Here is a 227607-nt window from a genome sequence, read left to right as displayed (position 1 = left end):
CCCTCCCTCGGCACCACCTGGCACATGTGGGACCGGCAGATCCCCGAGCTGACCCGCCAGTGGCGCGTCGTCCGCTTCGACCTGCCGGGGCACGGCGGCGCCCCCGCCCGGCCCTTCACCTCCGTCGCCGAACTCGGCGACCGGCTCCTGGCCACCCTCGACGACCTGGGCGTCCAGCGCTTCGGCTACGCCGGCTGCTCCATCGGCGGCGCGGTCGGGCTCGACCTCGCCCTGCGGGCTCCCCACCGGGTCGCCTCCCTCGCCCTGGTGGCCACCTCGCCCCGGTTCGGCAGCGCCGACGAGTTCCGCCAGCGGGGCGTGGTCGTGCGCACCCATGGCCTGGAGCCGATGGCGCGCGCCGCACCGGAGCAGTGGTTCACCCCGGGCTTCGCCGCGGCCCAGCCGGCCATCGTGGAGTGGGCCGTGCAGATGGTGCGCACCACCGACCCCGGCTGCTACGTCGGCGCCTGCGAGGCGCTCGCCCTGTTCGACGTCCGCGACGCCCTGGGGCGGATCGGCATCCCCGCCCTGGTCCTGGTCGGCGCGGACGACCAGGTCACCGGCCCCGCCGAGGCCCGCACCCTGGTCGCCGGGATAGCCGACGCCCGGCTCGCCGTCGTCCCCGGCGCCTCCCACCTGGCCCCCGTCGAGCAGCCCGGTGCCGTCACCGACCTGCTCACGAACCACTTCGCGGGAATCGTGCACGACACGCAGAGCGCCGTGCCCGCCCCGCCGATGCCGCCCGTCTCCGCCCCGGTCGTCCCCGTCGCCGCGATCGCCCCGGCGGCGGCCGGCCCCGAGCGCGCGCGGACCGTGCGGCCCGACCCGTACGACGAGGGGCTGAAGCTGCGCCGCGAGGTCCTCGGCGACGCCCATGTGGACCAGGTGCTCGACGACGAGTTCGGCGCCGCCTTCCAGTCCCTGGTCACCCGCTACGCGTGGGGCGAGGTCTGGAGCCGCGAGGGCCTGGACCGGCGCACCCGCAGCTGTGTGACCCTCACCGCCCTGATCGCCGGCGGCCACCTGGAGGCCCTCGGCGACCATACCCGGGCCGCCCTGCGCAGCGGTCTGTCCCCCGACGAGATCCGGGAGGTCCTGCTGCAGACCGCCGTCTACTGCGGGATTCCGGCCGCCGAGAGCGCCCTGCGCGTCGTGCGCCGGGTGATCAAGGAGGAGACCACCCCCCAGGCGTAGGCTGGGCGGGCCGTTCCACGCCGTCCGAGGGGGCACCCCGTGAAGCTGACGAAGAAGTCGCACGCCTGCATCCGCCTGGAGAAGGAGGGCCGCTCCCTCGTCATCGACCCCGGCGGGTTCTCCGAGGAGGACGCCGCCCTCGGCGCCGACGCCGTCCTCGTCACGCACGAACACCCCGACCACTTCGACGAGAACCGGCTGCGGGTCGGCCTGGAGGCCGACCCGGCGGCCGAGATCTGGACCCTGCGGAGCGTGGCCGAGCAGCTCTCGGCCGCGTTCCCCGGACGGGTCCACGTCGTCGGTGACGGGGACACCTTCACCGCGGCCGGTTTCGAGGTGCAGGTGCACGGCGAGCTGCACGCGGTGATCCACCCGGACATCCCCCGGGTGACCAACATCGGCTTCCTGGTGGACGGCTCGCTCTTCCACCCCGGCGACGCCCTGACCGTGCCGGAACAGCCCGTCGAGACGCTGATGCTCCCGGTCATGGCTCCCTGGAACAAGATCTCCGAGGTCATCGACTACGTCCGCGAGGTCAAGCCTCGCCGGGCCTACGACATCCACGACGCCCTGCTCACGGACCTCGCCCGGCCGATCTACGACCGGCAGATCGGCGCGCTCGGCGGCACCGACCACGGGCGGCTGAGCCCGGGCGACTCCACCGAGGTGTGAACGCGGTGGCTGTCACACCCCGCCGTTAGGCTTGCGGCCATGCGCATCGCCACGTGGAACGTCAATTCGATCACCGCCCGGCTGCCCCGCCTCCTGGCCTGGCTGGAGAGCAGCGGCACGGACGTGCTCTGCGTCCAGGAGACCAAGTGCACCGCCGAGCAGTTCCCCACCGACGAGCTGCGCGAGCTGGGGTACGAGTCGGTGGTCAACGCCACCGGCCGGTGGAACGGCGTGGCCCTGCTCTCCAAGGTGGGCCTGGAGGACGTCGTCATGGGCCTGCCCGGCGCGCCCGACTACGAGACCGCGCAGGAGCCGCGCGCCATCTCCGCGACCTGCGGCCCGGTGCGCGTCTGGTCGGTGTACGTGCCCAACGGCCGCGAGGTCGCCCACGAGCACTACGCCTACAAGCTCCGCTGGCTGGAGGCGCTCCAGGCGGCGGTCGCCCAGGACGCGGCGGGCGCGCGCCCCTTCGCCGTCCTCGGCGACTACAACATCGCCCCGACCGACGACGACGTCTGGGACATCTCCCTCTTCGAGGGTGCCACGCACGTCACCGAGCCGGAGCGGGCGGCGCTGGCCGGGCTGCGGGAGACGGGGCTGACCGACGTGGTCCCGCGCCCCCTCAAGTACGACCACCCCTTCACGTACTGGGACTACCGCCAGCTCTGCTTCCCGAAGAACAAGGGCATGCGGATCGACCTGGTCTACGGCAACAAGCCGTTCGCGGACGCGGTCGAGGACAGCTACGTCGACCGCGAGGAGCGCAAGGGCAAGGGCGCTTCCGACCACGCCCCGGTCGTCGTCGACCTCGACGTCTGAGCCCGCCGGGCCGGCGGCCCGGCCCCGAGGGGGGGGCCGCGCGGTCCCGCGGGGTGCCCCGTCCGCGCCCCCGGCGCCCGGACGATCTCCGCGCGCCGGGTGGTGCCGGGCGCGGGTGCGGTGCGACGCTGGACGGATGTACATCCCGTTCCTGGACAACTGGCGCAAGCGGCGTGAAGCCGATGACACCCCGCTGGCCGCGGCCTTCGACCGCGATCCGGAGGGGATGGGGGAGCTGCTCGCCGAGTGCGAGCTGCTGCGCGCCAGGGCCCAGGAGGCCGGGGTGGCCCTGGACGACACCCCGCGCTCGCTCGCGGCCATCGACCAACTCCCCCCGCGCTGGCGCGACGACCCGGAGGAGCTGCCCTGGCTGGGCAACGACGCCGGGCTCTATCTGGGGACGGTCATCGTGCGTACGGTGCGCGGCGCGAGCTGGCAGGTGTGGCCGGGCGGGCAGCCGGTCGTGCGTCTCGCCTCCGGCCGGGAGATCAACGTGGTCGAGGCGGGTCTCGACTGGGCGGTGAGCGGGTCGCCCGAACTCTCCCAGGTGTACGCCGAAGCCGCCGAGTACTGACCGGTTTCTCCGCACTTGTGCAGTAAATACGGCTTATGCCTTGCTTATGCGTGTCGGTCGGCAAGTCCCTTTTCGTGCTGGATAGTTTGCGCTGACCGCGACACCGCTGAGAAATGGGGCAGGGCAGCGTATGGCCGTCGTCGATCCGTTGATCGAGCTGCGTGACGTCAACAAGCACTACGGCGCGTTGCACGTCCTGCAGGACATCAACCTCACCGTCGGGCGCGGGGAGGTGGTGGTGGTCATCGGACCGTCCGGCTCGGGCAAGTCGACCCTCTGCCGGGCGATGAACCGGCTGGAGTCCGTCGAGTCGGGCGAGATCCTCGTCGACGGGCGCCCCCTCCCCGCGGAGGGCAAGGCCCTGGCCCGGCTGCGGACCGAAGTCGGCATGGTCTTCCAGTCCTTCAACCTCTTCGCACACAAGACCGTCCTCGCCAACGTCTCGCTGGCCCAGGTCAAGGTCCGCAAGCGCGGGAAGGAGGAGGCGGACCGGCGCTCGCGCGCCCTCCTCGACCGGGTCGGCCTCGCCGCCCACGCGGACAAGTTCCCCGCCCAGCTCTCCGGCGGCCAGCAGCAGCGCGTGGCCATCGCCCGGGCGCTTGCCATGGACCCCAAGGCCCTGCTCTTCGACGAGCCGACGTCCGCCCTCGACCCCGAGATGATCAACGAGGTCCTGGAGGTCATGCGGCAGCTCGCCCGCGAGGGCATGACCATGGTCGTCGTCACCCACGAGATGGGCTTCGCCCGCTCGGCCGCCCACCGGGTCGTCTTCATGGCCGACGGCCGCGTCGTCGAGGACCGCAGCCCGGAGGACTTCTTCACCGCCCCGCGCAGCGAGCGCGCCAAGGACTTCCTGTCCAAGATCCTCACGCACTGACGGGGAGGGACGCCATGCACCGTACGCGACGAACCCTCGCCGCCCTCGTGCTCCTGCTCGCCGTGGGCGCGGCGGCCGCCTGCGGCAAGGAGGGCAGCCCGCCGGTCAAGGGACCACAGCCCGACGAACTGCCCGTCTACCAGGTCCGGACCGACTTCCGGCTGCCCGGCTCCGCGACCTGGAGCAAGGCGAGGGAGCGCGGCCACCTGGTCGTCGGCGCCAAGGAGGACCAGCCCTACATGGGCGAGAAGGACCCGGCCACCGGGACGTACTCCGGCTTCGACATCGAGATCGCCAAGATGATGTCGGCCTCGCTCGGCTTCGCCCCCGCCTCCGTCGAGTTCCGCACCATCGCCTCGGCCAACCGCGAGACCGCCCTGCAGAACGGTCAGATCGACTACTACGTCGGCACCTACACGATCAACGCCAACCGCAAGAAGCTCGTCGGCTTCGCCGGCCCGTACTACATGGCCGGCCAGTCCCTCCTCGTCCGCACCGACGAGGACGACATCGACGGGCCCCAGGACCTCGACGGCAAGCGGGTCTGCTCCGCCGCCGGTTCCACTCCGTACCAGCGGATCGAGAAGGACTACCCCAAGGCCGACCTCGTCGCCTACGACACCTACTCGGTCTGCGTCGACAACCTGCTCACCTTCCAGGTCGACGCCGTCACCACGGACGACACCATCCTCATGGGATACGCCGCCAAGGCCCCGGACGAACTCAAGGTCGTCGGCACGCCGTTCTCGAAGGAGCCCTACGGCATCGGCGTTCCCCACGAGGACACCGCCCTGCGCTTCGCCCTGGACGACGCCCTCGCCGCCCACGAGAAGAACGGCGACTGGAGGAAGGCGTACGACGCGACCCTCGGCCTGTCCGGCGTGCCCGCCCCCCTGCCGCCCGCCATCGACCGCTACCCGGCGAACTGAGGAGGACGGCGGCGACATGGACGTACTCACACAGAACTTCTCCCTCTACGGCGAGGGCTTCCTCGGCACCGTGGAACTCACCGTCTACGCCTCGGCCCTTGCCCTCGTCCTCGGCTTCCTGATGGCGTCGTTCCGGGTCGCCCCGGTCGGGTCCTTCCGGGTCTTCGGCACCGTCTGGGTGACCGTGCTGCGCAACACCCCGCTCACCCTGCTCTTCTTCGCCGTGATGCTCGGCCTGCCCCGCTTCGGTCTCGTCCTCCCCTTCGAGGTGTTCGCGGTCCTCGCGCTCGGCTGCTACACCTCGGCCTTCATCTGCGAGGCGCTGCGCTCCGGCATCAACACCGTGCCGCGCGGCCAGGGAGAGGCGGCGCGCAGCCTCGGCATGACCTTCGGTCAGACCCTGGGCGCCGTCGTCCTGCCCCAGGCGTTCCGCTCGGTCATCCCGCCCATCGGCTCCACGCTCATCGCGCTCGCCAAGAACTCGGCCATCGCCGGGGCCTTCAGCGTCACCGAACTCCTCGGCACCTACAGGACGCTGAGCGAACTCGGCTACAACATCGTCTGGACCTTCGTCTGGATCGCCGTCGGCTACCTGATCATCACCCTCACCATCAGCGCGATCTTCAACATCCTGGAGAAGCGCTGGGGAGTCGCCCGATGAGCCGGTCCACCGCGCTGTACGACATCCCGGGGCCGGGCACCCGGCGCCGCCACCGGCTCTACGGCGTCCTCTCCACCGTGGTGATCCTGGCCCTCGCCGGCTGGATCCTGTACCTCCTCTTCGACACCGGGCAGTTCACCGCGACCAAGTGGGCGCCCTTCGCCTACGAGGGAATCCAGGAGCTGCTGCTGCGCGGCCTCGGCAACACCCTCAAGGCCTTCGCCTACGCCTCGGTGCTCTCCCTCGTGCTCGGCGGGATCCTGGCCTGCGGACGCCTCTCCGAGCACCGGGTCCTGCGCTGGATCTCGACCCTCTTCGTCGAGTTCTTCCGCGCCATGCCCGTGCTGGTGATGATCTTCTTCATCTTCGTCGCGCTGAAGGTCCAGCCGCTCCCCGCGCTCGTCGCCGGGCTGACCCTCTACAACGGCTCGGTGCTGGAGGAGGTGTTCCGTACCGGAGTCCACTCGGTCGACCGCGGGCAGCGGGAGGCGGCGTACGCGCTCGGCATGCGCAAGACGCAGGTCATGACCTACGTCCTCGTCCCGCAGGCGCTGCGCGCGATGCTGCCGACCATCATCAGCCAACTGGTGGTGGCCCTCAAGGACACCTCGCTCGGATTCCTCATCACCTACGAGGAGTTCCTGCACGCGGGCAAGCTGATCGCCTCCAACCTGGACTACGACCTGCCGTTCATCCCGGTCGTGATGGTGATCTCGGCGGTGTACATCGGGATGTGCCTGCTGCTGTCGTGGTTCGCCACCTGGGTGGCGCGCAAGGAGCGCCGCAACCCCAAGACGCAGGCCGTGGAGCTGCCCCCGCCCGACCGGGGGACGCTGCTGCCGGGCGGGGGTCCTCCCACGGGCGCGTAGGGCGCCGCGGCCGCGGCGCCCGCGAGGGGGCCGTACCCGTCCGGCAGCAGCCGGTGATCACTCCTCCCGCAGTGGGACCGACACGTACGACGGGTCGGCCGACGGCGAGGAGAAGGTCAGCTGTGCGCCGGTCGGGTTGTGCTCGATGTAGAGCGGGTCGACCGTGTCGACGACCACGGCGAGACGGTGGCCGGCCGGCACGTCGTAGGCCGTGGAGAACAGCTCCAGGTCGACGGTGAACGGCGTGCCGGGCGTCTTCCCGTGGAAGGTGTACGGGGCGTTGCTGACCAGCTTGCCGAGGCCGAGCGGGCCCACGTCGTAGAGGTACGCGACGAGGGTGCCGCTCTCCTTGGTGGAGGTGACCGTGGTGTGCAGCCTGGCCGTGCCGCGCACCTTCTGGACGGTGTCGTGGCGCTCGGACTGCCAGACGCCGGCGAAGGCGCGGGGGAGGAGGGGAACGGACGCGACGGGCGGGGTCTGGAGGAACTGGTCCAGGAGGTTGGAGAGGAGGACGACTCCGCCGTTGGCCCCGGAGTCGACGTTGGCCCAGATCCGCTGCGAGCCCCCCAGGGCGATCCTGCGCTGGTCGGCTCCGACCGACTTCCAGTCGGGGTAGCCCTCGTACCCGCCGCCGGAGCGGGTCTTGAGCTGGACGGGCTGCTCGCGGTCGATGCCGTTGTCGGCGCCCTTGAGATGGCGGTCGAACCAGCGGTGGGCGTTGGTCCAGGTGTCGTTGGGCAGTCCGAGCAGACCGGTCGCCTCGGCCGTGGCGTGGTCGCCGGGGCGGAACTCCAGGCGCTTGGGGCCCTGGAGCTTCTCGTAGAAGGACGCGTACTGGTTGGGCGGGAAGATGGTGTCGCCCCAGGCGTTGCCGAGCATGATCGCGGCGCCGTTGGCGTTGATCCGGTCCAGGTGGGTGACGGCCGAGCGCTTCGCTCCCCAGGCGATCATCTCCTCCTCCTTGGCGAGGTTGGAGGAGAGGAAGTCGCCGAGGACGCTCTGGAGTTCGGGTCCGGGGCGGCCGGTGAGATGGCCGGCGCCGCCGAGCAGGGCGGCGGCCTGGAGGTGCTGGGTGCGGCCGCTGTAGATCGACTCGATGAGGTCGGCCCAGCCGCTCAGCGCGGCGACGGCCTTGACGCGCTTGTCGTACGCGGAGGTGAGCAGGCTGATCCCGGCGCCGTACGAGACGCCCGCCATGCCGACCTTGTCGGGATCGGCCGGGGTGTGGGCCAGCGCCCAGTCGATGACCTTGGTGGCGTCGGCGATGTCCTTGGGCCCCGCGGTCTCGATCTCGCCGCCGGACTGCCAGAACCCGCGCGAGTTGTACGCGACCACGACGTAGCCGGAGTCGGCGAGCTTCCTGGCCTGGGCGAGGTACTCGATCTGCGGCATGGCCCAGCTGGTGGGCAGCACGATGACGGGGTAGCGGGTGGAGCCGTCGGCGCCGGCCGGGGTGACGACGTTGGCCTTGAGGACGGTGCCGCCGTCGCCGGTGATGTCCACGAAGCGGATGCCGGTCTCCGAGGCGTGGGCGACGGGGGCGAGCCCGAGCGCCGTCCCCGCCACGAGAGCGGCCGAGACGGCGAGGGCCAGGGGTATGCGCACGGGTCACTCCTCACTGGGGTGTCACTGATGGGGGGCAGTGAAAGTGACCCGACGGTAACCGGGATGCCTTACCCGGGGTAACTGGTCGGTAAGTTACGTGGCGGTAACGATTATTGGACGCGGTGTCAGTCAAGCGCGCTCGTGGCGCGCCAGCCCTCCCACGACAGGTTCCACGCGCCGTAGCCGTTGTTCGGGGCCTGTGTCCCCTTGGCGTCGGAGCCGGTGATCTCGAACGGGTCGCCGACCCGCACCGCGTCGTACACGGCCCGCGCGTCGGCGTCGCTCATGCCGATGCAGCCGGAGCTCCTGTTGGCGGTGCCGAAGTAGGCCGCGTTCCAGGGCGCCGCGTGCGCGTACATGCCCGACCAGGTCAGCCGCATCGAGTAGTCGACCATCTTGTCGTAGGCGTCGCCGAGCCCGACCGTCTCGGAGCGCATGTTGATGGTGCCCTCCTTGGACATCAGCACCGTCCTGCCGCGCCAGGACGCCTTCTCCCCGCCGGGCGTGCCGGCCGACACGGGCACCTCCCTCACGACGGCGCCGTCCCGCACCAGGGTCAGCCGGTGACGGTCGAGGTCGACCTTGACGACCTGCGCGCGGCCGATGCGGAACGTGGTGGTGTAGTCGCGGACGAACCAGCCGCCGGACCCGGAGTCGACGCCGTTCAGCCGGGCGTCCAGGGTGACCCGGGTGCCGGGCTTCCAGTACTCCTTCGGCCGCCAGTCGACCCTGTCCTTGCCGGACCAGTCCCGCATCCAGCCCCAAGAGCCCTCGGTGCGGTTCGAGGTGGTGACCACCAGCTGCTTCTCGACCTCGGCCCTGTTCTTCACGGGGTGGTCGAAGACGATCGACAGCGGCTGGCCGATGCCGACGGTCGTGTCCTTGCCGGGCGCCAGCGTCAGTTTGTTGACCTTCTCGGCCCGGGCGGTGGTGAAGGCGGCCGTGGCGCTGCCGCCGGCCGCGTCCTTCGCCGCGACCGCGTAGGCCGTCCCCGGGGCGGCCTTGCGCGCGGAGGTCCAACTCCGCCCGTCGGGCGCCACCTTGCCGTCGAGCCGCCCGCCCCGGGAGTCGGTCACCTCGACCCGCGCAAGACGCCCCTCGGCGAGGCGGACGACGACCGGCTCGCCCGCCGGGGCCCGCTCGCCGGTGAGGTTCACCGATATCCGCGTCACCGGCGTGGCTTCCTTGCCGTCGTCGGCCGGCGTCGTCCCGCCGGAACACGAGGTGAGGGCGGACAGGCCGAGAACCCCCACGGCGGCGAGCAGGGGGCGCGGGCGTATGCGGTTCACGTGGGACGACCTCCGGGTGTGGATCTCTTACGCGGGGCAAGAGGGCCACGGAACCGAAAGGGTTGCGACAATCCGATCCTTTTCCCCGATGTCGGATGTGAGACGGGACACCACCCCGCCCGCTTCCGGGACCGCTTACGCGCAGCGGCGCGCGATCGATCCCAGCAGTCGCCGCATCCCCACCGCGTGACCGCCCGTCCCGATGGCCAGACCTCGGTAGACACGGCCCGCCGGACCGGGGAACGCGCCCCGGCTCTCCGCCCGGAGCCGGGTCCGGCCCGGGCCGGCGTCGTCGAGGCGGAAGGTCAGGGCGTACGTCGAGAACCGGTGGCGCCCTTCGAGGGACAGCTCGCGTCCCGGGTCCGCGACGGTCACCCGGAAGCCGGGCAGCGCGGAGCCCTCCGCGAGCGGCCGCGGCCCCGACGCCGTACGGTCGGCGCACCCCACCAGCCGGGCGTAGCGCGCACCGCCGGAACCCGCGAAGGAACCCTCCAGCGCGTCGAGCAGAGCGCGCCAGACGGCGTCGGCCCCCACCGGGACGACGGTCGCGTGCTCGTCGATGTACGGCAGTGCGGCGATCTCCACCGAACCTCCCCCTTCGCGACGGCGCGGGCGTCCGCGCCACGCCGAGTATCCGCCCTCGCTCACGGGAACGCCCCCAGGGCCCGGCGCCCCGTGCCACGCTGGGGCCCGTGGAGAGTGCGAGCGACGTGGCCGGCCCGCCCGGCGTCCCCGATGTCTTCGATCCCCGCGTCTACGCCCGCGGGCTGCCCCACGCGGCCTTCCGGATCCTGCGCGACCGGTATCCGGTCGCCCGGCAGGAGGAGTACGAGGTGCTCGGCTGGCCCCCCGGCCCCGGCTTCTGGGCCGTGACCCGTCACGCGGACGTCGTACGGGTCCTCAAGGACGCCTCGACGTTCTCCTCGCACCTCGGCGCCACGCAGATCCGCGACCCCGAACCCGCCGACCTGCCGTTCATCCGGCGCATGATGCTCAACCAGGACCCGCCGGGCCACGGCCGCCTGCGACGGCTGGTCAGCCGGGCGTTCACCCCCGGCCGGATCGAACGCTTCGAGACGACCGCCCGCGAGCGGGCCCGGACGCTGCTAGCCGCCGCGGCGCAGGCGGGGCCGGAGGTCGACCTCGTCCGCCAGGTCACCGACGACTACGCCCTGCTCAACCTCACCGACCTCCTCGGCGTGCCGGCCGCCGACCGGGGACTGCTCCTCGCCTGGACCGAGCGGGTCATCGCCTACCAGGACCCCGACCAGCCGCCCGTCCTCGACCACGAGGGCCGGCCCGTCAACCCGCGCTCACCCGCCATGCTGGCCGAGATGTTCTCCTATGCCCAGGACCTGGCCGCGCACAAGCGGCGGCATCCGGCGGACGACGTCATGACCGCGCTGGCCACCGGCGGACTCCGGGAAGCGGATCTGGAGATGTTCTTCTTCCTGCTGACCGTCGCCGGCAACGACACCGTGCGCTCCGCGGCCCCGGGCGGACTGCTCGCCCTCGCCGGCAACCCGGACGAGCGCCGGCGGCTGTGGAGCGGCGAGGTGCCCGTGGACCGGGCGGTGGAAGAGCTCCTGCGCGTCCACCCGCCCGTGCTCTCCTTCCGGCGCACCGCCGCCCGCGCCACCGCGGTCGCCGGTCAGGCCATCGCCGCCGGAGACAAGGTCGTCGTCTTCCACGCCTCCGCCAACCACGACGAGCGCGTCTTCCCCGACCCCCACCGGCTCGACCTCGGCCGGAATCCCAACCCCCACGTCTCCTTCGGGGACGGCCCGCACGTCTGCCTCGGCGCCCACTTCGCCCGGCTGCAGCTGCGGGTCCTGCACGAGGAGGTGAGGGCCGCGGCGGCGCGGGGCACCCTCACCGGCCTCACCCCGGCCGGCCCGCCCCGCCGTCTGGTCTCCAACTTCGTCAACGGGATCACGTCGCTGCCGCTTCGGGTGCGCTAGCCTCCCGCGCCTCCCGAGCCTGCCGGGTCACGTCGGCGACCAGCTCCACCACATCGGGGCCGTAAGCCTCGGAGTTGACCACCTTCAGGAGGAGGACGAAGGGCCCGGAGCCGTACTTCCGCGCCAGCTTCTCGTGGTGCCGGGCCAGATACCGGGTCGCCGCCTGGTTCGTGACCGCGTACTGGCCGCAGAACAGGAAGACCGGCAGGCCGCCCTCGCCCCCGGTGAGCCGGGCGAGGAGGGCGTACTCCGTGTTCCCGGGGTCGGCCCGGTACGTCTCCTCGCCGATCGTGAACATGCCTCGGTCCGCGACCGGCTCCGACTCCACGTTGACCTTCAGCCCCGGCAGCAGGGACCCGAGGTGCGCGGCCATCCGCCGGTTGGAGTAAGGGCCGCCGACACAGAACTCCGCCCGGTCGCCCAGCCCCTGCCGGGCCATGTCGTGCTGGACTATCTCCGGCCGCGCACCGCAGTCCTTGATCAGTGCGGAGAGTTCGAGCAGCGCGGAGACGTCGACGTTGTGCACCGCCCTCTCGCTGCCCGCCTTGCGGTTCACCACGAGCAGGCAGTCGGAGCCCCCGGTCAGGCCGAAGAACGCCTGCTTGCGCCGGAGCTTGCGGCGCCAGAGATACGTCCGGGCCAGCCAGCCCAGCGACGCGCTGACGCCGGTCGCGAGCACGCCGAGGACGACATTGCGCAGGTCTTCATTCATGGGCGCGCATGCTAGCGGGGGAGCGGCGCCGCGTTCGAGGCGGTCCTGACGACGGGCTCTCCCGGAAGTTACGCTGCGCGGACGGCTGTTGACTGGAGGTAGGGATGCGTCGTTCCGTCGCCCGGAATGGGTCGGTTCTCGTCGTCGCCGCGACCGTACTGCTCTCGGTGGGGGCAGCGGCCCCGCCGACCGCCACCGGGGCGGCGGCCGGGACCCGGGCGCCCGCCGCGACCGGCGCCCCGCCACCGGCGAAGGTACCGGTCGCGGTCGGATACGGGGGAGCCGTCGCCAGCGTCGACGCGGACGCCTCCGCCGCCGGGATCGAGGTGCTCCGCGACGGCGGCAACGCGGTCGACGCGGCGGTCGCCGTGGCCGCGGCCCTCGGCGTCACCGAACCGTACTCGGCCGGCATCGGAGGCGGCGGCTACCTCGTCCACTACGACGCCGAGACCCGCTCGGTGCGCACTGTCGACGGCCGCGAGACCGCCCCGTTGTCGGCGGACGCGGGCCTCTTCCTGGAGGACGGCAAGCCCCTCCCCTTCGAGGAGGCCATGACCAGCGGCCGGAGCGTCGGCACCCCTGGCACCCCGGCGACCTGGCGGACCGCCCTCGACGCCTGGGGCAGCAAACCGCTGCGCCGGCTCCTCGAACCGGCCACACGGCTGGCCAGGGAGGGCTTCACCGTCGACCCGACCTTCCGCGCCCAGACGGCCGCCAACGAGGCCCGCTTCCGCGACTTCCCCGCCTCCTCGAAGCTCTTCCTGCCGGGCGGGGCCCTGCCCGTCGTCGGCTCCACCTTCACCAACCCCGATCTCGCCCGTACGTACGAGAAGCTCGGCCGGGAAGGTGTCGGCGCGCTCTACCGCGGACCGCTGGCCCGGGACATCGTCGACACGGTGCGCAGGCCGCCGGTGCGGCAGGGCGCCACGCGGGTCGTCCGCGCCGGGGACCTGACGGAGCGCGACCTGCGGGCGTACGAGACCGTACGGCGCCTGCCCACGAAGGTCTCGTACCGCGGCCTCGACGTCTACGGCATGGCCCCCTCGTCCTCCGGCGGCACCAGCGTCGGCGAGGCCCTCAACATCCTGGAGCGCACCGACCTCTCCGCCGCCTCCCAGGCCGGGTACCTGCACCGCTTCATCGAGGCGAGCCGGATCGCGTTCGCCGACCGGGGCCGCTGGGTCGGCGACCCGGCCTTCGAGGACGTCCCCGTGCGCGGCCTGCTCTCGCAGCGGTACGCCGACTCACGGGCGTGCCTGATCCGCGACGACGCCGTCCTGACCAGCCCGCTCGCCCCCGGCGACCCGCGCCACCCGGCCGACTGCGCGAGCGGCGGGACGGCGGCGCCGACCACCTACGAGGGCGAGAACACCACGCACCTCACCGTGGCGGACAAGTGGGGCGACGTCGTCGCCTACACGCTGACCATCGAGTCGACCGGCGGCAGCGGGATCACCGTGCCGGGGCGCGGCTTCCTGCTCAACAACGAGCTGACCGACTTCTCCTTCGCCCCGGCGAACCCGGCGGTCCACGACCCGAACCTGCCCGGCCCCGGCAAGCGGCCCCGTTCGTCCATGGCCCCGACCATCGTGCTCGACCGGCACGGGCGGGCGGTGCTCGCCCTGGGGTCCCCGGGCGGGGCGACGATCATCACCACCGTGCTGCAGACGCTGACCGGCGTCGTCGACCGGGGGCTGCCCCTCGTGGACGCGATCGCCGCGCCCCGGGCCAGTCAGCGCAACCAGACGACGACGGAACTGGAACCGGGCCTCTGGAACAGCCCGTTGAGGGGCGAGCTCGAGGCGATCGGCCACGGCTTCCGGCAGAACCCGGAGATCGGTGCGGCGACGGGCGTGCAACGCCTGCCGGACGGCCGCTGGGTGGCGGCGGCGGAGACGGTCCGCAGGGGCGGCGGTTCGGCGATGGTCGTACGGCCCCGGGGGTGAACCGCGGCCCCGGTGGCCTGCACGCCCCGGAGCCGCGGCGGCCGGATTCTAGAGGGCCGTCAGGATCCGGGGGCCGTCGTCGGTGATCGCCACCGTGTGTTCGGTGTGGGCCGCGCGCGAGCCGTCCAGGGTGCGGACCGTCCAGCCGTCCGCGGCCGTGTAGTGGTGGTCCCCGCCGCCGGCGATCAGCATCGGCTCGATCGCGATGACCATGCCGTGGCGCAGCGGCATGCCCCGCCCCGGGCGTCCCTCGTTGGGGACGCCCGGGTCCTCGTGCATGCTGCGGCCGATGCCGTGGCCGCCGAAGCCGTCCGCGATGCCGTAGCCCGCGCGGCGGCACACCCGGCCGACGGCATGGGCGATGTCGCCGATGCGGTTGCCGACGACGGCCGCCCCGATGCCGGCCTCCAGCGCCGCGTACGCCGTGTCGATCAGGCGGGTGTCCTCGGCCCGGGCGCGGCCGACGGTGAAGCTGACGGCCGCGTCGCCGACCCAGCCGCCCAGGGTGGCGCCGCAGTCGACGGACACGAGGTCCCCGTCCGCGAGGGGGCGGTCGTCCGGGATGCCGTGCACGATCGCGTCGTTCACCGAGGCGCAGACGACGGCCGGGAACGGCACCGGTGTCCAGTCGGGGTGGTACCCCAGGAACGGCGAGCCCGCCCCGGCCTCGTCGAGCACGGCCCGGGCGATCCGGTCCAGTTCGACCAGGGTGACCCCCGGCGCCGCCTGCTCCCGTACCGCCGCCAGCGCGTGCGCGACGACCCTTCCCGCCTCGCGCATCGCCTGCAGGGACGTGTCCGTCTTGATCTCCACCATGCCAATTACTATACCGGTATTAGAATGGTGCCATGGTGCGCACCCCCTTGACCCCGGAAGAGCGTGAACGCGGCGAGCGGCTCGGACTGCTGCTGCGCGAGGCGCGCGGCGGCCGGTCCATGGCCGAGATCGCCTCGGCCGCGGGCCTCTCCGCCGAGACGCTCCGCAAGATCGAGACCGGGCGGGCCCCGACCCCCGCCTTCTTCACCGTCGCGGCCCTGGCCGGCGTCCTCGGCCTCTCCCTGGACGAGGTCGTCACGCGCTGCGCGCTGGTGCCGGTCTGATCCCCTCCGGCCCGGTGGCATAACCTCGGCCGCATGATGCCCGAGGAGCTGCGACGCGGCCGCTATGTCAGCCTGACCACCTTCCGCAGGAACGGCACCGGGGTGGCGACGCCCGTCTGGTACGCGGTGGAGGGTGACGTGCTGTACGCGTGGACCCGCACCGACTCCTGGAAGGTCAAGCGCCTGCGCAACGACCCCCGGGTCGTCGTCACCCCCTGCGACGTGCGCGGAAACGTCGACGCGGGCGCGGCCCCCGTCGAGGGGACCGCCCGTCTCGTGGAGGGGGAGGAGCTGCGCCGGATACGCAAGCTGCTCGCCCGGAAGTACACCTGGCAGTTCTGGCTCGTCGACTGGCCGGCCATGGTCGCCCGCCTCGGCAAGCGGCCGCACACCGGCATCGCCGTGACGTTCTGACGGGCGGGTCGCCGCACGAAAACCGTCTGTAGCCATCCCGTAACACGACTGCGGTCGAATACCGCGGACCGGAAGGTCCCAGTCGAGGGCGTGGGCGGTGCGGGCTGTATGACGGTGTATCAACTCCCTGCGGAGATGGCGGCGTTCGCGGGCTGTCTCCGAGACCTGGCGGCCCGCCTGAAGCCGGACGAGGGCTGGTACGGCGTCTTCGTGAGCCGCGAACCGGAAGGTCTGAGGGCCTGCTTCGACGGCACGGAGGTCATGCCCTGGGACCTCGTGGCGTCCCTCCTCCAGGACGCGGGCGAGGATCCCGCCGGCCCTCACACCGTGCGGGCCAGGGCGCTGTACGCGGCGGCGGCCGCGGCCCACGACCGGCGCCCGGGTGGCGCCGAGGCCCTGCGCGAGCGCAGGGAGCTGCGGGAGCGGGAGCGGCGGTACGCGGAGCGCCGCCTGCTGGAACTGGGTGCCCGCCTCGGGGCGGCTCCCGCCTCCCCGGAAGCGCCCCGCCTCCGCAACGAACTCGCCTGGTGCCGGGACGACCACAGCCGGGCTACGGCCCGGATCGCCGCACTGACCACCCGTCTGGCCCGTCTGACCGCGACCGGGGAGGGTGGGCCCGCAACCGGGGCCGCACCCGAAAGCCCCGCCCGCCCCGGGCCCGTCGCCGTCACCGCACCCGCGACCGGCATCACCTTCGCGCCCGGGGCCGACCCCGGCGGGGCGACGGGGGCCGCAGGACGCGGGGCCCCCGCCACCCCCGCGCGGGTCGCCGATCCCGCCCCGGTCAAGCGGCGCCCCCGAGGCGCCCGGTACGCCTGGATGGACGAGGACGAGGAGGTTCCCCCGGCCGTCGCGGTGCCCCACGCCGCCATGGACGCGGCGGCCGCCCCGCGCGGCGCCCGGTTCGGCGGGTCCGCGACCACCGCAGCCTCCCGCCCCCGTACCCCTTCCGCGGACGCCGTCGAAGAGGCGGCACGCGCCGCGGGGAACGCGGTCTACGCCCTGGGCCGGCTGCGCGCCCAGGGCCGCAGCGGCGAGGCGCACGCCCTGCTCTGCGAGGCGCTCGCCGGTCCGCCCGACTGGCTGCCCGCGCTCGCCGCGGAGCTGCACCGGGCGGGCCTCGGGGCGGACTGGTCCACCCTGCTCTGGGAGGCGGCCACACTGCCGCCCGGCCCGCTCGCCGCCGTCGCCGGTGCGCTCGCGGACGCGGGCCGGGACCAGGACTGCGATCAGCTGCTCCGGCAGGGCGTCGCCCGTCCCGTCGACGAGCTGGCGGGCGCGTGTGCCGCCCTGCGCGCCGAGGGACGCCACCGCGAGGCGCGGGCCCTCCTGGCCGCCTTCGTCCGGGTCCACGCCCCCGAGGAGGCCGCCCGGCTCGCGGGCGTCGACCCGCGGACGCTGGTGCCGCAACTCCTCGACGCCGCGGGGTCGGTGTCCCCGGCGTGCGCGCGCGACCTGGCGCACGCGCTGCGGGTCGCCGGATTCGGGGGAGCCTGACGACCCCGTCCCTCGCCGTGGCACCCGCGCCGCTCCTCCCGGCACCGGTCACATCGGTCACACCGGAACAGCCCGGGACGTGTCGGTGCGTGTCCGACGTGGACCACTCGGGTATGAAACATGATCGACTCCGTTGCTTCGCGGCGGCGGTCTTGCTCCGGGGTGTGACGGGGCTTACGTTCTCCTCCTACGCACCGCGTCTACGTGCGTAGAGGCTCTCTGACGCCGTGCCGAAGGAGCAGCTCATGACCGCTGTCGTACGCGCCGCACTCGTCCAGGCGACCTGGACGGGCGACACCGAATCCATGATCGCCAAGCATGAGGAGCACGCCCGGGAGGCGGCCCGGCAGGGTGCCAAGGTCATCGGGTTCCAGGAGGTCTTCAACGCCCCCTACTTCTGCCAGGTGCAGGAGCCCGAGCACTACCGCTGGGCCGAACCGGTCCCCGACGGGCCCACCGTCCTGCGCATGCGCGAGCTCGCCCGCGAGACCGGCATGGTGATCGTCGTCCCCGTCTTCGAGATCGAGGACTCCGGCTTCTACTACAACACCGCCGCCGTGATCGACGCGGACGGCTCCTACCTCGGCAAGTACCGCAAGCACCACATCCCCCAGGTCAAGGGCTTCTGGGAGAAGTACTACTTCCGCCCGGGGAACGCCGGCTGGCCGGTCTTCGACACCGCCGTCGGCAAGGTCGGCGTCTATATCTGCTACGACCGGCACTTCCCCGAGGGGTGGCGGCAACTCGGTCTCAATGGAGCCCAGTTGGTCTACAACCCGTCCGCCACGCACCGCGGCCTCTCGTCCCACCTCTGGCAGCTGGAACAGCCCGCGGCCGCCGTCGCCAACGAGTACTTCGTCGCCGCCATCAACCGCGTCGGCCAGGAGGAGTACGGGGACAACGACTTCTATGGCACCAGCTACTTCGTCGACCCCCGCGGCCGGTTCGTCGGCGACCTCGCCTCGGACAAGGCCGAGGAACTCGTCGTCCGGGACCTCGACTTCGGCCTGATCGAGGAGGTCCGGCAGCAATGGGCGTTCTACCGCGACCGGCGCCCCGACGCGTACGACGGGCTGGTGAGCCCGTGAGCGCCCTCCACGACCGGCACAAGGCGGTCATCCCCGACTGGGTCTCCCTCTACTACCGGGACCCCCTCGAGATCACCCACGGCGAGGGCCGCCACGTCTGGGACGCCGAGGGCCGTCGGTACCTCGACTTCTTCGGCGGCATCCTCACCACCATGACCGCCCACGCCCTGCCCGAGGTCACCAAGGCCGTCGCCGAGCAGGCCGGGCGGATCATCCACGCGTCCACGCTCTACCTCAACCGCCCGATGGTGGAACTCGCCGAGCGGATCGCCGCCCTCTCCGGCATCCCGGACGCCCGCGTCTTCTTCACCACCTCCGGCACCGAGGCCAACGACACGGCGCTGCTGCTCGCGACCACGTACCGCCGCTCGAACCAGATCCTGGCGATGCGCAACAGCTACCACGGCCGCTCCTTCTCGACCGTCGGCATCACCGGCAACCGCTCCTGGTCTCCCACCGGGCTCTCCCCGCTCCAGACCCTGTACGTCCACGGCGGGGTCCGCACCCGCGGCCCGTACGCCCGGCTCACCGACGACCGTTTCATCGAGGCCTGCGTGGCCGATCTCGAGGACCTCCTCGGGCACACCCGGGACGTCGCCGCGCTGATCGCGGAACCCGTCCAGGGCGTCGGCGGCTTCACCTCCCCGCCCGACGGGCTCTACGCCGCCTTCCGCCGCGTCCTCGACCGGCACGGCATCCTCTGGATCTCCGACGAGGTACAGACCGGCTGGGGCCGCACCGGCGACCACTTCTGGGGCTGGCAGGCGCACGACCAGGCCGGCCCGCCCGACATCCTCACCTTCGCCAAGGGCATCGGCAACGGCATGTCCGTCGGCGGGGTCGTCGCCCGCGCCGACGTCATGAACTGCCTCGACGCCAACTCCATCTCCACCTTCGGCGGTTCCCCCGTCACCATGGCCGCCGGGCTCGCCAACCTCGGCCACCTCCTGGAACACGACCTCCAGGGCAACGCCCGGCGCGTCGGAGGACTCCTCCTGGAACGGCTGCGCGCCGTCGGCGCCGGGGTGGAGGCGGTGCGGGAGGTCCGCGGCCGCGGCCTGATGATCGGCATCGAACTGACCGTGCCCGGCACCGACGAGGCGAACCCGGAGGCGGCCGCCGCCGTCCTGGAGGCCGCCCGCGAGAACGGGCTGCTCATCGGCAAGGGAGGCGGCCACAGCACCAGCACCCTGCGCATCGCCCCGCCCCTCTCGCTCACGGTCGCCGAGGCGGAGGAGGGGGCCGCGATCCTCGAAGAGGCGCTCCGCTCCCTGTAGCCCGTCCGTGCGTCGCCGCCCACGCCCGTTCCGCTGCCCTCTTCGCCCCCGCCACGTCGCCGCCGCGCGGCCCGCGCCCTCCGTCCCTGCCCCGAAGTCCCTCGCACCCCAGCGCACCCACCCGGTTCCTGTCAGGGGGAGACCTGTGAGTACCCGTACCCTCATCCGCGGCGGACTGGTCGTCACCGCCGCCGACGAGCTGCACGCCGACGTCCTGATCGAGGACGGCCGCATCGCCGCCCTCGCCACGCACGGCTCCGACGCCGCCGCCCGGTGGACCGCCGAGCGGACCATCGACGCCACCGACCGCTACGTCATCCCCGGCGGCGTCGACGCGCACACGCACATGGAACTGCCCTTCGGCGGCACCTCCGCCTCCGACACCTTCGAGACCGGAACCCGCGCCGCCGCCTGGGGTGGTACCACCACCATCGTCGACTTCGCCGTCCAGAGCGTCGGCCACACCCTGCGCGAAGGCCTCGACACCTGGTACGCCAAGGCGGACGGCGTCTGCGCCGTCGACTACGCGTTCCACATGATCCTCTCCGACGTCAACGAGCACACGCTCAAGGAGATGGACAAGCTCGTCGAGGAGGGTGTCACCTCCTTCAAGCTCTTCATGGCGTACCCGGGTGTCTTCTACAGCGACGACGGACAGATCCTGCGCGCCATGCAGCGCTCCGCCGGCAACGGCGGGCTGATCATGATGCACGCCGAGAACGGCATCGCGATCGACGTCCTCGTCGAGCAGGCGCTGGCCCGGGGGGAGACCGATCCGCGCTACCACGGCGAGGTCCGCCGGGTGCTCCTGGAGGCCGAGGCCACCCACCGGGCCATCCAGCTCGCCCGGGTGGCCGGGGCGCCCCTCTACGTCGTCCACGTCTCCGCCGACGAGGCGGTGCGGGAGCTGGCCGCCGCCCGGGACATGGGGCTGAACGTCTTCGGCGAGACCTGCCCGCAGTACCTCTTCCTCTCCACCGACAACCTCGCCGAGCCCGGCTTCGAGGGCGCGAAGTACGTCTGCTCCACGCCGTTGCGCCCCCGGGAACACCAGGCGGCCCTCTGGCGCGGCCTGCGGACCAACGACCTCCAGGTCGTCTCCACCGACCACTGCCCCTTCTGCTTCGCCGGCCAGAAGGAACTCGGCCGCGGCGACTTCTCCAAGATCCCCAACGGCCTCCCCGGGGTCGAGAACCGGATGGACCTGCTGCACCAGGCCGTCGTCGACGGGCACATCACCCGCCGACGCTGGATCGAGATCGCCTGCGCGACTCCGGCGCGCATGTTCGGCCTCTATCCGCAGAAGGGAACCCTGGCCCCCGGCGCGGACGCCGACGTCGTGATCTACGACCCGCACGTCCGGCAGACGCTCTCGGCGCAGACCCACCACATGAACGTCGACTACTCCGCGTACGAGGGGAAGACCGTCACCGGCCAGGTCGAGACCGTCCTCTCACGCGGCGAGGTCGTCATTGACAAGCGGGAGTACACCGGCCGGGCCGGACACGGCTGCTTCATCCCCCGCTCCACCTGTCAGTACCTGAACTAGGAGAAGCAGACGTGGACTTCGGACTCGTCCTGCAGACCGACCCGCCCGCCTCGGCGGTCGTCGGCCTCATGCGCCGGGCGGAACGCAACGGCTTCCGCTACGGCTGGACCTTCGACTCCGCCGTGCTCTGGCAGGAGCCCTTCGTCATCTACAGCCGCATCCTGGAGCACACCACCAAGCTGACCGTCGGCCCGATGGTCACCAACCCGGGGACGAGGACCTGGGAGGTCACCGCCTCCACCTTCGCCACCCTCAACGAGATGTACGGCAACCGGACCGTCTGCGGCATCGGCCGCGGCGATTCCGCGATGCGGGTGGCGGGCCGCAAGCCCAACACCCTGGCGCGGCTCGGCGAGGCCATCGACGTCATCCGCGACCTCGCCGAGGGCCGCGAGGCCGAGGTCGACGGCAGCGCGATCCGCATCCCCTGGGTGAAGGACGGCCGCCTGCCGGTCTGGATGGCCGCCTACGGCCCGAAGGCCCTGGCGCTCGCCGGGCAGAAGGCCGACGGCTTCATCCTCCAGCTCGCCGACCCCTTCCTCACCGAGTGGATGGTCAAGGCGGTCCGGCAGGCCGCCTCCGACGCGGGCCGCGACCCCGACGCCCTCACCATCTGCGTGGCCGCGCCGGCCTACGTGGGCGACGACCTGGCCCATGCCCGCGAGCAGTGCCGCTGGTTCGGCGGGATGGTCGGCAACCACGTCGCGGACCTGGTGTCCCGGTACGGCGAGCACTCCGGGATGGTGCCCGAGGAACTCACCGCCTACGTCAAGGACCGGCACGGCTACGACTACAGCCATCACGGCCGGGCCGGCAACCCCTCCACCGACTTCGTCCCCGACGAGATCGTCGACCGCTTCTGTCTCCTCGGCCCCGCCGAGGCGCACGTGGAGAAGCTGCGGAGGCTGCGCGACATGGGCGTCGACCAGTTCGCCGTGTACGCCATGCACGACGCCAAGGAGACCACCATCGACGCCTACGGCTCCGAGATCATCCCCGCGCTCGGCGCCTGACCCGCCGCCTTCGGCCCCCGGCCCGCGGCCTCGTCCGTACCAGAGCACCGTTCCCGAAGAAGGGGCCCGCCGCCATGACCGCAACCGTTCCCCCGGGGAGACCCGAACCCGCCATAGCCGGGGGCCGCGTCGAACTCGCACCCGACGCGGCCCCCACCGACAGCCGGTTCGTCAACGAGGACCTGCTGCCCGTCCCCGTCGAACGGCGCCGCTGGACGACGTACAACTTCGCCGCGCTGTGGGTCGGCATGGCCCACAACATCCCTTCGTGGCTGCTCGCCTCCGGTCTGGTCGCCCTCGGCATGGACTGGAAGCAGGCCGTCCTCACCATCGCCCTGGCCAACGTCATCGTGCTCCTGCCGATGCTGCTCACCGGCCACGCCGGACCCAAGTACGGCATCCCGTTCCCCGTCCTCGCCCGGGCCTCCTTCGGGCTGCGCGGGGCCAACCTGCCGGCGCTGATCCGGGCCGGAGTCGCCTGCGCCTGGTTCGGCATCCAGACCTGGATCGGCGGACAGGGGATCTTCGTCCTGCTCGACAAGATCTTCGGCGGCTGGGCGCAGGCCGCCCAGGTGGGCGGGCAGCCGTGGACGCTCTGGCTCTGCTTCGTCCTCTTCTGGGTCCTCGAACTCGCCATCATCCACCGGGGGATGGAGGCGCTGCGGCGCTTCGAGAACTGGGCGGCGCCGTTCGTCATCGTCGGCGCGCTGGCGCTGCTGGTGTGGATCGCGGTGAAGGCGGGCGGCCTCGGGCCGCTGCTCGACCAGCCGTCGCGGCTGGGCTGGGGCGCTGACTTCTGGACCGTCTTCTTCCCGTCCCTGATGGGCATGATCGCCTTCTGGGCGACCCTGAGCCTCAACATCCCGGACTTCACCCGCTTCGGTGCCGGGCAGCGTGCCCAGGTCATCGGCCAGAGCCTCGGCCTGCCCACGACCATGACCCTGTTCGCGCTGCTCTCGGTGTTCGTCACCTCCGGATCACAGGCGGTGTACGGAGCTCCCGTCTGGGACCCGGTGGCGCTGGCCGCCCGGACGGACAACGTCTTCGGGCTGCTCTTCGCCCTGGTGACGGTGCTCGTCGCCACGATCTCGGTGAACATCGCCGCGAACGTGGTGTCGCCCGCCTACGACCTGGCCAACCTCGCGCCGAAGCTGATCGACTTCCGCAGGGGTGCGCTGATCACCGGGGTGGTCGGGGTGCTGATCATGCCCTGGAAGCTGACCGCCACCCCCGAGCTGTACATCTTCACGTGGCTCGGTCTGGTCGGCGGCCTGCTCGGCACGGTGGCCGGCATCCTCATCGCCGACTACTGGTTCGTGCGCCGCACCGTCCTCGACCTGGCCGGGCTCTACCGGCCCCACGGTCCCTACTGGTACGCGGGCGGCTGGAACCCGGTCGCGGTCGCCGCCTTCACCGTCGGAGGCGTCCTGGCGGTCGGCGGCTCGCACTCGGAACCGGGCAAGGGCCCCTTCCCGGAGGACGGTCTCATCCCCTTCCTTCGGCCGCTCGCCGACTACGGCTGGGCGGTGGGCCTCGGGACCTCCCTGATCCTCTACACGGCTCTCATGGCACCCCGCCGGTTCCGGGGCGGGAGCGCCACCTCCTGAACGGATGTACGGGCGCCGGACCGGGCGACACCGCGACCAGGGCCGCTCCCGTGGGACTTGTGGGGCGTCCGGGATTCGTGGGGCCGAAAGCCGTCCGGCCCTTTACCTTCTGCTTCGTCGTCCCCTAGCCTGAAGTGTCGCCGATCACACCGGCGATCACTCCTGCACAGCGTGGTTTCCCATGGCAAAGCGGAAAGTTAGGCGGTTGCCGATGGCCGGCATCCAGGACAGGCCCCGCGAATCCGGGACCGAGTCCTCCGAGTACACCCAGCGGCTGGCTCATCTGGAGCAATCGGGACTCAAGAGGTTCCTGCCCACCCAGGCGCCCTACAGATGGAACCTGCGCCGCCTCAAGCTCGGCCGCGTCCTCGACGTCGGCTGCGGTCTCGGACGCAACCTGCTCAACTGCGGTCCGGACAGTGTGGGCGTCGACCACAACGAGCACTCCGTCGCCACCTGCCGGGAGCGCGGCCTGACCGCCTACACCCCCGACGAGCTGGCCAAGGCCGAGGACTGCGGTCCCGGTTCCTTCGACAGCCTCCTCTGCGCCCACGTGCTGGAGCACATGGACGAGGAACTGGCGGTCACGGTCCTCGCGCAGTACCTGCCCCTCGTGAAGCCGGGCGGCAACGTCGTCCTGATCACCCCGCAGGAAGCCGGCTACCGCACCGACGCCACGCACGTGCGCTTCGTCGGCTTCGAGGAACTGCGGCGCCACGCGGAGAAGGCGGGACTCGGCGTCTCGCGGACCTACTCCTTCCCCTTCCCCCGGTCGGTCGGAAAGGTCTTCCCGTACAACGAGTTCGTCCTCGTCGGTACGGTCACCGCTCCCTGACCGCCCCACCGGACCCGCCGCGCGGGCGCTTCACCGGGCGCCGCCGCGGCGGTCCGGCTGCCGGACCCCTCGCGGATCCCGTGAGGCGTCCGGAGCCTATTCTTGGTCGTGCCGGTCGCCGGACGGCGGCCGGTGGCCGACGAAGGAGTCCGAACGTGCCGTCGATGCTCGATGCCGTCGTCGTGGGGGCGGGCCCCAACGGACTGACCGCCGCGGTGGAGCTGGCCCGACGGGGATTCTCCGTCGCGCTCTTCGAGGCCGCCTCCACGGTCGGCGGCGGTGCGCGGACCGAGGAGCTGACCCTGCCGGGCTTCCGGCACGATCCCTGCTCCGCCGTGCACCCGCTCGGCGTCAACTCGCCCGTCTTCAGGACGATGCCCCTGGACCGGTACGGCCTGGAGTGGCTGCACCCGCCGCTGCCCATGGCCCATCCGTGGGGCGACGGCACCGCCGCCGTGCTCTCCCGGTCCGTCGCGGAGACCGCCGCCTCCTTCGGACCGCGCGACGCCGGCACCTACCGACGGCTCGTCGCCCCCTACGTCGGCCGATTCGACACGCTGGCGAGGGACTTCATGTCCCTGCCGCTGACCGCACTGCCCCGCGACCCCGTCACGCTCGCCCGCTTCGGCATCGACGGACTCCAGCCCTCCACCTGGCTGCTGCGCCGCTTCCGGGACGACAAGGCGCGCGCCCTGTTCGCCGGGCTCGTCGCCCATGTCATCGCACCCCTCGACGGGTTCGCCACCTCGGCGATCGGCCTCGTCTTCGCGCTGGCCGCCCACGCGGGCGGCTGGCCGATGCCCCGGGGCGGCTCCCAGGCGATCTCGGACGCCCTCGCCGCGTATCTGAGGGACCTGGGCGGCTCCGTGCACACCGACTTCCACGTCAAGCGCCTCGACGACCTGCCGCCGGCCCGCGCGTACGTCTTCGACACCTCGCCCACCGCCCTCGCGAGGATCGCCGGCTTCGGCGGCCACTACGACCGCTACCGCTACGGCGCCAGTGTCTTCAAGATCGACTACGCCCTCGACGGACCGGTGCCCTGGACGGCCGAGGCGCCCCGCCGCGCCGGGACCGTCCAGATCGGCCCCTCCACCGCCGAGATCGGCACCGCGCTCCACCAGGCGTCCTCCGCCTCCGGTACGGCCCCCCGCACGCCCTTCCTGATCACCGCCCAGCCCAGCCTCGTCGACCCCTCCCGCGCGCCCGAGGGCAAGCACGTCTTCTGGGCGTACGGCCATGTGCCGAACGGCTGGGACGGTGACCTCACCGACGCGATCGAGCGCCAGATCGAGCGCTTCGCCCCCGGCTTCCGCGACCGCGTCCTGGCGCGCGCCACCGCCGGACCGCCCGAGCTCGCCGCCCGTAACCCCAACTACGTGGGCGGCGACATCGCCTGCGGCGCGGCCCGCGGACTCCAGCTGGTGCTGCGCCCCAAGCTCTCCCTCTCCCCCTACCGCACCCCGCACCCCGCCGTCTTCCTCTGCTCCTCCGCGACGCCGCCGGGGCCGGGCGTCCACGGCATGTCCGGCCACAACGCGGCCAAGGCGGTATGGCGCCGCCTGCGCTCGGCACGCGGCTGACGCGGCGGAAACCGGGGAGCGCGTGCGACCCCGTGCGGGGGAGGATGGCCGTATGACCTCCACGGCGCCTCCCGGAATCACGCTCGTGCGCGGCGACATCACCGCGCAGCACGTCGACGCGATCGTCAACGCGGCGAACTCCTCCCTGCTGGGCGGCGGCGGGGTCGACGGCGCGATCCACCGCCGGGGCGGCCCCGAGATCCTGGCGGAGTGCCGGGCGCTGCGCGCCGCTCACCACGGCGGTGGCCTCCCCACCGGACAGGCCGTCGCCACCACCGCGGGGCGCCTCGACGCCCGCTGGGTCGTCCACACCGTCGGACCCGTCTGGTCCCGCGACCAGGACCGCTCCGCCCTGCTGGCCTCCTGCTACCGCGCCTCGCTGCGCGTCGCGGACGAGCTCGGCGCCCGCACCGTCGCCTTCCCCGCGATCTCGACCGGTGTCTACGGCTGGCCCCTGGACGACGGGGCCCGCATCGCCGTCGAGACCGTGCTGGCGACGAGGACGACGGCCGTCGAGGAGGTCCGCTTCGTGCTCTTCGACGACACGGCGTACACGGCCTTCGCCCGGCATGCCCCGTGACCGGCCCGGAGTGGGCCTGCCCTGCCGAACGGACCACTCGCAGAGCCCCGCAACGACGGCTCGGATAGGGTGACTGGGTAGGAAAGACACCCCCCGGGGTTAGGTCGATGCGTTGGACACTGATCAGTCGCCGAGCGAGACGCCGGGACGGCCGCCGGCGGCCGTCGGGTACGCCGGTGTGCTGCGCGAAGTGCTGCCGATCGCCCTGTGGCGGGAGGACGCCGACGGCTCCGTCGTCGAGTGGTCCCTCGCCGCGCAGGACCTCCTCGGCTACCGCCCCGAGGAGCTGCTCGGCCGCCCCGCGACCCCCGTCCTCGCCCCCGAGTCCAACCAGGAACTCGCCGCCCAGCTGACACGCCGCGTCCACGCCGGGGAGACCGTCGTCGGCACCCTGCCCGTCCGGCACCGCGACGGCCACGACGTGACGATGGAGATGTGGATCCTCCCCGAGGCCGACCCGCGGGGGCGGCCCGGCGCCATGCTGATCGCGGTCGAGACCTCCGAGGTCCTGCGCATGCGGGACTCGCTCGCCGCCCTGCAGAGCCTCTTCACCCAGTCGCCCATCGGCCTCGCCACCCTCGGCCCCGACCTGCGGTTCCTGCGCGTCAACGACGCCTTGGCCCGCATGAACGGCGTCTCCGCAGCCGAGCACCTCGGCAAGCGGCTCACCGAGGTGGTGCCCGGAGTCAACGCCTCCGCGCTGGAGGCGACCATGCGCCAGGTCCTGGACCGCGGCGAGGCCGTCGTCGACGTCCGCCGCACCGGCCGCACCCCGGCCGACCCCGACCACGACCGGACCTGGTCCTGCTCGTACGCCCCCCTCCTCGACGGCTCCGGACGGCGCCTGGGCCTCATCGCCTCCCTCATCGACATCACCGACGGCCAGCGCGCCCTCGTCGAGGCCGAGCGGGCCCGCTCCCGCTTCGCCCTGCTCGCCGAGGCGGGCACCCGCATCGGCACCACCCTCGACCTGCGCCAGACCGCCGAGGAGGTGGTCCGCGTCCTGGTGCCCCACTTCGCCGACTCGGCGGACGTCCAGATGCTGGAGGCGGTCCTCGCCCCCGACGAGGCCGCCGCCGCGGCCGGCGCGTCCACCCAGGGGCTGCTGCGCCGGCTGGCGGCCGTCTTCCCCGACCCCTCGGCCCCCACCGCGCTGCTCACTCCGGGCCAGACCTTCCAGATCCCCCTCGGGACGGTCTACGAACGGGTCGTCACCGAGGGCCGGCCGATGAACCTCTACCACTCCGACCTCCCCGCGCTCTTCCCCGACAGCCGCTACGCAGCGCTCCGGGACTACTTCACCGCCCACATCGGCTCCGCGCGCCTCGTCCCGCTCATCGCCCGCGGAAAGGTGCTCGGCGCGGTCACCGTCACCCGGGTCTACGGCCGGGAGCCGTTCGACGAGCAGGACTGGGTCCTCCTGGACGAACTGGTCGCCCGCGCGGCCCTGAACATCGACAACGCGCGGATGTACACGGCGCAGCGGGAAGCCGCCCTGACCCTGCAGCGCAGCCTGACGAACAGCTCCCTGCCCAAGGTCGACGGCCTCGAACTGACCGGCCGCTACCTCCCCGCGAGCGACCACGACGTCGGCGGCGACTGGTTCGACGTCATCGCCCTCCCCGAGGGGCGCACCGCCCTGGTCATCGGTGACGTCATGGGCCACGGCGTCCACGCCGCCGCCGTCATGGGCCAGCTCCGTACCGTCGTACGGACCCTCGCCCGGCACGGCGTCCCGCCCACGGAGCTGCTCCGCTCGCTGGACGCCGCCGTCGCCGACCTCGGCGAGGACGAGATGGCGACCTGCGTCTACGCCGTCCACGACCCGGCCACCGGCAGCGTCGTGGTCGCCCGGGCGGGCCATCCGCCGCCGGCGGTGGCCACGGCCGACGGGACGATCACCTTCCTGGAGGGGCCGGCCGGCACACCGCTGGGCACCGGGGTCCAGGACTTCCGCACCGACGAGGTGCTGCTGCCCCCGGGCAGCGTGCTCGTCCTCTACACCGACGGCCTCATCGAGGCCAGGGACCGGGATCTCGACCAGGGCATGGACCAGCTCGCCCGGGCGCTGTTCGATCTCGAACGGCCGCTGTCCCAGCTCTGCGACGGCATCCTCGAACAGCTGCTGCCCTGCGCGCCGGGGGACGACGTCGCGGTGCTCCTCGCCCGCACCTCGGTGACGTAGGGCCTCCCGAGGAACCCCGGCCCGGGGATCACCAGGCCAGCCGCTCCAGCGCGTCGAGGTCGGGTACGCCCAGCTCCGCCGCCGCCCGTGCGGGCGCCGTGGTCAGGGTCAGCTCCGCCCAGATCACCTTGCCCCGGTCGGTGTACCGCGTGCCCCAGCGCTCGGCGAACTGCGCGACCAGGAAGAGCCCCCGGCCGCCCTCGTCGGTGGTCGCCGCGTACCGCAGATGCGGGGAGGTGCTGCTCCCGTCGGCGATCTCGCAGATCAGGCGGCGGTCGCGCAGCAGCCGCACCCGGATCGGTTCGGCGCCGTAGCGGATGGCGTTGGTGATCAGCTCGCTCAGGATCAGTTCGGCGGTGAAGGCGATGTCGCCCAGGTCCCAGGCGGCGATCTGGGCCGAGGCCGCGTTGCGGATGCGGGAGACCGCGGCCGGGTCGGCCGGCACGTCCCACTCGGCGATGCAGTCGGACGGCAGGCGGCGGGTCTCGGCGACGAGCAGCGCGATGTCGTCGTCGGGAGCCGGTACGAGCAGCGCGGCCAGGACGTCGGCGCAGGCCTGCTCCGGACTGCGGCCGGGCCGGGCCAGGGCCTCCGCGAGCAGCGCCAGGCCGGTGTCGAAGTCCCGGTCGCGGTTCTCCAGGAGGCCGTCGGTGAACAGCACCAGGCGGCTGCCCTCGGGAAGCGTCAGCTCCGTCGCCTCGAACGGCATCCCGCCCACGCCCAGGGGCAGCCCCGCCGGCAGCTCGGGGAACTCCACCCGCCCGTCGGTGTGCACGAGCGCCGGCCCGGGATGCCCGGCGCCCGCCATGGCGCAGCGGCCGTTCGCGGGGTCGTAGATCACGTACAGGCAGGTCGCGCCGGTGATCGGGTCGCGCTCGGAGCCCGCCGGCGCATCCTCGCCCTCCTCCGGGCCCGCGCCGTTCCCCGTCTCGGGCCGGTCGATCCGGTCGATCAGCTCGTCCAGGTGGCCGAGCAGCTCGTCGGGCGGCAGGTCCAGGGTGGAGAAGTTGTGCACCGCCGTGCGCAGCCGGCCCATCGTCGCGGCGGCGTGCAGGCCGTGTCCGACGACGTCTCCGACGACGAGGGCCACCCGGGCGCCGGGAAGCGGGATGACGTCGAACCAGTCACCGCCGACCCCGGCCTTCGCCGGCAGGTAGCGGTGGGCCACGTCGACGGCGGACAGCTCCGGCAGCACGCGGGGGAGGAGGCTGCGCTGGAGGGTGACAGCCATCGCGTGCTCCCGGGTGAAGCGGCGGGCGTTGTCGATGGAGACCGCGGCCCGCGCGGTCAGCTCCTCCGCGAACGACAGATCGTCGTCCCCGAACGGCTCGGCGGTCTCCGCCCGCCAGAAGTTCGCCATGCCGAGCACGACCCCCCGGGCCAGCAGCGGCACGGCCACCAGCGAGTGCAGACCGTAGTCGAGCGCCCCGGCGGCTCCCTCCGGGTCCTGGGCCCGCCAGCCGTCGGCCGTGCTCAGGTCCTCCACGAGCACCGCGTGCCCGCGGTCCAGCGCCGTCGCCATCGGCGTCGTCGGCACGACACACCGGATGAGGTCGCCCACCGGCTGGAGCGGGTGATCGTCCCCGATGCCGGTCAGCGCCGCGCGGCGCATCTCCGTGTACGCACCCGACGGCTCCTCGCCGCTCAGCACCGGCTCGAGCAGCTCCACGGTGACGTAGTCGGCGAAGCGCGGCACCGCGACCTGCGACAGCTCCTCCGCCGTGCGCACCACGTCCAGGGTGCTGCCGATGCGCACCCCGGCGTCGTACAGCAGCTGGAGCCGGCCCCGGGCCACCTCCGCCCGGCCGGACAGCGCGGCGAGCTCGGTGGAGTCGCGCAGCGTCATGACGGTTCCGGTGGGCCGCCCGCGGTACGGCTCCGTGGGGCGGACGTTCACGGCCAGCAGGCGGTCGCCCGCCAGGTGCACCTCGTCCGTCGCCGCCCTCCCGGAGGCGAGCAGCGCGGCGGTGGCCGGATCCAGGCCCAGCTCGGTGACGTGCCGCTGCTCGGCGTCGGGCGGCAGGTCGAGGAGACGGCGTCCCTCGTCGTTGGCGAGCAGCAGCCGGCGGTCGGCGTCGATGATGAGCACGCCCTCGCGGACGGCGTGCAGGACCGCCTCGTGGTGCTCGTTGATCCGGGTCATCTCGACCGGCCCGAGGCCGTGCGTCTGGCGCCGCAGCCGCCGGCTCACGAGCGCGGCTCCGCCCACCGCGAGCAGCAGCGCGCCGCCCGCCGTCCCGAGCAGCAGCGGCAGCTGCCCCTCGACCACGTTGGACACGTTCTCGATCTCGATTCCGGTACCGACCAGGCCGACGACGTCACCGTCCTCGGTCCGCACGGGCACGATCGCCCGGACGGCGTCGGTGGGCTCCCCGGTGAAGATCTCCGTGAACGACTCCCCGCCCCTGGCACGGGCGATGTCCCCCGTCGCCCGCTGCCCGATCAGATCGGGCCGGGCGTCGGTGTAGCGGATGCCGTCCGGCGTCATCACCGCCAGGAAGTCCAGGCCCCCGGCCACCCGGGCCGCCTCGGCCCGTCCCTGCAGGAGGGCCGTCGGATCGGGCGCCTTCAGCGCGTCCACCAGGCCCGGCGCGTGCGCGAACGCCTCGGCGGCGGCGAGCGAGCGGTTGCGGGCCTCGCGCTCGCTGTCGTAACGGGTCTGGAAGACGAGGGCCAGCGCACCCACGGTCACCAGCAGCGCCACGATGACGGCCTGCAGGGCGAAGACCTGACCGGCGACACTGCGCACCCACAGCCCCCGTGGTCGTCCGAGACGTCCGGTCATGGGGTTCTTCTCAAGGATGTCGCTGTCATCACGGACTCGGCTGTCACCCGTCCACTTCCTCGGCTCGCCGGCGCCGCAGAGTTCTCTTCCTCCCATGCTGCCCCCGCCGCGCCGGGAAATCGAGGCGGCACCGGCCAGACGAGGTCGATGTCGTTTTCTCGCCAGCCCGGGTGCCCGCCGTCCCCGATCCTGGACACATGCACACCGACACCGAGCGCTGCGTGCGGGCCGTCCGGTCCAAGGACGCCCGTTTCGACGGCGTCTTCTTCACCGCTGTCCTGACCACCCGGATCTACTGCCGTCCCAGCTGCCCGGTCGTGCCGCCGAAGGCCGAGAACATGGTCTTCCACCCCAGTGCCGCCTCCTGCCAGCGCGCCGGGTTCCGGGCCTGCAAACGCTGCCGGCCTGACACCAGCCCCGGCTCCCCGGAGTGGAACGTCCGCGCCGACGCCGTCGCCCGGGCGATGCGCCTCATCCAGGACGGGGTCGTGGACCGCGAAGGCGTCCCCGGGCTGGCGGCCCGGCTCGGCTACTCCACCCGCCAGATCGAGCGCCAGCTCCTCGCCGAGCTGGGCGCCGGGCCGCTGGCTCTGGCCCGCGCCCAGCGGGCGCAGACCGCCCGGCTGCTCATCGAGACCACCCCGATGCCCATGGCCGAGATCGCCTTCGCGGCCGGCTTCGCCTCCATCCGTACCTTCAACGACACGGTCCGGGAGGTCTTCGCCCTCGCGCCCGGAGAACTGCGGGCCCGTGCGACGCGCTCGCGCCCCACGGCCCCGGTCACGCCCGGCGTGATCGCGCTGCGCCTGCCCCACCGCGCGCCCCTCGACCCGTCCAACCTCTTCGGGCACCTCGCCGCGACCGCCGTACCCGGTGTCGAGGAGTGGCGGGACGGCGCCTACCGCAGGACGCTGGCCCTGCCGCACGGCCACGGCATCGTGGCCCTGGCGCCGCGCCCCGACCACATCGCCTGCCGGCTCTCCCTCACCGACCCCCGCGATCTGACCCACGCCATCAGCCGCTGCCGCTGGATGCTCGACCTCGACGCCGACCCGGTCGCGGTCGACGACCAGCTGCGCGGCGACCCGCTGCTCGCGCCGCTGGTCGACCGGGCGCCGGGGCGCCGGGTCCCGCGGACCGTCGACGCCGCCGAGTTCGCGGTGCGCGCCGTGCTCGGCCAGCAGGTCTCCACGGCGGCCGCCCGCACCCACGCGGCCCGCCTGGTCGCGGCGCACGGCGTCCCCGTCGAGGACCCCGAGGGCGGCCTGACCCACCTCTTCCCCGCCCCTCGCGCGCTGGCCGGCCTCGACCCCGCGTCGCTCGCGCTGCCCCGGAGCCGCCGTCACACCCTCCTCACACTGGTGGAGGCGCTCGCCGACGGCTCCCTGCACCTGGGCCCCGCCAGCGACTGGGAGGAGGCCCGTGCCCGGCTCACGGCCCTGCCCGGCTTCGGGCCCTGGACCACCGAGGTCATCGCGATGCGCGCCCTCGGCGACCCCGACGCCTTCCTCCCCGGAGACCTGGGCGTGCGCCGGGCCGCCGAGCGCCTGGGCCTGCCGTCCACGCCGGGCGCGCTGACCGCCCGCGCCGCGCGCTGGAGGCCCTGGCGCGCGTACGCCGTGCAGTACCTCTGGGCCACCGACAGTCACCCGGTCAACCACCTCCCCGCCTAAGGAAGCCGCCCCGCCATGCCCACCGTTCAGCACCTGGTCGTCGACAGTCCGTACGACGCGCTGACCCTGGTCGCCGTCGACGGCGTCCTCAGCCGCATCCACATGACCGACCAGCGCCACCGCCCGCCGGAGGAGACCTTCGGGGCGCCCGATCCGCGCCCCTTCGGCGAGGCGGTCCGCCAGCTCGACGCCTACTTCGCCGGCGAACTCACGGTGTTCGACCTGCCCCTGAAGCTGGTCGGCACCCCGTTCCAGCTCCGCGTCTGGGAGCAGCTCCGCCTCATCCCGTACGGCGAGACCCGGACGTACCGAGAGCTGGCCGAGGCCCTCGGCAGCCCCGGCGCGTCCCGCGCGGTGGGCCTGGCCAACGGGAAGAACCCCGTCTCCATCGTCGTGCCCTGCCACCGCGTCATCGGCGCGAGCGGCTCCCTGACCGGGTACGGCGGCGGCCTCGGCCGCAAACAGCGGCTGCTCGCCTTCGAGTCGGGGCGGACCGACACCCTGTTCTGACGCGGCCCGGCCCCCGGGGGACAGTCCCGGGGGCGGTGGGTCAGAGCAGCCGGTCCAGGAGCGCGGGCAGCGCGGTGCCGATCGGCTCCCGCACGACCTCGTCGGCGATCTCGTCGTACGCGGTGGGCTGGGCGTTCACGATGACCAGCCGCGCGCCGTGCTCGGCGGCGATCTTCGCGAGGGAGGCGGCCGGCTGGACCTGGAGACTCGAACCGACCGCGAGGAACACCTCCGTGCCCTTGGCGATCGACATCGCCTGGCCGAGGACGACCGGGTCGAGCCGCTGGCCGAAGAGCACGGTGGCCGACTTGAGGATGCCCCCGCAGTCCCGGCACGCCGGATCGTCCTCACCCGCCCGGACCCGGTCCAGCGCCTCGTCCATGGGGGAGCGGACACGGCATCGGGTGCACACCACGGACCGCGCCGAGCCGTGCAGTTCGAGGACCTTGCGCTCGGACACCCCGGCGAGCTGATGGAGTCCGTCGACGTTCTGCGTGATCACCCGGACCGGGTTCCCGCGCTTCTCGAAGGCGGCGATCGCCCGATGGGCGACGTTCGGTTCGGCCCGCCCCACCGGCCCGTCCAGCCGCATCCGCCACGCCCGCCGCCGGATCTCCGGATCGGCCATGTAGTACGCGTACGTGACGACCTTCTCGGCCTCCGGGTCGCGCGTCCACTCCCCGTCGGGCCCGCGGTAGTCGGGGATGCCGGAGTCCGTGGAGATTCCGGCACCGGTGAGTATGGCGACCATGGTCATGACGGGAGCCTAGGACCCGGCACCGGGCTCCCGCGAGCGTATTTCGGGGGACCGGCCCCGGGGTGTGCGGTCAGCCTGGCACCGGCCCGCCGGCGCCCTCCGGACCGGGGTGCGGAGCCGGGCCGGGGCGCTGGGGCTGGCCGTTCTCCAGCTCCGCCGGTCCGCGGCCCGAGCCGAGGGCGTCCAGGGCGGCGAGGACCCGGGTGCCCAGGTGCCCCAGGAGGTGCGCGGGGATCTCCTCGCGGGTCACGAGCTTCCAGGAGAGCAGCTCCTCCTCCTGGAGACGGATCGCCCCGAGCCGCTCCGGGGACAGCACCCCGCCGTCGAACACGTACGCCACGATCGGCGGCCGGCCCGGGCCGAGCGCCCAGTCGACCGCGAGCAGCGCGCCGAGCTCCACGTCGAGGCCGATCTCCTCGGCGGTCTCGCGGCGGGCCGCCTGCCGGGGCGTCTCGCCCGTGTCGGACTCGATCGTCCCGCCCGGCAGCGTCCAGCCCTCGCGGTAGTTCGGCTCCACCACCAGCACCCGGCCGGACGCGTCCCGGAGGAGGGCGGCCGCACCGGCCAGGACCTTCGGCAGACCGGCGATGTACGCGGCGTAGTCGGTCGTCGTCATGCCGTCAGCGTAGCGAGCACCACCGGCCGCTCGGCCGCCCTCGCGCTCGACGGGGGACGGCCGAGGGGGACGGCCGCCGGGGAGCGCCGTCGCGGACCCGGCGCGACCACCCGGACCCTTTGATCGATCGTCGCGCATCCGACGCCCCTTATGAGAGGGAATATCGCCTCATCAGGGGGTGGCATGGCGTCTTGCGCTCCGGATAGGGTCGGCCTCGGCGCGACTGCCTGTTCGAAAGCAAGGGATGCAAGGTGACGGACGGAGCAGTAACTGAGGTCGCACAGGGGCGGGCACACGTGCTCGTCGCGGCCGACAAGTTCAAGGGTTCGCTCACGGCCGTACAGGTCGCGGAGCGGGTCACGGCTGGGCTGCGACGGGTCGTCCCGGAGCTGGAGGTGGAGACGCTGCCCGTCGCGGACGGCGGCGACGGCACGGTGGCGGCCGCGGTGGCGGCCGGCTTCGAGCGCCGCGAGGTGCGCGTGACCGGGCCGCTCGGCGAGCCGGTGACGGCGGCCTTCGCGCTGCGCGGGACGACGGCCGTCGTGGAGATGGCGGAGGCGTCCGGCCTGCAGCTGCTTCCGACCGGTGTCTTCGCACCCCTGACCGCGACCACGTACGGCTCCGGCGAACTGCTGCGAGCCGCTCTCGACGCGGGCGCGACCACCATCGTCTTCGGCGTCGGCGGCAGCGCCACCACGGACGGCGGGGCCGGCATGCTCGCCGCGCTGGGCGCGGTGTTCCTGGACGCGGACGGCAAGCCGGTCGCCCCCGGCGGCGGGCCGCTGCGGGACCTGGCCACGGCCGACCTCTCCGGTCTCGACCCCCGCTTCGCCTCGGTCGACCTGGTCCTCGCCAGCGACGTGGACAACCCCCTCACCGGACCGAAGGGCGCTCCGGCGGTCTACGGCCCGCAGAAGGGGGCGTCCCCCGAGGACGTCGAGACCCTGGACGCGGCGCTCGCGCACTTCGTCACCGTCCTGGAGAAGGCCATCGGCCCCAAGGCGTCGGAGTGCGCCGTCGCCCCGGGCGCGGGCGGCGCGGGCGGCATCGGCTACGGCGCGCTGGTCGGCCTGGACGCGAGCTTCCGCCCCGGCATCGAGCTGATGCTGGACGTCCTGGGCTTCGCCCCGGCGCTCGAGCGGGCCACCCTGGTCGTCACCGGCGAGGGCTCCCTCGACGAGCAGACCCTGCACGGCAAGGCCCCCGCGGGCGTCGCGTCGGCGGCCCGGGCGGCCGGCAAGGACGTCGTCGCGGTCTGCGGCCGTCTGGCGCTCGACCCCGAGACGCTCGGCGCGGCCGGCATCCGCCGCGCCTACCCGCTCACGGACCTGGAACCGGACACGGCGAAGTGCATCGCCGAGGCCGGCCCCCTCCTGGAGCAGGTCGCTGCCACCATCGCCCGCGACACCCTCGTCTGACATCCCGCGCGGGCGGGGGCCCGGCCCCCGCCCGCGCGGGCGACGCCGGCGCCGCGCACGGCCTGCGGGCTCCGGCGCGTCCCTCGCCCCGCCGGCACGGGCAGCTCCGGCGGTGCCTCGCCCCCCCCGCCCACCGGCGGGGTACCGGCGTCGGGTCCGCGCCGGCCGGGCGGAGGCCGGCCGGGCAAGACCGCGTCCGCACACGAGCCGCGCCCGCGCCGGCCCCGTTCCCGGCGGCCGCCCTCAGCCCGAGGCCGTCAGCCGGAAGGCGTCCAGGGCCAGCGTCATCTCCGTCAGGTCCCGCGGCCGGGACAGCGAGCGGGACGTCAGCTGCTCCAGGCGGCGCAGGCGGTTGAAGACCGTGTTGCGGTGGCAGTACAGCCGGCCCGCCGCGCGGCCCGCCGAGCCCTCGCAGTCGAGCCACACGTCCAGGGTCTCCAGGAGGATCGCCCGGTCCGCCGGGTCCAGGTCGAGCAGCCCGCCCAGGACGCCCGTGATCAGCAGACCCGCCATCTCCGGCTGGCCGACCACCAGCGCGCCCGCCATCCGCCGGTCGAGCCGGACGATCTCGTGGGACTCCGGCGGACACGTGCGCAGGGCCAGTTCCGCCAGACGCCGGGCCCGGCCCAGCTCCGCGAGGCCCGACACCACCGGACTGATCCCGCCGGGCCCCGGACAGCGTCCGGTCAGCAGCTCCGACAGCGCGTCCAGGCCCGTGCCCTCCGTCAGCGACACCACGCCGATCTCGCAGTCCGCGCGCATCCGCCACAGGAACCGCACGCCCGCACCCTGCACCCGCCGGTGGAACGGCTCCGGCACCTCCCGGCGGTCGTAGCGCAGCACCACCACCGCGTACCGGCCGTGCTCCGGCAGGTCCAGGCCCGCCGCCGCCCGCGAGACCACCTCCGGCGTCCGCTGCCCCTGCAACAGCGCGTCGAGCAGCGCCTGCAGCTGCTCGTCGGTGCGCCGCCGCAGCTCCAGTTCCGTCGCCCGGTACGCCTCCGACGCCGTGTCCGCCTGCGCGTCCACCGCGTGCCACACCATGGTCGCCGACTGCATCAGAGCCGTCAGCTGCGCCGGATCCGCCGCGGCGTTCTCGATCAGCGCCTCCCACACCAGGTGCCCGGCCGAACGGTACGAGTGCACCACCAGCTCCAGCGGCATCCCCTGCTCCGCCCGCCGCCGGCCCATCTCGTCGGCGTGCTCCAGATCCCGCCGGGGCGAGTCGCGGGGCGCCGAGATCATCTCGATCCCGATCCGCATCGCCTCGTGCGCCTCCTGCCAGTGCTGATCGTGCGGCACGATCCGGCCGTACGCCGGCTCGTACGCGTGCAGCTCTCTCAGATGCTCGTCCACCAGCTCCGGCAGCCGTTCCAGAAGCGCCGTGCACGCCTGTGCCAGCAGCTTCCAGTCATCGCCGGTCCGTGGTCTGCGCCGTCCCATGACCGGAGGATGCCATCCCTCCGGCTCATCCCACAGGCCCCTGACACGCACTGTTGTGCCCGTGCACAACCCGCCGCCGCACCCGCTGGTCACCGGCAGCGTTTCGGCCGCCGGACGTGGACGGGCGGCCCCCGCGGTGCTGGGGTGAGCGCCACTGAACAGGCCACGGAATCCGAACAGGTCCCGGCGACGGGACAGGCCGACGCAAGGACAGGCCACGGAATCCGGGCGGGCCACGGAAGGGGAGCCATGGGAGGTACCGCACTCGCCCTCGAGGTAGCGGACCTGTCGGCGGGGTACGGACCCGTACGCGCACTGCGCCGGGTGTCGCTCGAAGTGCCGGAAGGCAGCGTCGTCACCGTCCTCGGCGGCAACGGCGCCGGGAAGTCCACGCTGCTGCGCGCCGTCTCGCGCACACTGTCGTTCCACGGGGGTGCCGTCGTCTCCGGCACCGTGCGCTTCGGCGGCCGGGAGCTCGGCGGGCTCGCGCCCGACCGGGTCGTGGCCGCCGGAGTCTCCCAGGTGCCCGAGGGGCGCCAGGTCTTCGCCCGCATGACGGTCGAGGACAACCTGCGCGCCGGGGCGCTGGGGGCGCGCGGTGACCGCGCGGCGAAGGCATCGGCCCTCGCCCGGGTCCACGAGCTCTTCCCGGTCCTCGCCGAACGCGGGAGCCAGCGTGCGGGACTGCTCTCCGGCGGCGAACAGCAGATGCTCGCGGTCGGCCGCGCCCTGATGGCCTCGCCGAAGCTGCTCCTCCTCGACGAGCCCTCGCTCGGGCTCGCGCCGCTGATGGCTGCGCGCATCGCCGACACCATCCGGGAGATCAACGCCCAGGGAACGGCCGTACTGCTCGTCGAGCAGAACGCGGCGCTCGCCCTGCGCCTCGCCTCCCGGGCGTACGTCCTGGAGGTCGGCGAGGTCACCCTCTCCGGACCGGCCGACGAACTGGCCGCCTCCGACGAGGTGCGCCGCCGCTATCTGGGCGTCGTCGACGAGGACGCAGCCGCCGACGCGGCGGGCGCGGCCACCGCCCACCCCGTGCTCTCCCGCTGGGAGGAGGCCCGATGAGCGACACCACGCCACCGGCCGGGGCGCAGGGCGCCGCCACCCCCGTCCCCGCCCTGGAGGTACGGGACGTCACCGTCCGCTTCGCCGGACTCACCGCGCTCGACTCCATCGGGTTCACCGTCCGGCCCGGCACCGTCCACGCCGTCATCGGCCCCAACGGCGCCGGCAAGTCCACCTGCTTCAACGTGCTCTCCGGGGTCTACAAGGCCACGTCGGGCTCCGTACGGTTCGGAGAGCAGGAGCTCACCGGACTGCCGCCGCACAAGATCGCGGACCTCGGGGTCGCCCGGATCTTCCAGAACCTGGCGCTGCCGCCGATGGCCACCGTCGAGGACAGCCTGATGCTGGGCCGCCACCGCCTCACCCGCACCGGCTTCGTCGCCGCCGGGCTCCGGCTCCCCTCCGCCTCCCGCGAGGACGCCCGCCACCGGGCCCGCGTCCGGGAGATCGCCGCGTTCGTCGGCCTGGAGAAGCAGCTGGCGCAGCCCGCCGGATCCCTTCCCTACGGGCAGCAGAAGCTCGCCGAACTCGCCCGCGCGCTGTGCATGGAGCCCAAGCTGCTGCTTCTCGACGAGCCCGTCGCCGGGATGACCGCCGACGAGCGCCGTCGTACCGCCGCCGTCATCGCCGGCGTGCGGGACAGCCTCGGGATCTCCATCGTCCTCGTCGAACACGACATGGGAGTGGTGATGCGGCTCGCCGACGCCGTCACCGTCCTCGACTTCGGCCGTCGCATCGCCGACGGCGCCCCCGGCGACGTACAGAACGACCCGGCGGTCGTCCGCGCCTATCTCGGAGAGGAGACCGCCGAGTGACCACCTTCGCCGAACTCCTGCTCAACGGCGTCTCGTTGGGTTCCATCTACGCCCTCATCGCCCTCGGCTTCGTGGTGATCTTCCGCGCCACCGAGGTCGTCAACTTCGCCCACGCCTCGCTCCTGCTCGCCGGCGGCTACTTCACCGCCGTCCTCCACGACCGCCTCGGCTTCTGGCCCGCGCTGCTCGTCGGCATCGCCGGCGCGGCCGTGGTCGGCGCGGCCGTCGAGTTCCTCGTCATGCGCCGGTACCGCGGCTCCGACCACAGCGTGCTCGCCATCGTCACCATCGGCGTCGACATCCTGCTCGCCACCGAACTCACCCGCCGGATCGGCACCGACATCCTGGCGCTCGGCGACCCGTGGGGCGACGCGGTCGTCACCTTCGGCCCCGTCACGATCGCCGAGACCCGGATCGCGGCCTTCCTCGCGGCGGCGCTGCTCATCACCGCGTTCCTGCTGGCCTTCCGCCACACCTCGTGGGGCGTCGCCATGCGCGCCGCCGCCGAGAACCAGGAGACCGCCGCGCTCATGGGCATCCGGCTCGGCCGGGTCTCGCTCGGCGCCTGGGCGGTGGCGGGCGGGCTCGCCGCCGTGGCCGCGCTCTTCCTCACCGTCTTCCCGACCCCCGGCCTGGAGCGTTCCACCTCGCTCGCCGCTCTGAAGGCCTTCCCGGCCGCGATTCTCGGCGGGCTCGACTCCACCACCGGCGCCCTCGTCGGCGGACTCCTCGTCGGGATCACCGAGTCCCTCGCCACCGGCTACCAGGGCGATCTGACCTTCCTCGGCCGGGGCATCGGCGACCTGGCGCCGTACCTGGTGATGGTCGCGGTCCTGCTGATCCGCCCGGCCGGACTCTTCGGCACGAAGGAGCTGGCCCGTGTCTGACGCGCTGCCCCGCCGCGGGTTCGCCGCCGTCGCCCGCCCCCGGGTCTACGGCTGGGCCGTCGCCGGCCTCGTCCTCGCCGCGTTCCCGTTCTACCTCGACCGCTTCTGGCTCCAGGCCGGTCTGTTCGCCATGGCCGCCGCCATCGGCGCCATCGGCATCAACCTGCTCACCGGCGCGACCGGTCAGCTCTCCATGGGCCACGCCTTCTTCCTCGCCGTCGGCGCCTACGGCTACTGCGCCTTCGCAGGCGACGGTGACGACGGGCTCACCGGCCTGGGCCTCCCCGGCTGGCTCGCCGCCGTCCTGGCCGTCATGCTCGCGGGGCTCGCCGGAGGGGTCTTCTCGCCGATCGCGGGACGGCTCCGGGGCGCCTACCTCGGCATCGCCACCCTCGCGCTGATCTTCATCGGCCAGCACGTCCTCTTCAACGCCCACGACCTCACCGGCGGCTTCAACGGCCGGGCGGTGCCCCCGCTCAGCCTCTTCGGCATCACCTTCGACGACAGCGAACTCCTCGTCGCCCAGGTGCCGTTCGGCGCCGCCGAGAAGCTCTGGTACCTCGGTCTGGTCCTGGTGCTCGTCGGCGCGCTGTTCGCCCGCGGGGTGCTGCGGGGACGCCCCGGCCGCGCCATGAACGCCATCCGGGACCACCGGATCGCGGCAGGCGTCATGGGCATCCCCGTGGCCCGCTACCGGGCCGCCGTCTTCGTCCTGTCCTCCATGTACGCGGGCCTCGCCGGCGTCCTTCTCGCGCTGGTCTTCCAGCGGACCGTGCCGGAGTACTTCGGCATGATGCTCTCCCTCGAATACCTGGCCATGATCGTCATCGGCGGTCTCGGCTCGGTCGCCGGAGCGGTGGTCGGGGGCGTCTTCGTCTCCCTGCTGCCGCAGCTCCTCAACCGGTACAGCGACGCACTACCCCTGGTCTCCGCCCCCGGGACGGGCGGGATCGCACCAGGGGAGGCCTCGCGCTATCTCTACGGCGCCGCCGTCGTCGCGGTGGTGCTCTTCCTGCCCGGAGGCCTGGTCCGGCTGGCCGCACGGCGCACCACACAACCCTCACGCACCACGCAATCCTCAGGGGAGGACAGATGAACCACCGACGACAGGCTGTGCGGGGCCTGACCGCCGCACTCGCCGTCCTGGTCGCGCTCACCGCGGCCGGATGCAGCTCCAAGGCCAAGAGCGGCGACGACCAGGGCACCGGCGCGGGCGGGGTGAAGGCCGGCAAGGGCGTCACCGACAAGACCATCGCGATCGGCGCGCTCACCGACATGACCGGGGTCTACGCCACCCTCGGCAAGAGCGTCACGCAGGCCCAGCAGCTGTACGTCAAGCAGGCCAACGCCGCCGGCGGGATCTGCGGCCGGCAGCTGGAGCTGACGGTCCGCGACCACGGGTACGACCCGCAGAAGGCGCTCTCGGCGTACACCGAGCTGGAACCGAAGGTGGTCGGCTACGCGCAGTTCATCGGCTCCCCGTTCGTCGCCGCCGTCAAGCAGCGCATCGACGGCCAGGACAAGGGGGTCGTCCTGCCGCAGGCGTGGTCGGCCTCGCTGCTCGGCTCCCCGTACATCCGCGTCGTCGGCGCCACGTACGACGTGGAGACGATCAACGCGGTGGACTTCCTGGTCAAGGAGAAGGGCCTGAAGTCCGGCGACAAGCTCGGCCACGTCTACTTCGAGGGCGACTACGGCGAGAACGCCCTCGCCGGCTCCACGTACGCGGCGCAGAAGGCGGGGCTGACGGTGGTGGAGCAGAAGATCAAGCCCACCGACAACGACATGTCGGCGCAGGTCGCGGCGCTCCGGCAGGCGGGCGTCAAGGGCATCGTCATCAGCGCGGGCCCGCGCCAGGCGGCGTCCCTCGTGGGCGTCGCGGCGGCGGTGAAGCTCCAGGTGCCCATCGTCGGCAACAACTCGGCGTTCGCCCCGCAGCTGCTCGGGACGCAGGCCGGCCCGGCGCTGGAGAAGATGTACTGGTTCGCCTCGCCGAGCCTTCCGATCGGCGCGGACACCCCGGCCGCCAAGAAGCTCGTCGCCGACTACAAGGCCGCCTACCCGGGCGACAGCCTCGACAACGGCATCGTCGCCGGCTGGACCGCGGCGAGCGTCTTCGGCGAGGCCCTGAAGAAGGCGTGCGCCGAGAAGGACCTCACCCGCGAGGGCGTCGACAAGGCGCTCCTCACGCTGAACGACTACGACGCCGGTTTCGGCATCAAGCACGACTTCAGCGACCCCAAGGCGCCCTCGTCGCTGGAGTCCGTCATCATCCAGCCCGACAAGACCGTCCCCGGAGGCATGCGGACCGTCCGCGAGCCCTTCGTCTCCGAGGCGGCGCAGGGCTACACCCCGAAGGCGGGCTGACCCGCCGGCCGGGGCGGCGTGCGCGACGAGCCGCCGCGCACCCGCCCCGGACCCCTCTCACCCCTCCTGGCGGGCGAATCCGTCACGCCAGGAGGGGTACGACGGCGTCCACCCCCGGGCCCGGGCCCGGCGGTCGGCCGCGCCCCGGGCCCAGGGGGCGCCGCCCGCCGTCCGGCCCGGCGCGGGAACCCCCAGCGCCCGCGCCAGGACGGGAACCCAGGCGTGCCCGGCGGCCGGTTCCCCGTCCACCACGTTGTAGGCCCCGGCGGGCCACTCCAGCGCGAGCAGGGCCGCCCGCGCCGCGTCCCCGACATGGACGAAGGAGCTGACGGAGTCGTCCGCCGCGAGACTTCCCAGGAACCGCGCCCCGGGATCGCCGCCGAGCGCGGCGGCCACCGGACCGCCGGGGGCGTACCAGGTGCCGGGGCCGTAGAGGATCCCGTACCGCAGCACCACCGCCTCGGGCAGCTCGGCGACGGTCTCCTCCAGCGCCCGGACACCCGCCACGATCCGGGCCCTCGGCTGCTCGCCGGTGCCGTCGAGCGGTACGGACTCGTCGGCGGGACCGTCCCCGGGCGCGTAGGCCCAGCTGATCGACTGGGCGACGATCCGGCCGACGCCGGCCGCGCGGGCGGCGTCGACGAGGTGACGCGTGCCCTCGCGCCGCAGCCGGTCGTTCGCGGCCCCGTCGGCGCCGGAGAGATCCGTCAGCTGGTGGATCACCGCCTGCGGCGCCGCCTCGGCCACCGCCCGCCCCAGGCCCTTCGCGTCCAGCGCGTCGGCCCGCACGGCCCGCGCGCCGCTCGCCCGGATCCGGTCCAGACCGTCGGCCGACCGCGTCAGACCGGTGACCTCGTGACCCGCTTCGAGGAGGAGGGGGAGAAGCAGCCGGCCGACCGCGCCCGTGGCGCCCGCGAGGAGTACACGCATGTGATCATGGTAGGGCCGGAGCGCTCGTCATCCGGCGGCAACAACGGAATGTGATGCTCGGCCCATGAACGAGCATGTCACGGTCCGGACGGCCACCCTCGACGATCCCCGGATCCCCGCCCTCCTCGGCGCGTACCACCTCGGCACGGAGGCGGAGAAGGGCGTCCCGGTCGATTCCCCCGACGCCCTCCCGCCGGCCTACCGCGCCGAGGTCCTCTCCCCGGCGACCGCCTTCGCACGGGACACCCTCCTGCTGGCCGTGGACGGTGAGGGCACCGCGACCGGGACGGTCGTGCTGACCGCGCCGCACGCGGACGGCGTACCGGAGATCAAGCGCCTCTGGGTCGACCCGGCGGCCCGGGGCAGCGGCACGGCGGCGGCCCTGATGGACGGGGCGCTGCGCCGGGCCGCGACGGCGGGCGCGCCCGCCGTGCGCCTCTCGGTCTGGATCTGGCGCGAGCACGCCCTCGCCCTGTACCGGAAGCTCGGCTTCGAGACGGTCCGCCCGTGGGACGACCGGCCGGGCCTGCTGTGCCTGGAGAAGCGGCTCGACCCCGCCGCGCGCGTCGAGCGGCTCGCCCCCGCGCACGTCCGCGCCCAGGCCGCCGACGGCCTCGCCGCGCTCCTGGTCGACGCGGTCGACGGGGGAGCCTCCCTGGGGTTCCTCGCGCCCCTGGACACCTCGGCGGCGGCCGCGTGGTGGCTCACCGTCGCCGAGGAGGCGGAGCGGGGCGCCCGCGAGGTCTGGGCCGCCCACGGCCCGTCCGGCGACATCCTCGGGGCGGTCACCCTCTCCCGTACGGACAAGCCGAACGGCCGGCACCGGGGCGAGATCGCCCGGCTCATCGTCCACCGCGCGGCGCGCGGCCAGGGCCTCGGCGGCCGTCTGCTCGCCGCGGCGGAGGAACACGCGGCCCGAGAGGGCCTCACCCTCCTGATCCTGGACACCCAGACGGACAGCCCCGCGGAGGGCCTCTACCGCAAGGCGGGCTGGACGCGGGCCGGCACCATCCCCGACTTCGCCGCCGACCCCTCCGGGACCCTGCGCCCCACGACGCTGTACTACAAGCGGCTCTAGGCGGAGACGGACATACGGAAGGGGCCCGAACGCGTCTCTCGCGTTCGGGCCCCTTCCGTACGTCCGGGCACTCGGTGCGTGGCTACGGCACCTGGGCCGCGCGGGCCTCGCGGCTCTCGCGGCGGTTGCCGCGGAAGGTGTTCACCCGACGGGCCGTCGCGAAGAGGGGGATCACGGCGCCCATCACCACCTGCAGCGCGCAGCCGGTCTGGAGCAGGAACTGTCCGCCCGGAGCGTCGAAGGCCCAGGCCGCCAGCATGCCCATGGCGCCGACGATCCAGGCGAGCATCGCCACCGCGAGGACGCCCCGCGGCTTGGGGTACTCGACCCGGCTCACCATCAGCCACGCCACCCCGATGATCGCGAGCAGCGTCGGGATGAACGGCAGCTCCAGCAGCACGATCGAGACGACCGTCAGCGCGCCGAAGGGGCTCGGCATGCCCTGGAACATGCCGTCCTTCATCGTCACGCACGAGAATCTCGCCAGCCGCAGCACCACCGCGAGCAGCACCACGATCGCGGCCACCGCCGAGACCTTCTGCTGGGCGTCGTCCGCGACCATTCCGTACACGAGCACGAAGTAGGCCGGGGCCAGGCCGAAGCTGATCAGGTCCGAGAGGTTGTCCAGCTCCGCGCCCATCGGCGAGCTGCGCAGCTTGCGGGCCACGATGCCGTCGAAGAGGTCGAAGATCGCCGCGGCCAGCATGAGGATCACGGCGGTGGCGGCGCTGTTGCGCGCCATGCCGGTCTCGGAGCTGCCCGTGAGGTGCGGGATGAGGATGCCGGTGGTGGTGAAGTACACCGCCATGAAGCCACACGTGGCGTTACCGAGCGTGAGGGCGTCCGCTATGGACAGCCTCAGCGACAGCGGCATCTCCTCGGAGTCCTCGGCGCCGTCCGCCTCCGCGTCGGCGACCCAGTCGCCGGCTCGTGTGTCGGGATCAATCACGGTCAATGCGAGTCACCCCCGCAGTCGTGGTCTGACCGACCTCGACAGCGACGTCGACACCTTCCGGAAGGTAGATGTCAACGCGCGACCCGAAACGGATCAGACCGATGCGCTCGCCCTGCTCGACCTTCGTCCCCTGGGGGATGTACGGCACGATGCGACGGGCCACGGCCCCCGCGATCTGCACCATCTCGATGTCGCCCAGCTCGGTGTCGAAGTGCCAGACAACGCGCTCGTTGTTCTCGCTCTCCTTGTTGAACGCCGGGACGAACCCGCCCGGGATGTGCTCCACGGACGTCACCGTGCCGGCCAGCGGCGCGCGGTTGACGTGGACGTTCAGCGGGCTCATGAAGATGGCGACCCGGGTCCGCCCGTCCTTCCACGGCATGATGCTCTGCACCACACCGTCGGCGGGGGAGATGACCCGGCCCTGAGCGATCTCGCGCTCGGGGTCGCGGAAGAACCACAGCATGCCCGCCGCGAGAGCGGTGGTGGGCACGGCGACAGCGGCCCAGCGACCGGACTTGCGCGCCCGGGCGAGGCTGAGGGCCGCGGTGGCGACGGTCGGCAGGAGCCACGGCGAGGCTCCGCGCGCGAGGCGTACGCCAGCGAGGCTGTCGCGAGGTGCAGAGGTTTGGCTGTGGGGCATGAATGACCTTCGTAGCGGATGATGCCGCACTGGCGGGGGACGGCGGCTTTCGGGCGATGCTATCGGTTGCGAGGCGCAACTGGGCAAGCCAGAAGCCGAGTCGGTCGGCCGGAAACCCTCGGCAAACGCTGTCAGGGTGTGATCTTCTTCGCGGCCGAACCGACTCGAAAGCGACATCACCCCTGGAAGCGGTACTCCTCGAGCAGCCGGCGACCGATGATCATTTTCTGGATCTCGGCGGTACCTTCGCCGATCAGCAGCATCGGAGCCTCGCGGTAGAGGCGCTCGATCTCGTACTCCTTGGAGAACCCGTATCCACCGTGGATACGGAAGGCGTCCTCGACGACTTCCTTGCAGTACTCGGAGGCGAGGTACTTCGCCATCCCTGCTTCGAGGTCGTTTCGTTCCCCGGAGTCCTTTTTGCGCGCTGCGTTCACCATCATCGCATGAGCGGCTTCCACCTTGGTAGCCATTTCGGCCAGCTTGAACTGAATCGCCTGGTGCTGGGCGATGGCCTTGCCGAAAGTGTGACGCTGCTGGGCATACGAGACACCCAGCTCGAAGGCACGCTGAGCGACGCCGCAGCCACGGGCGGCGACATTGACCCGCCCGACTTCGACACCGTCCATCATTTGGTAAAACCCTCGGCCGGTGACGCCGCCGAGGACCCGATTGGCCGGAATGCGCAGTCCGTCCATGATGAGCTCGGTGGTGTCGACACCCTTGTAGCCCATCTTGTCGATCTTCCCGGGGATGGTGAGGCCGGGGCGGACCTCTCCGAAGCCGGGCTCCTTCTCGACGAGGAAGGTCGTCATCGACTTGTGGGGGGCGGTGCCCTCCGGGTGTCCTTCGTCACTTCGGACGAGAACGGCGACCAGCGTTGACGTTCCGCCGTTCGTCAGCCACATCTTCTGGCCGTTCAGGACGTACTCGGCGCCGTCCTTGACCGCCTTGGAGGTGATGGCCGACACGTCCGAGCCCAGGGCCGGCTCCGACATCGAGAACGCGCCGCGCGTCTCGCCGGCGGCCATCCGCGGGAGGAAGTGGTCCTTCTGCTCCTGCGTGCCGTGCTGCTTGAGCATGTACGCGACGATGAAGTGGGTGTTGATGATGCCGGAGACCGACATCCAGCCGCGGGCGATCTCCTCCACGCACAGGGCGTAGGTGAGCAGCGACTCACCCAGACCGCCGTACTCCTCGGGGATCATCAGGCCGAAGAGACCGAGCTCCTTCAGCCCGTCGACGATCTGCTGCGGGTACTCGTCGCGGTGCTCCAGCTCGGTCGCGACCGGGATGATCTCCTTGTCGACGAACTCCCGGACGGTCTTCAGGATCTCCTGCTGGACGTCCGTGAGCCCGGCGGTCTGGGCGAGTCGGGCCATGGCTACTTCTCCGTCTTCTTGGAGGGCTCGATCAGCGTGGGGCGGCCGGGCTGCTCGCCGCCGCGCTCCTTGATGTACGTCTCGGTCGGGACCATCACCTTGCGGCGGAACACGCACACGAGGGTGCCGTCCTGCTTGTAGCCCTTGGTCTCGACGTAGACGATGCCCCGGTCGTTCTTGGACTTCGACGGGGTCTTGTCGAGGACCGTGGTCTCGCCGTAGATGGTGTCACCGTGGAAGGTCGGCGCGACGTGGCGCAGCGACTCGATCTCCAGGTTGGCGATCGCCTTGCCGGAGACGTCCGGGACGGACATGCCGAGCAGCAGCGAGTAGATGTAGTTGCCGACGACGACGTTCTTCCCGAAGTCCGTCGTGTTCTCCGCGTAATTCACGTCCATGTGAAGCGGGTGGTGGTTCATCGTCAGCAGACAGAAGAGATGGTCGTCGTACTCCGTGACCGTCTTTCCGGGCCAGTGCTTGTAGACGGCGCCGACTTCGAACTCTTCGTAGGTGCGGCCGAACTGCATCGGGATCAGGCCTCCGGGATCTCGAACGAGGTGGTGCGCTCCATGCCGGCCGCGCGGCCCTTGCCGGAGATGACCAGGGCCATCTTGCGGCTGGCCTCGTCGATCATCTCGTCGCCGAGCATCGCCGAGCCCTTCTTGCCGCCCGCCTCGGACGTGTAGTAGTCGTACGCGTCCAGGATCAGCTCGGCGTGGTCGAAGTCCTCCTGCGAAGGCGAGAAGATCTCGTTCGCGGCGGCGACCTGGTCCGGGTGGAGCACCCACTTGCCGTCGAAGCCGAGCGCGGCGGCGCGGCGGGCGACCGCCTGGTAGCCCTCGGGGTTGCGGATCTGCAGGTAGGGGCCGTCGATCGCCTGGAGGTCGTTGGCGCGCGCCGCCATCAGGATCTTCATCAGGATGTAGTGGTAGGCGTCGGCGTCGTAGCCGGGCGGCTGCTCGCCGACGACCAGGGACTTCATGTTGATGGAGGCCATGAAGTCGGCCGGGCCGAAGATGATCGTCTCCACCCGCGGTGAGGCCTGCGCGATGGCGTTGACGTTGTTGAGGCCCTGGGCGTTCTCGATCTGCGCCTCGATGCCGATCTTGCCGACCTCGAAGCCCATGGTCTTCTCGATCTGCGTGAGCAGCAGGTCGAGGGCGACGATCTGCTGGGCGTCCTGGACCTTCGGCAGCATGATGCAGTCGAGGTTCTGGCCGGCGCCCTCGACGACGGTGACGACGTCCCGGTAGGTCCAGTGGGTCGTCCAGTCGTTGACCCGCACGACCCGCGTCTTGCCGGTCCAGTCGCCCTCGTTGAGGAACTTCACGATGGTGTGGCGCGCGTCGGGCTTGGCGAGCGGCGCGCAGGCGTCCTCCAGGTCGAGGAAGACCTGGTCGGCGGCGAGCCCCTGGGCCTTCTCCAGGAAGCGCGGGTTGGAGCCGGGGACGGCGAGGCAGGAGCGGCGCGGCCGGAGCCGGTTCACGGTCGTCATGCGGGGACCTCCAGGGGGTCGAGCTTGTTCGCTTTCCGGATCTCGTCGACGATACGGCCGATGATCTCGGTGATACCGAAGTCCTTCGGTGTGAAGACGGCGGCCACGCCCGCCCGCTTCAGATCTGCGGCGTCGGCGTTCGGGATGATCCCGCCGACGATGACCGGGATGTCGGGCGCGCCCGCCTCACGGAGGCGGTCGAGGACGTCCGGCACCAGCTCGGCGTGCGAGCCGGAGAGGATCGACAGGCCCACGCAGTGCACGTCCTCGGCGAGGGCCGCGTTGACGATCTGCTCGGGCGTCAGCCGGATCCCCTGGTAGACCACCTCGAAGCCGGCGTCACGCGCCCGGACGGCGATCTGCTCGGCCCCGTTGGAGTGGCCGTCCAGGCCCGGCTTGCCCACCAGGAGCCGCAGGCGCCCGGAGCCCAGCTCGTCGGCGGTGCGCGCCACCTTCTCCCGCACCAGCGCCAGCGGGGTGCCCGCCTCGGCCGTGACGGCGACCGGGGCGGAGGAGACGCCCGTGGGGGCGCGGAACTCGCCGAAGACGTCCCGCAGCGCCCAGGACCACTCGCCGGTGGTGACACCGGCGCGGGCGCACTCCAGGGTGGCCTCGAAGAGGTTCCCGTCACCGGCGGCGGTGGCCTTGAGGGCGGCCAGCGCCTCCTGCGCGCGGGGCTCGTCGCGGTTGTCGCGCCACTCGTGGAGCTTCGCCACGACACGCGCCTCGTTGGCCGGGTCGACCGTCATGATCGCCGTGTCGAGGTCGGCGGTGAGCGGGTTCTCCTCGGTGGACTCGAAGATGTTGACCCCGACGATCTTCTCGTCGCCGGCCTCGATCCGGGCCCGCCGCTCGGCGTGCGAGGACACGAGCTGCGACTTGAGGTAGCCGGACTCCACGGCGGCCATCGCGCCGCCCATCTCCTGGATGCGGTCGATCTCGGCCAGGCACTCCTCCACGAGGGAGCCGACCTTGGCCTCGATGACGTGCGACCCGGCGAAGATGTCCTCGTACTCCAGCAGGTCCGACTCGTGCGCGAGGACCTGCTGGATGCGGAGCGACCACTGCTGGTCCCACGGGCGGGGCAGGCCCAGGGCCTCGTTCCAGGCGGGCAGCTGGACGGCGCGCGCGCGGGCGTCCTTGGAGAGGGTCACGGCCAGCATCTCGAGCACGATCCGCTGGACGTTGTTCTCCGGCTGTGCCTCGGTCAGGCCCAGGGAGTTGACCTGCACTCCGTAGCGAAACCGGCGCTGCTTGGCGTCCTCGATGCCGTACCGCTCGCGCGTGATCTTGTCCCAGATGCGGCCGAAGGCGCGCATCTTGCACATCTCCTCGACGAAGCGGACGCCCGCGTTCACGAAGAAGGAGATGCGGGCGACCACCTCGCCCCTGCGCTCCTCGGGGACCTGGCCGGAGGCGAAGACCGCGTCGAGCACCGCGATCGCGGTGGACATGGCGTACGAGATCTCCTGGACCGGAGTGGCTCCCGCCTCCTGCAGGTGGTAGCTGCAGATGTTGATCGGGTTCCACTTCGGGATGTGGTTCACCGTGTAGGTGATCATGTCCGTCGTCAGCCGCAGCGACGGGCCGGGCGGGAAGACGTGCGTCCCGCGCGACAGGTATTCCTTCACGATGTCGTTCTGGGTGGTGCCCTGGAGCCGGGTGACGTCCGCACCCTGCTCCTCGGCCACCACCTGGTAGAGCGCCAGCAGCCACATGGCGGTGGCGTTGATGGTCATCGAGGTGTTCATCTGCTCCAGGGGGATGTCCTGGAACAGCCGGCGCATGTCACCGAGGTGCGAGACCGGGACCCCGACCCGGCCGACCTCGCCGCGGGCGAGGATGTGGTCGGGGTCGTAGCCGGTCTGCGTCGGCAGGTCGAAGGCGACCGAGAGTCCGGTCTGCCCCTTGGCCAGGTTGCGCCGGTACAGCTCGTTGGACGCCTCGGCGGTCGAGTGACCGGCGTACGTCCGCATGAGCCACGGCCGGTCCTTCTGACGCTCTGTCATATGCGTTCCCGGGCTCAGATGTTACGGAAGCGGTTGATGGCGTCGATGTGCTCCGCGCGCATCTCCTGGTCGCGCACGCCCAGGCCCTCCTCGGGGGCGAGGCAGAGGACGCCGACCTTGCCCTGGTGGGCGTTGCGGTGGACGTCGTGCGCCGCCTGCCCGGTCTCCGCCAGGGAGTAGACCTTGGAGAGGGTCGGGTGGATCTTGCCCTTGGCGACCAGGCGGTTGGCCTCCCACGCCTCGCGGTAGTTGGCGAAGTGCGAGCCGATGATCCGCTTCAGCGACATCCACAGGTAGCGGTTGTCGTACTCGTGCATGTAGCCCGAGGTGGAGGCGCAGGTGGTGATCGTGCCGCCCTTGCGGGTGACGTAGACGCTCGCGCCGAAGGTCTCGCGGCCGGGGTGCTCGAAGACGATGTCGATGTCCTCGCCGCCGGTGAGCTCGCGGATGCGCTTGCCGAAGCGCTTCCACTCCTTCGGGTCCTGGGTGTGCTCGTCCTTCCAGAACCTGTAGCCCTCGGCGTTGCGGTCGATGATCGACTCGGCGCCCATCGAGCGGCAGATGTCCGCCTTCTGCTCGCTGGAGACGACACAGATCGGGTTGGCGCCGCCGGCCAGCGCGAACTGGGTGGCGTACGAGCCGAGGCCGCCGCTCGCGCCCCAGATCAGGACGTTGTCGCCCTGCTTCATGCCGGCGCCGTTGCGGGAGACCAGCTGGCGGTACGCGGTGGAGTTCACCAGGCCGGGCGCCGCCGCCTCCTCCCAGCTGAGGTGGTCCGGCTTCGGCATCAGCTGGTTGGACTTCACGAGGGCGATCTCGGCCAGGCCGCCGAAGTTGGTCTCGAAGCCCCAGATGCGCTGCTCGGGGTCGAGCATCGTGTCGTTGTGGCCGTCGGAGGACTCCAGCTCGACGGAGAGGCAGTGCGCGACGACCTCGTCGCCGGGCTTCCACGAGTTCACGCCGGGGCCGGTGCGCAGGACGACGCCCGCGAGGTCGGAGCCGATGATGTGGTACGGCAGGTCGTGACGCTTGCTGAGGTCGCTGAGCCGGCCGTAGCGCTCCAGGAAGCCGAAGGTGGACACCGGCTCGAAGATCGAGGTCCACACCGAGTTGTAGTTGACCGAGCTGGCCATGACGGCGACCAGGGCCTCGCCCGGGCCGAGCTCGGGCAGCGCCACGTCGTCGAGGTGCAGCGACTTGCGCGGGTCCTTCTCGCGGCTGGGGAGGCCGGAGAACATCTCGGCCTCGTCCTTGTGCACGGTCACCGCGCGGTACGACTCGGGCAGCTTGAGGTTGGCGAAGTCGGCGGACGTGGACTCCGTCGACTGGATCGCGTCCAGGATTTCCTTCACGGGTGTGCCTCCGGCGGTGCGGCGTCCGAGGGGACGCTGTGGGGTTACGTCTACGGGTGGTGCTGTGGAGGTGTGCCGTCGGTTCGGCGGGTGGTGCGTGGCTGCGCCTGCTCCGCCTCACTCCGCCTTTGCTCGTGACAAAGGCGCCGAGGAAGCCGAGCCGGTCGCGGAGGTTGCCTGTGACGCAGGCGTCCGGGCGCACAATCACGATCGCTTGTGGGGACAGCCGGCGCACGAGGAGACCTCTGCGCGCCGGCCGCCCGGACACCCTCAACGTATGGCACCGCGTGTCACCTGACAAGGCACTGCGTGCCAACAATTTCACTCAGATGCAATCCACCGGTCACACATGAGCGATGATCGATCGAGGGTGGGGACGAAAACGGACGAAGGCCGCCCCCGGCGGGGGCGGCCTTCGACGGAGACGAGCGGTCAGCCGCGGGTGAGCGCCTGCCGGATGGTGCGCATGACCTCGTCGAGCGGAGCGTCGGTGCGCGCCACGGCCACCATCACGTCGCCCTCGGCGGAGACGGTCGCCGCCGGCTCCTGGGCCGCCGCCCGCGAGGGGGCCGCCTGGGGGGCCGGCTGCTGGACCGGCGGCGCCTGGGCGGGCCGGCCGGCGCCTATGCCCGAGCCGAAGGTCTCCCGGACGATCGCGAAGGCGTGGTCCAGCTGCGCCTCGACGTCGCCCTGACCGCCGGCCCGCAGCCAGCGGCGCAGGACGTGGTTGTGGGCGGTGACCACCGCCGACGCCGCCACCTCGGCGAGCAGCGGGTCGTCGTTGCCGTCGTGGTGGTCGCGCTCGTCGAAATGGCCCAGGAGATAGCGGGTGAACAGCCGTTCGTAGCGGGCCACCGACGCGATCTCGCGCTCCCGCAGGGTCGGTACCTCGCGGGTCAGCCGGTAGCGCTCCACGGAGACCGCCGGGGACCCCGCGTACATCTTCATGACTTCCTTGATGCCCCGGCAGACCGTGTCCAGCGGGTGCTCGTGCGGCGGCGCGGCGTTCAGCACCGCCTCCGCGCGCACCAGGGTGTCGTCGTGATCCGGGAAGATCGCCTCTTCCTTGGAGCGGAAGTGGCGGAAGAAGGTCCGGCGCGCGACCCCGGCCGCGGCGGCGATCTCGTCGACCGTGGTGGCCTCGTACCCCTTGGTCGCGAACAGCTCCATGGCCGCCGTGGCCAGCTCACGGCGCATCTTGAGCCGCTGAGCGGCCGCGCGGGTGCCCGCCGCACTCTCCGTGGAGTCGGACGGGGAGGTGGCACGGGGTGACTTCGCGGCCTTGGACATGTCCTGAACGTACTGCATCAGTGCGGGAGTGTGCCCAGGTGGGGGAGGGTCGCCGGGGTCGCCCGGGGAGCCCGGGGGGCTCAGCAACCCTCCCCAGCCCGCGTACGGCTCAGCGTCGGGCATATTCGCGGAAGCCGCGCCCCGTCTTGCGGCCGAGGCAGCCGGCCGCGACCAGGTGCTCCAGGAGCGGCGCCGGGGCCAGGCCCGGGTCGCGGAACTCGCGGTGCAGCACCTGCTCGATGGCGAGCGAGACGTCCAGGCCGACGACGTCCAGGAGCTCGAACGGCCCCATCGGGTAGCCGCCGCCCAGCTTCATGGCGGCGTCGATGTCGTCCAGGGTGGCGTAGTGCTCCTGGACCATCTTGATCGCGTTGTTGAGGTACGGGAAGAGCAGCGCGTTCACGATGAATCCGGCACGGTCGCCGCAGTCCACCGGGTGCTTCCTGATCTTCGCGGTCACCTCGCGGACCGTGGCGTGGACGTCGTCGGCCGTCAGGACCGTACGGACGATCTCCACCAGCTTCATCGCCGGGGCCGGGTTGAAGAAGTGCATGCCGATGACGTCCTGCGGGCGCGAGGTGGCGCGGGCGCAGGCGACGACGGGCAGCGAGGAGGTCGTGGTGGCGAGCACCGCGCCCGGCTTGCAGATCTTGTCGAGGGTCGCGAAGAGCTGCTGCTTGATCTCCAGGTCCTCGGCGACCGCCTCGACGGCGAGGTCGACCTCGGCGAAGGCGTCCAGCGAACCGGCCGGGGTGATCCGGGCCAGCGTCTCGTCCCGGGCCTCGCCGGTCATCCGGCCCTTGTCGACCGAACGGGTGAGCGACTTGGCGATCCGGGCCTTGGCCGTGTCGGCCTTCTCCTGCGACCGGGCGGCGAGGACCACCGTGTAACCGGCCTTGGCGAAGACCTCGGCGATGCCGGAGGCCATCGTCCCGGAGCCGGCGACGCCGACCGAGCGGACCTCGCGGGTCCGCTGACCGCCCGTGGCCGAGTCCTCCAGGGGCGTCAGCGCGTCGCGGACCACGGTGGCCGAGCCGGGCGCGTCGTACGTGTAGAAGCCGCGGCCCGACTTGCGGCCGGTCAGCCCCGCCTCGCTGAGCTGCCTGAGGATCGGCGCCGGAGCGTGCAGCCGGTCGTGCGACTCGCTGTACATCGCCTCGAGGACGGTACGGGCGGTGTCGATGCCGATCAGGTCCAGCAGCGCCAGCGGTCCCATCGGCAGGCCGCAGCCCAGCCTCATGGCGGCGTCGATGTCCTCGCGGGAGGCGTACTTCGCCTCGTACATCGCCGCGGCCTGGTTGAGGTAGCCGAACAGCAGGCCGTCGGCGACGAATCCGGGCCGGTCGCCGACCGCCACGGGCTCCTTGCCGAGGTCGAGGGCCAGGTCGGTGACGGTCTGGACGGCCTGCGGGGCGGTGAGGACCGAGGAGACGACCTCCACCAGCCTCATCGCCTGGACCGGGGTGAAGAAGTGCAGCCCGAGCACCCGCTCGGGGTGCGCCGAGTCGGCGGCGAGACGCGTCACGGACAGGGCGTTGGTGCCGGTGGCGATGATCGCGTCGGGCCGGACGATGGAGTCCAGCGCCCGGAACACCTCCTGCTTGGCCTCGTACGACTCGGGCACGACCTCGATCACGAGATCGGCCTCGGCGGCCGCCTGGAGGTCGGAGAAGGTGCGGAAACGGGCGAGGACGTCGCGGCGCTCCTCCTCCGTGATCCGCTCACGGGCCACCGCGCGGGCGGTGGAGGACTCCAGGGCCGCGACGGCGCGCGCGGCGGCGGCGTCGCTGATGTCGATACCGATGACCTCGCGGCCGGCCCGGGCCAGGACGTCGGCGATGCCGCTGCCCATGGTGCCGAGACCGACGACGGCGATGGTGGAGAGAGGGGTGTCCATCAGGGGACTCCAGGGAGAGAAGAGTGACGACTGAGGGCGGCAATGCGGGCGCGCGGAGAACGCGCGGGAAAAGGCGACGGACTCTGTCCCGGAGCCACGTCGAAACTGCCGAACCGACAAACTCGATCTCACGACGGCTGCGTCACCAGGCCGTTGTGAGTGATGCGGGGGGTGACCCGCTCACCTGAGATTAACCGGCGGGTAACGAGCGCGCCAGTCCCGGGAAGTTCAGAAAATGTGATCTGGATCGCGGATACGCTGAACGCCATGGATATCGCTCGGGACCCCGAATTCTGCTCGATGATCGATCGATTGCGGAACGAGATCCACGGCGACTCCGCGGCATTCGAAGAACTCGTCACCGGTGATGACGAAAGCGCGCTCGCGCGCGTTCTCACGGCGCCCGGACAGCCGCTCTGGGCCCGCGAGATCGCCGCCTTCCGGCTGGGCCTCGCGGGTGACGCGCGCGCCTTCGAGGCCCTCGTCCTCCTGCTCAACCACCGCGACCCCGAACGCTGCGTCTCCGCCGCCTACGCGCTGACGCGGCTCGGCGACCCGCGCACGGCGAGGGCCGCCGCCGCCCTCGCCACCAACGAACTGCGCGTCTCCTACGCCCTGCTGCCGGTCCGTCTGCTCTCGGACCTGCGCGCGCCCGAGTCCGTGCCGGCCCTGATCACCGTCCTCGAACGACGTCTCGCCGCCGACGATCCGCACTGGCGCGTCGGGCTCGCCTGCGTCGAGGGCCTGGGCGCCCTCGGTGACGAGCGCGCCCGCCCCACCCTCGAAGCGGCCCTTCCCCACCCCCGCCTGGCCCCGGCGGCCCGGCGGGCACTCGACCGCCTCCACGGCCGGGGGCCCGACGGCTGAAACATGTCGCGAGAGTGCCGCCGGCCCCCGGGGGCGCGCTCTCAGCCGGCGTGGCCGAGCAGGCCGTGCAGGGTGGCGCCCTCCGGCCGGGGGTCCGCGGCGCTTCCGCGCCCCTGGGGGGCTTTCGCGGGCTTGGGCTCCGGCAGGGCCGCGCAGACCGCGTCCGCCTCCGCGCCCGCGGCCCCGCGCGGTACCCGTCCGGTGGCCAGGAAGGCCTCCAGGTGGCCGTCGACGCAGTCGTTCCCCACCAGGGACACGCCGTGGTTCCCGCCGCCCGCCTCCACCACCAGGCTGGAGCCGCGCACCATCCGGTGCAGCGCCACGGCGCCCTCGTACGGAGTGGCGGCGTCGTCCGAGGCCTGGAGGATGAGCACCGGCGGCACCTCCGCGTTCGTGACGTCCGGCGGCGTCAGGGACTCCACCGGCCAGAACGCGCAGGGAGCGTTGTACCAGGCGTTGTTCCAGGTGGAGAACGGCGCCTTCGCGTGCACGTCCCAGTTGTCCTTGCGCCATACGCCCCAGTCGCGCGGCCACGCCGCGTCCCGGCACTGCACGCTCGTGTAGACCGAGTAGCCGTTGTCGTCCGCGCCGTCTGCCGCCGCGATGGCGGCGTACGTCCTGGCCAGCGGGGCCCCGTCCTGCCGGTTGACGTACGCGGAGAAGGCCTCCGCCAGCCTCGGCCAGTAGCCGTCGTAGTAGCCGCCGGGCAGGAAGGTGTCCTCCAGCTCGCCCGGGCCGACCGTGCCGCCCGCCGGCTTCGTCCGCAGCTCCTCGCGCATCCGGTACCAGGCGGCCTCGACCGCCGCCGGATCCGAGCCCAGCCCGTAGGCGGCGTCCTGCCGGGCCACCCAGGCCATGAAGTCCTTGTGCCGGGCGTCGAAGGCGTAGTCCTGCGCGAGGTTGTCCTCGTACCAGACGCCCTGCGGATTGACCACGGAATCCAGGGCGAAGCGGCGCACTCGCTCCGGGAACAGCCGGGCGTAGACGGCTCCGAGGTACGTCCCGTAGGAGTAGCCCAGATAGTTGAGGCGCGGCGCGCCGAGGGCGGCGCGGATCGCGTCCAGGTCGCGGGCCGTGCTGACGGTGTCGATGTAGGGCAGCACGTCGCCGTGCTTCTCGCCGCACGCCGCGGCGAAGGACCGCGCCCGCTCCACGCCGGCCGCCTCCCCCTCGGCGCCGCCCGGGACGGAGTCCGGGCGTACGGGGGCGAAGTGGCCGGGCTTGCAGTCGAGGGCGGGCTCGCTCCCGCCCACCCCGCGCGGGTCGAAGCCGACCACGTCGTATCCCGCCGCCACCTCCGCGGGCAGCGAGGCCGCCACGTAGCCGGCCAGGGTCCGCCCGCTGCCGCCGGGACCGCCCGGATTGACGACGAGCGGTCCCTGGGACACCTTCGCGGTGTGCGGGACGCGGGTCAGCGCGAGCGTGATCGTCCGGCCCTCCGGGGCGGCGTGGTCCAGCGGCACCCTCAGCGTGGCGCACTGGAGCCGCGGGTACGCCGGCGTGGCGCAGCCGGTCCAGACGAGCGGGGCCAGGGGGCGGACGGCCGGCTCGGGCCGGGGCTCGGCGGACGCCGGCAGGACGGCGACCGTCCCGGCGACCAGCGCTCCAGCGGCGATCAGCGTTCCTGCGCGTGGGTTCATAGGGCGTCCGTGCCCGGATCCCCATGCGGAAGGACCTGTTCCGCCGAGAGGTCACCCGATCAGAGGAGGGTGAGCTGGGTCGGTCCCGCGAGCGCGGGCTCCTCGGGTACGGGGATCCGGCGCGAGGCGCCCCGGCGGGCCGGACCGATCCCGAACTCGTCGGCCAGCTCGTGGACCTGACGGGTGATCCGCCGCTGGTACCAGGTCGGCGCGTACGCCCCGTCCGCGTACATCCGCTCGTAGCGGCCCACCAGGTGGGGGTGGTGGTGGCGCAGCCACGTCATGAACCACTCGCGCGCCCCGGGCCGCAGATGCAGGACGAGCGGGGTCACGGAGGTCGCGCCGGCGTCGGCGACGGCGCGCACGGTCTCGCGAAGCTGCTCCGGCCGGTCGCCGAGGAACGGGATCACCGGCGCCATCAGGACCCCGCAGCCGATGCCGTGCTCGCCGAGCGTCCCTACGACCTCCAGGCGCCGCGGGGGCGAGGGTGTGCCGGGCTCGACCGTGCGCCACAGCTCCTCGTCGATGAAGCCGACCGAGACCGAGATGCCCACCTCGGTCACCTCGGCGGCCTGCACCAGGAGGTCGAGGTCGCGCAGGATCAGGGTGCCCTTGGTGAGGATCGAGAACGGGTTGGCGTGGTCGCGCAGGGCCGCGATGATGCCGGGCATCAGGCGGTAGCGGCCCTCGGCGCGCTGGTAGCAGTCGACGTTGGTGCCCATCGCGATGTGCGCCCCCTGCCAGCGCCGGGACGCGAGCTGTCCGCGCAGCAGCTCGGGGGCGTTGGTCTTCACCACGATCTGGGAGTCGAACCCGAGTCCGGTGTCGAGGTCCAGATAGCTGTGGGTCTTGCGGGCGAAGCAGTAGACGCACGCGTGGGTGCATCCCCGGTAGGGGTTCACCGTCCATTCGAACGGCATCCGGGAGGCCCCCGGCACGCGGTTGAGGATCGAACGGGCCCGCACCTCGTGGAAGGTGATCCCGCGGAACTCGGGGGTGTCGAAGGTGCGGGTGGTGACCGCGTCCGCGCCGAACAGCGCGGTTCCGGCCGAAGCGGCGGGGTCGTCGCCCAGATTGTCCCAGCGCATGGCCGCCTCCTCGATCGTCCGTCCTCGGCTCCGTGGCCACAATAGAACACTTGTTCCCTTGATCGTCGCAAGCCGGATTTGGGAGCCCCGGGCCCAGGTGGTTGGCTGGTGCCCCACCCCTGAGGAACCGAGTGCTGGAGGAAGTGCAATGGCGCAGGTCGAGGCCACCACGGAGCGGATCATCGCGGCGGACGCGGAGACGGTGTTCGACGCTCTGGCCGACTACAGCGGCACGCGCGCGAAGGTGCTTCCGGAGCACTTCAGCGAGTACGAGGTCCGCGAGGGCGGCGACGGCGAGGGCACCCTCGTCCACTGGAAGCTCCAGGCGACCAGCAAGCGGATCAGGGACTGCCTCCTGGAGGTCACCGAGCCCACCGACGGACAGCTCGTCGAGAAGGACCGCAACTCCTCCATGGTCACCACCTGGACCGTCACCCCCGCCGGCGAGGGCAGGTCCAAGACCGTCGTGACGACCGTCTGGAACGGCGCGGGAGGCATCGGCGGCTTCTTCGAGAAGACCTTCGCCCCCAAGGGTCTCGCCCGCATCCACGACGCCGTGCTGGCCAACCTGGCGGCCGAGGTCGAGAAGTAGCACCCGCGGCACACCCCGCTCACCGATTCGAGTGGTTTCCCCGCGCCCCCGTGCGAGCGCCCCCCGCGCCCCGGGGGCGCGGGCGCTCTCTCAAACGCGCTGATGAGCGCCCCAAGTGCCACCGTATGCAGGGCCGTTCACGCCCCGGAGCGCCACGGAACGCTCCGCCCGCCCGACTTGCTCCCCCTTCGCGCCCAATGCGAAGAATGGCCGCGGCGCTGACGCCGTGACGAGGGGAGCAGCACGTGGGTGCGATCACGCTGGTGAAGGACGACGTGCCGCTCGTCGAGGGCGGCCCGCCCTCCGGCCACGAGCCGCCGGCCGGACCGGAACCGGCCCTCGATCCCCGCCGGGTCCGGCTCGTCTTCTGCGGGCTCATGCTCGCGCTGCTGCTCGCCGCGCTGGAGCAGATGATCGTCGCCACCGCCCTGCCCAAGATCGTCGGCGAACTCCAGGGCCTGGACCGGATGTCCTGGGCCATCACCGCCTATCTCCTCACCGCCACCATCGGCCTGCCCGTGTACGGCAAGCTCGGCGATCTCTTCGGCCGCAAGGGCGTCTTCCTCTTCGCCATCGTCGTCTTCGTCATCGGCTCGGCCCTCGCCGGCTGGTCGCGGACCATGGACGAGCTCATCGCCTTCCGGGCCGTCCAGGGCGTGGGCGCCGGCGGCCTCATGATCGGCGTCCAGGCGATCATCGCCGACATCGTCCCGCCCCGCGAACGCGGCCGCTACATGGGCCTGATCGGAGCCGCCTTCGGCCTCGCCTCCGTCGCCGGGCCCCTGCTCGGCGGCTTCTTCACCGACCACGTCTCCTGGCGCTGGTGCTTCTACTTCAACGTCCCCTTCGGACTCCTCACCCTCGCCGTCGTCGCCCTCGTGCTCAAGCTCCCCAGGCCGCGGACCAGGGCCAGGCTCGACGTACTCGGCGCGCTCCTGCTCGCCGCGGCCTCCACCTGCCTGGTGCTGCTGACCAGTTGGGGCGGAACCGAGTACGCCTGGGACTCGCGGGTCATCCTCGGACTCGGCGGCGGCGCGGCGGCGTCGGTCCTGCTCTTCCTCGCCGTGGAGCACCGCGCCGCCGAACCGCTCATCCCGCTGCGGCTGTTCCGTGACTCCGTCTTCACCGTCACCAGCCTCGTCGGCGCGGTCGTCGGCATCGCCCTCTTCGGCGCCGCCAGCTACCTTCCGACCTTCCTGCAGATGGTCGAGGGAGCCACCGCGACCGAGTCCGGCCTGCTCATGCTGCCCCTGATGGGCGGGATCGTCATCGCCTCGATCGTCTCGGGCCACCTGATCAGCCGCACCGGCCGCTACCGGCTCTACCCGGTCGTCGGCGGCGCCGTCTCCGCCGTCGGCATGTGGCTGCTCTCCCGGATGGAGACCGACACCCCGCGCCTGCACCACAGCGTCTGGCAGGCCGTCCTCGGCATCGGTATCGGCCTCGTCATGCCGGTCCTCATCCTGGCCGTGCAGAACTCCGTGCGCCCCACGGACCTCGGCACCGCCACGAGCGCACACAACTACTTCCGCCAGATCGGCGGCAGCGTCGGCGCCGCCGTCTTCGGCACCCTCTTCGCCTCCCGGCTCGACGACGCCCTCGCCGACTCCCTCCCGAGGACGACGGCCGGAGCGGGCCTCCCGGCCGCCGAATCGATCACTCCCCAGACGGTGCACGCCCTGCCGCCCGCCCTGCGCGACGCCTACATCCAGGCGTACGCGGACGCGATGCCCCGCATCTTCCTCTACCTCGTGCCGGTCCTCGTGCTCGGCCTCGTCCTCGCCTTCTTCCTCAAGGAGAAACCGCTGGTGTCGCACCACACCCCCGCCACCGAGGCCCCCACCGCCGTCCCCCGGGCCAGGGACGCGGCCCCTGCCGCCCCCCACCCCGCGGGACTTCCCGTCTGCGGAACCGTGCGGCACCACGACGGCAGCCGCGTCCCCCGCGCCGCGCTGACCCTGATCGACGTCCAGGGACGGCAGATCGGGCGCGGCGGCAGCGGCGAGGACGGCCGCTACGCCCTCGGCGTCCCGGGACCCGGCTCGTACGTCCTGATCGCGGCCGCAGGCGGACACCAGCCCCAGGCCGTCTCCGTCACCGTCGGAGAGCGCCCCGTCGAGCTCGACGTCGTCCTCGGCGGAGCCGGTCGGCTGGCCGGAACGGTCCTCACCGCCGACGGCTCACCCGTACGCGACGCGGCCGTCACCCTCACCGACGTGCGCGGAGAGGTCGTCGCCTCCACCCGCAGCGGACGCGAGGGCGGCTACGTGATCACGGAACTGGTCGCGGGGGAGTACACCCTGGCCGCCAGCGCCCCCGCCTTCCGGCCCGCCGCCCTCCCCGTCAGCGTGCAGTCCTCCCGCGAGACCCGTCAGGACGTCGAGCTGGCCGGCGGCGCCGTCCTGCGCGGCACCGTCCGCGCGGGCGGCGGGCGCCCGGTCGAGGACGCCCGGGTCACCCTCCTCGACGCCGCGGGCAACGTCGTCGACACCCTGACGACCGGGCCGGACGGCACGTTCCGCTTCGTGGACCTGTCCTCGGGCGAGTACACCGTCATCGCCGCCGGCTACCCGCCGGTCGCCACCGTCCTCCAGGTCGCGGGCGGCGGCCGCACCGAACGCGATCTGCACCTCGGCCACGAGGACTGACCACGGCGTCCGCCCGGTCCGCCGACACTTGTCCACAGGGGTGGTCGTGCCGCCGGTCGCCGCGTACGGTTTCCAGGCATGAAGATCCTGATCAGTGCCGACATGGAAGGCGCCACCGGTGTCACCTGGCCCGCCGACGTGCTGCCGGGGACACCGCAGTGGGAGCGGTGCCGGTCCCTGTTCACCTCGGACGTGAACGCGGCGGTGCTCGGCTTCTTCGACGGCGGCGCCGACGAGGTGCTCATCAACGAAGCGCACTGGTCGATGCGGAACCTCCTCCTCGAACACCTCGACGAGCGGGCGGAGATGCTCACCGGACGCCACAAGTCGCTGTCCATGGTGGAGGGCGTGCAGCACGGCGACGTCGACGGCATCGCCTTCGTCGGCTACCACACGGGGGCGGGCGCCGAGGGCGTCCTCGCCCACACCTATCTCGCGAACTCCATCACCGGCGTCTGGCTGAACGGGGAGCGGGCGAGCGAGGGCCTGCTCAACGCCCGTGTGGTGGCGGAGTTCGGCGTGCCGGTGGTCCTCGTCACCGGTGACGACCTGACCTGCGAGGACGCCCTCGGGTACGCCCCTGAGGCGCCCAAGGTCGCGGTCAAGGACCATGTCTCGCGGTACGCGGCGGTGTGCCGGACCCCGAGCCGCACGGCCGGCGAGATCCGGGCGGCGGCCAAGGCGGCCGCGGGCCTCGCCGTGCGGCACGCCCCCGTGCGCGGCGGCCCGTTCACGCTGGAGCTGGAGTTCGACGCCGAGCACCTGGCCTCCGCCGCCACCGTCGTGCCCGGCGTGGCGCGGAGGGGCGAGCGCCGGGTCGCCTACACCAGCGAGACGATGTACGAAGGCATTCGCACGTTCAAGGCGGTCACGACCATCGTCTCGGCCGCGGTGGAGGAGCAGTATGGCTGAGCCCGCCCGACAGCGGCCCGACACCGAGGCGCTCGACGAGGTGGTGACCTTCACCTCCGAGCTCATCCGGATCGACACGACCAACAGAGGCGGCGGCGACTGCCGCGAGCGGCCCGCCGCCGAGTACGTCGCCGAACGCCTCGCCGCGGCGGGACTCGAGCCCCTCCTCCTGGAGCGCACCCCCGGCCGCACCAACGTCGTCGCCAGGATCGAGGGCACCGACCCGTCCGCCGACGCGCTGCTCGTGCACGGCCATCTCGACGTGGTGCCCGCCGAGCCCGCCGACTGGACCGTCCACCCCTTCTCGGGCGAGGTCCGCGACGGCGTGGTCTGGGGCCGCGGAGCCGTCGACATGAAGAACATGGACGCGATGGTGCTCGCCGTGGTCCGCTCCTGGGCCCGCCAGGGCATCCGCCCCCGCCGCGACATCGTCCTCGCGTACACCGCCGACGAGGAGGCCAGCGCCGAGGACGGCTCCGGGTTCCTCGCCGACCGGCACGCCGGTCTCTTCGACGGCTGCACCGAGGGCATCAGCGAATCCGGGGCGTTCAGCTTCCACCCGCACCCCGGCATGACGCTCTATCCCATCGCGGCCGGCGAACGCGGCACCGCGTGGGTCAAGCTCACCGCCCACGGCAGGGCCGGACACGGCTCGAAGGTGAACACGGCCAACGCCGTGACCCGGCTCGCCGCCGCCGTCGCCCGCATAGGCGCCCACACCTGGCCGGTCCGGATCACCCCGACCGTGCGGGCGGCCCTCGCCGAACTCGCCGCGCTGTACGGCATCGAGACCGACGTCACCGCCGAGGACCTCGACATCGACACCCTCCTGGAGAAGCTCGGCCCCGCCGCCGCGCTCGTCGAGCCGACCGTCCGCAACAGCGCCAATCCGACGATGCTCGACGCCGGATACAAGGTGAACGTCATCCCGGGGCACGCCGTCGCCTACGTGGACGGGCGGATGCTGCCCGGCGGCGAGGAGGAGTTCGCCGCGACGATGGACCGACTCACCGGACCCGACGTCGCGTGGGAGTTCCACCACCGCGAGATCCCCCTGGAGGCACCGGTCGACTCGCCGACCTTCGCCAAGCTGCGGGCCGCCGTGGAACGCTTCGACCCGGCCGGTCACGTCATCCCCTTCTCCATGTCCGGCGGCACCGACGCCAAGCAGTTCTCCCGGCTCGGGATCACCGGCTACGGCTTCTCGCCGTTGAAGCTCCCCCCGGAGCTGGACTACGGCGCGCTGTTCCACGGCGTCGACGAGCGCGTCCCCGTCGACGCGCTGCACTTCGGCGTCGACGTACTCGACCACTATCTGAAGACCGCGTAGGGGAGTCGGCATGGTACCCACGAGCCCCTACGGCAGCTGGCCCTCACCCATCGACGCGGCCCTCGCCGCGTCCCTCGACGGACGCCCCGAGTACCTCGGCACCGTCGGCGACGAGCTGTGGTGGACGGCGCCCCGCCCCACGGAAGGCGGGCGGCGCGCCCTGGTGCGCCGTCGGGCGGACGGCGCCGAGGAGCAGGTCCTCCCCGCCCCGTGGAACGTCCGCAGCCGGGTCGTCGAATACGGCGGACAGCCGTGGGCCGGACTCGCCCGGCACGACGGCGGCCCGCTGATCGTCTTCAGCCACTTCCCCGACCAGCGGCTCTACGCCTACGAACCGGACGCCGGAGGCGACGCGGCCGTCCCCCGGCCGCTCACCCCCGTCGCGGCCACCGGCGGCGGCCTGCGCTGGGCCGACCCGGTCCTCCACCCGGAACGGGACGAGGTGTGGTGCGTCCTGGAGGAGTTCACCGGACCCGCGCCCACCGACGTGCGCCGGGTCGTCGCCGCCGTCCCGCTGGACGGATCGGCGGCCGAGGACCGCTCGGCGGTACGCGAACTCTCCGACGGCGCCCACCGTTTCGTCACGGGCCCGCGCCTCTCCCCGGACGGAGGACAGGCGGCCTGGATCGCCTGGGACCACCCCCGCATGCCCTGGGACGGTACGGAGGTGCTGCTCGCCGACGTCACGGCCGACGGCCTCTTCGCGGCGGCGCGGCGCGTCGCCGGCGGGCCCGCGGAGTCGGTCCCGCAGGTCGACTGGACCCCCGACGGACAGCTGCTGTACCTCAGCGACCGCAGCGGCTGGTGGAACGTCTACCGCCCCGGAGCGGACGGGGAGCCGGTCGCCCTGTGCCCCCGCGCCGAGGAGTTCGGCGGCCCGCTGTGGAAGATCGGCCTCAGCTGGTTCCGCCCCCTGGAGAACGGCCTCGTGGCGGTCATCCACGGCAGGGGCGCCACCTCCCTCGGGATACTCGACCCCGAGAGCGGGGAGGTCGTCGACGCGGCCGGCCCCTGGACCGAGTGGGCCCCCACCCTCGCCGCGCACGGCAGCCGGGTCGCGGGCGTCGCCGCGAGCCCGCGCAGCGCCTACGAGATCGTGGAGCTGGACACCTGTACCGGCCGGACCCGCGTCATCGGCTCGGCCCACGACGACCCGGTCGACCCGGCGTACTACCCCGAGCCCCAGATCCGCACCTTCGCCGGGCCCGACAACCGGGAGATCCACGCCCACGTCTACCCTCCGCACAACCCCGACCGCATCGCCCCCGCCGACGAACTGCCGCCCTTCGTGGTCTGGGCGCACGGCGGCCCGACCGCGCACGCACCGCTCGTCCTCGACCTGGAGATCGCCTACTTCACCTCCCGCGGCATCGGCGTCGCCGAGGTGAACTACGGCGGCTCGACCGGCTACGGCCGGGAGTACCGCGAACGCCTCCACGAGCAGTGGGGCGTCGTCGACGTCGAGGACTGCGCGGCCGTCGCCGAGGCGCTCGCCTCCGAAGGCACCGCCGACCCGGCACGCCTCGCGATCCGCGGCGGCAGCGCGGGCGGCTGGACCACCGCCGCCTCACTGGTCACCAGCGACGTCTACGCCTGCGGCACGATCATCTACCCCATCCTCGACCTGCTCGGCTGGGCAACCGACGAGACCCACGACTTCGAGTCCCGTTACCTCGAGTCGCTGGTCGGGCCGCTCGCCGAGGTCCCCGCCCGCTACAAGGAACGCTCGCCCCTCGCCCACGTCGAGCGGATCTCCGCCCCGTTCCTGCTGCTCCAGGGGCTCGACGACGTGATCTGCCCGCCCGCGCAGAGCGAGAGGTTCCTGGCGGCGATGGCCGGACGGGGCGTCCCGCACGCGTACATCGCCTTCGAGGGCGAGGGCCACGGCTTCCGGCGCGCAGGCACCGTGATCCGCGCCCTGGAGGCCGAACTGTCGCTGTACGCCCAGACCTTCGGCATCGAGCGGCCCGACGTCCCCCGTCTGGAGCTGAGGGAATGACGGGGGCCCGGACTCCTGCGGACCAGCCACGCCCGGTGGCGCCGCTGCTCCGGCCCGCCCGGCTGAGGGCCGGTGACCGGGTCGCCGTCGTCGCGCCCAGCGGCCCCGTGCCCGAGGAGCGCCTCGCCGCCGGCCTCGACATTCTGCGCGGCTGGGGTCTGGACCCCGTGGTCGCCCCCCACGTCCTCGACACCCATCCCGCGTTGGACTATCTCGCGGGCACGGACGCGGGCCGGGCCCGCGACCTCCAGCAGGCCTGGTGCGACCCCGGCGTCGCGGCGGTCATCTGCGCCCGGGGCGGCTACGGCGTCCAGCGGATGGTGGACCTGCTCGACTGGGCCGCGATGCGGGCGTCGGGGCCCAAGGTCTTCGTCGGCTACAGCGACCTCACCGCCCTCCACGAGGCGTTCGCCGTACGGGCCGGTGTGGTCACCCTGCACGGTCCGATGGTCGCGGCGGCGGCCTTCCTGGAGGACCGGCGCACCCAGGAGTGTCTGCGGGCCACGCTGTTCGCGCCCGAGTCGGTCCTGACGCTCGGACGCGAGAGCGCGAGGCCGCTGGTGCCCGGCCGGGCCCGCGGTGTCACCCTCGGCGGGTGCGTCAGCCTCCTCGCCGCCGACCTCGCCACCCCGCACGCGCGACCGTCGGCCCGGGGCGGCCTGCTGTTCCTGGAGGACGTGGGGGAGGAGCCGTACCGCCTGGACCGCGTCCTCACCCAGCTCCTGCGGTCCGGCTGGCTGGACGGCGTCGCGGCCGTCGGGCTCGGCTCCTGGGCGGAGTGCGGTCCCTACGACGACGTCCGCGCGGTGCTGGCCGACCGCCTCGGCGGGCTCGGCGTCCCGGTGGTGGAGGAGATGGGCTTCGGCCACGGCGCGAGCGCGCTCACGCTTCCGCTCGGGGTGCCGGGCGTGCTGGACGCCGAGGCGGGCACGCTCACGCTCGACGTGCCCGCGCTGACCTGAGGGCCGCCGGACCCCGCGCCGCCGGGCCGGGCCTGTGACGTCGCCGGCCCGGCCCGGCACGGCGCGCCGGCGGCCGTCGTCAGCCGCTCGGGGCGGTGACGGCGGCTTCCCGGCGACCGTCCGCGCAAGCCGTCAGCGCAGGGCCGCGTAACCCGGGCGGACCACCTCGTCGATCAGCCGCTGCCGCTCGGGGAGGGGCAGGAAGGCGGCGTCGAGCGCGGCGACGGTGAACTCCTCGAAGACCTCCGGGCCGTAGCCGAAGGCGTCCACCATGTGCTGGAACTCCTCGCTCATGGTGGTGCCGGAGACCAGGCGGTTGTCGGTGTTGAGGGTGATCCGGAAGCCGAGCCGGCGCAGCTCGTCGATCGGGTGCGAGGCGTAGTCCTTCGCCGCACCGGTCTGCAGGTTGGAGGTCGGGCAGACCTCCAGGGCGATGCGGTTGTCGCGGACGTAGGAGGCGAGGTGGCCCAGGGTGCCGTCCTCGGCGATGTCGTCCGTGATGCGCACCCCGTGGCCGATCCGCTCGCTGCCGCAGATCTGCACGGCCTCGTGGATCGACTCGGCGCCGACCGCCTCGCCCGCGTGGATGGTGAAGTGGCAGTTGTGCCGCTTCAGATGCTGGAAGGCGGGGAGGTGGCGGGCCGGCGGGTTGCCGATCTCACCGCCGGCGATGTCGAAACCGGCGACGCCGTTCTCGCGATGGGCGACGGTCAGCCGCGCGATCTCCAGGGAACGGTCGGTGTGCCGCATGCCGGTGAGCAGGGTGCGGACGGTGATCCGGCCACCCGAGCGGCGCTCGCCCTCGCGGAAGCCGTCATTCACCGCCTCGACGACCTCGTCCAGGGTCAGCCCGCCCTCCAGGTGCTGCTCAGGGGCGTAGCGGATCTCGGCGTAGACGACGCCGTCCGCGGCCAGGTCCTCGGCGCACTCGGCCGCGATCCGCTCCAGGGCGGAGCGGGTCTGCATCACCGCGCAGGTGTGGGCGAAGGTCTCCAGGTACCGCTCCAGCGAACCGGAGTCGGCGGCGTCCCGGAACCAGACCGCGAGCGCGGCGGGGTCCTCGGTCGGCAGGGAGGCGTAGCCGCACTCACGCGCCAGCTCGACGATCGTCGCGGGGCGCAGCCCGCCGTCGAGGTGGTCGTGGAGAACGGCCTTCGGAGCGCGCCGGATCCACGCGGAGACGGCGGGCGCGGCAGGGGCGGCGATGTTGTCAGACAAGTGCATGGCGCGGAAGTGTACGCCACGGTGGGTCCCCGCCGCTGTGACGGCGGCGACAGGGGGCGGCCGGGCGGCGTGCGGGCCCGGTCCTCGGGGGCGGCCGGGCGGCTGTGCGGGCCCGATCCTCGAGGGAGCGGGCGGCCGTGCGGGCCCGGCTCGAAGGGGCCGGCGCTCGGGTCGGGCCGGCGGGCGGTGGGGCCGGAGGGTGGGGCGGGGCGTCCGGCAGGGGCCGGGCCACCGGGGCCGGTGGGGGGCTCGATTGGGCTCGGTCGGGGGCGTGGGCGGGGGCTCGGCCCGGTGGCTCGGCCGGGTGGCTCGGCCGGGTGGCTCGGTCCGGGGGCGCGGCCGGTCGGCTCAGTTCGACTGGAGGACCGGGAGCGCCGGCGCTCCCGTCGGGAGCATGTGCTTGGCCGCCAGGACCGGGACCTCCCCGACCCGTACCACCTGGGTGACCAGGACCGCCGGAGTGTCGGCCGGGCGGCCGAGCTGGTCCCCGCGCCGCTGGCCGACCAGGGTGGCGGTCACACTGCTGTGCGCCCCCAGCGACACCCCGCGCGAGGCGTCGGCGAGCACCGCCAGCATTGAGACCCGTTCCGGCGCCGGCGCGGTCCGCAGGGCGTGCGCGAAGTCCGGGTGCGCGCGCTCCAGGACGTCGTCCGCGGCTGCCCACTCCTGGCTGAGCGTCGCCGCCGTACCCTCTCCGACCAGCAGCGACTCCCAGAACCGCAGTTCCGATCCGGCCCGGGCGAGCAGGTGCTGTGTGGTGAAGTCGGTGGGCTCCTCGACCGCCCGCAGCAGGGCTCGTACGCGCAGCGGCGAGCCCGCCCCGATCAGCTCCTCCAAGGGCTGGACGTGTTCGAAGCCGCGGCGCGGCGGATGGTCGGCGACGGTCCGGCCGACTCCGCGCCGCACCGAGAGCAGGCCGTCCTCCTGGAGCAGCAGCAGCGCCTCGCGCAGGGCCGGACGGCTCACCCCCAGCTCACCGGCGAGCTTGGGCTCGGAGGGGAGCGTCGAGCCGGGCGGATAGGTGCCGTGGTGGATGGCGTCCGCGATCCGCTCGTAGAGCACCACGACCGGTCGTCGCTGCCGTCCGCTGACTGCCACTGCCCCTCCTCCGCCGACTTGTCGGCAAGTCAACGGTATGCGGATTCACAGGTCAAAGGGTCTTGACGTGTGACGCGCGTAGAGTCCAGCCTGTCGGGGCGCAACTTGTCAGACAAGCTTGGCGAGGGGCGTGCGCAACGACGTGACATCCAAGGCAAAGGGGCCGATATGTCAGCCAAATCCGACCTCACGGGCCGGGGACCCATGCTCCTGGCGATGGTCCTCGCCGTCCTCGGCTACCAGATCAACGCCACGATGCTCAGCCCCGCGCTGCCGGACGTCATCGAGCGCCTGGGCACCACCACGGCCGCCGCCGGTCTCTCGCAGACCCTGTTCTTCCTGATGGCGGCCATCGGCCAGGTCACCCTCGCCCGTCTCAGCGACAAGCGCGGCCGCAAGCCGATGATGATCGTCTGCGCCTTCGTGCTGATCGCCGGAAACCTGCTCTGCGTCTTCGCGCCGAACATCGAGGTCTTCATCGCCGGCCGCGTCCTTCAGGGCATCTCGGCCGCGATGTTCACCCTCGCCTTCCTCACGCTGAACCAGCTGCTCACCCCGGCGGGCTTCGGCAAGGCCGCGGGCATCGTCACCGCCGTCAACGGCGGCCTCGCCGGTGTCGACGCCATCGGCGGCGGGCAGATCGCCGACACCATCGGCTTCCGCGGGATCTTCGTCTGCTCCACCCTCATCGCCGTGGCGGGTCTGATCGGCGTCCGGAAGTACGTCCCCGACGTGCCCGCCACCGCCCCCGAGGGCCGCTTCGACTCCCGGGGCATCGCCGCCCTCGCGCTCGGCCTCACCGGCATCCTCGTCGGTCTCGCCCAGGGCGCCGCCTGGGGCTGGACGTCGGTCCTGACCCTCGGCTTCCTGCTGGGCGGACTCGCCTCGCTCGTCTTCTTCGTCGCCTCACAGAAGAGCGCCGCCGACCCGGTCATCGACATCGAGGTGCTGGCCTCCCGCCGCGCCTGGCCGCTGCTCCTCACCACGATCTGCACCCTGGGGGGAGCGTTCGGGGCCATCGCCCTCACCATCCCGCTGTTCTCGCAGGACGCACGCGTGGGCCTCGGCCTCTCGGCCGTCACCGCCGCCTTCCTCTTCCTGACACCGATCCAGCTGATCGGCGTCCTCTCCGCCCCCCTGACCGGGCGGCTCGGTCCGAAGGTCGGGTGGCGCACGATCGTCGTCACCGGCGCGACCGCCAACTTCGCGATCTTCCTCTTCGCCACCTTCTTCCTGCACAACGAAGGGATTCTGATCGCCTCGCTGGCCGCGCTCGGCGTCACGTACGGCGGCTTCATGCTCACCGGCCTCAACGGCCTCGCCGTCACGACCGCCCCCAAGGACAAGCCGGGCTCGCTCTCCGGACTCAACGGCGCCTGTTTCGGCATCGGAGCCTCGCTCGGCATCGCCCTCGCCTCCGCCATGATCACGGCGGGGAGCGACGCCGGAGGCGTCACCGAGGCCGGCTACCGGCACGCGATGTACGCGGCGCTCGCCCTGCTCGGCATCGGCGTCGTCACGGCCCTGCTCATCCAGCGCCCCGACCCGGCCGATGCGCACGACGAGGAGCCTCGGCCGGTCCTCGCCCACCACTGACGCCGGCCCGCCGCGCCGGCCGACGCCCGGAGCCACCCGGCGGGCCGCGGGGCGGCCGGCTCGCCGGCTTCGGCGACATCGACGCCATCGTCCGCGGGGCTTTCCTCAGCGGCCCCCTCGGCTATGGCGTCCTCGCGCACGTTGAGGGCCGGGGCCTGCTGTCCGAGGCGTCGGGGCTCCTGCCGCCGCACGCCGTCGGGCCGCCACCGCCCGAAGGCCGGCATCCAGCCCGGCAACGAGGCCTCCCGCGCCCTCGTCCGCCCCGCCGGGCTCCGCCCCGAGGGCCTCCCGCCCGCGATGCTCCCCGTCGACGGCCCCGATGCCTCCCGTCGACGGCCGCGATGCCCCGCACCCGTGTGGCGGGACCGCGAGCGCCGGGCGGTCACACCGCCCCCGCCGGACCCGGTCGCTCAGCGCTTGTAGTTGATCTTCATGGTGTCCATGTCCGTCACCGACGACTTCAGCTCCCCGTGACCGTGACCCCGCTCCCGGAGCGCCGTCTCCACCCTGTCCTCGGCGATCGCCGCGGCCATCTCCTCGCCGTCCGCCGCGTCGGAGACGACGATCAGCCGGTACGAGAAGTGCTTCAGCGTCCGGTCGTAGGCGAGCGAGCCCTCCGGCGTGAACCGCATCCCCGTCAGACCGTGTTCGTCGGCCTCGGCCAGCAGCCGCGCCCGGCTCTCCTCCGACAGGCCGTCGAACGTGCCGCGCACGATCACTCGATACGTGTGCTGGGTGTGCGTGCTCATCTCGCTCCGTACGTCCGTGCTCGCGCCCGTACTGCCGTGCGGGCGTCGCCGTTGAAGAAGCAGAGTACGGCGGAGAGGATGGGGCGCATGCGGAATATCGTGGCCATCGACGCCCCCTCCAACCTCGGTCTGCGGCCGCCGGCGCCCGGTACCGTACCCGGCTGCCACAAACTCGCCGGAGCCCTCCGCGAGAACCGCATCGTCCAGAGGCTCGGTGCGCGGGAAGGCGGCGTCGTCGTCGCGCCCCGCTACGACCGGGGTGACTGGCGGGAAGGCGACGGCGTCTTCCACGCGGCTGCCCTCGCCGCCTACACCCGTACCCTCGCCGACCGGATCGAACGGCACGTGCGGGCCGGGGACTTCCCCCTCATCCTCGGCGGGGACTGCTCCATCCAGCTCGGCGCCTCACTCGCCCTGCGCCGCATCGGCCGCTACGGCCTCGCCGCGCTCGACGCCTCCCCGGACTTCCGCCATCCCGGCAACTCGAGCCGTGTCGGCGCGGCCGCCGGCGAGGAGGTGGCCCTCGCCACCGGCCGCGGCCAGGGCGATCTCACCGACCTCGAAGGACTCGGGCCCTACCTGCGCGACGAGGACGTCCGCCTCCTCGGCATCCGTGACGCCTTCCACGACGATCCCGAGGTCGTCGAGCTGCGCGCTCTCAAGATCCCGCTGGTGACCGTCGCCGAACTCCGGGGGTGGGGTACGGAGGAGCTCGCCGCCGCGACCGCGCTCAGCCTGGAGAGCGAGGCGCTGGACGGTTTCTGGGTCCATCTCGACGCCGACGTCCTCGACCCGAGCGTGATGCCGGCCGTCGACAGCCCCGACCCCGACGGGCTGCTGCCCGCCGAACTGGCCACGCTGCTCGGCGCCCTGGTCCGGTCCGAGCGCTGCGTCGGGCTCAACGTCACGATCTACGACCCCGACCTCGACCCCGACGGATCCGCCGGCGCGCTCCTCACCGACCTGGTCGTGTCCGCCTTCACCACCGACCCGCCCCCGCCGTCCCCGTGAGACGTGCGGAAGCGGTGCCGGGGCGCCCGTTCTACGCCGGGCGCCGGTCCACGTACTCGAAGACCGAGCCGTCCGGGTGCACCGCGATCAGATTGCGCCCCACCGGTGTCGGCACCGGACCGGCGACGACCTTCGCGCCGGCCTCGGTCAGCGAGGTGAACGCGGCGTCCACGTCGGCGACGGAGATGGTCGCCGCCACCTTCCGCAGCACCTCCAGCTCCGATTCGGGGCCGCTCATCAGGAGGAAGCAGCCGACCGCGGCCACCGAGACACCGGCCCGCTCGAAGCGCAGGGCCCGGCCGCCGGTGAGCCGCTCGTAGAAGTCCACCGCCGCATCGAGGTCGTCGACGCAGACGCGGAGCGTGGTTCCCAGAATCTCCATACGGATGAGCCTAGTTGACCTTCACGAAGCCGGTCGACGGGTCCGCGTGCGTCCGCCGGGGACCGGGGCCCCGGCGGTTTCGAGGGCGTTCGACGGCGCCCCGCCGTGCGGGTCAGGGGACCCGGCACGGGATCTCGCCGTGCGGGTCAGGGGACCCGGCACAGGATCTCGCCGTGCGGCACCATGAACCAGGCGTCCTCCTGGCGACCCCACGCGCGCCAGGCGTCGGCGATCGCGGCCAGCCCCGCAGGCGTGGTGTGGCCGCCGTCCACCGCGAGCCGGGCGTAGACGGACTCCGTCGTACGGTCCGCCCACAGGCCGCTCCACCAGGACCGCTCCTCGGGCGTGGAGAAGCACCAGGTGGCGCCCGTCGTCACGATGTCCGTGAAGCCGGCGCGCCGCGCCCAGGAGAAGAGCCGCCGGCCGGCGTCCGGTTCGCCGCCGTTGGCCCGCGCGACCCGGTGGTACAGCTCCAGCCACTCGGCCAGGGCGGGCGGTTCCGGGTACCAGGCGAAGGCGCCGTAGTCGCTGTCGCGCGCGGCCACCACCCCGCCCGGACGGCACACCCGCCTCATCTCGCGCAGCGCGCGCACCGGGTCGCCGACGTGCTGCAGCACCTGATGGGCGTGGACGACGTCGAAGGAGTCGTCGGGGAAGTCCAGGCCGTGGACGTCGCCGACCGCGAAGCGCACGTTGTCCACCCCTCGCGCGGCGGCAGCGGCGCGCGCCCTGTCCAGGACGTCCTCCGAGGCGTCCACCGCGGTCACCCGGCCGGGCGCCACGAGTGCGGCCAGATCGGCGGTGATCGTGCCCGGCCCGCAGCCGACGTCCAGCACGTCCAGACCGGGGCGCAGTTCGGGGATCAGATACGCCGCGGAGTTGGCGGCGGTGCGCCAGCTGTGCGAGCGGAGCACCGACTCGTGGTGGCCGTGGGTGTAGACGGCCGTATCCCGAGGCCCGGCGGGCGACGAACCCGCGGAGGGCGCCGTCCCGGTGGACGGGGCCGGGCCGCCGGACGGTGTGGACGGAGTGGAGCTGAGCGTCATGGCCGGACTCCTTCGGCTGGGGTGGTGCGGCCACGGTACGCCTTCCGGCCGCATGGTGAGACTCCCATCTTGCAATGTGGACGTCGGCGGGGCGGATTTCCCGGGTTACGCCCGGCCTTCCTGGGCACCCGCGTGATGAGCACCGTCGAACCGCCCGCCCGCCGCGCAGTCCGTGGAGGAAGGTCCGCCATGAACGAGACGATGTCCGCGCTCGCCCAGCAGCTTCGCGTCGACGCCGTGCGAGCCGCCGACGCGGCCGGCTCGGGCCACCCCACCTCGTCGATGTCGGCCGCCGAGATCGGCGCGGTACTCCTCGCCCGCCACCTGCGCTACGACTTCGACCGGCCGGACCATCCGGGCAACGACCGGCTCGTGCTCTCCAAGGGCCACGCCTCACCGCTGCTGTACGCCATGTACCGGGCGGCGGGGGTCGTCGGCGACGACGAACTGCTCACCTTCCGCCGGCGCGGCAGCCTGCTCGAAGGGCATCCGACACCCCGCCTGCCCTGGGTCGACGTCGCCACCGGCTCCCTCGGCCAGGGCCTTCCCGTCGGGGTCGGCATGGCGCTCGCCGGGAAGTTCCTCGACCACGTCCCCTACCAGGTCTGGGTGCTCTGCGGAGACAGCGAGATGGCCGAGGGTTCGGTCTGGGAGGCCGTCGAGCACGCCTCGTACTGCCGTCTCGACAACCTCACCATGATCGTCGACGTCAACCGGCTCGGGCAGCGCGGACCCACCCGCCACCAGCACGACCTCGGCGCCTACGCGGCGCGCCTCGAAGCCTTCGGCTGGCACACCGTGTCCATCGACGGCCACGACGTCGACGCGGTCGACGCCGCCCTGCGCGAGGCCCGCGCCACCACCGGCCGGCCCACCGCGATCCTGGCCGCCACCCGCAAGGGCCGGGGCGTCGCCGCCGTCGAGAACCGCGAGGGCATGCACGGCAAGCCGCTCCCGGACGCCGAGGCCGCCATCGCCGAACTGGGCGGACGCAGCGACCTCCGGGTCGGGGTGACCGAGCCGCCCGCCGCCCGGGTCCCGCGCCGCGTCGGCGGCGAGGCCCCCGACCTGCCGCGCTACGAGAAGGGCGGCGACAAGGTCGCCACCCGCAACGCCTACGGCGAGGCCCTCGCCGCGCTCGGCTCGGTGCGCGACGACGTCGTGGCGTTCGACGGCGAGGTGGGCGACTCGACGCGCACCGAGTACTTCGCGAAGGCGCACCCCGAGCGCCACTTCGAGTGCTACATCGCGGAACAGCAGCTGGTCGCGGCCGCCGTCGGGGTCCAGACGCGCGGCTACGTCCCCTACGCCGCGACCTTCGCCGCCTTCCTCACCCGCGCCCACGACTTCATCCGCATGGCCGCCGTCAGCCGCGCGGGGATCAACCTCGTGGGGTCCCACGCCGGCGTCGCCATCGGCGAGGACGGCCCCAGCCAGATGGGCCTGGAGGACCTGGCGATGATGCGGTCGGTGCACGGCAGCACCGTCCTGTACCCCTGCGACGCCAACCAGACGGCGAAACTCGTCGCCGCCATGGCCGACCGGGACGGTGTCCGCTATCTGCGCACCACGCGCGGCGGGACCCCGGTCCTCTACGACCCCGACGAGGAGTTCCCCGTCGGCGGCAGCAAGGTGCTGCGCAGCCACGGCGAGGACGACCGTGCCACTATCGTGGCCGCCGGGGTGACCGTCCACGAGGCGCTGCGCGCCGCCGACGTGCTGGAGGAGCGGGGCGTACCCGTGCGTGTCATCGACCTCTACTCCGTCAAGCCGGTGGACACCGCCACCCTCGACCAGGCGGCCGGTACGACCGGCTGCGTCCTGACGGTCGAGGACCACCGCCCGGAGGGCGGGATCGGCGACGCGGTGGCCGAGGCCTACGCCAACGGCCACGGTGACGTCCCCCGCCTGGCCCGGCTCGCGGTCCGCTCGATGCCCACCTCGGCGACGCCGGAGGAACAGCTCCACGAGGCCGGTATCGACGCGGACGCCATCGTCTCCGCGGTCGAGCTGATGGTCGAGCGGGTCCTGGTGCGCTGACACCGGCCCGACCGGCCCCCGCTCCCCGCCGACCGGCCCGCGGTCCGACCCGGCGCCGTTCACCGAAGCGGCGAAACCGCATGAATCTTCGTATAAAGGACAGTGGCGCCGTACGCGCCAGACCCAGGCCCTGGAGGTACGGGACATGCGGGAGACGGCTCCTGAGGGCCGCGGGCCGGTGCGCTACGGGCCACCGGTCCCCGAGCCCGGCCTGCCCGTGCTCCCCGCCCTCGCCGCCATCCTCGCCGAGGCGGCCGCCCGCACCGCCGTCGAACCGCCCGGCGGCGGCCCCGTGCTGCGCGAGGCCGCGAGCGGGTACTGGTGGCGGCGCGGCCTGCGCACCCACCCCGAGGACGTGGTCGCCGCACCCGGCGCCCAGCCCCTGCTTTTCGCCCTGATCGCCGCCCACGGCGGCGACGTCCTGATGCCCCGCCCCTGCCCCGCCTGGTGGACCCCCCAGGCGCGCCTGCTCGGCCGCCCCGCCTACCACGTGCCGACCCCCGCCGAGTGCGGAGGCGTCCCCGACCCGTACGCCCTCCTGGAGACCGTCCGGCGGGTCCGCGCCGAGGGCGGCCACCCCCGGCTGCTCCTGCTCTCCGTCGCCGACGACCCCACCGGCACCGTCGCCCCGCCGGAGCTGGTCAGCGAGACCTGCGAGGCGGCCGTCGCCGAGGGGCTGCACATCATCAGCGACGAGACCTGGCGCGAAACGCTGCACGCCCCCCGCGACACCGTCCTCGTCAGCCCCGCCGAGATGTACCCGGACGACGCCACCGTCCTCTACGACCTGGCCGGCGCCCTCGCCCCCGCCGCCTGGCCCTGCGCCATCGCCCGGTTCCCGCCCACCGCCCCCTCCCGCACGGACCGCTACGCCGATCCCCGGGCGCGTACCCTCGACGTCCTCACCGCCCTCGGCGCGGTCGTCGCCGGCCCCGTCGGGCCCGCCGCGGCGCACGCCCTCGACGAACCCGAGGACGTCACCGTACGGGCCGCGCTGAGCGCCGCCCTCCACGGGCGCGTGGCCGCGGCGGCCCACCGGGCCGTCCTCGCCACCGGCGCGCTCGCGCTGCCCCCGCGCTCCGGCCGCCACCTCTACGCCGACCTCGGACCGCTGCGCGCCGGGCTCACCGCCCGCGGTGTCACCGACTCCCTGGAGCTGGAGAACCACCTCACCGGGCGGCTGGGCACGCCGGTCCCCGGCGGACACCGCTTCGGCGACGAACTCGGCTCGTTGCGGGCACGGTTCGACACCGGGGTGCTCCTGGGCGCCACGGAGGAGCGGCGGACGGAGGCGCTCACCTCGACCACGCCCGAGGAACTGCCCCACATCGCGCAGGCGTTGACGGCGTTCGCGGCCGCTCTGGAGGAACTCCGGTGAGCCCGGGTGCACGCCGGAGCCGACACAGACCCCGCCCCTCCCCGACGAGCCGCCGAGAACGGAGCCCGCAGATGACGGAACAGACGGCACGCCCGGCACAGGCCCCGCGACCCGACGGCGCACGCACCGCCCCTCCCGTCCTCCAGCCCCTCGGCCGGATCCGGGACGACTGGCCGTGCTCCTTCGCCGACCGCCTCACCGCACCGCTCCCCGGTGTGCGCGCCATGGCCCGCTTCGCCCGCGAAGGCGCCATCCGCCCCGGCGCCGACGGGCTGCGCGACATTCCGCTGCTGCCGTACGAGCCGGGTCCGCTGCCCGTCGTCCCGCCCGGGGCCGTCGCCCTCACCTGGGCCGGACACGCCAGCTGGATCGTCGGCATCGGCGGCCTGACCGTCCTGACCGACCCGGTCTGGTCACGCCGGATCTTCGGCACCCCGGCCCGCATCACCCCCGTCGGCGTGCGCTGGGAGGACCTGCCGCCGGTCGACGCGGTCGTCATCAGTCACAACCACTTCGACCACCTCGACGCCCCCACGCTCAAGCGGCTGCCCAGGGACACCCCCGTCTTCGTCCCCGCCGGGCTCGGCCGCTGGTTCACCCGCCGGCGCTTCACCCGCGTCACCGAACTCGACTGGTGGGAGGCGGCCGAACTCGACGGCGTCCGTTTCGAGTTCGTCCCCGCCCACCACTGGTCCAAGCGGACCCTCCTCGACACCTGCCGCTCCCTGTGGGGCGGCTGGGTCCTCGCCGACCGGTCAGGCCGCCAGGTCTACTTCGCGGGAGACACCGGCTACGGCCACTGGTTCGCGGAGATCGGCCGCCGTCACCCCGGCATCGACCTCGCCCTGCTCCCGATCGGCGCCTACGCGCCCCGCTGGTGGCTCAGCGACGTCCACACCGACCCCGAGGAGGCCGTCCGCGCCTTCCTCGACCTGGGCGCCCGGCGGATGGCGCCGATGCACTGGGCGACGTTCGTGCTCTCCTCCGAACCCGTCCTGGAGCCCCTCACCCGGGTACGGGCCGCCTGGGAACGCGCCGGACTGCCGCGGCAGGACCTCTGGGACCTGCCGGTCGGCGCCTCGCGGCTGCTCGCCGCCTGACTCCTCGGCCAGGCCCCGGGGCCGGGAGCTCGGAGCCCCCGTCGGCCGTTCCCGGGGCCCGGGCGCCCGGGGCCTAGCGCGCGTCTCAGGCCCGCTCGGCCCCGTCCCGGTGCGCCCCGCGCAGCCGTCGCCACAGGGCGGGGGCCGCGCTGAGCAGAAGCGTCAGCCCGACCGCCGCCACGACGCCCTGCCACGGTTCCGGGAACAGCGAACCGCCCAGGATCCCGATCAGCTGGTACGTCGCCGTCCACGCCAGGCAGGCGGGCAGGTCCCCCCGGACGAACCGGCGCAGCGGCATGCCCGCGAGCAGGCACGCCAGCATCACCGGAATCCGGCCCGCCGGCACCAGCCGCGAGAGCACCAGCACGGAGACCTGGCGGGTCTCCAGACGCTCCCGGGCGTGCTCCAGGAGTTCCGGCGTCGCCCGGCCCCGCAAGGCCTCCAGCCATCGCGAGCCGTTCTTCGACCCGATGCCGCGCCGGCCCAGCCAGTACAGCGTCGCGTCGCCGAGGAGCGCGGCCGAGGACGCCACGAGGAAGACGAGGAGCAGCGACCACGGCGCCGTCTGGTGGTAGGCCACCACCGCCGCCGAGCTGACGACCGCCCCCGTCGGGACCACGGGCACCAGCGCCCCGAGGGCCACCAGGAGGAAGAGGGTGGGGTAGCCGACGGCCTGCTGCGTCGACTCGGGCGGCAGCTGACGTACCGCCTCCCACAACCGGTCGATCACCGGGCGACCTCGGGCCGCACCCGCTCGCCGTGGCCGAGCCGGTGCACCACCACCTTCGGCGCGAGCCGGGCCGCGTGCCGGACGAACTCGTCACCGGGCGCGTGGAACTCGTGGGGCCGGACGGCGTCCATCCCGAGCGGCCAGTACGTGCCGTAGTGCACCGGCACCGCCGCGGCCGGCGAGAGGGCCGCGAGGGCCCCCGCCGCCCGCTCGGCGTCCAGGTGGCCGTGGCCGAGGTACGGACCCCAGCCGCCCACCGGGAGCAGCGCCACGTCCACCGGCCCGACCGCGTCCGCCATGCCGTCGAAGAGGCCCGTGTCCCCGGCGAAGTACGTCCGCGCCTCGCCTTCCAGGACGTAGCCGAGCGCGGGGGAGCGGTGCGGCCCCACGGGGAGCCGCCGCCCGTCGTGCAGCGCCGGCACGGCCCGTACCGTCACGCCGTTCACGGCCAGTTCGTCCCCGGGCTCCATCTCGGACAGCCGCAGCCCGCGGCCCGCCAGCTTCCGGAGGCCCGGCACGGCGCCCGGGGCGCCGCGCGGCACGATCAGCCGGGTGCCCGGTGCGATCCGGGCGAGCGAGGGGAGATGCAGATGGTCGGCGTGCAGATGCGAGACGAGCACCGCGTCGGCGACCGTCGCCTCGGGCGGGGGCGGATCGCCGCGGCGGCGCCGCAGATGCGCGAGCCGGCGCGTGAAGAGCGGGTCGGTGAGCAGCCGGACCCCGGAGTCCTCGACCGTGCAGGTGGCATGACCCCACCAGGTGACCTCCACTGGCAGCCCGCCCTCTCCTCGTCGACGACCTCGGTGGCACGGCCCCGGCCTGGTGGCACGGCCCCGGCCTCGTCCCGGCACCACCGGGGCGCGGCCCCGGCGCCCGCCACCCTGTCACGGCCTGGGTACTCCTTACCCCGGTGACGAGGGTAGATGTCCCGCGCGGACGATGCGGGGCGTCCACGGCGGGACGCCGGGGTAGCCATCGGTCAGTGACGCGAGGGGAGCCGCGGTGAGCACCAAGGGGACGACCGGCCACTCGGCGCAGTGTCCGCGCTGCGGAGGCGTCCTGGCCGTCACCCAGGACGGCTGGAGCATCTGTCACACCTGCGGATACTCCTCCCCGCCCTGACACCCGGAGCCGCGATCCCCGGGGCCGCCCCTACGCCCCGGGTACGCCCTCCTCGCCCGCCCGTGTTCGGAGTAGGGTCTCGGCCCATGGACGACGTTCGGGTGGCGGCGATCGCCAGCCTCACCCCGCTCGAGGAACTCGACAGCGACCCCTTCCTGGTCGACACCCGCAGCCAGCACGCGATGTGCGACCGCTGGGCCCGTGACAAGGGCTACGTCATCACGCGGCAGCTGCTCTTCTACGCCATCCGCCCCGACCACGACGCGCTCTGGGCCGACGTGGACGCCGACGCCGTGGACCTCTTCGTCGCCCCCAACGCACGTGTCCTGGCCCGGGCGTTGACCGACGTGCCCGGCTTCTACGCGGAGTGCGAGCGCAGGGGCGTACGGCTGGAGACCGCCGGTCTCGACGAACCGTCGTACGACGCGGCCGGCAAGGCCGACGTGCACCGCAGGCTCTCCATGCCCACCGCCGGCTACGACGGCTGCTAGGTGTACTGATCACGAGCGGTGTCGACGCCGGTGATCGATACACCCGGGTCGCCTCCGGAAAGTCCCGCCCCCCGTACCGGACCGGCCGGTCGGGCCGCGCCCGGGCCGCGCGCCCGGGCTTGCCGTGAGCGTGCGACCGGCGCCTGCGGAACCCGGCGCGCCGTGTGCCAGGCTTGAGCCAGGAAACGGGTGAAGGGTGAACCAGGCGTGGGTGACGGGCGAGGGCGCAGAGCCGGCCGCTGGCGTACCGCGGGCAGTGCCGTCGTGCGCGTCATCGTCGTCTGGGCGGTGTCGACGCTCACCATGCTGGCCCTGGCCGGGCTGCTGCCCGACTTCGAACTCCAGTCGCCCGACGGCGACAGCATCACGCGGACCGCGCTCACCGCCGTCTGGGGCGCGGGCGCGTTCGGCCTGCTCGGTGCGCTGGTGTGGCCGGTGATCGTACGGGCGCTGCTGCTCGTACCGGCCCTGGTCCTCGGCCTGCTGGTGTTCTTCCTCAACGGTTCGCTGCTGCTGCTCGCGCTCTGGCTGATCCCGGACGGGCGCGGCGCGGCCGATCCGGAGACCGCCGTCGTGGTCGCCGCGGTCATGTCCGCCGTCGCCTCGGCCACCTCCACGGGCCTCGCCGTCCGCGACGACGACGCCTACCGTCGCCGTCTCTACCGCCTCGCGGACCGCAGACGGCCCCGGGTGGTGGCCGTGCCCGGCGGATCCGGCCGTCCCGAGCCGTCCCACGGCACCGTCTTCCTGCAACTGGACGGCGTCGGCCACGAGGTGCTGCGCGACGCCGTCGCCGACGGGCTGATGCCGACGCTCGCCGCCTGGCTCGGCACCACCCACCGGCTCACCGCCTGGCGGACCGACTGGTCCAGCCAGACCGGCGCCAGCCAGCTCGGCATCCTGCATGGTTCCAACGAGGACGTGCCGGCCTTCCGCTGGTACGAGAAGGACACCGGCCGGCTGATGGTCAGCAACCGCCCGGCCTCCGCCGTCGAGCTCCAGCGGCGGGCGATCGAACGCACCGGGGACGGCGGGCTGCTCACCGTCGACGGGGCCTCCCGGGGCAATCTGTTCAGCGGGGGAGCCGAGCAACTCGCGCTGGTGCTGTCGATGGCGGCCCGCCGAGGCCGCCGCAACCGCTCGCGCGCCGGCTACTTCGCCTACTTCTCCGACCCCGCCAACGCCGTACGGACCGCCGGTTCGTTCGTCGCCGAGGCAGCCCGTGAGGTCGTCCAGTCGACCAGGGCGCGCCTGCGGAAGGAGACCCCGCGGGTCTCGCGCGGCGGCGCCTACCCCTTCATCCGGGCCTTCGCCACGGTCGTCGAGCGGGACGTGGTGGTCGCCGCGGTGATCGGGGACATCCTGGCGGGACGGACGGCCGTCTACGCCGACCTGGTCGCCTACGACGAGGTGGCGCACCACTCCGGTCCGCAGGGCCGGGACACCGACCAGGTGCTGGCGCGGCTCGACCGCTCCATCGCCCTGGTGGCGAAGGTCGCCGAGCACGCGCCCCGGCCGTACCGGATCGTGCTCCTCTCCGACCACGGACAGAGCCCCGGCGAGACCTTCGAGGGCGCGTACGGGCTCACCCTCAAGGACCTCGTCCGGGCCGGCTGCGGGCTGCCCGTGCCGCGCAGGGTCCGGCGCACGCCCAGCGGTTCGGAGGCAAGCTACGCCGCACGGGACGCGCTGCGCAGCGCGCTGCACCGGCCGACGGACGAAGAGGAGGCGGCGGCCGAGGGGTCCGGGGGGCGCCCGTCCGAGCCGCTGGTCCTCGCCTCGGGCAACCTGGGGCTGATCTCCTTCCCCGGTGTTCCGCACCGGATGACCAGGGAGGAGATAGACCGCCGCCATCCCGCGCTGCTGCGCACCCTGGCCGATCACCCCGGCATCGGTTTCCTGCTGGTCGCGAGCGCCGAACACGGTTCCGTCGTGCTCGCGGGGAACGGCGCGGAGGTGCCGGTCGCCGAGCTCGCCGACGAAGGCCCGCTGGCGGTCTTCGGGCCGGGCGCGGCGGAGGCGGTGCGGCGCACGGACGGTTTCCCGCACGTCGCGGACATCATGGTCAACTCGATGTACGACCCCGCGACCGGCAGGGTGCACGCCTTCGAGGAGCAGATCGGTTCCCACGGCGGCCTCGGTGGCGAGCAGGCGCGGCCGTTCCTCATGTCGCCGCTGGACCTGTCGGCGCCCCCGGCCGGCCTGGCGGGCGCCGAGCAGGTGCACCGCGTGCTGCGGGGCTGGCTGAGGGAGTGCGCGGGTCCGCAGGTTCCGCTGGAGATTTCACGGCCCACCCTGGAATCGGAATCACTTCTTCCGGTTGATGGGCCGGTGGGGCAGGACAAAAGCAGCTGATTTGGACGCGTGTTCGCCGTTGTCCGACCATGGTCGGGTTTTGTACGACGGAAGGCGCCCCACCCCCCATGAGCACGGCCACCACACCCCAGGACACCCCTCCCGCCCCGCGGCCCGGCGGTGAACCCGCACCGGGTGGCGGCGAGCCCCCACGGCCGGACGGCGGCGAACCCGCACGGCAGGACGGCGGTGCACCGGCGCCTGGGGACGCCGGCGATCCGGCTCAGCGGGACGGCAGGCACGCCCGGCGCTTCGGACTGCCGGTCGCCACGGCCCTGGTCATGGGCAACATCATCGGCGGCGGGATCTTCCTGCTGCCGGCCTCCGTCGCCCCCTACGGCACCATCAGCCTCGTCGCCTTCGGCGTCCTCACCCTCGGCGCGCTCGCCCTCGCCCTCGTCTTCGGCCGCCTCGCCCGGCGCCACCCGCGCACCGGAGGCCCGTACGTCTACGCCCGCGAGGCGTTCGGCGACTTCGCCGGGTTCCTCGCCGCCTGGTCCTACTGGATCACCACCTGGGTCTCCAACGCGGCCCTCGCCGTCGCGGCCGTCGGCTACCTCGACGTGCTCGTCCCCCTCCACGGCTCCACGCCTGCCACCATCGCGGCGGCCCTCGCCCTCCAGTGGCTGCCCGCCCTCGCCAACCTCGCCGGCACCCGCTACGTCGGGGCCGTGCAGCTCGTGGCGACCGTGCTGAAGTTCGTCCCGCTCCTCCTCGTGGCCGTCGGCGGACTCTTCTTCCTCGACGGCGACAACCTCGGGCCCTTCCTGGCCGAGGGCGACAGCGCGCTCGGCGCGGTCTCCGCCTCCGCGGCGATCCTGCTCTTCAGCTACCTCGGCGTCGAGTCGGCCGCCGTCAGCGCCGGTGAGGTCCGCGACGCGCGGCGCAACGTCGGCCGCGCCACCGTCCTCGGGACGCTCGGCGCCGCCCTGATCTACCTCCTCGGCACGCTCTCCGTCTTCGGGACCGTCGCACACGACCGTCTCGTCGGCTCCGGCGCGCCGTTCTCCGACGCCGTGAACGCCATGGTCGGCGGCTCCTGGGGCGGTACGGCGATCGCGTGCATGGCGCTGGTCTCCATGGTCGGCGCGCTCAACGGCTGGACGCTGCTCAGCGCCCAGACCCCGTACGCGGCCGCCCGCGACGGCCTCTTCCCCCGAGCCTTCGCGCGCAGGCGGCGCGGGGTCCCGACGGTCGGGGTCGCCGTCACCGTCGTCCTCGCCTCGCTGCTCACCGTCTACAACTACACGGCCGGGACGCAGCGCGTCTTCGAGGTCCTGGTCCTCGTCACCACGTTCACCGCGACGGTCCCGTACCTGCTGTCCACCGCCGCCCAGATCCACTTCCTCCTCTCCGGCCGCCCGGAGCGCGTCGACCGGGGGCGCCTGGTCCGCGACATGGTCCTCGCCCTGGCGGCCTTCGCCTTCTCCCTGTGGCTGGCGGCCGGGTCCGGCTACGCGGCCGTCTACCAGGGGGTGCTGTTCCTCTTCGCCGGCGTCCTCGTCTACGCGTGCATGTCGGCCCGCAGGAACCGTGCCACGACCTGACGGCACGGCCGTTCCCGGGGCGCTGCCGTCTCCGGGCCTGGTGTGCTCGGGGCCCTGCTGTCCTGCGGGCCTGGTGTGCTCGGGCCTGCTGTCTCGTGGGACCGGCGTGCCCGGGGCCCCGCGGTCCTCGGGGCCTCGGCGTTCACGGCCCGCCGCGAGGTGTCCGCAGGGGCCCGCCGTGCGATGCCCGCGGGGTTCGCCCCCCCCGCTCGGTCCCCAGGCCGGGGCTCTGCCGCCCACCGCCACGCCCCCGGTCCGGTGAATTCGGTCGTCCCCGCGTAGGCCGCCCGGGCGTATCCCGGCCGGACAGGGAAGGAGCCGGGCCGAACCGGGGCAGTTTGGATCTCCATGAGGTCCCTGTCCGCGAGCCCCGCCGCTCCCGCCGCCCCGACGGCCGGGACCGGCGCGGGCGCAGACCGGCGGGGAGCGCCGGTCCCGCAGGAGCCGATGCCACCGCCCCGCCCCGCCCGGCGCGGAGCGCGAAGGCGGTGGCGCGCCGCGACGGTTCCCGTCCTCCTCGTGCTGGCGGCCCTGTTCGGGGTCTGCTGCGCGGCCGCCGGCCCCTCGGGCGTCGAGGCCAGACCGGCCGCGTCCACCGTGCCGGATCCCGTCGGGGAGGCGCACGACACGACCGAGTCCGAGGCCTCCGCCCCTGGCCGGGACCGGTCGCGCCGGAAGGCCGCCGCCCGTGGCGGGCACCCCCCACACGTGGCCACGCCCGTCTCACGCGTCGCGGCCGACGCGCCCGCCCCGCGGGCCGTCCCGCGCGACGGCACTCCCCGGTGCCGGGTGATGCGCTGCTGAGAGGCCGGCTCCTCTCGCCCGTGCTGACCCCCCACCGCAAGGAGCTTCGCCATGCCGATCGACCACTTCGCCGTGCTCAACGCCCTGCTGCGCGCGGAGGCCTCCCGCGAGGAACGGGCCGTCCGAGGCCCCGCGCCGGAGCCGGAACGTGCCCCGGTCCGGGAGAACCGGGCCACCCCCGCCCAGGAGGAGAGCGCCACCCGCTGACCGGCCGCCAGGGCCTGCCCGCCCACCACCGGCCGTCACCGACGACCGGCCTCGGTCCGCCGACCGGCGCACGGGGCGGCCCCGGCACGGGCCGGCAACGACCGGCCCGTGCGGGCCGGCCGTCCGAGCGAGGCGGGCGTGCCCGCGTACCAAGCCGCCCCGCCCCGTACCGAACCGTCCCCGAGCGGTTTGGCAGACTCGGCGCCATGGAGATCAGAGACGCCGTGGCGGAGGACTGGAAGAGCATCTGGCCCTTCTGGCACGAGATCGTGTCCGCCGGCGAGACCTACACCTGGGACCCCGACACCGGAGAGGACGCGGCGCGAGCGCTGTGGATGGCGCCGGGCAACCGCGTGTTCGTCGTCGAGGAGGCCGGAGAGGTCCTCGCCTCCGCCTTCGTCCGCCGCAACTACGGCGGCCCGGCGGCGCGCGTCGCCAACGCCGGGTTCATGGTGGCGCCCGGTGCCGCGGGCCGGGGTGTGGGCCGCCGCCTCGCCGAGCACGTGCTCGTGGCGGCGAAGGAGGACGGCTACACGGCGATGGTGTTCAACGCGGTGGTGGAGACCAACCCGGCCCTCGGGCTGTGGCGCTCACTCGGGTTCGCCGTCGTGGGCACGGTGCCGGCGGCCTTCCGGCACCCCGTGCACGGCCCCGTCGGCCTGCACGTCATGCACCGGGAGCTGTGAGCACGGCCTACCGTGACCGCGGCGGAGCCGGACGGGCCGTCCGGGCCCGACGTCAGGCACCGGGAGCCGTGACCGCGGCGGCGGACAGCCGGCGGCCGTGCACGCCGACGACCAGCGACAGCACGCAGGCGAGCAGCACCAGAGCGACGAGCGCCGGGATCACGCCCACCAGCGGGCCGGCCGCCAGACAGCACAGCCCGCCCACGGCGAGGGCGGTCGGCCGCCGGCCGGTGGAGCGCAGGACGATCGCCGCGGCGCCCAGCAGGAACACTCCGACGCCCCCCGTCAGCGACCAGGCCACGACCCCGTGCAACGGCTCCGCGAACGAGTAGTGGCCGGTGTCGGCGACCTGCTGGACGACCTTCTTCATGCCGAGCGCGCACAGCACGACGCCCGCGACCAGCGGCAGGTGAAGGAAGGTGTACACGTCCCGGGCGAACCGCGTGCGATCGTCGCCGGAGAGCTCCGCGAGCCGGTGCTCCGCGGCCTCGCCCAGCTGCCGGAAGTACAGCCGCCACAGCGCGGCCGAGAGCAGCAGTCCGGCCGCGGCGGCGCCGAGCACGGCCGCGGTGAGCGGAAAGCCGGACATGCCCATCCCCATGGCCACGATCGACTCGCCGAGCGCGATGATCACGATCAGGCTGTGGCGTTCGGCGAAGTGTCCGGGGGAGTTGACGCGCCAGCCGGACGATCCGGTCACGTAGATCCCGCCGTAGTCGATGGCCACCGCCCCCAGCCACCAGAGGAGTTGGGCCGTGCCGGTGTGCGCGCTGCCGATCAGCAGCAGGACCAGCGGCGGCAGCACCGAGGCCACCGCGGTCCGCCGCAGCGTCGCGTGCAGGAGCGCGTCGTCCGGACCGGAGAGCCAGTACGCCACCAGGTGCAGGACGCGTACGACGCCGTAGCAGAGCACGAACAGCAGCGGGGCCGACAGGCCGCCGGGGGCGTCCGCGAAGACCTCGGGCACGGCGAGCGACACGATGAAGACGACCGCCATGACGGTGACGAGCACCGCGAACGGCGCTCCCGAGTCGGCCCGTACGACATTGCCCAGCCAGGCGAAACAGCACCAGCACCACCACAGCAGCGCGAGGACCACCATCGCGCCGACCACCCGCACCGGCGAGGGCGCGGCCGCCATCAGCGCCGTGACCTGAGTGATCGCGTAGACGAACACCAGGTCGAAGAAGAGCTCCGCCGGCGTCACCCTGTGATCGTCACCGGTCGCCACCATCCGCGCCCGGTCCCTGGCCCGCATCATCCGCGCCCCCTCCCCGTCGACGGCCCCCCGGCCGCCCGGCGCGAACAATACCCATGCGCGCCCCGCCCGTTCGATACCCGCCCGGCCACCGGACTGCTGCCGCCGGCCCTCCGGACGGGCGGAACGGGGTGCGGGGCCCATTACCTGTGACGTCATCGACCCGCGCCGCCCGCGGCGGCATCGTGGGGTCCACCGGAACTCGGGCGGCGCACTCCGTCCGAGCTCCGGGCCCACCACCGGCCCTCCCCACGGAGTGTGATCCGTCATGTCCCAGACCCTGCTCACCGGTCTCTCCCGCACCACCCGCCCGCGGTCCATGGTGCGCCGCTTCCTCGCTCTCGACGCCGTCGTCACGGGCGGGAACGGGCTCGCCTACCTCGTCGCCTCCCGGCCGCTGGGCGAGCTGCTCGGCGTCGCCCCCGGCCTCCTGCTCGAACTCGGCGCGCTGCTCACCGTGTTCGCCGCCGGCGTCGCCTGGCTCGCGAGCCGTCCGGCGCCCCCGGCCCTCGGCGTGAAGCTCGTCGTCGACGTCAACGCCCTCTGGGCCGTCCTCAGCGTCGTCGCCCTCGTCACCTGGCTGGAGCCCACTACCGCCGGCGCGGTGTGGATCCCGGCGCAGGCCGTCGTCGTCGCCGCGTTCGCCGTTCTCCAGTGGTCGGCCCTGCGGGCTACGGAGTAGGACGCGCCGACCGCAGATACGCGACCGTCGCCGGGTCGGCCGGGAGGAGCGTCTCGATGGCCAGCTCGGCGACCGTCACGTCCATGGGCGTGTTGAACGTCGAGATCGACGACACGAACGACAGCACCTGTCCGTCGTGCTCGATCCGCAGCGGCAGCGCGACGTAGGCGTACTGCTCCGGACCCTCTTCGCCGCGCCCCTCCTCCGCGCCGGCGGACCCCTCGGGCAGCGGGTACGCCGCCACCTCCTCGTACAGCTTCCGCAGCGCCTCGGAACGGGCCAGGCCGATCTGCCGCTCCATCTGGTGCAGCAGGTGCCCCCGCCACTCCCGCAGGTTGCGGATCCGAGGGGCGAGCCCCTCCGGGTGCAGCGTCACCCGCATCGCGTTCACCGGCGGGGTCAGCAGATGCTCCGGCAGCCCGGCCAGCAGAAGGCCGAGACCCTCGTTGGCCGCCACCACCGTGTACGACCCGTCCACGACGAGCGCCGGATACGGGTCGTAGCCGGCCAGCAGTTGCTCGATCCCCTGCCGCACGGTCGCCATACCCGGCTCGTCCAGCGCCGTCTCGGTGTACCGGGGCGCGTAACCCGCCGCCAGCAGGAGTGCGTTGCGCTCCCGCACCGGCACGTCCAGATGCTCGGCGAGACGCAGGATCATCTCCTCGCTCGGCCGGGACCGCCCCGTCTCGACGAACGAGATGTGCCGGGCGGAGGAATCGGCCCGCAGCGCCAGTTCCAGCTGGCTCAGCCGCCGCTGCTCGCGCCATCCCCGCAGGAGCGGCCCTACGCCCGTACCGGTCACGAGAGTTGTCATGACCTGACGGTATCCCAGGTGTCGGCCCCGGGTATCGAGTCTCCGGGACCGTATCGTCACCGTCAGCAACCCCGACCGGAGGGAGTACGGACATGCCCACAGAGCCGCTGTCGCAGAAGGAGATCGAGGACCGCCTGCGAGAGCTCCCCGGCTGGTCCCTGACGGACGACCGGATCACCCGCACCTACCGGCTCGGCGACCACTTCGCCGCCACCGCGCTCGTCGTCCACGTGGCACGGATCCAGCAGGAGCTGAACCACCACTCCGACCTGACGCTCGGCTACAACACGGTGGCCGTCTCCGTGAACACGCACTCCGCAGGCGGCGTGATCACCGAGAAGGACTTCGAGCTCGCGGAGCGGGTGGAGGCCGTCGCCCCGGGACACGGCGCCGGCTGACGGCCCTACGATCGGCGCCATGCGCCCGACGCTGCTCGACTACGACACCGAGGCCGACCGCTACGACGAGACCCGGGGCGGAGTGCCCCGGGCCGCGGCGGCGGCCGAGGCCGTCCTGAGTCTTCTCCCGCCCACCACCGGCACGCTCGTCGACGTCGCCTGCGGCACCGGCCTGGTCACCGAGCGGCTCACCCGCCCCGGCCTGCGGGTCCTCGGCTTCGACGCCGCCCACGGCATGGCCCGCAAGGCGGTGCGGCGGCTCCCCGGTCGCGTCGCGCGCGCCGACGGACGCACCCTGCCCCTGCCGGACGCCTCGGTCGACGCGGTCAGCGCCGTCTGGCTCCTGCACCTCGTCCCCTTCGCGGACGAGATCGTCGCCGAAGCCGCCCGGGTACTGCGCCCCGGCGGCGTCCTCGTCGTCACGGTGGACAAGGACGCCGCACACGACGTGGGCAGCGACATCGACCGGATCCTCGCTCCCCGCCGTTCGCACGACCGCGCCTCGGACCGGGCCGACCGTGTCGGGGCGCACGCCGCCGCGCACGGTCTGGTGCCGTCCGGCGTCTCCCGCTTCACCGGCCACGGGCAGGGCGCCCACCCCCGCGGCACGGCCGACAGGCTGCGCCGCGGCCACTACGCCTCGTGGTTCGGCGGCGGCCCGCGGGCCTGCGCCGCGCTGGCCGAGGAACTGGCCGCCCTCCCGGACCAGGACCGTCGCCGCGCCGACCCCGTGTACCGGCTGGTGTCCTACGCGAAGCCGCCGGTCACACCCGCCTGACGGGCGGGTTCATCCGCGGGCCTGCGTGAAGCGCACCATGTTGCCCGCGGGATCGCGGAAGGCGCAGTCGCGGACGCCGTACGGCTGGTCGACCGGCTCCTGCAGGACCTCGCCGCCCGCGGCGCGGATGCGCTCGAAGGTGGCGTCGCAGTCGTCGGTGGAGAAGATGACGGCGCGCAGCAGCCCCTTCGCCAGCAGCTCCGCCATCGCCGCCTTGTCGGCGGGCGAGGCGTTGGGGTCCGCGAGGGGCGGTTCGAGGACGATGTCCACACCCGGTTGCGAGGGAGCGCCGACGGTCACCCAGCGCATGCCCTCGAACCCGACGTCGTTGCGGACCTCGAGTCCGAGGACGTCCCGGTAGAAGGCGAGCGCCTTGTCGTGGTCGTCGACGGCGATGAAGCACTGTGACAGCGTGATGTTCATGGGCACCACGCTAGGAGCGTGCGGGAGGTTTCGCTTCTCCGTTCCTGACCGGTCGCGTGTGGATCTTAGCGAAGCAGGCCGGGATCGCGGCGCCCTCGTCGTGGCTGCGGGCCCGGTACGCACTCGGGGTCTCGCCGACCAGCTCGGTGAACCGCGAGCTGAAGGACCCCAGTGACGTACAGCCGACCGCGAAGCACACGTCGGTGACCGACAGCTCGCCCAGCCGGAGCAGGGCCTTGGCCCGCTCGATCCGCCGCGTCATGAGGTAGCTGTACGGCGTCTCCCCGAAGGCGGCCCGGAAGCTCCGGGAGAAGTGGCCCGGCGACATCAGGGCGACACGCGCCAGCGCCGGAACGTCGAGCGGGTTCGCGTACTCGCGGTCCATCAGGTCACGGGCCCGGCGCAGCCGGACGAGGTCCTCCAGGGTCACCCCACCACGATCGCACAGCTCCGCTCCCGGCGGGCTCGAACGATCCCGCCACCACCGGCCCCGGCAGTCCCATTGACCCCACTGTCCCGCGGGGCCCCTCCCGGCCTACAGGCCCCCACGGTCCCGCCGGCCCCGCCGGGGACGGACCGGCCGACCCGGCCCGACCCCGGCCGGCGTCAGGCCACCGGCTCCAGCCGCCACCACTGGGAGGGGGAATCGGTGTCCTCCCACTGCCGGACGTTGGCCCCGTCGTCCGCAGAGCCGTCCTCGACCTCGAGGAGCAGCCCGCTCACGAAGCTCACCAGCGCGACCGTGCCCGGTGCCTGGAGGTCCTGCTCGATGATCCACTCCTGGGCGCCGAAGTTGTTCGCCTTCCACTGCTGGACGTTGGCGCCGTTCTCGGTCGAGGCGTTCGCCACGTCGAGCCGCTTGCCGCTGGCCGCGTTGACGAGGTGGTGGAGTCCGCCGCCGTTCGGCACCGGTGCGATGTGCCAGTGCTGGCCGGGCGTCCCGTTCTCCTTGCCCTGCTGCACGTTGGCGCCGCTGCGGCCCGACCCCTCGTACACCTCCAGCAGCAGGCCGCTGGCCACGTTCCGTACCCGGTACAGACCCTCTTCCACCGGTGCCGGTGAACCGCTCACTTGCCGTGCCCCCTGTCCGTCGTGACGTCGTGCCCGATGCCGTCGCCCGTGACGTGTGCCCCTGTCGCGGTGTCGCCCGCGGCCAGGTGAAAGGTACGCCGGTAGGCGGCCGGGGAGATCCCGACGGCGCTGCGCATGTGCTGGCGCAGCGAGTTGCCGCTGCCGAACCCCGTGCGGTCCGCGATGTGATCCACGGTGAGGTCGCTGGTCTCCAGCAACTGCTTGGCGAGCTCGAGGCGTTGGGCCGTGAGCCACTGCCCGGGCGTGGTTCCCGCCTCGTCGCGGAAGCGGCGCGTGAAGGTCCGTACGCTCATCCGCGCGTGCCCGGCGAGCTCGTTCAGGGTCAGCGGCCGGCCCAGGCGCTCCAGGGCCCAGGCACGGGTGGGCGCGGTGGTGGCCGTCGTCGGCTCCGGGACCGGGCGCTCGATGTACTGCGCCTGGCCGCCGTCCCGCCACGGCGGGACGACACAGCGCCGGGCGACGAGATTGGCCATGGCGCTGCCGTGGTCCTTGCGGACCAGGTGCAGGCAGAGGTCGACGCCGGCCGCCGCGCCCGCCGACGTCAGGACGTCCCCGTCGTCCACGAACAGCACGTCCTCGTCGAGCAGGACGCCGGGGAAGAGCGACCGGAAGTGGGCGGCCTCCCACCAGTGGGTGGTGGCCCGCCGTCCGTCGAGCAGGCCGACCGCGGCCAGGGCGTACGCACCGGTGCAGATGGAGACGATCCGGGTGCCGGGGCGCACCCGTCCCAGGGTGCCGGCCAGCCGGTCGCGGAGCGAGCCGTCCTCGGCGAGCCGGCGCAGTTCGTAGGTGGGCGGCACGACGAGGGTGTCCGCCCGTGCCAGCTCCTCGGGCCCGAACTCGGTGACGATCGAGAAGCCGTCCGAGGTGCGGACGGGGGCGCCGTCGAGCGAGCAGACGCGCACGTCGTAGAGCGGGGCGCCGTCCTCGTCCGCCGGGCAGCCGAGGATGCGGGCGGGGATGCCCAGCTCGAACGGGATCACACCGTCCAGGGCGAGGACGGCCACCCGGTGGGCCGGTGTTCCCGCCGAGGCCCGTGGGCGGGCCGGCGACGGCGGACAAGAGGTCATGGCCGGATTCTGTCACATCATGGCCATCCGGCCAGTACCGGCGGGGGTGCGTCTCGCCGACGCTGGTGGCAGACCAGCGACCCCGCACCAGGAGAGCCCCCATGAACGCCACGCCCCTTGCTGCCCCCGCCACCATGCGCGTCGTCACCGCGAGCGAGTGGGGCGGCCCCGAGGTCCTCACCGAGGCCCGGGTCGCCCGCCCCGAGCCCGGCCCGACCGAGATCCTCGTCAGGGTCCACGCGGCCGGCCTCAACCCGGTCGACTGGAAGTCCCGCGCCACCGGCGGCTTCGGCATGTGGGCCGAGACCCCGGTCCTCGGCTACGACGTCTCCGGCGTCGTCGAGGCGGTGGGACTCGGCGTCACGCTGTACGCCCCCGGCGACGAGGTCTTCGGCATGCCCGACTTCCCGCGCCAGGCCGGAGGGTACGGCGAGTACGTCACGGGCCCGGCCCGCCACTTCGCGCGCAAGCCCGCCTCGCTCTCCCACGTGGAGGCCGCGGCGCTCCCGCTCGCCGGGCTCACCGCCTGGCAGTCCCTGGTCGGGACGGCGGCGCTGCGTCCGGGGCAGCGGGTCCTGGTCCACGCGGCGGCGGGCGGCGTCGGCCACCTCGCCGTCCAGATCGCCAAGGCCCGCGGGGCGTACGTGCTGGGCACGGCCGGCGCCGCCAAGCAGGACTTCCTGCGCTCGCTCGGCGTCGACGAGCCGATCGACTACACGGCGACCGACTTCTCCGAGGCCGTACGGGACGTGGACGTCGTCCTCGACAGCGTCGGCGGCGACTACGGCACCCGTTCGCTGCCGGTGCTCCGCGACGGCGGCACGCTGGTGACGCTGCCCTCCCCCGACGCGGCTCCGGCCGGGGAGCGGGGCATCCGTACGGGCTTCACCCTCGTCGAGCCGGACTACGCCGGGCTCCTGGGCCTGGTCGAGCTGGTGGAGACGGGGCGGCTGCGGCCCGTGGTCGACACCGTCCTGCCGCTGGCGGAGGCGGCCAAGGCGCACGAGCTGGGGGAGTCGGGCCGTACCCGCGGGAAGATCGTCCTCACCGTCGTCTGAGCGACACGCGGCGCCCCGCGCCGACCGGCCCGGGAGGGCGCGGACGGTGCGGGCGCCGCTCGGTCACGACCAGGCCGGCACATGGACGGTGCGGGCGCCGCCCGGTCACGACGAGGGCGGCATCCGCACCGGGGCCGCGCGTCCCCTGCCCGCGGTACGGCGCCGAAGGGGAAGGACACCGCGCGGACGCCGTACGGCGCCGACGCGGTAGGGCTTTGTCAGGCGCGGTACGGCCGTCCGTCGCGGCAGGGCTGTGGGACGCGGTACGGGGCTGTCAGGCGCCGACGCTGAACTCGGCCGGGTCCGGGCCGATCCGCCGGTTCTCGTCGAGGACGGCGATGGCACCCATGTCCTCGTCGTCCAGCTCGAAGTCGAACACCTCGATGTTCTCCCGGATGCGGGACGGCGTCACCGACTTCGGGATGACCACGTTCCCGGTCTGGAGGTGCCAGCGCAGCACCACCTGGGCGGGGGTGCGGCCGTGCTTCTGGGCGATGGCGACGAGCGCCGGCACCTCCAGGAGCCCCTTGCCCTGCCCCAGCGGCGACCACGCCTCGGTCGCGATGCCGTGGCCGGCGTGCGCCTTGCGGGCCTCCGCCTGCTGGAGGTGGGGATGCAGCTCGATCTGGTTGACGGCCGGCACGATGGACGTCTCGCCGATCAGCCGCTCCAGGTGCTCCGGGAGGAAGTTCGAGACGCCGATGGCCTTGGCGCGGCCGTCCGCGTGGATCTTCTCGAACGCCCGGTAGGTGTCGACGTAGGCGTCCTTCGCCGGCACCGGCCAGTGGATCAGGTACAGGTCGACGTAGTCCAGGCCCAGGCGGTCGAGCGACGCGTCGAAGGCGCGCAGCGTCGAGTCGTAGCCCTGCTCGGTGTTCCACAGCTTCGTGGTGACGAACAGCTCGTCGCGCGGGATCCCCGAGCCGGTGACGGCCCGGCCGGTACCCGTCTCGTTCTCGTAGATCGCGGCCGTGTCGATGGAGCGGTAGCCGGCCTCCAGGGCGGTGGTCACCGCCTCCGCCGCCTCGTCGTCCGGCACCTGCCAGACGCCGTAGCCGAGCTGCGGCATCCGCACGCCGTTGTTCAGGGTGAGGGAAGGGACCTTGTTGTCCGTGCTCACGAGGGGTCGATCCTATCGTCGTCGGGTGGTACTCCCAGGGTCAACGATCGGGCGCCGGATCGCATTCCGCCGTGCCGGTCGTCGTTCCCGGTCTCCGTGACAGCGGTCGTCGTGCCCGGGCCGCCACCTGTGACAGCGGTCGTCGACTCCGGGCCGCCACCCGACGTGCCCGAAGCGGCCCCACGCCGAGCGCCCGTGTCCGTGCGCCGCGGCCGCCCATCCCGGCCGCACCGGCCCCCGGTCAGCCGTAGAGCGCCTCAACCTCCGTCGCGTACACCTTCTCGATCGCCTTCCGCTTCAGCTTCAACGACGGGGTGAGCAGCCCGTGCTCCTCGCTGAAGGGGTGGGCCAGGATCCGGAAGGTCCGTACGGACTCGGCCTGCGAGACCAGGGTGTTGGCGGAGACCACCGCCCGACGGATCTCCGCCTCCAGGCTCGGGTCCCGCACCAGATCGGCGGGCGGCAACGGCGGCCTCGCCTGCATCGCCAGCCAGTGCTCCACGGCCTCCTGATCCAGCGTCACCAGCGCGGCGATGTAGGGCCGGTCGTTGCCCACGACGATGCACTGGGCGATCAGCGGATGCGACCGGATCCGCTCCTCCAGACCGGCCGGCGACACGCTCTTGCCGTTGGACGTCACCAGGATCTCCTTCTTCCGCCCGGTGATCGTCAGATAGCCGTCCTCGTCGAGCATGCCCAGGTCGCCGGTGGACAGCCAGCCGTCGTTGAGCACCGCGGCGGTGGCCCGCGGGTCGTTGAGGTATCCCGAGAAGACCTGGCCGCCGTGCAGCCACACCTCGCCGTCCTCCGCGATGTGCACGGTCGTCCCCGGGACCGGCTGTCCCACCGTCCCGTACTTCACCCGCTCGGGCGGGTTCGCGGTGGCCGCGGCCGAGGACTCCGTCAGGCCGTACCCCTCGAAGACCGTCACGCCGGCGCCCTCGAAGAACAGCCCGAGCCGGCGGTCCATCCCGGAGCCGCCCGACATCGCGTGCCGGACCCGACCGCCCATGGCCTCGCGGACCTTCGCGTACACGACCTTCTCGAAGAACTGGTGCTGTACCCGCAGCGCCGCCGAAGGCCCCGGGCCGAGCCCGAACGCCCTGTGCTCCATCGCCTCCGCGTACTTGACCGCCACCTCGACGGCCTTGTCGAAGGGTCCCGCCTTGCCGCCGGCCTCCGCCTTGCGCCGGGCCGCGTGGTAGACCTTCTCGAAGACGTAGGGGACGGCCAGGATGAACGTGGGCCGGAACGCGACCAGATCGGGCAGCAGTGCCGACGCCGTCAGGGCCGGCTGATGGCCCAGCTTCACCCCGCTGCGGACCGCCGCGACCTCCACCATCCGTCCGAAGACGTGCGCGAGCGGCAGGAAGAGCAGCGTCGAGGGCTCGTCGCCGGGCTTCGAGTGGAACACCGGCTCCCAGCGGCCGACGAGCATGTCCGTCTCGAACATGAAGTTGGAGTGCGTGATCACACACCCCTTGGGGCGGCCCGTGGTGCCCGAGGTGTAGATGATCGTGGCGACGGAGTCGGGCGTCACCGCCCTGCGGTGCCGGTGCACCACGTCGTCGTCGATCTCCGCGCCCGCCTCGACCAGCTCGGCGACGGCTCCCCGGCCGGAGTCCAGCTGCCACAGCCGCTGGAGCCGGGGCAGCCGGTCGACGACCGAGCCGATCGTCATCGCGTGGTCCTCGTGCTCGACCACGCACGCGGTGACCTCGGCGTCGTGCAGCATCCAATGGACCTGGTCCGCCGACGAGGTGGGGTAGATCGGCACCGACTGCACGCCGAGTGTCCACAGCGCGAAGTCGAAGAGCGTCCACTCGTACCGCGTCCGGGCCATGATCGCGACCCGGTCGCCGAACCGTACGCCGTGCGCGATCAGACCCTTGGCGAGGGCGAGCACCTCGTCGCGGAACCGCGCGGAGGTCACGTCACGCCACCGGCCCTCGGCGTCCTTGCGGCCGAGCACGACCCGGTCCGGCGCCTCCTGGGCGTGCTCGAACACGGCGTCCGCCAGACCGCCGACCTGAGGCGCCGCCTCGACGGGCGGCACGGTGAACTCGCGCAAAGACCTGCTCCTCGACGGCTCGTTGTCGCGCTCCGTACGGCGCGGGTGACGGTACCCCAAGGGACTGCCGGACGGCAGGGCCTTCACGAAGTCGGGACATTCTGCATACGCACAGGTCAGCGCGGGGGAGTGGGGCAAGTGGCGGAGGGGCGACGCTCGTTACTGACTCGCCGGTAAGCAGGCGGGGCGGGAATCTCCACGGAATCTGTACGGGCCGATCACGGCCCCGCCGATCCGCCGCGCCTGCGCGCGCCGGTCGCCCTCCCCGGCCCCCGGCCCCGGGTCCGGTTCTCGGCGCGTGCGGCGCATCCGGTCTCCCGCCTCCCGTACCCCGGCTCGCGACGCGTCCCGGTGCTCAGCGTGAGCGGTGGAGCCGGTCCCCGCCCGCCAGGATCGCCGTGGCCAGCGCGTCCGCCGCCTCCTGGGTCGCCCCGCCGCGCCGCCCCTTGCGCAGGACGAAGTCGACGCCGCCCAGCTCGGGCAGGCCCGCGCGCGCGGGCACCCGGGCCAGCCCTGGCGGGACCAGGCCCTGGGTATGGGCCATCACCCCGAGGCCGGCGCGGGCCGCGGCGATGTTGCCGCTCAGGCTCGTGCTCGTACACGCGATCCGCCAGGCCCGCCCCTGGGCCTCCAGCGCCTCCAGCGCCCGGGCGCGGGTGATGCCGGGCGCGGGGTAGACGATCAGCGGAACCGGTCGGTCCGGATCCAGTCGCAGCTGCGGAGAACCGATCCAGATCAGGGAGTCCCGCCACACCAGCTCGCCGCCGCTCTCGTCGGCACGCCGCTTGGCGAGGATCAGATCGAGCCGTCCCGCCTCCAGCCGGGCGTTCAGCGTCCCCGACAGCCCGACCGTCAGCTCCAGGTCCACCTCGGGGTGCTCGCTCCGGAACGACTGGAGGATCTCCGGCAGCCGGGTCACGACGAAGTCCTCCGAGGCGCCGAACCGCAGCCGCCCGCGCAGTCGCGTGCCGGTGAAGAACGCCGCCGCCCGCTCGTGCGCCCGCAGGATCGTCCGGGCGAAGCCGAGCATCGCCTCGCCGTCCTCCGTCAGCTCCACGCTGTGCGTGTCCCGGGTGAACAGCGGGCGGCCGGTGGCCTCCTCCAGTCGCCGCACGTGCTGGCTCACGGTCGACTGCCGCAGCCCGAGCCGGCGCGCGGCCTGCGTGAAGCTCAGCGTCTGTGCGACCGCGAGGAAGGTGCGCAGTTGCGTGGGGTCGTACACGGAGCGAGGCTATCGTGAAACGTGATGACAGTCAGAGCGCTGTACGGGATTCCCGATCGGCCGGGCGGCGAGCAGGATGGGAGGCGAACGACCCCGTCCGAGAGCAGGCAGTGGAGCACATGAGCCGCCGTACGACCCTCCTGCCGTCCTGGCTGCCGGTCGACCCGTACGTCCTGGCGTTGCTCGGCACCGTCGGCCTCGCGGCGGTGCTCCCCGCCTCCGGGACTGCCGCCGGCGTCGCGGACGGCGCCGCGACGGCGGTCATCGCCCTCCTCTTCTTCCTCTACGGCGCCCGGCTCTCCACCCGCGAGGCCATGGAGGGGCTGCGGCACTGGCGGCTGCACGCCACCGTCCTGGCCTGCACCTTCGTCGCCTTCCCGCTGCTCGGCCTGGCCGCGAGAGGGCTCGTGCCGACGGTACTCACGCCCGCGCTCTCCAGCGGCCTCCTCTTCCTCTGTCTGGTCCCCTCCACCATCCAGTCCTCGATCGCCTTCACCTCGATCGCCCGGGGCAACGTCCCGGCGGCGATCTGCGCGGGCTCCTTCTCCTCCCTGGCCGGGATCGTGCTCACACCGCTCCTCGCCGCGGCGCTGCTGGGCGGGAGCGGGGCCGGGTTCTCGGCCGACTCGGTACTGAGGATCGTGCTCCAGCTGCTCGTCCCGTTCGCGGCCGGACAGCTGTCGCGCCCCTGGGTGGGCGGTTTCCTGGCCCGGCACAGGAAGGTGCTCGGGTACGTCGACCGGGGCTCGATCCTGCTCGTCGTCTACAGCGCCTTCAGCCTGGGCATGACCGCCGGCATCTGGCACCAGGTCACCCCGGCGCGGCTCGCGCTGCTGCTGGCGGTCGAGGCCGTGTTGCTCGCGGTGATGCTCGGACTCAGCTGGTACGGGGCGAAACGGCTCGGCTTCGGCCGCGAGGACCGCATCGCGATCCAGTTCGCCGGCTCGAAGAAGAGCCTGGCGGCCGGGCTGCCGATGGCCGGCGTGCTGTTCGGAGCCCACGCCGCGCTCGCCGTGCTGCCGCTGATGCTCTTCCACCAGATGCAGCTGATGGTCTGCGCGGTGATCGCCAGGCGCCGCTCCCGCGACCCGGAGCCGGCGCCCGCCCCGGACACCGTGCGACCGGAGCCCCGACAGCGGTCGGCGACCCCGGGCTCCTGAGGTTCCCCGGCCCTGAGGGTCCCCGGCCCCCGGGCCGTGGCGTGATCCCGTCCTCACCCGCCCCGCCAAGATCGACGGGGAGGTTACCGTGCTCCCATGCCCGCACTCGATCCCGGCCGCACCGCGCTCGTTCTCGTCGACCTGATGGAACGCATCGTCGCGCTGCCCCTCGCCCCCCGCCCCGGAACCGACGTCGTCAGCGCCGCGACCCGCCTGGCCGCGACCTTCCGTGCCGCCGGTGCCCCCGTCGTCCACATCAGGGTGGAGCGCCCGCACGTCGACACCCAGCCCCCCGGCAGCGACCTCGTGCCCGCCCCCGTGCACGCCGACGACCTCGTCGTCGTCAAGCGCACCATCGGCGGGTTCCAGGACACCGGACTGCGCGACCTGCTCGCCGAACGCTCCGTCACCACCCTCGTGTTCGGCGGCATCGCCACCAACCTCGGGGTCGAGTCCACCGCCCGTGCCGCCTGCGACCTCGGCTACGACCTCGTCTTCGCCGAGGACGCCATGACCGCCTTCACCGCGGAGGAGCACCGCGCCTCCGTGACCCTCGACTTCCCCCGCCTCGGTACGGTCACCACCGCCGCGGACGTCACCCTGGAGGCGCCCGCGTGAGCCGGGTCCCGATACGTTACGGCGCCCGGCCCTGCTCCCTGGTCGTGTGCCGGGGCTGCTGCTGCGGCGACGCGCGCAAGAACCCCGGGACCGACCACGCGGGCCAGCTGGCCCGGCTCCGCGAGGCCGCCGCCACCTCGGGCGGCAGGCTGGCCGTCCGGACCAGCGACTGCCTCGGCCCGTGCGCGCAGGCCAACGTGGTCGTCGTCCAGCCGTCCACCGAGGGCCGCCGCCGCGGCGGCCGGGCCGCCTGGATCGGCTGGACCGTGGACGACGACTGCCTCGACGACATCCTCGCCTGGACCGCCGCGGGCGGCCCCGGCCTCGCCGAGCCTCCCGCCACCCTCGCCCTCCAGATGATCGACCCCCCGAAGAACTGACGCGCGCCCCGCCCGGGGCACGGGCCCGTCGGCATCAGCGGCGCTCCTGCCGGCCGACGGCCCGACCCCGTGCGACCGCCCCCCGGTCAGTTCGGGGAAGCCTCGGTCCCGAGAGCGATCCGGTGCTCCCCCGCGTACACGTTCATGTCCTGCCCGCGCAGGAAGCCGACCAGCGTCAGGCCGGTCTCGGCAGCCAGGTCCACCGCCAGCGAGGACGGCGCGGAGACCGCCGCGAGCACCGGGACGCCCGCCATCACCGCCTTCTGCGCGAGCTCGAACGAGGCCCGGCCCGAGACCAGCAGGACGGCCCGGTCCAACGGCAGCCGGTCCTCCCGCAGCGCGCGGCCCACCAGCTTGTCCACGGCGTTGTGGCGGCCCACGTCCTCCCGTACGTCCAGCAGCTCGCCCTCCTCGCTGAAGAGCGCCGCCGCGTGCAGGCCCCCCGTCCGGTCGAAGACCCGCTGCGCGGCCCGCAGCCGGCCGGGGAGGGCGGCGAGCAGACCGGGCGTGACCCGGACCGGGGGAGCGTCGGCGATCGGGTAGCGGGTCGTGGTTCGTACCGCGTCCAGACTGGCCTTGCCGCACAGCCCGCACGACGACGTGGTGTACACGTTCCGCTCCAGGGTGATGTCCGGGACGACGACACCGGGCGCCAGCCGCACGTCCACCACGTTGTAGGTGTTCGTGCCGTCGTCCTTCGCGCCCGCGCAGTACACGATGTTCCGCACGTCGGAGGCTGCGCCGAGCACCCCCTCGCTCACCAGGAACCCGGCCGCCAGCGCGAAGTCGTCGCCCGGCGTGCGCATGGTCACGGCGAGCGGCCTGCCGTTGAGACGGATCTCCAGCGGCTCCTCGGCCACCAGCGTGTCGGGGCGCTCGTTCACGGCCCCCGCGCGGATCCGCATGACGCGCCGTCGCTCGGTGACCCGTCCCATGGTGGCTACACCCGCTTCTGTACGTGTTGGAAGCCGAAACGGCCCTTGACGCGAGGGTCGCCGCAGGCCGCCGGCTCGTCGTGCGCTCCGGCTCGTCGTGCGGCGAGGTGACCCCGACGACCTCATTGTCCTGCACGGGCAGGGGCGAGCCGCGGCCCGCTCCCCCTCGCCGCCCCCGGCGCGGTCGCGGCGCCACGGCTCCCCGTCCGGCGAGACGCGCCGCCCGGCCGGCCCGGGTCGCGTCCGCAAGGTCTCGCCTGGCCTACGACGCCACGCACGATCGCCGCCCTTGTCGTCGGTGGCCATGGCCACCGTGCCTCCCTCCTCCGCCGTGCGATCGCACACACCGGACGCCGCCCCCGCCCTTCGAACGGACGCCGACACCTTCCGGACACCCCCGGGTGTTCGGCGGACCGACGGGGGTCCAGGACGTCCCTCTTGCTCCGCGTTGTCATGGTCTCCCAAGAGGTACGGGCGAATCTTGGTGGTTTACGTGTCCTGTTACCCATCAGTCGCTGGCAAGACTGGGTGGTTCCTGCTTGCAACACGCGCCACTCGAACCAAGGGGGTCCCGGGCATGACGGGCACTCGTATCGCCGCGCTCGGGCACTACCAGCCCGCCAAGGTGCTCACCAACAGCGACCTGGCCGCGCTGGTGGACACCAGCGACGAATGGATCAGCAGCCGGGTCGGCATCAGGACCCGCCACATGGCCGGTCCGGAGGAGCCGGTGGACGAGCTGGCCGCGCACGCCGCCGGCAAGGCCCTCGCCGCCGCCGGACTCGGCCCCGAGGACATCGACCTCGTCCTCGTCGCCACCTCCACCGCGATCGACCGGTCGCCGAACACCGCCGCCCGTGTGGCCGCCCGGCTCGGCATGGGCTCGCCCGCCACCATGGACCTCAACGTCGTCTGCGCCGGGTTCACCCACGCGCTCGCCACCGCCGACCACGCCCTGCGGGCGGGAGCCGCTCGCCGGGCGCTGGTCATCGGCGCCGACAAGATGACCGAGGTCACGGACTGGACCGACCGCACCACCTGCGTCCTCGTCGGCGACGGTGCCGGCGCGGCCGTGGTCGAGGCCACGGACGACGGCCAGGATCCCGGCATCGGCCCCGTGCTGTGGGGCTCCGTCCCCGAGATGGGGCACGCCGTCCGTATCGAGGGCACCCCGCCGCGCTTCGCGCAGGAGGGCCAGGCCGTCTACCGCTGGGCGACCCAGCGGCTGCCCGCCCTCGCCCGCCAGGTCTGCGAACGGTCGGGCATCACCCCCGAGGACCTCGCGGGCGTCGTCCTCCACCAGGCCAACCTGCGGATCATCGAGCCGCTGGCCGCCAAGATCGGCGCCGTCAACGCGGTCGTCGCCCGTGACGTCGTCGACTCCGGCAACACCTCGGCCGCCTCGATCCCGCTGGCCCTCGCGAAGCTGGTCGAACGCGGCGAGCTCCCCTCCGGCGCACCCGCCCTGCTCTTCGGCTTCGGCGGCAACCTCTCGTACGCGGGGCAGGTCGTCCGCGTTCCGTAGGCGTCGGCCCCCGGCGCCGAGGGCCGACGGAGAGCACGGAGCGAAAGGGGGAGTGCGGCGCGAACGGGGGAGGGCGGGGCCCGTTCGGCGGAGCCCGGTGGCGGGGGTCCGGGGGCGCACCTAGCTTCGATCGGGGTGAGGGTCGTCTCCCGCCGCACGCGGAATCCGTCCGTATGCACCCCTCGCGTGATCTGGAGGTCGCCATGCGCGCCACACATGTCGCTTCCGCCGCTCTGCTCGCCACCGTCGGCATGGGCACGGCCGCCGCGCTCGGCGCCCCATCGGCCTTCGCCGACGACGCCGCCGGGAACGACATCACCTCCTTCGCCTTCGCCGTCACACCGTCGACGGTCGCCCCCGGGGGCACGGTCACCCTCACCTCCGAGGGGTGCGAGGTCCCCTTCGTGACCGCCGAGTCCGGAGTCTTCGACACCGTCACGCTCGACGAAGGGCGCTCGGGAACCGCCACGGTGGACGCCGAGGCCACGGCGGGCGCGCGATACGAGGTCACCTTCGACTGCGAGGGCGAGCGGGGCACCGCCCCCCTCACCATCGCCGCCCCGGAGGACGGCCACGCCCCGGGCGACGGGACGACCGGCGGCAGCGCCACCGGCGGCCCCGCGAAGGAGAGCCACCCGACCGGCGGGCAGGTCCCGCAGACGCACCCGACGGAGAGCCGTCCGGCCGGGGGCCACGTCCCGGAGGCTCCCCCGACGGGCGACCACGCCGACACCGGCACCCCCGCCGACACCGGCACCCCCGCCGGCACCGTCACGTCCGCGCACAAAGGTGTCCGGGCGGGCCTCGGCGGCGCCTCCGGCCGTCTGGACACAGCCGAGGTGGTCGCGGGCACCGCGCTGATCGCGGGCGCACTCGGCGGTGCCGCCCTGCTGACGCTCCGCAGGCGCGGCGCCGACGGCCCCGCCTGAACCGGGGGACGGAGGGACCCGAAACGGCCCCTCCGCCCGGGATGACGAGGCCCGCGGCGGAGGGGCACCTCGCGCACACACGAGGGCGCCGCCGCGGGACGCCGAAGCCGCGATGCTCGTACGGGGACGGTGGGACGCCGGGACGGCGGGCAGGGTAGGACGGCCAGAACGGCAGGAGCAGCAGAAGCACCGGGGACGCCGGGAACCACGGGAACGACGGGGACGACAGGGGAAGTGCGGTCGTGCAGGGATCGAACGGTCCGGGCAGACGCGGCGCCTGGGGCGTCGTGGTCATCGTCCTGCTCCTCGGCATCCACCTCGTACGGGACGGCACGGCGGAGTACCGCGCCGGAGGCCCCCCGCAGCCCCTGGCCGCCGCGGCCCCCGGCCGCGCCGCCGCCGTGACCCCGGCGAAGGCCCCCGCGCCGCTGCCCGCCTCACGCCCCGAGCGCCTGCGCGTCCCCGCCGCCCGCATCGACGCGCCCGTCACGTCCGTCGGCCTCGACGCCGAGGGCTGGATCGACACCCCGCCGGCGTACGAGAGGAACCTCGTCGGCTGGTACACCGGCGCCGTCACCCCCGGTGAGCAGGGCACCGCCGTCCTCGTCGGCCATGTCGACACCCCGGAGGGACGGGCCGTCTTCTTCGGCCTCGGCGCCCTCGCGCACGGGCGCCGTATCGAGATCGCCCGTGCCGACGGCAGGACCGCAGTCTTCTCCGTGTACGGCGTCGAGACGGTCCCCCAGCAGGGCTTCCCGGCCGCGCGGATCTACCGGAACAGCGGCCTGCCCGAGCTGCGCCTGATCACCTGCGGCGGCGAGTTCTCGGAGGGAAGAGGATACGACGGCAACGTCGTGGTCTCGGCCCGCCTCGTCGCCGTGAGCTGACCCGGGACCCGGACCGTCCCGCCCGGGCGGCCGGACCCTCCCCGCGTACGGCGGGCACCGTCACGGCGGGCGCCGTCCCCTCGGGCGGCAGGGCCCGTCCTCCCAGAGGGCAGACGCCGCACCTCGGCCCTGCGGACACCGCCCCCTGCGGAGGGCGGGCACGGCCCCTGACACCGCAGGGGCGGGCCCTTCGGACGGCAGCCACCGGCCCTCCGGACGGCAGCCACCGACCCTGGAAGCGACGGCCCCCGCCTCCCGGGCCGCCGGGGACGGGGCCCCCGAAACCGTCGCGCGCGCCCCCGCCCGTACCCCGTCTTTGTCCTCATCCGGGAAGAAGTCCCGTTGGATTCCTGCATTAGTTCTTCCCACCCCGGGACGCCGCTGCTACGTTCCCCTCGAAAGCACGACGCACGGCACGACGGATCGGACAGGGGAGGGGCGCGTGAGACGCATGACGGCACGACCTGCCAACGCGCACCAGGCGCGACTGCTCCGGCTGCTGCGTGACGGTGGGCCCAACTCCCGTGCCCAGCTGGGGGATCAGGTCGACCTCTCCCGCTCCAAGCTCGCCGTCGAGGTGGACCGGCTCCTCGACACCGGCCTCGTCGTCGCCGACGGACTCGCCGCCTCGCGCGGGGGGCGCCGTTCGCACAACATCCGGCTCGCTCCCGAACTCCGCTTCCTCGGTATCGACATCGGGGCGACGTCCATCGATGTGGCCGTCACCAACGCCGAGCTGGAGGTGCTCGGGCACCTCAATCATCCGATGGACGTCCGCGACGGTCCCGTCGCCGTCTTCGAGCAGGCCCTGGCGATGGCGGCCAAGCTCCGGGCCTCGGGGATCGCCGAGGGCTTCGACGGCGCCGGCATCGGCGTCCCGGGCCCCGTCCGCTTCCCCGAAGGCATCCCGGTCGCGCCGCCGATCATGCCCGGCTGGGACGGCTTCCCCGTCCGGGAGGCGCTCAGCCAGGACCTCGGCTGTCCCGTCATGGTCGACAACGACGTGAACCTGATGGCCATGGGGGAGCAGCACGCGGGCGTCGCCCGGTCGGTCGGCGACTTCCTCTGCGTCAAGATCGGTACGGGCATCGGCTGCGGCATCGTCGTCGGCGGCCAGGTCTACCGCGGTACGACGGGCAGCGCCGGCGACATCGGGCACATCCAGGTCGAACCGGACGGCCGCCCGTGCGCCTGCGGCAACAGAGGCTGTCTGGAGGCCCACTTCAGCGGCGCGGCCCTGGCCCGCGACGCGGAGGAGGCGGCGCGGACGGGCCGGTCGGCGGAACTCGCCGGCCGTCTCGAGACCGCGGGCCGGCTCACCGCCGTCGACGTCGCCGCGGCCGCCGCCGCGGGGGACCCCGCCGCGCTCGACCTCATCCGTGAGGGCGGCAACCGGGTCGGGCAGGTCATCGCCGGACTCGTCAGCTTCTTCAATCCCGGTCTGGTGGTGATCGGCGGCGGGGTCACCGGCCTCGGTCACACCCTCCTCGCCAGTGTCCGCACCCAGGTCTACCGGCAGTCCCTGCCCCTGGCCACCGGCAATCTCCCCATCGTGCTCGGCGAGTTGGGTCCCGTGGCCGGAGTGATCGGCGCGGCCCGTCTCATCAGCGACCACCTCTTCTCCCCGGCGTAGCCGCACGGCCCCGCCGGGGCACCGCGTCCGCCCGGGGGACCGGGCGGCCACGGACGCTCCACCGCTTCAACCGGCTCGACCCGGCTCCACCGCTTCCACCGGCTCGACCGGTTTCCACCCTCCAACCGGCTCGACCGGGCTCCACCGCCCCGATCGGCTGGACCCGGCTCCACCGCCCGACCGGGCCTCTCCGGCTCCCACCGGCTCCGCCGAGCACGGAAGGCCCGGACCCGGCCCGCACCCGTTCCGTCCCTCCCGCTCCTTCTCGCCCCGTTCCCCGCGCCGCTCGCTCCGCCCTGTCCCCACCCGCACCTTCTCCCGTCCTTTTCGCCCCGTTCGTCCTGTCCCGGTCCCGTCCCACCCGCCCTGGTCCCGCCCCGCCACTTACGGCCGCACCCGCCGAGGGGAACTTCGTCATGGCACCAGAACAACCGCCCCTGCTCACCATGTCCGGCATCACCAAGTCCTTCCCCGGCGTCCGCGCCCTCGACGGCGTCGACCTGGAGGTCGCCGCCGGAGAGGTCCACTGCCTCCTCGGCCAGAACGGGGCGGGCAAGTCCACCCTCATCAAAGTCCTCGCCGGCGCCCATCAGCCCGACGGCGGAGTCATCACGTGGTGCGGCGAGCCCGTCCAGCTGAAGTCCCCGACGGCCGCCATGCGCCTGGGCATCGCCACCATCTACCAGGAACTCGACCTGGTCGAAGGGCTGTCCGTCGCCGAGAACGTCCATCTCGGCCACGAACCCACCACCGCCGGCTTCGTCGTCCGCGTCCGCGACGCCCGCACCGCCGCCGCCACCCTGCTGGGGCGGCTCGGCCACCCGGAGATCGACCCGGCCCGGCTCGTCGGCGAACTCTCCGCCGCCCAACGGCAGATCGTCTCCATGGCCCGCGCGCTCTCCCACGACGTCCGGCTCATCGTGATGGACGAGCCCTCGGCCGCCCTGGACCCCGACGAGGTCGACAACCTCTTCCGTATCGTCGCCGACCTCACCGCCGCAGGCGTCGCCGTCGTCTACATCTCCCACCGTCTGGAGGAGATCCGCCGCATCGGCGACCGCGTCACCGTCCTCAAGGACGGCCGCGCCGTGGCCGGCGGCCTGCCCGCCGCGTCCACCCCCACCCGGGACGTCGTGGCGCTGATGACCGGCCGGAACGTCGAGTACGTCTTTCCCGCACGCCCGACACGGCCCCCTGCCGCCGGACCCGTCCTCGAGGTCCGGGGGCTCGCCCGGACGGGCGAGTTCGCGCCCGTCGACCTCGACCTGCGGCCGGGCGAGATCGTCGGCCTGGCCGGACTCGTCGGCTCGGGCCGCTCCGAGATCCTGGAGACGATCTACGGCGCGCGCCGGCCCACCGCCGGCCGGGTCCTCGTCGACGGCCGCCCCCTGCGCCCGGGCAGCGTCCGCGACGCCGTGCGTGCCGGGCTTGGCCTCGCCCCGGAGGAACGCAAGGCACAGGGCCTGCTGATGCTGGAGTCCGTCACCCGCAACGTCTCGGTCTCCTCCCTCGCCCGCTTCTCCCGCGCCGGCTGGATCGACCGTGCCGCCGAACGGGCGGCCGCCCGCGAAGCCACCCGGGAGCTCTCCCTCAGGCCCGACCATCCCGAGGCCCCGATCCGCACCCTCTCCGGCGGCAACCAGCAGAAGGCCGTCCTCGCGCGGTGGCTGCTGCGCGGCTGCCGGGTCCTGCTGCTCGACGAACCGACCCGCGGCGTGGACGTCGGAGCCCGCGCCGAGCTGTACGCCGTCATCCGCCGGCTCGCCGACGACGGCCTCGCCGTCCTCCTGGTGTCGAGCGAGGTGCCCGAGGTCCTCGGCCTCGCCGACCGGGTCCTGGTCCTCCGCGAGGGTCAGGTCGTCCACACCGCGCCCGCCCGTGACCTCGACGAACACCGCGTACTCGACCTCGTGATGGAAGGGAGCCCGACGGCATGACGCTGTCCACCGCCAAGACGCCCGCGCCCGCACAGGAGGGCGGCCGGCGCCCGCTCGGCCTGCGGGCCGACGTCCGCAACCTCTCCCTGCTCGGCGTCCTCGCCGTCCTGATCGCGGTCGGCGGCTTCACCAAGCCCGCCGAGTTCCTCGCCACCTCCAACCTCCAACTGGTCCTCACCCAGGCGTCCGTCATCGGTGTCGTCACGGTCGGCATGACCTTCGTCATCACCAGCGGCGGCATCGACCTCTCCGTCGGCGCCATCGTCGCCCTCGCCTCCGTCTGGGCGACGACGGTCGCCACCCAGGAGTACGGTTTCGCCGGCATCCTCTTCACGGCCGTCGTCGTCGGCGTCGCCTGCGGCCTGGTGAACGGTCTGCTCGTCGCCTACGGCGGGATGGTGCCGTTCATCGCCACCCTGGCCATGTTCGCCTCCGCCCGCGGACTCGCCCTGCAGATCACCGACGGCCGCACGCAGATCGTCACCGTCGACTCCGTCCTCGACCTCGGCATCCCCGACTCCTACGTCCTCGGCATACCGCCGCTGGTCCTCGTCTTCGCCGCCGTCACCGTCGCGGGCTGGCTGATCCTCAACCGCACCACCTTCGGACGCCGCACGGTGGCCGTCGGAGGCAACGCCGAGGCCGCCCGGCTCGCCGGCATCGACGTACGCCGCCAGCGCCTGTACCTCTACCTGCTGTCCGGGCTGTGCTGCGGCATCGCCGCATTCCTGCTGATCATCCTGTCCGGCTCCGGCCAGAACACCAACGGCAACCTCTACGAACTGGACGCCATCGCCGCCGCGATCATCGGCGGCACGCTCCTCACCGGCGGCCGCGGCACCATCGTCGGCTCCGTCCTCGGCGTCCTGATCTTCACCACGATCACCAACATCTTCGCGCTCAACAACCTCCAGAGCGACGTCCAGCAGATCGCCAAGGGCGCGATCATCGTCGCCGCCGTCCTGGTCCAGCGACGCACGCTGCGCCACGGCGACACCTGATCCCCGAAGCCCGCTCCCGTACGCCCGTACGCCCGCGCCCCACACCCGTACGCCCGACGCTCCACCCCCAGCCCCAGCACACCGTGTACCGCCCCTCCCCCGTCGAAGGGATCCATCGCCATGCCAGAAACCAGCCGTAGAGGACTGCTGTTCGGCACCGCCGCCGTCTCCGCCGGCGCGCTGCTCACCGCCTGCACCAGCAACGAGCCCAAGAACCAGGCACCGGCCGCGAGCAACTCCCCGGCCGCCGACGACAAGCCCGGCACCCCCGTCACCATCGGCTTCGCCGGCCCCCAGGCCGACCACGGCTGGCTCAACGCCATCAACGAGAACGCCAAGAACCGCGCGAAGACGTACAGCGACGTCACTCTGGAGATCACCGAGGGGTCCAACGACACCGCCGCCCAGATCGGCCAGATCCAGACCCTGATCAACAAGAAGGTCGACGTCCTGGTCATCCTGCCCGCCGACGGCAAGGCGCTCACCCAGGTCGGTCTCCAGGCCATGAAGGCCGGCATCCCCGTCATCAACCTGGACCGGATCTTCGCCTCCCCGCAGGCGTACCGCTGCTGGATCGGCGGCGACAACTACGGCATGGGCCTCAACGCCGGCCGGTACATCGGCGAGAAGCTCAAGGACAAGCCGAACGCCACCGTCGTCGAGCTGGCCGGCATGGACAGCCTGGAACTGACCAAGCAGCGCACCCAGGGCTTCGACGACGCCCTGAAGAACTACCCCAACATCCGCAAGGTGGCCCGCCAGGCCGCCGACTTCACCGTCGAGTCCGGCCAGGCGAAGATGGCCCAGCTGCTCCAGGCGCAGAGCTCCTTCGACGCCCTCTGGAACCACGACGACGACCAGGGCGTGGGCGCGCTGCGCGCCATCGCCCAGGCCGGCCGCAAGGACTTCCTCATGGTCGGCGGCGCCGGGGCCAAGGCCGCCATGGACGCCATCAAGGCCGACGACGGCGTGCTGAAGGCGACGGTGCTCTACCCGCCGACCATGGCCGCCTCCGCCATCGACCTGGCCCGCGCGCTCGGCCAGAAGAAGGGCGTCGGAGGGATGTCGGAGCTGGAGATCCCCGCCTCCATCACCCTCTACTCGGCCGTCGTCACCAAGGAGAACGTCGACGAGTACCTGCCCACCGGCTTCAACTGACCGGCCCTGCCCCGGCGGACGACCGCCGCGGGGAGCAGAACCCTGCCGCACCACGAAACGGAGGAACCGTATGGAACAGAGGGAGAGCGGGGCCGCACCGCCGACGCTCGGCGTCGGAATGGTCGGATACTCCTTCATGGGAGCCGCCCACTCACAGGGCTGGCGCACCGCAGGCCACGTCTTCGACCTGCCGCTGCGCCCCGTCCTCGCCGCCGTCGCCGGGCGTGACGCGGCCGCCGTCCGGTCGGCAGCCCACCGGCACGGCTGGGCGGCGGCCGAGACCGACTGGCGTGCTCTCGTCGCCCGCGACGACGTCCGGCTCGTGGACGTCTGCACGCCGGGCGACAGCCATGCGGAGATCGCCATCGCCGCCCTGGAGGCGGGCAAGCACGTCCTGTGCGAGAAGCCGCTCGCCAACTCGGTCGCCGAGGCCGAGGCCATGGTCGCGGCCGCCGAGGCGGCGGCCGCCCGCGGCCAGATCGCCATGGTCGGCTTCAACTACCGCCGGGTTCCGGCCCTGTCGTACGCCCGGCGGCTGATCGCGGACGGCAGGCTCGGTGACCTGCGGCACGTGCGCGTCACCTATCTTCAGGACTGGCTGGTCGACCGGGGCTTCCCGCTGACCTGGCGCCTGGAGCGCGAGCACGCCGGGTCGGGGGCGCTGGGCGACCTCGGGGCCCACGCCGTCGACCTCGCGCAGTACCTCGCCGGGGAACCGCTGGTCGGGGTCTCCGCGCTCACCGAGACCTTCGTCCGCGAACGGCCACTGCTCGCCGGGGTGTCGGCGGGGCTCTCCGGGGCCGCCGCGGGCGGGGCGTACGGCGCGGTGACGGTGGACGACGCGGCCGTGTTCACCGGACGGCTCGCGTCCGGGGCGCTCGCCTCCTTCGAGGCGACCCGGATGGCCGCGGGCCGCAAGAACGCCCTGCGTCTGGAGATCAACGGGGAGAGGGGGTCCCTCGCCTTCGACCTGGAGCGGCTCAACGAGCTGTCCTTCCACGACCACACCGAACCGGCCGACACCGCCGGGTTCCGCCGCATCCTGGTGACCGAGCCGGAACACCCCTACCTGGAGGGCTGGTGGCCGCCGGGCCACGCGCTCGGCTACGAGCACACCTTCGTCCACCAGGCCCGCGACCTCGTCCTCGCCATCGCGTCCGGCACCCCTCCGGCCCCGTCCTTCGCCGACGGGCTCCAGGTCCAGCGGGTCCTGGCCGCCGTGGAGGAGAGCGCCCAGAAGAACGCCGTCTACACCGCCGTACAGGAGTAATGGAGGCAGCGCCGTGCCACGTCCCTTCACCCTCTTCACCGGCCAGTGGGCCGACCTGCCCCTGGAGGAGGTCTGCCGGCTCGCCCGCGACTTCGGCTACGACGGCCTCGAACTGGCCTGCTGGGGCGACCACTTCGAGGTCGACAAGGCGCTCGCCGACCCGTCGTACGTCGCCGGCCGGCACGCCCTGCTCGAAAAGTACGGGCTGCAGTGCTGGGCCGTCTCGAACCACCTGGTGGGGCAGGCCGTCTGCGACCATCCGATCGACGAACGGCACCAGGCGATCGTCCCCGCCCGGATCTGGGGGGACGGTGAACCCGAGGGCGTGCGGCAGCGGGCGGCACGCGAGCTGGCGGACACCGCACGGGCCGCCGCGGCCCTGGGCGTCGACACCGTGGTCGGCTTCACGGGATCGTCGATCTGGCATCTGGTGGCGATGTTCCCCCCTGTCCCGGAGCGGATGATCGAGCGCGGCTTCGAGGACTTCGCCGAACGCTGGAACCCCATCCTCGACGTCTTCGACGCCGAGGGCGTCCGCTTCGCCCACGAGGTCCATCCCAGCGAGATCGCGTACGACTACTGGACCACCCAGCGCGCGCTGGAGGCGGTCGGCCACCGTCCGGCGTTCGGGCTCAACTTCGATCCGAGTCACTTCGTCTGGCAGGACCTGGATCCGGTCGGCTTCCTCTGGGACTTCCGCGACCGGATCTACCACGTGGACTGCAAGGAGGCCCGGCGCCGGCTCGACGGCCGCAACGGCCGGCTCGGCTCGCACCTGCCCTGGGGCGACCCGCGGCGCGGCTGGGACTTCGTCTCGGCCGGACACGGCGACGTCCCGTGGGAGGACGTCTTCCGCATGCTCCGCTCGATCGGCTACGCCGGTCCGATCTCGGTGGAGTGGGAGGACGCCGGCATGGACCGGCTGACCGGCGCGCCCGAAGCGCTCTCCATCCTCCGGAGGTACGACTTCGATCCCCCGTCGGCCTCCTTCGACGCGGCCTTCGGGGGCGACCGCTAGGGCGTGTTTCGAAAGTGGCGCCGTCCGCCCGAAGGGCGGGCCCCGCGGCGTCCGGTGCGTGCGATCGCAAGGCGGAGGGTCGCCCTCGTACCGGACGTACGTGGACGATCCCGACAACGCGGCGAGCGTGCGTGCCAGGCGTCGCGGGGCAGGCGGGACTCTCGAAACACGCCCTAGAAGCCGGCACCTCTCGTCGGCCGGCCCGCGCGGGCCGCGGCCGGGTGGCGCGCCCACGCCACCGGGCCGGTCCGGCCTGCCCTCAGGAGGCTTTGTCCTCTCGCGGGGAGAAGTTCGGTCGCGGTGGCGCACAAGGGCTTTCCGCGGTGGACGAACCCGGCTACGGTCGATGATGTGTACATGACGTAACGATCGAGCGTGCGCGCGTAGGTGTCCTTCCGCCCGGTCCGGCTGAAGGACCTCACCCCGTAGGGAGCGTCCCGAACGTGCCGCCCCGCCCTTCGGCCGACCGGGCGCCGCCACGCTCGGGGCCTGAACTCCGGGCCCGGACTGTGACCCGGGTTCGAACCGGGACCCGGGCCCGGACTGGGACCCGGACTCTGATTTGGAGCCGGAGCCGGAGCCGGAGCCGGAGCCGGAGCCGGGCCCGGACTGGGACCCGGGCCCGAGCCCGTACCCGGACCTGACTTGGAGCCGGTCCCGGGCCGCCCGCGGACCCCGGGAGCTCCCGCGCAGCCGGCGGCGGGCGGGGAGGCGCCGTACCCCCCGCCCGCCGTCTCCACCACAGCCCAGGGAGGCAGGACGTGACCACCGGAACACGAACGGGAGTCTGGCTCGTCGGGGCGAGAGGCAGCGTCGCCACCACGGTGGTGGCCGGCTGGGCCGCCACGACGGCGGGCCTCCACCCGCCGACCGGCATGGTGACCGAGACCGACGCCGTCGCCCACGCCGGCCTCCCCCCACTCACCGCCCTCGTCTTCGGCGGCCACGACACGGCGGAATGCCCCCTGCCCAAGCGGGCCGAGGCGCTGACCGCGGCGGGCGTGCTCCCGCACGGCCTCGCCGTCGCCGTCGCCGCCGAACTCGTCGCCGCCGACGCGGAGATCCGCCCCGGAGGACCACGGCCGGGGGACACCCGGACCGAGGAGGAACTCGTCTCCGCCTTCACCGCGGACCTGGACGACTTCCGGCGGCGGCGGGACCTGGCCAGGGTCGTCGTCCTGAACGTCGCCTCGACCGAGCCGGCGCCGGTGGGCCCCGGGCTCCCTCCCAGCTCCCTCTACGCGTCGGCCGCCCTCCGGGCCGGCTGCCCGTACGTCAACTTCACCCCCTCCACCGGACTGCGGCACCCCGCCCTCGCCACGGCCGCGGCGGCGAGCGGCCTGCCGCACGCGGGCCGGGACGGCAAGACCGGCCAGACCCTCCTGCGCTCCGTCCTCGCCCCGATGTTCCTCCAACGCGCCCTCGACGTACGGGCGTGGTCCGGCACCAACCTGCTGGGCGGCGGAGACGGAGCCGCCCTCGCCGACCCCGCCGCCGCGGCGGCGAAGAACGCGGGCAAGGAACGCGTCCTCGCCGACGTCCTCGGACCCGGGGTGGAGGGCGAGGTGCACATCGACGACGTCCCCGCCCTGGGGGAGTGGAAGACCGCCTGGGACCACATCGCCTTCGACGGCTTCCTCGGCTCCCGCATGACCCTCCAGACCACCTGGCAGGGCTGCGACTCGGCCCTCGCCGCCCCCCTCGTCCTGGACCTCGCCCGGCTGACCGCCCGCGCCCACGAAACCGGCCTCTCGGGCCCCCTGCACGACCTCGCCTTCTACTTCAAGGACCCCGAGGGCACACCCCCGGCGGCCCTGTCCGACCAGTACGCCCGCCTGATCGCGTTCGGCGCCCGGCTGGGGGGATCCCGATGAGCGACGCGGAGACACCGACGGCGCCGGGGACGCCCGGAGGAGCAGGACCGCAGGCGGCCGGGGCACACGGGCAGACGCCCGGACCGCTCGGGGGGACGTCCGGACCGCTCGGGGGGACGCCCGGACCGCACGGAGGGACGCCCGGACCGCACGGAGGGACGGCTGGGAGGGGAGGAGCCGGAGGGGAGACGGCCGGCCCGCCCGGACCGCAGCAGCCGGCGGCCAGGCGGGTACGGGCCGGGGGAGAGGCGGCCGGGACGCTCGGGACGGCCGGGACGGCCGCAGTCGGGGCCGCAGGGGCCGGGGCGGGAGCGGCAGCTCAGGGCGGAGTGACCGGACCCGGACCCGGAGCCGGACCCGGACTCGGACCCGGACCCGGGAGGCGGGGGACCGCGTGGGCGGAACTGCTCCGGGTCTCCGCGCTCTTCACGGTGCCCGGCGACGCCCTGGTGGGAGCCGCCGCCGCGGGGGTGCGCCCGAATCGCGCCACCCTTCTGGCCATCGGCTCCTCCCTCTGCCTCTACGAGGCCGGGATGGCGCTCAACGACTGGGCCGACCGCGATGAGGACGCCATCGACCGCCCCCACCGCCCTCTCCCCTCCGGCCGCATCAGCCCCGGGGCGGCGCTCGGGGCGTCCGCCGCCCTGACGGCGGCGGGCCTCGGCCTCGCCGCCCGCGCCGGCCGCCCGGCCCTCGTGATCGCCACCGCCCTCGCGGGCACGGTCTGGGCCTACGACCTCCGCCTCAAGCACACGCCGGCGGGGCCGGCGGCGATGGCGGCGGCCCGGGCCCTTGACCTCCTGCTCGGCGCCACCGCCACGGGGTCCCCTCCCTCCCCCCGCCCCCTCCCCGCCGCCGCCCTGCTGGCCACCCACACCTACGCCGTCACCGCCGTCTCCCGCCACGAAGCCCAAGGCGGCTCCACCCGGGCTCCCTTACTCGCCCTGGCCACCACCCTGGCCGTGGCCGCGGCGACCTCCGGCCTCGTCGCGCGTGGCGCCACCGCACCCCGCCCCGCGCCCGGCGCCCTGGGGCAATCGGCGGCACCCGGCGCCCCCCGCAAGGCGTCCATATCCGGCGCACCCCGGAAACCACCCGCCCCCGGCGTCACCCGCAAGTCGCCCGCACGAGGCCCCTTCCGGCAGCCGGTCGCACCGGGCACGCCCGTGGCGGGCGGTCGGGCGTCGGGGTGGCCCGAGTTCCTCCCCCGGGTCGTCTGCGGCGCCCTCGCCCTCGCCTACGCCCGCACGCCCGTCACGCCTCTCCTGCACGCGGCGCTCAACCCCTCCCCGCAGCTCACGCAGCGCTCCGTGGGCGCCGGTATCCGTGCCCTGATCCCGCTCCAGGCCGCTCTCGCCGCCCGTTCCGGTTCCCCCGTCACGGGCCTCGCCCTCTCGACGCTCGTCCCGCTCGCCCGGCGCCTCGCACGGAAGGTGAGCCCCACATGAACCCGGCCCCCCGCAGCCCCGAGGCGCCCACCCCGCCGCCCGCGGCCCCCGCTCTCCGCATCGGCTACGGCACCAACGGCCTGACAGACCTCCGGCTCGACGACGCCCTTGTCCTCCTGGCCGACCTCGGCTACGACGGGGTCGGCCTGACCCTCGACCACATGCACCTCGACCCCCTCGCCCCCGACCTCTCCGCCCGCACGGCGCAGGTCGCCCGGCGGCTCGACGCCCTCGGCCTCGGCGTCACCGTCGAGACCGGCGCCCGCTACGTCCTCGACCCCCGTCGCAAGCACGGCCCGTCCCTGCTCGACCCGGACCCCGACGCCCGCGCCGCACGGACCCGACTGCTCGTCCGCGCCGTGCGCGTCGCCGAGGACCTCGGCGCCCACGCCGTCCACTGCTTCAGTGGCGTCGCCCCCGAACCGGCGTCCCCCGAGCCCGCCTGGAAGCACCTCGTCGAAGCTCTCGGCCCGGTCCTCGACGCGGCGGCCGCCGCCCGCGTCCCCCTCGCCGTCGAACCCGAACCCGGTCATCTCCTCGCCACACTGGACGACTTCCACCGACTGCGCCGTCTCCTCGGCGACCCGGACCCGGCGCTGCTCGGGCTCACCCTCGACATCGGGCACTGCCAGTGTCTGGAGGCCGCCTCCCCGGCCGACTGCGTCCGCGCAGCCGCGCCCTGGCTGCACCACGTCCAGATCGAGGACATGCGCCGGGGCGTCCACGAACACCTCCCCTTCGGCGAAGGCGAGATCGACTTCCCGCCCGTCCTCGCCGCTCTCGCCGACGTCACCGCCGCCGGATACACCGGTCTCACCGTCGTCGAACTGCCCCGCCACTCCCACGCGGGCCCCGACCTCGCCCGCGCCTCCCTGTCCTTCCTCCGCGACCGACGCGTCCCCGGGAAGGCCACGGCATGCTGACCGACTCCGCCCGCGACTGGCTCGACCAGGCCCTCGCCGAAGCGGCCGCCCGCACCCCCGCCTGGGAGCTGCGCTTCGCCTCCGCCGGCCGGTACTGCGGCCCCGACCACGCCGACTCCGTCCGCACCCTCCTCCTCCGCGAGGCCCGCGCCGACCCCGACACCCTCACCCGTCTCTACCGGCACGGCGCCGCCCCCGAGCGCCGCGCCGTCCTCCTCGCCCTCCCCTCCCTCGTCACCGGCCCCGAGACCGTCCCCCTCGTCGAGGACGCCCTGCGCAGCCACGACACCACCCTCGTCTCCGCGGCCCTCGGCCCCTACGCGGCCGCCCATCTGCCTCCCCACGTCTGGCGCCACGGCGTCCTGAAGTGCCTCTTCACCGGCGTCCCCCTCGACGCCGTCGCCGGCCTCGCCCACCGGGCCCGCGGCGACGGCGAACTCGCCCGGATGCTCACCGACTATGCCGCCGAACGCTCCGCCGCCGGCCGCCCCGTCCCCGAAGACCTCCACCGCGTCCTCGCCCTCACCGCCCCCACGGAGACGTCCTGATGCGCATCTTCGACCCCCACATCCACATGTCCTCGCGCACCACGGACGACTACAAGGCCATGTACGAGGCAGGAGTCCGCGCCCTCGTCGAACCCTCCTTCTGGCTGGGACAGCCCCGCACCTCGCCGGACTCCTTCTTCGACTACTTCGACTCCCTCCTCGGCTGGGAGCCCTTCCGGGCCGCCCAGCACGGCATCGCCCACCACTGCACCCTCGCCCTCAACCCCAAGGAGGCCAACGACCCCCGCTGCACCCCCGTCCTCGACGCCCTGCCCCGCTACCTCGTCAAGGACAACGTCGTCGCCGTCGGCGAGATCGGCTACGACTCCATGACCCCCGCCGAGGACACCGCCCTCGCGTCGCAGCTCCAGCTCGCGGCCGACCACGGCCTCCCCGCCCTCGTCCACACCCCGCACCGCGACAAGCTCGCCGGGCTGCGCCGCACCCTCGACGTGGTCCGCGAGTCCGCTCTCGCACCCGACCGGGTCCTCCTCGACCACCTCAACGAGACCACCGTCAAGGAGGCCGCCGACAGCGGGGCGTGGCTCGGCTTCTCCATCTACCCGGACACCAAGATGGACGAGGACCGCATGGTCGCGGTGCTCAAGGACCACGGACTCGACCGCGTCCTGGTGAACTCGGCCGCGGACTGGGGCAAGAGCGACCCCCTCAAGACCCGCAAGGTCGGGGACGCGATGCTCGCCGCCGGCTTCTCCGACGACGACGTGGACCGGGTCCTGTGGCGCAACCCCGTCGCCTTCTACGGCCTCAGCGGCCGCCTCCGGCTCGGCCTCCCCTCCGTCCCCGCCCTCCACGAGGGCAACTCCGTCCTCCGCGGCGGGGAATGAGGCGGGCACGCGATGCGCTTCCGCCACCCCGACGGGTCCACCGTCCACCTCGCCTACTGCACCAACGTCCACCCCGCCGAGACCCTCGACGGCGTCCTCGCACAACTCCGCGACCACTGCGAACCCGTCCGCCGACGCCTCGGCCGCGACCGCCTCGGCATCGGCCTCTGGCTCGCCCGTGACGCCGCCCGCTCCCTCACCACCGATCCGGCCTCGCTCCGCGCCCTGCGCGCCGAGATCGACCGCCGCGGCCTCGAAGTCGTCACCCTCAACGGCTTCCCCTACGAGGGTTTCGGCGCCGAAGAGGTGAAGTACCGGGTCTACCAGCCCGACTGGACCCGCCCCGAACGCCTCGCCCACACCACCGAGCTGGCCCGGCTCCTCGCCTCGCTCCTCCCCGACGACATCACCGACGGCTCCGTCTCCACCCTGCCGATCGCCTGGCGCACTCCCTTCGACTCCCGCGCCGCCGACACCGCCCACACCGCCCTCACCACGCTCGCCCACCGGCTCGACGCCCTCCAGGAGCTCACCGGCAAGAGCGTCCGGATCGGCCTCGAACCCGAACCCGGCTGTGTCGTCGAGACCACCGCCGACGCGATCACCCCCCTCACCGCCGTCTCGAACCCCCGCATCGGCGTCTGCGTCGACACCTGCCACCTCGCCACCTCCTTCGAGGAGCCGCGTACCGCCCTGGACGCCCTCGCCGCCGCCGGCATCCCCGTCGTCAAGGCCCAGCTCTCCGCCGCGCTCCACGCCGAGGACCCGCATCTCCCCGACGTCCGCGCCGCGCTCGCCGCCTTCGCCGAACCCCGCTTCCTCCACCAGACCCGCGCCGACACCCCCGCGGGACTCCGCGGAACCGACGACCTGCCCGAGGCCCTTGCCGGCCGCTCGCTCCCCGAGACCGCCCCCTGGCGTTCCCACTTCCACGTCCCCCTCCACGCACCGCCCGCCCCGCCGCTCACCTCCACCCTCTCCGTGCTCCAGGACACCCTGGCCCTCCTCGTCGGCGGCCCCCACCCGCGCACCCACCACCTGGAGGTCGAGACCTACACCTGGCAGGCCCTCCCGGCCGCGGAGCGCCCCCGCACCCGCGCCCGTCTCGCCGACGGCATCGCCGCCGAACTCGCGCTCGCCCGCGACCTCCTCACCGACCTCGGCCTCAAGGAACTCCCATGACCACCCCGTCGGGCGACGCCCGCCCCACCCCCCTTCTGGTCCTCGACGTCGTGGGCCTCACCCCCCGCCTCCTCGCCCACATGCCCCGGCTCAAGGCTCTCGGGAGCGACGGCTCCCAGGCCGCCCTCTCCACCGTTCTGCCGGCCGTCACCTGCACCGCCCAGTCCACCTTCCTCACCGGAACCCTTCCTTCCGAACACGGCATCGTCGCCAACGGCTGGTACTTCCGCGAACTCGGCGACGTCCTCCTGTGGCGCCAGCACAACGGCCTGGTCGCGGGCGACAAACTCTGGGACGCCGCCCGGCGCGCCCACCCCGGCTACACCGTCGCCAACATCTGCTGGTGGTACGCCATGGGCGCCGACACCGACATCACCGTCACCCCCCGCCCCGTCTACTACGCCGACGGCCGCAAGGAGCCCGACTGCTACACCCGGCCGCCGGCGCTCCACGACGAACTCACCGCGGAGTTGGGCACCTTCCCCCTCTTCCACTTCTGGGGGCCCGGCGCCGACCTGGTCTCCAGCCGGTGGATCATCGACGCCACCCGTCACATCCTGCGCACCCGCCACCCCGACCTGGCGCTGTGCTACGTCCCCCACCTCGACTACGACCTCCAGCGCCACGGTCCCGACGACCCCCGGTCCTTCCGCGCCGCCGCCGAACTCGACGCCGCACTCGCACCACTCCTCGACGAGGCCCGGGCCGAGGGGCGTACGGTCGTCGCCCTCTCCGAGTACGGCATCACCCGGGTGAGCCGGCCCGTCGACATCAACCGGGCCCTGCGCCGCGCCGGCCTCCTGGAGGTGCACACCCAGGACGGCATGGAGTACCTGGACCCGATGGCCTCCCGCGCGTTCGCCGTCGCCGACCACCAGCTGGCCCATGTGTACGTCCGCCGCCCCGAGGACCCCGGCGAGATGGCCGCCACCCGCGAAGCCCTCGCCGCTCTGCCGGGCGTCGAGCGGCTCCTCGACGACGCCGGCAAGAAGGAGCACGGTCTCGACCACCCCCGCTCCGGTGAGTTCGTCGCGCTCGCCGAACCCGACGCGTGGTTCACCTACTACTACTGGCTCGACGACACCAAGGCACCCGACTTCGCCCCGCTCGTCGAGATCCACCGCAAACCCGGCTACGACCCCGCCGAGCTGTTCATGGACCCGTTCGACCCGTACGTACGGATCCGAGCGGCGAAGGCGATCGCGCGCAAGAAGCTCGGCATGCGCTACCGGCTCGCGGTCGTGCCCCTCGACCCCTCACCTCTTCGCGGCAGCCATGGCCGCCTTCCCGCGAGCGACGACGAAGGTCCGCTCATCCTGTGCTCCACCCCCCGCGCTGTCGGCGGCCGCGTCGCGGCCACCGACGTGAAGTCCCTGCTGCTCCGACTGGCCGGTCTCTGCTGACCGGACTCCAGTCAAGCAGACCCCACCGACGATCCGGAGTTGTCCACAGATGAGCCGCAGCCGCCGCCGTATCCCCAGCACGTCCGCCGACACCGATCTCACGCGTAGGCTCAGCAGACGGAACATGCTCGGCGTCGCCGCCGGCACCACCGCCGCGGCGCTCCTCGGCGCCGCCGCCCCCACCGCGACCGCCGCCCCCACCGCGATCGCCGCCGACCCCGCCGCCCGCGGCGGCGGGCGGGGCCGCCCCGTCCTGCCCCCGGGCCGGCTCGGCATCCAGCTCTACTCCCTGCGTGACAAGGTCTCCACGCTCGGCTTCGCGACCGTCTTCGCCGAGCGGAAGAAGTACGGCTACGACGAGGTCGAGTTCGCCGGCTACACCCAGGGCTCGGCCGGCCCCCTCACCCTCACGCAGCTCGCGCGACTCACCCGCGACCACGGCCTGCGCGGCATCGGCAGCCACGTCGGCCACTCCTCCTCCGACCCCACGGCCTACACCTTCGCCCAGAACCTCACCCAGGTCCTCGACGACGCCGAGGCGCTCGGTCTCCCGCACATCGGGACCGCCTCCGGACCCTGGCGTCACGGCGCCACGGTCGACGGCTGGAAGCGCTGCGCCGAGGAGTTCAACCACTACGGCGCCGAGGCGAGGAGGCGCGGCATGAAGTTCTACCAGCACAACCACGCCGAGGAGTTCTCCTTCGCCACCGACCAGCCGGACGTCCGCCTCTACGACGTGCTGCTCGCCGAGACCGACCCCGACCTCGTCCACCTGGAGATGGACGTCTACTGGGCGTACGTCGCGCAGCACCGCTTCTCCCGCCGCGCCGACGGCACCCCCGCCCCCTTCGACCCGCTGCGCTACGTCCTCGACCAGCCCCACCGCTATCCGCTCTTCCACGTCAAGGACGGCGAACGCGACGACTCCGTCCGCGACGGCTACCGCATGTCGGACGTCGGCGACGGGGACATCGACTACCGGCGCTTCGTCTCGGCGGTGAACCGCACCCACCACGGACGCCACGCCCACCACTGGCAGGCCGAGCGCGACAACCCGGTCGAGTCCTTCGATTTCGCCCGCAAGTCCAGCGCGCACCTCCACTCCCTGCGCGAGAGGGACTGCTGACCCGGGAGCAGCCTCGCCCACGCGGCGAACGGAAGCCCGCCCGACCGGGAGCGCATGGGGCCGGGTGCCGGCCGAGGACCCGGTCGCGCTACCCGGCGTACGCGCGCCATGACAGTCCGTGCGACCCTCGCGCGACCGTGGCCCGGATCACGGACCCGGGGGTGCCCGCACCCCACTGACCACGGGAAACACCGGTGAAAGGCACCTCGAACCCCTGGTAGAGTTATCCATGTCGCCGCGGGGAACACCCCGAAGCGGCACACCCGGTCCGGGTGGCGGAATGGCAGACGCGCTAGCTTGAGGTGCTAGTGCCCTTTATCGGGCGTGGGGGTTCAAGTCCCCCCTCGGACACCAACGGAAGTGCCGGTCGAGTTCTCTCGACCGGCACTTCTCGTCGTTGACCAGTGCTTTTCGCCGTAGCGCCTCCCCTCTCGGCGCCTATGCCCGGCGGGCCACCACCAGACGGCATTGCGGGCTGCCGTCGTCCCGGCGCCCCAGGGACTCCATCGGCAGCAGCTCCACCGTGAACCCCGCCCGTTCCAGATTCGCCCGGACGTCCGCGAGACGGAAGGTCCGGTAGTACATGACGAACGGCGGCCGCCGCACCGCGTTCCGTACCCGCATGACGGCGTCGAAGCCGAAGAGGGTCCAGTACGGCAGCGAACCGACGCGCGGCGGGGCCGGCAGGGGGAAGGCGAACGTGCCGCCCGGACGGAGGGCGGCGTGGACCCGGGCGAAGAGCGGCCCCTGCTCCTTCGGGAGGAAGTGGCCGAAGGCGCCGAAACTGACCGCCAGGTCGAAGACCGAGGTGAAGGGCAGTGCCAGCACGTTCGCACGGACCAGGGTGGCCGCCGGATGGGCCCGACGCGCCTCGGCCAGCATGCCCGTACTGAAGTCGACGCCCGTGATCGCGTCCGTGCACACCGCTTCGAGGACGGAGAGGCCGGCGCCCGTGCCGCAGCACAGGTCGAGGCCCCTCCCGAAGGGCCCCAGAGGGAGGAGCGCGTCGCTCACCGCGGCAAGGAGTCGGTCCGAGGTGCGGAAAGGGGTCTCGTCGAACCGGGCGGCCAGCAGGTCGTAGCCGCGCTCCACCGAGGAGAGCGCCTGCACCATCAGCTCACGGGCCGTCGGACCCTGGGGGGAGAACATGTGCCGACACTACGCCGTCGGCGGACCTGTGCAGGGGCGGCCAGGAGGGGGAGGTGCCCGTGAGCTGGCAGGCGAGAAGATAGAGGGGGATCGGCGGGGTGTACGGCGACGTGCCGTCCGGGTGGTGGATCAGCCGGGGCCCCCGGTCGGGGATCTCCGCCTCCGGGGCGTAGCAGGCCGGCAGTGGCCACCTCAGGTCCAGGTCGGAGCCCGCGGGGACCAGCCACCACCACCAGTCACTGTCCGCGTACACACAGCCCTTCGCGGGCAGCCGGGACAGTACCCGGAAGCCGTAGCGGGCCGGCACGCCGACGGCGTCACAGCCCAGTGCCGTACGGAACTGCGAGGGGACGACCAGGCGGGTCGAACCGGCGTCGGGGGAGCGGCGGGAGCGCGGCGTGAGCAGCGTCGCCATCGACCTCAGCACGACTGACCCGTGCCGTGGGCCAGTTCCGCCCAGACGATTCTGGCGGTCCCGTGACCGGTGCTGTCCGCGCCCCAGGCGCTGCACAAGGCGTCCACGAGGACCAGGCCCCGGCCCCGCTCCTCCTCGCCGCAGTCGCGTATCCGCGGATCGGCGGGTCCGCCCTCGTCGCGTACCGCAATGCGCAACTGCTCCTCGCCCTCGCGGAGTTCGCAGACGACGTGGGCGCTCGCGGTGTGCACGACCGCGTTGGTGACCAGTTCGGAGACGATGAGCGTCACCGTGTCCCGTATCTCCGGATCGCAGCCCCACAGAATGAGGCGTTCCTCCGCCAGTCTGCGGGCGCGTGCCACCGACACCGTGCGGGCGGGCAGCTCGAAGGCGAAGCGGCGGATGTCGGCGCGCGGTGCGCCGGCGCGAGGGGAAGCGCTGCGGGGGGTATCGGTCCGTGGGCGCTGGGTCGTGACGCGAGGGCTCATAAGGCCTGAGGGGAGCGCGTTACCAGAAGCCACGACCGGTTCCTCACAACAGTGGGTAAGCAGTGCCGTACGTCGCCCCGACCGTGGCGGCGCGCGGCAGCAGCGCGTACTGGTTCACCGGAATACTCTGCTCCCGAAGCGGACACTTGGCAAGTGGCACTCTGAAAATTGCAGAGTGCCGTGTTCTCTCTGTCCTCTCTTCATGGCACACTCGGTCCAAACAGCGCGTCGGGGAGGTCTGAGAGTGAGCGAGCCGCGGTCCGCCCCCACGGTGGGACAGGTCGTTCTCGGCAAGCGGCTTCAGGACCTGCGCGAGCGGGCCGGCCTGAAACGTGAGGAAGCCGCCAAGGTCCTCCGGGTCGCCCCGGCCACCATCCGGCGGATGGAGACCGCGGAGGTCGCGCTGAAGATCCCGTACGTCCAGCTGCTGCTGAAGGCGTACGGCATCACCGAATCCGAGGCGGAGGGGTTCATCGCCCTCGCCGAGGAGGCGAACCTTCCCGGCTGGTGGCAGCGGTTCCACGACGTGCTGCCCGGCTGGTTCTCCATGTACGTCAGCCTGGAGGGGGCCGCGAGCCTCATCCGGGCCTACGAACCACAGTTCATCCCCGGTCTGCTCCAGACCGAGTCGTACGCCCGTGCCATTCTGCGCAGCGGGGCGGTGGGCGGCAGTGATGCCGAGGACATCGAGCGACATGTAGCCCTGCGGATGGAGCGTCAGTCCCTGTTGACCAGGGACGACGCACCGAAGTTCTGGGTGATCATGGACGAGACGGTGCTCCGCCGACCGGTCGGCGACGGGCCCCAGGTGATGCGCGACCAGCTCGACCGGCTGCTCGAAGCGTCCGAGCTGCCGAACGTCACCCTGCAGATCGCGGAGTTCGCGTCCGGCCACCACCCCGGCACCTACGGACCGTTCGTCCTCTTCCGCTTCGCCATGCCCGAACTCCCGGACATGGTCTACAGCGAGTACCTGACCGGCGCCGTCTACCTCGACGCGCGCCCGGAGGTGGCCTCCCACCTCGAGGTCATGGACCGCATGGCGGCCCAGGCCGCGACTGCACAACGTACGAAGGAGATCTTCCGGGATCTCCGCAAGGAGCTGTGAATGGATCGCATATACAACGGCATGCCCGCCGCGGATCTCGGTGCCGAGGGATGGCACAAGCCGTGGAGCGGCGGCAACGGGGGCAACTGCGTGGAGGCCATGAAGCTGGCCGACGGCAGAGTCGCCGTGCGACAGTCCGCAGACCCGGAGGGACCGGCGCTCATCTACACGCACGGGGAGATCGCCGCCTTCATTCAAGGAGCGAAATCCGGTCAAGCCGACTTTCTGTTGACCTGACCTCTTCCGTCACACCCCTACCGTCGCGTAACTCTTGCTCCACCGACCCCAGTTCCTCTCCGCCGACCAGGAGCGCCGATGACCCAGGACCCCGCAGCCGTACGGATCGACACCAGCAAGCCGCATCCGGCGCGGATGTACGACTGGTTCCTGGGCGGCAAGGACAACTATCCCGTCGACGAGGAGATGGCCCGCCAGCTCCTCACCGTCGACGCCCGGGGCCGGGACATGGCCCGCGTCAACCGGGCCTTCATGCACCGCGCCATCCGCTGGCTGGGCGCCAACGGCGTACGCCAGTACCTGGACATCGGTACCGGCATCCCGACCGAGCCCAACCTGCACCAGATAGCCCAGCAGGTCGCGCCGGAGTCGCGGATCGTCTACTGCGACAACGACCCGATCGTCCTCGCGCACGCGGCCGCCCTGCTGCGCTCGACGCCCGAAGGGGCCACCGAGTACATCCAGGCGGACGCCCGTGAGCCCGAGGTCATCCTCGAAAGGGCTGGAAAGGTCCTTGACTTCGACCAGCCCATAGCCCTTTCGATGCTGGCGCTGCTGCACTTCGTCGGGGACGAGGACGGTGCCTACGACCTCGTCGGCAAGATCGTCGAGAAGCTCGCACCCGGGAGCTACCTCGTCCTGTCGCACGTCACGGGGGACTTCGACCCCGAGGGTGCGGCGCGGGCCGTCGCCATGTACAAGGCGCGGGGCCTGACCCTGCGCCCGCGTTCGCGCGACGAACTGGCCGCGTTCTTCGACGGCATGGAGCCGGTCGAGCCCGGCGTCGTCCTCACCGCCGAATGGCACCCGGAGCTGGGCGAGCCCGTTCCGGTGCAGGGGGACGACCCGATCCCGGGCTGGGCCGGCGTCGCCCGCAAGCTCTGACCGACGGCTCCGGCCGTACGCCCGGTCCGTACGCTCCGACCGACGGCTCCGGCCGTACGCCCGGTCCGTACGGCCGCCAGAGGCGTACCGCCGGTGTCCGGCGAAGCCCGCGCGCCTCACGGCCCGCGGGCTTCGCCGTCGGTCAGGTCCCTCTCGTCGGTCTGGTCCTTCCCGTCGGTCAGGGCCCCTCGGCCGGTGCGTCGCTCCTGCCGCGGGTCACGAGGTCCGGCTCCCCGGCTTCACCAGGGTGACCAGGAAGCTCTTCGCCGCGCTGACGTTCCCGGCCGCGTCGATCGCGCGGTACTCCACGCGGTGCGTGCCGTAGTCCGGCGTCGCGTCGTCCCAGGGGACCGCGCGGCTCCGGCCGAGCTTGCCGTAGACGAGGTCGTCGACGACCGTACCGCTCGGGGAGAAGCGGAAGGGCCCGTCGGCGTCCGTCGGCCAGCCGTAGTACGTGTACCAGCCGTCGCCGTCCACGCGGAACTGGCTCACCACGAAGCCCCGCCGGTCGTCCCGGGCCGACAGCCTCATCGTGAACTCCCCGTCGTACACGTACTCGACGGGGCGTCCGGGGCGCTCCACCGTCCGCAGCGGCGGTGAGAGTTCGTACGACACCGAGGCCGGACGGGCGTCCACCGTCCACCTCAACTCCGCCGTCGTGCCCGGGATGCGGGCCGTCAGCGTGTGCGTCCCGGGAGCGAGCCGCAGCGAGGACAGGTCCAGGTCACGGTCGTTGCCCCGTACGGCGACCGTCCGGCCGTCCATGGCCCACCGCACGGAGGGCGTGCGGTGCGTCGGGTGGGTGGTGTCGGCGTACACCACCGACCGTGCGCCGACCGGGGACTCCGTCGGGGTGTGGCCGTTGAAGGCGGCCCTGGCGTCGTCCCGGGGTGTGGTCAGCGCGGTGTCCACGGTCCACCCGACGGTACGGGTGAGGGCGGCCGAGGCCCGGACCGCGGGGTCCCGGACGAACGGAGTCGGATCGCTCACCGTGGCCGTCAGCGCGTGGGTGCCGGGGGAGAGGCCGAGCGGGCGCAGATCCACCGTGCGTGCGCCCCCGGTGCGCAACGGCCGGCCGTCCAGCCTCCACACCACGTCGAGACGGCCCCCGACCGGGTGCAGGGGGTCCACCCACACCGTCCGGTCGGCTCCGATCGGAGCGGTGTTCGGCGTGTGGTCCTGGATCAGGTCCACCTTCGCCGAGATCGCCTGGACCATGACCTCCCGCTCCACCTGGTCGAAGGCGTAGCCGAGGGTCTTCATCAGGGAGTGCCGACTCGGACGCCAGACTCCCTGGGTGCTGTACAGCCCGCCCTCGTGCCGGCCGATGGTCCCGCCCGACTCGCTCTCCTCGCCCAGCCACCGCCACCACTTGGCGCGCCGCTCGCGCATCGCACGCTCGGTCAGCAGCGTGTGGTGGGCCGACGCGGGCTCCGGGCCGGAGTACGCGCCGCCGGGGACGCCCCGGGCGTAGTAGTCGTACTCGTCCTGCAGCCCGCCCAGCGAATGACCGATCTCGTGGGGGGTGATGAGGGAGGAGAGCGCGTTGCCGCCGGACGCGGTGGCGTAACTGCCGCCCGCGCCGCCGTAGGTGTCGCTGTTGGCGAGCGCCACGATCTGCCGGTTGGCGCCGCTGGCGCCCGGGACGAGATCCGCGAGCGCGGCGGCCCGGCCGCTGTCGACCGTGAGCAGCCGCTGGACGCTGTCCGGATCACAGCCGCCCCAGAAGCCCATGTCCAGAGGGGTGTCGCGCGTCGGTGCGTCGAGGCCCGGATCGCAGTCCACGCCCGACTCCCGGGAGGGGACCTCCACCGCCCACACGTTGACGTAGGAGCGGTACGAGGCGAAGGGCTCGATGCTCCACAGCACGCCCAGGTGCTCGTCGACGTCCGACCGGAACTCGGCCATCTGGTCCGCTGTGTAACCGTCGCCCATGACGACGAGGTTGAACCGCTTGTCGGCGGGGCCGGTGGTCTGGACGGGGACGACGGTGGCTCCCTCCGTCAAGGAGCCCGGGCCCCGAGCGGGGGAGGGGGATGAGCCGGAGCCCGCGGCGGCGGCCGGTCCCACGGCGGCCGGTCCGGCGACGGCCGGTCCGGCCGCCACCAGAGCGGTGGTCAGCAGACCGGCCGCGCCGAGGCCGGCCGTCGCCCTGCGCAGGCGTGTACCAGGAAAGGTCATGGGGCGCGAGCGTAGGCCGCGCCCCCAGGGGCGTAAAGATGTTCGTCGGCCGTACGGCTCAGCTTCGGAGGTAGGACAGTCCGGCGTGCTCCGCGGTGTAGCCGTCGACCAGGCGGCGTGCCACCGACACCGAGTCGACCAGCGGATGCAGGGCGAACGCCTTGACCGCGGTGCCTCGCGACCCGCTCTCGGCCGCGGCGAGCACCTCGCGCTCGACCGCCTTGACCGCCGTCACCAGGCCCACCGCGTGATACGGCAGCGGGGCCACGGATACCGGGTGTGCGCCGGCCGCGTCCACGAAGCAGGGGACCTCGATGACCGCGTCCGGGTCGAGCACCGGGAGGGTCGTGCGGTTGCGGACGTTGAGGATCAGGGTGGCGCGTTCGTTGCGCGCGATCGCTCGCATCAGGGCGAGTGCCACCTTCTCGTAGCCCCCCGACTCCAGGTCGTCCTCGTCGCGCTCGCCGACGCCCGCCGCCTCCCGGTTGGCCGCCATGTAGGTCGCCTCGCGGTCGGCGAGGACGCGCCGCCAGGTGGCCAGCGCGGGCGTGTCCGGATTGCCCATCTCCGCGTAGAAGCCGCCCTGTTGCTCCCGGAGGTAGGCGCCCCGGGTGCGCTCCGCCTCCCGGTAGGCGCGCACCGCCTCGCGGTTGAAGTAGTAGTAGTGCAGGTATTCGTTGGGGATCGCGCCCAGCGTGCGCAGCCACTCCGGCCCGAACAGCCTGCCCTCCTCGAAGGAGCCGAGGGCCCGGTCGTCCGCGAGCAGCCGGGGCAGGAGGTCGCGGCCGCCGACGCGCAGGCCGCGCAGCCAGCCGAGGTGGTTGAGGCCCACGTAGTCGATCCAGGCATCCTCGGGGGAGGCCCCGAGGAGGCGGGCGACCCGGCGGCCGAGGCCCACCGGGGAGTCGCAGATGCCGATGACCCGGTCTCCCAGGATCCGGGACATGGCCTCGGTGACCAGACCGGCCGGGTTGGTGAAGTTGATGACCCAGGCGTCCGGGGCCAGTTCGGCGATCCGCCGGGCGATGTGCGTCACGACCGGCACCGTCCGCAGGCCGTACGCGATCCCGCCCGCCCCGACCGTCTCCTGGCCGAGCACCCCCTCGGCGAGCGCGATCCGCTCGTCGGCCGCGCGCCCTTCGAGGCCTCCGACCCGGATGGCGGAGAAGACGAAGTCGGCCCCGCGCAGGGCCTCGTCCAGATCCGTCGTCGCCGACACCTCCGGCGCGTCCGGGGTCCCGGCCCCCTGCTCGGCGAGGACCCGGGCCACGGCCGAGAGCCGTCCGGCGTCGAGGTCGTACAGCGTCACATGGCCGACCCTGCCCTCCGCGTGGTCCCCGAGGAGGGCGCCGTACACGAGCGGCACCCGGAATCCGCCGCCTCCGAGAATCGTCAGTCTCATGGTCGTACGCTACTCGGATGCATGTACTGAGCAGCAGGATTCTCCTCCGCCCGGCCGATCCCGAGCGGTCCCGCCGCTTCTACGGCGAGTCGCTCGGTCTCGCGGTGTACCGGGAGTTCGGCACGGGCCCGGAGCGGGGGACGGTCTACTTCCTCGGCGGTGGTTTCCTGGAGCTGTCGGGGAGGGCCGCCGCCGCGCCGGCCGCACCGCCCGAGCTGCGGCTCTGGATGCAGGTGGCCGACGTGCGGGCGGTGCGGGAGGAGCTGCGGGGCAAGGACGTCGAGGTGATCGGAGAGCCGGTGACGGAGCCGTGGGGGCTGGTCGAGATGTGGCTCGCTGACCCCGACGGGGTCCGGATCGCGGTCGTCGAGGTGCCCGAGGGGCATCCGCTGCGCCACCGGCCCTGAGGGCGGCGGCCGCCGGGCGGGCGCGGGCCCTCAGCCCACGTCGAGCGCGTTGCGCAGGCCCAGCGCGTAGCGCAGCCGGTCGTGCCGCTTGAGCCCCTCCAGTTCGGGGGCGCGGAAGAGCGGCGTGACCGTGCACCGGGCGGCGGACGAGCGCGTCCGGTCGAGCAGGGCGTTGACGGCCTGGCGGGCGGAGGCGTTGGCTCCCTCCATCGTGGCCAGGTCGATGTCGACGGCCACGTAGTCGCCGGCGAGGTAGAAGTTCGGGATCCGCGTGGCGGCCTGCGGGCGGTTGTGGAAGGTGCCGACCGGGTGGACGAGGAGCTGGTCGTCGTTGGTCGGGTTCGGGGTGCCGAGGCCGTCGACGCCGGGGTCGAGGAACCAGGAGTGCAGGGCACTGTCCTTCAGCACCGCACGGCCGGTGTCGTTGAACGCGGCCTTCAGCTGGGCCCACACCTCCCGGGCGACCTCGGCGCGGGTGCACTGCTTCGCCGTCCTGCCGTAGAGGACGCCGGGCCGGTCCCACTCCGAGATGTCCACCGAGAGGCAGTCCACGACCGCGCCGTCGCCGTAGTCCGCCGGGAAGTCCCGGGACGGCCAGTGGCCGGCCTGCTGGATCGACGTCAGGGACCAGGGTGAGTCGATGAGGTTGGCGTGCCCGGCGAGCAGCGGGGCGCGTTCGGTCAGATAGAACTGGATGCCCGTCATCCAGTCCGTCTCCAGACGGTCGCACCGCGCCAGCTGCGGATCCGCGGCGCGCAGCGCGGCGCCCCAGGTCCGCCGGGCGTGTTCCACCGGCATCGCGGAGACGTAGTGGTCGGCGGTCACCGAGCGGCGGGCCCCTTGCGGGTCCTCGACGACGGCGGCGGAGATCAGCCCCGCCCCGGAGTCGTAGGCCATCTCCCGAACGGTCCATCCGACGCGGAACTCCACGCCCAGCGAGGCCAGATGGGTGACCCACGGGTCGATCCACGCCTCGTTCGTCGGCAGGCCGAGGATCCGGTCGAGGGGTCCGTCGGCGCCCCGCCCCAGGGCGTTGAAGGCGAAGGCCTCCAGCAGGGTGGCGACCGTGCGGGTGCTGGCCTCCTCGGCCTTGGTCGCGACGATGTTGCGGGTGAGGCCCACGGCCAGGATGCGCTGGTAGTCGTAGCTCATCCGCTCGGCCCGCAGGAAGTCCCACCAGGGGGTCCGCTCCCAGGTGTCGTCGCGGCGCTCGTCACAGCTGGTGAGGAACACGAGGAAACGGTTCACGAAGTACGCGGCCTCGTGGAGCGGGATCGAACGCGCGGTCTCCATGAGGCCGGTCAGCGCCCGGCGGATCTCGTCGAGGGTCAGCTCGGCCGGGCGGTGGCCCGGCCACGGGAGGGGGATGCGCAGGTCCTCGCGGCCGGTGCGGGCGAAGGCCATCTCCGCCGGCGCGACGAGGTTGTCCCAGACGCCGTTGGGGTTCCCGGGGAAGGGGATGCGCCGCATCGTGTCCGGCAGGTTGTGGTAGATGCCCGGGATGAACCGGAAGCCGTGTTCGGCGGGGAGCGGCCGCCTGCCGCCGCGCGCGCTGCCGGGGACGTCCATGGAGCGGGCCTTGCCGCCGAGCGCCCGGCGCTCGTAGACGGTGACGGCGAAGCCCCGCTCGGCCAGTTCGTGGGCGGCGGTCAGTCCCGCGACCCCGCCGCCGAGGACGGCGACGGACACCGGCGTCCCCGCCCCGGCCGCCGGCGTCCGCGCCTGGGCCTGGGCCGCGGGTACGGCGCCGAGGGCGACCCCGCCGGTGACGGCGGCGGCGCCCGCCACGAAGGTCCGACGTGAACTCGACGCACGCTCCATGCCCCAACCCCTTTACCGGTGGTAACCCTCACGTCCGGCGCAGGAGCATACGGGCGCCCACCTGCCCCCGGAAGCGTCGCGCGAGCCCGTCCGTACACATGGCGCGATCCCGCCCCCGCGGCCCGGGCGACAATGGGTCCATGTCCCGACGCGCCACCCGCCCCAAGAAGCCCGCCGCACCGTCCGTGACCGCGGACTCGCCCTGCCCCTGCGGCCTCGCCGCGCCGTACGGAGAATGCTGCGGCCGCTTCCACTCCGGTGCCGCGGCGGCTCCGACCGCCGAAGTCCTCATGCGCTCCCGCTACAGCGCCTTCGTCGTCCGCGACGAGGCGTACCTGCTGCGCACCTGGGCGCCGCGGACACGCCCCGCCGAGGTGGACTTCGACCCGTCACTGCGCTGGACGGGGCTCGAGATCCGGGAGACGACCGACGGCACGGCGTTCCACCAGCGGGGAACGGTGACCTTCCTCGCCCGCTACACCCAGGGCGGCACGCCGGGATCCCTCCACGAGCACAGCCGGTTCACGCGCCACGAGGGCGGATGGGTGTACGTCGACGGGGACTTCGCCGACGCGGACTGAGGCCGCACCCCCGGGCGCGGGCCCGGCCGACCGGGGCGGGCGCGCGCCGTGCCCGCCGCCTCAGCCGGAGGTGGCGCCCACGGGCGCGCGCTCGCCCCTCGGGAAGCCGTTCGCCAGGTCCTCCGCGATCAGCTTCTTCGCGATCGCGTCCGTCGCGGCCCGCAGCTCGGGCCCGCTCGGGCGGCCTTGCTCCTGCTCGATCCGGGCGCTCAGCCAGTCCGACCAGGCGTGCGTGATCACGTCCGCCTCGCGCTTGCCCGCCGGGGTGTGCGAGAGCAGAGAGCCGTCCCGGGTGAGGAACCCCTCGTCCACCATCCGGTCGAAGACCGGGAGCAGTACCTCCGGAGGGACCCGGCGCCCCGTCGCGATCAGGCCGAGGCTCGCGTGCCCGACCAGCCGGGTGAAGAGCTCGACCTGCATCACCGCCCAGGCGCCCGCCGGGTCGAGCCGGGTGTCGGAACCGACGACGACCCGCCGGGCGGTGTCCACGTCGGTCCCGCGCATGATCCTGCCGACGGAGAGTTCGAGCAGCTTGGCCGAATCGCCCGAGGTGGTGGGGGAGGCGAAGCCCTCGCCCATGTCGGGCGCCGACGCGCGGGCGGTGTCCCGCAGCGTCACCTGCTTGAGGAAGAGCGCCACGACGAAGCCGACCCCGGCGACCGGGACCGTCCAGAGGAAGACGGTGTGCAGGGTGTCCGCGTACGCCTGCACGATCGGCGCCGCCACCTCGTCGGGCAGCCCGTGCAGCCCGGACGGGCTCTCGGCGGCGCGGGCGATGACCGAGGGGTCCTGGGTGCCCGAGACCGCGGCGGCGGAGCCGATCCCCTCCGCGAGGTTGGGCCGCAGCGCGTTGGTGTAGATCGTCCCGAACACGGCCGTGCCGAAGGCGCTGCCGAGCGTACGGAAGAAGGTGACGCCCGAGGTGGCGGTGCCGAGGTCGGCGTACTCCACGGTGTTCTGCACGGCGATCGTCAGCACCTGCATGCACAGACCGATGCCGACGCCCAGCACGAACATGTACAGCGACTCGAGCCAGGCGCTGGTGCCGGTGTCCATCAGGGAGAGCAGGTACAGGCCGAGTCCCATCACCGCGCAGCCGGCGATCGGGAAGATCCGGTAGTGGCCAGTCTTGCTCACCACGTTCCCGCTGAAGACCGAGGCGATGAGCAGGCCGACGACCATGGGGAGGGTGCGGATACCGGAGACGGTGGCCGAGTCCCCGTCGACGTACTGGAGATACGTCGGCAGGAAGGTCATGGCGCCGAGCATGGCGAAGCCGACGACGAAACTCAGCACGGAGCAGACCGTGAAGACCGGGTTGGCGAAGAGCCGCATGGGCAGCATCGGTTCGGCGGCCCGGGTCTCCACCCGGCAGAACAGCGCGAGCGCGATCAGACCGCCGGCGAAGAGTCCGATGATGACACCGGAGCCCCAGGCGTACTCGTTGCCGCCCCAGCTGGTCGCCAGGATCAGGGCGCTGGCACCGGCGGCGACCAGCGCGATGCCGGCGTAGTCGATGACCGGCCGGCTCGCGGAGCGTACGGAGGGAATGGTGCGGGCGGCGGCGATGACGACCAGGACCGCGATCGGCACGTTGACGTAGAAGGCCCAGCGCCAGGTCAGATGGTCGGTGAAGAGGCCGCCGAGCAGAGGACCGATGACGGTGGACACGCCGAAGACCGCGCCGATGGCGCCCTGGTACTTGCCGCGCTCGCGCAGCGGGATCACGTCCGCGATCAGCGCCATCGAGGTGACCATCAGACCACCGGCGCCGATCCCCTGCAGGCCGCGCCAGACGATCAGCAGCGTCATGTTGGTGGCCAGGCCGCAGAGGAACGAACCGGTGATGAAGATGATCGCGGAGATCTGGAAGATCACCTTGCGGCCGAAGAGGTCGCCGAACTTGCCGACCAGGACCGTGGCCACCGTCTCGGCCAGCAGATAGGCGGTGACCACCCAGGACATGTGGGCGGCGCCGCCCAGGTCCGCGACGATGGTGGGCAGGGCGGTGCCGACGATCGTCTGGTCCAGCGCCGCCAGGAGCACGCCGAGCATGATCGTGCCGAAGACGATGTTGCGGCGGCGGCCGTCGAGCACGGGGGGCTCGGCGGCCGGGGGCGCGGGCGCGGCTTCGCTGAGGGTCGTCACCCTGGCAGCCTCACACCGGGCGCGGGGGCACGCATGCGGGGGACCGCCGAACCGGTGCGGTCGCGGTCACCCCCCGGCAGGCCCGGCCGCGCGCCCCGACGCGGTCACCCCGAGCGGCCCGGAGCGGGCAGCGCGGCCGCGCGCCCCGACGCGGTCACCCGCCCGGTCGCGGCAAGCGCCCGCGCGGCGCGCGCTTGCCGCGACCGGTCGGCGTGCCGCCGTCGTCAGGCCGGGCGCACGGGGAGCAGCGGGTGGTGCTTGGCCAGGATCTTGTTGGCGCGGGCCAGCGTCGCCAGGGCGTGCTCGCGGTCCGCCCGGTCCTCCGCGCACAGCGGGCCCCGGAACCGGTACACCTCACGCGCCGCGCTGTCGGCGTCGACCTCCGCCTGGAGGACGTGGAGCGGCAGGCAGGAACCGATCATCGCGGCCACCCGGTCGGGAATCGGGACGGGAACGAGGCGCGAGGGCGAGGTGATCACGGGTCAGTCCTTGTGGGTCCGGTGTCGAAGCGGGGTATCTCCTCATACCTACCGGATGAGCATGCGGGTTCGTCGACGGGGATGTCCGCGCGGGGCAACGGCCCCCGGGCCGTTCGGCGGGGCGTGCGGACCGGGGCTCGGCGCGCGCGGACGGACGTGCGCGGAGCGGCGCGGGGCGTTCTCGCAGGTGCGTGACGCGTGGGGCGATCTTCGCGCGGGACCGGCGCTTCCGGTCGCTCGGATGTGCACCGAACAGGGGGCCGGGATTCCGCGTTCGGGCGCGCTTCGATCAAGGGGGAATGTGAAGCATCTCACCTCCTTGCCCGCCCGCTTGACGGTTCGACAGGAGTCCCCGGGGAATCGCGCACGGACGGTCGAATTCTTCGTACCGGCGAGTGATCTCACCGCGGAGTCACTCCACGATCCAGGCGCCTCCCCGCCGCGCACCGCGAACAGGAGACCCCGAGGGGCGAACGCCTCCGAGATCGAGGCGCTCTCCCTCTGACGCCGGAAGGCACCACCTCCGCGCCGTCACACGCCCGGCCCGACGCGACGGGCATCCCGGGAGTCGCGTCCTGCGTCACCCCGCCAGGACCTGGGAGAGGTCGTACGACACCGGCTCCTCCAGCTGCGCGTACCCGCAGGACTCCGGTGTCCGGTCAGGGCGCCACCGCTTGAACTGCGCCGTGTGGCGGAACCGGTCGCCCTCCATGTGGTCGTAGCCCACCTCGCAGACCCGCTCGGGCCGCAGCGCCACCCAGGACAGGTCCTTCTTGCCCGACCAGCGGCTGGGCGCTCCCGGCAGCCGGGCCCCCTCGTGGGCGGACTCCTCGGTCCACATCGCCCAGGGGTGGCCGTCGGGCGGCTCCATGCGCAGCGGCTCCAGCTCCTCGACCAGCTCCGCCCGCCGCGCGGCGGTGAAGGCCGCGCAGACACCGACGTGCTGGAGGGCGCCGAGGTCGTCGTACAGACCGAGCAGCAGCGAGCCGACGACCGGGCCGCTCTTGTGGAAGCGGTAGCCCGCCACCACCACGTCGGCGGTCCGCTCGTGCTTGATCTTGTACATCAGGCGGGCGTCCGGCCGGTACGGCAGATCGAGCGGCTTGGCGATCACCCCGTCCAGTCCTGCGCCTTCGTACTGCTCGAACCAGCGCGCGGCCACCTCGGGATCGGTCGTCGCCGGAGCGAGGTGGACCGGCGCGTCCACCCCGCGCAGGATCTCCTCCAGGGCGGCCCGCCGCTCCGTCAGCGGCGTGTCGAGCAGGGAGTCGTCCCCGAGGGCGAGCAGGTCGAAGGCGATGAAACGCGAAGGGGTCTTCTCGGCCAGCATGCGCACGCGCGAGTCGGCGGGGTGGATCCGCTCGCTGAGCCGGTCGAAGTCGAGCCGCCCGTCGTGCTCGATGACGATCTCGCCGTCGACCACGCACCGCCGGGGCAGCCGGGCCGTCAGGGCCGCGGCCAGCTCGGGGAAGTAGCGGGTCAGCGGCTTGCCCGTGCGGCTGCCGATGACCAGCTCGGGGCCGTCGCGGTGCACGATGGCACGGAAGCCGTCCCACTTGGCCTCGTACTGCATCCCCGGCGGAATCTTCTTCACCGACTTGGCCAGCATCGGTTTCACGGGCGGCATCACCGGCAGATCCATGGCTCGATTGTCCGGTATGCGGGGATTGGCGGCGAGCCCTACGCTGACACGCATGGCAGGCAAGGCGGCAGCGGTGGAACTCGAAGTCGGCGAGCGGACCGTACGCGTGTCCAATCCGGACAAGGTGTACTTCCCCGAGCACGGCTACACCAAGCTCGACATGGTCACCTACTACCTGGCCGTCGGCGAGGGGATCACCCGCGCCCTGCGGAACCGCCCCACGACCCTCGAGCGCTACCCCGACGGGGTGACGGGCGAGTCGTTCTTCCAGAAGCGGGCCCCCACATACCTGCCCGACTGGATCCCCACGGCGCACATCACCTTCCCCAGCGGCCGCTCCGCCGACGAGATGTGCCCGACCGAACCCGCCGCCGTCATCTGGGCCGCCAACCTCGGCGCCGTCACCTTCCACCCCTGGCCGGTCCGGCGCGACGACACCGAGCACCCCGACGAGCTGCGCATCGACCTCGACCCGCAGCCCGGCACGGACTACGCCGACGCCGTCCGCGCCGCCCACGAGCTGCGCGCCGTCCTCGACGAGGCCGGGCTGCGCGGCTGGCCCAAGACCTCCGGCGGTCGCGGCCTCCACGTCTTCGTGCCGATCGAACCCCGGTGGACCTTCACCCAGGTGCGCCGGGCCGCGATCGCCTGCGGGCGGGAGCTGGAGCGCCGGATGCCGGAACGCGTGACGACCAAGTGGTGGAAGGAGGAGCGCGGCGAGAAGATCTTCGTCGACTACAACCAGACCGCCCGCGACCGCACCATCGCCTCCGCCTACTCGGTACGGCCCCGTCCGCACGCCCCGGTCTCCGCACCGCTGCGCTGGGACGAGGTCGACGACGCGGTACCGGAGGACTTCGACATCCGGTCGATGCCGGCCCGCTACGCCGACGTCGGCGACGTCCACGCCGACATGGACGACCACCGGTTCGGTCTGGAGTCGCTCCTCGACCTCGCCCGCCGCGACGAGGCCGACCACGGCCTGGGCGACCTTCCGTACCCGCCGGAGTACCCCAAGATGCCGGGCGAGCCGAAGCGGGTGCAGCCGAGCCGGGCCAGGAAGGCCGCCGACTGAGACACGCCCCGGGGATGTGCCGCCCCCGGATCGCGGGTCGACGGCCTCAGACGCTGACGACCTCGATGCCCGCGTCGGTGAGCCGCGCCGCCATGTCGGGAGCGACGCCCGCGTCCGTGACGAGCACGTCGATGGTGTCGAGGCCGCAGATCCTGGCGAACGCCCGCCTGCCCATCTTGGACGAGTCCGCCGCCAGGATCACCCTGCGGGCGCGCTCCGCCAGGAGCCTGCTGACGCCGGCCTCGTCCTCGTGGTGCGTCATGACGCCGAGCCGCGGGTCGATCCCGTCGACGCCGAGGACGGCGACGTCGAGCACCACCTGGTCCAAGACCCCCTGGGTCAGCGGGCCCACCAGCTCGTAGGTCTGGGGTCGTGCCACGCCGCCGGTCACCACGATCTTGAACTGCGGACGGACCGCCAGCTCGCTCGCGATGTTCAGCGCGTTCGTGACGACGGTGTACACCGGCCCGGACGGGCCGTCTCCGCGCTCCGCCGCTCCGCCTCCCGCCCGGAGGGTCAGTGCCCGCGCCACCTCCGTGGTGGTGGTGCCGCCGTTGAGCCCCACGACGTCCCCCGGAGTGAGCAGATCCGCCACGGCGCCCGCGATGCGCTGCTTCTCGGAGACCTGACGCGCTGACTTGTACCGCAGGGGAAGCTCGTACGAGACGCCGTGCGCGAGGGCCCCGCCCCGGGTGCGCACGAGCAGCCGCTGCTCGGCGAGTTCGTCGAGGTCGCGCCGGATGGTCGCGGGTGACACGGCCAGCGTGGCGGCCGCGCCCTCGACCTCCAGCTTCCCGTCGACCGCGAGCAACTCCAGCAGCCTGCTCCACCGCTCCTGCCTGGACATGCGCGCTTCCCCTCCGCCTGGTACCCGAGTGCCGCGCGTCGAGGGGTGAGGCACCGCCTTCCGGCTGCTGGGCCGCCCGTCCCTTGGGGGACATGCGCGGAGATGATCGTAACGCCGGGATCCGCGCGTCGACCGGCTGACCCGACCCGGTCGGGCCGCCCGTCGACGACGGAGGCGCGCGCCCGGCCTCGCCGGCCTCGCAGGGCTCCCCGGCCACCCCTCCACCGTCCCTTCCGCCCCCCCGCATACTTGTAGATGCTTGCTAGTGCGGTCTTTCGCGCAATAATTGACACTCCTGATGTTCTTGGCGCAGCATGCGAGGGGATTCCCGCCCCGCACCGCCCCTCCGAGCGCAAGGACTCCGCGTGACCGCTCACGAAACGTCCCGCACCGCCGCCGAGATCGCTTCGCAGCCCGAGACCTGGAGGCGGGCGGCCCGGTCCGTCGCCTCGTTCGCCGACGTCCTGCCCCGGCGCGGGGAGCGCGTCGCCGTCGTCGGGTGCGGCACCTCCTGGTTCATCGCCCACGCCTACGCACGGCTGCGCGAGAGCGGCGGCCACGGGGAGACCGACGCCTTCGCGGCCTCCGAGTTCCCGGCCGGCCGCCGTTACGACCGGATCCTGGCCGTCACCCGGTCCGGCACCACCACGGAGGTCCTGGACCTGCTGGCGCGGACCGGCGGCACCGTCGCGACCTCCGCCCTCACCGCGGACCCGGCGACGCCTGTCATGACGGCCGCCGACGCCGTCGCCGTCCTCGACTTCGCCGACGAGGAGTCGGTCGTACAGACCCGGTTCGCGACCACCGCGCTGGTCCTGCTCCGCGCGCACCTGGAGGCCGAACAGGCCCTGCCGGCCGGCGTGCGGACGCTCGCGCGGGCCGTCGAGGACGCGCGGCGCGCCCTCGACCTGCCGTTGGGCGACGAGGTGACCGGTGCCGAGCAGTTCACGTTCCTCGGCACGGGCTGGACCTACGGCCTCGCCCTGGAAGCCGGCCTGAAGATGCGCGAGGCCGCCGGGGCATGGACCGAGGCGTATCCGGCCATGGAGTACCGCCACGGCCCGATCAGCATCACCGGCCCCGGACGTGTCGCCTGGCTGTTCGGCCCCGCACCGGACGGCCTCGCCGACGACATCGCGCGGGTCGGCGGGCTGTTCGTCTCCCGCTCCGGGGAGGGGGCCGACGCCCTCGACCCGCTCGCCGACCTGATCGTCGCCCAGCGTCTGGCCGTTCGCCTCGCCGAGGCGCGGGGCTACGACCCCGACCGCCCCCGCAACCTCACCCGCTCCGTGATCCTCGGCACCGGACCCGCGTGACCCCCTCGGCCGCGAGGCCGGCGCCGGCGGCGGAAGCCGGCGCCCCACCACCGCATTGGGGAGAACCCGCATGCCCTTGACGTCCACCGGCGACATCGTCCGGCCCGCCCACGCCACCCGCCGCGGAGTCGGCGCGTTCAACGTCATCCAGATCGAGCACGCCGAGGCCATCGTCGCCGGGGCCGAGCGGGCGGCGTTGCCCGTCATCCTCCAGATCAGCGAGAACACCGTCCGCTACCACGGCTCGCTCACCCCCATCGGGCTCGCCTCCCTCGCCCTGGCCCGATCGGCCGCCGTGCCGGTGGCCGTCCACCTCGACCACGCGGAGTCGGCGGAGCTGGTCGCCGAGGCGGTCGAACTCGGCTTCACCTCCGTCATGTTCGACGCGTCCAGGCTCCCCTACGACGACAACGTCGCCGCGACCCGTGCCGTCACCGAGCGGTGCCATCGGGCGGACGTGTGGGTCGAGGCCGAGCTGGGCGAGGTCGGCGGCAAGGACGGCGCGCACGCACCCGGCGTCCGCACCGACCCCGACGAGGCCCGCGCGTTCGCCGCGGCCACGGCCGTCGACGCCCTGGCCGTCGCCGTCGGCAGCTCGCACGCCATGCTCACCCGGGACGCCGTCCTCGACCTCGCTCTCGTCGCCCGGCTGCGCGGCTCGCTGGAGGTGCCCCTGGTGCTGCACGGCTCCTCGGGTGTCGACGACGCCGGCCTCGCCAAGGCCGTCGCGGCGGGGATGACGAAGGTCAACATCTCCACCCACCTCAACAAGATATTCACCCGCACCGCGTGCGAGCGTCTGCGGGCGTCCCCCTCGGTCGCCGACCCCCGCACATACCTCGGCCCGGCGAGGGACGCGGTCGCGGCCGAGGTCGCCCGGCTGCTGACCGTCCTCGCGGGCCCCTGACCCCTCACGCCGACAGGGACGGCCCGCCGCCGGAGGCGGGCGTCCCCGGTCGAGGTCGGCGGCGGGCCGGGGCCGACCGTTTCGCCTCCCTCGGGGCCCGGCCGGTCCCGCCGCTCCGGTTCCGGCCGGTCCATGCCCGGGGATCCCGGCCCGGCGCGCCGCATTGATCGAACGTTGATGGGCCGTTTACGGCCACCGGGCAGCGTGTCGGCCATGCAGACCGACACCACCGTACTGACCGCCCCGGCCCCCGACATGTCCTGGCAGGAGAACGCCCTGTGCGCCCAGGCCGGACCCGAGTTCTTCTTCCCGGCTCCCGGCTCCTCGACGCGCGAGGCGAAGCAGCTCTGCGGGGCGTGCGAGGGGCGGGTGGCGTGCCTGGAGTACGCCCTGGCGCACGACGAGCGGTTCGGCGTGTGGGGCGGGCTCTCGGAGAAGGAGCGCTTCCGGCTGAAGCGCGGCCCGGCCTGACGCGGGGGCGGGCCGCCGCCCACCGCCGGTGGGCGGGGCGATATCCGGATGCCGGGAGACCATGACCGGCACTACGATCACCCAGCCATGGAGCCCCATCACACGCGTGTCACGGACGAGGAACTGGCCGCCTTCGGCCGGACGATCGGCAGGCTGCGGACGCTGCCCCTCACCGATCCCGCCCGGATGCGCGGCGAGGAGATCGCCGCCACCTTCGCCCGCGAGAGCCGCAACAAGCGCCGCAAGGCCCGCAGGGCCGAGCTGGCCGCCGCCGACGCCAGGCTGACCGCGCGCACCGCGACCGGCGCGCTCGACCGGCGGGAGGACGCGCCCCTCGCGACGGTGGAGGGCGGCTCGCCTGGCGAGTTCCTCAGGGCCCGGCACTGCTACGTCTGCAAGACGTCCTACCGGCGGGCCGACCCCTTCTACCACCGGCTCTGCCCGTCCTGCGCCGCCGACAACACCGCACGCCGCGCCCTGTCCGCCGACCTGACCGGGCGGCGCGCGCTGCTCACCGGAGGCCGGGTGAAGATAGGTTTCCAGCTGGCGCTCATGATGCTGCGCGACGGCGCCGAACTGCTCGTCACCAGCCGCTTCCCGCACGACACCCTGCGCCGCTTCCGTGCCGCCGAGGGCAGCGGGGGGTGGATGGACCGGCTCACCGTCGTCGCGATCGACCTGCGCGACCCGCGCCAGGTCCTGGGCCTCTGCGAGCGGCTGCTGGCCGACGGACGCCCCCTGGACATACTCGTCAACAACGCCGCGCAGACGATACGCCGGCCCCCGGAGTCGTACGCCCTGCTCGCCGCGGGGGAGCGGGAGGCGCTGCCGCCGGGCGTCATCCCCGCGCCGGGGTACGAGACGGCCGACCGCGTACCGGTCCTGGCCGGTCTGGAGCCGGACGAGGCCGGGCTCCTGCCGGACCTCTCCGCCACGAACTCCTGGTCCGTACGGCTCGGCGACCTGGACGCCGCCGAGCTGCTCGAGACGCAGCTGGTCAACGCCGTCGCCCCGACGCTGCTCTGCGACCGGCTGCTGCCCCTGCTTCTCGCGTCGCCCCGGCCGCGCCGGTACATCGTGAACGTGTCGGCCGTCGAGGGGCGGTTCGCCGTACGCAACAAGACGGGCGGCCACCCCCACACCAACATGGCGAAGGCCGCCCTCAACATGCTGACCCGTACCAGCGCCGCCGAACTCGCCGAGCGGGGCGTGCACATGTGCACTGTCGACACGGGCTGGATCACGGACGAGAACCCGGCGCCCCGCAAGGCGCGGATCGCCGCCGTGGGCACGCGCACGCCGCTGGACGTCGTGGACGGCGCGGCGCGGATCTACGACCCGATCGTGCGCGGCGAGGCGGGGCAGCCGGTCTCGGGGGTGTTCCTCAAGGACTACGCCGTGGCGGACTGGTGACCCGGCCGCCGCGACGCGGTGCGCACGCGGCCACCGTGCCTCCGGGACGCGGTGGCCGACGGCGCGGCGTGCGGGGCGGGGCTCAGCCGGCCGCGCGGGCCGCCATGCGGGCCTTGCGGGCGGCGAGCTTCTCGTCGAACTTGCTCGCCTCGCTGTCCAGGCCGCTCATGTAGAGCCCCAGCTCCTCCTGGGCCTTCAGACCCTCCGGCCCCAGGCCGTCGATGTCGAGCACCTTGAGGAAGCGGAGCACCGGCTGGAGGACGTCGTCGTGGTGGATGCGCATGTTGTAGATCTCGCCGATCGCCATCTGCGCGGCCGCGCGCTCGAAACCCGGCATGCCGTGTCCGGGCATCCGGAAGTTCACGACGACGTCCCGCACGGCCTGCATGGTCAGATCGGGGGCGATCTCGAAGGCCGCGCCCAGGAGGTTGCGGTAGAAGACCATGTGCAGGTTCTCGTCGGTGGCGATCCGGGCCAGCATCCGGTCGCAGACCGGGTCGCCGGACTGGTGGCCGGTGTTGCGGTGCGAGATCCGGGTGGCGAGCTCCTGGAAGGCGACGTACGCGACCGAGTGCAGCATCGAGTGGCGGTTGTCCGACTCGAAGCCCTCGCTCATGTGCGCCATCCGGAACTGCTCCAGCTTGTCCGGGTCGACGGCGCGGGAGGCCAGGAGGTAGTCGCGCATCACGATGCCGTGGCGCCCCTCCTCGGCGGTCCAGCGGTGCACCCAGGTACCCCAGGCGCCGTCGCGGCCGAAGAGGCTGGCGATCTCGTGGTGGTAGCTCGGCAGGTTGTCCTCGGTCAGCAGGTTCACCACGAGGGCGATCTTGCCGATCTCGGTCACCTTGGACTGGGCGGGCTCCCAGGCCTCGCCGTCCTCGAAGAAACCGGGGAAGTTCCGGGCGTCGGACCACGGCACGTACTCGTGCGGCATCCAGTCCTTGGTGACCTTGAGGTGCCGGTTGAGCTCCTTCTCGACGACCTCTTCCAGCGCGTACAGCAGGCGGGCGTCCGTCCACCCCGTCGAGCTGCCGAGGTGGGGAGAGGTGAGCGTCACGGGGACTCCTGGGGGACGGGGAAAGGGGACGAAATACCTACGCATTCGTAGGTTACGAAACCGTAGGTTAAGGCTCCGTAAGGCGGTCGGCCAAGCCCGTCTCGGCGATGTCCGGTTACGTTCCGTTATGTGCGCAGCTGTCGAGGGGTGGACAGAGACCCAGGTCACGCAGGTTCGGCGCCGCTCCCGTGTCGTGATCATGGCTACGCAGAGCAGATGCCCGCCTCTCGCGAGGCTCCCGCGGGGAGAGGCCGCGCCCGTGACGGAGGCCCCCCTTCCGGACTCGCTCCGGTGAGAGGGGCCTCTCCTCCTGCCGCCTGGGCTACTCCTGGTCCGCCCGGCGGGCCTCGCCTCGGCCGGGCTCCGAGAGGAGGAGTCCGTCCCGCACGGCCTCGGCCGTCGTCGGCCGCAGCGTGCCGTCGAGCAGCAGCCACCGGGTGATGCCCAGCGACTCCAGGAACGGCACGTCGTGGCTCGCCACGATCAGCGCGCCCTCGTACGCCTCCAGCGCCGCCGTCAGCTTCCCCACGCTCGCCATGTCGAGGCTGTTCGTCGGCTCGTCCAGCATCAGGAGCTGCGGCGCCGGTTCGGCGAGCAGCAGTGCCGCCAGCGTCGCACGGAACCGCTCGCCGCCGGAGAGCGTGCCGGCCGGCTGGTCCGCCCGCGCCCCCTTGAAGAGGAACCGGGCGAGCCGTGCCCTGATCGTGTTCGCCGTCGCCGTGGGCGCGAACCGGGCGACGTTGTCCACCACGCTCAGCTCGTCGTCCAGCACGTCGAGCCGCTGGGGCAGGAAACGCAGCGGTACATGAGCCTCCACCTCGCCCGCGACCGGCGGGAGTTCACCGGCGATGGTGCGCAGCAGCGTCGTCTTGCCCGATCCGTTCCGGCCGACCAGCGCGATCCGTTCCGGGCCGCGCAGCTCGAAGGTCCCGGCCCAGGCCCCGTGTCGCAGCTCCAGGTCGGTCAGGGTCAGCACACCCCTGCCCGGAGGGACCGTGGTGCGCGGCAGTTCGATACGGATCTCGTCGTCGTCACGCACCGCCTCGACCGCCGCGTCGAGCCGTTCCCTCGCCGCGTCGAGCCGCTCGGAGTGCAGGGCGCGGTGCTTGCCGGCCGACACCTGGGCCTCGCTCCTGCGGTTGTTCGCGACGATCTTCGGCACGACCTTGTTCTGCGCGCTCTTCTGCGCGTACCGCTTGCGCCGCGCCAACTTCATGTGAGCGTCGGACAGTTCGCGCTTCTGCCGCTGCACGTCGGCCTCGGCCACGCGCACCATCCGCTCCGCCGACTCCTGTTCGGCCGCGAGAGCCCGCTCGTACGCGGAGTAGGCACCGCCGTACCAGGAGACCTCTCCGTCGCGCAGATCGGCGATCTGGTCGACGCGCTCGAGGAGTTCCCGGTCGTGGCTCACCACGACCATGACCCCGGACCAGGCGTCCACCGCCGCGTACAGCCGCCGGCGCGCGGGCAGGTCGAGGTTGTTGGTCGGCTCGTCGAGCAGCAGCACGTCGGGCCGGGCCAGCAGCAGTGCGGCCAGCCTGAGCAGCACGGACTCGCCGCCCGACACCTCGCCGATGGTCCGGTCGAGGCCGATGTGTCCCAGGCCGAGCTGGTCGAGCGCGGCGAGCGCCCGTTCCTCCACGTCCCAGTCGTCGCCGACCGCCGCGAAGTGCTCCTCGGCCGGATCCCCGGACTCGATGGCGTGCAGCGCGGCACGGACGCGGGCGATGCCGAGGGCCTCGTCGACCCGCAGCGCCGTGTCGAGGACGAGGTTCTGCGGCAGGTACCCGACCTCGCCGACCGTCCGGATGGTGCCCTCCGTCGGGGCCAGTTCACCGGCGATCAGCTTCAGGAGGGTGGACTTCCCCGAACCGTTCAGACCGATCAGGCCGGTCCTGCCGGGGCCGACCGCGAGCCGGAAGTCGTCGAGGACCCCCGTGCCGTCAGGCCAGGAGAAGGAGAGGGAGGAGCAGGTGATGAAGGTGGGATGGGTCGCCATGGGGGCCTCCCGGTTGCAAGTGCGTGGGCTGGGGCAACGGGTGAGACACCGGGGGCGCGGGCAGGCGGGAAGCTCGTACGCCGAGGTCGAAGACGGCACACGCGGCACAGTGAGGCGCGCGCGGCACGGTGTCTCGAAACCTCAGACGAGCAACGGCCTTCTCCGATCGGGCGACGACAGGGTCAGGTCAGGACGGTACGGCGGCCGGACCGGCCGGGGCAAACGATTAAAGGCCTTCCCAGTCCAGGTACTGGTGCTCGCGGCCGGCCGGGACCAGGCGCTGCGCGCGCTCCAGGAAGCGGCGCAGCTCCGAGGTCCTGATGTGGACGACGGCCACGCCCTCGGGGGCGTGGAACTCCACGACGGTGCGGTCGTAGCCGTACGGGCGCACGCGGACGTCCCCGATGCCGGCGGGCCCGTCGACGCCCTCGGCCAGCAGCTCCCGCGCGAACGCCCACGAGACCTCGACGCCCTCGAGCGTCGCGGGCGGGGGGAACGCCATGCTCACCGCGTACGGGTCCTCGCGGTCGTAGCGGAGCGTGGCCGGGACGGTCTCCATGCGGGGTGCGGAGGCGACCAGACGGGCCTGGAAGGCCTGTTCGATGACGGTGGACAACGGCCGGCTCCTGTCGCGCGACTTCGGATTCTGACGTCTGGCTGACACCAGGGAAGACGAACGATCTGGCCGAAACGTGCACTGTCGGCCGACGTGAGCTGTGTCACCGCCGCGTCCGGGAGTCCGCCTCGCCGTCCGGAGGCACCCTGGACGGGGCCATCGGCGTGGACTAGCTTCCGGCGCCATGACGTCCATGGGGAAGACGAGACGAACGATGTCGGTGGGGCTGACCGGAATGGCGCTCGCCCTGGCGCTGGCGGCCCCGGCGCGCGCCGGGGCGACCCCCGCGGCCGAGCCGGCCCCACAGGCCACGGGCACCGGGGCGGCCGGGATCACGGCCCCCGGCGCGGGCTGGCAGCTCACGCCGACCGGCACGGACGCCCGCTTCCGGGGGCTCGCGGCGGTGGACCGCACCGTGGCGTGGGCCGCCGGCTCGAAGGGGACGGTGCTGCGGACCACGGACGGCGGCCGCACCTGGAGCGACGTGTCGCCGGCGGGAGCGGCGGAGCTGGAGTTCCGCGACGTGGAGGCGTTCGACGCCCGGCGGGCCGTGGTCCTGGCCATCGGTGAGGGGGAGGCGTCACGCGTCCTGCGCACCGAGGACGGCGGCGCGAGCTGGAGGGAGTCCTTCCGCAACACCGATCCGCGGGCCTTCTACGACTGCATGACGTTCTTCGACCGCCGTCACGGTCTGGCCATGAGCGACCCGGTCGACGGGAGGTACCGCATCCTGTCGACGCGCGACGGCGGCCGCTCCTGGGCGGTGCTCCCGGACACCGGCATGCCGGCGGCGCTGCCGGGAGAGGCGGGATTCGCGGCGAGCGGCCAGTGCCTGGTCTCGTCCGGGCCACGGGACGTGTGGCTGGCGACGGGAGGCGGGGCCACGGCCCGGGTGCTGCACTCCGCCGACCGCGGCCTGACCTGGACCGTCGCCGAGTCGACGATCCCGGCGGGCGATCCGGCGCGAGGTGTCTTCGGGCTCGCGTTCCGCGACCGCACCCACGGGCTCGCGGTCGGCGGGGACTACCGCAAGGACCAGCCCTCCCCCCGGGCCGCGGCGGTGAGCGGCGACGCCGGCCGCACCTGGCGGCAGGCCGCCGCGCCTCCGCCCGCCTACCGCTCGGGCGTCACCTGGCTGCCGCACAGCAGGTCGGCCGCGCTCGCCGTCGGCCCCACCGGCACCGATCTGACGACGGACGGCGGACGCACCTGGCGGACGGTCGACACCGGCTCGTTCGACACGGTCGACTGCACGCGGGACGGCGCGTGCTGGGCGTCGGGCGAGAAGGGCAGGATCGCGCGCCTCGGGAGGGGGTGAGGGGCGGCTGAGGGCGGCCGTGGCCCGCACCGGACCCGGTCCCGCCCCGGCCCGCCGGACCGCCCCGACCCGCCGGACCGGACCGGCCGGACCGGCAAGGCGGCCTCACGCCCAGGCCCGGCGCCCGCTCAGGCGGGCGGTTCCTCGCGGTACGGGGCGAGGGCGGCGGCCGTCTTGGTCGCGTAGAACTCCGTGATCCGGTACGCGCACACGCCCTCGACGGTGAAGGGGTCGGCCGCGGCGATCTTCTCGATCCGCGCGCGGTCGTCCCCCACGGCGAGGATGACCCCGCCGTCGCGGGGGTTCTTGCGGCCGGAGGCGATGAACACCCCGGCCGCGTACTGCGCGTCGAGCCACTCGATGTGCGCCGCGAGCAGGGCGTCGACGCGCTCGACGGGAGCGGTGTAGGTCAATTCCAGAACGAACATGCCCGCAGGCTACCCGGGCCAGGGAAGGCGGCGGAGAAACGTTCGGCCAGCGGGCGTGGAGGCCCCGTAGGGTGGCGTCATCATGACGATCATCGACATTCCCGCGGGGTGGCCCGCCGACGAGGCCACCGCCCGGGCCGTCCAGCGCGAGCTCCGGGAACGGCTCGTGCTCGACGAGCCGGGGCCCCCGGCCGGTACGGGCCACGTCACGGGGCTCGACGTGGCGTACGACGACGAGCGCGACCTCGTCGCCGCGGCCGCCGTCGTCCTCGACGCCCGGACCCTCGACGTCGTGGAGGAGGCCACGGCGGTCGGAAGGGTCTCCTTCCCCTACGTGCCGGGGCTGCTCGCCTTCCGGGAGATCCCCACCGTCCTGGCCGCGCTGCACTCCCTCACCGCGGCCCCCGGTCTCCTCGTCTGCGACGGCTACGGCCGTGCCCACCCGCGCCGATTCGGACTCGCCAGCCACCTCGGCGTGCTGACCGGGCTGCCGTCGATCGGCGTCGCCAAGAACCCCTTCACCTTCACGTACGACCAGCCGGGCCCCGCCCGCGGCGACGTCAGCGCCCTCCTCAGCGACGACGAGGAGGTCGGCCGCGCCCTGCGCACCCAGGAGGACGTCAAGCCGGTCTTCGTCTCCGTCGGGCACCGCGTCTCCCTGGAGACCGCCTGCGCGCACGCGCTCCACCTCGCCCCGCGCTACCGCATCCCCGAGACCACCCGCCACGCCGACTCGCTCTGCCGCCGTGCCCTGAAGACGGCCCTCGGGACGGTGGTGTGACGACGCCCATGTCCCGGGGTGGCACCGCGCCGGAACCGGCGCGGGCCGGCGCCCTCCTCCGCGGGAGGCGCGTGCGCGCGAGGGGCTGAGTACGCGTACGGAGCCGTGACCCGCGGGCGAACTGAGTACCCGTACGGATGCGGGTCCCCGATCATGGGCGGCACAGTGGGCTCATGACTTCGCCTTCCCCGCACCCCTCCGCCTTCCCCGCCCGGCTCCTGGCCGTCGCCGGCCTCGTCGCCCTCGCGTGGGTCTGCGCCATGATCTACACCGTCGCCGCCTGGGTGTCGGCGTGATCGGCAGGCTGCAGTGCGTCGTCCTCGACTGCACCGACGTCCTGGAGCTGGCCCGCTTCTACCAGCGGCTGCTCGGCGGCGAGGTCGACCGGCCCGATCCCCGCTGGGCCTGCGGTGACACCTGGGCCACCCTCCACGACGCCGCCGGCGCCCCCGTCCTCGCCTTCCAGGGGGTCGCCGATCACCGGCCGCCGGTCTGGGGCGCGCCCGAGCAGCAGTTCCATCTCGACGTCGAGGTCGACGACCTGGAGGCCGCGCACCACGCGGTCCTCGCCCTGGGCGCCCGGCGGCTCGACGAGGGCGAGCCGGACCGGAGCTGGCGCGTCTACGCCGACCCGGCCGGCCACCCCTTCTGCCTCGTCCGTCACTGAGGCCGCTCGCCCGGATCCGTGCCGCCCTCGGCCGTGTCCGGAGGTCCCGCCCGGGCACCCCGCCCGACATCCCCGCGTCAGCCCTCGTACGCCACCCGGAAACGGATGCCCGCCGCCCGCAGCCGGTCGATCAGCGCGTCGCCCATCGCGACCGCCGTCGTGACCTGGCCGGACGTCTTCGGCAGGTCGTCGAAGGCCAGGCAGAGCGCCGACTCGGCGAGCATCTTCGCCGTCTCGTCGTAGCCCGGGTCACCGCCCGAGACCTCCGTGAAGGCCCGTCGCCCGCCTCCCTCGCCGACGAACCGCACGGAGAACCAGCTCCGGGCGCGCCGCTCCGCGCTCGGCCCCTGACCCGGCTCGTAACGCTCCATCAGCCAGCGCCGTACCGGAGCCAGCTGGGCCGCCGCCACGCCCGTGCCGACCGCGGCCGCGCCGCCGATCGCCATGGGGAGGGTCCTGACGGAGGCGTAGTGGCGGTACCGGAAGTCCGGGCCGTACCGTTCCAGCGCCGCCGCCGACCGGGCCACCACCTGGGGGTCGAGCGTCGGCAGCGGCAGCGCCCAGGTGCCGGTCTCCCGACTGAACCGCGGACCGCCGAGCGGTGCCCGGGCCCGCCGGCCCACCAGCCTCGGCTCGTGCAGCCGCCGTTCGTGCGCCGCCCGCAGGATCTCCCGGCCGCGCCCCATCGCCGTGAGCGCCGAGGCGAAGGTGCCGCCCGAGAACACGGCGCCCGCCCGCACGAAGCCGTCGATCCGCAGCGGTACGTCCCGGGGGAGCCGCTGGACGGTGAAGTAGACGCCGAGGTCGTGCGGCACGGAGTCGAAGCCGCAGGCATGCACGATCCGCGCTCCGGTCTCCCGGGCCCGCGCGTCGTGCCGGACGTACATCAGGTCGACGAACTCCGCCTCGCCGGTGAGGTCCACGCAGTCGGTGCCGGCCTCCGCGCACGCGGCCACCAGGGCCTCGCCGTACCAGACGTAGGGGCCGACGGTGGTCGCCACCACCCTGGTGGACTCGGCGAGTTCGCGCATCGCCTCCGGGTCGGTGGAGTCCGCCACGACCAGCGGCAGGTCCGCGCACCGCGGCCAGCGGGCCGCCAGGCGGTCCCGCAGGGCCTCCAGCCGGGAGCGGCCGCGACCGGCCAGCGCCCAGCGGCACCCGGCCGGCGCGTGCTCCGCCAGATACTCCGCGGTGAGCTCGCCCACGAACCCGGTCGCCCCGAAGAGGACCAGGTCGTACGGCCGTGCCGCCGCGTCCCGCCCCGTGCCGGCCCCTGTCTCCATCCAGCCCCTCCGCCGTCGCCCGCGCCGTCGTCCGGGCGCGTGTCGTCGGCGGAGCCTAGCGGAACTCCGCCCCCGCGCAATTTCCAAGCGCTTGCTCGGCCCGGGGTCTTGTGCGAAGTGGAACACGTTCCTAGCATCTCCGGTGTTACATCATTGGTGTCACACATAGCTGGGGGCTTGATGACAGGGACGCGGAACGCCCGGACGGGCCCGCTCCGCGGGGTGCGCGTGGTCGAGCTGGCCGGCATCGGGCCGGGCCCCTTCGCGGCCATGCTCCTGGCCGACCTCGGCGCCGACGTCGTCCGGGTGGACCGCCCCGGGGGCGCCGGACTCGGCATCGACCCCGCGTACGACCTCACCAACCGCAACAAGCGCTCCGTCCTCGTCGACCTCAAGGTGCCGCACGGGCCCACGGCCGTCCTCGACCTGGTCGAGAGGGCCGACATCCTCATCGAGGGGTACCGGCCCGGTGTCGCCGAGCGCCTCGGCGTCGGCCCCGACGCCTGCCTCGCCCGCAACCCCCGCCTCGTGTACGGCCGGATGACCGGCTGGGGCCAGGACGGACCGCTCGCCGCGACCGCGGGCCACGACCTCGCCTACATCGCCCTCACCGGCACGCTCCACATGATCGGCCCCGACCCGGACGGCCCGCCCACCGTGCCCGCCAACCTCGTCGGCGACTACGCGGGCGGCTCGCTCTACCTCGTCGTCGGCGTCCTCGCCGCCCTCCAGCACGCCCGCGCCCACGGCGAGGGCCAGGTCGTCGACGCGGCGATCGTCGACGGCGCGGCCCACCTGGCGACCATGATCCACGGCATGCTGGCGGCCGGCGGCTGGCAGGACCGCCGGGGAGTCAACCTGCTCGACGGCGGCTGCCCCTTCTACGGCACCTACGAGACCTCCGACGGTGGCCACATGGCCGTCGGCGCCCTGGAGCAGCGGTTCTACGACGAGTTCGTCACCCTGCTCGGCATCGAGGAGACCGCCCCCGCCCGTCAGGACCCCGGACGCTGGGACGAGCTGCGCACCGCCGTCGCGGACCGCTTCCGCACCCGTACGAGAGACGAGTGGACCGCGGTCTTCGCGGGGACCGACGCCTGCGTGGCGCCGGTCCTCTCGCTGCGCGAGGCCCCCGCCCACCCGCACCTCGCCGCCCGCTCGACCTTCGTGGAGCACGAGGGCCTCACCCAGCCGGCCCCCGCGCCCCGGTTCTCCCGCACCCCCGGCGCCGTCCGTTCCGGCCCCGTCCTGCCCGGCGCCGACACCGACGAGGTCGCCCGCGACTGGGACGTCCCCTCCCTCACCCCCAAGGAGCCGCAGGCATGAAGCGCCAGCTCTACACCGCCGACCACGAGGCATTCCGCGAGACCGTGCGCACCTTCCTCGCCAAGGAGGTCCTGCCGCACTACGAGCAGTGGGAGAAGGACGGCATCGTCTCGCGCGACGCCTGGCGCGCCGCGGGGCGCCAGGGTCTGCTCGGCCTCGCCGTCGACGAGGAGTACGGCGGCGGAGGCAACCCCGACTTCCGCTACAGCGCCGTCCTCGCCGAGGAGTTCACCCGCGCCGGCGCCCCCGGCATCGCCCTCGGCCTGCACAACGACATCATCGGCCCGTACCTCACCTCGCTCGCCACCGAGGAGCAGAAGCGGCGCTGGCTCCCCGGCTTCTGCTCCGGCGAGCTGATCACCGCCATCGCGATGACCGAGCCGGGCGCGGGCTCGGACCTCCAGGGCATCCGGACCACGGCCGAGGACCGGGGCGACCACTGGGTGCTCAACGGATCCAAGACCTTCATCTCCAACGGCATCCTCGCCGACCTGGTGATCGTCGTCGCGCGGACGACGCCCGAGGGCGGTGCCCACGGGCTGTCGCTCCTGGTGGTCGAACGCGGCGCGCGGGGCTTCGAGCGCGGCCGGAACCTCGACAAGATCGGCCAGAAGTCCCAGGACACGGCGGAGCTGTTCTTCCACGACGTCCGCGTCCCCAGGGAGAACCTCCTCGGGGAGCTCAACGGCGCCTTCGTCCACCTCATGACCAACCTCGCCCAGGAGCGCATGGCCATCGCCGTCGCCGGCATCGCCGCCGCCGAACACCTCCTGGAGATCACCACGCGGTACGTCAAGGAGCGCGAGGCCTTCGGGCGCCCGCTGGCCAGGCTCCAGCACATCCGCTTCGAGATCGCGGAGATGGCCACCGAGTGCGCCGTCACCCGTACGTTCCTCGACCGGTGCATCGTCGATCACTCGAACGGGGAACTCGACGCCGTCCACGCCTCCATGGCCAAGTGGTGGGCCACCGAGCTGCAGAAGCGGGTGGCCGACCGCTGTCTGCAACTGCACGGAGGGTACGGCTACATGGCCGAGTTCCCGGTCGCCCGGGCGTTCACCGACGGCCGTATCCAGACCATCTACGGCGGCACGACCGAGATCATGAAGGAGATCATCGGCCGTTCCCTGCTCGGCTGATCCTCCCCCCCCATGCCGGGGACCCGGACGGGATCCCCTCTCGCTGTCCACCCTCCTGAAAGGCTTCTCGTGAGCACCGAAGCGTACGTGTACGACGCGATCCGCACCCCGCGCGGCCGCGGCAAGGCCAACGGGGCCCTGCACGGCACCAAGCCGATCGACCTGGTGGTCGGCCTGATCCACGAGCTCCGCGGTCGCTTCCCGGGCCTCGACCCGGCCGCGATCGACGACATCGTCCTCGGCGTCGTCGGCCCGGTCGGCGACCAGGGCTCGGACATCGCCCGCGTCGCGGCCATCGCCGCCGGGCTGCCCGACACCGTCGCCGGGGTCCAGGAGAACCGCTTCTGTGCCTCCGGGCTCGAAGCCGTCAACATGGCCGCGATGAAGGTCCGCTCCGGCTGGGAGGACCTCGTCCTCGCCGGTGGCGTGGAGTCCATGTCGCGCGTCCCGATGGCCTCCGACGGCGGCGCCTGGTTCGCCGACCCGATGACCAACTACGAGACCGGCTTCGTCCCGCAGGGCATCGGCGCCGACCTCATCGCCACCATCGAGGGCTTCTCGCGCCGCGACGTCGACGAGTACGCGGCCCTGTCCCAGGAGCGCGCCGCGGCCGCCTGGAAGGACGGCCGCTTCGACCGCTCCGTGGTCCCGGTCACGGACCGCAACGGCCTGGTCGTCCTCGACCACGACGAGCACATGCGTCCCGGCACCACCGCCGACTCGCTCGCCTCCCTCAAGCCGTCGTTCGCCGCCATCGGCGACATGGGCGGCTTCGACGCCGTCGCGCTGCAGAAGTACCACTGGGTCGAGAGGATCGACCACGTCCACCACGCCGGCAACTCCTCCGGCATCGTCGACGGCGCCTCGCTCGTCGCGATCGGCTCCCGGGAGGTCGGCGAGCGGTACGGACTGACCCCGCGCGCCCGGATCGTCGCCGCGGCCGTCTCCGGCTCCGAGCCCACCATCATGCTCACCGGGCCGGCGCCCGCCACCCGCAAGGCCCTCGCCAAGGCCGGCCTGACGATGGACGACATCGACCTGGTCGAGATCAACGAGGCCTTCGCCGGCGTCGTGCTCCGCTTCGTCAAGGACATGGGCGTCAGCCTGGACAAGGTCAACGTCAACGGCGGCGCGATCGCGCTCGGTCACCCGCTGGGCGCCACCGGCGCGATGATCCTCGGCACCCTCGTCGACGAGCTGGAGCGCCAGGACAAGCGCTACGGCCTGGCCACCCTCTGCGTGGGCGGCGGCATGGGCATCGCCACGATCGTCGAGCGCGTCTGACCGTCCGTTCCCTCCCCACCTTCGGAGACACTCCAATGAACGAGAGCACCACCATCCGCTGGGAGCAGGACGACACCGGCGTCGTCACCCTGGTCCTCGACGACCCGAACCAGTCCGCGAACACCATGAACCAGGCGTTCAAGGACTCCATCGCGGCGATCGCCGACCGCGTCGAGGCCGAGCGCGAGTCCATCCGGGGCATCATCTACACCTCCGCCAAGAAGACCTTCTTCGCCGGCTGCGACCTCAAGGACATGATGAAGGTCGGGCCCGCGCAGGCCCAGCAGGCCTTCGACACCGGCACGGCCATCAAGCGCTCCCTGCGGCGGATCGAGACCATCGGCAAGCCGGTCGTCGCCGCCATCAACGGCGCGGCCCTCGGCGGCGGTTACGAGATCGCCCTCTCCGCCCACCACCGCATCGCCCTCGACGCCCCCGGGTCCAAGATCGGCCTGCCCGAGGTCACCCTCGGCCTCCTCCCGGCCGGCGGCGGCGTCACCCGCACCGTACGGCTCATGGGCATCGCCGACGCCCTCCTGAAGGTGCTCCTCCAGGGCACCCAGTACTCACCGCGGCGCGCCCTGGAGAACGGCCTGATCCACGCGGTGGCCGCCACTCCCGAGGAGATGCTGGCCCAGGCCCGCGCCTTCATCGACGCGCACCCCGAGTCGCAGCAGCCGTGGGACGTCAAGGGCTACAAGATCCCCGGCGGGACGCCGTCGAACCCGCGCTTCGCCGCCAACCTGCCGGCCTTCCCCGCCAACCTGAAGAAGCAGCTGAACGGCGCCCCCTACCCGGCTCCGCGCAACATCCTCGCCTGCGCCGTCGAGGGCTCCCAGGTCGACTTCGAGACCGCCCTGACCATCGAGGCCCGGTACTTCACCGAGCTGGTCACCGGCCAGACCGCGAAGAACATGATCCAGGCGTTCTTCTTCGACCTGCAGGCGGTCAACTCCGGCGCCAACCGCCCCCAGGGCGTCGAGCCGCGCCCCGTCCGCAGGGTCGCCGTCCTCGGCGCCGGCATGATGGGCGCCGGCATCGCGTACTCCTGCGCCCGCGCGGGCATCGAGGTCGTTCTCAAGGACGTCACGGCCGAGGCGGCGGCCAAGGGGCGGGCGTACTCCGAGAAGCTCTGCGCCAAGGCCGTCTCCCGGGGCCGTACGACCCAGGCGCAGGCGGACGAGCTGCTGGCCCGGATCACCCCGACCGCCGACCCGGCCGACCTGCGCGGCTGCGACGCCGTGATCGAGGCCGTCTTCGAGGACACGGCCCTCAAGCACAAGGTGTTCGAGGAGATCCAGGACGTCGTCGAGCCGGACGCGCTGCTCTGCTCCAACACCTCGACGCTGCCGATCACCGTGCTCGCCGAAGGGGTCACCCGCCCGGAGGACTTCATCGGTCTGCACTTCTTCTCGCCCGTCGACAAGATGCCGCTGGTCGAGATCATCAAGGGCGAGCGCACCGGCGACGAGGCGCTGGCCCGGGCCTTCGACCTGGTACGGCAGATCAACAAGACGCCGATCGTCGTCAACGACTCGCGCGGCTTCTTCACCTCGCGGGTGATCGGCCAGTTCATCAACGAGGGCGTGGCGATGGTCGGGGAGGGAGCCGATCCGGTCTCCGTCGAGCAGGCGGCCGCCCAGGCCGGCTACCCGGCGAAGGTCCTCTCCCTCATGGACGAGCTGACCCTCACCCTGCCCCGAAAGATCCGCGACGAGACCCGCCGCGCGATCGAGGAGGCCGGCGGCACGTGGGCCGGGCACCCCTCGGACGCGGTGATCGACCGGATGGTCGACGAGTTCGGGCGGACGGGCCGCAGCGGCGGAGCGGGCTTCTACGAGTACGACGCGGAGGGCAAGCGGACCGGGCTGTGGCCGGGGCTGCGGGAGCACTTCACGCGCTCCGACGTGACGGTCCCGTTCGAGGACATGAAGGAGCGGATGCTCTTCTCCGAGGCGCTGGATTCGGTGCGCTGCCTGGAGGAGAACGTCCTCACCTCGGTCGCCGACGCCAACATCGGCTCCATCATGGGCATCGGCTTCCCGGCCTGGACCGGTGGCGTGCTGCAGTACATCAACGGTTACGAAGGCGGCCTCGCCGGCTTCGTGGCGCGCGCGCGTGAACTGGCCGGGCGCTACGGCGACCGCTTCCTGCCGCCGGCCCTGCTGGTGGAGAAGGCGGAGCGGGGCGAGGTCTTCACCGACGCGTGACGGCGCGCGACGACGCGCGGGCCGTGTTCAGTCCTGCCCCGCCTGACCGAACGCGGCCCGCAACTCCTCCCGCAGCGAGCGCTGGAAGGCGGTGACGAGGGCCTGGACCACCATCGGCTGCATGTGCGCCGAGAGCGACTTCATCGCCGTCAGGTGGTCCGGGTCCGAGGCCCGCTCCCGGTAGGGGTTCCACACCTCGTCCCGGAAGAGCCGCGACAACTCCTGGGCCGCCGCTCGCGCGTGCTCCAGCAGGACGGTGCGGGAGGCCAGGATCGTCTCATGGGCGATGGGCACGTCCAGCAGCTCGACCCCGAGCCGCAGCAGGGTGCCGTCGAGGCGGAACACCTCCGGATCGGGGCCCTGGTCGAGGACGCCCATCGCCGCGAGCCGCGCGACGTCCTGGTCGGTCAGCGGCCGGCCGGCCCGCCGCTCCAGGTCGCGCCGGGTGATCTCCTCGGCCGACTCCGGCGCCCAGGAGGCCACCAGGGCGCGGTGGATCGCCAGGTCCTGCGCGCTCAGCTCGGGCGGCAGCTGCTCCAGATACCGTTCGATGGCCGCCAGCGTCATGCCCTGGCGCTGGAGCTCCTCGATCAGGGCCAGCCGGGACAGGTGCTCGGGGCCGTAGTGCCCCACCCGCCGGGGACCGATCACCGGAGGCGGCAACAGCCCCTTGGTGCCGTAGAAGCGCACCGTCCGCACGGTGACCCCCGCCCGCGCGGCCAGCTCGTCGACGGTGAACGTCGGCGGCTGCGGCCCCTCGGATCCCCGCGGCGCCTCGCTCTCGGTGGCCATCTGAGGCGCCTCGCTTCCCGTCTCGTACCGTGCCGTCCCCCGTCAGTGCAACAGTATTGCTGTCTCACCGGTGTTGTAAAAGGGCTGGGGCGTTGTCGGTGGCCGCCCGTACGGTGGTGCCATGAGGGGGATCACGTATATCCAGGGGGACGCCACCGCGCCGCAAGGGAAGGGCGTCAAGATCATCGCCCATGTCTGCAACGACCTGGGCGGCTGGGGCAAGGGGTTCGTGCGCGCGGTGTCGCGCCGGTGGCCCGAACCGGAGGCGGCCTACCGCCGCTGGCACCGCGACCGGGCGGGCAACGACTTCGCGCTCGGCGCCGTCCAGTTCGTCCAGGTCGGGCCGTATCTGTGGGTGGCCAACATGGTGGGACAGCGGGGGATGCGCACCGGCCGCAGCACGGGCGTGCCGGTGCGGTACGAGGCGATCGACACGGCGCTCGGCCGGGTCGCCGACCGGGCGCTGGAGCTGGGCGCCTCGGTGCACATGCCGCGCATCGGCTGCGGGCTGGCGGGCGGGAAGTGGTCCCGGATCGAGCCGCTGATCACGGAGCGGCTGGTGGGGCGGGGGACGGCGGTCACGGTCTACGACCGGGAGGGGTAGGGCACGCCGCCCGTGCGTGTGGGGCGCCCCGCCGCGCGGGAGGGCGTGTACATGCCGCTAGAGTCACGTGCTTGTTCGAACAGAGGTGTGGGCAGGGGAGGGGCATGTACGCGGAACTCAGAGACACGGCCACGGAGTTGGCCGGAGTCCTGTGGCGGGAGCACACCGTGTACCGCGAGCGGGGCGGCGGGGTGGTCATCCGGGGGGAGCACGTAGGACGGTGGATCAGCCTGGCCCCGACCGGGGGGAAGGACCAGGCGCGACTGCGTGCCGGGCGCCTGCTCGACGGGGGCACCACGGCGCCGGCCCGGTCGGAGACCGTCGTCGACCTCTCCCAAGGGACGACCGAGCTGGCCGCGATATGCCGCCGGCTGCTCGCCGACGTCACGGCCGCCGAGACCCGGCCGGTCGCCGCGGGATCCGGACGCCCGGCGCGTGCCGCACGACCGCCCCGGTCCGCGAAGCCCGCCCGGGAGAGCAGGGCGCGCCGGGAGCGTCCGGCGCGCCACACGGGCCTGGGCTCCTGGATGGTGCTGGTCTGCCTGGTCGGTGTGGTGGGCCTCTGGGCGTACAGCGTCTTCGGCGGCCGCGGCTTCTGACGGCCGCGGGGCTCGCCGGACGTGCCCGGACCGGTCCGTCCACCGCTGCCGAGCCGGCCCCGCCTCCGGGGCGGGGCGAAGGCGATCACTCCTCCACGGGGGGCCGCCCGGCCACGGAGGCGCGGCCCTCGCGGAAGAAGCGCCGGTGCCGGGCGCGGACCGGCAGCATCACCAGCGCGCCCAGCACGATCGAGCCGATCCCGAGCAGCAGGACACCGCCGACACCGCCGACGGAGGTCGAGCCGTAGTCCGGGTCCAGCATGTCGTACGCCCCGCGCCCGAAGGCCGCCAGCATCATCAGCCCGCCGGCCAGCGGCATGACCACCCTGACCAGCAGCTTCCGCGCGGGACCCCGCAGCTCCGCGCGGAAGTACCACGCGCACGCGAAGCCCGTGACGCCGTAGTAGAACGCGATCAGCAGGCCGATCGACAGGACCGCGTCCCCCAGGAAATCGGCGGAGACCAGCGTGAGCAGGACGAGGACGGCGGCGGTCACGGAGCCGAAGAACACGGTGCCGTAGGCGGGGGTGCGGAAGCGGCGGTGGGTGCGGCCGAACGCGGCCGGCAGGGCGCCGTGCGCCGCCATCGACAGCGTGATCCGGGGCATGGCGCCGACGCCGGTCAGCAGTGCTCCCACGGCCGAGACGGCGATGGCGAGGGTGACGACCCTCCCCAGGGCCCCTCCGAGGACCGCCGGAGCGAGGCCGGTGAGGGCGTCGGCCGCCGTCTCCTCGTTGCCGAGCCCGAGGCCCGAGTCGCCGGTGCCGGCGAAGGAGAGCGCCGCGCAGGCGGTGAAGAGATAGGTGACGAGGAGGATCAGGGTCGAGGCCACGGCGGCCCTGCCGGGGGTGCGCCCGCTGTCGACCGTCTCCTCGTTGAAGGTGATCAGCGCGTCCCAGCCCCAGTAGATGAACAGGCTCAGCAGCACCGCCTCGGCGAAGGGCCCCCAGCCGCCGAAGGCGAAGGGGTCGAGCCAGGCCGCCGAGGGAGTGGTCGCGCCGTCCCGGGCGAAGGCGGCCGCGCCGAAGGCGAGCAGGGCGAGGAGCTGGAGCCCGATCATCGCGTACTGCACATGGGCGGCGAGCTGGATGCCCCGGTAGGCGACGGACGTGGTCAGCGCGAGCAGCACGACGGCGAGCGCGGTCACCGCGAGGGTGTCGCCGGCCGCCGCGTCGAGTCCGAGGAGCGCGAGCAGGGAGGCCGCCCCGACCTGGGCCAGTGTCGTCATCACGAGCACGGTGGCGATCAGGACCGTCCAGCCCCCCGCCAGCCAGCCGGCCGCCGGGCCGAAGACGCGGGTGGTCCACACGAAGGTGGTGCCGCAGTCCGGCATCCGGCGGTTCAGCTCCCGGAAGGCGAACGCGGTGAGCAGGATCGGTACGAAGCCGAGGAGCAGGGCGGCCGGGGCGAGGTCGCCGACCGCGAGGGTCACCAGGCCGAGCGTCACCGCGATGCTGTAGGCCGGGGCGACCGAGGCGAGCCCCAGCGAGACGGTGGCGAGCAGCCCCACCGAGTCGCCCCGCAGCCCCTTGTCGCCGAGGGGCTGCGCCGGTGGTGTGGACGGGTCGGTGGTCATGCGGCCTCCCGGAGGGGAGACTACGCGGGCCGGCCGGAGGGGCGTGGCCGACGGGCCGATGCTGCCGTGGGGAAGCGATCGGCCTCCCCGCCGTCCCCGCGCGGCACCCGTCTCCCCGCCCCTCGCGGGACCGCCGTCCGGAGGGACCCGCGGCCCCGCCAAGCGGGATCGGCCCCGTCCAGCCGTGGTCAGCCCGCCGCGTACCCCGTGACCGGGTAGTGGTCGGAGAGGTTCGTGTACGTGTACCGCGTGCCCCAGCTCGACACGGTCCACGGGGCGCTCTGCTCCAGGACCACGCGATTGGTCCAGCCCGCGGGCCGGGCGTGACCGGCGCGGTGCAGGACGTAGTCGAGGTCCTCGCGCGGGTCGTCCGGGTAGCGCTCGGAGGCGATCGAGTTCAGCTCGGTGTCGAAGGAGTACGGGTGCCCGGTCCGGGCGTCCGCGCCCGTGACGCCCAGGTCGGCGAGCATCGTGGCGTACTCCGCCGTGTGCGAGTCGACGTTGAGGTCGCCCGCCACGACGACCTGCTCTCCCGCCGGGATGTTCTTGGCGTCGAGGAAGGCGTCCATCGCCTTGAACTGGCGGCTGCGCGTCTGCGCCGCCTCCCCGGCGGAACAGCCGGGGTCGGTGGACTGGGCGTGCGTGCCGACGACGTGCACCCTGGCGCCGTTCACGTCCAGGACGGTGTAGACGAAGCCCTTGTTGGAGTACCAGTCGGCGCCGCAGGCGTCCTTGTAGACGTACTGCTCCTTGCGGACGATCGGCCACTTGCTGAGGATCGTCACCCCGCCGTCCTCCGGGGTGGTGGCGGAGTACGCGCCGCTCGTGGCGTCCCAGCCGCTCTTGCCGCGTCCCATGACGGGGGTCTGGTGCGGGTACTGCCCGGCCGCGTTCGCCTTGAGCGCGTCGGAGGAGGAGTTGTCGAAGGCCTCCTGGATCACGACCACGTCGTTGCCCTGGAAGAAGGAGGCCGCGGGTATGGCCTTGGCGCGGTGGTCCTGTCCCCAGTTCGGGTACAGCGTCTTGGAGAAGAGGAACGCGTTGTAGGAGAGCACCTTCAGCCGCGGGGTCTCGGCGGCCGAGGCGGCGGAGGCGGTCGTCGCCAGAGTGGCGGCGGCGAGCGCTCCGGACAGGGCGATGCCGAGGGTGCGGCGCTGGAGCGGGGCAAGCGGCACGGGAACTCCTGTGGAGTCGTGGGGGGTTGGACCGGCGCCGCACATCAAAGCAGCCATAGTTACCTTTCGGTAGCCATGCGGTGCCGGGAATCTTGCGCGGGCCGCACCAGCGCGCCAACTCTTCGGCGCTCGCACCTGTTCGCACGAAAAGTCGTTTTTGCGACGAGGTAGGATGCGCGCATGACCCTCGCGCAGAATTCGACGATCTTCAACATGGACCTCGGTCCGCTCAACCCCGTCACGGCGGAGCTCATCCTCGGCGTCGTGCTGTTCGCCCTCACCTTCCTCATCCTGGCGAAGGGCATCCTGCCGAAGATCAACCGCACCCTCGCCGAGCGCGAGGACGCGATCGGCGGCGGCACCGAGCGCGCCGACGACCTGCGCGCCGAGGCCGCCGGGATCCGTGAGCAGTACGAGGCGGAGCTCGCCGAGGCGCGTCACGAGGCCGCCCGCATCCGCTCCCGTGCCACCGAGGAGGGCGCGGCCGCCATCGCCGCCGCCCGCGCCGAGGGCATCGCCGAGCGCGACGCGATCCTCGCCGCCGGTGCCGAGCGCATCGCCGCCGAGCGCGCCGCCGCCGAGCGCGAGCTCACCAGCGACGTCGACGCCTGGGCCCGCGCGCTGGCCGGCCGCATCGTCGGCGAGCCGGTCGGCGCCGACCGCGTCTGACCCGCACCACGTCGTACGGGGCCGCGCCCCGGGCTCACGCCCGGGCGCGGCCCCGATCCATATGCGCCTTTTGCCTGCGAGGGCCGGAAAGGGCAGGCTGAGAGCGTGAGGAGGGCAAACGGCGTGACCGCACCGAAGGACCCCGCGCACCCCGCCGCCCCCGCGCCGGACACGGCGGGATCGCCGCGGCCAAGCGCGACGGGAGCGGCCGAGCACGGCGCCCCGACGGAGGCGGCGGACGGTCTCGCCGCGCCGGTGGCGGCGGCTTCAGGGCCCCCGGCGTCCGGGCCGGCGCCCAGGGCCGAGCCCGCACCGCCGCCCGTCGGGGGCGTGCTCTGGAGCGTGGCCGGGGACGTCCGCGCGCTGCTCATGCTGCCCGCGGCGCTCACCCTGCAGGTCGCCCACCCCGCCGTCGGCGCCGGAGTCGACGAACACTCCGTCTTCCGCACCGACCCCTGGGGCCGCGGCGAACGCTCGCTGCGCTCCGTGCAGCTGTGGGTCTACGGCGGCGAGGCCGCTGCCGAGGAAGGCCGCCGGCTGCGGCGGCTCCACCGGACCATCCAGGGCACCGACGCCCGGGGCCGCCGCTACCACGCGCTGACCCCCGCCTACTACGCCTGGGTCCACGCCACCGGCTTCCCCGTCTACCGCCACGGACTGAGCTACCTCGCCCGCCCGCTCACGCAGGCCCAGGAACGGCAGCTCTACGCCGAGTGGTTCCAGGTCGGCCGGATACTCGGCATCCGCGACCGGGACATGCCCCCGACGATCGAGGAGTTCTGGCCGTACTACCGCGCCGTGCTCCGCGACGAACTCGAAGCCACCGTGGTCGTCCGCGAACTGGTCGACCCCGGCGCGCCGGTGCCGCCGCCCGACCGGGGTCCCCTCCCGCTGCGACGGCTGCTCCGGCTGCTGTGGCCGGTGCTCCTGCCCCGCCTCGCCCGCTTCCGCCGCTTCGTCACGGTCGGCCTCATGCCGCCGGACGCCCGCGAGGCGATCGGGCTGGCCTGGAGCGACCGGCAGGAGAAGCGGCTGCGCCGCTTCTCCCTGGCCGTCCGCACCGTGGTGCCGCTCCTTCCCGAGCGGCTGCGCTACCTCCCCCTGGCGCGGGAGGCCCGGCGCCGGGCGCGGCTCAGCGCAGCAGCCCGCCGCGCGCGATGACCTGCGCGTACCAGCGGGCGCTGTCCTTCGGCGTACGGCGCTGGCTCGCGAAGTCCACGTACACGATCCCGAACCGCTTGCCGTAGCCGTACGCCCACTCGAAGTTGTCGAGCAGCGACCAGAGGAAGTAGCCGCGCACGTCGGCCCCGTCGGCGATCGCCCGGTGCGTGGCCGCGAGATGCGCGTCCAGATACGCCACCCGCTCCGGGTCGTGGACCTCGCCCTCCGGGTCGGCGTAGTCGTCGTACGCCGCCCCGTTCTCGGTGATCAGCAGGGGCACCCCCGGCAGCTCGTCCCGCAGCCGCACCAGCACCTCGTACAGCCCGTCCGCGTCCACCGGCCAGTCCATCGCCGTCCGCGGTCCCGGCGCCGGCAGGAACCGCACCCGCTCCGAGGCGCCGGGCCACGGCGAGGGGGTCTCCGAGGTGCCCGCGGCGACGACGGAGGGGGAGTAGTAGTTGACGCCGAGCGAGTCGATCGGCGTGGAGATCGTCTTCAGGTCGCCGTCCTGGACGAAGGACCAGTCCGTGAGGTGCGCGGTGTCGGCCACCAGGTCCTCCGGGAGCCGGCCGTGGAAGACGGGGTCGAGGAAGACGCGGTTGCCGACCGCGTCGATCCGGCGGACGGCGTCGCGGTCCTCCGGGGTGTCGGACAGCGCCCTGATCACATGGAGGTTGAGCGTCAGCGACACCTCGGACGAGGCCGGAAGCGCCTCGCGCAGGGCCTGGACGGCCAGACCGTGCGCCAGGTTGAGGTGGTGGGCGGCGCGCAGGGACGCCGCCTCGTCGGTCCGGCCGGGTGCGTGGACGCCGGAGCCGTACCCCAGGAACGCCGCGCACCAGGGCTCGTTGAGGGTGGTCCAGGTGGGGACCCGGTCGCCCAGCGCCTCGGCGGCGAGCGAGGCGTACTCCGCGAACCGTTCGGCGGTCGCGCGCTCCGGCCAGCCCCCGGCATCCTCCAGCTCCTGCGGCAGGTCCCAGTGGTACAGGGTGGCCACGGGCCGGATTCCCGCGTCGAGGAGCTCGTCGACCAGCGAGCGGTAGAAGTCCAGGCCCTTCTGGGCGGCCGGCCCGGACCCGGTCGGCTGGATCCGCGGCCAGGAGAGGGAGAAGCGGTAGTCGGTGATCCCCACCTCCTTCATCAGGGCGACGTCCTCGCGCACCCGGTGGTAGTGGTCCGCGGCGATGTCACCGGTGTCGCCGTTGCGCACCTTGCCCGGCGCCTTGCTGAAGGTGTCCCAGATGGACGGCGTGCGGCCGTCCTCGGCCGCCGCACCCTCGATCTGGTAGGCGGCGGTGGCCGAACCCCAGCGGAAACCGGCAGGGAAGAGAGCGTTCATGGGTGAGGAACTCCCGTGACGAGGAAGAGGGAAGGAGAGGAGGGGGGTCAGCCCTTGACCGCGCCCTGCATGATGCCGCCGACGATCTGCCGGCCCAGCAGGCCGAAGACGAGCAGCACGGGCAGGGTGCCGAGCAGCGTCCCCGCCATGATCACCGACTGGTCGTGGACGTATCCGCCGCCCAGCTGGCGCAGCGCGACCTGCACGGTCGGGTTCTGCGAGGACAGGGCCACGATCGGCCAGAAGAAGTCGTTCCAGGCGGCCATGAAGGTGAGCAGCCCGAGCACGGCCATGCCCGGCCGGGCGATCGGCACCACGATCGACCAGAAGATGCGGGCGGAGGAGGCGCCGTCGACGCGGGCCGCCTCGATGAGTTCGTCCGGCAGCGACTGCACCAGGAACTGGCGCATGAAGAAGACCCCGAAGGCCGAGACGAGGCCGGGCAGGATCACCGACTGGAGCTGGTTCACCCAGCCCAGCTCGGCGATGACCATGAAGAGCGGGATCACCCCCAGCTGCGGCGGGATCATCATCGTGCCGACCGTGACCGCCAGCAGCGCCCCCCGGCCGCGGAAGCGCAGCTTGGCGAAGGCGAAGCCGGCCAGGGTGCAGCACAGCACGGTGCCGACGGTGATCGAACCGGAGACGATCAGCGAGTTGAGGAGCGCCGTGCCGATGTCGGCCTCCTCCATCACCGCCTCGAAGTTGTGGAAGAGGTTCGATCCCGGCAGCAGGGTCGGCGGGACCTGGGCCAGATCGGCGTTGGACCGGCTGGCGGCGACGATGGTCCAGTAGAACGGGAACGCGGAGACGAGCACGGCGAGGATGAGGATCGCGTACGTGATCCTGCCGCCGTGACCCGTACGGGCGGGGCGCACGGTCATGCCCGGCCCTCCTCTCGACGTGAACGGCGCTGCGCGATCAGGGCGTTGGCCCCGACCAGGAGGAGGATGAGCAGGAACATCAGCCAGGCGATCGCGGCCGCCCGGCCCAGGTGGAAGAAGCCCCAGCCCTGCTCGTACAGGTACAGCCCGAGGGTCTGGTACTGGTGCGAGATGCCGCCGGAGACCGAGCCCTCGAAGAGCAGCGGCTCGCCGAAGAGCTGGGTCGCGCCGATCGTGGAGACGACGGTGGTGAAGACGATCGTGGGGCGCAGTCCGGGCAGGGTGACATGGAGGAACTGCCGCCACCGCGAGGCGCCGTCCATCTCCGCCGCCTCGTACAGCTCCGTGGGGATCGACTGCATGCCCGCGAGGTAGATCAGCGCGTTGTAACCGGTCCAGCGCCAGACGACGATCGACGAGACGGCGATCTGCGAGGCGAGGGTGCCGTTCTGCCAGTCGACCGGGCCGAATCCCACCAGGGAGAGGACGTAGTTGACCAGCCCGAAGTCGCGGCCGAACAGCTGGGCGAAGACCAGCGTGGCGGCGGCGACGGAGGTCGCGTAGGGCAGGAGCATGGCGGTACGGAAGAAGGTCCGGCCCCGCAGTTTGTAGTTGAGCAGGTGCGCCAGTCCGAGCGCCATGGCCAGCTGGGGGACGGTGGACAGGACCCCGATGGTGAACGTGTTGCGCAGCGCGGTCCAGAAGAACTCGTCGGTCAGCAGCGCCGTGTAGTTGCCGAGGCCTCGCCACTCCATGTCGCCGGGGGTCTGGAGTTCGACCCGGTAGAGCGACACGAAGGCGGTGTAGAGGAGCGGGAAGAGCCCGAAGGCCGCGAACAGGGTGAAGAACGGGGCGAGATAGGCGTACGGGACGAAGGCGGCCCACCGGCTGCGGCGGGTGCCGCCGGTGGACCGGGCCGGCGACGGCGGGAGGGGTGCCGTCGTCGGCCCGGAGGCGGTGAGGGTCACGGTGCGGCCCTTCGGTCGGTCGGGGAGGTGCGGAGGGGGCGGGGGCGGTGGCCGGCGACGAGGGCGCGGCGGGGCGGAGGCGCGGGCGGGGCGGAGGCGGGCCCGGTCCCGCCCCGCCCGCCTGCTCCCGGGGGGAAGCGGAGGCCGACGGGAGTTCACCCCGGACCGCCGGTCACTCCCCCCGGCGCCGGGGGGAGCAGGCCCGGGGCTCAGCCGGTGGCGTTCTCCACGCCCTTCCGCGCGTTCGACCACGCCTTGTCCGGGGAGACGCCCTTGCGCTCCACCTCGCTCAGCGCGTTGGTGATCTGGTCGGCGACGTTCTTGTCGTGGACGCCGAGGACCTGGACGGGCGCCGCCTTCGCCGCGTCCCCGAAGATCTGTCCGATCGGCGCGCCGGAGAAGTACGCGTCCGTCGCCGTGGCGACCTGGGCGATCGCGCCGGTCGAGGAGGGGAAGTTGCCCTGCTTCCGGAAGAGGGCCGCCTGCTGGGCCGGGGCGGTCAGCCACTGGATCAGCTCGTACGCCTCCTTCTTGTGCTTCGCCGCGCGGGGCACGCTGAGGTAGGACCCGCCCCAGTTCCCGGCGCCGCCGGGCAGCTTGGCGATGTCCCACTTGCCCTTGCCCGCGTCGCCGGCCTGGCCCTTGATGTAGCCGAGCATCCAGGCGGGGCAGGGAAGGGTGGCGAAGGAGCCGGCGGAGAACGCCTGGTTCCACTGCGGCGACCACTGGTCGAGCTTGGCGCTCAGGCCGGCCTCGGCCGCGTCCGTCGAGGTCTTCCAGGCGTGCTGCAGGGCCGGGTTCTCGGCGTAGATCAGTTTGCCCGAGGCGTCGTAGTAGCGCTCCTTCTCCTGTCCGATCATCACGGTGTAGAGGCTGCCGACGCTGTCCATCCAGGCGCTCTTGCCGGGGGCCTTGGCCTGGTACTGCCTGCCCAGCGCCAGGTAGCCCTCCCAGGTGGACCACTTCTGTGCCAGCTCGGTGCGGTCCGTCGGCAGTCCGGCCTGCTTGAAGAGGTCCGTGCGGTAGCACATGGCCTCGGGGCCGACGTCGGTGCCGAGGCCGAGGACCTTGCCGTCCTTCGTGGTCGCGGCGGACCAGGTGGCGGGGGCGAACTCGCCGGCGAGCCTGTCGGCGCCGTACTTCGTCAGGTCCTCGAACTTGTCCGCCTGCTGCTGGGTGACGGAGGCGATCCGGCCGACCTCGATGCCCTGGACGTCGGCGAGCCCGCCGCCGCCGGCCAGCCGGGTCTGCAGCGACTTCCAGTAGTCCTGCTCGTCCTCGGTGTCGGTCTGCTTGATCGTGACGTTCGGGTGGAGCTTCTCGTACGCGGCGTACAGCCCGGCCTCCTTGTAGCCGAACGAGCCGAAGAGGTCGACGGTGATCGTGACCTTTCCGCCCGCGCTGTCGGAGGCGCCGTCGGATCCACCGGATCCACAGGCGGCGAGGAGAGCCCCGGCGAGGGCGACCGCGCCGAGTCGGACGGCGGTTCTCCTGGCGGCTCGGGCAGTGGGCATGGAAGCCTCCCTTGGCTTCGGGGTCCGTCGAGAGACGCTCGGGAACGTTGGGGGCCACGTTTTGAGAGCGCTCTCAGGAATGCGTCAGGAGCGTGCCTCCCCGGTGCGCTTCCCGTCAAGAGCCGAACGCGAAACAGTTGGGGGGCGGGCGGCCGGTCACCGTGGGGGAGTGCCCCGCCCGGCGGGCCGCCCGGCGGCCCCCGGTACGCTCACGCGGAGGCGCGCAGGACCAGCTCGGTCGGGGTGATCACCGGCTCGGCGCCCTCGCCGTCCAGGGTCCTCATCAGCAGGCGCACCATCAGCCGCCCCATCCCCTCGACGTCCTGATGGACCGTCGACAACGGCGGGTCGGTCGCCTCCGCCACCTGGCGCATGTCGTCGAAGCCGACGAGCGCGACGTCCTCGGGCACGCGGCGGCCCCGCTCGCGCAGCACCCGCAGCGCCCCCGACGCCATCAGGTCGTTGGCCACGAACACGGCGTCCAGACCGGGCCGCCGCCGCAGCAGCGCGGCCATCGCCCGCGCCCCGCTCTCCTCGGTGAACGCTCCCTCCTCCACCAGGGCGGGATCGGCGTCGGGCAGCTCGTCCCGGTACCCGTCGAGACGGTCGAGCGCGGACGTCTGGTCGCCGGGGCCCGTGATGTGCGCGATGGTCCGGCGTCCGAGGGTGCGGCGCAGATGGCGGACGGCGGCCCGGGCTCCGCCCCGGTTGTCGCAGTCGACGTAGGCGACCGCCGGCTCGCCCGCGGGGCCCGTCCAGCCCGGGCGCCCGCCGAACACCGTCGGAACCTGGACGCGCCGCACGATCGCGGGCAGTTCGTCGTCGTTGTGCAGCGAGAAGGCGAGGGCGCCGTCGACATGGCCGCCGCCGAGGTACCGCGCGATCCGTTCGTGGTCGCCGGGTCCCTCCACCCAGAGCAGGACCAGCTGGGCGTCGTGCGCGGTCAGCTCACGGCTGATGCCCCGGATCTGCTGTTCGAAGAACGGGTCCGAGAAGATCCGGAACTCGGGCTCGGCGATGATCACGGCGACCGCCCCGTTGCGCCGCGTCACGAGGGTCCTGGCCGCGTGGTTGGGGATGTAGCCCAGCTCCTCGACGGCCTTGCGCACCTTCTCCACCAGCACCTCGCGGACCCCGGCCCCGCCGTTGACGACACGGGACACCGTCGCCCGGGACACTCCGGCGCGTTCGGCGACGGCTTCCAGGGTGGGGCGCGCCCCGGAGGTCGGTTCGCTCAAGGGTGGCTCCTCACGGGCGTGACCACGGGGGACGACGGTGTACGACGCGGTGCGACGGTGCTGACAGGGACGAGGGTAACGGGTGGCCGGCGCGCGGGGGCCGGCCGGTGAAAGCGCTCTCAGCTGCCGCTCACCCGGCAGGGCCGCTCGCTGCCCGTCCGAGGGCCGGCCCCCGGTGCGCTCCGTCCCGCCGGTTCCCTCGCCCCTCGGCAGGGCGCCCTCAGCCGCGCCGCAGCACGTCCACGCTCGGCAGCGACCGGTGTCGGTGGTGGGCCTCGGCGATCCCCGCGAGTGCGGGGCGGTCCAGTGCCCGGTAGGCGAGGGCCAGCAGCTCACCCGCGTAGTCCTCCCGCTCACGGTTGCCGTACGAGGCCTGGTGCAGATCCCGGCCGAGCACCAGCGCCTCGGCGGGGTCCCCGGCGGCGGCGCGCCGCAGGGCCTCCTCCCGGGCGTTCCGGAGCGCCACGGGGTCGTCGAACAGCTGCTCCACGAACGTGGCGAAGCGGTAGGCGTCGGCGGCGTTGTGCGGCGGGCGGTCCAGTGCGGTCTTCCCGGAGACCAGGGCGCCCGCACCGTCCAGGGTCGTGATGCGGCGGGGGTCCACGGCGGGTACGTGGCCGTCGTACGCCTGCGCGTAGGCCGCCCCCGTCTCCGTGCGCTCCGCCGTCTCGAATTCCGTGAGCAGGCCGCGCAGCGCCCCGAGGCCGGCGAGCCGGGCCTTCTCCTCCTCGTCGCCGTCGGCCGCGTACTCCGCCAGGTCGCGCTGCGCCGCCTCGACCCGTGCCCGGACGGCCTCCAGCGGGGTGCGGTGACGGAGGTCGATGCCCTCGCCGTCGTCGTTGCGGTACGAGCCGACGCCCGTGCAGGTGCGCCCGTCATCGGACCAGAGACCGAAGTGCAGCCCGTCGGATCCGCCGTGCAGGAACGTCAGGAACTCCGGCGGATCACGGTAGTAGCGGCCGTGCGTCCGGAGGTCGAGACCGTCCCGCGGCACGGCGCCGGGGTCGGCGAAGAGATCCGTCACGCCACAGGGCGCGAGGTCCAGGTCCCGTAGCGCCCGCCGCTCGACGGGGCCGAGCGCGGCCAGGAAGTCCAGGAAACGGAAGTAGGAGACAGGCAGTTCGAGTCCCCACGCGGCACCGATCCGCCGCGCGACGGCCTCGCGTACCGCCGGATCGCCGTACCCCTCCACGCCCATGGCCGGTTCCCTCCACTCGCCGTCCGTACCACCGGTGACACTAACCGGAGGGCGGGGGGGAAGCGGACGCGGGCCCGGCGGGGCGGGGGCAGGCGCGCCCCTGCCCCGCCCCCGGAGGGACGGGACAGGGGCGCGGGACCGTGATCAGTGCGCGTCGTGCGCCTCGTGCTCGTGGATCGTGTTCGTCTCCGCGATCTTCTTCCAGGACTTCGGCGGCACCGGCTTCGCGGCCGGAGCGGTGGCCGCCGTCCGCGCCGAGAGCCCGGCGCGCGCGGCCGCCGGCGCGGCCGGCTTGACCGGCTGGTAGAGCCAGGTGTCGAAGAGCCCGGCCAGGGGCTTGCCCGAGATCCGCTCGGCGTACCGTACGAAGTCGCCGACCTCGGCGTTGCCGTACGCGAACTCCGTGGGCCAGCCCTTGAGCAGGGCGAAGAAGTCCTCGTCGCCGATCTCGTTGCGCAGCGCCTGGAGCGCCAGCGCGCCCCGGTCGTAGACGGCGATGTGGAACTGGTTGTCCGGACCGGGGTCACCCGGCTTCACCGTCCAGAACGGGTCGTCGGCCGCGCGGGCGGCGTACACGTAGTCGGCCAGCTCCTGGGCGGTGCCCTCGCCCTCCTTCTCGGACCACAGCCACTGGCTGTAGCGGGCGAAGCCCTCGTTGACCCAGATGTCCTTCCAGCGGTCGACCGAGACGCTGTCGCCGTACCACTGGTGCGCCAGCTCGTGCACGACCACCGAGACGTTCGCCCCGTTGGCGAACTGGCGCGGGCTGTAGAACGGCCGGGTCTGGGTCTCCAGCGCGTACCCGCTCGTCACGTTCGGGACGTATCCGCCGAGCGCGTTGAAGGGGTACGGTCCGAAGACCTCCTCCAGCCACTCCGCGACCTCGGTCGTCCGCTCGACGCTCGCGCGCGCCGCGCCCGCGTTGTCGCCGAGGTCCCGGCTGTACGCGTTGAGGACGGGCAGTCCGTTCGCGGTCTTGTCGGTCGTGATGTCGAACTTCCCGACGGCGAGCGTGGCCAGATAGGTCGCCTGGGGCTTGTTCGCGCGCCAGTTGTAGCGGGTCCACCCGAGCCGTGACGACTGCGACTGGAGCACGCCGTTGCTGATGGCCTGGGTGCCGTCCGGCACGGAGACCGAGACGTCGAAGGTGGCCTTGTCCCGCGGGTGGTCGTTGGAGGGGAACCACCACGCGGCCGAGTCCGGTTCCTGGGCCGCGACGCCCCCGTCGGGGGTGCGGTGCCAGGCCGTCCAGCCGCCTATCCGCACCTCGGAGGGCTTGCCGGCGTAGCGCACCACGACCGAGACGGAACGGTTCTTCTCCAGCGGGGCGGCCGGGGTGATCTCCAGCTCCTGCTCGCCCGAGGTGGTGAAACGCGCCTTCTTGCCGTTCACCCGCACCTCGCTGACCTTCAGTCCGAGGTCGAGGTTGAAGCGGGACAGGTTCTGCGTCGTCGTGGCGAGGATCGTCGCCGTGCCCTCCAGGAGGTCGGTGGCGGGCTGGTAGGTCAGCCGCAGGTCGTAGTGGGAGACGTCGTAACCGCCGTTGCCACTGGCCGGGTAGTAGGGATCGCCGATGCCCGGGGCGCCCGGAACGAAGTCGGCGGCCGATGCCGGGATCGCCAGCAGGAGAGAGGCCGCGAGAGCGCTCGGAACGATGATTCTGCGGTGCACAGGAGGGCTCCAAGTCGTAAGAGACGTAAGACGTGCGGGTAGCCGTCGGTCCTTATCGACACTATTCAGGCCCGTCGACGGTCGTCATGTCCATGGGCCCTCCTGTCACACGATCGCCATTCGGCCGACATGAAGCATCCGCACCGCCCGCCTCCCGACGGCACTCTTTTGCTCGGGAGTTGACGACGGTACGTTCCGCCCCATGCCGATACGTGTGCGGACAACCCGCAGAGCCCGTCTGTCGTGCAGAACCCTCGTGACGGCCGCCACGGCCGCCCTGATGGCCGCGCTCCTCACCCCCGCCGGAGCCCAAGCGACGCCCGGTGTACGGGAGTCGGCGCCGGTCCACTCGTACGCCGACGCCGTCCGGGAGTCCGTCTGGGTGGACACCGGCCTCGACGGCGACGGGGACGGCCGCTCCGACCGGGTCGCGGCCGACATCGTCCGGCCCCGGGAGCCCGCCGCGGCAGGCCGGAGGATCCCGGTCATCATGGACGCCAGCCCTTACTACGCCTGCTGCGGCCGGGGCAACGAAGGCCAGAAGAAGACCTACGACGCCGACGGCGACCCCGTCGCGTTCCCGCTCTTCTACGACAACTACTTCGTCCCGCGCGGCTACGCCTTCGTCGCCGTCGACCTCGCCGGCACCAGCCGTTCCGACGGCTGCGACGACGTCGGAGGCCGGTCCGACGTCCAGTCCGCCAAGGCCGTCGTCGACTGGCTGAACGGCCGCGCCGCCGGCTACACCACCCGTACCGGCGACACCCGCGCCCTGGCCACCACCTGGTCCACCGGCCGGGTCGGCATGATCGGCAAGAGCTGGGACGGCACCATCGCCAACGGGGTCGCCGCCACCGGCGTCGAGGGCCTGAAGACCATCGTGCCGATCGGCGCGATCTCGTCCTGGTACGACTACTTCCACTCCCAGGGCGCCCCGCTCTACAACGCCAACCCGAGCTGGCTCTCCGACTACGTCGCCTCCCCCGAGGCGAAGGAACGTTGCGGCGCCGTCCAGCAGCGGATCGCGGCGGCCACCCCCTACAGCGGGGACTGGACCCCGGCCTGGACCGAGCGCGACCACGTCCGGAGCGCCGCCCGGGTGAAGGCCAGTGTCTTCGTCGTGCACGGGCAGCAGGACCTGAACGTCCGCGCCCGGCAGTTCGGGCGGTGGTGGGACGCCCTCGCCGCCCGGGGCGTGGAGCGCAAGATCTGGCTCTCGCAGACCGGCCACGTCGACCCCTTCGACTTCCGCCGCGCCGACTGGGTCCGCACCCTGCACCGCTGGTTCGACCACTACCTCCTCGGCCACGACAACGGCATCGACCGCGAGCCGATGGCGGACATCGAGCGCGCCCCGGACCGCTGGACCACCGACCGTGTCTGGCCGCCGCGCACCACCGCGCCCACCACCCTGCGCCCGGGCACGGGCGCCGCACCCGGGGTCGGCACCCTCGGCCTGCTCCCCGAGGCGCCCGGCGCCACCGAGACCTTCACCGACGACCCGAGCCTCGGGGAGGACGACTGGGCCGCGCGGATCGACAGCCCGACCCCCGCCAAGGCCGGGTTCGTCACCCGCCCGCTCGACCGCGGACTCCGGATCGCCGGATCCTCGAAGGTGACGGTCACGGCCACGCCCACCACCGGGACGGCGCACCTGACCGCCGTACTCGTCGACATCGGACCGGACACCATCCGGGACTACGCGGCGGCCGGCGAAGGCATCACCACGCTCACCGCACGCACCTGCTGGGGCGCGAGCACGAGCGGCGACAGCGCCTGCTACAAGGAGACCCGGGCCCGTACGGCGGACGTCGGCCACACGGTCGTCAGCCGCGGCTGGGCGGACCTGGGGACCTGGGCCGACCCGCGCAAGGGCCGTCCGCTGACCCCGGGCAGGGCCTACACGATCACCCTGGACCTGGCGGCGACCGACCATGTCGTCCCGGCCGGTCACCGGCTCGCCCTGATCGTCGGGGGCACCGACAGGGACCTCCTCGACCCGCCGTCGACCACACCGACCCTCACCCTCGACCTCGCGCGCACCTCGGCGAAGCTCCCGCTGGTCGGCGGCGCCCCCGCCTTCGTCCGGGCCACGTCCGGGCCACGGGAGGCCCCTCCGGCACCGGCCGAGCCGACGCCGAAGGGGCTGACCGCCCCGCAGCGCTCCGGCCACCCGATCCCGGGCGGCCTGCGATGAGCGGCCCGCCGACGGGCCCTTCGCCGGGCCCCGGGCCGAGGCGGGATCCCTCGGCGGACCCCGGGCGGGAGTTGCGCCCGCTGATGAGCGACACGTCGACGCCCGGCCCGTCGACGGGCCTTGGGGCGACACCCCGCCCCGCCACGGGCCCCAGGCCGAGGTTGCGCCTTCGGACGGGCCGCACGCCGACGCCCCACCCCTCCAGGGACCCCGGGCCGACACCCGGCCCCTCGACCGGCCGCGGCCCGGCGGTCCGCACCCCGCACGGGCGGGCGCGCGGTGCCGTGCGGCGCACGCTCGCGCTCGCGGCCGGCGCCGCCGCCCTCGTGCTCCCGCTCGTCACGGTCCCCGCCGAGGCCGCCGGTTCCGCGGCGCCGGCGACGCCCCCGCGGACCGGCTTCGAGGCGAGCCGGGGCGCACGCTGGACGACGGAGGCCGAGGAACGCGCCTTCCTGGCGGCCGTCGACCGCTCCGGCGACCGCGTGTCCGTCCGCTCCGTCGGCGTGACGAAGCAGGGCCGCCCGATCCGCCTGGTCACGCTCGGCGCGGGCGCGCGGGGCGACGTCCCCGCCGGGGCCGGCGCCGACGCGACCGGCGGCGCTCCCGGCGAAGCCACCGGCAAGGCTCGCGCCGACGCGACCTCCGGTGCTCCCGCCGACGCGACCGGCAGCGCTCCCGCCCGTGTGACCAGCCGGCCCGCGTCCGTCACCGTGCTGCTCATCTGCAGCCAGCACGGTGACGAGCCGTCGGGCCGCGAGGCGTGCCTGACCACGGTCCGGGACCTGGCGTACGCGCGCGACCCCGCGACCCTCCGCTTCCTCTCCCGCACCACCGTCCTCGTCGTCCCGACGGCCAACCCCGACGGCCGGGAGGCCGGCACCCGGGGCAACGCCGACGGCGTCGACGTCAACCGCGACCACATCGCCCTCACGGCCGCCGAGGGGCGCGCGCTCGCCGCCGTGATCCGTGACCGGCGCCCGGAGGTGGTGTACGACCTGCACGAGTACGGCGGCACCTCGCCGTACTACGACAAGGACCTGCTCGCGCTCTGGCCCCGCAACCCCAACACCGCCGTCCGGGTCCACGACGAGGCCCACACCCTGTCGGAGTCCTACGTCCGGCCTGCCGCCGGCGCGGCCGGTTTCGGCACCGGGGTGTACGGCATCTGGACCGACCCGCTGACGGGGCGTCCCATCAAGCAGGTGGCGGGCGACGGACAGGAGCGCATCCTGCGCAACACCGCCGGCGTCAAGCACTCCGTCGGCCTGCTCGTCGAGACCCGGGTGGAGGCCCTGAGCGCGGCGGAGAAGGACGACCACGCCCTGAACCAGCGGCGTAGGGTGACCACGCAACTCGTCGCGCTCAAGGGCGCCTTCGCCTACGTCGACGAGCGGCGCGGACCTCTCGTCGCGGCCACGGCGGCCGCCCGGCGGGCCGGCTTCGCCGACCGGGGTCCCGTCCTGCTGGGCGGCGCGGACAACGACCCTCCGGAGCCCGGCGAGATCCTGGCCGACCCGCCCTGCGGCTACCGGCTCGACGGAGCGCAGTACGCCGAGTTCGGCGACGAGCTAGCCCTGCACGGGATCACCCTCCGCCGGAGCGGGGACGGGTGGTTCGTTCCCTTGCGCCAGGCGCAGCGCGCCCTCGTCCCCCTGCTCCTCGACGGCCGCGCGACCTACCGGCTGACCGACGGACGACCCGTGGAGGTCTGTTGATCCGCTGACTTCGGTCCGACCTGTGGTACTGCGTTACGGAGACAGTGAGTTTGCCCCGTCATGGTGCGAAAGGTGTCATCTGTGTCGCAGGAAGACCCGCCCCCGGGCGGACGTGGAGGAGACGCCGACCGGGAAGGCCGGGACGGGCAGGAGAGCCGGAGGGGCCGGGGCGGCCCCTCCGGCCGGGACGGCGGAGCGGGCGGGGAGACCGGGGCCGGCCGGGAGGGCGGCCGCCGGGGCCGTAAGGACGGAGCGGCCGGGGAGGGCCCGGCCGGCCGGATGGCCAAGAGCGTCAAGGGGGGCCGGGAGTGGCTGCCGGTGACGGCCGACCTTCCCGGCCACCCCGAGCGGCTCCACGCCGCGCGCACCGACCGGATCGTCTTCGGTGTCACGGCCGTCCTCACCCTGGCCTTCGTCATCTGGGGCTCCACGGCCACCGAGAGTCTGGAGAGCGCGTCCAGCAGCCTCCTGGACGGGCTGATCCGCAACGGCGGCTGGGCGTTCATGCTGGCGGCCTCGGGCTTCGTCGTCTTCGCGCTGTGGCTGGCGATCAGCCGCTACGGCCGGATCACCCTCGGCCAGGAGAGCGAGGGCCCGGAGTTCCGGACCGTCTCCTGGATCGCCATGATGTTCAGCGCCGGCATGGGCATCGGCCTGATGTTCTACGGCGTCAGCGAGCCGCTCGCGCACTACGGCACCCCACCGCCCGGCACCCGTCCCGCCGACGCGGCGGAGCGGATGGAGATCGCGATGGCCACCACCCTCTTCCACTGGACGCTGCATCCCTGGGCGATCTACGCCGTCGTGGGGCTGGCCATCGCGTACTCCACCTTCCGGCGCCGCCGGCGGCAGACCATCAGCGCCGTCTTCGTCCCGCTGATGGGGGAGCGACGGGCGTACGGCGGCCCCGGCCGGGTCATCGACATCCTGGCGATCTTCGCCACGCTCTTCGGCTCGGCCGCCTCGCTGGGCCTGGGCGCGCTCCAGATCGGCAGCGGGTTCGAGGAGCTGGGCTGGATGGCCGAGACCGGCACCGGGCTGCTGGTCGGCATCATCGCCGTGCTCACCCTGGCCTTCGTGCTCTCCGCCGTGTCCGGGGTCGAGAAGGGCATCCAGTGGCTCTCCAACACCAACATGGTGCTCGCGCTGGTGCTGGCCCTCTTCGTCTTCATCGCGGGCCCCACCATCATCGTCCTCGACCTGCTGCCCACCTCCATCGCCGCCTACCTCGGCGACCTGCCCCAGCTGGCCGGCCGCACGGAGGCGACCAGCGGCGAGGACATCCACGCCTGGCTCGGCAGCTGGACGGTCTTCTACTGGGCCTGGTGGATCTCCTGGACGCCGTTCGTCGGCATGTTCATCGCCCGGATCAGCCGGGGCCGCACGATCCGGCAGTTCGTCGGCGGCGTCATCCTCGTGCCGAGCGCCGTCAGTCTGGTCTGGTTCGCGATCTTCGGCGGTACGGCGATGAGGCTCGACGAGCAGGGCCGGCTGGCGGGGGAGACCACGCCCGAGGGCCAGCTCTTCGGCCTGCTCCAGGAGTTCCCCCTCACCGGGACGACGAGCCTTCTCGTGATGATCCTCGTCGGGATCTTCTTCGTCTCCGGCGCGGACGCGGCCTCGATCGTCATGGGCACGCTGTCCCAGCGCGGTGCCTTCGAACCCACCCGGCCGGTCGTCGTGTTCTGGGGTGTGGTCACCGGAGCGGTCGCCGCGATCATGCTCCTCATCGGTGACGGCCAGGGCGACGCGCTCGCTGGCCTGCAGAACCTCACCATCCTGGTGGCAGCCCCCTTCGTGCTCGTGATGCTCGGCATGTGCCTGGCGCTCATGAGGGACCTGCGCGAGGACCCGCTGATCGTCCGGGGCGAAGTGGGCGTGGAGGTCGTGGAATCCGCCGTGATCGCGGGCCACGAGCAGTACGACGGCGACTTCGAACTGCGCATCGGGCCGGGGGCGGGCACGCCGGACGAGCGTCCTTGATCATTTCGACTAGGGTTACCGGTCGGTAGTAGATCTTACCCGAACGGGTCCCCACGGCCCGGAAGTTGGAGAACCCCCATGACGTACGCGACGCCGCCGCGCCGCACCCTGACCGCCCTGACCATGACGACGCTGCTCGCCGGCGGCCTGCTGCTCGGCCAGACCGCGGCGGCCCCGGACGCCTCGGCGGCAGGCGGCAAGAAGGTCGTCTGCGAGGTCGACAAGATGCGTCAGCAGTCGCACTCCCTGCGCGCCAGGGCGGCCAGGCTCCAGCGGCTCGGCGCCACGGCCGAGGCCCGCAAGGCGCGCGCCCAGGCCGACGCCCTCGACCGCCGCGTCCGTGCCTGCGTCGACGCGGACGGCAACGCCCCGAAGCCCTGGAACTGACCCCGCCTCACTGCCCAGGCCCTCGCCCCCTCAGGGGGCGGGGGCCTGACGCCTGCCGGTTCCTCGTACGGCCCCGGCACGTCCTCGGGCGCCAGCGGGCGCAGTCCGGGGACCTGGCGCGCCCACACCCCGAGCCGCTCCGGCACCGTGTCCGCGTGGACACCTGCGACCAGCCGCACGCCCGTGGCCGCCGGATCGGCCGCGCACCGCTCGTAGACCCGCGGCGACTCCAGGGCCCAGTCCCCGGCCTTCGCCGCCGGCTCGACGCGGTACTGCCACCACAGCGCCCCGGCCACCGCCGAGGTCGTCCGCGCCGCCGGGTCGCGTGACCACACCCGCACGCGCAGCCCGCGCTCCGCCAGCGTCGGCCCGGTCGTCAGACCGATGATCCCGCCACCCACCACGATCGCGTCGCCGTTCATGCGCGGACGGTACCCGCGACGCACCGCCCGCGTCCCCCGCCGGGTGCGCCCGGCTCCCGTACCGCCCCCACGCCCTCCTCTGACCTAGGATGCGTGTCCTGATGACTGCCACTCTCGTCGCCAAGGACCTCGCCGCCGGCCACGGCGAACGCTCCCTCTTCGCCGGCCTCGACCTCGTCGTCGCCCCCGGCGACGTCATCGGCCTCGTCGGCGTCAACGGCGCCGGCAAGTCGACCCTGCTGCGCCTGCTCGCCGGGCTCGACACACCCGAGGACGGAGAGCTGAGGCTCTCCCCGCCCACCGCCACCGTCGGCCACCTCCCGCAGGAGCCGGAGCGTCGCGAGGGCGAGACGGTGCGGGAGTTCCTCGCCCGGCGCACCGGTGTCGCCGCCGCCCAGGCCGCCATGGACGAGGCCACCCAGGGCCTGGTCGACGGGGCGCCCGGAGCCGACGACGCGTACGCCGAGAGCCTGGAGCGCTGGCTCGGTCTCGGCGGCGCCGACCTCGACGAACGCGCGGAGGAGGTCGCCGGTTCGCTCGGCCTCACCGTCGGCCTCGACCAGCCGATGACCTCCCTCTCCGGCGGCCAGGCCGCCCGTGCCGGACTCGCCTCCCTGCTCCTCTCGCGCTACGACGTCTTCCTGCTCGACGAGCCGACCAACGACCTCGACCTCGACGGCCTGGAGCGGCTCGAGTCCTTCGTCCAGGGGCTGCGGGCCGGCACGGTCGTCATCAGCCACGACCGCGAGTTCCTCACCCGCACGGTCACCAAGGTGCTGGAGCTGGACCTCGCCCAGCAGCAGATCACGCTGTACGGCGGCGGCTACGAGGCGTACCTCGACGAGCGGGACACCGCCCGGCGGCACGCCCGCGAGGACTTCGAGGAGTACGCGGGCAGGAAGGCCGCCCTCGAGGCACGCGGCCACATGCAGCGGTCCTGGATGGACAAGGGCGTCAAGAACGCCCGCCGCAAGGCCACCGACGGCGACAAGCTCGGCCGCAACGCCCGCAGCGAGGCCAGCGAGAAGCAGGCCGCGAAGGCCCGCCAGACGCAGCGCATGATCGAGCGTCTCGACGTCGTCGACGAGCCCCGCAAGGAGTGGGAGCTGCGGATGGAGATCGCCGCCGCTCCCCGCTCCGGCTCGGTCGTGGCGACGCTACGGGAGGCGGAGGTGCGGCGGGGCGACTTCCGGTTCGGGCCTGCCACTCTCCAGATCGACTGGGCGGACCGCGTCGCCATCACCGGCGCCAACGGAGCCGGCAAGTCGACCCTGCTCGCGGCGCTCCTCGGCCGTCTGCCGCTGGACGCCGGTGACGCCGCCCTCGGCTCGGGCGTCGTCGTCGGCGAGGTCGACCAGGCGCGCAAGCTGTTCCACGGCTCGGAGTCCCTGCTCGACGCCTTCTGCGCCGCCGTCCCGGAGACGGAGCCCGCCGAGGTGCGGACCCTGCTGGCGAAGTTCGGCCTCAAGGCCGAGCACGTGCTGCGCCCGGCGACCACGCTCTCCCCGGGCGAGCGCACCCGCGCCGCCCTCGCCCTCCTCCAGGGCCGGGGAGTGAACCTGCTCGTCCTGGACGAGCCGACGAACCACCTGGACCTGGCGGCCATCGAACAGCTGGAGTCCGCGCTGGACTCCTACACCGGCACCCTGCTCCTGGTCACCCACGACCGGCGGATGCTCGACGCGGTCCGCACGACCCGCCGGATCGAGGTCGCCGCCGGCAAGGTGACCGAGCTCTGATGGGCGCCGGCTCCGGCCGGGGCCCGCGCGAACGACGGCCCGGCCTCTCCCCGCGCCCGGCCCCGGCGGGTCTCCTGGGCGCCGACGCCGTCCCGTCCGGGCCGCGCGCCCGGGGCCCGTACGACCTGACGCCGCGGGCGCGGGCCGCGGCCACGCCGTGGGAGGCGACGGCGGACCCGGCGGCGGAGCTGCACCGCCGCGCTTCGGGGCGTGAACTGTACGAGTACGGCCATCCGCAGGACGTCGCGGTGGCCGCCGAGGCCGACACCTCGGAGACCGTCCCCGTCCCGAGGGACGGCGCATTCCAGGAGACACCATGACCGACCTGCTGACCCGGCTCACCGAGATGCTGGACGACCTCGACGCCGACGTCGACGAGACCATCGACCTCGCCGACGAGATCGCCGCCTCGGGCGACGCGGCGATGCTGCCCCGCCTCCAGGCCGAACTGGACCGGGCCCTCACCGAGCGCAACGCCTACGCCCGCGAACTCCTCGGCGGCGTCCTCGCCGCCATCGGCGGCCCCGACGCGCTGCCCGCGCTCCTGCGGGCCTCCGCCGTGGACCTCGGCGACGACCAGGACTCCCTGGCGGCCGAGATCGTCGACCTGGTACAGGCCGACCCGACCCGCTCCCGCGCGCTCCTCCGGCCCCTCACCCAGGACGACGACCTGACGGTCGCCCACCGCGCGGAGTGGGCCCTGCGCTTCCTCCCGGACGCCTGAGGCGGCCGAGGACCCGCCCGCTCCTGCGCGCGACGACGGGCCCGGCCGCGAGGCCGGGCCCGTCACGCGTCAGCGGCCGCGCCGCTTGCCGCCACCGCCCTCGTTCAGCAGGCCCGCCTTGCGCAAGGCGTCCGCCATCGCGCTGTTCGCCGGGGCCGGGGCGGCGGCCTTGGAGCGGCCCCGGTCGCCGCCGCCGCCGCCACCTCCGCCGGAGCCTCCGGCGCCGCCTCGGCGCTGCTGGGGCGGCCGACCTCCGCGCTCCTTCTTCGGCGCGGCGCCGCCCCCCGCCGTGTCCGCCGTCGCCTCGTCGTCCAGGCGCAGCGTCAGCGAGATCCGCTTGCGCGGGATGTCCACCTCCATGACCTTCACCCGGACGACGTCACCCGGCTTCACGACGTCCCGCGGATCCTTCACGAAGGTCTTCGACATGGCCGAGACGTGCACCAGACCGTCCTGGTGGACACCGATGTCCACGAACGCCCCGAACGCCGCCACGTTCGTGACCACGCCCTCCAGGACCATTCCCGCCACCAGGTCGCCGATCTTCTCGACGCCCTCCTTGAAGGTGGCCGTCTTGAACGCCGGCCGCGGGTCCCGGCCCGGCTTCTCCAGCTCGCGCAGGATGTCGGTCACGGTCGGCAGACCGAAGGTGTCGTCCACGAAGTCGTCCGCGCGCAGCGAGCGCAGCGCCCCGGTGTTGCCGATCAGCGAGGCCACCTCGCCGCCCGTGGTCTTCACCATCCGCCGCACCACCGGGTAGGCCTCCGGGTGGACCGACGACGCGTCCAGCGGGTCGTCCCCGCCCCGGATGCGCAGGAAGCCCGCGCACTGCTCGTACGCCTTCGGGCCGAGCCGCGGGACGTCCTTCAGCGCCCGGCGCGACCGGAAGGGTCCGTTGGCGTCCCGGTGCGACACGATGTTCTCGGCGAGGCCGGCCCCGATGCCGGAGACCCGCGAAAGCAGCGGCGCGGACGCCGTGTTGACGTCGACACCGACGCCGTTCACACAGTCCTCGACCACCGCGTCCAGCGAGCGCGAGAGCTTCACCTCGGACAGGTCGTGCTGGTACTGCCCGACGCCGATCGACTTCGGGTCGATCTTCACCAGCTCGGCCAGCGGGTCCTGCAGCCGCCGCGCGATCGAGACCGCGCCGCGCAGGGACACGTCCAGGCCGGGAAGCTCCTGCGAGGCGAAGGCGGACGCGGAGTACACCGAGGCGCCCGCCTCCGACACCATCACCTTGGTGAGGTTCAACTCCGGGTGCCGGGCGATGAGTTCGGCCGCGAGCTTGTCCGTCTCACGCGAGGCCGTGCCGTTGCCGATGGCGACCAGCTCGACCGCGTGCTCCTCGGCCAGCCGGGCCAGCTTCGCCAGCGACTCGTCCCACTTGTTGGCGGGCACGTGCGGATAGACGGTGTCGGTGGCGACGACCTTGCCGGTGGCGTCGACGACGGCGACCTTGACCCCCGTGCGGAAGCCGGGGTCGAGGCCCAGCGTCGCCCGGGTCCCGGCCGGCGCCGCGAGCAGCAGATCGCGCAGGTTCGCGGCGAAGACCCGTACCGCCTCGTCCTCCGCCGCCGTCCGCAGCCGCAGCCGCAGGTCGATGCCAAGGTGCACCAGGATCCGGGTGCGCCACGCCCAGCGGACCGTGTCGAGCAGCCACTTGTCCCCGGGGCGTCCCCGGTCGGCCACGCCGAAGCGCGAGGCGACCGTCGCCTCGTACGAGGAGGGGCCGGGAGTCTGCGAGGGCTCCTCCGGCTCCAGCTCCAGAGTGAGGACGTCCTCCTTCTCGCCGCGCAGCATGGCGAGGATCCGGTGGGAGGGCAGCGCCGTGAACGGTTCGGCGAAGTCGAAGTAGTCGGCGAACTTCGCGCCCGGCCCCTCCTTGCCGTCGCCCTGGCCCTCCCGGACCTTCGCGACCAGCCGGCCCCGGCTCCACATCCGCTCGCGCAGTTCGCCGATCAGGTCGGCGTCCTCCGAGAACCTCTCGGTCAGGATGGCCCGCGCGCCCTCCAGGGCGGCGGCCGCGTCGGCGACTCCCTTGTCCGCGTCGACGAAGGCGGCCGCGGCGGCCGCCGGCTCCACCGAGGGGTCCGCGAGCAGCCCCTCGGCCAGCGGCTCCAGGCCGGCCTCGCGGGCGATCTGCGCCTTGGTGCGGCGCTTCGGCTTGAAGGGCAGGTAGATGTCCTCCAGGCGGGCCTTGGTCTCGGCCGCCCTGAGCTGCGCCTCCACCTCCGGCGTCAGCTTGCCCTGCTCGCGTACGGATTCCAGGACGGCGGCCCGCCGGTCCTCCAGCTCCCGCAGATAGCGCAGCCGCTCCTCGAGCGTGCGCAGCTGCGCGTCGTCGAGCATCTCGGTCGCTTCCTTGCGGTAGCGCGCGATGAACGGCACGGTCGAGCCGCCGTCGAGCAGCTCGACGGCCGCCCTCACCTGTCGCTCGCGTACGCCGAGTTCCTCGGCGATCCTGCCTTCGATGGACGTCGTCACAGTGTCCCGACTCGCCTTCTCGTGCCTCAAGCTTGCGAGTGCATTGTGCCGGGTCGGCCGCCTCGACGCCGCACGCGCCCCGCCCGCGCGCGGCGGCGGCCCCGCCCGCCCGCACCCTTCGGGTCCCGCCCGGCCGGCTCGGTGACGGCGTCCGTCTGTGCTGTGGCCGTGCCTCGTCGCCTGGCTTTGCGTTTTCAACTTCCACTCGGCCGGCCTCGGTGACGGCGCCCGTCTGCTGTGGGCCGCGCCTCGTCGCCCGGCCCCGCACCCTTCGGGTCCCGCCCGGCCGGCCTCGTGGCCGCGTCCGCCTCCGGTGGCCGCGGGCTCGCCGGGCCGGTCGGCCGGCTTCCCCGGTCGTGTCAGGCCTTGCCGGTCAGGTCGTCCGGGAACGCGCCCGCCGCGGCCGCCGCGAAGAGGAAGCCTCGGCCGAGCTCCGTCAGCCGCTCCACGCCGACGGCCCCCAGGTGCTCGTACGGGGCGGTGTCCAGGCGGTCGGTGCACTCCTCCAGCTCGGCGCGCAGGGCCGTGCCCGCGTCGGTGAGCTCTCCCTCGGCGTCGATCAGGCCCCGGTCCCGCAGCCGCTCCACCGCCGCGTCCCAGTCGGCGCGCCGCCAGCCGCGCGAGCCGAGGACCCAGCGCGGTGCCATGCCCCTGCCGGTCGCGGTGTGGCTGACCAGCGCCTCCAGCGGGTCGAGCCCGAGGGAGAGCAGCGCCGCCAGGTGGCCGTCGCCCCGGTGCTCGCGCAGCAGCGTGGCGGCGTGCCAGTAGCGCAGGTGCGGCTCCTCGGGGACGGGCAGGTCGGCGTTGGCCGCGTACAGCGGCCGGGCGTGCCGGGTGCAGGCCTCGGTGGCGCGCAGCGCGAGCTCGGCCGCCTCCGCCATCTCGGCCGAGGCGACCGTCTCCTCCCCGAGCAGCCGGCGCAGGGTGGCGTCGGCGGCACGCAGCCGCGCGTCGAGGACGGCGGCGGGAGCGGCGGTCTCCCAGACGGACGGCAGGTGCCGGGCGAGCAGCTCGTGGTTGTAGTTGTAGAAGGTCGCGGCGACCGTTCCCGGGCCCACGGCCCCCAGCGCGGCGCTGCGCGCGGCGAGTCGCATGGCGCTCGGGTCGTCGAAGCCGAGGCCCTTGAACTCGACGTCGAGGTCAGGTGAGAAGTACAGCGTCGAGTGCAGCGGGTTGAGCGCGTTGTGGCAGCGGCGGCCCGCGCGGGGCGGCAGTGAGGTCGTCATGGGCCGAACGTTACCGACTGGTCGGTACGACGGGAACCGTCGGGCCCGGAAGACCCCCGCCATGGCAGGAAAGGTGGGTTCTTCGTCATTGCGGCCATCGGGCGGCCGCCGAAGGATGGAGGCATGACGAAGCGATCCGTGCTCGTCGTCCTCTTCGACGACGTGCAGAGCCTGGATGTCACCGGACCGGTGGAGGTGTTCGCCGGCGCCGGCCGCGTCGGCGAGGCCGGCGGTTCCTACCCGATCCGGACGGCCTCGCTCGACGGCGGCCCGGTCCGCACCCAGAGCGGGCTGCGGATGCTCGCGGACTCCACGCTCGCCGAAGCCGTCGAGGCGGGCCCGCCGCACACCCTGCTCGTGCCCGGGGGCGAGGGCACACGGACCCCCGACCCGCGGCTGGTCGACTGGCTGCGGGCGAACGCCCCGCACGCCGAACGTCTCGTCTCCGTCTGCACGGGCGCGCTGCTGCTCGCGGCCGCCGGCCTGCTCGACGGGCACCGGGCCACCACCCACTGGGTCGCCTGCGACCACCTCGCCCGGTGCTACCCCGAGGTCGAGGTGGACCCGGACCCCATCTTCGTCCGGGACGGCCGGCTCTCCACCTCGGCCGGGGTCACCGCGGGCATCGATCTCGCGCTGGCCCTGGTGGAGGAGGACCTCGGCCGCCACGCGGCGCTCACCGTCGCCCGCCACCTGGTCGTCTTCCTGCGCCGGCCGGGCAACCAGGCGCAGTTCAGCGCCCAGCTCGCGGCCCAGACCGCCCGCCGGGAACCGTTGCGCGACCTCCAGCACTGGATCACCGAGCATCCCGGCGCGGACCTCTCGGTGGAGGCGCTCGCGGCCCGCGCGCGGCTCTCCCCCCGCCACTTCGCCCGCGCCTTCCAGGCGGAGACCGGCACGACTCCGGGCCGGTACGTCGACCGGGTACGGCTCGAACACGCGCGCAGGCTCCTGGAGGAGTCCGCCCAGGGTGTCCAGGAGGTGGCCCGGGCGGCCGGCTACGGCACCTCCGAGGCCATGCGCCGCGCCTTCGTCAAGGCGCTCGGTACGGCCCCGGCCGACTACCGCCGCCGCTTCCACGCTCCCGTTCACCCCACCATCCGATAGGGAGCCCATGCAGATCGCCGTCCTGCTCTACGACCGCTTCACCGCCCTCGACGCCGTCGGGCCCTACGAACTCCTCGCCCGTCTCCCCGGAGCCGACACCGTCTTCGTCGCCCGGGAGACCGGCCCGGTCCGGGGCGACCAGGGCAGCCTCGCCCTCGTCGCCGACAGGACCCTCGCCGAGGTGCCGCACCCGGACATCGTGATCGTCCCGGGCGGCCCCGGGTCACGCGAGGCCATGCACGACCCGGAGATCCTCACCTGGCTCCGTACCGCCGACGCCACCAGCACCTGGACCACCTCGGTCTGCACCGGTTCCCTCGTCCTGGCCGGCGCCGGGCTGCTCACCGGCCGCCGGGCGACCACCCACTGGCTGGCGTCCGAGGAGCTGCGGCCGCTCGGCGCCGAACCGGCCGGCGAGCGCGTGGTCTTCGACGGGAAGTACGTCACCGCCGCCGGAGTCTCCTCCGGCATCGACATGGCACTGCACCTGCTGGGCCGGATCGCGGGGGACGAGGCCGCGCAGACCGTCCAGCTGCTCACCGAGTACGACCCCCAGCCGCCGTACGACGCGGGCTCGCCGGAGAAGGCCCCGGCCGCGATCGTCGCCCGCTGGCGGGGCCGGGCGGAGAAGGTCCTCGCGCGGGAGGGCTGAGCCCGCAGACCCTCCGCCCGCCTGGCGCGAACCGCCCCACCGGGCGGCTGCATCGGCGCCGCCGAGTCCGAGGCCGCGGGCGGTCGTGCCGCAGCTCCAGGGCCGCCGCGCTGCGGGTCGTGCCGGGCCGCCCCGCCTCACACCCCGTACGTGAACCGGGGCGCGCGGCGCTCCAGGAAGGCCGCGACCCCCTCAGCGGTGTCGCCGCTGCCGCGCGCCTGGTCCGACCAGTACGCGTCACGGTCCGTGCGGCCGTCCGCGAACTCCTTCGCCGCCGCCTGGGTCAGCTGCGACCGCGCGACCAGCACCCGGGTGAACTCGGTCACCCGCTTGTCGAGTTCCCCCGGCGGCAGGACCTCGTCGACGAGGCCGGTCCGCAGCGCCCGCGCCGTGTCGATCAACTCGCCCGAGAAGAGGAGGTACTTGGCGGCCGACGGCCCCACGAGCGCGGTCAGGCGCCGGGTCGAGGAGGAGGGGTAGACGATGCCGAGCTTCGACGGCGTCACCCCGAAGAGGGCGCCCTCCTCGGCGAACCGCAGATCACAGGCGGCCGCGAGCTGGCTCCCGCCGCCCACGCAGTAGCCGCGCACGGCCGCGAGCGTCGGCTTGGGGAACGCGGCGAGGGCCTCCTCCGCCCGTACCGCGAGCGACTGCTGCTCGTCGCCCGGCTCCCGGAGCGTGGAGATGTCCGCGCCGGCGCAGAAGGTCCCGCCCTCACCGGTGAGGACCAGTGCGCGGACCGCCGGGTCGGCGGCGAGCGGGGCGAGGAGCGCGGGAAGACTCCGCCACATCCCGGCCGTCATCGCGTTGCGCTTGGCCGGGTGGGAGACGACGACGGTGGCGACCCCGTCGGCGACGGAGGTCTTCAGGTGCGGCTCGGTGGGCTCCATGCGGCGGATGCTATCCGGGGACCCCGACCGTACGATCAAGAAGGGGGTGCGAGAGGCCGGTCCGACGAGGAGGCGCGCATGCCCCGGGAACCCCACGAAGCCGTACGGGAGAGCAAGCGGCTCAGCCGCAGTTTCGGATGGCTCGCGCTGCTCGGCGCCCTGCTCGTCCTCGGCGGGATCGTCGGGCTCGTCTACACCGGCCTCGCCACGCTCACCTCGATGCTCCTGTTCGGCTGGCTGCTGCTCATCGGCGGATTCGTGGGACTGCTGCACGCCGTCGAGTCGCGGGGGACACCCTACTTCTGGCTGGCCGTGGTGGTCGCCGCGCTGAACATCGCGGCCGGCGTGGTCGTCATCCGTCACCCGGAGGGTTCGGCCGAGGCGCTGACGATGTTCGCCGCGCTGCTCTTCCTCACCGGTGGCGTCTTCCGGCTGGTCGGCAGCGTGGTGGTGCGCGGGCCGCAGTTCGGCTGGACGCTGCTGCAGGGAGCGTTCGGCCTGCTGCTCGGTGTGCTCGTCCTCCTCGACTGGCCCGAGAGCAGCCGCTATGTTCTCGGCTGCTTCTTCTCTCTGGCGCTCCTCTTCGACGGGCTCGGCCTGATCGCCATCGGCGTCGGGGGCCGGCGGATCGTCGGCATGGTCGCCCCTGTGGAGGACCCCCTTCCGAACCCGTCAGCGACAGATCAGGACCGGTCGAACAACTGACGTTGGCATACTCAGCCGATCAGAAAGTGGCCTATAAGTGTCGACTTCTGGTCAGGAGGCCGGTGCGGACCCCCGGGTTATCAGACTCGACATCGTGGCGACAATCGAGCACGAGGGTGGGAGCCGGACTATGGGAAGCCGCGGGAGCGTGCCCGCACGGCCACCGTCCTACGAAGGGGTCTGGCGCTTCACCGCTCCCGCGGTCGACGTCTCCGTCCCGCAGGCCAGGCACGCGGTACGCGATCTGCTGAACCGTCAGGGTGTGCCGGCGCACGAGGACACCGTCCAGGGGCTGCTGCTCATCGTCTCGGAGCTGGTCACCAACGCGGTGAAGCACGCGGCGCTGCTCTCCCCTGAGGTGGCGGTCGAGGTGGCGATCGGCGCGGAGTGGATCCGGGTGTCCGTCGAGGACAACCACCCCTACCGCCCCAAGGCGCTGGAGGCCGACTACGGCCAGACGGGCGGCCGCGGACTGCTCCTGGTGCGTGAGATCGCCCTGGAGGCGGGCGGGGCGTGCGACGTCGAGCACACCGCGAGCGGCGGCAAGATCATCTGGGCCGCGCTGCCCCTCGTCCCCCGGCCACCGGGCTCGGGGCCGGCTCCGGGCGCGGCCCTCACCGCGACGCCCGCGACCCTGCCGGGCACCGTCCCGGCGGGCGGGGGCCTCCCCGGGAGCGTCCCCTCGCCCGGACCCGCGCCCGGTGCCGGACCGGGGGACCTCCCCGGGGTCGTGCCCGTGCCCCCCTACGGCATCACCAGCCGCCGGCCGGACCCGTCAGCTCCTTGACCGCCGGACGCGCCGCGTCCAGGACCGTCATGAACCAGGCGGAGAACGGCGCGGTCGCATGACGCTCGGCCAGCTCCGCCGCCGTCACGAAGGCGGTCTCCTCGACCTCCTCCGGGTCCGGCCGCAGACCGGTCTGCACCATGCCGACGAAGAGGTGGTTGTACTCCTGCTCCACCAGCCCCGACGCCGGGTCCGGGTGGTTGTAGCGGACGGTGCCCGCCTCGGCGAGCAGTGAGGGCGAGACGCCCAGCTCCTCGTACGTGCGCCGGGCGGCGGCGGCGAACGGCGCCTCTCCCGGGTACGGATGACCGCAGCAGGTGTTCGACCAGACACCGGGGGAGTGGTACTTCCCGAGCGCACGGCGCTGCAGCAGCAGCCGGCCCGCCTCGTCGAAGAGGAACACCGAGAACGCCCGGTGCAGCTGTCCCGGGGCCTGGTGCGCGGCGAGCTTCTCGGCCGTCCCGATCGTGTTGCCGTCCTCGTCGACCAGCTCCAGCATGATCGACGCCTGGACGCCGTTCGGCGAGATTCCGTTCGGCGAGCTGTGTGCCGCGGTGGCTGGTGTGGTCGCCATACCCGTCCTTCATCGCTTCGGTCTCGGCCCCATGAGGGGCACCTCAGTCTGCCGTACAAAAGCGGCTTGTCCGTACTTCGGCGGCCGGACATGGCCGGGCCCACCGCACCGGAGTACATCCCGGTGCGGTGGGCCCTCCCGCCACCTCAGACGCCGAAAGCCGCCGGATAGTGGATCGTGCCCACGGGTACGGGCCCGGAACCGTGCAGGACCAGCGCCATCATGGCTTCGTCGGGGACCTCGAAACCTGGCCTGATCCCGTACTGCGATGCCCGTGCGAATCCGAACCGGGGGTAGTACTCCGGATGGCCCAGCACCACCACGAGCCGCTCGCCGCGCAGCCGCGCCGCGTCGAGCACCGCCCGGACGACGGCCTGCCCGGCGCCGGAACGCTGGTGGGCGGGCGCCACGGCGACCGGCGCGAGCGCCGCCGCCGGAGCGCCACCGACCCGGCAGCGGGTGATCAGCGCGTAGGCCGCGACCGTGCCGTCCGGCGCCTCGGCGACGTACGAGAGCCCCGGAAGCCAGGCGCTCTCGTCCTCGCGCAGGGCGTCGACCAGCGCGGCCTCGTCCGCCGTGGCGAACGCCGCCGCGTTGACCTCCCGTACGGCGGGGATGTCGGCCGCGGTCTCCTCCCGCGTACGCCACCGGGGGTCGGCGGGGCGCAGGACGTAGCCGGTGTAGCCGAAGTCGCCGCCGTGGTCGCGGCGCACCGCGATCTCCTCACGGGTCGCGGCGAGCGCCTCGGCCATGCCGGGGGCGGACGGGTCGGCGGCGTCGGCCCGCTCACGGAGCGGGCCGTAGTACGCGTCCCAGTCGCTCTCGGGCTGGGGGAGCACCCCCAGCACGTGATAGCCGGCCGCGACCGCCGCCGCGGTGTTCTCGGCGCCGGTCCGGAGCGCGTAGTGCCGGTCCCAGAAGGCGCGCGCCTCAGGGGAGGGGGTGTCGGTGGTCCACTCGCACTCGGTGAGCACCAGCGTGCCCCCGGGCGCGAGCAGCCGGCGCCAGCGGTCCAGAGCGGTGTCGAAACCGATCGAGTACGCCGAGCTCTCGGCCCAGACCAGGTCGAAGGACCCGTCGGGGAGAGGAAGCTCACCCATGTCGGCGTGGAGGGTGCGGACGCGGTCGCCGAGCCCGCGCGCCTCGGCGGCGGCCCGCAGCTCCTCGAGGAACGGTTCGTGCAGGTCGACGGCGGTCACCTCGGCCCCCGCCTCGGCGGCGAGGAGCAGGGCGGAGCGGCCGGGACCGCAGCCGAGGTCGAGGACGCGCGGACGCCTGGGCGGAGCGCCGGCGGCTCCCTCCAGTCCCTCCGGGACGCCTGAGGAGAGGGCGAGCAGACGGCGGGTGGTGGTGTCGGAGCCGGGGCCCTGCCGCGGAAGACCGTGGTGCAGGGCGAAGAACGCCTCGTACGAGGCGTGGGTGCTGTCGGACAACGTGGGAATCCCTGGGGAGAGAGGGGCCCGGCCGACGACATGACGTACCGGTTCGCGCCACCGCGCCCGCGGGGCGGGACGCGAGGGGGCCGGGATGTCGGGTCAGCCGGAGACCCGGGAGCTGAACGGGGACCGGGCGCTGCCGCGCGGGGCAGCCTCCGTCGCGACGGTCATCGACCTCAGCTCCTCTCACCTCACGTTCGTGCGGGGAGACTAACAGGCATCGCCGGACGGGAGGATCACAGGCAGAGTCCGGCCTCGTGGGCGGCGTGGCCCGCGGGCTCCAGCTGGAAGGTGCAGTGCTCCACGTCGAAGTGGGAGCCCAGGCAGCCCTGGAGGTCGTGGAGCATCTTCTCGTGCCCCACCGAGTCCAGGGCGCCCTGGTCGACCACGACGTGGGCGGAGAGGACCGGCATCCCGGACGTGATCGTCCAGGCGTGCAGGTCGTGGACGTCCTCGACGCCGGGCAGCGCCAGTATGTGCGCCCGTACCTCCGCCATGTCGACGCCCTTGGGCGCCGACTCGAGCAGGACGTCCAGGGTCTCGCGCAGCAGCTTGACCGTGCGCGGCACGATCATCAGGCCGATCAGGATCGAGGCGATCGGGTCGGCGTACTGCCAGCCGGTGAGGAGGATGATCCCGGCCGCGACGATCACCGTCACGGAGCCGAGGGCGTCCGCGAGCACCTCCAGATAGGCGCCGCGGACGTTGAGGCTCTCCTTCTGGCCGCGGACCAGCAGGGAGAGCGAGACCATGTTGGCGACCAGGCCGATCAGCGCGAACGCGATCGCGAGGCCGCCCTTGGTCTCGGCCGGTTCGATGAACCGCTGGACCGCCTCGTACAGGACGTACCCGCCGACGCAGAGCAGCAGCAGGCAGTTGGCGAGCGCGGCGAGGATCTCGGCCCGCGCGAGGCCGAACGTGCGGTTGTCGCTGGGCGGCCGGTTGGCGAAGTGGATCGCGAGCAGGGCCAGCGCGAGGCCCACGGCGTCGGTCGCCATGTGGGCGGCGTCGGCGATCAGCGCGAGGGAGTCGGCGAGCACGCCGCCGACGATCTCGACCACCATCACGGAGAGGGTGATCGCGAGCGCGACGCGTAGCCGCCCGCGATAGGCCGCCGCGGCCGTCCCCGTCGGCGGCGCTCCTCCGTGACTGTGTCCGTGGTCGTGTCCAGCCCCCATGACATGGCCTCCCGGTCGTGTCGATCCCTGTGCCCCGCCCGCAAGTGAACTACGGGTAGGGGGTATCCGCAACACGGCACTGAACACCGTTGTCATATGCTCTGACCTGCGGTGATGAGACCTGGTCAGCGGTGCGCGGCGATCTGCGGCGGGGCCGGCGCGGCAGGCCGTCTCCGGGGCCGGGGGGCGCGGTTTGTGGGCCGGGGCGCCGATCGATCATGATGAGCCCCGCAGGGCGCGGCGCGTGCGCGCCGACGCGAGGGGGCCCGGGGGAGTCCTCACCGCGAAGCCTCGGTGAACTCGCGCTTTCGTTCATCCGATAGCCTCGGCCGACGTGCCGCCGCCCGTTTCCGGGCCGCACCACCGTGCCCGGGGCCGTGTGCCAGGGGCCCCGCCGGCCCGTCCGCCAGCTCCAAGGAGTGAGTTCGTCTGTCGACCGCCATCCTCACCGGTCCGCCGGTACCCGGATCGTCGCTCGACGGCGATCTGCGGTCACTCGGCTTCGACGTCAGGGTCGCCTCCGGACCGCACGAGACGGCCGCGCTGGTCGCCGCCGTACCGGCGGCCGAGCGCGTCGCCCTGGTCGACCCGCGATTCGTCGGACACCTCCACGCGCTGCGGCTCGCCCTCACCGACCCCCGCTTCCCCGCCGCCGCGGTCCCCGGAGCGCTGACCGCGCAGCCCGAGGCCCGGCCCGCGCTGACCCGGGCGCTGACCGCCTCGGACGCCGCACCCGCGCGGACCGAGGCGGCCGAGACCGACACGGCACCCGCGGACACCGCGGTCGCCACTGCCTGCGCCGCGCCGGCACTCTCCCCCGCGGAGGAGGGCCTGCCCGACGCGCTCGCCCGGGCGCTCGGCGCCGAGGGCGTGGCCGTGCACCGGCCCGAACTCGGCTCGCTCGTCGCCGCCGTCCCCGCCGACGCGGAGGCCCGCCACGCGGCCCGCGCCGCCGTCACGGCCGTCGACGACGAGGCCGTACGCCTGCGCTCCGCCGTCAAGGCCCACGACGGCTTCTTCACCACGTTCTTCATCAGCCCGTACTCCCGCTACATCGCCCGCTGGTGCGCGCGGCGCGGACTGACCCCCAACCAGGTCACCACCGCCTCGCTGCTCACCGCCCTCCTCGCGGCCGGCTGCGCCGCCACGGGCGAGCGCGGCGGCTACGTCGCCGCCGGCGTCCTGCTCCTCGTCTCCTTCGTCCTCGACTGCACCGACGGGCAGCTCGCCCGCTACTCCCTGCAGTACTCGACGATGGGCGCCTGGCTCGACGCCACCTTCGACCGCGCCAAGGAGTACGCCTTCTACGCCGGCCTCGCGCTCGGCGCCGCACGCGACGGCGACGACGTGTGGGCCCTGGCACTCGGCGCGATGGTCCTGATGAGCTGCCGCCACGTCGTGGACTTCTCCTTCAACGAGGCCAACCACGACGCCCAGGCCAACACCAGCCCCACCGCGGCCCTCTCCGACCGGCTGAACACCGTGGGCTGGACCGTCTGGGCCCGGCGCATGATCATCCTCCCGATCGGCGAGCGCTGGGCGATGATCGCGGTCCTCACCGCCGTCACCACCCCCCGGATCGTCTTCTACGCCCTGCTGATCGGCTGCGCCTTCGGCGCCTGCTACACCACCGCGGGCCGCGTCCTGCGATCGGTGACCCGCAAGGCGCGGCGCACCGACCGCGCCGCCCAGGCCCTCGCCGACCTCGCCGACTCGGGCCCGCTCGCCGAGCTGGTGGCCCGGACCGGCCGCCGCCCCGCGCTGCGCCCGCTCCTGCGCGCCCCGGTGCTGTGGGCCGCTGCGGGGACGGCGCTCCTGCTCGCCGCCGCACTGGCGGAGCCCTTCGGGAGCACCCTCACGGTCGTCGCCGCCCTGCTGTACGCGCTCCTGGCGGGATGCGCGGTCGCCCGCCCCCTCAAGGGCGCCCTGGACTGGCTGCTGCCCCCGCTCTTCCGCGCCGCCGAATACACCACCGTGCTCGTCCTCGCCGCGAAGGCGGACGCCCCCGGGGCGCTGCCCGCCGCATTCGGGCTGGTCGCGGCGGTCGCCTACCATCACTACGACACGGTGTACCGCATCCGCGGCGGCACCGGCGCGCCGCCCGCCTGGCTGGTGCGCACCATCGGCGGTCACGAGGGCCGCACGCTCCTGGTGACCCTGCTCGCCGCTCTGCTCGCGAGCCGTGGCGACGACTTCACCCTGGCGCTCACCGCCCTCGCGGTCGCCGTGGCGCTCGTGGTGCTCGTGGAGTCCATCCGCTTCTGGGTGTCCTCCGGAGCACCTGCCGTACATGACGAAGGAGAAACAGCATGATTGGCCTCGTACTGGCAGCCGGTGCCGGAAGGCGTCTGCGCCCCTACACCGACACGCTCCCGAAGGCCCTCGTGCCTGTCGACGGTGACACCACCGTCCTCGACCTGACTCTGAAGAACTTCGCGGAGGTCGGCCTCACCGAGGTCGCCATCGTCGTCGGCTACCGCAAGGAGGCCGTGTACGACCGCAAGGAGGCCCTGGAGGCCCAGTACGGCGTCAGCATCACGCTCATCGACAACGACAAGGCCGAGGAGTGGAACAACGCCTACTCCCTGTGGTGCGCCCGTGACGTCCTGAAGAAGGGCGTCATCCTCGCCAACGGCGACACCGTGCACCCGGTCTCCGTCGAGAAGACCCTGCTCGCCGCGCGCGGCGACGGCCGCAGGATCATCCTCGCCCTCGACACGGTGAAGAACCTCGCCGACGAGGAGATGAAGGTCATCACCGCCGAGGGCAAGGGCGTCCAGCGCATCACCAAGCTCATGGACCCGGCCACCGCCACCGGCGAGTACATCGGCGTCACCCTCATCGAGCCCGAGGCGGCCGAGGAGCTCGCCGACGCCCTGAAGGCCACCTTCGAGCGCGACCCCGACCTCTACTACGAGGACGGCTACCAGGAGCTCGTCAACCGCGGCTTCACCGTCGACGTCGCGCCCATCGGCGACGTGAAGTGGGTGGAGATCGACAACCACGACGACCTGGCGAAGGGCCGTGACATCGCGTGCCAGTACTGACCCGGCTCATCCCCTCGCCGGTCGTCGTCGACATCCGCCGGGGAGCGCTGGACGACCTGTCCGCGCTCCTCGCGGACCAGCGGATCTCCAGCAACGGCAAGATCGCCGTCGCCATCAGCAGCGGTTCGGGCGTCAAGCTGCGTGACCGCTTCGCGCCCGAGCTGCCCGGCGCCGACTGGTACCCGGTCGAGGGCGGCACCATCGACGCGGCCGTCAAGCTCGCCGACGCGATGCGCGGCAAGCGGTACGACGCCGTCGTCGCCCTCGGCGGCGGCAAGATCATCGACGTGACCAAGTACGCGGCGGCCCGAGTGGGCCTGCCGCTGGTCGCCATCGCCACGAACCTGTCGCACGACGGCATCTGTTCGCCGGTGTCCACCCTGGACAACGACAACGGCCGCGGCTCCTACGGCGTCCCGACCCCGATCGCCCTGGTCATCGACCTGGACGTGATCCGGGACGCCCCGGTGCGCTTCGTCCGCTCCGGCATCGGCGACGCGATCTCCAACCTCTCCGCCATCGCCGACTGGGAGCTCTCCCACCGCGAGACGGGCGAACCGGTCGACGGCCTGGCCGCGGCCATGGCCCGCAGCGCCGGCGAGGCGGTCCTGCGCCACCCCGGCGGCGTCGGCGACGACGACTTCCTGGTCACGCTGTCCGAGGGCCTGGTGATGTCCGGCATCGCCATGTCGATCAGCGGTGACACGCGCCCCTCCTCGGGCGCCTGCCACGAGATCAGCCACGCCTTCGACCTGCTGTTCCCGACCCGCGCGGCCAGCCACGGCGAGCAGTGCGGCCTCGGCGCGGCCTTCGCGATGCACCTGCGCGGCGCGTCCGAGGCGTCCGCGCTGATGGTCGACACCCTGCGCCGGCACGGGCTGCCCGTGCTCCCGGAGGAGATCGGATTCAGCGTGGACGAGTTCGTCCGCGCCGTGGAGTTCGCCCCGCAGACCCGTCCGGGCCGCTTCACCATCCTCGAGCACCTCGACCTGTCCACAGACGAGATCAGGGACGCGTACGCCGACTATGCCAAGACCATCCGTAGCTGAGCTCCGCCCGGTCGTTCACCCGGCGGGCGTGAAGGACCGGCGCAGCGGTGAGCACTGGGCCGGCCGCCTGTACATGCGGGAGATCTCGCTGCGGGTGGACCGCTACCTCGTGAACACGCGGGTCACGCCGAACCAGCTGACCTATCTGATGACCGTCTGCGGCGTCCTCGCGGCCCCGGCACTGCTCGTGCCCGGGATCTGGGGCGCCGTCCTCGGCGTGCTGATGGTCCAGCTGTATCTGCTCCTCGACTGCGTCGACGGGGAGATCGCCCGCTGGAAGAAGCAGTTCTCGCTCGGCGGCGTCTACCTCGACCGGGTCGGCGCCTACCTGTGCGACGCCGCGGTCCTCGTCGGCTTCGGCCTGCGCGCGGCCGACCTGTGGGGTCCGGGCCGGATCGACTGGCTGTGGGCCTTCCTCGGCACGCTCGCCGCCCTCGGCGCCATCCTGATCAAGGCCGAGACCGACCTGGTCGGCGTCGCCCGGCACCAGGGCGGGCTGCCGCCGGTCAAGGAGGCGGCGTCCGAGCCGCGCTCGTCAGGCATGGCGCTGGCCCGCAAGGCCGCCGCCGCGCTCAAGTTCCACCGGCTGATCCTCGGCATCGAGGCGTCGCTGCTGATCCTGGTCCTGGCCGTCGTGGACTCGGCCAGGGGCGACCTGTTCTTCTCGCGGCTCGGCGTCGCGGTCCTCGCGGGCATCGCGCTGGTCCAGACGCTGCTGCACCTGGTGTCGATCCTGGCGTCGAGCCGGCTGAAGTGAGGACAAGCGTGAGTACGCCGATGAAGCTGGGCGCCGTCATCATCACCATGGGCAACCGGCCCGACGACCTGCGCGCGCTCCTCGACTCGGTCGCCAAGCAGGACGGCGACCCGGTCGAGATCGTCGTGGTCGGCAACGGCGCCCCGGTCACCGGGGTGCCGGACGGCGTCCGCACCATCGACCTGCCCGAGAACCTGGGCATCCCCGGCGGCCGTAACGTCGGCATCGAGGCCTTCGGCCCCGGCGGCACCGACGTGGACGCCCTGCTCTTCCTGGACGACGACGGGCTGCTCGCCGGGACGGACACCGCCGAGCTGGTCCGCCAGGCGTTCACCGCCGATCCGCGGCTCGGCATCATCAGCTTCCGGATCGCGGACCCGGAGACGGGTCTGACCCAGCGCAGGCACGTCCCGCGCCTGCGGGCGTCCGACCCGATGCGCTCCTCGCGCGTGACCACCTTCCTCGGCGGTGCCAACGCCGTCAGGACGAAGGTGTTCGCCGAGGTCGGCGGCCTGCCGGACGACTTCTTCTACGCCCATGAGGAGACGGACCTCGCCTGGCGCGCCCTCGACGCCGACTGGATGATCGACTACCGTTCCGACATGGTGCTGCTCCACCCCACCACTCCGCCGTCACGGCACGCGACCTACCACTTCAACGTGGCGCGGAACCGAGTGTGGCTGGCTCGCCGCAACCTCCCCGCGCCCCTGGTTCCGGTCTATCTCGGCGTGTGGCTGATGCTCACCCTGGCGCGGCGGCCCTCCGCCTCCGCCCTCAGGGCATGGTTCGGCGGTTTCCGGGAAGGCTGGACGACTTCCTGCGGACCGCGGCGCCCCATGAGGTGGCGTACGGTGTGGCGGCTGACCCGACTGGGACGCCCGCCCGTCGTCTGACATCGTGGTACCCGACTTGCCGCGCATCTTGAATACGAAAGTTTCGACTTGTGAGTGACACAACCCACGACGGTGGGGTCGCGACGAGCGTCCCGCCGTCCGCCGACGACGGCCTGAGTCCGGCCGCGCTGGCCGCGAAGCACGGCCTGTCGGTCAGCGGCGCCCGGCCGGGGCTCATCCAGTACATCCGGCAGCTGTGGGGCCGGCGCCACTTCATCCTGGCCTTCTCCCAGGCGAAGCTCACGGCCCAGTACAGCCAGGCGAAGCTGGGCCAGCTGTGGCAGGTGGTCACGCCCCTGCTCAACGCGCTGGTCTACTTCCTGATCTTCGGGCTCATCCTGGACGCGGACCGGGGCATGTCGCGGGAGGTGTACATCCCGTTCCTCGTGACCGGCGTCTTCGTGTTCACCTTCACCCAGAACTCCGTGATGGCCGGCGTCCGCGCGATCTCCGGCAACCTCGGTCTGGTGCGGGCGCTGCACTTCCCCCGGGCCACCCTGCCGATCTCCTTCGCGCTCCAGCAGCTCCAGCAGCTGCTGTTCTCGATGATCGTGCTGATCGCCATCGCGGTCGCGTTCGGCAGCTACCCCTCGGTCAGCTGGCTGCTGATGCTCCCCGCCCTGCTGCTGCAGTTCGTCTTCAACGCCGGCCTGGCCATGATCGTCGCGCGGATGGGCGCCAAGACGCCGGACCTGGCCCAGCTCATGCCGTTCATCATGCGCACCTGGATGTACGCGTCCGGCGTGATGTTCTCCATCCCCGTGATGCTCGCCGAACAGCCGGCCTGGATCGCCGACCTGCTCCAGTACAACCCGGCGGCCCTCCACATGGACCTGATCCGGTTCGCGCTGATCGACGGCTACGGCGCCTCGAACCTGCCCCCGCACGTCTGGATCGCCACGCTGATCTGGACCGTGGTGGTCGGTCTTGGCGGCTTCGTCTACTTCTGGAAGGCCGAGGAGAGGTACGGCCGTGGCTGACACCGAGAGCAACCAGGGACGCATTCCCACCGTCATCGCGGACGAGGTCCACATCGTCTACCGCGTCAACGCCGGGGCCGGCGGCAAGGGCAGCGCCACCGCCGCGCTGAGCCGGATCATCGGACGCGGCAAGGGCGACGCCGCCCGCGGCGTCCGCCGGGTGCACGCCGTGCGCGGGGTGTCCTTCACCGCCTACCGAGGCGAGGCCATCGGCCTGATCGGCTCCAACGGCTCGGGCAAGTCGACGCTGCTGCGTGCCATCGCCGGGCTGCTCCCCACGGAGAGCGGCAAGGTCTACACCGACGGCCAGCCCTCGCTCCTCGGTGTCAACGCGGCCCTGATGAGCGACCTCACCGGCGAACGCAACGTCATCCTCGGCGGCCTCGCCATGGGCATGAGCAAGGAGGAGATCCGCGACCGCTACCAGGGGATCGTCGACTTCTCCGGCATCAACGAGAAGGGCGACTTCATCAGCCTGCCGATGCGGACGTACTCCTCCGGCATGGGCGCCCGGCTCCGCTTCGCCATCGCGGCCGCCAAGAACCACGACGTCCTCATGATCGACGAGGCGCTCGCGACCGGTGACCGCAAGTTCCAGATCCGGTCCGAGGAGCGCATCCGCGAGCTGCGCAAGGAGGCCGGCACGGTCTTCCTGGTCAGCCACAGCAACAAGTCGATCAGGGACACCTGCGACCGCGTGCTGTGGCTGGAGAAGGGCGAGCTGCTGATGGACGGGCCGACCGAAGAGGTCCTGAAGGCGTACGAGCGCGAGACCGGGAAGTAGCCCGCGCCGCGCGCGAGAGGGGCCCCGCCGGCCATGACCGGCGGGGCCCCTCTCCCGTGTCCCGCCCCCGCGCCCGCACCGGCCCTGCCTCCCGAGCGTCGTGCCGTCACCTGGAATGTTCATGCGGTCAACATCGGGCAGGATGAGCGCATGGCAGCGTTCTCGGGGGGAAAGTCCTACCACCACGGTGATCTGCGCAACGCCCTGATCTCCGCGGCCGTCGACCTGGCCGCCGAAGGCGGCCCCGAACGGGTCGTCCTTCGCGAGGCCGCCCGCCGGGTCGGCGTGTCACCCACCGCCGCCTACCGCCACTTCGACGGCCGGGGCGAGCTGCTCCGCGCCGTCACGACCCACGCCCAGCGGGCGCTCGCCGACTCCATGGAGCGCGCCGCCGCCCGCGCCCCCGGCGCCGACGACCCCGCCCTCGCCGCCGAGCTGCGGCTCGCCTCCCTCGGGCGGGGGTACATCGGCTTCGCCCTCGACCACCCGGGGCTCTACCGGGCTGCGTTCTGCACCCCGCGCCCCACCTGTGCGGACGGCCGGGCCGCCGCCGGGCAGCCGGCCGAGCAGGAACCCGAGATCCGGGCCTTCGCCCTGCTGACGGACGCGCTGGACGCCCTGGCCAGGACAGGCCGCGGCCCCTGCCGGTCCCGCCCCGCCACCGAGGTGGCGGCGTGGTCCGCCGTCCACGGACTTTCGCTCCTGCTGCTCGACGGGCCGCTGCGGCGGCTCCCGGCGCAGCGCCGCCAGGCCGTGGTGGAGTCCACCCTCGCCATGGTCGTCTCCGGAGCCCGCGCCGACTGAACGCCGCGCCGACAGGTGAACTTCCCCTCTCCCGGACCACGTTGACGCGCAGGGAGATGTTCTCGCCGGATGCCCGGCACCCCGGGGCGGTGACGGGCGTTGTACAACGTAAGCTGTACCGGTGCTGATTCGTGGCAAGTGGGGCGATACCCCCTAGGCATCCCGGCCGTCAGGCGGCGTTCCCTCCGGGGAGGCCGGGTGGCGTGTCCGAAATAGGATGGATTGGGTCGGCAGTGTAGAACAGGAGATGTGACGGCCATGACGCGAAATCTCCAGCTCCCCGAGGGTGTCGCCGTCCCCGCGTCGGGCAGCCCTCAGTGACGGGAACCCGGCAGGCGCGCCCCGACGCCACCTCGCGCACCACGCTCGACAAGGCCACGGACGAGAACTTCCCCGTGGCCCCCTTCTTCCTGCCCCGCGCCTGGCGCGAGGACCTCATGGCCGTGTACGGCTTCGCCCGCCTCGTCGACGACATCGGCGACGGCGACCTCGCGCCCGGCGGCGCCGACGCCCGCCACCTCGGCCTCGGCCCCGAGCGGGCCGAGGACCGGCTCGCGATGCTCGACGCCTTCGAGGCCGATCTCGCCCGGGTCTTCGACCCCGCCGACGGCGAGCCGCGCCACCCCCTCCTGCGCGCCCTCCTGCCGACCGTCCGGCGCCACGCCCTCACCCCCGAGCCCTTCCTCGGCCTGATCGAGGCCAACCGCCAGGACCAGCTCGTACGCCGCTACGCGACCTACGACGACCTCCTCGCGTACTGCGCGCTCTCGGCGAACCCCGTCGGCCGTCTCGTCCTCGCGATCACCCGCACCGAGACCCCCGAGCGGGTCCGCCGCTCCGACGCCGTCTGCACCGCGCTGCAGATCGTGGAACACCTCCAGGACGTCGCCGAGGACCTCGGCCGCGACCGGATCTATCTGCCGGACGAGGACATGAAACGTTTCCACATCTCCGAGGACGACCTGGCCCGGCCCACCGCGAACGCGTCGGTGCGCTCCCTCGTCGCCTTCGAGGCGGAACGTGCCCGCGCCCTCCTCGACGAAGGCGCCCCGCTGGTCGCGAGCGTCCACGGCAGACTGCGCCTGCTGCTCGCCGGATTCACCGCCGGCGGGCACGCCGCGCTCGACGCGATCGCCGCCGCCGGATTCGACGTCCTGCCGAGGCCGCCCAAGGCCACCAAACCGAGTCTGATCCGCCAAGCGGGAGCGGTCCTGCTCCGAGCGCGGAGAGAGGGGTGAGCCGGACCGTGGAGGGACAGACGGAGACATCCGCACCGGTACAGGCCGCGTACAGCTACTGCGAGGCCGTCACCGGACAGCAGGCCCGTAACTTCGCCTACGGGATCCGACTGCTGCCGACGGAGAAGCGCCAGGCCATGTCGGCCCTGTACGCCTTCTCCCGGCGCGTCGACGACATCGGCGACGGCGCCCTCGCGCCCGAGGCGAAGCGGGAACGGCTCGAGTCCACGCGCGCGCTGCTGGACCGGATCCGCCGGGGAGCCGTCGACGACGACGACACCGATCCCGTCGCCGTCGCCCTCACCGACGCCTCCCGCCGCTTCCCCATCCCGCTCGGCGGCCTCGACGAACTCATCGACGGCGTCCTGATGGACGTCCGCGGCGAGACGTACGAGACCTGGGACGACCTCAAGGTCTACTGCCGGTGTGTCGCCGGCGCCATCGGACGGCTCTCGCTCGGCGTGTTCGGCGCCCAGCCCGGCGCGCACGGCGCCGAACGCGCCTCCGAGTACGCCGATACGCTGGGCCTCGCCCTCCAGCTCACCAACATCCTCCGGGACGTACGGGAGGACGCCGCCAACGGGCGCGTCTACCTGCCCGCCGACGACCTGGCCAAGTTCGGCTGCGGCGACGGCTTCCACGGCGACACCCCGCCGGCCGGATCCGACTTCGGCGGGCTCGTCCACTACGAGGTCCGGCGCGCGCGGGCCCTGTTCGCCGAGGGCTACCGCCTGCTCCCCATGCTCGACCGGCGCAGCGGCGCCTGCGTCGCCGCCATGGCCGGCATCTACCGCCGGCTGCTCGACCGCATCGAACGCGACCCGGAGGCCGTCCTGCGCGGCCGCGTCTCGCTCCCCGGCCACGAGAAGGCGTACGTCGCCGTCCGCGGGCTCTCCGGTCTCGACACCCGCCACATCTCCCGGCACACGGTCAGGAGGCGTGCCTGATGGCGAAGTCCGTGACCCCGTTCCGGGCAACCCCGGACCACGCCGTCGCGTCCCTGCCCGTGAGGGCCCGAAGGGGGAAGCCATGACCCACGACATCGCGCGCCCCGGCGGACAGCCGCACGCCGTCGTCGTCGGAGGCGGACTCGCCGGGATCACCTCCGCCCTCCAGCTCGCCGACGCGGGCGTCCGCGTCACCCTGCTCGAAGGGCGCCCGCGCCTCGGCGGACTCGCCTTCTCCTTCCGGCGCGGCCACCTCACCGTCGACAACGGCCAGCACGTCTACCTGCGCTGCTGCACCGCGTACCGCTGGTTCCTCGACCGGGTCGACGGCGCCCACCTGGCCCCCGTCCAGGACCGGCTCGACGTGCCCGTCCTCGACGTCGCGCACCCGCGCGGACCCCGGCTGGGACGGCTGCGCCGCACCGGGCTTCCCGTACCGCTGCACCTGGCGCAGAGCCTGGCGACGTACCCGCACCTCTCGCTCGCCGAGCGGGCCGGTGTCGGCCGCGCCGCGCTCGCCCTCAAGCGGCTCGACCCCGCCGACCCGGCCCTGGACGGCATCGACTTCGCCACCTGGCTCGGCCGGCACGGCCAGAGCGCGCGCGCCGTCGAAGCGCTCTGGGACCTGGTCGGGGTCGCCACCCTCAACGCCACCGCGCCCCACGCCTCCATGGGCCTGGCCGCCATGGTCTTCAAGACCGGGCTCCTCTCCGAGCCCGGCGCCGCCGACATCGGCTGGGCCCACGTGCCGCTCGGGGAGCTCCACGACACCCGCGCCCGCAAGGCCCTCGACTCCCTCGGCGTACGCACCGAGCTGCGCACCAGGGCGGAGCGGATCTCCCGCACCGCCGGCGGCGGCTGGAGCGTCGAGGTGCCCGGCGAGACCATCGAGGCGGACGCCGTCGTCCTGGCCGTGCCGCAGCGCGAGACCCGTGCCCTGCTGCCCGAGGGCGCCCTCGACGACCCCGACCGGCTCCTCGACATCGGCACCGCCCCCATCCTCAACCTGCACGTCGTCTACGACCGCAAGGTGCTCCGGCAGCCCTTCTTCGCCGCCCTCGGCTCCCCGGTCCAGTGGGTCTTCGACCGCACCGACTCCTCCGGCCTGCTCAGGGGCGGCTCCGACGGCCCCTCGGTCACGGGCGGCGGCGGGCGCCGGGCGGGCGGGCAGTACCTCGCCGTCTCCCAGTCCGCCGCCCAGGCCGACATCGACGAGCCCGTCGCCGTGCTGCGCGAGCGCTACCTCCCGGAGCTGGAGCGGCTGCTGCCGGCCGCACGCTCCGCCCGGGTCAGGGACTTCTTCGTCACCAGGGAGCGGACGGCGACGTTCGCCCCCACCCCGGGCGTCGGCCGGCTCCGCCCCGGCGCCCGCACCCACGCCCCCGGCCTCTACCTGGCCGGAACGTGGACCGCCACCGGGTGGCCCGCGACCATGGAGGGTGCCGTCCGCAGCGGTTTCAGCGCCGCCGGCGCCGCGCTCCGCGCCCTCGGCCGCCGCCATGAACATCCGCTGCAGGAGGCGGTATGAGTGTGAGTACTGGAACAAGAGGAGAGACCGTGCCGACTGTGCCCCCGGTGAAACCGGCCGTCGACACCGCGGACGTGACCGCCCTGCTGGAGCGGGGGCGGACGCTGTCCACCCCCGTGCTGCGGGCGGCCGTCGACCGGCTCGCACCGCCCATGGACACCGTGGCCGCGTACCACTTCGGCTGGATCGACGCGCGCGGCAACCCCGCCGACGGTGACGGTGGCAAGGCCGTCCGTCCGGCGCTCGCCCTGCTCTCGGCCGAGGCCGCCGGAGCCCCCGCCGAGGTCGGCGTCCCCGGCGCCGTCGCCGTGGAGCTGGTGCACAACTTCTCGCTGCTGCACGACGACCTCATGGACGGCGACGAGCAGCGCCGCCACCGCGACACCGTCTGGAAGGTGCACGGACCCGCCCAGGCCATCCTCGTCGGCGACGCACTGTTCGCGCTCGCCAACGAGATTCTGCTCGAGATCGGCACCGTCGAGGCCGGCCGGGCCACCCGTCGCCTCACCACGGCCAGCCGCAAGCTCATCGACGGGCAGGCCCAGGACATCTCCTACGAGCACCGCGAGCGGGTCACCGTCGAGGAGTGCCTGGAGATGGAGGGCAACAAGACGGGCGCGCTGCTCGCCTGCGCGGTCTCCATCGGAGCCGTCCTCGGCGGCGCCGACGACCGTACGGCGGACAAGCTGGAGGAGTACGGCTACCACCTCGGCCTCGCCTTCCAGGCCGTCGACGACCTCCTCGGCATCTGGGGCGACCCGGAGTCCACCGGGAAGCAGACCTGGAGCGATCTGCGCCAGCGCAAGAAGTCCCTGCCGGTCGTCGCCGCCCTCGCCGCGGGCGGGCCCGCCTCCGAGCGGCTCGGCGAACTGCTCGCCGCCGACGCCAAGTCCAACGAGTTCGAGTCCTTCTCCGAGGAGGAGTTCGCCACCCGCGCCGCCCTCATCGAGAAGGCCGGCGGCCGTGAGTGGACCTCCCAGGAGGCCCGCCGCCAGCACGCCGTCGCCATCGACGCCCTGCACGAGGTCGACATGCCCGAGCGGGTCAGGGAGCAGCTCACCGCGCTCGCCGACTTCGTCGTCGTACGGAAGAGATGATCACCATCACCCTGATATGAGTTCGCAGTCGCCGGCCGGTGCCATCGGGCACCGGCCGACGGCAGACCCGAAGTAGCGGAAGTACACCTACTGCACGAAGGGGAAGCCATGACAGCGACGACCGACGGAAGCGCCGGGGCCGTGGGCCCCCGGGCGGCCGCGGCCAGCGAAACACCCGACACCCTCCCCGTGACGGCCGTCCTCCACGAGCCCGCCGTCCGGGCCGCGGAACCCGCGCCGGACGGCCTGGACCGGATCGCCGCCCGGGCGGCGGAGCGCTCGATCACCCATCTGCTCGGCCGCCAGGACGCGGAGGGCTGGTGGAAGGGCGACCTGGAGACCAACGTCACCATGGACGCCGAAGACCTCCTCCTGCGCCAGTTCCTCGGCATCCTGGACGAGGACACCGCCCGGGCCGCCGCCCTCTTCATCCGGGGCGAGCAGCGCGAGGACGGCACCTGGGCCACCTTCCACGGCGGGCCCGGCGAACTCTCCGCCACCGTCGAGGCGTACGTCGCGCTGCGGCTCGCCGGGGACGGCCCCGACGACCCGCACATGGCCCGCGCCGCCGCCTGGGTCCGGGAGCGGGGCGGGATCGCCGCCGCCCGGGTCTTCACCCGGATCTGGCTCGCGCTCTTCGGCTGGTGGCGCTGGGAGGACCTGCCCGAACTGCCCCCCGAACTGATCTTCCTGCCGAAGTGGTTCCCGCTCAACATCTACGACTTCGGCTGCTGGGCCCGGCAGACCATCGTGCCGCTGACCGTGGTCTCCGCGAAGCGGCCGGTGCGCCCCGCGCCCTTCCCGCTCGACGAGCTGCACACCGACCCGTCCCGGCCGAACCCGCCCCGGCCCCTCGCGCCCGCGGCCAGTTGGGACGGCCTCTTCCAGCGGCTCGACAAGGCGCTGCACGTCTACCACCGCGTCGCCCCGCGCCGGCTGCGCAAGGCGGCCATGAACGCCGCCGCCCGCTGGATCGTCGAGCGCCAGGAGAACGACGGCTGCTGGGGAGGCATCCAGCCGCCCGCCGTCTACTCGGTGATCGCGCTGTACCTCCTCGGCTACGACCTCGAGCACCCCGTCATGCGCGAAGGGCTCGCCTCCCTCGACCGGTTCGCCGTGCACCGGGAGGACGGCGCGCGGATGATCGAGGCGTGCCAGTCGCCGGTGTGGGACACCTGCCTCGCGACCATCGCCCTCGCCGACGCGGGGGTTCCGGCCGACCACCCCGCCCTGGTGAGAGCCGCCGACTGGATGCTCGGCGAGGAGATCGTCAGGCCCGGAGACTGGGCGGTGCGCCGGCCCGGACTCCCGCCGGGTGGCTGGGCGTTCGAGTTCCACAACGACAACTACCCGGACATCGACGACACCGCCGAGGTCGTCCTCGCACTGCGCCGGGTGCGGCACCCCGACCCCGCCCGGATCGAGTCCGCCATCGCCCGCGGCGTCCGCTGGAGCCTCGGCATGCAGTCGAGGAACGGCGCCTGGGCCGCGTTCGACGCCGACAACACCAGCGCCTTTCCCAACCGGCTGCCCTTCTGCGACTTCGGTGAGGTCATCGACCCGCCGTCGGCCGACGTCACCGCCCATGTGGTCGAGATGCTCGCCTACGAGGGCAAGGCCCGGCACCCCCGCACCCGCAGGGGGATCGAGTGGCTCCTCGCCGAACAGGAACCGTTCGGCGCCTGGTTCGGGCGCTGGGGCGTGAACTACGTCTACGGCACGGGGTCGGTGGTCCCGGCTCTCGTCGCCGCCGGGCTGCCGGGGTCCCATCCGGCGATCCGCCGGGCGGTCACCTGGCTGGAGTCCGTGCAGAACGAGGACGGCGGCTGGGGCGAGGACCTGCGGTCGTACAAGGAGGAGGCCTGGATCGGGCGCGGCGCCTCCACCGCCTCGCAGACGGCCTGGGCGCTTCTCGCGCTCCTGGCCGCCGGAGAGCGCGCGTCCACGACGGTCGAGCGGGGCGTGGCCTGGCTCGCCGAGAACCAGCGGCCGGACGGCTCCTGGGACGAGCCGTACTTCACCGGCACCGGCTTCCCCTGGGACTTCTCCATCAACTACCACCTCTACCGGCAGGTGTTCCCGCTCACCGCGCTCGGGCGTTACGTCAACGGCGAGCCGGCCGTCGCCAGGGAGGGCTGATGGGCGAGGAGCCGGAGTCCGCGGGCTCCGTGCCCCCGCTGCTGATCGCCTGCGCCCTGGGCATCGAGCGGCTCGCCCTGCGCGGCGGCGGCCGGGGCGGCGCGCCGGGGCTCTACGCCGTGGTGCGTACGGGCATGGGCCCCGCCCACGCCCGCCGCACCGTCTCCCGGGCGCTGGACGCGCGGGAGTGGCGGGACGCCGCCGTCGTCGCCTCCGGCTTCTGCGCGGGCCTGGCCCCCGGCATGCACCCCGGGGACCTGATCGTCGCCGCGGAGACCCGGGGCCCCGACGGCACCACCCGCTGTACCGGGACCGAACTGCTGGTCGAGGCCCTGCGCCGGGCGGTGCCCGGCCGGGCCGTGCACACCGGCCCGCTGACCGGCTCCGACCACGTCGTGCGCGGCCACGAGCGGGCCGAGCTGCGGGAGACCGGTGCGATCGCGGTGGACATGGAATCCGCCGCCACGCTGCGCACCGCCCTGGCCGCCGGACCCCGCCCGGTTGCGGCCGTACGAGTGGTCGTGGACGCCCCGGAGCACGAACTTGTCCGAATTAGCACGGTACGCGGTGGAATATCTGCGTTCCGTGTTCTTCGTGCCGTCCGCCCCGCGTTCTTCGAATGGCACCGTTCTTTACTGCTCCCCAGGAGGTGAACGAGTTATGGCCATGCCGCTCCGTCAGTCCATCCGGGTCGGGACCTATCTCTTCGAACAGAAGCTCCGCAAGCGCGACAAGTTCCCCTTGATCGTCGAACTGGAGCCGCTGTTCGCCTGCAACCTCGCGTGCGAGGGCTGCGGAAAGATCCAGCACCCGGCAGGTGTGCTCAAGCAGCGCATGCCGGTCGCCCAGGCGGTCGGCGCGGTCCTGGAGTCCGGGGCGCCCATGGTCTCCATCGCGGGCGGCGAGCCGCTGATGCACCCTCAGATCCACGAGATCGTCGGACAGTTGGTGGCGAAGAGAAAGTACGTCTTCCTCTGCACCAACGCCATGCTGCTCCGCAAGAAGCTGGAGAAGTTCACCCCCTCCCCGTACTTCGCCTTCGCCGTGCACATCGACGGGCTGCGGGAGCGGCACGACGAGTCCGTGGCCAAGGAAGGCGTGTTCGACGAGGCGGTGGCGGCGATCAAGGAAGCCAAGCGGCGCGGCTTCCGGGTCACCACCAACTCCACCTTCTTCAACACCGACACCCCGCAGACCGTCATCGAGGTGCTCAACTACCTCAACGACGACCTGCGGGTCGACGAGATGATGATCTCGCCGGCGTACGCCTACGAGAAGGCGCCCGACCAGGAGCACTTTCTCGGTGTGGAGCAGACGAGGGAGCTGTTCAAGAAGGCCTTCGCGGGCGGCAACCGCAGGCGCTGGCGGCTCAACCACTCGCCGCTCTTCCTGGACTTCCTGGAGGGCAAGGCCGACTTCCCGTGCACCGCGTGGGCGATTCCGAACTACTCCCTCTTCGGCTGGCAGCGCCCCTGCTACCTGATGAGCGACGGTTACGTCCCGACCTACCGTGAGCTGGTCGAGGACACCGACTGGGACAAGTACGGCCGCGGGAAGGACCCGCGCTGCGCCAACTGCATGGCGCACTGCGGGTACGAGCCCACCGCCGTCCTCGCCACCATGGGCTCGCTGAAGGAGTCCCTCAGGGCGGTCCGCGAGACCGTCTCCGGAAACAACGGGTGATCCGAGGGGCGCGGGGGGCCAGCCACGCCGTCGTGGCCCCCCGCCCCCGCGAGAAAGGGGGCCGCACATGACGATCCTGGAGAACATCCGAGGACCGCACGACCTCCGGCCGCTCAGCGGTGCGGAGCCGGCCGAACTGGCGGAGGAGATCCGGCGGTTCCTCATCCACTCGGTCGCCAGGACCGGTGGCCATCTCGGACCGAACCTCGGCGTGGTCGAACTGACCATCGCCCTGCACCGGGTCTTCGACTCGCCGGCCGACCGGATCCTCTGGGACACCGGCCACCAGAGCTACGTCCACAAGCTGCTCACCGGCCGCCAGGACTTCTCCAAGCTGCGCGGCAAGGGCGGCCTGTCCGGCTATCCCTCCCGCGCGGAGTCCGAGCACGACGTCATCGAGAACTCGCACGCCTCCACGGTCCTCGGCTGGGCCGACGGGCTCGCCAAGGCCAACGAGGTCCTGAGGAGGGACGACCACGTCGTCGCCGTCATCGGCGACGGGGCCCTGACGGGCGGCATGGCCTGGGAGGCGCTGAACAACATCGCCGCCGCCAAGGACCGCCCGCTGATCATCGTCGTCAACGACAACGAGCGTTCCTACGCCCCGACGATCGGCGGCCTCGCCGACCACCTGGCGACCCTGCGGACCACCGACGGCTACGAACGCTTCCTCGCCCGCGGCAAGGACATCCTGGAGCGCACCCCCGTCGTCGGGAAGCCGCTGTACGGGTCCCTGCACGGGGCCAAGAAGGGGTTCAAGGAGACCTTCGCGCCGCAGGGCCTCTTCGAGGACCTCGGCCTGAAGTACGTCGGTCCCGTCGACGGCCACGACATCGGCGCCGTCGAGGCCGCCCTGCGCCGCGCGAAGCGGTTCCACGGGCCGGTGCTGGTGCACTGCCTGACCGAGAAGGGGCGCGGCTACCAGCCGGCCCTCCGGGACGAGGCCGACCGCTTCCACGCCGTCGGCGCGATGGACCCGCTGACCTGCGAGCCGCTCGCCCCGGCCACCGGTCCGTCCTGGACGGCCGTCTTCGGCGAGGCCCTCGCCGAGATCGGCGCCGAGCGGCCCGACGTCGTCGCGATCACCGCCGCCATGCTCCAGCCGGTCGGCCTGACCCGCTTCGCCGAGCGGTTCCCCGACCGGGTCTGGGACGTGGGCATCGCCGAGCAGCACGCCGCCGTGTCGGCGGCCGGCCTCGCCACCGGCGGGCTGCATCCGGTCGTCGCCGTGTACGCGACCTTCCTCAACCGGGCCTTCGACCAGCTTCTGATGGACGTGGCGCTGCACAGGTGCGGTGTCACCTTCGTCCTGGACCGGGCGGGCGTCACCGGCACCGACGGTGCCTCCCACAACGGCGTGTGGGACCTCTCCCTCCTCCAGGTCGTCCCCGGACTGCGGATCGCCGCCCCGCGCGACGCCGACCGGCTGCGCAGTCAACTGCGCGAGGCCGTCGACGTCCACGACGCGCCCACGCTGCTGCGCTTCCCCAAGGCGACGGCGGGCGAGCCGATCCCCGCCGTGGGCCGGATCGGCGGGATGGACGTCCTGCGCGAGGAGCCGGACGCGGAGATCCTGCTGGTGGCCGTCGGCGTCATGGCCGACGTCTGCCTGCGCAGCGCCGACCTGCTCGCCGCCCGCGGTCTGCGCTGCACGGTCGTCGACCCCCGCTGGGTCAAGCCGGTCGACGCCGCGCTCGCCCCGCTCGCCGCCCGGCACCGGCTGGTCGCCGTGGTGGAGGACAACAGCCGTACGGGAGGGGTCGGCGCCACCGTCGGCCAGGCGCTGCGCGACGCCGGCGTCGACGTACCGCTGCGGAACTTCGGAGTCCCCGAGCAGTTCCTCGCCCACGCCAGGCGCGACGAGGTGCTCGCCGACATCGGGCTCACACCCGTGGAGATCGCGGGACGGATCAGTGCCGCCCTGGCACGCAAGGAGAAGGCGCGATGAGTGACGCGAGGGGCGGCAACGCCACCGACGGACCGACGGACGACCCGACGCGGGCTCCGTCCGCGGCACCGGCAGGGCACCCGGCGGGGGCCGCGACGGAGGCTTCGGCCGGGCACCCGGCGGGGGGAGCGGGCCAAAGCGGGGAGTTCGACCTCGCGGCCCTGCTCGCCTCCCGGGGGGCCGAGCGCTACGAGCTGCACACCCGGCACCTCAACCACCAGCTCCCGCGCATGCTGCACACCCTCGGCTTCGACAAGGTGTACGAGCGGGCGGAGGGCGCCCACTTCTGGGACTCCGAGGGCGGCGACTACCTCGACATGCTGGCCGGATTCGGCGTCATGGGGCTCGGCCGGCACCATCCCGTCGTCCGCAAGGCGCTCCACGACGTCCTCGACGCCTCGCTGGCCGACCTCACCCGCTTCGACTGCCAGCCCCTGCCCGGACTGCTCGCCGAGCGGCTGCTCGCCCACAGTCCTCACCTGGACCGGGTCTTCTTCGGCAACAGCGGCACGGAGGCGGTGGAGACCGCCCTGAAGTTCGCGCGGTACGCCACCGGAAGGCCGAGGGTCCTCTACTGCTCCCACGCCTTCCACGGCCTGACCACGGGCTCTCTCTCGGTCAACGGCGAGAAGTGCTTCCGCGACGGCTTCGCCCCGCTCCTTCCCGACACCCCCATCGGTCTCGGCGACCTCGACGCGCTGGAGCGGGAGCTGCGCAAGGGGGACGTCGCCGCCTTCGTCGTCGAACCCGTCCAGGGGAAGGGCGTCCACGAGGCCCCGCCCGGCTTCCTGCGCGCGGCCCAGGAGCTGCTGCGCCGGCACGGGGCCCTGCTGATCGCCGACGAGGTGCAGACGGGACTCGGAAGGACCGGCGACTTCTACGCGTACCAGCACGAGGAAGGGGTCGAGCCGGACCTGGTCTGTGTCGCCAAGGCGCTCTCCGGCGGCTACGTACCCGTCGGGGCGACCCTGGGCAAGGACTGGATCTTCAAGAAGGTGTACTCCTCGATGGACCGGGTCCTCGTCCACTCGGCCAGCTTCGGGTCCAACGCACAGGCCATGGCGGCCGGGCTCGCCGTGCTCTCGGTGATGGAGTCCGAGGGCACGGTGGCCCACGCGCGGAGGATGGGCGAGCTGCTGTCCTCGCGGCTGAAGGAGCTCGTGCCCCGCTACGAACTGCTCCACGAGATCCGCGGGCGCGGGCTGATGATCGGCATCGAGTTCGGGCGCCCGTCGTCGCTCGGGCTGCGCGGCCGGTGGACCATGCTGCAGGCCGCCCGGAAGGGACTCTTCGCCCAGATGGTGGTGGTCCCGCTGCTCCAGCGGCACCGCATCCTGACCCAGGTGTCGGGGGACCACATGGAGGTGATCAAGCTGATTCCGCCGCTGGTCATCGACGAGGCGGACATCGAGCGGTTCCTGACCGCGTTCACGGCGGTGATGGACGACGCCCACGGCGGCGGTGGGCTGATGTGGGACTTCGGGAAGACGCTGGTCAAGCAGGCGGTGGCCCAGCGCTAGGGCGGCCGCAGGCGGCGTCGGGCGGGTGCGTCGCCGGCGTTTGCCCCTGAGGCAAGAAACTTGCCTCAGGGGCAGGTTCCTGGCGCAATAGAGGGATGGAGCACCTTTCCGCGGGACCGTCCCCGGACCCCCTCGCGCCGGACGGACCGGACGAAGCCGCCGTCCTTCCGGACGTGGCCCCCCAGCTGCGCGGGCTGCGCCGGCGGCGCGGGCTCACGCTGGAGGCCGCCGCCCGCAGGGCCGGCCTCTCCCCGGCGCACCTGTCCCGGCTGGAGACGGGCCGTCGCCAGCCCTCGCTGCCGATGCTGCTCGCGCTGGCCCGCATCTACGGTACGACGGTCTCCGCCCTCCTCGGCGAGGTCCCGGCCGAGCGGGACCCCGTCATCCGCGCCGGCCGGTCCGAGCCCGTCGAGGCCGACGGCTGGATCTACCACCAGGCCGGCGGGCCCGGGCGCGCGCTGCAGGCGCTCCGCGTCCACGTGCCGTACGCCACCCGTTCCGACCTCGTGCGCGTCCACCCGGGTGAGGAGTGGCTGCACGTCGTCGCCGGCCGCGTGCGGCTGTCGCTGGCCGACGCCGTGCACGTCCTGGATCCTGGCGACAGCGCCCACTTCGACTCGCTCACGCCCCATCGCATCGGTGCCGCCACGAGCGGCGGCGCCGATCTGCTCTTCGTCCACACGCTGATGCAGAGCCCCGCCGCCGAGACGTGTCTCGGTGACGGGACCGCGCTCCCGCGGTGAATCCACGGAAGGGATCCGACATGTCCGACAAATCAACTGCGGTCACCGGCGAGGAGCGAGGGGGCGGCAAGTTCCCCAAGGGGCTGGTCCTGCGCCTCTTCGCCTATCTCGTGGCCGGGCACCTCTTCGCCGGCTTCCTCTACCTGCTGTTCACGCTCGGCGGTCAGAACCCGTGACCGGTGGTCCCGGTCCCGGCCTCCCGGGCGCGCGCGGCTCCTCGCCGGCTCAGGCCTCGGTGACCAGCCGCGCGCGCAGCCGCTCCCGCGTCTCGGGGGCGAGCGCGAGGCCCTGCGACAGGTAGTTCTCCGTCGTGCCCCAGGTCCGCTCCATGGTGTCGAACGCCGCCCGGAGGTACTCCACCCGCGCGTCGAAGAGGGGGCCGAGCAGCTCCATCACCTCGGGGGCCATCGCGTCCGCGGAAGTGGAGCTGCGACGGATCTTGTAGCGGCGGTGGGGGTCGTTCGACTTGACGTAGTCCGCCTCTATCGCCTCCCGCTCGACGCCGACCGCGAGCAGTGAGATCGCTATGGACAGCCCCGCGCGGTCCTTGCCGGCGGCGCAGTGCATCAGGGCGGGCACGCTGTCGTCGGCCATCGCGTGCAGGACCCGGCTGTGCTCCGCCGTCCGGTCGACCACCATCTTCCGGTACGAACCAGCCATGCGGTCGGCCGCCTTGCCGTCGCCGAGGGCCTCGCGCAGCTGCTCCAGTGCCCCGCCGCTGACCAGCTTCCAGAACTCCTTGCCGTCGGCCGGGTCGTTCAGCGGGATGTTCACGTTCCGCACGCCGGGGAGTTCGACGTCCGCGCCCTCGACCTTCCGGTCGGCCGCGTTGCGGAAGTCGAAGACGGTGTGCAGCCCGAGGCCGGCGAGGAAGGCCGCGTCCTCCTCGGTGGCGTGCGCCAGGTGGCCGCTGCGGAAGAGGCGGCCGAACCTGACCGACCGGCCGTCCATGGTCGGCAGGCCGCCCACGTCCCGGAAGTTGCGGACCCCGCTCAGCTCGGGTTCGGTCGACGAGACCTGCGGCAGCTGCTGCGTCACGAGTGCTCCTGAGTGTTGGCGGACTTCGACGATACGAGATCGGTTCCTGGGGCAATCATTCCGGGTGGTGGCCCCCGCGCACACCCCTCGGACGGGAATGGGTGTTCTGTCCGAATTAGGGCCTTGGTGATAACGCGCCCTGGTAAAAGGGGAGATGGGTTTCGGTGCGTGAGCAGCGTCATAACCGTGACGGAACGTGCCTGATCGTCTTTCGTGAACTCCCTGCGAGAAAAGGAGACCGAGGGGGCGGCATCCACGGAGGGTGACCGGAATTCCGGGCGGAGATCAGCCCTCGGAATGCGCGGGGAATAGGACGGCTTGTTCGCGCCGACCGGCTCGTCTACGGTCACCGTCAATCCGGTCGGACCGCCGAATCCTGCCACCGTCCGGAATCCGCACCCACCCACGTATGGCAGGAGCGGGGGACCCAGGTAGTACGCCGGTCCGGTCGATCCGGAACGGCTTGGGGTGAAGTCGCGCGCCATGGCGACCGGGCAACTCCAGCCCGAACCCGACAGCTCACCTCGCAGGCGACGGAGAGGAATTCGCCATGCCCGCGAAGGGTAAGCACCGCCGTCCCAAGGTCAACCCGATCACGCGCGGATTCGTCGCCGCCGGAACGGGCGGCGCCGTCGTCGCCCTGCCGCTCCTCGGCGCGACCGGAGCCCACGCCGCCGAGAAGTCCGCTCCCGCCGCGACCCCCGAGCAGGCCGTCGCCGCCGTCGCCGCCGCTCCCGCGAAGGCCCCGGCCGCCGCCAAGGCCAAGCCCAGGACGTACTCCGTCGTCGCCGGGGACTACCTGTCCAAGATCGCCACCGAGCACCACCTGGCCGGCGGCTGGAAGAAGCTCTACCAGGACAACCGGCAGGTCGTCGGCGAGAACCCCTCCCTGATCTTCCCCGGCATGAAGCTCACCATCGGCGCCAAGTCCACCGCCAAGGCGCCCGCGCCCAAGGCCGCTGCCCCCAAGGCCGCGCCGAAGGCCGAGAAGTCCTCCTCCGACGACTCCGCGACGCGCAGCTCCCGCAGCGCCGAGCGCACGGCGGCGGCGCCCGCCCAGGAGCCGCGGGCCGCGGCCTCCGGCTGGGTCGCCCCGGTCGGCAACGGCATCTCCACCCCGTACCGCGCCTCCGGCTCCATGTGGTCCTCCGGCTACCACACCGGCGTCGACTTCATGGCCTCCTCCGGCACCTCGGTCAAGGCCGTCGGCGCCGGCACGGTGTACTCCGCCGGCTGGAGCGGGTCGTACGGCAACGAGGTCGTCATCCAGCACGCCGACGGCACCTACTCGCAGTACGCCCACCTCTCCTCCCTCTCCGTCTCCGCCGGCCAGTCCGTCAGCGGTGGCGACGAGATCGGGCTGTCCGGTTCCACCGGCAACTCCAGCGGTCCGCACCTGCACTTCGAGATGCGCACCGGGCCGGGCTACGGCTCGGACATCGACCCGCTCGAGTACCTGCGCCAGAAGGGCGTCGGCGTCTGACGCGTCCCGCGCACCCGCTGCCCCCCGGGGGCGCACCGGGCCCGGCACCTTCGTGCCGGGCCCTTCGCGTATTCCGCCTTGGTGCAATCTTGACCGGTGGCATATCTCACCCTCCGTCAACACCTCCTTACGGTCGCGTAGGTCACACCCGTAAAGGAAAGATGTGCTCCCGTGGCAGACGATTCGAGATCAAGAGACATGGACGTATTCGGGTCGTACGCGGCGATCGGCGACAGCTTCACCGAGGGCGTCGGAGATCCCGGCCCCGACGGGAAGTACCTCGGCTGGGCGGACCGTTTCGCGGTCCTGCTCGCCGACCGGCTGCCGGAGCCCGACGCGTTCCGTTACGCCAATCTGGCCGTACGCGGCCGCCTCCTCGACCAGATCGTGGAGGAGCAGGTCCCGAGGGCCAAGGAGCTGGCCCCCGACCTGGTGACCTTCTGCGCGGGCGGCAACGACATCATCCGGCCCGGCAGCGACCCGGACGCCGTCGCCGAGCGCTTCGAGCGCGCCGTCGCCGACCTCACCTCCGCCGTCGGCACCGTCATGGTGACGACCGGGTTCGACACCCGCGACGTCCCCGTGCTGCGCCATCTGCGGGGAAAGATCGCCACCTACACCGCCCACGTCCGGGCCATCGCGGACCGCTACGGCTGCCCGGTCCTGGACCTGTGGTCCCTCAAGTCCGTCCAGGACAGGCGGGCTTGGGACGGCGACAGGCTGCACCTGTCGCCCGAGGGGCACACCCGCGTCGCGCTCCGGGCGGCCCAGGTCCTCGGCATCCAGGTCCCCGCCGACCCCGACCAGCCGTGGCCGCCCCTGCCGCCGCGCGGCACGCTGGAGGTGCGCCGCGACGACATCCTGTGGGCCCGGGAGTACCTGGTCCCGTGGATCGGCCGCCGGCTGCGCGGTGAGAGCTCGGGCGACCACGTGCTGGCGAAGCGGCCCGACCTCATGCCCCTGTAGGCGTACCCGCCCCGCGCGGCGCGGCCGGCACGGCCGCCGGGATCCGCTCCAGGACCCCGCCCGCGAACACGTCGTACAGCGGCAGGGTCTCCAGGTGGACGTAGCCGATGTGGCAGTCGCAGACGGCCAGCGGGCAGGCGCGCGGGCGCAGGGCGGCACGGTAGGAACCGTCGTACAGGCTGCCCAGCTCGGCCTTGACGAAGTGGCAGCGGCGCACCGTCCCGTCACCGTCCACGGAGATCACCGACTCGCCGGTCCGGCAGGGGAGACCGGCCGAGCGGTGCGGATGGCGGCTGTACGGGAAGAGGGGGTCGAGGGCCGTCCAGGCCTCGGCCTCCTCGTCGGCGTACGTGTGGCCCTCGGCCGCGTTCACCCAGAGGTAGACCGGTGACGGCAGCTCCGCCCGCAGTCGTCGAGCGTGGTCCAGGTGTTCCGGCAGGCCGACGACGCCCACGCTGAACCGCGTCCCCCCGGCGGCCAGCTCGTGGCACTTGGCGAGGAAGCGGTCGTACGGCGTCTGGCCGGGGTGGTACGTGCACCAGAGCGCGAGGGTGTGCGGGTCGGCGTCCGCCAGCCAGTCGGTGCGGCAGCTCAGATTGGTCTGGATCGCCACCCGCTCGACGTGCGGCAGCCGGGACAGTTCGGTGAGCGCCCGCCGGTACCAGCTGCGCACCAGGCCTTCGCCCCACGGAGTGAAGAGGATCCGCAGCCGGTCGCCGGTCTGCCCCGCCGCCCAGGCGGAGAACCGTTCCAGCGCGGCCCGGTCGGCGCGCAGCTGCTCGCGGCTGTCGCGGCGCTTCGCGAAGGGGCAGTAGGGGCAGTCGTAGTCGCAGGAGGCGAGCGGCCCCCGGTACAGGATCGTCAGGTCCATCGGGTGCCCCTACTTCGGCTCGTAGGCGGCCATCGCCGCCCGTACGGCGGGCGAGAACAGCTCCGGCCCGATCCCGTCCGAATGCGCGAGCCCCTCGGCGGTGAGCCGCAGCAGCCCGGACGGCGCCTCCTCGTCCAGCCAGCCGAGCGCCTCGAACCGGCGCAGCTCGGCCGGGAAGTCGGCGAAGGGCGACGTGCCGAACCGGTCCTCGTAGTCGCGCGTGTCCATGCCCCCGGCCTGGAGCAGCGACTGGAGCAGATGCCGGCGGCGCGCCTCGTCCGCGTCGACCCACCGGCCCACCTGCGCCCGGCGGAAACCCTCCGGTCCGGTGGCCGTGTACGTGTCGATGATGGAGCGGATCTCGCGCATGTCGACGGCGTAGTCGAAGGAGTAGTGCAGCGACGAGGTGTACGAGCGGGCCCCGCAGCCGAGACCGATCATCCCGTCGGTCTGGCAGGCGTAGTCGTCCGGGCCCAGGGGCGGGGCGTCGGTCCGGCGGAACATCCGCATCGACACCTGTTCGTAGCCCTCGGCGAGCAGATGGTCCCGGCCCCGGCGGTAGAGGCGCAGCCGGCGGCGGTCCCACTCCCGGTCGGCGTCGGCGGGGGAGAGCCGGCCGAGGCCGGTCAGCGGGCGGACGTAGAGCGGATAGAGGTAGAGCTCCTCCGGCCGCCAGCCGAGCGCCGCGTCGAGCGACCGGCGCCAGGACTCCTCGGTCTGTCCGTCGATGCCGTAGATCAGGTCGATGTTGAGCACCGGGACGCCCGCGTCCCGGATCCGGCCGAGCGCGGCCTCCACGTCCGCGCGGCGCTGGGGGCGGACGGCGGCCCGCGCCTCGGCCTCGACGAAGCTCTGCACCCCGATGCTCAGACGCGTCGCGCCCCGCGCGGCCAGCACCGCGAGCCGGTCGGCGGTCGCGGTCGCCGGGGAGGTCTCGACGGACAGCGGGACGGACCGGAGGTCGACGCCCATCCGCCGCTCGGCGATGTCGCAGAGCCGCTCCAGCTCGGGGGCGGTCAGGAACGTGGGGGTGCCCCCGCCGAAGGCGGCCGTGGCGAACCGGACCGGGGCGCCGTCACCGAGCGCCTCGCGCACGGCCGTGGCCTGCCGGTCGAGGGCGTCGAGATAACGGGTGGTCAGCTCGTCGGGGGCGCCGATGCGGGTGAAGAGGTTGCAGAAGCCGCAGCGGACCTCGCAGAACGGTATGTGGGCGTAGAGGGAGAGCGCGTCCTTCGGCTCGTCCGCCCAGAGGCCGGCGAGGGAGGGCGCCGGGTGGGGGAGGGGGCGGTACGCGGTCTTGTGCGGGTAGGCGTAGACGTAGCTCTGGTACGGGCGGGGAGCCGTGGTCGTCGTGGTCACGCGGACACCCCGGGCCGCTCGGTTCCGCCGGACCGGTCCGGGCCGTCGAGGAGGAAGTGCGCGTACGGCACGGTCCACACCACGTCGTGGCCGAGCCGGTGACCGGTGAAGCCGTCCTCGCCGTAGGCCGTTCCGTGGTCGGAGCAGACGATCGTGAAACAGCTGCGACGGCTGCTCATGGCGGTGAACAGACGGCCGATGTGCCGGTCGACGTACTCCAGCGCCGCCGCGTGGGTGGTCCGGGTGTCCCCCGCCTCGGGTGTGGCGCCGGGCAGATGGAACCAGTTCGGCTGGTGGAGCGCGGCGACGTTGACGAAGAGGAAGAGCGGTCGCTCCCCGGGGAGCGCGGCGACGACCTCCTCCGCGCGCGTGACCTGGGACTCGAAGGAGGTGGGGGACGCGACCCCGAAGGAGGGCTCCCAGTGGCTTTCCCGGAACATCCCGGGCAGTACCGAGCCCAGCGGCGCCTGCCGGTTGAAGAAGCCGACCCCGCCGACGCAGGCCGTGTGGTAGCCGCGCCGCGCGAGACCGGAGACCAGATCGGGGGTGTCGTAGACGAACGTGCCGTCGGCGGTCGTCTCGCTGCCGGCGAAGCGGGCGGCGAAGAGGCGGGGGTGCGGGCCAGGGGAGGCCGGGGTCGGCAGGAAGCCGGCGAAGATCGCCTGGTGGGAGGCGTAGGTGAAGCTGCCGGGGGCGTGCCGGCGCTCCCACCGGCCGCCGGGGAGGTGGCGCGCCAGGTTCGGGATGCGGCCGGCGGAGGCGAGCTCGGCCGCGACGTCGTACCGCAGGGTGTCGAGCGTGACCAGGAGCAGATCATGACTGCCGACGATCTCGTTCATGTCGGGCGCGGGCCGCTGGTTCACGTGGTGCTCGTTCCTGGGGGGCGCGGTCGTAGGGCGGTGGTGGTGCGGGGGGTGCCGGTGACGGCGGTGGTGGCGTTTCGTTCGGTGTTGGTGGTGCTGGTGGTGCTGGTGGTGGCGTTCGGTGCCGCGGTGGGCGTGGGGGCGGTGGGACGGAGGAGGGCGGCTACCTGGGCCGCGTAGGTGTCCAGGCCCTCGGCGCCGCCGCCGGGCAGGCCGGTGAGACCGGGCAGGAGGTCACCGAAGGCGTTGACCTCGCCGACGGCGACACGGCGCCAGTCGGAGGAGGGCAGCAGATCGACGCCCAGGCACCGCGTGCCGGGGAAGGCGGCGGCCGCGCGCTCGGCCACGCCGAGCACGTCCTCCCACCGTCCGCCCGCGGCGGCGACCGCGCCGCGCGCCGCCTCCAGATCCCCCCGGGCTCCCCCCAGGTGAAGGTTGGTCATGGGCGAGCGGCTGGTGCGGACGACGGCGTGGGTCGCGCGGCCGTCGACCACCACCACCCGCAGGTCGGCGACCCGACCGCCCGACGACGCCTTCGGCAGCCAGCGCTCGACGTGCAGCCCGTCGGGCGCCAGGGCGTCCACGATCGAGGCGACCTCGCGCTCCGTCCGGTAGCGGCGGACCCGCAGCGAGTTGAAGAGCGCGCCGCCCGGGCCGCGCTCCACCGACGTGGTCGCCTGGACCCGCCCGGCGGGTGCCGTCTCCACCGCGAGCACCCCGGAGGCGGAGGAGCCGTGCGCGAGCTTCACGAAGACGCGGCGCGTCCCGGCGTCCGCCATCAGCCGCACGACGTCGTCCCACCCGCGCACGGGCGGGGCGTCGTGCCCCGAGGTCGGCGACGCGGGCACCGGCACCGCGGCCCGACGCAGCACGCCGTGGCCGAGCCGCTTGTCGAACTGGACCGCGAGCTCGCCGGGATCGTCGACCAGGACCGCTCCAGCGGCCCGCACGCCGGCGGCCAGCTCCGAGACCGCTGAGGTGAAGCGCGCGTACCAGAGCCCCGTGCCCTCGACGCGGGTCGTGTCCTCGACACCGCGCAGCAGCCGGTCGACGTCCGGGTCCTCGCCGGGCGAGTCGAGGCGGACGGTCTCGCCCGCCGTGAACCGCGCCCCGCCCCGCAGGACGTCGAGCCACGGTACGACCCGCGCCGGCGGCAGGCCCGCCGCGGCCACCGCGTCCTGGAAGAACCGGACACGGCGTCCCGCCGGGTTGCCGACGACGGCCAGACGGAGGGACGGGTCGCACCCGTCGGCTCCCGCCCGGCCCGCGAGGCGCCCGTCGGCTCCCGCCCGGCCCGCGAGGCGCCCGGGTGCGCCGCCCCCCGACCGGGCCGCGGCGCCCGGCACGAGCGCGTTCGTCATTCGGCGACCGCGACGTACCGGTGGACCTCGCCGTCGTCCTCGTCCGGCTGCTGGGGGTCGTCGATGTCGACCCGTACACCGGACGGCGTGAGCGCGTCGACGATCCGCTCGCTCATCTCCTTCGACAGATAGTGGTGCGCGAGCCCGAGGTACGCCAGGTGCGTGAGCGGCTGTCCGGCGAGCAGCGCCGCCCCTCCCTCGTCGGTGAGCGTGCCCATCGACAGGTCGAGGCGTTCGAGCCGGGCGACGACCGGGGCACTCGCGACCGCGGCGGCCACCTCGTCCTGGATCTGGCTGTTCCGCAGCCCCAGATGACGCAGGGCGGGGAACGCCGTCCCGGAGAGCAGCGGCTCCAGATCGGCGGGGGAGCTGTTACCGCCGTACTCGTCCGTACCCAGCCAGAGTTCGAGGTTCTCCAGGGCGGGCAGGTCGCTGCCCGCGATACCGCGCACGACCGCGGCGGGCAGGCCGCCCGTCTCCACCACGAGCGTGCGCAGGCCGGAGTGGTGGATGGAGGGGAAGGCGAGCCCCGTGCCTCCGCGTACACCGAACTCCCGGAGCCCTGGGTAGGCGGCGAGCAACGGCGTCACGTCGGTCTGCTGGATCCATGAGATCTCGCAGTCCTCGAAGGTCATGTCCCCGAGGAAGACCGCCTCCAGAGCGGTGAGGCGGTTGTCGGCGCCGATGAGCGCCGTGACGACCGGCGCCGACGAGGTGTCGTACGCCTCGTCCCAGCCGCCGACGACCAGCGCTCGGACGCGGCCCGCGTCGACCGTGGCGAGGAAGCGGTCGAAGATCGCCTCCCACCGCTCGTCGCCCGGCTCGCTGTAGGTCGGAGCCGAGACACGCCAGGCCACGGACGCGGCGTCCGGCAGAGCGGCGGTGGAGTCCGGGGAGGGGAAGTCGAAGACGGGCAGGCCGTGCAGCTCCCCCAGGGGGGTCGAAATGGTCATGACTACTCCCGGCACCGGACGGTCCTTGATCGGCTGATGCGAGAGTTCTACCAAGCGGCACCGACAGCGGCGTGCGCCGGGGGGCGGCTCGGGCCCGGTACCGCGCGCCCGTCGCCGGGAACGTCTGACGCGGCGCGGCCGTGCGCGCAGACCTGTGCGGGTGACGGGGCAGGAGTGGCGCGCGGGAGCGGGGGCCGGGGGGTGTTGGGATGTGCGCGCCGGGTCCTCCGGCAGCCGTTCCCGAAAGGACCGTCCGTGACGACCAGCCCTCTTCGTGCGCCTTACGCCCCTTTCGCCGACCGTTCCGCTTCCGTCGCCGCTTCCGCCTCCGCCCGGGGCCTCGGCCGCGCCCTCGTCGCGGGGACGGTGCTCGGGGGTCTCCTGCTCGCGGGGACCGCGCCCGCGCTCGCCGCGGGCCCCGCCGCGGCCCCCTCCGTCGCCGCCGCCCCGGCCGCGGCGACCACGACCGTCACCGTGACCGGGACCGGCCGGGCCGCCGCCGCGCCCGACGTGGCCGTCCTCTCGGTGGGCGTCGAGGTCACCCGTAAGACCGCCCAGGAGGCGATGGACGGGCAGCGCACCGCCGCCGAGGCGCTGCTGGCGGCCCTGCGCAAGGAGGCCGTCGCCGACCGCGACATCAGGACCGACAGCCTCTCGCTGTCCGCCGTCTACAGCCAGAGCGACGGCGGCGAGAACCGGGTGGCGGGCTACCAGGCCGGCCAGTCCTTCTCCGTCAAGGTCAGGGGCATCGACCGGGCAGGCAGGGTCGTCGCGGCCGTCGGCGACGCGACCGGGGACGCGGGACGGGTCAACAGCGTGGCGTTCGACGTCGCCGACCCCGGCGCCCTGCGCTCCGAGGCCAGGAAGGCCGCCCATCAGGACGCGCGGGAGAAGGCGAGTCAGCACGCGCGGCTCAGCGGGCACCGCCTCGGGCGGCTCGTCTCGCTGACCGAGGGCGACTCCGTCCGCCCGGTCTCCGGCGCCGTGCCCGGGATGCCCGCCGACGCGCCGGAGATGCCGCTGGCCCCCGGCGAGATCGAGGAGCAGGTGACCGTGACGGCGGTCTACGAGCTGCGCTGAGCGGTCCTCTCCGGGTCGCTCTTCAGGCTGCGCTGTGCGGTCGTCCCCGGGCCGCTCTTCGGGCTGCGCTGTGCGGTCGTCCCCGGGCCGCTCAGGCCCAGCTCCCGGTCGAGCGCCGCGTCGGCCCACTCCCGCATGGCGGCGCGCGACAGGGACCCGGCGTAGGCGGTCATCTGCACGGCGAGCCCGTCGAGGAAGGCGGTCAGCCGCCAGGCCGCGGCGGCCGGATCGGGGCAGGGGAACTCCCCGGCCGCCGCGCCCTCGGCGATCACCTCGGTCAGGGCCGCCTTCCACTGCTGGTCGAGGGCGGCCGCGACCTCCCGCAGCGCCGGTTCCCGCAGGCTCGCCGACCAGCCCTCGATCCACAGGCGCCAGCCCTTGGCCTGGCCGGTGGGCGCGTACCAGCGGACCGCCGACCTCAGCCGGCGCAAAGCGGTCGTGCGGCGGCCGAGGAGCTTGCGCAGATGCGCGAGATCCCCCTCGGCGGCGTAGGAGAAGGCCGCGGCGACGAGCTTCTCCTTGGACGCGAAGTGGTAGAGCACGAGGGCGTTGCTGACTCCGAGGGCGGAGGCGATGTCGGCGATCCGCACGGCTGCCACGCCCCGGGCCTCGATCTGCTCGACGGCGGCACGCAACAGTTCCTCCCGCCGCTCCGCCACGTTCAACCGCACTCTCGCCACGCCGGTCACCCTACACAGCACATGACGCGGGCATGATCAACAACGGGAGCCGCCGCCCGCCGTCGACGCGCCGTGGCACGCGCTCACTCCGGGCGGGCGGCGGGGGAGGCCGGGGGCCGGGGAGGCATCGGTACGGAACGACGGTTCCGTACCGACCCCGCTCCCGGCCGGGAGGTCCGCGGTCCGCCCATAATGGAACGACCCCTACCCCCCTCAGGAGGTCTCGTGACCGGCACCGGCTCCGACCACCCGTTGCGGGCGCGGCTGCGCGCCCTGCGCCCGGAGGCCTTCGGCGCCGACCCGGCAGGCGCGCGCATGGAGCGCATCCGTCGCTCGCCGAACTTCGCGGACGGCGTCTTCCGGAACCCGGTGGCGGCCCGGCACCGGCCCCAGGGATCCGGCCTCGAGTTCGCCAAGGTCTACTTCAGGAAGGAGGCACGCGTGCTGCGGGCCCCGGCCGGCCCGATCCCCGTCCATCCCACGGCCCTGGCCGACCTCGCCCGCCCGCCGGCCTCGGGCCTGCGGCTCACCTGGGCGGGCCATTCCAGCGTCCTCGCCGAGATCGACGGCCACCGGGTGCTCTTCGACCCGGTCTGGGGCGACCGCTGCTCGCCCTTCGCCTTCGCCGGGCCCAAGCGCCTGCACCCGGTGCCGCTGCCGCTCGCCGGGCTCGGCCCGGTCGACGTCGTCGTGATCTCGCACGACCACTACGACCATCTCGACCTGCCCACGATCAAGGCCCTGGCCACGACGGACACCCTCTTCGTCGTGCCGCTCGGCGTCGGCGCGCACCTGGAGCGCTGGGGGGTGCCCGCCTCCCGCCTGCGCGAGCTGGACTGGAACGAGTCGACGGAGGTCGGCGAGCTGCGGCTGACCGCGACGCCCGCCCGGCACTTCTGCGGCCGCGGCCTGCGCAACCAGCAGCACACCCTGTGGGCGTCCTGGGTCGTCACCGGTCCCGAGCACCGGATCTACCACAGCGGGGACACCGGCTACTTCCCCGGATTCGAGGAGATCGGCGCCGCCCACGGCCCCTTCGACGTCACGATGATCCAGCTCGGGGCCTACTCCGAGTTCTGGCCGGACATCCACATGACCCCGGAGGAGGGCATGCGCGCCCACCTGGACCTCCAGGGCGGCTCTCCGCACGGCGTGCTGCTGCCGATCCACTGGGGCACCTTCAACCTGGCTCCGCACCCCTGGCACGAGCCCGCCGAGCGCACCCTGTACGCCGGCCACGCGGCCGGTCAGGTGGTGGCCACCCCCCGTCCGGGCGAGCCGTTCGAACCCGCGTCGATCCCGCCCGCGGAGCCGTGGTGGCGGCACGTCGCCCTCAAGCCCGCCGGCGGCTGGGCGGCCTGGCCGGCCGCCGCGGCCGCCACGGTGAAGGCGGAGCACCAGGAGACCGACCTCGCGGGCGAGCGCTGAGCGAAGGCCCCGGGGCGGCACGGCGCCCGCCGGCCGTAGCGGCTGGGTGCGCGCCACGAGCTCACGCATCCGTTCGCGGTCGCCGACGAGTC

General features: G+C 73.1%; 203 protein-coding genes, 1 tRNA gene, 2 pseudogenes and 1 riboswitch (1 of these 207 only partly in view). Of the genes and pseudogenes, 129 read left to right on the top strand and 77 right to left on the bottom strand.

What is annotated here, in order from left to right; translation table 11 throughout:
- From AB0K65_RS07150 to AB0K65_RS07115, 8 genes are all read left to right on the top strand, one after another.
- Positions 1-1194, top strand: partial view of an alpha/beta fold hydrolase gene (locus tag AB0K65_RS07150; RefSeq protein WP_365714818.1) — the 3' portion only. The gene continues 105 nt to the left of window position 1, outside the view; only the last 1194 of its 1299 coding nucleotides appear in the window; its start codon lies beyond the left edge, outside the window; its stop codon occupies positions 1192-1194.
- 39 nt (positions 1195-1233) lie between these two features.
- Complete coding sequence (locus tag AB0K65_RS07145; protein ID WP_365714721.1) at positions 1234-1866, top strand: MBL fold metallo-hydrolase; 633 nt, start codon at positions 1234-1236, stop codon at positions 1864-1866.
- Positions 1867-1905: 39 nt separating this feature from the next.
- Positions 1906-2685, top strand: coding sequence for an exodeoxyribonuclease III (locus tag AB0K65_RS07140; RefSeq protein ID WP_365714720.1), 780 nt, complete (start codon positions 1906-1908; stop codon positions 2683-2685).
- A 136-nt stretch (positions 2686-2821) separates the two neighbouring features.
- Positions 2822-3259 carry a DUF6278 family protein gene (locus AB0K65_RS07135; RefSeq protein WP_365714719.1) on the top strand — a complete coding sequence of 146 codons (438 nt, stop codon included), beginning with the start codon at positions 2822-2824 and terminating at the stop codon, positions 3257-3259.
- 130 nt (positions 3260-3389) lie between these two features.
- Entirely contained in the window at positions 3390-4136 is a 747-nt protein-coding gene (locus tag AB0K65_RS07130; RefSeq protein ID WP_365714718.1) for an amino acid ABC transporter ATP-binding protein, read from the top strand.
- Between the two features lie 14 nt (positions 4137-4150).
- Complete coding sequence (locus AB0K65_RS07125; RefSeq protein WP_365714717.1) at positions 4151-5065, top strand: glutamate ABC transporter substrate-binding protein; 915 nt, start codon at positions 4151-4153, stop codon at positions 5063-5065.
- A 16-nt stretch (positions 5066-5081) separates the two neighbouring features.
- Entirely contained in the window at positions 5082-5726 is a 645-nt protein-coding gene (locus tag AB0K65_RS07120) for an amino acid ABC transporter permease (protein ID WP_365714716.1), read from the top strand.
- Complete coding sequence (locus AB0K65_RS07115; protein ID WP_365714715.1) at positions 5723-6595, top strand: amino acid ABC transporter permease; 873 nt, start codon at positions 5723-5725, stop codon at positions 6593-6595. The genes AB0K65_RS07120 and AB0K65_RS07115 overlap by 4 nt, the downstream gene beginning before the upstream one ends.
- Positions 6596-6652: 57 nt before the next feature.
- Here AB0K65_RS07115 and AB0K65_RS07110 read toward each other — a convergent pair whose 3' ends face one another.
- The 3 genes from AB0K65_RS07110 to AB0K65_RS07100 form a co-directional block, all read right to left on the bottom strand.
- The gene (locus tag AB0K65_RS07110) at positions 6653-8200 is read right to left on the bottom strand and encodes an alpha/beta fold hydrolase (RefSeq protein WP_365714714.1); all 1548 of its coding nucleotides are present in this window, start codon (positions 8198-8200) and stop codon (positions 6653-6655) included.
- Between the two features lie 125 nt (positions 8201-8325).
- Positions 8326-9489 (bottom strand): Ig-like domain-containing protein, encoded by a 1164-nt coding sequence (locus AB0K65_RS07105; protein WP_365714713.1) that lies wholly within the window; start codon positions 9487-9489, stop codon positions 8326-8328.
- Positions 9490-9624: 135 nt separating this feature from the next.
- Positions 9625-10074, bottom strand: coding sequence for a hypothetical protein (locus AB0K65_RS07100; RefSeq protein WP_365714712.1), 450 nt, complete (start codon positions 10072-10074; stop codon positions 9625-9627).
- Positions 10075-10181: 107 nt separating this feature from the next.
- Here AB0K65_RS07100 and AB0K65_RS07095 point away from each other — a divergent pair, with 107 nt between their 5' ends.
- Positions 10182-11450, top strand: coding sequence for a cytochrome P450 (locus AB0K65_RS07095; RefSeq protein ID WP_365714711.1), 1269 nt, complete (start codon positions 10182-10184; stop codon positions 11448-11450).
- Here AB0K65_RS07095 and AB0K65_RS07090 read toward each other — a convergent pair.
- Positions 11422-12162, bottom strand: coding sequence for a hypothetical protein (locus tag AB0K65_RS07090; RefSeq protein ID WP_365714710.1), 741 nt, complete (start codon positions 12160-12162; stop codon positions 11422-11424). The genes AB0K65_RS07095 and AB0K65_RS07090 overlap by 29 nt on opposite strands.
- Before the next feature lie 104 nt (positions 12163-12266).
- Between AB0K65_RS07090 and ggt the strand changes: the two genes are divergently transcribed.
- On the top strand, positions 12267-14108 hold the full coding sequence (ggt, locus tag AB0K65_RS07085; protein WP_365714709.1) for a gamma-glutamyltransferase: 1842 nt from the start codon (positions 12267-12269) through the stop codon (positions 14106-14108).
- Positions 14109-14156: 48 nt separating this feature from the next.
- Here the strand turns inward: ggt and map are convergent, their stop codons facing one another.
- The gene (gene map / locus AB0K65_RS07080) at positions 14157-14924 is read right to left on the bottom strand and encodes a type I methionyl aminopeptidase (protein WP_365714708.1); all 768 of its coding nucleotides are present in this window, start codon (positions 14922-14924) and stop codon (positions 14157-14159) included.
- Between the two features lie 32 nt (positions 14925-14956).
- Here map and AB0K65_RS07075 point away from each other — a divergent pair, with 32 nt between their 5' ends.
- From AB0K65_RS07075 to AB0K65_RS07020, 12 genes are all read left to right on the top strand, one after another.
- Positions 14957-15208, top strand: coding sequence for a helix-turn-helix transcriptional regulator (locus tag AB0K65_RS07075; protein WP_365714707.1), 252 nt, complete (start codon positions 14957-14959; stop codon positions 15206-15208).
- Positions 15209-15241: 33 nt separating this feature from the next.
- A complete protein-coding gene (locus AB0K65_RS07070) occupies positions 15242-15622 on the top strand; it encodes a PPOX class F420-dependent oxidoreductase (protein ID WP_365714706.1) in 381 nt (126 codons plus the stop codon).
- 108 nt (positions 15623-15730) lie between these two features.
- Positions 15731-17119, top strand: a complete 1389-nt coding sequence (locus AB0K65_RS07065) for a UL36 very large tegument protein (RefSeq protein ID WP_365714705.1) — start codon at positions 15731-15733, stop codon at positions 17117-17119.
- A gap of 245 nt (positions 17120-17364) precedes the next feature.
- Complete coding sequence (locus AB0K65_RS07060) at positions 17365-18207, top strand: nitrilase-related carbon-nitrogen hydrolase (RefSeq protein WP_365714704.1); 843 nt, start codon at positions 17365-17367, stop codon at positions 18205-18207.
- Entirely contained in the window at positions 18204-19484 is a 1281-nt protein-coding gene (locus AB0K65_RS07055; RefSeq protein ID WP_365714703.1) for an aspartate aminotransferase family protein, read from the top strand. The genes AB0K65_RS07060 and AB0K65_RS07055 overlap by 4 nt, the downstream gene beginning before the upstream one ends.
- A 145-nt stretch (positions 19485-19629) precedes the next feature.
- Complete coding sequence (gene hydA, locus AB0K65_RS07050) at positions 19630-21033, top strand: dihydropyrimidinase (protein ID WP_365714702.1); 1404 nt, start codon at positions 19630-19632, stop codon at positions 21031-21033.
- A gap of 11 nt (positions 21034-21044) precedes the next feature.
- On the top strand, positions 21045-22046 hold the full coding sequence (locus AB0K65_RS07045) for a TIGR03842 family LLM class F420-dependent oxidoreductase (RefSeq protein ID WP_365714701.1): 1002 nt from the start codon (positions 21045-21047) through the stop codon (positions 22044-22046).
- Between the two features lie 74 nt (positions 22047-22120).
- The gene (locus AB0K65_RS07040; RefSeq protein ID WP_365714700.1) at positions 22121-23653 is read left to right on the top strand and encodes an NCS1 family nucleobase:cation symporter-1; all 1533 of its coding nucleotides are present in this window, start codon (positions 22121-22123) and stop codon (positions 23651-23653) included.
- A 211-nt stretch (positions 23654-23864) separates the two neighbouring features.
- Positions 23865-24488: a class I SAM-dependent methyltransferase gene (locus tag AB0K65_RS07035; RefSeq protein ID WP_365714699.1), complete on the top strand. Its 624-nt coding sequence runs from the start codon at positions 23865-23867 to the stop codon at positions 24486-24488.
- Between the two features lie 155 nt (positions 24489-24643).
- Positions 24644-26071, top strand: coding sequence for an NAD(P)/FAD-dependent oxidoreductase (locus AB0K65_RS07030; RefSeq protein WP_365714698.1), 1428 nt, complete (start codon positions 24644-24646; stop codon positions 26069-26071).
- A gap of 52 nt (positions 26072-26123) precedes the next feature.
- Positions 26124-26651, top strand: a complete 528-nt coding sequence (locus AB0K65_RS07025) for an O-acetyl-ADP-ribose deacetylase (protein WP_365714697.1) — start codon at positions 26124-26126, stop codon at positions 26649-26651.
- 112 nt (positions 26652-26763) lie between these two features.
- Complete coding sequence (locus AB0K65_RS07020; protein WP_365714696.1) at positions 26764-28836, top strand: SpoIIE family protein phosphatase; 2073 nt, start codon at positions 26764-26766, stop codon at positions 28834-28836.
- Between the two features lie 28 nt (positions 28837-28864).
- Here the strand turns inward: AB0K65_RS07020 and AB0K65_RS07015 are convergent, their stop codons facing one another.
- Positions 28865-31621, bottom strand: a complete 2757-nt coding sequence (locus AB0K65_RS07015) for a SpoIIE family protein phosphatase (RefSeq protein WP_365714695.1) — start codon at positions 31619-31621, stop codon at positions 28865-28867.
- 197 nt (positions 31622-31818) lie between these two features.
- Here AB0K65_RS07015 and AB0K65_RS07010 point away from each other — a divergent pair, with 197 nt between their 5' ends.
- Positions 31819-33294 (top strand): AlkA N-terminal domain-containing protein, encoded by a 1476-nt coding sequence (locus AB0K65_RS07010; protein ID WP_365714694.1) that lies wholly within the window; start codon positions 31819-31821, stop codon positions 33292-33294.
- A gap of 15 nt (positions 33295-33309) precedes the next feature.
- Complete coding sequence (locus tag AB0K65_RS07005) at positions 33310-33804, top strand: methylated-DNA--[protein]-cysteine S-methyltransferase (protein ID WP_365714693.1); 495 nt, start codon at positions 33310-33312, stop codon at positions 33802-33804.
- A gap of 40 nt (positions 33805-33844) precedes the next feature.
- Here AB0K65_RS07005 and AB0K65_RS07000 read toward each other — a convergent pair whose 3' ends face one another.
- Positions 33845-34561: a Sir2 family NAD-dependent protein deacetylase gene (locus AB0K65_RS07000; RefSeq protein ID WP_365714692.1), complete on the bottom strand. Its 717-nt coding sequence runs from the start codon at positions 34559-34561 to the stop codon at positions 33845-33847.
- Between the two features lie 70 nt (positions 34562-34631).
- Positions 34632-35177: an NUDIX hydrolase gene (locus AB0K65_RS06995; RefSeq protein ID WP_365714691.1), complete on the bottom strand. Its 546-nt coding sequence runs from the start codon at positions 35175-35177 to the stop codon at positions 34632-34634.
- A 251-nt stretch (positions 35178-35428) separates the two neighbouring features.
- Between AB0K65_RS06995 and AB0K65_RS06990 the strand changes: the two genes are divergently transcribed.
- Positions 35429-36595, top strand: coding sequence for a glycerate kinase (locus tag AB0K65_RS06990; protein WP_365714690.1), 1167 nt, complete (start codon positions 35429-35431; stop codon positions 36593-36595).
- A gap of 243 nt (positions 36596-36838) precedes the next feature.
- On the opposite strand, the gene AB0K65_RS06985 is transcribed toward AB0K65_RS06990, so the two are convergent.
- Positions 36839-38038 (bottom strand): helix-turn-helix domain-containing protein, encoded by a 1200-nt coding sequence (locus tag AB0K65_RS06985; RefSeq protein WP_365714689.1) that lies wholly within the window; start codon positions 38036-38038, stop codon positions 36839-36841.
- 249 nt (positions 38039-38287) lie between these two features.
- Here AB0K65_RS06985 and AB0K65_RS06980 point away from each other — a divergent pair, with 249 nt between their 5' ends.
- Genes AB0K65_RS06980 through AB0K65_RS06960 form a run of 5 tightly spaced genes read left to right on the top strand, consistent with a single transcriptional unit; the run spans position 38288 to position 43175 of the window.
- The gene (locus AB0K65_RS06980) at positions 38288-39106 is read left to right on the top strand and encodes an ABC transporter ATP-binding protein (RefSeq protein WP_365714688.1); all 819 of its coding nucleotides are present in this window, start codon (positions 38288-38290) and stop codon (positions 39104-39106) included.
- Entirely contained in the window at positions 39103-39921 is an 819-nt protein-coding gene (locus AB0K65_RS06975; protein WP_365714687.1) for an ABC transporter ATP-binding protein, read from the top strand. The genes AB0K65_RS06980 and AB0K65_RS06975 overlap by 4 nt, the downstream gene beginning before the upstream one ends.
- Positions 39918-40808, top strand: a complete 891-nt coding sequence (locus tag AB0K65_RS06970) for a branched-chain amino acid ABC transporter permease (RefSeq protein WP_365714686.1) — start codon at positions 39918-39920, stop codon at positions 40806-40808. Before AB0K65_RS06975 ends, AB0K65_RS06970 begins: the two co-directional genes overlap by 4 nt.
- 4 nt (positions 40809-40812) lie before the next feature.
- Positions 40813-41904 (top strand): branched-chain amino acid ABC transporter permease, encoded by a 1092-nt coding sequence (locus tag AB0K65_RS06965; protein ID WP_365714817.1) that lies wholly within the window; start codon positions 40813-40815, stop codon positions 41902-41904.
- On the top strand, positions 41901-43175 hold the full coding sequence (locus tag AB0K65_RS06960) for an ABC transporter substrate-binding protein (protein WP_365714685.1): 1275 nt from the start codon (positions 41901-41903) through the stop codon (positions 43173-43175). The genes AB0K65_RS06965 and AB0K65_RS06960 overlap by 4 nt, the downstream gene beginning before the upstream one ends.
- 57 nt (positions 43176-43232) lie before the next feature.
- Here AB0K65_RS06960 and AB0K65_RS06955 read toward each other — a convergent pair whose 3' ends face one another.
- The gene (locus AB0K65_RS06955) at positions 43233-44105 is read right to left on the bottom strand and encodes an NAD(P)-dependent oxidoreductase (RefSeq protein WP_365714684.1); all 873 of its coding nucleotides are present in this window, start codon (positions 44103-44105) and stop codon (positions 43233-43235) included.
- Between the two features lie 64 nt (positions 44106-44169).
- On the opposite strand from AB0K65_RS06955, the gene AB0K65_RS06950 reads away from it, so the two are divergent.
- A complete protein-coding gene (locus tag AB0K65_RS06950; RefSeq protein WP_365714683.1) occupies positions 44170-45183 on the top strand; it encodes a GNAT family N-acetyltransferase in 1014 nt (337 codons plus the stop codon).
- An 82-nt stretch (positions 45184-45265) separates the two neighbouring features.
- Here the strand turns inward: AB0K65_RS06950 and pssA are convergent, their stop codons facing one another.
- The 9 genes from pssA to AB0K65_RS06905 all read right to left on the bottom strand — a co-directional run bounded on the left by pssA (position 45266) and on the right by AB0K65_RS06905 (position 56206).
- Entirely contained in the window at positions 45266-46132 is an 867-nt protein-coding gene (pssA, locus tag AB0K65_RS06945; RefSeq protein ID WP_365714816.1) for a CDP-diacylglycerol--serine O-phosphatidyltransferase, read from the bottom strand.
- Positions 46125-46781 carry a phosphatidylserine decarboxylase gene (locus tag AB0K65_RS06940; RefSeq protein ID WP_365714682.1) on the bottom strand — a complete coding sequence of 219 codons (657 nt, stop codon included), beginning with the start codon at positions 46779-46781 and terminating at the stop codon, positions 46125-46127. The genes pssA and AB0K65_RS06940 overlap by 8 nt, the downstream gene beginning before the upstream one ends.
- A 176-nt stretch (positions 46782-46957) precedes the next feature.
- A complete protein-coding gene (locus tag AB0K65_RS06935) occupies positions 46958-48163 on the bottom strand; it encodes an acyl-CoA dehydrogenase family protein (RefSeq protein ID WP_365714681.1) in 1206 nt (401 codons plus the stop codon).
- A 2-nt stretch (positions 48164-48165) separates the two neighbouring features.
- The gene (locus AB0K65_RS06930) at positions 48166-48690 is read right to left on the bottom strand and encodes a MaoC family dehydratase (protein ID WP_361962995.1); all 525 of its coding nucleotides are present in this window, start codon (positions 48688-48690) and stop codon (positions 48166-48168) included.
- A 5-nt stretch (positions 48691-48695) separates the two neighbouring features.
- A complete protein-coding gene (locus tag AB0K65_RS06925) occupies positions 48696-49658 on the bottom strand; it encodes a CoA ester lyase (RefSeq protein WP_365714680.1) in 963 nt (320 codons plus the stop codon).
- A complete protein-coding gene (locus AB0K65_RS06920; protein ID WP_365714679.1) occupies positions 49655-51667 on the bottom strand; it encodes a protein meaA in 2013 nt (670 codons plus the stop codon). Before AB0K65_RS06920 ends, AB0K65_RS06925 begins: the two co-directional genes overlap by 4 nt.
- Before the next feature lie 14 nt (positions 51668-51681).
- Positions 51682-53019 (bottom strand): crotonyl-CoA carboxylase/reductase, encoded by a 1338-nt coding sequence (gene ccrA / locus AB0K65_RS06915; RefSeq protein ID WP_365714678.1) that lies wholly within the window; start codon positions 53017-53019, stop codon positions 51682-51684.
- Positions 53020-53451: 432 nt separating this feature from the next.
- On the bottom strand, positions 53452-54309 hold the full coding sequence (locus AB0K65_RS06910) for a TetR family transcriptional regulator (protein ID WP_365714815.1): 858 nt from the start codon (positions 54307-54309) through the stop codon (positions 53452-53454).
- 109 nt (positions 54310-54418) lie between these two features.
- Positions 54419-56206 carry a 3-hydroxybutyryl-CoA dehydrogenase gene (locus AB0K65_RS06905; RefSeq protein WP_365714677.1) on the bottom strand — a complete coding sequence of 596 codons (1788 nt, stop codon included), beginning with the start codon at positions 56204-56206 and terminating at the stop codon, positions 54419-54421.
- Positions 56207-56473: 267 nt separating this feature from the next.
- Here AB0K65_RS06905 and AB0K65_RS06900 point away from each other — a divergent pair, with 267 nt between their 5' ends.
- Complete coding sequence (locus AB0K65_RS06900; protein WP_365714676.1) at positions 56474-57073, top strand: adenylosuccinate lyase; 600 nt, start codon at positions 56474-56476, stop codon at positions 57071-57073.
- A gap of 41 nt (positions 57074-57114) precedes the next feature.
- Here the strand turns inward: AB0K65_RS06900 and AB0K65_RS06895 are convergent, their stop codons facing one another.
- Together AB0K65_RS06895 and AB0K65_RS06890 are read right to left on the bottom strand one after the other, a co-directional pair.
- Positions 57115-58713 (bottom strand): alpha/beta hydrolase, encoded by a 1599-nt coding sequence (locus AB0K65_RS06895; protein ID WP_365714675.1) that lies wholly within the window; start codon positions 58711-58713, stop codon positions 57115-57117.
- Positions 58714-58772: 59 nt separating this feature from the next.
- Positions 58773-59801, bottom strand: a complete 1029-nt coding sequence (locus tag AB0K65_RS06890; protein ID WP_365714674.1) for an Rv2578c family radical SAM protein — start codon at positions 59799-59801, stop codon at positions 58773-58775.
- 148 nt (positions 59802-59949) lie between these two features.
- Here AB0K65_RS06890 and AB0K65_RS06885 point away from each other — a divergent pair, with 148 nt between their 5' ends.
- The 6 genes from AB0K65_RS06885 (at position 59950) to AB0K65_RS06860 (ending at position 68244) form a co-directional block, all read left to right on the top strand.
- Positions 59950-60393 (top strand): SRPBCC family protein, encoded by a 444-nt coding sequence (locus AB0K65_RS06885; RefSeq protein ID WP_365714673.1) that lies wholly within the window; start codon positions 59950-59952, stop codon positions 60391-60393.
- A 275-nt stretch (positions 60394-60668) separates the two neighbouring features.
- The gene (locus tag AB0K65_RS06880) at positions 60669-63041 is read left to right on the top strand and encodes an MFS transporter (protein ID WP_365714814.1); all 2373 of its coding nucleotides are present in this window, start codon (positions 60669-60671) and stop codon (positions 63039-63041) included.
- Between the two features lie 78 nt (positions 63042-63119).
- Positions 63120-63953: a M55 family metallopeptidase gene (locus AB0K65_RS06875; protein WP_365714672.1), complete on the top strand. Its 834-nt coding sequence runs from the start codon at positions 63120-63122 to the stop codon at positions 63951-63953.
- Positions 63946-65283: a M20/M25/M40 family metallo-hydrolase gene (locus tag AB0K65_RS06870; protein WP_365714671.1), complete on the top strand. Its 1338-nt coding sequence runs from the start codon at positions 63946-63948 to the stop codon at positions 65281-65283. Before AB0K65_RS06875 ends, AB0K65_RS06870 begins: the two co-directional genes overlap by 8 nt.
- Before the next feature lie 10 nt (positions 65284-65293).
- Positions 65294-67282, top strand: coding sequence for a prolyl oligopeptidase family serine peptidase (locus tag AB0K65_RS06865; RefSeq protein WP_365714670.1), 1989 nt, complete (start codon positions 65294-65296; stop codon positions 67280-67282).
- Positions 67279-68244: an LD-carboxypeptidase gene (locus tag AB0K65_RS06860; RefSeq protein ID WP_365714669.1), complete on the top strand. Its 966-nt coding sequence runs from the start codon at positions 67279-67281 to the stop codon at positions 68242-68244. Before AB0K65_RS06865 ends, AB0K65_RS06860 begins: the two co-directional genes overlap by 4 nt.
- Before the next feature lie 132 nt (positions 68245-68376).
- On the opposite strand, the gene AB0K65_RS06855 is transcribed toward AB0K65_RS06860, so the two are convergent.
- Together AB0K65_RS06855 and AB0K65_RS06850 are read right to left on the bottom strand one after the other, a co-directional pair.
- The gene (locus tag AB0K65_RS06855; protein ID WP_365714668.1) at positions 68377-69468 is read right to left on the bottom strand and encodes an adenosine deaminase; all 1092 of its coding nucleotides are present in this window, start codon (positions 69466-69468) and stop codon (positions 68377-68379) included.
- A 348-nt stretch (positions 69469-69816) separates the two neighbouring features.
- On the bottom strand, positions 69817-70566 hold the full coding sequence (locus tag AB0K65_RS06850) for a GntR family transcriptional regulator (RefSeq protein ID WP_365714667.1): 750 nt from the start codon (positions 70564-70566) through the stop codon (positions 69817-69819).
- Between the two features lie 168 nt (positions 70567-70734).
- On the opposite strand from AB0K65_RS06850, the gene AB0K65_RS06845 reads away from it, so the two are divergent.
- The gene (locus AB0K65_RS06845; RefSeq protein WP_365714666.1) at positions 70735-72162 is read left to right on the top strand and encodes an MFS transporter; all 1428 of its coding nucleotides are present in this window, start codon (positions 70735-70737) and stop codon (positions 72160-72162) included.
- A 410-nt stretch (positions 72163-72572) separates the two neighbouring features.
- Here the strand turns inward: AB0K65_RS06845 and AB0K65_RS06840 are convergent, their stop codons facing one another.
- A complete protein-coding gene (locus tag AB0K65_RS06840; RefSeq protein WP_365714665.1) occupies positions 72573-72911 on the bottom strand; it encodes a DUF6204 family protein in 339 nt (112 codons plus the stop codon).
- Between the two features lie 87 nt (positions 72912-72998).
- Here AB0K65_RS06840 and AB0K65_RS06835 point away from each other — a divergent pair, with 87 nt between their 5' ends.
- Positions 72999-73922 carry an arginase family protein gene (locus AB0K65_RS06835; RefSeq protein WP_365714664.1) on the top strand — a complete coding sequence of 308 codons (924 nt, stop codon included), beginning with the start codon at positions 72999-73001 and terminating at the stop codon, positions 73920-73922.
- A gap of 31 nt (positions 73923-73953) precedes the next feature.
- On the opposite strand, the gene AB0K65_RS06830 is transcribed toward AB0K65_RS06835, so the two are convergent.
- Together AB0K65_RS06830 and AB0K65_RS06825 are read right to left on the bottom strand one after the other, a co-directional pair.
- Complete coding sequence (locus tag AB0K65_RS06830; RefSeq protein ID WP_365714663.1) at positions 73954-74304, bottom strand: VOC family protein; 351 nt, start codon at positions 74302-74304, stop codon at positions 73954-73956.
- Positions 74305-74450: 146 nt separating this feature from the next.
- Positions 74451-75350 carry a methyltransferase domain-containing protein gene (locus AB0K65_RS06825; protein ID WP_365714662.1) on the bottom strand — a complete coding sequence of 300 codons (900 nt, stop codon included), beginning with the start codon at positions 75348-75350 and terminating at the stop codon, positions 74451-74453.
- Between the two features lie 189 nt (positions 75351-75539).
- Here AB0K65_RS06825 and AB0K65_RS06820 point away from each other — a divergent pair, with 189 nt between their 5' ends.
- From AB0K65_RS06820 to AB0K65_RS06810, 3 genes are all read left to right on the top strand, one after another.
- Complete coding sequence (locus tag AB0K65_RS06820) at positions 75540-77390, top strand: transketolase (protein WP_365714661.1); 1851 nt, start codon at positions 75540-75542, stop codon at positions 77388-77390.
- A gap of 145 nt (positions 77391-77535) precedes the next feature.
- Positions 77536-78768, top strand: a complete 1233-nt coding sequence (locus AB0K65_RS06815) for an aminotransferase class I/II-fold pyridoxal phosphate-dependent enzyme (RefSeq protein ID WP_365714660.1) — start codon at positions 77536-77538, stop codon at positions 78766-78768.
- 71 nt (positions 78769-78839) lie between these two features.
- Complete coding sequence (locus tag AB0K65_RS06810) at positions 78840-79868, top strand: MBL fold metallo-hydrolase (RefSeq protein ID WP_365714659.1); 1029 nt, start codon at positions 78840-78842, stop codon at positions 79866-79868.
- 85 nt (positions 79869-79953) lie between these two features.
- Here the strand turns inward: AB0K65_RS06810 and AB0K65_RS06805 are convergent, their stop codons facing one another.
- Both AB0K65_RS06805 and AB0K65_RS06800 read right to left on the bottom strand, forming a co-directional pair.
- Positions 79954-80598, bottom strand: a complete 645-nt coding sequence (locus tag AB0K65_RS06805; RefSeq protein WP_365714658.1) for a VTT domain-containing protein — start codon at positions 80596-80598, stop codon at positions 79954-79956.
- Positions 80595-81374 (bottom strand): MBL fold metallo-hydrolase, encoded by a 780-nt coding sequence (locus AB0K65_RS06800; protein ID WP_365714813.1) that lies wholly within the window; start codon positions 81372-81374, stop codon positions 80595-80597. Before AB0K65_RS06800 ends, AB0K65_RS06805 begins: the two co-directional genes overlap by 4 nt.
- A 432-nt stretch (positions 81375-81806) precedes the next feature.
- Here AB0K65_RS06800 and AB0K65_RS06795 point away from each other — a divergent pair, with 432 nt between their 5' ends.
- The 5 genes from AB0K65_RS06795 (at position 81807) to AB0K65_RS06775 (ending at position 87810) form a co-directional block, all read left to right on the top strand.
- Entirely contained in the window at positions 81807-82211 is a 405-nt protein-coding gene (locus AB0K65_RS06795) for a hypothetical protein (RefSeq protein ID WP_365714657.1), read from the top strand.
- Between the two features lie 207 nt (positions 82212-82418).
- Complete coding sequence (locus AB0K65_RS06790; RefSeq protein WP_365714656.1) at positions 82419-84566, top strand: phage holin family protein; 2148 nt, start codon at positions 82419-82421, stop codon at positions 84564-84566.
- A 68-nt stretch (positions 84567-84634) separates the two neighbouring features.
- The gene (locus AB0K65_RS06785; RefSeq protein WP_365714655.1) at positions 84635-86113 is read left to right on the top strand and encodes an amino acid permease; all 1479 of its coding nucleotides are present in this window, start codon (positions 84635-84637) and stop codon (positions 86111-86113) included.
- A gap of 855 nt (positions 86114-86968) precedes the next feature.
- Positions 86969-87124 carry a hypothetical protein gene (locus tag AB0K65_RS06780; protein WP_365714654.1) on the top strand — a complete coding sequence of 52 codons (156 nt, stop codon included), beginning with the start codon at positions 86969-86971 and terminating at the stop codon, positions 87122-87124.
- Between the two features lie 206 nt (positions 87125-87330).
- Positions 87331-87810, top strand: coding sequence for a GNAT family N-acetyltransferase (locus tag AB0K65_RS06775; RefSeq protein ID WP_365714653.1), 480 nt, complete (start codon positions 87331-87333; stop codon positions 87808-87810).
- Between the two features lie 52 nt (positions 87811-87862).
- On the opposite strand, the gene AB0K65_RS06770 is transcribed toward AB0K65_RS06775, so the two are convergent.
- On the bottom strand, positions 87863-89017 hold the full coding sequence (locus AB0K65_RS06770; protein WP_365714652.1) for a low temperature requirement protein A: 1155 nt from the start codon (positions 89015-89017) through the stop codon (positions 87863-87865).
- A gap of 319 nt (positions 89018-89336) precedes the next feature.
- Between AB0K65_RS06770 and AB0K65_RS06765 the strand changes: the two genes are divergently transcribed.
- Positions 89337-89750, top strand: a complete 414-nt coding sequence (locus tag AB0K65_RS06765) for a hypothetical protein (RefSeq protein ID WP_365714651.1) — start codon at positions 89337-89339, stop codon at positions 89748-89750.
- On the opposite strand, the gene AB0K65_RS06760 is transcribed toward AB0K65_RS06765, so the two are convergent.
- A complete protein-coding gene (locus AB0K65_RS06760) occupies positions 89740-90564 on the bottom strand; it encodes a helix-turn-helix transcriptional regulator (RefSeq protein WP_365714650.1) in 825 nt (274 codons plus the stop codon). The two genes, AB0K65_RS06765 and AB0K65_RS06760, sit on opposite strands and share 11 nt — an antisense overlap.
- Before the next feature lie 92 nt (positions 90565-90656).
- On the opposite strand from AB0K65_RS06760, the gene AB0K65_RS06755 reads away from it, so the two are divergent.
- Both AB0K65_RS06755 and AB0K65_RS06750 read left to right on the top strand, forming a co-directional pair.
- The gene (locus AB0K65_RS06755; RefSeq protein ID WP_365714649.1) at positions 90657-90962 is read left to right on the top strand and encodes a 4a-hydroxytetrahydrobiopterin dehydratase; all 306 of its coding nucleotides are present in this window, start codon (positions 90657-90659) and stop codon (positions 90960-90962) included.
- A gap of 31 nt (positions 90963-90993) precedes the next feature.
- Positions 90994-91740 carry a class I SAM-dependent methyltransferase gene (locus AB0K65_RS06750; protein ID WP_365714812.1) on the top strand — a complete coding sequence of 249 codons (747 nt, stop codon included), beginning with the start codon at positions 90994-90996 and terminating at the stop codon, positions 91738-91740.
- Positions 91741-91749: 9 nt separating this feature from the next.
- On the opposite strand, the gene AB0K65_RS06745 is transcribed toward AB0K65_RS06750, so the two are convergent.
- The 4 genes from AB0K65_RS06745 to AB0K65_RS06730 all read right to left on the bottom strand — a co-directional run bounded on the left by AB0K65_RS06745 (position 91750) and on the right by AB0K65_RS06730 (position 94325).
- The gene (locus AB0K65_RS06745; protein ID WP_365714648.1) at positions 91750-92163 is read right to left on the bottom strand and encodes a VOC family protein; all 414 of its coding nucleotides are present in this window, start codon (positions 92161-92163) and stop codon (positions 91750-91752) included.
- A 10-nt stretch (positions 92164-92173) separates the two neighbouring features.
- Positions 92174-92593 (bottom strand): helix-turn-helix transcriptional regulator, encoded by a 420-nt coding sequence (locus tag AB0K65_RS06740; protein ID WP_365714647.1) that lies wholly within the window; start codon positions 92591-92593, stop codon positions 92174-92176.
- Positions 92594-92769: 176 nt separating this feature from the next.
- On the bottom strand, positions 92770-93234 hold the full coding sequence (locus AB0K65_RS06735; RefSeq protein ID WP_365714646.1) for an RICIN domain-containing protein: 465 nt from the start codon (positions 93232-93234) through the stop codon (positions 92770-92772).
- The gene (locus AB0K65_RS06730) at positions 93231-94325 is read right to left on the bottom strand and encodes a helix-turn-helix domain-containing protein (RefSeq protein WP_365714645.1); all 1095 of its coding nucleotides are present in this window, start codon (positions 94323-94325) and stop codon (positions 93231-93233) included. The genes AB0K65_RS06735 and AB0K65_RS06730 overlap by 4 nt, the downstream gene beginning before the upstream one ends.
- Positions 94326-94426: 101 nt before the next feature.
- Between AB0K65_RS06730 and AB0K65_RS06725 the strand changes: the two genes are divergently transcribed.
- The gene (locus tag AB0K65_RS06725) at positions 94427-95383 is read left to right on the top strand and encodes an NADP-dependent oxidoreductase (protein ID WP_365714644.1); all 957 of its coding nucleotides are present in this window, start codon (positions 94427-94429) and stop codon (positions 95381-95383) included.
- Positions 95384-95657: 274 nt separating this feature from the next.
- Here AB0K65_RS06725 and AB0K65_RS06720 read toward each other — a convergent pair whose 3' ends face one another.
- The 3 genes from AB0K65_RS06720 to AB0K65_RS06710 form a co-directional block, all read right to left on the bottom strand.
- Positions 95658-96452 (bottom strand): aldo/keto reductase, encoded by a 795-nt coding sequence (locus AB0K65_RS06720; protein ID WP_365714811.1) that lies wholly within the window; start codon positions 96450-96452, stop codon positions 95658-95660.
- Between the two features lie 292 nt (positions 96453-96744).
- Positions 96745-98574, bottom strand: coding sequence for an AMP-dependent synthetase/ligase (locus AB0K65_RS06715; protein WP_365714643.1), 1830 nt, complete (start codon positions 98572-98574; stop codon positions 96745-96747).
- Positions 98575-98929: 355 nt separating this feature from the next.
- The gene (locus tag AB0K65_RS06710; RefSeq protein WP_365714642.1) at positions 98930-99796 is read right to left on the bottom strand and encodes a LysR substrate-binding domain-containing protein; all 867 of its coding nucleotides are present in this window, start codon (positions 99794-99796) and stop codon (positions 98930-98932) included.
- Between the two features lie 119 nt (positions 99797-99915).
- On the opposite strand from AB0K65_RS06710, the gene AB0K65_RS06705 reads away from it, so the two are divergent.
- From AB0K65_RS06705 to AB0K65_RS06695, 3 genes are all read left to right on the top strand, one after another.
- On the top strand, positions 99916-100956 hold the full coding sequence (locus AB0K65_RS06705; RefSeq protein WP_365714641.1) for a bile acid:sodium symporter family protein: 1041 nt from the start codon (positions 99916-99918) through the stop codon (positions 100954-100956).
- A 96-nt stretch (positions 100957-101052) separates the two neighbouring features.
- Entirely contained in the window at positions 101053-101574 is a 522-nt protein-coding gene (locus tag AB0K65_RS06700) for an isochorismatase family protein (RefSeq protein ID WP_365714640.1), read from the top strand.
- The gene (locus AB0K65_RS06695; protein ID WP_365714639.1) at positions 101571-101954 is read left to right on the top strand and encodes a (2Fe-2S) ferredoxin domain-containing protein; all 384 of its coding nucleotides are present in this window, start codon (positions 101571-101573) and stop codon (positions 101952-101954) included. The genes AB0K65_RS06700 and AB0K65_RS06695 overlap by 4 nt, the downstream gene beginning before the upstream one ends.
- Positions 101955-102040: 86 nt before the next feature.
- Here AB0K65_RS06695 and fdhD read toward each other — a convergent pair whose 3' ends face one another.
- Complete coding sequence (gene fdhD, locus AB0K65_RS06690; RefSeq protein WP_365714638.1) at positions 102041-102889, bottom strand: formate dehydrogenase accessory sulfurtransferase FdhD; 849 nt, start codon at positions 102887-102889, stop codon at positions 102041-102043.
- Positions 102890-103466: 577 nt separating this feature from the next.
- On the opposite strand from fdhD, the gene AB0K65_RS06685 reads away from it, so the two are divergent.
- The 18 genes from AB0K65_RS06685 to AB0K65_RS06600 all read left to right on the top strand — a co-directional run bounded on the left by AB0K65_RS06685 (position 103467) and on the right by AB0K65_RS06600 (position 123953).
- Positions 103467-104414 carry a beta-ketoacyl-ACP synthase III gene (locus AB0K65_RS06685; protein WP_365714637.1) on the top strand — a complete coding sequence of 316 codons (948 nt, stop codon included), beginning with the start codon at positions 103467-103469 and terminating at the stop codon, positions 104412-104414.
- A gap of 203 nt (positions 104415-104617) precedes the next feature.
- On the top strand, positions 104618-105343 hold the full coding sequence (locus AB0K65_RS06680) for a hypothetical protein (RefSeq protein ID WP_365714636.1): 726 nt from the start codon (positions 104618-104620) through the stop codon (positions 105341-105343).
- A gap of 242 nt (positions 105344-105585) precedes the next feature.
- Positions 105586-106230 (top strand): class F sortase, encoded by a 645-nt coding sequence (locus AB0K65_RS06675; protein WP_365714635.1) that lies wholly within the window; start codon positions 105586-105588, stop codon positions 106228-106230.
- A 451-nt stretch (positions 106231-106681) separates the two neighbouring features.
- Positions 106682-107863 (top strand): ROK family transcriptional regulator, encoded by a 1182-nt coding sequence (locus AB0K65_RS06670; protein WP_365714634.1) that lies wholly within the window; start codon positions 106682-106684, stop codon positions 107861-107863.
- Positions 107864-108279: 416 nt separating this feature from the next.
- A complete protein-coding gene (locus tag AB0K65_RS06665) occupies positions 108280-109800 on the top strand; it encodes a sugar ABC transporter ATP-binding protein (RefSeq protein WP_365714633.1) in 1521 nt (506 codons plus the stop codon).
- Entirely contained in the window at positions 109797-110801 is a 1005-nt protein-coding gene (locus AB0K65_RS06660; RefSeq protein WP_365714632.1) for an ABC transporter permease, read from the top strand. The genes AB0K65_RS06665 and AB0K65_RS06660 overlap by 4 nt, the downstream gene beginning before the upstream one ends.
- Before the next feature lie 120 nt (positions 110802-110921).
- Entirely contained in the window at positions 110922-111959 is a 1038-nt protein-coding gene (locus AB0K65_RS06655) for a substrate-binding domain-containing protein (RefSeq protein WP_365714631.1), read from the top strand.
- 70 nt (positions 111960-112029) lie between these two features.
- A complete protein-coding gene (locus AB0K65_RS06650) occupies positions 112030-113229 on the top strand; it encodes a Gfo/Idh/MocA family oxidoreductase (RefSeq protein WP_365714630.1) in 1200 nt (399 codons plus the stop codon).
- Between the two features lie 13 nt (positions 113230-113242).
- A complete protein-coding gene (locus tag AB0K65_RS06645) occupies positions 113243-114247 on the top strand; it encodes a sugar phosphate isomerase/epimerase family protein (protein WP_365714629.1) in 1005 nt (334 codons plus the stop codon).
- Positions 114248-115008: 761 nt separating this feature from the next.
- Entirely contained in the window at positions 115009-116121 is a 1113-nt protein-coding gene (locus AB0K65_RS06640) for an inositol-3-phosphate synthase (RefSeq protein ID WP_365714628.1), read from the top strand.
- A gap of 404 nt (positions 116122-116525) precedes the next feature.
- Positions 116526-117569, top strand: a complete 1044-nt coding sequence (locus tag AB0K65_RS06635) for an SCO3242 family prenyltransferase (RefSeq protein WP_365714810.1) — start codon at positions 116526-116528, stop codon at positions 117567-117569.
- Positions 117566-118492 (top strand): sugar phosphate isomerase/epimerase family protein, encoded by a 927-nt coding sequence (locus AB0K65_RS06630; protein ID WP_365714627.1) that lies wholly within the window; start codon positions 117566-117568, stop codon positions 118490-118492. The genes AB0K65_RS06635 and AB0K65_RS06630 overlap by 4 nt, the downstream gene beginning before the upstream one ends.
- Positions 118486-119040, top strand: coding sequence for an EboA domain-containing protein (locus AB0K65_RS06625; RefSeq protein WP_365714626.1), 555 nt, complete (start codon positions 118486-118488; stop codon positions 119038-119040). Before AB0K65_RS06630 ends, AB0K65_RS06625 begins: the two co-directional genes overlap by 7 nt.
- On the top strand, positions 119040-119888 hold the full coding sequence (locus AB0K65_RS06620; RefSeq protein WP_365714625.1) for a TatD family hydrolase: 849 nt from the start codon (positions 119040-119042) through the stop codon (positions 119886-119888). The genes AB0K65_RS06625 and AB0K65_RS06620 overlap by 1 nt, the downstream gene beginning before the upstream one ends.
- Before the next feature lie 12 nt (positions 119889-119900).
- On the top strand, positions 119901-121070 hold the full coding sequence (gene eboE, locus AB0K65_RS06615; RefSeq protein ID WP_365714624.1) for a metabolite traffic protein EboE: 1170 nt from the start codon (positions 119901-119903) through the stop codon (positions 121068-121070).
- Positions 121067-122473: a nucleotide pyrophosphatase/phosphodiesterase family protein gene (locus AB0K65_RS06610; RefSeq protein WP_365714623.1), complete on the top strand. Its 1407-nt coding sequence runs from the start codon at positions 121067-121069 to the stop codon at positions 122471-122473. The genes eboE and AB0K65_RS06610 overlap by 4 nt, the downstream gene beginning before the upstream one ends.
- A gap of 49 nt (positions 122474-122522) precedes the next feature.
- Positions 122523-123599, top strand: coding sequence for a sugar phosphate isomerase/epimerase (locus AB0K65_RS06605; protein WP_365714622.1), 1077 nt, complete (start codon positions 122523-122525; stop codon positions 123597-123599).
- 266 nt (positions 123600-123865) lie between these two features.
- Positions 123866-123953 (top strand) — tRNA-Leu (locus AB0K65_RS06600).
- An 84-nt stretch (positions 123954-124037) separates the two neighbouring features.
- Here the strand turns inward: AB0K65_RS06600 and AB0K65_RS06595 are convergent.
- The 3 genes from AB0K65_RS06595 to AB0K65_RS06585 are packed head-to-tail and all read right to left on the bottom strand — an operon-like array spanning position 124038 to position 125651.
- Positions 124038-124748 (bottom strand): methyltransferase domain-containing protein, encoded by a 711-nt coding sequence (locus AB0K65_RS06595; RefSeq protein ID WP_365714621.1) that lies wholly within the window; start codon positions 124746-124748, stop codon positions 124038-124040.
- The gene (locus AB0K65_RS06590; protein ID WP_365714620.1) at positions 124717-125163 is read right to left on the bottom strand and encodes a hypothetical protein; all 447 of its coding nucleotides are present in this window, start codon (positions 125161-125163) and stop codon (positions 124717-124719) included. Before AB0K65_RS06590 ends, AB0K65_RS06595 begins: the two co-directional genes overlap by 32 nt.
- A 5-nt stretch (positions 125164-125168) precedes the next feature.
- Complete coding sequence (locus tag AB0K65_RS06585; RefSeq protein ID WP_365714619.1) at positions 125169-125651, bottom strand: ATP-binding protein; 483 nt, start codon at positions 125649-125651, stop codon at positions 125169-125171.
- A gap of 244 nt (positions 125652-125895) precedes the next feature.
- On the opposite strand from AB0K65_RS06585, the gene AB0K65_RS06580 reads away from it, so the two are divergent.
- The 3 genes from AB0K65_RS06580 (at position 125896) to AB0K65_RS06570 (ending at position 127881) form a co-directional block, all read left to right on the top strand.
- Positions 125896-126759, top strand: coding sequence for a helix-turn-helix transcriptional regulator (locus AB0K65_RS06580; RefSeq protein ID WP_365714618.1), 864 nt, complete (start codon positions 125896-125898; stop codon positions 126757-126759).
- Positions 126760-126996 carry a DUF397 domain-containing protein gene (locus AB0K65_RS06575; RefSeq protein WP_137992288.1) on the top strand — a complete coding sequence of 79 codons (237 nt, stop codon included), beginning with the start codon at positions 126760-126762 and terminating at the stop codon, positions 126994-126996.
- 78 nt (positions 126997-127074) lie between these two features.
- Positions 127075-127881: an SAM-dependent methyltransferase gene (locus AB0K65_RS06570; protein WP_365714617.1), complete on the top strand. Its 807-nt coding sequence runs from the start codon at positions 127075-127077 to the stop codon at positions 127879-127881.
- A 216-nt stretch (positions 127882-128097) separates the two neighbouring features.
- On the opposite strand, the gene AB0K65_RS06565 is transcribed toward AB0K65_RS06570, so the two are convergent.
- Positions 128098-130062: a M64 family metallopeptidase gene (locus tag AB0K65_RS06565; RefSeq protein ID WP_365714616.1), complete on the bottom strand. Its 1965-nt coding sequence runs from the start codon at positions 130060-130062 to the stop codon at positions 128098-128100.
- 58 nt (positions 130063-130120) lie between these two features.
- The gene (locus AB0K65_RS06560; RefSeq protein WP_365714615.1) at positions 130121-131464 is read right to left on the bottom strand and encodes a 6-phospho-beta-glucosidase; all 1344 of its coding nucleotides are present in this window, start codon (positions 131462-131464) and stop codon (positions 130121-130123) included.
- A gap of 17 nt (positions 131465-131481) precedes the next feature.
- Here AB0K65_RS06560 and AB0K65_RS06555 point away from each other — a divergent pair, with 17 nt between their 5' ends.
- The gene (locus AB0K65_RS06555) at positions 131482-131871 is read left to right on the top strand and encodes a VOC family protein (protein WP_365714614.1); all 390 of its coding nucleotides are present in this window, start codon (positions 131482-131484) and stop codon (positions 131869-131871) included.
- Between the two features lie 30 nt (positions 131872-131901).
- Here the strand turns inward: AB0K65_RS06555 and AB0K65_RS06550 are convergent, their stop codons facing one another.
- Complete coding sequence (locus AB0K65_RS06550) at positions 131902-133692, bottom strand: FAD-dependent oxidoreductase (protein ID WP_365714613.1); 1791 nt, start codon at positions 133690-133692, stop codon at positions 131902-131904.
- 140 nt (positions 133693-133832) lie between these two features.
- Between AB0K65_RS06550 and AB0K65_RS06545 the strand changes: the two genes are divergently transcribed.
- Complete coding sequence (locus AB0K65_RS06545; RefSeq protein ID WP_365714612.1) at positions 133833-134273, top strand: YchJ family metal-binding protein; 441 nt, start codon at positions 133833-133835, stop codon at positions 134271-134273.
- 60 nt (positions 134274-134333) lie between these two features.
- On the opposite strand, the gene AB0K65_RS06540 is transcribed toward AB0K65_RS06545, so the two are convergent.
- The 3 genes from AB0K65_RS06540 to AB0K65_RS06530 form a co-directional block, all read right to left on the bottom strand.
- A complete protein-coding gene (locus AB0K65_RS06540) occupies positions 134334-136421 on the bottom strand; it encodes an MDR family MFS transporter (protein ID WP_365714611.1) in 2088 nt (695 codons plus the stop codon).
- Between the two features lie 224 nt (positions 136422-136645).
- Positions 136646-136897, bottom strand: a complete 252-nt coding sequence (locus AB0K65_RS06535) for a hypothetical protein (RefSeq protein WP_365714809.1) — start codon at positions 136895-136897, stop codon at positions 136646-136648.
- 583 nt (positions 136898-137480) lie between these two features.
- Entirely contained in the window at positions 137481-138542 is a 1062-nt protein-coding gene (locus AB0K65_RS06530; RefSeq protein ID WP_365714610.1) for an ATP-dependent DNA ligase, read from the bottom strand.
- Positions 138543-138594: 52 nt separating this feature from the next.
- On the opposite strand from AB0K65_RS06530, the gene ligD reads away from it, so the two are divergent.
- Entirely contained in the window at positions 138595-139617 is a 1023-nt protein-coding gene (ligD, locus tag AB0K65_RS06525; protein ID WP_365714609.1) for a non-homologous end-joining DNA ligase, read from the top strand.
- A 46-nt stretch (positions 139618-139663) separates the two neighbouring features.
- Here ligD and AB0K65_RS06520 read toward each other — a convergent pair whose 3' ends face one another.
- Complete coding sequence (locus AB0K65_RS06520) at positions 139664-140464, bottom strand: DeoR/GlpR family DNA-binding transcription regulator (protein WP_365714608.1); 801 nt, start codon at positions 140462-140464, stop codon at positions 139664-139666.
- A gap of 365 nt (positions 140465-140829) precedes the next feature.
- Between AB0K65_RS06520 and AB0K65_RS06515 the strand changes: the two genes are divergently transcribed.
- From AB0K65_RS06515 to AB0K65_RS06500, 4 genes are all read left to right on the top strand, one after another.
- Complete coding sequence (locus AB0K65_RS06515; RefSeq protein ID WP_365714607.1) at positions 140830-141780, top strand: sugar isomerase; 951 nt, start codon at positions 140830-140832, stop codon at positions 141778-141780.
- Between the two features lie 70 nt (positions 141781-141850).
- Entirely contained in the window at positions 141851-142687 is an 837-nt protein-coding gene (locus tag AB0K65_RS06510; protein ID WP_365714606.1) for a class II fructose-bisphosphate aldolase, read from the top strand.
- Between the two features lie 213 nt (positions 142688-142900).
- Positions 142901-143158, top strand: coding sequence for a WhiB family transcriptional regulator (locus tag AB0K65_RS06505; protein WP_365714605.1), 258 nt, complete (start codon positions 142901-142903; stop codon positions 143156-143158).
- 87 nt (positions 143159-143245) lie between these two features.
- Complete coding sequence (locus tag AB0K65_RS06500; protein ID WP_365714604.1) at positions 143246-144571, top strand: SDR family oxidoreductase; 1326 nt, start codon at positions 143246-143248, stop codon at positions 144569-144571.
- Between the two features lie 82 nt (positions 144572-144653).
- Here AB0K65_RS06500 and AB0K65_RS06495 read toward each other — a convergent pair whose 3' ends face one another.
- From AB0K65_RS06495 to AB0K65_RS06485, 3 genes are all read right to left on the bottom strand, one after another.
- The gene (locus tag AB0K65_RS06495) at positions 144654-145628 is read right to left on the bottom strand and encodes an acyl-ACP desaturase (RefSeq protein ID WP_365714603.1); all 975 of its coding nucleotides are present in this window, start codon (positions 145626-145628) and stop codon (positions 144654-144656) included.
- Between the two features lie 322 nt (positions 145629-145950).
- Positions 145951-147627: an ABC-F family ATP-binding cassette domain-containing protein gene (locus AB0K65_RS06490; protein WP_365714602.1), complete on the bottom strand. Its 1677-nt coding sequence runs from the start codon at positions 147625-147627 to the stop codon at positions 145951-145953.
- 226 nt (positions 147628-147853) lie between these two features.
- The gene (locus AB0K65_RS06485; protein ID WP_365714601.1) at positions 147854-148243 is read right to left on the bottom strand and encodes an SsgA family sporulation/cell division regulator; all 390 of its coding nucleotides are present in this window, start codon (positions 148241-148243) and stop codon (positions 147854-147856) included.
- 214 nt (positions 148244-148457) lie between these two features.
- Here AB0K65_RS06485 and AB0K65_RS06480 point away from each other — a divergent pair, with 214 nt between their 5' ends.
- Positions 148458-149561 (top strand): oxidoreductase, encoded by a 1104-nt coding sequence (locus AB0K65_RS06480; RefSeq protein WP_365714808.1) that lies wholly within the window; start codon positions 148458-148460, stop codon positions 149559-149561.
- Positions 149562-149689: 128 nt separating this feature from the next.
- On the opposite strand, the gene AB0K65_RS06475 is transcribed toward AB0K65_RS06480, so the two are convergent.
- Entirely contained in the window at positions 149690-149989 is a 300-nt protein-coding gene (locus tag AB0K65_RS06475; RefSeq protein ID WP_365714600.1) for a YciI family protein, read from the bottom strand.
- Positions 149990-150071: 82 nt separating this feature from the next.
- On the opposite strand from AB0K65_RS06475, the gene AB0K65_RS06470 reads away from it, so the two are divergent.
- From AB0K65_RS06470 to AB0K65_RS06460, 3 genes are all read left to right on the top strand, one after another.
- Positions 150072-150770, top strand: coding sequence for an endonuclease V (locus tag AB0K65_RS06470; protein ID WP_365714599.1), 699 nt, complete (start codon positions 150072-150074; stop codon positions 150768-150770).
- A 173-nt stretch (positions 150771-150943) separates the two neighbouring features.
- Positions 150944-151066, top strand: a complete 123-nt coding sequence (locus tag AB0K65_RS06465; protein WP_365714598.1) for a hypothetical protein — start codon at positions 150944-150946, stop codon at positions 151064-151066.
- Positions 151063-151437, top strand: a complete 375-nt coding sequence (locus AB0K65_RS06460; RefSeq protein ID WP_365714597.1) for a VOC family protein — start codon at positions 151063-151065, stop codon at positions 151435-151437. Before AB0K65_RS06465 ends, AB0K65_RS06460 begins: the two co-directional genes overlap by 4 nt.
- 77 nt (positions 151438-151514) lie before the next feature.
- Here the strand turns inward: AB0K65_RS06460 and AB0K65_RS06455 are convergent, their stop codons facing one another.
- Complete coding sequence (locus AB0K65_RS06455) at positions 151515-152720, bottom strand: saccharopine dehydrogenase NADP-binding domain-containing protein (protein WP_365714596.1); 1206 nt, start codon at positions 152718-152720, stop codon at positions 151515-151517.
- A gap of 180 nt (positions 152721-152900) precedes the next feature.
- Here AB0K65_RS06455 and AB0K65_RS06450 point away from each other — a divergent pair, with 180 nt between their 5' ends.
- The 4 genes from AB0K65_RS06450 to AB0K65_RS06435 all read left to right on the top strand — a co-directional run bounded on the left by AB0K65_RS06450 (position 152901) and on the right by AB0K65_RS06435 (position 158679).
- Positions 152901-154046, top strand: coding sequence for a CaiB/BaiF CoA-transferase family protein (locus AB0K65_RS06450; protein ID WP_365714595.1), 1146 nt, complete (start codon positions 152901-152903; stop codon positions 154044-154046).
- Positions 154043-155185 carry an acyl-CoA dehydrogenase family protein gene (locus AB0K65_RS06445; RefSeq protein WP_365714594.1) on the top strand — a complete coding sequence of 381 codons (1143 nt, stop codon included), beginning with the start codon at positions 154043-154045 and terminating at the stop codon, positions 155183-155185. Before AB0K65_RS06450 ends, AB0K65_RS06445 begins: the two co-directional genes overlap by 4 nt.
- A gap of 69 nt (positions 155186-155254) precedes the next feature.
- A complete protein-coding gene (locus AB0K65_RS06440) occupies positions 155255-156469 on the top strand; it encodes an acetyl-CoA C-acetyltransferase (protein WP_365714593.1) in 1215 nt (404 codons plus the stop codon).
- A gap of 35 nt (positions 156470-156504) precedes the next feature.
- A complete protein-coding gene (locus AB0K65_RS06435; protein WP_365714592.1) occupies positions 156505-158679 on the top strand; it encodes a 3-hydroxyacyl-CoA dehydrogenase NAD-binding domain-containing protein in 2175 nt (724 codons plus the stop codon).
- Positions 158680-158706: 27 nt separating this feature from the next.
- Here AB0K65_RS06435 and AB0K65_RS06430 read toward each other — a convergent pair whose 3' ends face one another.
- Positions 158707-159471, bottom strand: a complete 765-nt coding sequence (locus AB0K65_RS06430) for a MerR family transcriptional regulator (RefSeq protein ID WP_365714591.1) — start codon at positions 159469-159471, stop codon at positions 158707-158709.
- A 121-nt stretch (positions 159472-159592) separates the two neighbouring features.
- Here AB0K65_RS06430 and AB0K65_RS06425 point away from each other — a divergent pair, with 121 nt between their 5' ends.
- Positions 159593-160075, top strand: coding sequence for a macro domain-containing protein (locus tag AB0K65_RS06425; protein ID WP_365714590.1), 483 nt, complete (start codon positions 159593-159595; stop codon positions 160073-160075).
- 104 nt (positions 160076-160179) lie between these two features.
- Positions 160180-160674, top strand: a complete 495-nt coding sequence (locus AB0K65_RS06420; protein ID WP_365714589.1) for a hypothetical protein — start codon at positions 160180-160182, stop codon at positions 160672-160674.
- An 85-nt stretch (positions 160675-160759) separates the two neighbouring features.
- On the opposite strand, the gene AB0K65_RS06415 is transcribed toward AB0K65_RS06420, so the two are convergent.
- Together AB0K65_RS06415 and sph are read right to left on the bottom strand one after the other, a co-directional pair.
- Complete coding sequence (locus AB0K65_RS06415; protein WP_365714588.1) at positions 160760-162250, bottom strand: APC family permease; 1491 nt, start codon at positions 162248-162250, stop codon at positions 160760-160762.
- Positions 162251-162438: 188 nt separating this feature from the next.
- A complete protein-coding gene (sph, locus tag AB0K65_RS06410; RefSeq protein ID WP_365714807.1) occupies positions 162439-163470 on the bottom strand; it encodes a sphingomyelin phosphodiesterase in 1032 nt (343 codons plus the stop codon).
- 135 nt (positions 163471-163605) lie between these two features.
- Between sph and AB0K65_RS06405 the strand changes: the two genes are divergently transcribed.
- A complete protein-coding gene (locus AB0K65_RS06405; protein WP_365714587.1) occupies positions 163606-164094 on the top strand; it encodes a hypothetical protein in 489 nt (162 codons plus the stop codon).
- Positions 164095-164349: 255 nt separating this feature from the next.
- Positions 164350-165255: an oxygenase MpaB family protein gene (locus tag AB0K65_RS06400; protein ID WP_365714806.1), complete on the top strand. Its 906-nt coding sequence runs from the start codon at positions 164350-164352 to the stop codon at positions 165253-165255.
- On the opposite strand, the gene AB0K65_RS06395 is transcribed toward AB0K65_RS06400, so the two are convergent.
- The 7 genes from AB0K65_RS06395 to AB0K65_RS06365 form a co-directional block, all read right to left on the bottom strand.
- Complete coding sequence (locus AB0K65_RS06395) at positions 165227-166594, bottom strand: GH1 family beta-glucosidase (protein WP_365714586.1); 1368 nt, start codon at positions 166592-166594, stop codon at positions 165227-165229. The genes AB0K65_RS06400 and AB0K65_RS06395 overlap by 29 nt on opposite strands.
- Before the next feature lie 47 nt (positions 166595-166641).
- Positions 166642-167478, bottom strand: a complete 837-nt coding sequence (locus AB0K65_RS06390) for a carbohydrate ABC transporter permease (protein ID WP_365714585.1) — start codon at positions 167476-167478, stop codon at positions 166642-166644.
- Positions 167475-168446 (bottom strand): sugar ABC transporter permease, encoded by a 972-nt coding sequence (locus tag AB0K65_RS06385; protein ID WP_365714584.1) that lies wholly within the window; start codon positions 168444-168446, stop codon positions 167475-167477. Before AB0K65_RS06385 ends, AB0K65_RS06390 begins: the two co-directional genes overlap by 4 nt.
- A 209-nt stretch (positions 168447-168655) precedes the next feature.
- On the bottom strand, positions 168656-169960 hold the full coding sequence (locus AB0K65_RS06380; protein WP_365714583.1) for an extracellular solute-binding protein: 1305 nt from the start codon (positions 169958-169960) through the stop codon (positions 168656-168658).
- A gap of 209 nt (positions 169961-170169) precedes the next feature.
- Positions 170170-171198 (bottom strand): LacI family DNA-binding transcriptional regulator, encoded by a 1029-nt coding sequence (locus AB0K65_RS06375; protein ID WP_365714582.1) that lies wholly within the window; start codon positions 171196-171198, stop codon positions 170170-170172.
- Between the two features lie 220 nt (positions 171199-171418).
- Entirely contained in the window at positions 171419-172396 is a 978-nt protein-coding gene (locus tag AB0K65_RS06370) for a hypothetical protein (RefSeq protein WP_365714581.1), read from the bottom strand.
- 144 nt (positions 172397-172540) lie between these two features.
- Complete coding sequence (locus tag AB0K65_RS06365; protein WP_365714580.1) at positions 172541-174067, bottom strand: M1 family metallopeptidase; 1527 nt, start codon at positions 174065-174067, stop codon at positions 172541-172543.
- A gap of 202 nt (positions 174068-174269) precedes the next feature.
- On the opposite strand from AB0K65_RS06365, the gene AB0K65_RS06360 reads away from it, so the two are divergent.
- From AB0K65_RS06360 to AB0K65_RS06345, 4 genes are all read left to right on the top strand, one after another.
- The gene (locus AB0K65_RS06360; RefSeq protein WP_365714579.1) at positions 174270-176264 is read left to right on the top strand and encodes a Xaa-Pro dipeptidyl-peptidase; all 1995 of its coding nucleotides are present in this window, start codon (positions 174270-174272) and stop codon (positions 176262-176264) included.
- A gap of 326 nt (positions 176265-176590) precedes the next feature.
- On the top strand, positions 176591-177979 hold the full coding sequence (locus tag AB0K65_RS06355) for a M14 family metallopeptidase (RefSeq protein ID WP_365714805.1): 1389 nt from the start codon (positions 176591-176593) through the stop codon (positions 177977-177979).
- Positions 177980-178258: 279 nt separating this feature from the next.
- On the top strand, positions 178259-179962 hold the full coding sequence (locus tag AB0K65_RS06350) for a BCCT family transporter (RefSeq protein WP_365714578.1): 1704 nt from the start codon (positions 178259-178261) through the stop codon (positions 179960-179962).
- 78 nt (positions 179963-180040) lie between these two features.
- Complete coding sequence (locus tag AB0K65_RS06345; protein WP_365714577.1) at positions 180041-180349, top strand: hypothetical protein; 309 nt, start codon at positions 180041-180043, stop codon at positions 180347-180349.
- A gap of 155 nt (positions 180350-180504) precedes the next feature.
- On the opposite strand, the pseudogene AB0K65_RS06340 reads toward AB0K65_RS06345, so the two are convergent.
- Positions 180505-180771 (bottom strand): annotated as a pseudogene (locus AB0K65_RS06340) (FAD-dependent oxidoreductase); the annotation flags it as partial.
- A 101-nt stretch (positions 180772-180872) separates the two neighbouring features.
- Between AB0K65_RS06340 and AB0K65_RS06335 the strand changes: the two are divergent.
- The 3 genes from AB0K65_RS06335 to AB0K65_RS06325 are packed head-to-tail and all read left to right on the top strand — an operon-like array spanning position 180873 to position 183234.
- Positions 180873-182510, top strand: coding sequence for an ABC-F family ATP-binding cassette domain-containing protein (locus AB0K65_RS06335; RefSeq protein WP_365714576.1), 1638 nt, complete (start codon positions 180873-180875; stop codon positions 182508-182510).
- A complete protein-coding gene (locus tag AB0K65_RS06330) occupies positions 182510-182830 on the top strand; it encodes a hypothetical protein (RefSeq protein ID WP_365714575.1) in 321 nt (106 codons plus the stop codon). Before AB0K65_RS06335 ends, AB0K65_RS06330 begins: the two co-directional genes overlap by 1 nt.
- Positions 182827-183234: a hypothetical protein gene (locus tag AB0K65_RS06325; RefSeq protein WP_365714574.1), complete on the top strand. Its 408-nt coding sequence runs from the start codon at positions 182827-182829 to the stop codon at positions 183232-183234. Before AB0K65_RS06330 ends, AB0K65_RS06325 begins: the two co-directional genes overlap by 4 nt.
- Positions 183235-183303: 69 nt before the next feature.
- On the opposite strand, the gene AB0K65_RS06320 is transcribed toward AB0K65_RS06325, so the two are convergent.
- Complete coding sequence (locus AB0K65_RS06320) at positions 183304-185721, bottom strand: Tex family protein (RefSeq protein WP_365714573.1); 2418 nt, start codon at positions 185719-185721, stop codon at positions 183304-183306.
- Between the two features lie 359 nt (positions 185722-186080).
- On the bottom strand, positions 186081-186947 hold the full coding sequence (locus AB0K65_RS06315) for a hypothetical protein (RefSeq protein ID WP_365714572.1): 867 nt from the start codon (positions 186945-186947) through the stop codon (positions 186081-186083).
- Between the two features lie 123 nt (positions 186948-187070).
- Between AB0K65_RS06315 and AB0K65_RS06310 the strand changes: the two genes are divergently transcribed.
- Together AB0K65_RS06310 and AB0K65_RS06305 are read left to right on the top strand one after the other, a co-directional pair.
- On the top strand, positions 187071-188054 hold the full coding sequence (locus tag AB0K65_RS06310; RefSeq protein WP_365714571.1) for a DJ-1/PfpI family protein: 984 nt from the start codon (positions 187071-187073) through the stop codon (positions 188052-188054).
- Between the two features lie 7 nt (positions 188055-188061).
- Entirely contained in the window at positions 188062-188706 is a 645-nt protein-coding gene (locus AB0K65_RS06305) for a DJ-1/PfpI family protein (RefSeq protein ID WP_365714570.1), read from the top strand.
- A gap of 137 nt (positions 188707-188843) precedes the next feature.
- Here the strand turns inward: AB0K65_RS06305 and AB0K65_RS06300 are convergent, their stop codons facing one another.
- Positions 188844-189596: an enoyl-CoA hydratase/isomerase family protein gene (locus AB0K65_RS06300; protein ID WP_365714569.1), complete on the bottom strand. Its 753-nt coding sequence runs from the start codon at positions 189594-189596 to the stop codon at positions 188844-188846.
- Between the two features lie 78 nt (positions 189597-189674).
- On the opposite strand from AB0K65_RS06300, the gene AB0K65_RS06295 reads away from it, so the two are divergent.
- Both AB0K65_RS06295 and AB0K65_RS06290 read left to right on the top strand, forming a co-directional pair.
- The gene (locus tag AB0K65_RS06295) at positions 189675-190301 is read left to right on the top strand and encodes a DUF308 domain-containing protein (protein WP_365714568.1); all 627 of its coding nucleotides are present in this window, start codon (positions 189675-189677) and stop codon (positions 190299-190301) included.
- Between the two features lie 130 nt (positions 190302-190431).
- Positions 190432-190872 (top strand): annotated as a pseudogene (locus AB0K65_RS06290) (ATP-binding protein); the annotation flags it as partial.
- Positions 190873-191053: 181 nt separating this feature from the next.
- Here the strand turns inward: AB0K65_RS06290 and idi are convergent.
- The 3 genes from idi to AB0K65_RS06275 all read right to left on the bottom strand — a co-directional run bounded on the left by idi (position 191054) and on the right by AB0K65_RS06275 (position 194276).
- On the bottom strand, positions 191054-191662 hold the full coding sequence (gene idi / locus AB0K65_RS06285; RefSeq protein ID WP_365714567.1) for an isopentenyl-diphosphate Delta-isomerase: 609 nt from the start codon (positions 191660-191662) through the stop codon (positions 191054-191056).
- A 146-nt stretch (positions 191663-191808) separates the two neighbouring features.
- Positions 191809-193095: a bifunctional class I SAM-dependent methyltransferase/N-acetyltransferase gene (locus tag AB0K65_RS06280; RefSeq protein ID WP_365714566.1), complete on the bottom strand. Its 1287-nt coding sequence runs from the start codon at positions 193093-193095 to the stop codon at positions 191809-191811.
- Positions 193096-193334: 239 nt separating this feature from the next.
- On the bottom strand, positions 193335-194276 hold the full coding sequence (locus AB0K65_RS06275; protein ID WP_365714565.1) for a cation diffusion facilitator family transporter: 942 nt from the start codon (positions 194274-194276) through the stop codon (positions 193335-193337).
- A 579-nt stretch (positions 194277-194855) separates the two neighbouring features.
- On the opposite strand from AB0K65_RS06275, the gene AB0K65_RS06270 reads away from it, so the two are divergent.
- From AB0K65_RS06270 to AB0K65_RS06180, 19 genes are all read left to right on the top strand, one after another.
- The gene (locus AB0K65_RS06270; RefSeq protein WP_365714804.1) at positions 194856-196589 is read left to right on the top strand and encodes a DUF5941 domain-containing protein; all 1734 of its coding nucleotides are present in this window, start codon (positions 194856-194858) and stop codon (positions 196587-196589) included.
- Positions 196586-197323 carry a phosphocholine cytidylyltransferase family protein gene (locus AB0K65_RS06265; RefSeq protein ID WP_365714564.1) on the top strand — a complete coding sequence of 246 codons (738 nt, stop codon included), beginning with the start codon at positions 196586-196588 and terminating at the stop codon, positions 197321-197323. The genes AB0K65_RS06270 and AB0K65_RS06265 overlap by 4 nt, the downstream gene beginning before the upstream one ends.
- Complete coding sequence (locus AB0K65_RS06260) at positions 197311-198372, top strand: iron-containing alcohol dehydrogenase family protein (RefSeq protein ID WP_365714563.1); 1062 nt, start codon at positions 197311-197313, stop codon at positions 198370-198372. Before AB0K65_RS06265 ends, AB0K65_RS06260 begins: the two co-directional genes overlap by 13 nt.
- On the top strand, positions 198350-199129 hold the full coding sequence (locus AB0K65_RS06255; RefSeq protein WP_365714562.1) for a CDP-alcohol phosphatidyltransferase family protein: 780 nt from the start codon (positions 198350-198352) through the stop codon (positions 199127-199129). Before AB0K65_RS06260 ends, AB0K65_RS06255 begins: the two co-directional genes overlap by 23 nt.
- Positions 199130-199149: 20 nt before the next feature.
- Entirely contained in the window at positions 199150-200022 is an 873-nt protein-coding gene (locus AB0K65_RS06250) for a glycosyltransferase (protein WP_365714803.1), read from the top strand.
- Positions 200023-200072: 50 nt separating this feature from the next.
- A complete protein-coding gene (locus tag AB0K65_RS06245; RefSeq protein WP_365714561.1) occupies positions 200073-201002 on the top strand; it encodes an ABC transporter permease in 930 nt (309 codons plus the stop codon).
- Positions 200995-201786, top strand: a complete 792-nt coding sequence (locus AB0K65_RS06240) for an ABC transporter ATP-binding protein (protein WP_365714560.1) — start codon at positions 200995-200997, stop codon at positions 201784-201786. Before AB0K65_RS06245 ends, AB0K65_RS06240 begins: the two co-directional genes overlap by 8 nt.
- A 150-nt stretch (positions 201787-201936) precedes the next feature.
- The gene (locus AB0K65_RS06235) at positions 201937-202590 is read left to right on the top strand and encodes a TetR/AcrR family transcriptional regulator (RefSeq protein WP_365714559.1); all 654 of its coding nucleotides are present in this window, start codon (positions 201937-201939) and stop codon (positions 202588-202590) included.
- Positions 202591-202907: 317 nt separating this feature from the next.
- Positions 202908-203828 (top strand): squalene synthase HpnC, encoded by a 921-nt coding sequence (hpnC, locus tag AB0K65_RS06230; RefSeq protein ID WP_365714558.1) that lies wholly within the window; start codon positions 202908-202910, stop codon positions 203826-203828.
- Positions 203825-204775 (top strand): presqualene diphosphate synthase HpnD, encoded by a 951-nt coding sequence (gene hpnD / locus AB0K65_RS06225; protein ID WP_365714557.1) that lies wholly within the window; start codon positions 203825-203827, stop codon positions 204773-204775. Before hpnC ends, hpnD begins: the two co-directional genes overlap by 4 nt.
- An 82-nt stretch (positions 204776-204857) precedes the next feature.
- The gene (hpnE, locus tag AB0K65_RS06220) at positions 204858-206303 is read left to right on the top strand and encodes a hydroxysqualene dehydroxylase HpnE (protein WP_365714556.1); all 1446 of its coding nucleotides are present in this window, start codon (positions 204858-204860) and stop codon (positions 206301-206303) included.
- Positions 206300-207400: a polyprenyl synthetase family protein gene (locus AB0K65_RS06215; protein WP_365714555.1), complete on the top strand. Its 1101-nt coding sequence runs from the start codon at positions 206300-206302 to the stop codon at positions 207398-207400. Before hpnE ends, AB0K65_RS06215 begins: the two co-directional genes overlap by 4 nt.
- A 108-nt stretch (positions 207401-207508) precedes the next feature.
- Complete coding sequence (shc, locus tag AB0K65_RS06210; protein WP_365714554.1) at positions 207509-209539, top strand: squalene--hopene cyclase; 2031 nt, start codon at positions 207509-207511, stop codon at positions 209537-209539.
- Positions 209539-210192 carry a 1-hydroxy-2-methyl-2-butenyl 4-diphosphate reductase gene (locus tag AB0K65_RS06205; protein ID WP_365714553.1) on the top strand — a complete coding sequence of 218 codons (654 nt, stop codon included), beginning with the start codon at positions 209539-209541 and terminating at the stop codon, positions 210190-210192. The genes shc and AB0K65_RS06205 overlap by 1 nt, the downstream gene beginning before the upstream one ends.
- Before the next feature lie 7 nt (positions 210193-210199).
- Positions 210200-211222 carry an adenosyl-hopene transferase HpnH gene (gene hpnH / locus AB0K65_RS06200; RefSeq protein WP_365714552.1) on the top strand — a complete coding sequence of 341 codons (1023 nt, stop codon included), beginning with the start codon at positions 210200-210202 and terminating at the stop codon, positions 211220-211222.
- 67 nt (positions 211223-211289) lie between these two features.
- Positions 211290-213170 carry a 1-deoxy-D-xylulose-5-phosphate synthase gene (gene dxs, locus AB0K65_RS06195; RefSeq protein WP_365714551.1) on the top strand — a complete coding sequence of 627 codons (1881 nt, stop codon included), beginning with the start codon at positions 211290-211292 and terminating at the stop codon, positions 213168-213170.
- Positions 213167-214690 carry an aspartate aminotransferase family protein gene (locus AB0K65_RS06190; RefSeq protein ID WP_365714550.1) on the top strand — a complete coding sequence of 508 codons (1524 nt, stop codon included), beginning with the start codon at positions 213167-213169 and terminating at the stop codon, positions 214688-214690. Before dxs ends, AB0K65_RS06190 begins: the two co-directional genes overlap by 4 nt.
- A 95-nt stretch (positions 214691-214785) precedes the next feature.
- A complete protein-coding gene (locus AB0K65_RS06185; RefSeq protein WP_365714549.1) occupies positions 214786-215433 on the top strand; it encodes an XRE family transcriptional regulator in 648 nt (215 codons plus the stop codon).
- Between the two features lie 20 nt (positions 215434-215453).
- On the top strand, positions 215454-215609 hold the full coding sequence (locus AB0K65_RS06180; protein WP_365714548.1) for a DUF6126 family protein: 156 nt from the start codon (positions 215454-215456) through the stop codon (positions 215607-215609).
- A gap of 49 nt (positions 215610-215658) precedes the next feature.
- Here the strand turns inward: AB0K65_RS06180 and AB0K65_RS06175 are convergent, their stop codons facing one another.
- Positions 215659-216471 carry a tyrosine-protein phosphatase gene (locus AB0K65_RS06175; RefSeq protein WP_365714547.1) on the bottom strand — a complete coding sequence of 271 codons (813 nt, stop codon included), beginning with the start codon at positions 216469-216471 and terminating at the stop codon, positions 215659-215661.
- A 357-nt stretch (positions 216472-216828) separates the two neighbouring features.
- A riboswitch (cyclic di-AMP (ydaO/yuaA leader) is annotated at positions 216829-217017 on the top strand.
- A gap of 4 nt (positions 217018-217021) precedes the next feature.
- Between AB0K65_RS06175 and AB0K65_RS06170 the strand changes: the two genes are divergently transcribed.
- Both AB0K65_RS06170 and AB0K65_RS06165 read left to right on the top strand, forming a co-directional pair.
- Complete coding sequence (locus AB0K65_RS06170; RefSeq protein ID WP_365714546.1) at positions 217022-217954, top strand: LysM peptidoglycan-binding domain-containing M23 family metallopeptidase; 933 nt, start codon at positions 217022-217024, stop codon at positions 217952-217954.
- Positions 217955-218152: 198 nt separating this feature from the next.
- Entirely contained in the window at positions 218153-218920 is a 768-nt protein-coding gene (locus AB0K65_RS06165; RefSeq protein ID WP_365714545.1) for an SGNH/GDSL hydrolase family protein, read from the top strand.
- On the opposite strand, the gene AB0K65_RS06160 is transcribed toward AB0K65_RS06165, so the two are convergent.
- Genes AB0K65_RS06160 through AB0K65_RS06140 form a run of 5 tightly spaced genes read right to left on the bottom strand, consistent with a single transcriptional unit; the run spans position 218907 to position 224327 of the window.
- A complete protein-coding gene (locus tag AB0K65_RS06160; protein ID WP_365714544.1) occupies positions 218907-219791 on the bottom strand; it encodes an STM4011 family radical SAM protein in 885 nt (294 codons plus the stop codon). The two genes, AB0K65_RS06165 and AB0K65_RS06160, sit on opposite strands and share 14 nt — an antisense overlap.
- Positions 219792-219800: 9 nt before the next feature.
- Positions 219801-221150 carry an STM4012 family radical SAM protein gene (locus AB0K65_RS06155; RefSeq protein ID WP_365714543.1) on the bottom strand — a complete coding sequence of 450 codons (1350 nt, stop codon included), beginning with the start codon at positions 221148-221150 and terminating at the stop codon, positions 219801-219803.
- Positions 221147-221989, bottom strand: a complete 843-nt coding sequence (locus AB0K65_RS06150) for an STM4013/SEN3800 family hydrolase (protein ID WP_365714802.1) — start codon at positions 221987-221989, stop codon at positions 221147-221149. Before AB0K65_RS06150 ends, AB0K65_RS06155 begins: the two co-directional genes overlap by 4 nt.
- A gap of 20 nt (positions 221990-222009) precedes the next feature.
- A complete protein-coding gene (locus AB0K65_RS06145) occupies positions 222010-223374 on the bottom strand; it encodes an STM4014 family protein (protein WP_365714542.1) in 1365 nt (454 codons plus the stop codon).
- A complete protein-coding gene (locus AB0K65_RS06140) occupies positions 223371-224327 on the bottom strand; it encodes an STM4015 family protein (protein ID WP_365714541.1) in 957 nt (318 codons plus the stop codon). Before AB0K65_RS06140 ends, AB0K65_RS06145 begins: the two co-directional genes overlap by 4 nt.
- A 255-nt stretch (positions 224328-224582) precedes the next feature.
- Here AB0K65_RS06140 and AB0K65_RS06135 point away from each other — a divergent pair, with 255 nt between their 5' ends.
- On the top strand, positions 224583-225407 hold the full coding sequence (locus tag AB0K65_RS06135) for an SIMPL domain-containing protein (protein ID WP_365714540.1): 825 nt from the start codon (positions 224583-224585) through the stop codon (positions 225405-225407).
- Here AB0K65_RS06135 and AB0K65_RS06130 read toward each other — a convergent pair.
- Entirely contained in the window at positions 225392-226087 is a 696-nt protein-coding gene (locus tag AB0K65_RS06130) for a TetR family transcriptional regulator C-terminal domain-containing protein (RefSeq protein ID WP_365714539.1), read from the bottom strand. The genes AB0K65_RS06135 and AB0K65_RS06130 overlap by 16 nt on opposite strands.
- 225 nt (positions 226088-226312) lie before the next feature.
- On the opposite strand from AB0K65_RS06130, the gene AB0K65_RS06125 reads away from it, so the two are divergent.
- The gene (locus tag AB0K65_RS06125; protein WP_365714538.1) at positions 226313-227515 is read left to right on the top strand and encodes an MBL fold metallo-hydrolase; all 1203 of its coding nucleotides are present in this window, start codon (positions 226313-226315) and stop codon (positions 227513-227515) included.
- Positions 227516-227607 lie beyond the last annotated feature (92 nt).

The organism is Streptomyces sp. NPDC053755 (genome assembly GCF_040677675.1).
In the GTDB taxonomy this organism is placed as follows: Bacteria; Actinomycetota; Actinomycetes; order Streptomycetales; family Streptomycetaceae; genus Streptomyces.
This window is presented reverse-complemented; position numbering and strand designations above follow the sequence as displayed.

Bases quoted from the DNA above. Each gene is read 5' to 3' on its own strand.
- AB0K65_RS06705 (WP_365714641.1), top strand. From the start codon at position 99,916: ATGAGCCGCCGTACGACCCTCCTGCCGTCCTGGCTGCCGGTCGACCCG.
- AB0K65_RS06660 (WP_365714632.1), top strand. From the start codon at position 109,797: ATGACGCTGTCCACCGCCAAGACGCCCGCGCCCGCACAGGAGGGCGGC.
- AB0K65_RS06160 (WP_365714544.1), bottom strand. From the start codon at position 219,791: ATGGACCTGACGATCCTGTACCGGGGGCCGCTCGCCTCCTGCGACTAC.
- AB0K65_RS06475 (WP_365714600.1), bottom strand. From the start codon at position 149,989: ATGTTCGTTCTGGAATTGACCTACACCGCTCCCGTCGAGCGCGTCGAC.
- AB0K65_RS06330 (WP_365714575.1), top strand. From the start codon at position 182,510: ATGGGCGCCGGCTCCGGCCGGGGCCCGCGCGAACGACGGCCCGGCCTC.
- AB0K65_RS06555 (WP_365714614.1), top strand. From the start codon at position 131,482: ATGCATGTACTGAGCAGCAGGATTCTCCTCCGCCCGGCCGATCCCGAG.
- AB0K65_RS06345 (WP_365714577.1), top strand. From the start codon at position 180,041: ATGACGTACGCGACGCCGCCGCGCCGCACCCTGACCGCCCTGACCATG.
- hpnH (WP_365714552.1), top strand. From the start codon at position 210,200: ATGGCCATGCCGCTCCGTCAGTCCATCCGGGTCGGGACCTATCTCTTC.
- idi (WP_365714567.1), bottom strand. From the start codon at position 191,662: ATGGCGACCACACCAGCCACCGCGGCACACAGCTCGCCGAACGGAATC.
- AB0K65_RS06875 (WP_365714672.1), top strand. From the start codon at position 63,120: ATGAAGATCCTGATCAGTGCCGACATGGAAGGCGCCACCGGTGTCACC.
- AB0K65_RS06215 (WP_365714555.1), top strand. From the start codon at position 206,300: ATGAGTGTGAGTACTGGAACAAGAGGAGAGACCGTGCCGACTGTGCCC.
- AB0K65_RS07075 (WP_365714707.1), top strand. From the start codon at position 14,957: ATGGTGCGCACCCCCTTGACCCCGGAAGAGCGTGAACGCGGCGAGCGG.
- AB0K65_RS06190 (WP_365714550.1), top strand. From the start codon at position 213,167: ATGAGTGACGCGAGGGGCGGCAACGCCACCGACGGACCGACGGACGAC.
- AB0K65_RS07135 (WP_365714719.1), top strand. From the start codon at position 2,822: ATGTACATCCCGTTCCTGGACAACTGGCGCAAGCGGCGTGAAGCCGAT.
- AB0K65_RS07005 (WP_365714693.1), top strand. From the start codon at position 33,310: ATGCCCACCGTTCAGCACCTGGTCGTCGACAGTCCGTACGACGCGCTG.
- AB0K65_RS06315 (WP_365714572.1), bottom strand. From the start codon at position 186,947: ATGACGACCTCACTGCCGCCCCGCGCGGGCCGCCGCTGCCACAACGCG.
- AB0K65_RS06995 (WP_365714691.1), bottom strand. From the start codon at position 35,177: ATGACGACGACCGACTACGCCGCGTACATCGCCGGTCTGCCGAAGGTC.
- AB0K65_RS06755 (WP_365714649.1), top strand. From the start codon at position 90,657: ATGCCCACAGAGCCGCTGTCGCAGAAGGAGATCGAGGACCGCCTGCGA.
- AB0K65_RS06630 (WP_365714627.1), top strand. From the start codon at position 117,566: ATGAACCCGGCCCCCCGCAGCCCCGAGGCGCCCACCCCGCCGCCCGCG.
- ligD (WP_365714609.1), top strand. From the start codon at position 138,595: ATGGCAGGCAAGGCGGCAGCGGTGGAACTCGAAGTCGGCGAGCGGACC.
- AB0K65_RS06380 (WP_365714583.1), bottom strand. From the start codon at position 169,960: ATGCCCACTGCCCGAGCCGCCAGGAGAACCGCCGTCCGACTCGGCGCG.
- AB0K65_RS06405 (WP_365714587.1), top strand. From the start codon at position 163,606: ATGACCCTCGCGCAGAATTCGACGATCTTCAACATGGACCTCGGTCCG.
- AB0K65_RS06985 (WP_365714689.1), bottom strand. From the start codon at position 38,038: ATGGGACGGCGCAGACCACGGACCGGCGATGACTGGAAGCTGCTGGCA.
- AB0K65_RS06570 (WP_365714617.1), top strand. From the start codon at position 127,075: ATGACCCAGGACCCCGCAGCCGTACGGATCGACACCAGCAAGCCGCAT.
- AB0K65_RS06870 (WP_365714671.1), top strand. From the start codon at position 63,946: ATGGCTGAGCCCGCCCGACAGCGGCCCGACACCGAGGCGCTCGACGAG.
- AB0K65_RS06575 (WP_137992288.1), top strand. From the start codon at position 126,760: ATGGATCGCATATACAACGGCATGCCCGCCGCGGATCTCGGTGCCGAG.
- AB0K65_RS06395 (WP_365714586.1), bottom strand. From the start codon at position 166,594: ATGAACGCTCTCTTCCCTGCCGGTTTCCGCTGGGGTTCGGCCACCGCC.
- hpnE (WP_365714556.1), top strand. From the start codon at position 204,858: ATGACCCACGACATCGCGCGCCCCGGCGGACAGCCGCACGCCGTCGTC.
- ggt (WP_365714709.1), top strand. From the start codon at position 12,267: ATGCGTCGTTCCGTCGCCCGGAATGGGTCGGTTCTCGTCGTCGCCGCG.
- AB0K65_RS06235 (WP_365714559.1), top strand. From the start codon at position 201,937: ATGGCAGCGTTCTCGGGGGGAAAGTCCTACCACCACGGTGATCTGCGC.
- AB0K65_RS06435 (WP_365714592.1), top strand. From the start codon at position 156,505: ATGAACGAGAGCACCACCATCCGCTGGGAGCAGGACGACACCGGCGTC.
- AB0K65_RS06295 (WP_365714568.1), top strand. From the start codon at position 189,675: ATGCCCCGGGAACCCCACGAAGCCGTACGGGAGAGCAAGCGGCTCAGC.
- AB0K65_RS06445 (WP_365714594.1), top strand. From the start codon at position 154,043: ATGAAGCGCCAGCTCTACACCGCCGACCACGAGGCATTCCGCGAGACC.
- AB0K65_RS06360 (WP_365714579.1), top strand. From the start codon at position 174,270: ATGCCGATACGTGTGCGGACAACCCGCAGAGCCCGTCTGTCGTGCAGA.
- AB0K65_RS06310 (WP_365714571.1), top strand. From the start codon at position 187,071: ATGACGAAGCGATCCGTGCTCGTCGTCCTCTTCGACGACGTGCAGAGC.
- AB0K65_RS06205 (WP_365714553.1), top strand. From the start codon at position 209,539: ATGGGCGAGGAGCCGGAGTCCGCGGGCTCCGTGCCCCCGCTGCTGATC.
- AB0K65_RS06775 (WP_365714653.1), top strand. From the start codon at position 87,331: ATGGAGATCAGAGACGCCGTGGCGGAGGACTGGAAGAGCATCTGGCCC.
- AB0K65_RS06930 (WP_361962995.1), bottom strand. From the start codon at position 48,690: ATGCAGTTCGGCCGCACCTACGAAGAGTTCGAAGTCGGCGCCGTCTAC.
- sph (WP_365714807.1), bottom strand. From the start codon at position 163,470: ATGTGCGGCGCCGGTCCAACCCCCCACGACTCCACAGGAGTTCCCGTG.
- AB0K65_RS06925 (WP_365714680.1), bottom strand. From the start codon at position 49,658: ATGACGACCGTGAACCGGCTCCGGCCGCGCCGCTCCTGCCTCGCCGTC.
- AB0K65_RS06865 (WP_365714670.1), top strand. From the start codon at position 65,294: ATGGTACCCACGAGCCCCTACGGCAGCTGGCCCTCACCCATCGACGCG.
- AB0K65_RS06605 (WP_365714622.1), top strand. From the start codon at position 122,523: ATGAGCCGCAGCCGCCGCCGTATCCCCAGCACGTCCGCCGACACCGAT.
- AB0K65_RS07120 (WP_365714716.1), top strand. From the start codon at position 5,082: ATGGACGTACTCACACAGAACTTCTCCCTCTACGGCGAGGGCTTCCTC.
- eboE (WP_365714624.1), top strand. From the start codon at position 119,901: ATGCGCTTCCGCCACCCCGACGGGTCCACCGTCCACCTCGCCTACTGC.
- AB0K65_RS06760 (WP_365714650.1), bottom strand. From the start codon at position 90,564: ATGACAACTCTCGTGACCGGTACGGGCGTAGGGCCGCTCCTGCGGGGA.
- AB0K65_RS06370 (WP_365714581.1), bottom strand. From the start codon at position 172,396: ATGGGCGTGGAGGGGTACGGCGATCCGGCGGTACGCGAGGCCGTCGCG.
- AB0K65_RS06165 (WP_365714545.1), top strand. From the start codon at position 218,153: ATGGACGTATTCGGGTCGTACGCGGCGATCGGCGACAGCTTCACCGAG.
- AB0K65_RS06815 (WP_365714660.1), top strand. From the start codon at position 77,536: ATGCGGGAGACGGCTCCTGAGGGCCGCGGGCCGGTGCGCTACGGGCCA.
- AB0K65_RS06275 (WP_365714565.1), bottom strand. From the start codon at position 194,276: ATGGGGGCTGGACACGACCACGGACACAGTCACGGAGGAGCGCCGCCG.
- AB0K65_RS06700 (WP_365714640.1), top strand. From the start codon at position 101,053: ATGCCCGCACTCGATCCCGGCCGCACCGCGCTCGTTCTCGTCGACCTG.
- AB0K65_RS06685 (WP_365714637.1), top strand. From the start codon at position 103,467: ATGACGGGCACTCGTATCGCCGCGCTCGGGCACTACCAGCCCGCCAAG.
- AB0K65_RS06265 (WP_365714564.1), top strand. From the start codon at position 196,586: ATGATTGGCCTCGTACTGGCAGCCGGTGCCGGAAGGCGTCTGCGCCCC.
- AB0K65_RS06505 (WP_365714605.1), top strand. From the start codon at position 142,901: ATGCAGACCGACACCACCGTACTGACCGCCCCGGCCCCCGACATGTCC.
- dxs (WP_365714551.1), top strand. From the start codon at position 211,290: ATGACGATCCTGGAGAACATCCGAGGACCGCACGACCTCCGGCCGCTC.
- AB0K65_RS06170 (WP_365714546.1), top strand. From the start codon at position 217,022: ATGCCCGCGAAGGGTAAGCACCGCCGTCCCAAGGTCAACCCGATCACG.
- AB0K65_RS06840 (WP_365714665.1), bottom strand. From the start codon at position 72,911: ATGAGCACGCACACCCAGCACACGTATCGAGTGATCGTGCGCGGCACG.
- AB0K65_RS06550 (WP_365714613.1), bottom strand. From the start codon at position 133,692: ATGGAGCGTGCGTCGAGTTCACGTCGGACCTTCGTGGCGGGCGCCGCC.
- AB0K65_RS06430 (WP_365714591.1), bottom strand. From the start codon at position 159,471: ATGGCCACCGAGAGCGAGGCGCCGCGGGGATCCGAGGGGCCGCAGCCG.
- AB0K65_RS06940 (WP_365714682.1), bottom strand. From the start codon at position 46,781: ATGCCCCACAGCCAAACCTCTGCACCTCGCGACAGCCTCGCTGGCGTA.
- AB0K65_RS06545 (WP_365714612.1), top strand. From the start codon at position 133,833: ATGTCCCGACGCGCCACCCGCCCCAAGAAGCCCGCCGCACCGTCCGTG.
- AB0K65_RS07125 (WP_365714717.1), top strand. From the start codon at position 4,151: ATGCACCGTACGCGACGAACCCTCGCCGCCCTCGTGCTCCTGCTCGCC.
- AB0K65_RS06860 (WP_365714669.1), top strand. From the start codon at position 67,279: ATGACGGGGGCCCGGACTCCTGCGGACCAGCCACGCCCGGTGGCGCCG.
- AB0K65_RS06810 (WP_365714659.1), top strand. From the start codon at position 78,840: ATGACGGAACAGACGGCACGCCCGGCACAGGCCCCGCGACCCGACGGC.
- AB0K65_RS06255 (WP_365714562.1), top strand. From the start codon at position 198,350: ATGCCAAGACCATCCGTAGCTGAGCTCCGCCCGGTCGTTCACCCGGCG.
- AB0K65_RS06845 (WP_365714666.1), top strand. From the start codon at position 70,735: ATGTCAGCCAAATCCGACCTCACGGGCCGGGGACCCATGCTCCTGGCG.
- AB0K65_RS06150 (WP_365714802.1), bottom strand. From the start codon at position 221,989: ATGAACGAGATCGTCGGCAGTCATGATCTGCTCCTGGTCACGCTCGAC.
- AB0K65_RS06825 (WP_365714662.1), bottom strand. From the start codon at position 75,350: ATGACGCTCAGCTCCACTCCGTCCACACCGTCCGGCGGCCCGGCCCCG.
- AB0K65_RS06900 (WP_365714676.1), top strand. From the start codon at position 56,474: ATGGATATCGCTCGGGACCCCGAATTCTGCTCGATGATCGATCGATTG.
- AB0K65_RS07070 (WP_365714706.1), top strand. From the start codon at position 15,242: ATGATGCCCGAGGAGCTGCGACGCGGCCGCTATGTCAGCCTGACCACC.
- AB0K65_RS06480 (WP_365714808.1), top strand. From the start codon at position 148,458: ATGTCGGTGGGGCTGACCGGAATGGCGCTCGCCCTGGCGCTGGCGGCC.
- AB0K65_RS06890 (WP_365714674.1), bottom strand. From the start codon at position 59,801: ATGCGCTGGGACAATCTGGGCGACGACCCCGCCGCTTCGGCCGGAACC.
- AB0K65_RS06415 (WP_365714588.1), bottom strand. From the start codon at position 162,250: ATGACCACCGACCCGTCCACACCACCGGCGCAGCCCCTCGGCGACAAG.
- AB0K65_RS06830 (WP_365714663.1), bottom strand. From the start codon at position 74,304: ATGGAGATTCTGGGAACCACGCTCCGCGTCTGCGTCGACGACCTCGAT.
- AB0K65_RS07115 (WP_365714715.1), top strand. From the start codon at position 5,723: ATGAGCCGGTCCACCGCGCTGTACGACATCCCGGGGCCGGGCACCCGG.
- shc (WP_365714554.1), top strand. From the start codon at position 207,509: ATGACAGCGACGACCGACGGAAGCGCCGGGGCCGTGGGCCCCCGGGCG.
- AB0K65_RS06980 (WP_365714688.1), top strand. From the start codon at position 38,288: ATGGGAGGTACCGCACTCGCCCTCGAGGTAGCGGACCTGTCGGCGGGG.
- AB0K65_RS06300 (WP_365714569.1), bottom strand. From the start codon at position 189,596: ATGGAGCCCACCGAGCCGCACCTGAAGACCTCCGTCGCCGACGGGGTC.
- AB0K65_RS06350 (WP_365714578.1), top strand. From the start codon at position 178,259: ATGGCCAAGAGCGTCAAGGGGGGCCGGGAGTGGCTGCCGGTGACGGCC.
- AB0K65_RS06455 (WP_365714596.1), bottom strand. From the start codon at position 152,720: ATGGAGACAGGGGCCGGCACGGGGCGGGACGCGGCGGCACGGCCGTAC.
- AB0K65_RS06780 (WP_365714654.1), top strand. From the start codon at position 86,969: ATGCCGATCGACCACTTCGCCGTGCTCAACGCCCTGCTGCGCGCGGAG.
- AB0K65_RS06855 (WP_365714668.1), bottom strand. From the start codon at position 69,468: ATGCACTTGTCTGACAACATCGCCGCCCCTGCCGCGCCCGCCGTCTCC.
- AB0K65_RS06420 (WP_365714589.1), top strand. From the start codon at position 160,180: ATGTACGCGGAACTCAGAGACACGGCCACGGAGTTGGCCGGAGTCCTG.
- AB0K65_RS06955 (WP_365714684.1), bottom strand. From the start codon at position 44,105: ATGCGTGTACTCCTCGCGGGCGCCACGGGCGCGGTCGGCCGGCTGCTT.
- AB0K65_RS06590 (WP_365714620.1), bottom strand. From the start codon at position 125,163: ATGGCGACGCTGCTCACGCCGCGCTCCCGCCGCTCCCCCGACGCCGGT.
- AB0K65_RS06920 (WP_365714679.1), bottom strand. From the start codon at position 51,667: ATGACAGAGCGTCAGAAGGACCGGCCGTGGCTCATGCGGACGTACGCC.
- AB0K65_RS06335 (WP_365714576.1), top strand. From the start codon at position 180,873: ATGACTGCCACTCTCGTCGCCAAGGACCTCGCCGCCGGCCACGGCGAA.
- AB0K65_RS06305 (WP_365714570.1), top strand. From the start codon at position 188,062: ATGCAGATCGCCGTCCTGCTCTACGACCGCTTCACCGCCCTCGACGCC.
- AB0K65_RS06530 (WP_365714610.1), bottom strand. From the start codon at position 138,542: ATGGATCTGCCGGTGATGCCGCCCGTGAAACCGATGCTGGCCAAGTCG.
- AB0K65_RS06910 (WP_365714815.1), bottom strand. From the start codon at position 54,309: ATGTCCAAGGCCGCGAAGTCACCCCGTGCCACCTCCCCGTCCGACTCC.
- AB0K65_RS06745 (WP_365714648.1), bottom strand. From the start codon at position 92,163: ATGAACATCACGCTGTCACAGTGCTTCATCGCCGTCGACGACCACGAC.
- AB0K65_RS06565 (WP_365714616.1), bottom strand. From the start codon at position 130,062: ATGACCTTTCCTGGTACACGCCTGCGCAGGGCGACGGCCGGCCTCGGC.
- AB0K65_RS06885 (WP_365714673.1), top strand. From the start codon at position 59,950: ATGGCGCAGGTCGAGGCCACCACGGAGCGGATCATCGCGGCGGACGCG.
- AB0K65_RS06585 (WP_365714619.1), bottom strand. From the start codon at position 125,651: ATGAGCCCTCGCGTCACGACCCAGCGCCCACGGACCGATACCCCCCGC.
- AB0K65_RS07000 (WP_365714692.1), bottom strand. From the start codon at position 34,561: ATGACCATGGTCGCCATACTCACCGGTGCCGGAATCTCCACGGACTCC.
- AB0K65_RS06250 (WP_365714803.1), top strand. From the start codon at position 199,150: ATGAAGCTGGGCGCCGTCATCATCACCATGGGCAACCGGCCCGACGAC.
- AB0K65_RS06510 (WP_365714606.1), top strand. From the start codon at position 141,851: ATGCCCTTGACGTCCACCGGCGACATCGTCCGGCCCGCCCACGCCACC.
- AB0K65_RS07065 (WP_365714705.1), top strand. From the start codon at position 15,731: ATGACGGTGTATCAACTCCCTGCGGAGATGGCGGCGTTCGCGGGCTGT.
- AB0K65_RS06140 (WP_365714541.1), bottom strand. From the start codon at position 224,327: ATGACCATTTCGACCCCCCTGGGGGAGCTGCACGGCCTGCCCGTCTTC.
- AB0K65_RS06425 (WP_365714590.1), top strand. From the start codon at position 159,593: ATGAGGGGGATCACGTATATCCAGGGGGACGCCACCGCGCCGCAAGGG.
- AB0K65_RS06185 (WP_365714549.1), top strand. From the start codon at position 214,786: ATGGAGCACCTTTCCGCGGGACCGTCCCCGGACCCCCTCGCGCCGGAC.
- AB0K65_RS07010 (WP_365714694.1), top strand. From the start codon at position 31,819: ATGCACACCGACACCGAGCGCTGCGTGCGGGCCGTCCGGTCCAAGGAC.
- AB0K65_RS06610 (WP_365714623.1), top strand. From the start codon at position 121,067: ATGACCACCCCGTCGGGCGACGCCCGCCCCACCCCCCTTCTGGTCCTC.
- AB0K65_RS07015 (WP_365714695.1), bottom strand. From the start codon at position 31,621: ATGACCGGACGTCTCGGACGACCACGGGGGCTGTGGGTGCGCAGTGTC.
- AB0K65_RS06960 (WP_365714685.1), top strand. From the start codon at position 41,901: ATGAACCACCGACGACAGGCTGTGCGGGGCCTGACCGCCGCACTCGCC.
- AB0K65_RS06975 (WP_365714687.1), top strand. From the start codon at position 39,103: ATGAGCGACACCACGCCACCGGCCGGGGCGCAGGGCGCCGCCACCCCC.
- AB0K65_RS06785 (WP_365714655.1), top strand. From the start codon at position 84,635: ATGAGCACGGCCACCACACCCCAGGACACCCCTCCCGCCCCGCGGCCC.
- AB0K65_RS06670 (WP_365714634.1), top strand. From the start codon at position 106,682: ATGACGGCACGACCTGCCAACGCGCACCAGGCGCGACTGCTCCGGCTG.
- AB0K65_RS06655 (WP_365714631.1), top strand. From the start codon at position 110,922: ATGCCAGAAACCAGCCGTAGAGGACTGCTGTTCGGCACCGCCGCCGTC.
- AB0K65_RS06325 (WP_365714574.1), top strand. From the start codon at position 182,827: ATGACCGACCTGCTGACCCGGCTCACCGAGATGCTGGACGACCTCGAC.
- AB0K65_RS06470 (WP_365714599.1), top strand. From the start codon at position 150,072: ATGACGATCATCGACATTCCCGCGGGGTGGCCCGCCGACGAGGCCACC.
- AB0K65_RS06935 (WP_365714681.1), bottom strand. From the start codon at position 48,163: ATGGCCCGACTCGCCCAGACCGCCGGGCTCACGGACGTCCAGCAGGAG.
- fdhD (WP_365714638.1), bottom strand. From the start codon at position 102,889: ATGGGACGGGTCACCGAGCGACGGCGCGTCATGCGGATCCGCGCGGGG.
- AB0K65_RS06905 (WP_365714677.1), bottom strand. From the start codon at position 56,206: ATGGACACCCCTCTCTCCACCATCGCCGTCGTCGGTCTCGGCACCATG.
- AB0K65_RS06595 (WP_365714621.1), bottom strand. From the start codon at position 124,748: ATGTTCTCCCCCCAGGGTCCGACGGCCCGTGAGCTGATGGTGCAGGCG.
- AB0K65_RS06680 (WP_365714636.1), top strand. From the start codon at position 104,618: ATGCGCGCCACACATGTCGCTTCCGCCGCTCTGCTCGCCACCGTCGGC.
- AB0K65_RS06765 (WP_365714651.1), top strand. From the start codon at position 89,337: ATGTCCCAGACCCTGCTCACCGGTCTCTCCCGCACCACCCGCCCGCGG.
- AB0K65_RS06895 (WP_365714675.1), bottom strand. From the start codon at position 58,713: ATGAACCCACGCGCAGGAACGCTGATCGCCGCTGGAGCGCTGGTCGCC.
- AB0K65_RS06450 (WP_365714595.1), top strand. From the start codon at position 152,901: ATGACAGGGACGCGGAACGCCCGGACGGGCCCGCTCCGCGGGGTGCGC.
- AB0K65_RS06625 (WP_365714626.1), top strand. From the start codon at position 118,486: ATGCTGACCGACTCCGCCCGCGACTGGCTCGACCAGGCCCTCGCCGAA.
- AB0K65_RS07130 (WP_365714718.1), top strand. From the start codon at position 3,390: ATGGCCGTCGTCGATCCGTTGATCGAGCTGCGTGACGTCAACAAGCAC.
- AB0K65_RS06835 (WP_365714664.1), top strand. From the start codon at position 72,999: ATGCGGAATATCGTGGCCATCGACGCCCCCTCCAACCTCGGTCTGCGG.
- AB0K65_RS06180 (WP_365714548.1), top strand. From the start codon at position 215,454: ATGTCCGACAAATCAACTGCGGTCACCGGCGAGGAGCGAGGGGGCGGC.
- map (WP_365714708.1), bottom strand. From the start codon at position 14,924: ATGGTGGAGATCAAGACGGACACGTCCCTGCAGGCGATGCGCGAGGCG.
- AB0K65_RS06720 (WP_365714811.1), bottom strand. From the start codon at position 96,452: ATGCCGCAGCTCGGCTACGGCGTCTGGCAGGTGCCGGACGACGAGGCG.
- AB0K65_RS06490 (WP_365714602.1), bottom strand. From the start codon at position 147,627: ATGGCGACCCATCCCACCTTCATCACCTGCTCCTCCCTCTCCTTCTCC.
- AB0K65_RS06730 (WP_365714645.1), bottom strand. From the start codon at position 94,325: ATGACCTCTTGTCCGCCGTCGCCGGCCCGCCCACGGGCCTCGGCGGGA.
- AB0K65_RS06500 (WP_365714604.1), top strand. From the start codon at position 143,246: ATGGAGCCCCATCACACGCGTGTCACGGACGAGGAACTGGCCGCCTTC.
- AB0K65_RS06650 (WP_365714630.1), top strand. From the start codon at position 112,030: ATGGAACAGAGGGAGAGCGGGGCCGCACCGCCGACGCTCGGCGTCGGA.
- AB0K65_RS06725 (WP_365714644.1), top strand. From the start codon at position 94,427: ATGAACGCCACGCCCCTTGCTGCCCCCGCCACCATGCGCGTCGTCACC.
- AB0K65_RS07060 (WP_365714704.1), top strand. From the start codon at position 17,365: ATGACCGCTGTCGTACGCGCCGCACTCGTCCAGGCGACCTGGACGGGC.
- AB0K65_RS07140 (WP_365714720.1), top strand. From the start codon at position 1,906: ATGCGCATCGCCACGTGGAACGTCAATTCGATCACCGCCCGGCTGCCC.
- AB0K65_RS06145 (WP_365714542.1), bottom strand. From the start codon at position 223,374: ATGACGAACGCGCTCGTGCCGGGCGCCGCGGCCCGGTCGGGGGGCGGC.
- AB0K65_RS07025 (WP_365714697.1), top strand. From the start codon at position 26,124: ATGACCTCCACGGCGCCTCCCGGAATCACGCTCGTGCGCGGCGACATC.
- AB0K65_RS06950 (WP_365714683.1), top strand. From the start codon at position 44,170: ATGAACGAGCATGTCACGGTCCGGACGGCCACCCTCGACGATCCCCGG.
- AB0K65_RS06620 (WP_365714625.1), top strand. From the start codon at position 119,040: ATGCGCATCTTCGACCCCCACATCCACATGTCCTCGCGCACCACGGAC.
- AB0K65_RS06560 (WP_365714615.1), bottom strand. From the start codon at position 131,464: ATGAGACTGACGATTCTCGGAGGCGGCGGATTCCGGGTGCCGCTCGTG.
- AB0K65_RS06820 (WP_365714661.1), top strand. From the start codon at position 75,540: ATGAACGAGACGATGTCCGCGCTCGCCCAGCAGCTTCGCGTCGACGCC.
- AB0K65_RS06795 (WP_365714657.1), top strand. From the start codon at position 81,807: ATGGACGACGTTCGGGTGGCGGCGATCGCCAGCCTCACCCCGCTCGAG.
- AB0K65_RS07040 (WP_365714700.1), top strand. From the start codon at position 22,121: ATGACCGCAACCGTTCCCCCGGGGAGACCCGAACCCGCCATAGCCGGG.
- AB0K65_RS07090 (WP_365714710.1), bottom strand. From the start codon at position 12,162: ATGAATGAAGACCTGCGCAATGTCGTCCTCGGCGTGCTCGCGACCGGC.
- AB0K65_RS06665 (WP_365714633.1), top strand. From the start codon at position 108,280: ATGGCACCAGAACAACCGCCCCTGCTCACCATGTCCGGCATCACCAAG.
- AB0K65_RS06520 (WP_365714608.1), bottom strand. From the start codon at position 140,464: ATGTCCAGGCAGGAGCGGTGGAGCAGGCTGCTGGAGTTGCTCGCGGTC.
- AB0K65_RS06390 (WP_365714585.1), bottom strand. From the start codon at position 167,478: ATGACCGTGCGCCCCGCCCGTACGGGTCACGGCGGCAGGATCACGTAC.
- AB0K65_RS06465 (WP_365714598.1), top strand. From the start codon at position 150,944: ATGACTTCGCCTTCCCCGCACCCCTCCGCCTTCCCCGCCCGGCTCCTG.
- AB0K65_RS07035 (WP_365714699.1), top strand. From the start codon at position 23,865: ATGGCCGGCATCCAGGACAGGCCCCGCGAATCCGGGACCGAGTCCTCC.